Annotated in this window: 150 protein-coding genes, 4 tRNA genes, 1 pseudogene and 2 riboswitches (1 of these 157 cut by a window edge); of the genes and pseudogenes, 92 read left to right on the forward strand and 63 right to left on the reverse strand. The window is 68.0% G+C overall.

The window, feature by feature from the left end; translation table 11 throughout:
* The 8 genes from sucD to E3O62_RS07265 all read left to right on the forward strand — a co-directional run.
* Window positions 1–628, forward strand: the 3' portion of a protein-coding gene (gene sucD / locus E3O62_RS07230) for a succinate--CoA ligase subunit alpha (protein WP_134398003.1). Its footprint begins 260 nt before the window's first position; the window shows 628 of its 888 coding nt (coding positions 261–888); its start codon lies beyond the left edge, outside the window; it ends in the stop codon at window positions 626–628.
* A gap of 258 nt (window positions 629–886) precedes the next feature.
* Window positions 887–2368: a DUF6350 family protein gene (locus E3O62_RS07235; RefSeq protein ID WP_134398004.1), complete on the forward strand. Its 1482-nt coding sequence runs from the start codon at window positions 887–889 to the stop codon at window positions 2366–2368.
* A 9-nt stretch (window positions 2369–2377) separates the two neighbouring features.
* Window positions 2378–2971 (forward strand): phosphoribosylglycinamide formyltransferase, encoded by a 594-nt coding sequence (gene purN / locus E3O62_RS07240; protein WP_134398005.1) that lies wholly within the window; start codon window positions 2378–2380, stop codon window positions 2969–2971.
* Window positions 2968–4644: a bifunctional phosphoribosylaminoimidazolecarboxamide formyltransferase/IMP cyclohydrolase gene (purH, locus tag E3O62_RS07245; protein WP_134398006.1), complete on the forward strand. Its 1677-nt coding sequence runs from the start codon at window positions 2968–2970 to the stop codon at window positions 4642–4644. Before purN ends, purH begins: the two co-directional genes overlap by 4 nt.
* A gap of 94 nt (window positions 4645–4738) precedes the next feature.
* Window positions 4739–5935, forward strand: coding sequence for a mechanosensitive ion channel family protein (locus tag E3O62_RS07250; protein ID WP_241973360.1), 1197 nt, complete (start codon window positions 4739–4741; stop codon window positions 5933–5935).
* Between the two features lie 119 nt (window positions 5936–6054).
* Complete coding sequence (locus E3O62_RS07255) at window positions 6055–7140, forward strand: Glu/Leu/Phe/Val dehydrogenase family protein (RefSeq protein WP_134398007.1); 1086 nt, start codon at window positions 6055–6057, stop codon at window positions 7138–7140.
* 723 nt (window positions 7141–7863) lie between these two features.
* Complete coding sequence (locus E3O62_RS07260; protein WP_134398104.1) at window positions 7864–9585, forward strand: ABC transporter ATP-binding protein; 1722 nt, start codon at window positions 7864–7866, stop codon at window positions 9583–9585.
* A complete protein-coding gene (locus E3O62_RS07265) occupies window positions 9582–11387 on the forward strand; it encodes an ABC transporter ATP-binding protein (RefSeq protein WP_134398008.1) in 1806 nt (601 codons plus the stop codon). Before E3O62_RS07260 ends, E3O62_RS07265 begins: the two co-directional genes overlap by 4 nt.
* Window positions 11388–11411: 24 nt before the next feature.
* On the opposite strand, the gene E3O62_RS07270 is transcribed toward E3O62_RS07265, so the two are convergent.
* The 3 genes from E3O62_RS07270 to E3O62_RS07280 all read right to left on the reverse strand — a co-directional run bounded on the left by E3O62_RS07270 (window position 11412) and on the right by E3O62_RS07280 (window position 12706).
* Entirely contained in the window at window positions 11412–11858 is a 447-nt protein-coding gene (locus E3O62_RS07270) for a cupin domain-containing protein (protein ID WP_241973361.1), read from the reverse strand.
* 64 nt (window positions 11859–11922) lie between these two features.
* Complete coding sequence (locus tag E3O62_RS07275) at window positions 11923–12243, reverse strand: MGMT family protein (RefSeq protein WP_134398009.1); 321 nt, start codon at window positions 12241–12243, stop codon at window positions 11923–11925.
* 10 nt (window positions 12244–12253) lie between these two features.
* Window positions 12254–12706, reverse strand: coding sequence for a GNAT family N-acetyltransferase (locus tag E3O62_RS07280; RefSeq protein WP_134395081.1), 453 nt, complete (start codon window positions 12704–12706; stop codon window positions 12254–12256).
* Between the two features lie 175 nt (window positions 12707–12881).
* Here E3O62_RS07280 and E3O62_RS07285 point away from each other — a divergent pair, with 175 nt between their 5' ends.
* The 5 genes from E3O62_RS07285 to E3O62_RS07305 all read left to right on the forward strand — a co-directional run bounded on the left by E3O62_RS07285 (window position 12882) and on the right by E3O62_RS07305 (window position 22423).
* Window positions 12882–14096 carry an NADP-dependent isocitrate dehydrogenase gene (locus E3O62_RS07285; protein ID WP_134395080.1) on the forward strand — a complete coding sequence of 405 codons (1215 nt, stop codon included), beginning with the start codon at window positions 12882–12884 and terminating at the stop codon, window positions 14094–14096.
* A gap of 143 nt (window positions 14097–14239) precedes the next feature.
* Window positions 14240–16189 carry a heavy metal translocating P-type ATPase gene (locus E3O62_RS07290; RefSeq protein ID WP_134398010.1) on the forward strand — a complete coding sequence of 650 codons (1950 nt, stop codon included), beginning with the start codon at window positions 14240–14242 and terminating at the stop codon, window positions 16187–16189.
* Between the two features lie 148 nt (window positions 16190–16337).
* Window positions 16338–19427: a S8 family serine peptidase gene (locus E3O62_RS07295; protein WP_241973362.1), complete on the forward strand. Its 3090-nt coding sequence runs from the start codon at window positions 16338–16340 to the stop codon at window positions 19425–19427.
* Between the two features lie 119 nt (window positions 19428–19546).
* Entirely contained in the window at window positions 19547–20764 is a 1218-nt protein-coding gene (locus E3O62_RS07300; RefSeq protein ID WP_241973363.1) for an MFS transporter, read from the forward strand.
* 255 nt (window positions 20765–21019) lie between these two features.
* Entirely contained in the window at window positions 21020–22423 is a 1404-nt protein-coding gene (locus tag E3O62_RS07305) for a DUF222 domain-containing protein (protein WP_134398012.1), read from the forward strand.
* Window positions 22424–22450: 27 nt separating this feature from the next.
* Here E3O62_RS07305 and E3O62_RS07310 read toward each other — a convergent pair whose 3' ends face one another.
* Window positions 22451–22807 carry a YrdB family protein gene (locus E3O62_RS07310; RefSeq protein ID WP_241973364.1) on the reverse strand — a complete coding sequence of 119 codons (357 nt, stop codon included), beginning with the start codon at window positions 22805–22807 and terminating at the stop codon, window positions 22451–22453.
* 28 nt (window positions 22808–22835) lie between these two features.
* Window positions 22836–23708 (reverse strand): formyltetrahydrofolate deformylase, encoded by an 873-nt coding sequence (locus E3O62_RS07315; protein ID WP_134395077.1) that lies wholly within the window; start codon window positions 23706–23708, stop codon window positions 22836–22838.
* A gap of 166 nt (window positions 23709–23874) precedes the next feature.
* On the opposite strand from E3O62_RS07315, the gene E3O62_RS07320 reads away from it, so the two are divergent.
* The gene (locus E3O62_RS07320; RefSeq protein ID WP_134398014.1) at window positions 23875–25191 is read left to right on the forward strand and encodes an MFS transporter; all 1317 of its coding nucleotides are present in this window, start codon (window positions 23875–23877) and stop codon (window positions 25189–25191) included.
* A gap of 81 nt (window positions 25192–25272) precedes the next feature.
* Here the strand turns inward: E3O62_RS07320 and E3O62_RS07325 are convergent, their stop codons facing one another.
* Window positions 25273–25692 (reverse strand): GreA/GreB family elongation factor, encoded by a 420-nt coding sequence (locus E3O62_RS07325; protein WP_134395075.1) that lies wholly within the window; start codon window positions 25690–25692, stop codon window positions 25273–25275.
* 105 nt (window positions 25693–25797) lie between these two features.
* Window positions 25798–27393 carry an amino acid permease gene (locus E3O62_RS07330; RefSeq protein ID WP_134398015.1) on the reverse strand — a complete coding sequence of 532 codons (1596 nt, stop codon included), beginning with the start codon at window positions 27391–27393 and terminating at the stop codon, window positions 25798–25800.
* 119 nt (window positions 27394–27512) lie between these two features.
* Here E3O62_RS07330 and E3O62_RS07335 point away from each other — a divergent pair, with 119 nt between their 5' ends.
* The 8 genes from E3O62_RS07335 to E3O62_RS07370 all read left to right on the forward strand — a co-directional run bounded on the left by E3O62_RS07335 (window position 27513) and on the right by E3O62_RS07370 (window position 36171).
* On the forward strand, window positions 27513–30428 hold the full coding sequence (locus tag E3O62_RS07335; protein ID WP_134398016.1) for a Na+/H+ antiporter subunit A: 2916 nt from the start codon (window positions 27513–27515) through the stop codon (window positions 30426–30428).
* The gene (locus tag E3O62_RS07340; RefSeq protein WP_134398017.1) at window positions 30425–30913 is read left to right on the forward strand and encodes a sodium:proton antiporter; all 489 of its coding nucleotides are present in this window, start codon (window positions 30425–30427) and stop codon (window positions 30911–30913) included. Before E3O62_RS07335 ends, E3O62_RS07340 begins: the two co-directional genes overlap by 4 nt.
* Window positions 30910–32469 carry a Na+/H+ antiporter subunit D gene (locus E3O62_RS07345; RefSeq protein WP_134398018.1) on the forward strand — a complete coding sequence of 520 codons (1560 nt, stop codon included), beginning with the start codon at window positions 30910–30912 and terminating at the stop codon, window positions 32467–32469. The genes E3O62_RS07340 and E3O62_RS07345 overlap by 4 nt, the downstream gene beginning before the upstream one ends.
* Window positions 32466–33092, forward strand: coding sequence for a Na+/H+ antiporter subunit E (locus tag E3O62_RS07350; protein ID WP_134398019.1), 627 nt, complete (start codon window positions 32466–32468; stop codon window positions 33090–33092). Before E3O62_RS07345 ends, E3O62_RS07350 begins: the two co-directional genes overlap by 4 nt.
* A complete protein-coding gene (locus E3O62_RS07355) occupies window positions 33092–33355 on the forward strand; it encodes a monovalent cation/H+ antiporter complex subunit F (RefSeq protein ID WP_134395069.1) in 264 nt (87 codons plus the stop codon). The genes E3O62_RS07350 and E3O62_RS07355 overlap by 1 nt, the downstream gene beginning before the upstream one ends.
* Window positions 33352–33690, forward strand: coding sequence for a monovalent cation/H(+) antiporter subunit G (gene mnhG, locus E3O62_RS07360; RefSeq protein WP_134398020.1), 339 nt, complete (start codon window positions 33352–33354; stop codon window positions 33688–33690). Before E3O62_RS07355 ends, mnhG begins: the two co-directional genes overlap by 4 nt.
* A 6-nt stretch (window positions 33691–33696) precedes the next feature.
* Window positions 33697–33786, forward strand: a riboswitch (ZMP/ZTP riboswitch).
* 42 nt (window positions 33787–33828) lie between these two features.
* Window positions 33829–35127 (forward strand): serine hydroxymethyltransferase, encoded by a 1299-nt coding sequence (gene glyA, locus E3O62_RS07365; RefSeq protein ID WP_134398021.1) that lies wholly within the window; start codon window positions 33829–33831, stop codon window positions 35125–35127.
* A 159-nt stretch (window positions 35128–35286) separates the two neighbouring features.
* On the forward strand, window positions 35287–36171 hold the full coding sequence (locus E3O62_RS07370) for a bifunctional methylenetetrahydrofolate dehydrogenase/methenyltetrahydrofolate cyclohydrolase (RefSeq protein WP_134398022.1): 885 nt from the start codon (window positions 35287–35289) through the stop codon (window positions 36169–36171).
* A 42-nt stretch (window positions 36172–36213) separates the two neighbouring features.
* On the opposite strand, the gene E3O62_RS07375 is transcribed toward E3O62_RS07370, so the two are convergent.
* Window positions 36214–36762, reverse strand: a complete 549-nt coding sequence (locus E3O62_RS07375; RefSeq protein WP_134395065.1) for a gamma carbonic anhydrase family protein — start codon at window positions 36760–36762, stop codon at window positions 36214–36216.
* 49 nt (window positions 36763–36811) lie between these two features.
* Between E3O62_RS07375 and E3O62_RS07380 the strand changes: the two genes are divergently transcribed.
* A complete protein-coding gene (locus E3O62_RS07380) occupies window positions 36812–37288 on the forward strand; it encodes a YbaK/EbsC family protein (RefSeq protein ID WP_134398023.1) in 477 nt (158 codons plus the stop codon).
* A gap of 198 nt (window positions 37289–37486) precedes the next feature.
* On the forward strand, window positions 37487–38383 hold the full coding sequence (locus tag E3O62_RS07385; RefSeq protein ID WP_134398024.1) for an ABC transporter substrate-binding protein: 897 nt from the start codon (window positions 37487–37489) through the stop codon (window positions 38381–38383).
* A gap of 178 nt (window positions 38384–38561) precedes the next feature.
* Here the strand turns inward: E3O62_RS07385 and galK are convergent, their stop codons facing one another.
* Window positions 38562–39722: a galactokinase gene (galK, locus tag E3O62_RS07390; RefSeq protein ID WP_134398025.1), complete on the reverse strand. Its 1161-nt coding sequence runs from the start codon at window positions 39720–39722 to the stop codon at window positions 38562–38564.
* The gene (gene galT, locus E3O62_RS07395) at window positions 39719–40933 is read right to left on the reverse strand and encodes a galactose-1-phosphate uridylyltransferase (RefSeq protein WP_134398026.1); all 1215 of its coding nucleotides are present in this window, start codon (window positions 40931–40933) and stop codon (window positions 39719–39721) included. Before galT ends, galK begins: the two co-directional genes overlap by 4 nt.
* Before the next feature lie 84 nt (window positions 40934–41017).
* Between galT and E3O62_RS07400 the strand changes: the two genes are divergently transcribed.
* Together E3O62_RS07400 and E3O62_RS07405 are read left to right on the forward strand one after the other, a co-directional pair.
* Window positions 41018–41896: a DeoR/GlpR family DNA-binding transcription regulator gene (locus E3O62_RS07400; RefSeq protein ID WP_134395060.1), complete on the forward strand. Its 879-nt coding sequence runs from the start codon at window positions 41018–41020 to the stop codon at window positions 41894–41896.
* Window positions 41897–41905: 9 nt separating this feature from the next.
* Window positions 41906–42889: an aldose 1-epimerase family protein gene (locus tag E3O62_RS07405; RefSeq protein ID WP_134398027.1), complete on the forward strand. Its 984-nt coding sequence runs from the start codon at window positions 41906–41908 to the stop codon at window positions 42887–42889.
* A 31-nt stretch (window positions 42890–42920) separates the two neighbouring features.
* Here E3O62_RS07405 and E3O62_RS07410 read toward each other — a convergent pair whose 3' ends face one another.
* The 4 genes from E3O62_RS07410 to E3O62_RS07425 form a co-directional block, all read right to left on the reverse strand.
* Window positions 42921–44426, reverse strand: coding sequence for an APC family permease (locus E3O62_RS07410; RefSeq protein WP_134398028.1), 1506 nt, complete (start codon window positions 44424–44426; stop codon window positions 42921–42923).
* Between the two features lie 98 nt (window positions 44427–44524).
* Window positions 44525–45970: an aldehyde dehydrogenase gene (locus E3O62_RS07415; RefSeq protein ID WP_134395057.1), complete on the reverse strand. Its 1446-nt coding sequence runs from the start codon at window positions 45968–45970 to the stop codon at window positions 44525–44527.
* Between the two features lie 125 nt (window positions 45971–46095).
* The gene (locus E3O62_RS07420; RefSeq protein WP_241973376.1) at window positions 46096–47058 is read right to left on the reverse strand and encodes a helix-turn-helix domain-containing protein; all 963 of its coding nucleotides are present in this window, start codon (window positions 47056–47058) and stop codon (window positions 46096–46098) included.
* Window positions 47059–47173: 115 nt separating this feature from the next.
* Complete coding sequence (locus E3O62_RS07425) at window positions 47174–47770, reverse strand: TetR/AcrR family transcriptional regulator (RefSeq protein ID WP_134398029.1); 597 nt, start codon at window positions 47768–47770, stop codon at window positions 47174–47176.
* A gap of 136 nt (window positions 47771–47906) precedes the next feature.
* Here E3O62_RS07425 and E3O62_RS07430 point away from each other — a divergent pair, with 136 nt between their 5' ends.
* The 3 genes from E3O62_RS07430 (at window position 47907) to E3O62_RS16785 (ending at window position 52548) form a co-directional block, all read left to right on the forward strand.
* A complete protein-coding gene (locus E3O62_RS07430; protein ID WP_134398030.1) occupies window positions 47907–49823 on the forward strand; it encodes a primary-amine oxidase in 1917 nt (638 codons plus the stop codon).
* Window positions 49824–49893: 70 nt separating this feature from the next.
* Window positions 49894–51228 carry a DUF445 domain-containing protein gene (locus tag E3O62_RS07435; RefSeq protein ID WP_241973365.1) on the forward strand — a complete coding sequence of 445 codons (1335 nt, stop codon included), beginning with the start codon at window positions 49894–49896 and terminating at the stop codon, window positions 51226–51228.
* A gap of 87 nt (window positions 51229–51315) precedes the next feature.
* Window positions 51316–52548, forward strand: coding sequence for a GAF domain-containing protein (locus tag E3O62_RS16785; protein WP_198413768.1), 1233 nt, complete (start codon window positions 51316–51318; stop codon window positions 52546–52548).
* A gap of 47 nt (window positions 52549–52595) precedes the next feature.
* On the opposite strand, the gene E3O62_RS07445 is transcribed toward E3O62_RS16785, so the two are convergent.
* The gene (locus E3O62_RS07445) at window positions 52596–53033 is read right to left on the reverse strand and encodes a hypothetical protein (protein ID WP_134395053.1); all 438 of its coding nucleotides are present in this window, start codon (window positions 53031–53033) and stop codon (window positions 52596–52598) included.
* A gap of 177 nt (window positions 53034–53210) precedes the next feature.
* Window positions 53211–53283, reverse strand: a tRNA-Lys gene (locus E3O62_RS07450).
* 119 nt (window positions 53284–53402) lie between these two features.
* Between E3O62_RS07450 and E3O62_RS07455 the strand changes: the two genes are divergently transcribed.
* The 4 genes from E3O62_RS07455 to E3O62_RS07470 all read left to right on the forward strand — a co-directional run bounded on the left by E3O62_RS07455 (window position 53403) and on the right by E3O62_RS07470 (window position 56710).
* The gene (locus E3O62_RS07455; RefSeq protein WP_134395052.1) at window positions 53403–54032 is read left to right on the forward strand and encodes a DNA-directed RNA polymerase subunit beta; all 630 of its coding nucleotides are present in this window, start codon (window positions 53403–53405) and stop codon (window positions 54030–54032) included.
* A gap of 273 nt (window positions 54033–54305) precedes the next feature.
* Window positions 54306–54890 carry an ECF RNA polymerase sigma factor SigK gene (sigK, locus tag E3O62_RS07460; RefSeq protein ID WP_134395051.1) on the forward strand — a complete coding sequence of 195 codons (585 nt, stop codon included), beginning with the start codon at window positions 54306–54308 and terminating at the stop codon, window positions 54888–54890.
* Window positions 54887–55726 (forward strand): anti-sigma factor domain-containing protein, encoded by an 840-nt coding sequence (locus E3O62_RS07465; protein ID WP_134398031.1) that lies wholly within the window; start codon window positions 54887–54889, stop codon window positions 55724–55726. Before sigK ends, E3O62_RS07465 begins: the two co-directional genes overlap by 4 nt.
* A gap of 81 nt (window positions 55727–55807) precedes the next feature.
* Complete coding sequence (locus tag E3O62_RS07470) at window positions 55808–56710, forward strand: aminodeoxychorismate lyase (protein ID WP_241973366.1); 903 nt, start codon at window positions 55808–55810, stop codon at window positions 56708–56710.
* 116 nt (window positions 56711–56826) lie between these two features.
* Here the strand turns inward: E3O62_RS07470 and pstB are convergent, their stop codons facing one another.
* The 8 genes from pstB to E3O62_RS07510 form a co-directional block, all read right to left on the reverse strand.
* Window positions 56827–57606: a phosphate ABC transporter ATP-binding protein PstB gene (gene pstB, locus E3O62_RS07475; RefSeq protein WP_134395049.1), complete on the reverse strand. Its 780-nt coding sequence runs from the start codon at window positions 57604–57606 to the stop codon at window positions 56827–56829.
* A gap of 41 nt (window positions 57607–57647) precedes the next feature.
* Complete coding sequence (pstA, locus tag E3O62_RS07480; RefSeq protein ID WP_134395048.1) at window positions 57648–58742, reverse strand: phosphate ABC transporter permease PstA; 1095 nt, start codon at window positions 58740–58742, stop codon at window positions 57648–57650.
* The gene (gene pstC / locus E3O62_RS07485) at window positions 58742–59686 is read right to left on the reverse strand and encodes a phosphate ABC transporter permease subunit PstC (RefSeq protein WP_134395047.1); all 945 of its coding nucleotides are present in this window, start codon (window positions 59684–59686) and stop codon (window positions 58742–58744) included. Before pstC ends, pstA begins: the two co-directional genes overlap by 1 nt.
* Before the next feature lie 144 nt (window positions 59687–59830).
* Window positions 59831–60919, reverse strand: coding sequence for a phosphate ABC transporter substrate-binding protein PstS (gene pstS / locus E3O62_RS07490; protein ID WP_370448894.1), 1089 nt, complete (start codon window positions 60917–60919; stop codon window positions 59831–59833).
* A gap of 176 nt (window positions 60920–61095) precedes the next feature.
* Window positions 61096–62034, reverse strand: coding sequence for an NUDIX domain-containing protein (locus E3O62_RS07495; protein ID WP_134398033.1), 939 nt, complete (start codon window positions 62032–62034; stop codon window positions 61096–61098).
* The gene (locus E3O62_RS07500) at window positions 62031–64205 is read right to left on the reverse strand and encodes an RNA degradosome polyphosphate kinase (RefSeq protein ID WP_134398034.1); all 2175 of its coding nucleotides are present in this window, start codon (window positions 64203–64205) and stop codon (window positions 62031–62033) included. The genes E3O62_RS07495 and E3O62_RS07500 overlap by 4 nt, the downstream gene beginning before the upstream one ends.
* 56 nt (window positions 64206–64261) lie before the next feature.
* A complete protein-coding gene (gene mshD, locus E3O62_RS07505; RefSeq protein WP_241973367.1) occupies window positions 64262–65182 on the reverse strand; it encodes a mycothiol synthase in 921 nt (306 codons plus the stop codon).
* The gene (locus E3O62_RS07510; RefSeq protein ID WP_134395042.1) at window positions 65157–65849 is read right to left on the reverse strand and encodes a response regulator transcription factor; all 693 of its coding nucleotides are present in this window, start codon (window positions 65847–65849) and stop codon (window positions 65157–65159) included. Before E3O62_RS07510 ends, mshD begins: the two co-directional genes overlap by 26 nt.
* Before the next feature lie 74 nt (window positions 65850–65923).
* Between E3O62_RS07510 and E3O62_RS07515 the strand changes: the two genes are divergently transcribed.
* The 4 genes from E3O62_RS07515 to E3O62_RS07530 all read left to right on the forward strand — a co-directional run bounded on the left by E3O62_RS07515 (window position 65924) and on the right by E3O62_RS07530 (window position 69095).
* Window positions 65924–66187 carry a hypothetical protein gene (locus tag E3O62_RS07515; RefSeq protein WP_134398036.1) on the forward strand — a complete coding sequence of 88 codons (264 nt, stop codon included), beginning with the start codon at window positions 65924–65926 and terminating at the stop codon, window positions 66185–66187.
* 206 nt (window positions 66188–66393) lie between these two features.
* Window positions 66394–67008 (forward strand): FABP family protein, encoded by a 615-nt coding sequence (locus tag E3O62_RS07520; protein ID WP_134395040.1) that lies wholly within the window; start codon window positions 66394–66396, stop codon window positions 67006–67008.
* A 65-nt stretch (window positions 67009–67073) separates the two neighbouring features.
* Window positions 67074–68261 (forward strand): folate-binding protein YgfZ, encoded by a 1188-nt coding sequence (locus E3O62_RS07525; RefSeq protein ID WP_134395039.1) that lies wholly within the window; start codon window positions 67074–67076, stop codon window positions 68259–68261.
* An 81-nt stretch (window positions 68262–68342) separates the two neighbouring features.
* A complete protein-coding gene (locus tag E3O62_RS07530; RefSeq protein WP_134398037.1) occupies window positions 68343–69095 on the forward strand; it encodes a phosphoglyceromutase in 753 nt (250 codons plus the stop codon).
* Window positions 69096–69181: 86 nt separating this feature from the next.
* Here E3O62_RS07530 and phoU read toward each other — a convergent pair whose 3' ends face one another.
* Window positions 69182–69838 (reverse strand): phosphate signaling complex protein PhoU, encoded by a 657-nt coding sequence (phoU, locus tag E3O62_RS07535; protein ID WP_134395038.1) that lies wholly within the window; start codon window positions 69836–69838, stop codon window positions 69182–69184.
* A 180-nt stretch (window positions 69839–70018) separates the two neighbouring features.
* Here phoU and E3O62_RS07540 point away from each other — a divergent pair, with 180 nt between their 5' ends.
* Both E3O62_RS07540 and E3O62_RS07545 read left to right on the forward strand, forming a co-directional pair.
* Complete coding sequence (locus tag E3O62_RS07540) at window positions 70019–71173, forward strand: cell wall metabolism sensor histidine kinase WalK (protein ID WP_134395037.1); 1155 nt, start codon at window positions 70019–70021, stop codon at window positions 71171–71173.
* Window positions 71170–71850, forward strand: coding sequence for a response regulator transcription factor (locus E3O62_RS07545; RefSeq protein WP_104100146.1), 681 nt, complete (start codon window positions 71170–71172; stop codon window positions 71848–71850). The genes E3O62_RS07540 and E3O62_RS07545 overlap by 4 nt, the downstream gene beginning before the upstream one ends.
* Before the next feature lie 69 nt (window positions 71851–71919).
* On the opposite strand, the gene E3O62_RS07550 is transcribed toward E3O62_RS07545, so the two are convergent.
* Window positions 71920–72396: a hypothetical protein gene (locus tag E3O62_RS07550; protein WP_134395036.1), complete on the reverse strand. Its 477-nt coding sequence runs from the start codon at window positions 72394–72396 to the stop codon at window positions 71920–71922.
* Between the two features lie 165 nt (window positions 72397–72561).
* Here E3O62_RS07550 and E3O62_RS07555 point away from each other — a divergent pair, with 165 nt between their 5' ends.
* The 4 genes from E3O62_RS07555 to rlmB all read left to right on the forward strand — a co-directional run bounded on the left by E3O62_RS07555 (window position 72562) and on the right by rlmB (window position 77023).
* Window positions 72562–73044 (forward strand): CarD family transcriptional regulator, encoded by a 483-nt coding sequence (locus E3O62_RS07555; protein ID WP_104100144.1) that lies wholly within the window; start codon window positions 72562–72564, stop codon window positions 73042–73044.
* Between the two features lie 216 nt (window positions 73045–73260).
* Entirely contained in the window at window positions 73261–74499 is a 1239-nt protein-coding gene (ispD, locus tag E3O62_RS07560) for a 2-C-methyl-D-erythritol 4-phosphate cytidylyltransferase (RefSeq protein WP_134398038.1), read from the forward strand.
* Window positions 74496–75911, forward strand: coding sequence for a cysteine--tRNA ligase (gene cysS, locus E3O62_RS07565; protein WP_134395034.1), 1416 nt, complete (start codon window positions 74496–74498; stop codon window positions 75909–75911). Before ispD ends, cysS begins: the two co-directional genes overlap by 4 nt.
* The gene (gene rlmB, locus E3O62_RS07570) at window positions 75911–77023 is read left to right on the forward strand and encodes a 23S rRNA (guanosine(2251)-2'-O)-methyltransferase RlmB (protein WP_134398039.1); all 1113 of its coding nucleotides are present in this window, start codon (window positions 75911–75913) and stop codon (window positions 77021–77023) included. Before cysS ends, rlmB begins: the two co-directional genes overlap by 1 nt.
* A gap of 121 nt (window positions 77024–77144) precedes the next feature.
* Here rlmB and E3O62_RS07575 read toward each other — a convergent pair whose 3' ends face one another.
* A complete protein-coding gene (locus tag E3O62_RS07575) occupies window positions 77145–78473 on the reverse strand; it encodes a DUF4032 domain-containing protein (RefSeq protein WP_134395032.1) in 1329 nt (442 codons plus the stop codon).
* Window positions 78474–78566: 93 nt separating this feature from the next.
* Window positions 78567–79664, reverse strand: coding sequence for an ABC transporter ATP-binding protein (locus tag E3O62_RS07580; protein WP_134395031.1), 1098 nt, complete (start codon window positions 79662–79664; stop codon window positions 78567–78569).
* Window positions 79665–79916: 252 nt separating this feature from the next.
* On the opposite strand from E3O62_RS07580, the gene E3O62_RS07585 reads away from it, so the two are divergent.
* The gene (locus E3O62_RS07585; protein ID WP_134395030.1) at window positions 79917–80831 is read left to right on the forward strand and encodes a thioredoxin domain-containing protein; all 915 of its coding nucleotides are present in this window, start codon (window positions 79917–79919) and stop codon (window positions 80829–80831) included.
* Between the two features lie 73 nt (window positions 80832–80904).
* Window positions 80905–80977 (forward strand) — tRNA-Thr (locus E3O62_RS07590).
* Between the two features lie 16 nt (window positions 80978–80993).
* Here the strand turns inward: E3O62_RS07590 and E3O62_RS07595 are convergent.
* Both E3O62_RS07595 and msrB read right to left on the reverse strand, forming a co-directional pair.
* Window positions 80994–81572, reverse strand: a complete 579-nt coding sequence (locus E3O62_RS07595; RefSeq protein WP_134395029.1) for a nitroreductase family protein — start codon at window positions 81570–81572, stop codon at window positions 80994–80996.
* 3 nt (window positions 81573–81575) lie between these two features.
* The gene (gene msrB, locus E3O62_RS07600) at window positions 81576–81977 is read right to left on the reverse strand and encodes a peptide-methionine (R)-S-oxide reductase MsrB (RefSeq protein WP_104100136.1); all 402 of its coding nucleotides are present in this window, start codon (window positions 81975–81977) and stop codon (window positions 81576–81578) included.
* Window positions 81978–82168: 191 nt separating this feature from the next.
* Here msrB and E3O62_RS07605 point away from each other — a divergent pair, with 191 nt between their 5' ends.
* From E3O62_RS07605 to groL, 5 genes are all read left to right on the forward strand, one after another.
* On the forward strand, window positions 82169–82480 hold the full coding sequence (locus tag E3O62_RS07605; RefSeq protein WP_134395028.1) for a DUF3263 domain-containing protein: 312 nt from the start codon (window positions 82169–82171) through the stop codon (window positions 82478–82480).
* A gap of 63 nt (window positions 82481–82543) precedes the next feature.
* Window positions 82544–83146, forward strand: a complete 603-nt coding sequence (locus E3O62_RS07610; protein ID WP_134398040.1) for a LytR C-terminal domain-containing protein — start codon at window positions 82544–82546, stop codon at window positions 83144–83146.
* A gap of 210 nt (window positions 83147–83356) precedes the next feature.
* A complete protein-coding gene (locus tag E3O62_RS07615) occupies window positions 83357–83560 on the forward strand; it encodes a cold-shock protein (RefSeq protein WP_104100133.1) in 204 nt (67 codons plus the stop codon).
* Between the two features lie 156 nt (window positions 83561–83716).
* Window positions 83717–84730 carry a DUF3048 domain-containing protein gene (locus E3O62_RS07620; protein WP_166786440.1) on the forward strand — a complete coding sequence of 338 codons (1014 nt, stop codon included), beginning with the start codon at window positions 83717–83719 and terminating at the stop codon, window positions 84728–84730.
* Window positions 84731–84861: 131 nt separating this feature from the next.
* A complete protein-coding gene (groL, locus tag E3O62_RS07625; RefSeq protein WP_104100131.1) occupies window positions 84862–86481 on the forward strand; it encodes a chaperonin GroEL in 1620 nt (539 codons plus the stop codon).
* A gap of 132 nt (window positions 86482–86613) precedes the next feature.
* Here the strand turns inward: groL and E3O62_RS07630 are convergent, their stop codons facing one another.
* The 3 genes from E3O62_RS07630 to E3O62_RS07640 all read right to left on the reverse strand — a co-directional run bounded on the left by E3O62_RS07630 (window position 86614) and on the right by E3O62_RS07640 (window position 89485).
* The gene (locus tag E3O62_RS07630) at window positions 86614–86904 is read right to left on the reverse strand and encodes a WXG100 family type VII secretion target (RefSeq protein WP_134395025.1); all 291 of its coding nucleotides are present in this window, start codon (window positions 86902–86904) and stop codon (window positions 86614–86616) included.
* Window positions 86905–87046: 142 nt separating this feature from the next.
* Entirely contained in the window at window positions 87047–88762 is a 1716-nt protein-coding gene (locus E3O62_RS07635) for a cell wall metabolism sensor histidine kinase WalK (protein WP_134398041.1), read from the reverse strand.
* 30 nt (window positions 88763–88792) lie between these two features.
* Window positions 88793–89485, reverse strand: a complete 693-nt coding sequence (locus E3O62_RS07640) for a response regulator transcription factor (protein WP_134395023.1) — start codon at window positions 89483–89485, stop codon at window positions 88793–88795.
* 108 nt (window positions 89486–89593) lie between these two features.
* On the opposite strand from E3O62_RS07640, the gene E3O62_RS07645 reads away from it, so the two are divergent.
* The 3 genes from E3O62_RS07645 to E3O62_RS07655 are packed head-to-tail and all read left to right on the forward strand — an operon-like array spanning window position 89594 to window position 92485.
* The gene (locus E3O62_RS07645; protein WP_134398042.1) at window positions 89594–90838 is read left to right on the forward strand and encodes an NAD(P)/FAD-dependent oxidoreductase; all 1245 of its coding nucleotides are present in this window, start codon (window positions 89594–89596) and stop codon (window positions 90836–90838) included.
* A 10-nt stretch (window positions 90839–90848) separates the two neighbouring features.
* Window positions 90849–91760 (forward strand): dihydropteroate synthase, encoded by a 912-nt coding sequence (gene folP, locus E3O62_RS07650; protein WP_134398043.1) that lies wholly within the window; start codon window positions 90849–90851, stop codon window positions 91758–91760.
* Window positions 91757–92485 (forward strand): pyrimidine reductase family protein, encoded by a 729-nt coding sequence (locus E3O62_RS07655; protein WP_134398044.1) that lies wholly within the window; start codon window positions 91757–91759, stop codon window positions 92483–92485. Before folP ends, E3O62_RS07655 begins: the two co-directional genes overlap by 4 nt.
* 19 nt (window positions 92486–92504) lie before the next feature.
* Here the strand turns inward: E3O62_RS07655 and E3O62_RS07660 are convergent, their stop codons facing one another.
* Genes E3O62_RS07660 through E3O62_RS07670 form a run of 3 tightly spaced genes read right to left on the reverse strand, consistent with a single transcriptional unit; the run spans window position 92505 to window position 96353 of the window.
* Window positions 92505–94160 carry a DNA repair helicase XPB gene (locus E3O62_RS07660; RefSeq protein WP_134398045.1) on the reverse strand — a complete coding sequence of 552 codons (1656 nt, stop codon included), beginning with the start codon at window positions 94158–94160 and terminating at the stop codon, window positions 92505–92507.
* A 40-nt stretch (window positions 94161–94200) separates the two neighbouring features.
* Window positions 94201–96075: a helicase-associated domain-containing protein gene (locus E3O62_RS07665; protein WP_134398046.1), complete on the reverse strand. Its 1875-nt coding sequence runs from the start codon at window positions 96073–96075 to the stop codon at window positions 94201–94203.
* Window positions 96076–96077: 2 nt separating this feature from the next.
* Entirely contained in the window at window positions 96078–96353 is a 276-nt protein-coding gene (locus E3O62_RS07670; protein ID WP_134398047.1) for a hypothetical protein, read from the reverse strand.
* A 93-nt stretch (window positions 96354–96446) separates the two neighbouring features.
* Here E3O62_RS07670 and E3O62_RS07675 point away from each other — a divergent pair, with 93 nt between their 5' ends.
* A complete protein-coding gene (locus E3O62_RS07675) occupies window positions 96447–96827 on the forward strand; it encodes a cold-shock protein (RefSeq protein WP_104171911.1) in 381 nt (126 codons plus the stop codon).
* On the forward strand, window positions 96820–97428 hold the full coding sequence (locus tag E3O62_RS07680; RefSeq protein WP_134398048.1) for a DUF3027 domain-containing protein: 609 nt from the start codon (window positions 96820–96822) through the stop codon (window positions 97426–97428). The genes E3O62_RS07675 and E3O62_RS07680 overlap by 8 nt, the downstream gene beginning before the upstream one ends.
* Window positions 97429–97532: 104 nt before the next feature.
* Here the strand turns inward: E3O62_RS07680 and serC are convergent, their stop codons facing one another.
* Window positions 97533–98651 (reverse strand): phosphoserine transaminase, encoded by a 1119-nt coding sequence (gene serC / locus E3O62_RS07685; protein ID WP_134398049.1) that lies wholly within the window; start codon window positions 98649–98651, stop codon window positions 97533–97535.
* Window positions 98652–98724: 73 nt separating this feature from the next.
* On the opposite strand from serC, the gene E3O62_RS07690 reads away from it, so the two are divergent.
* The 7 genes and pseudogenes from E3O62_RS07690 to E3O62_RS07720 all read left to right on the forward strand — a co-directional run bounded on the left by E3O62_RS07690 (window position 98725) and on the right by E3O62_RS07720 (window position 104632).
* Window positions 98725–99432: a metal-dependent transcriptional regulator gene (locus E3O62_RS07690; protein WP_134395014.1), complete on the forward strand. Its 708-nt coding sequence runs from the start codon at window positions 98725–98727 to the stop codon at window positions 99430–99432.
* 264 nt (window positions 99433–99696) lie between these two features.
* Complete coding sequence (locus E3O62_RS07695) at window positions 99697–100587, forward strand: C40 family peptidase (protein WP_241973368.1); 891 nt, start codon at window positions 99697–99699, stop codon at window positions 100585–100587.
* A gap of 362 nt (window positions 100588–100949) precedes the next feature.
* Window positions 100950–101447, forward strand: a complete 498-nt coding sequence (locus E3O62_RS07700) for an HNH endonuclease (RefSeq protein WP_104100118.1) — start codon at window positions 100950–100952, stop codon at window positions 101445–101447.
* A 254-nt stretch (window positions 101448–101701) separates the two neighbouring features.
* Window positions 101702–102583, forward strand: coding sequence for a CHAP domain-containing protein (locus E3O62_RS07705; protein ID WP_166786441.1), 882 nt, complete (start codon window positions 101702–101704; stop codon window positions 102581–102583).
* 57 nt (window positions 102584–102640) lie between these two features.
* A tRNA-Arg gene (locus E3O62_RS07710) sits at window positions 102641–102715 on the forward strand.
* Window positions 102716–102971: 256 nt separating this feature from the next.
* Window positions 102972–104042: pseudogene (locus E3O62_RS07715) on the forward strand (YihY/virulence factor BrkB family protein).
* 275 nt (window positions 104043–104317) lie between these two features.
* Window positions 104318–104632, forward strand: coding sequence for a DUF6457 domain-containing protein (locus tag E3O62_RS07720; protein ID WP_134394975.1), 315 nt, complete (start codon window positions 104318–104320; stop codon window positions 104630–104632).
* Window positions 104633–104637: 5 nt separating this feature from the next.
* Here the strand turns inward: E3O62_RS07720 and E3O62_RS07725 are convergent, their stop codons facing one another.
* Window positions 104638–106992 (reverse strand): FdhF/YdeP family oxidoreductase, encoded by a 2355-nt coding sequence (locus tag E3O62_RS07725; protein ID WP_134398051.1) that lies wholly within the window; start codon window positions 106990–106992, stop codon window positions 104638–104640.
* Window positions 106993–107254: 262 nt separating this feature from the next.
* Between E3O62_RS07725 and E3O62_RS07730 the strand changes: the two genes are divergently transcribed.
* The 3 genes from E3O62_RS07730 to E3O62_RS07740 all read left to right on the forward strand — a co-directional run bounded on the left by E3O62_RS07730 (window position 107255) and on the right by E3O62_RS07740 (window position 113595).
* Complete coding sequence (locus tag E3O62_RS07730; RefSeq protein WP_166786442.1) at window positions 107255–108112, forward strand: Cof-type HAD-IIB family hydrolase; 858 nt, start codon at window positions 107255–107257, stop codon at window positions 108110–108112.
* 114 nt (window positions 108113–108226) lie between these two features.
* On the forward strand, window positions 108227–112159 hold the full coding sequence (locus E3O62_RS07735; protein ID WP_370448895.1) for a Pls/PosA family non-ribosomal peptide synthetase: 3933 nt from the start codon (window positions 108227–108229) through the stop codon (window positions 112157–112159).
* Entirely contained in the window at window positions 112159–113595 is a 1437-nt protein-coding gene (locus tag E3O62_RS07740) for a M1 family metallopeptidase (RefSeq protein WP_241973369.1), read from the forward strand. The genes E3O62_RS07735 and E3O62_RS07740 overlap by 1 nt, the downstream gene beginning before the upstream one ends.
* Here E3O62_RS07740 and E3O62_RS07745 read toward each other — a convergent pair.
* Complete coding sequence (locus E3O62_RS07745; protein ID WP_166784642.1) at window positions 113592–114323, reverse strand: 4'-phosphopantetheinyl transferase superfamily protein; 732 nt, start codon at window positions 114321–114323, stop codon at window positions 113592–113594. The genes E3O62_RS07740 and E3O62_RS07745 overlap by 4 nt on opposite strands.
* An 89-nt stretch (window positions 114324–114412) precedes the next feature.
* Between E3O62_RS07745 and E3O62_RS07750 the strand changes: the two genes are divergently transcribed.
* Complete coding sequence (locus E3O62_RS07750) at window positions 114413–115429, forward strand: magnesium and cobalt transport protein CorA (RefSeq protein WP_134394971.1); 1017 nt, start codon at window positions 114413–114415, stop codon at window positions 115427–115429.
* Here the strand turns inward: E3O62_RS07750 and E3O62_RS07755 are convergent.
* Window positions 115407–116426, reverse strand: a complete 1020-nt coding sequence (locus tag E3O62_RS07755) for an adenosine deaminase (RefSeq protein WP_134398053.1) — start codon at window positions 116424–116426, stop codon at window positions 115407–115409. The two genes, E3O62_RS07750 and E3O62_RS07755, sit on opposite strands and share 23 nt — an antisense overlap.
* Window positions 116427–116559: 133 nt before the next feature.
* On the opposite strand from E3O62_RS07755, the gene E3O62_RS07760 reads away from it, so the two are divergent.
* Together E3O62_RS07760 and E3O62_RS07765 are read left to right on the forward strand one after the other, a co-directional pair.
* Entirely contained in the window at window positions 116560–120411 is a 3852-nt protein-coding gene (locus E3O62_RS07760; RefSeq protein WP_241973370.1) for an AAA family ATPase, read from the forward strand.
* Complete coding sequence (locus E3O62_RS07765) at window positions 120404–120685, forward strand: hypothetical protein (RefSeq protein ID WP_241973371.1); 282 nt, start codon at window positions 120404–120406, stop codon at window positions 120683–120685. Before E3O62_RS07760 ends, E3O62_RS07765 begins: the two co-directional genes overlap by 8 nt.
* A 364-nt stretch (window positions 120686–121049) precedes the next feature.
* Here E3O62_RS07765 and mscL read toward each other — a convergent pair whose 3' ends face one another.
* From mscL to E3O62_RS07780, 3 genes are all read right to left on the reverse strand, one after another.
* Complete coding sequence (gene mscL, locus E3O62_RS07770; RefSeq protein ID WP_134394969.1) at window positions 121050–121487, reverse strand: large conductance mechanosensitive channel protein MscL; 438 nt, start codon at window positions 121485–121487, stop codon at window positions 121050–121052.
* A gap of 93 nt (window positions 121488–121580) precedes the next feature.
* Window positions 121581–121964, reverse strand: coding sequence for an FmdB family zinc ribbon protein (locus tag E3O62_RS07775; RefSeq protein WP_134398054.1), 384 nt, complete (start codon window positions 121962–121964; stop codon window positions 121581–121583).
* An 87-nt stretch (window positions 121965–122051) separates the two neighbouring features.
* Window positions 122052–122630: a 5-formyltetrahydrofolate cyclo-ligase gene (locus tag E3O62_RS07780; protein WP_134394967.1), complete on the reverse strand. Its 579-nt coding sequence runs from the start codon at window positions 122628–122630 to the stop codon at window positions 122052–122054.
* 34 nt (window positions 122631–122664) lie between these two features.
* On the opposite strand from E3O62_RS07780, the gene galU reads away from it, so the two are divergent.
* The 4 genes from galU (at window position 122665) to E3O62_RS07800 (ending at window position 125523) form a co-directional block, all read left to right on the forward strand.
* On the forward strand, window positions 122665–123558 hold the full coding sequence (gene galU / locus E3O62_RS07785; protein WP_134398055.1) for a UTP--glucose-1-phosphate uridylyltransferase GalU: 894 nt from the start codon (window positions 122665–122667) through the stop codon (window positions 123556–123558).
* Between the two features lie 56 nt (window positions 123559–123614).
* On the forward strand, window positions 123615–124274 hold the full coding sequence (locus E3O62_RS07790; protein WP_134394965.1) for a GNAT family N-acetyltransferase: 660 nt from the start codon (window positions 123615–123617) through the stop codon (window positions 124272–124274).
* 72 nt (window positions 124275–124346) lie between these two features.
* Window positions 124347–125369, forward strand: a complete 1023-nt coding sequence (locus tag E3O62_RS07795) for a hypothetical protein (protein ID WP_134398056.1) — start codon at window positions 124347–124349, stop codon at window positions 125367–125369.
* 81 nt (window positions 125370–125450) lie between these two features.
* A tRNA-Ala gene (locus tag E3O62_RS07800) sits at window positions 125451–125523 on the forward strand.
* Between the two features lie 240 nt (window positions 125524–125763).
* Here the strand turns inward: E3O62_RS07800 and E3O62_RS07805 are convergent.
* Both E3O62_RS07805 and E3O62_RS17325 read right to left on the reverse strand, forming a co-directional pair.
* Window positions 125764–126651 carry a metal-dependent hydrolase gene (locus tag E3O62_RS07805; RefSeq protein ID WP_134398057.1) on the reverse strand — a complete coding sequence of 296 codons (888 nt, stop codon included), beginning with the start codon at window positions 126649–126651 and terminating at the stop codon, window positions 125764–125766.
* A 79-nt stretch (window positions 126652–126730) separates the two neighbouring features.
* On the reverse strand, window positions 126731–126853 hold the full coding sequence (locus E3O62_RS17325) for a hypothetical protein (RefSeq protein WP_255408599.1): 123 nt from the start codon (window positions 126851–126853) through the stop codon (window positions 126731–126733).
* A 186-nt stretch (window positions 126854–127039) separates the two neighbouring features.
* On the opposite strand from E3O62_RS17325, the gene E3O62_RS07810 reads away from it, so the two are divergent.
* Entirely contained in the window at window positions 127040–127285 is a 246-nt protein-coding gene (locus E3O62_RS07810; protein ID WP_134398058.1) for a hypothetical protein, read from the forward strand.
* 27 nt (window positions 127286–127312) lie between these two features.
* Here the strand turns inward: E3O62_RS07810 and E3O62_RS07815 are convergent, their stop codons facing one another.
* Genes E3O62_RS07815 through E3O62_RS07825 form a run of 3 tightly spaced genes read right to left on the reverse strand, consistent with a single transcriptional unit; the run spans window position 127313 to window position 130733 of the window.
* Entirely contained in the window at window positions 127313–128659 is a 1347-nt protein-coding gene (locus E3O62_RS07815) for a threonine/serine exporter ThrE family protein (RefSeq protein WP_134394961.1), read from the reverse strand.
* Entirely contained in the window at window positions 128652–129818 is a 1167-nt protein-coding gene (locus tag E3O62_RS07820; protein ID WP_241973372.1) for an acyl-CoA dehydrogenase family protein, read from the reverse strand. The genes E3O62_RS07815 and E3O62_RS07820 overlap by 8 nt, the downstream gene beginning before the upstream one ends.
* 9 nt (window positions 129819–129827) lie before the next feature.
* Window positions 129828–130733: a DUF4349 domain-containing protein gene (locus tag E3O62_RS07825; protein ID WP_134394959.1), complete on the reverse strand. Its 906-nt coding sequence runs from the start codon at window positions 130731–130733 to the stop codon at window positions 129828–129830.
* Between the two features lie 137 nt (window positions 130734–130870).
* On the opposite strand from E3O62_RS07825, the gene E3O62_RS07830 reads away from it, so the two are divergent.
* Window positions 130871–131818 carry an alpha/beta fold hydrolase gene (locus E3O62_RS07830; RefSeq protein WP_134394958.1) on the forward strand — a complete coding sequence of 316 codons (948 nt, stop codon included), beginning with the start codon at window positions 130871–130873 and terminating at the stop codon, window positions 131816–131818.
* Window positions 131773–132765: an aldo/keto reductase gene (locus E3O62_RS07835; protein ID WP_134394957.1), complete on the forward strand. Its 993-nt coding sequence runs from the start codon at window positions 131773–131775 to the stop codon at window positions 132763–132765. Before E3O62_RS07830 ends, E3O62_RS07835 begins: the two co-directional genes overlap by 46 nt.
* Window positions 132766–133041: 276 nt before the next feature.
* Here the strand turns inward: E3O62_RS07835 and E3O62_RS07840 are convergent, their stop codons facing one another.
* Both E3O62_RS07840 and E3O62_RS07845 read right to left on the reverse strand, forming a co-directional pair.
* Entirely contained in the window at window positions 133042–133866 is an 825-nt protein-coding gene (locus E3O62_RS07840; RefSeq protein ID WP_134398059.1) for an aldo/keto reductase, read from the reverse strand.
* Window positions 133867–133980: 114 nt separating this feature from the next.
* Complete coding sequence (locus E3O62_RS07845) at window positions 133981–135189, reverse strand: MFS transporter (RefSeq protein WP_134398060.1); 1209 nt, start codon at window positions 135187–135189, stop codon at window positions 133981–133983.
* A gap of 37 nt (window positions 135190–135226) precedes the next feature.
* Between E3O62_RS07845 and E3O62_RS07850 the strand changes: the two genes are divergently transcribed.
* From E3O62_RS07850 to E3O62_RS07865, 4 genes are all read left to right on the forward strand, one after another.
* Window positions 135227–136123 (forward strand): sulfurtransferase, encoded by an 897-nt coding sequence (locus tag E3O62_RS07850; RefSeq protein ID WP_134398061.1) that lies wholly within the window; start codon window positions 135227–135229, stop codon window positions 136121–136123.
* 162 nt (window positions 136124–136285) lie between these two features.
* Window positions 136286–137185 (forward strand): ABC transporter substrate-binding protein, encoded by a 900-nt coding sequence (locus E3O62_RS07855; protein WP_134397106.1) that lies wholly within the window; start codon window positions 136286–136288, stop codon window positions 137183–137185.
* A gap of 3 nt (window positions 137186–137188) precedes the next feature.
* Window positions 137189–138223 (forward strand): amino acid ABC transporter permease, encoded by a 1035-nt coding sequence (locus tag E3O62_RS07860; protein ID WP_134397107.1) that lies wholly within the window; start codon window positions 137189–137191, stop codon window positions 138221–138223.
* On the forward strand, window positions 138220–139020 hold the full coding sequence (locus tag E3O62_RS07865; RefSeq protein WP_370448410.1) for an amino acid ABC transporter ATP-binding protein: 801 nt from the start codon (window positions 138220–138222) through the stop codon (window positions 139018–139020). Before E3O62_RS07860 ends, E3O62_RS07865 begins: the two co-directional genes overlap by 4 nt.
* A gap of 167 nt (window positions 139021–139187) precedes the next feature.
* Here the strand turns inward: E3O62_RS07865 and E3O62_RS07870 are convergent, their stop codons facing one another.
* From E3O62_RS07870 to hrpA, 3 genes are all read right to left on the reverse strand, one after another.
* Window positions 139188–140198 (reverse strand): aldo/keto reductase family protein, encoded by a 1011-nt coding sequence (locus E3O62_RS07870; protein ID WP_104099560.1) that lies wholly within the window; start codon window positions 140196–140198, stop codon window positions 139188–139190.
* Window positions 140199–140353: 155 nt separating this feature from the next.
* The gene (locus E3O62_RS07875) at window positions 140354–141853 is read right to left on the reverse strand and encodes an HNH endonuclease signature motif containing protein (RefSeq protein ID WP_134398062.1); all 1500 of its coding nucleotides are present in this window, start codon (window positions 141851–141853) and stop codon (window positions 140354–140356) included.
* Window positions 141854–142077: 224 nt separating this feature from the next.
* Window positions 142078–145989: an ATP-dependent RNA helicase HrpA gene (gene hrpA / locus E3O62_RS07880; protein ID WP_134398063.1), complete on the reverse strand. Its 3912-nt coding sequence runs from the start codon at window positions 145987–145989 to the stop codon at window positions 142078–142080.
* A 121-nt stretch (window positions 145990–146110) separates the two neighbouring features.
* On the opposite strand from hrpA, the gene E3O62_RS07885 reads away from it, so the two are divergent.
* From E3O62_RS07885 to E3O62_RS07910, 6 genes are all read left to right on the forward strand, one after another.
* Window positions 146111–146890, forward strand: a complete 780-nt coding sequence (locus E3O62_RS07885) for a metalloregulator ArsR/SmtB family transcription factor (RefSeq protein WP_134398064.1) — start codon at window positions 146111–146113, stop codon at window positions 146888–146890.
* A gap of 136 nt (window positions 146891–147026) precedes the next feature.
* Window positions 147027–147710, forward strand: coding sequence for a nicotinamide riboside transporter PnuC (gene pnuC / locus E3O62_RS07890; RefSeq protein WP_134394950.1), 684 nt, complete (start codon window positions 147027–147029; stop codon window positions 147708–147710).
* A gap of 81 nt (window positions 147711–147791) precedes the next feature.
* Entirely contained in the window at window positions 147792–149822 is a 2031-nt protein-coding gene (locus E3O62_RS07895) for a thioredoxin domain-containing protein (protein ID WP_134398065.1), read from the forward strand.
* A 50-nt stretch (window positions 149823–149872) separates the two neighbouring features.
* Window positions 149873–150247 (forward strand): DUF488 domain-containing protein, encoded by a 375-nt coding sequence (locus tag E3O62_RS07900; protein WP_134398066.1) that lies wholly within the window; start codon window positions 149873–149875, stop codon window positions 150245–150247.
* Window positions 150248–150391: 144 nt separating this feature from the next.
* Window positions 150392–150595, forward strand: a complete 204-nt coding sequence (locus E3O62_RS07905) for a hypothetical protein (protein ID WP_134394947.1) — start codon at window positions 150392–150394, stop codon at window positions 150593–150595.
* Window positions 150596–150744: 149 nt separating this feature from the next.
* A complete protein-coding gene (locus E3O62_RS07910; RefSeq protein WP_134398067.1) occupies window positions 150745–152475 on the forward strand; it encodes a stealth family protein in 1731 nt (576 codons plus the stop codon).
* On the opposite strand, the gene E3O62_RS07915 is transcribed toward E3O62_RS07910, so the two are convergent.
* The gene (locus E3O62_RS07915) at window positions 152405–153343 is read right to left on the reverse strand and encodes a phosphodiesterase (RefSeq protein ID WP_134394945.1); all 939 of its coding nucleotides are present in this window, start codon (window positions 153341–153343) and stop codon (window positions 152405–152407) included. The genes E3O62_RS07910 and E3O62_RS07915 overlap by 71 nt on opposite strands.
* Before the next feature lie 218 nt (window positions 153344–153561).
* Window positions 153562–153777: a hypothetical protein gene (locus tag E3O62_RS07920; protein ID WP_134398068.1), complete on the reverse strand. Its 216-nt coding sequence runs from the start codon at window positions 153775–153777 to the stop codon at window positions 153562–153564.
* A 62-nt stretch (window positions 153778–153839) separates the two neighbouring features.
* Between E3O62_RS07920 and E3O62_RS07925 the strand changes: the two genes are divergently transcribed.
* Genes E3O62_RS07925 through E3O62_RS17540 form a run of 3 tightly spaced genes read left to right on the forward strand, consistent with a single transcriptional unit; the run spans window position 153840 to window position 158159 of the window.
* Complete coding sequence (locus E3O62_RS07925; protein WP_134398069.1) at window positions 153840–154691, forward strand: phosphatase PAP2 family protein; 852 nt, start codon at window positions 153840–153842, stop codon at window positions 154689–154691.
* Between the two features lie 55 nt (window positions 154692–154746).
* On the forward strand, window positions 154747–156000 hold the full coding sequence (locus E3O62_RS07930) for a type III polyketide synthase (RefSeq protein ID WP_241973373.1): 1254 nt from the start codon (window positions 154747–154749) through the stop codon (window positions 155998–156000).
* A 20-nt stretch (window positions 156001–156020) separates the two neighbouring features.
* Window positions 156021–158159 (forward strand): FAD-dependent monooxygenase, encoded by a 2139-nt coding sequence (locus E3O62_RS17540; RefSeq protein WP_370448896.1) that lies wholly within the window; start codon window positions 156021–156023, stop codon window positions 158157–158159.
* A 741-nt stretch (window positions 158160–158900) separates the two neighbouring features.
* On the opposite strand, the gene E3O62_RS07945 is transcribed toward E3O62_RS17540, so the two are convergent.
* From E3O62_RS07945 to E3O62_RS07955, 3 genes are all read right to left on the reverse strand, one after another.
* Window positions 158901–160355, reverse strand: a complete 1455-nt coding sequence (locus tag E3O62_RS07945) for a diguanylate cyclase domain-containing protein (RefSeq protein ID WP_134398071.1) — start codon at window positions 160353–160355, stop codon at window positions 158901–158903.
* Entirely contained in the window at window positions 160352–161206 is an 855-nt protein-coding gene (locus E3O62_RS07950; RefSeq protein WP_370448897.1) for an alpha/beta fold hydrolase, read from the reverse strand. The genes E3O62_RS07945 and E3O62_RS07950 overlap by 4 nt, the downstream gene beginning before the upstream one ends.
* Window positions 161207–161223: 17 nt before the next feature.
* A riboswitch (cyclic di-GMP riboswitch) is annotated at window positions 161224–161300 on the reverse strand.
* Between the two features lie 513 nt (window positions 161301–161813).
* Window positions 161814–162245: an alpha/beta fold hydrolase gene (locus E3O62_RS07955; RefSeq protein WP_134398073.1), complete on the reverse strand. Its 432-nt coding sequence runs from the start codon at window positions 162243–162245 to the stop codon at window positions 161814–161816.
* Between the two features lie 109 nt (window positions 162246–162354).
* Between E3O62_RS07955 and E3O62_RS07960 the strand changes: the two genes are divergently transcribed.
* Complete coding sequence (locus E3O62_RS07960; protein WP_134394939.1) at window positions 162355–162810, forward strand: SRPBCC family protein; 456 nt, start codon at window positions 162355–162357, stop codon at window positions 162808–162810.
* A 309-nt stretch (window positions 162811–163119) separates the two neighbouring features.
* Here the strand turns inward: E3O62_RS07960 and E3O62_RS07965 are convergent, their stop codons facing one another.
* The 5 genes from E3O62_RS07965 to E3O62_RS07985 form a co-directional block, all read right to left on the reverse strand.
* Window positions 163120–163335 carry a DUF2945 domain-containing protein gene (locus E3O62_RS07965; protein ID WP_134398074.1) on the reverse strand — a complete coding sequence of 72 codons (216 nt, stop codon included), beginning with the start codon at window positions 163333–163335 and terminating at the stop codon, window positions 163120–163122.
* 871 nt (window positions 163336–164206) lie between these two features.
* The gene (locus tag E3O62_RS07970; RefSeq protein ID WP_134398076.1) at window positions 164207–166252 is read right to left on the reverse strand and encodes a glycogen debranching N-terminal domain-containing protein; all 2046 of its coding nucleotides are present in this window, start codon (window positions 166250–166252) and stop codon (window positions 164207–164209) included.
* A 110-nt stretch (window positions 166253–166362) separates the two neighbouring features.
* A complete protein-coding gene (locus tag E3O62_RS07975) occupies window positions 166363–167271 on the reverse strand; it encodes a carbohydrate ABC transporter permease (protein ID WP_134398078.1) in 909 nt (302 codons plus the stop codon).
* Window positions 167268–168362, reverse strand: a complete 1095-nt coding sequence (locus E3O62_RS07980; RefSeq protein ID WP_134398080.1) for a carbohydrate ABC transporter permease — start codon at window positions 168360–168362, stop codon at window positions 167268–167270. Before E3O62_RS07980 ends, E3O62_RS07975 begins: the two co-directional genes overlap by 4 nt.
* A 6-nt stretch (window positions 168363–168368) precedes the next feature.
* Window positions 168369–169628, reverse strand: a complete 1260-nt coding sequence (locus tag E3O62_RS07985; RefSeq protein WP_134398082.1) for an extracellular solute-binding protein — start codon at window positions 169626–169628, stop codon at window positions 168369–168371.
* Window positions 169629–169840: 212 nt separating this feature from the next.
* Between E3O62_RS07985 and E3O62_RS07990 the strand changes: the two genes are divergently transcribed.
* The 3 genes from E3O62_RS07990 to E3O62_RS08000 form a co-directional block, all read left to right on the forward strand.
* Window positions 169841–170890: a LacI family DNA-binding transcriptional regulator gene (locus E3O62_RS07990; protein WP_134398083.1), complete on the forward strand. Its 1050-nt coding sequence runs from the start codon at window positions 169841–169843 to the stop codon at window positions 170888–170890.
* Between the two features lie 16 nt (window positions 170891–170906).
* A complete protein-coding gene (locus tag E3O62_RS07995; protein WP_134398084.1) occupies window positions 170907–171755 on the forward strand; it encodes an SDR family NAD(P)-dependent oxidoreductase in 849 nt (282 codons plus the stop codon).
* Window positions 171756–171817: 62 nt separating this feature from the next.
* On the forward strand, window positions 171818–173078 hold a 1261-nt coding region (locus E3O62_RS08000), incomplete at its 3' end, for a methyltransferase (RefSeq protein ID WP_241973374.1).

Here is a 173078-nt window from a genome sequence, read left to right on the forward strand (position 1 = left end):
CGAGGCCATCGACGCCGGCATCCCGCTGCTCGTCATCATCACCGAGGGTGTACCCGTGCAGGACTCGGCCGAGTTCTGGGCCTACAACAACGCCAAGGGCAACAAGACCCGCATCATCGGTCCGAACTGCCCCGGCATCATCACCCCCGGTGAGGCGCTCGTGGGCATCACGCCGGCGAACATCACCGGCAAGGGCCCGGTCGGCCTCGTCTCCAAGTCGGGCACCCTGACCTACCAGATGATGTACGAACTGCGCGACCTCGGCTTCTCCACCGCCATCGGCATCGGCGGCGATCCCATCATCGGCACAACGCACATTGACGCGCTCGAGGCGTTCGAGGCTGACCCCGAGACGCTCGCCATCGTCATGATCGGTGAGATCGGCGGTGACGCCGAGGAGAAGGCGGCCGAGTACATCAAGGCCCACGTCACCAAGCCCGTCGTCGGCTACGTAGCCGGCTTCACCGCCCCCGAGGGCAAGACCATGGGCCACGCCGGCGCCATCGTCTCCAACGGGGCCGGAACCGCCCAGGGCAAGAAGGAGGCCCTCGAGGCCGCCGGGGTCAAGGTCGGCAAGACGCCGAGCGAGACCGCCACCCTGCTGCGTGAGGTTCTCGCGGCGCTGTAACCGGCATCGTTGCACCGGCACCGAACGACGGGGCCCGCCTCACCAGGCGGGCCCCGTCTTGTCGTCGTCCGCGGCCGGCGGGCCTGCCTGCCGTGCCTCTGCCGTGCCCGGAGCCCGAACGAATTCGACGGCGATTTTGGTCACAACCGGCTCGGAAACATCCGCTTCAACCTGGATCGAGCAAAATCTCCGTCGAAATCGTCAGCCCGCGGCGGGGGCAGGGGAGCCGGGGCGGCGGAAACGGTAGGCTCCGATCGGATGAAACGCTTAACGACCGCCCTGCTCGCCGCGTTCGACGCGCTCATTGTCGTAGCCATCGGGGTCGGCATCGCGCTCGTTCCGCTCACGGTTCTGTGGGCCACGCAGTTCGACATGGCCGTCAACTGGCTCGTGTTCTGGCGTGCCGCGGTCGACGTCTGGCTCGTCGGCAACGGCGTCGACCTGGTCGTCCAACTCGACCCGACCCTCGTCGCCGCCCTGAACCTGCCCGGCTCGGACGCCGCGTTCCCGATCACGATCGCACTGCTGGGCTTCGCGCTGATGGCGGTGCTCTTCGGCTTGCGCACCGGCCGCCGGGCGGCGGAAACCCCCTACCGCTGGGTCGGGGTGACGGGCGCCATCGCCGGCTACGCGCTGTTGACCGCTCTGCTCGTGCTGTCGGCCGGCACGGATGCCGTGCGCCCCCAGACGGTACAGGGTCTGGTTCTGCCCCCGCTCATCTTCGCCGCCGGCGTTCTGATCGGCGCCGCCCAGGGTCAGCTGGGCCACCTGATCGGCAGCATCCCCGGGCTGCCCGGCCGCCTCCCGGGAGTCGTCCGGGGCGCGGGCCGCGGCGCAGCCGGCAGCAGTGCCGACAGCGCCGGCAAGACCGTCCACGGCCTCAATGGCCCCAGCACCAACACCAGCAGCTACACCAGCAGCACGGGTGCCGCAGCCGGCCTGCTCCCGGTAGCGGTGCGCGCGGGCGCCGCCGCGGCGCTGCGGAGCGGAACGGCCGCGGCCGCCGGTATTCTCTTCGTCTCCGGGATCACCGTTTTCGTGCTGATCCTAACCAGCTACGCCACCATCATCGGACTCTACGAGACCGTGCAGGCCGGCGTCCTGGGCGGCATCGCGCTCACACTCCTGCAGCTGGCGCTGATCCCGAACCTGGTCATCTGGGCCGCGGCCTGGTTTGCCGGACCGGGCATCGCGGTAGGCGTGGGCACCAGCGTGTCCCCGGTCGGCACCTCGCTCGGCGCCGTACCGGGCCTGCCCATCCTCGGCGTGCTGCCGCAGGGCAGCCTGGCGTTCGGGTTCGTCGGCCTGCTCGTGCCGCTGCTGGTCGGTTTCCTCGCCGCCGTCATCCTGAGGCAGCGGGCGACCGCGGATGTCCCTCCTTCCGCCACGGAACGGCTCCTCACGGGCCTCGGCACCGGGTTCGTCGCCGGTGTGCTGCTCGGGCTGCTGGCCTGGTGGTCGGGCGGAGCTCTCGGCCCGGGCCGTCTTGTCGAGGTCGGCCCGAACCCGCTGCTGGTCGGGGCGTTGGTCGCGCTCGAGGTCGGCATCGCGGCCTGCCTCGGTCTCCTGACTCCCGCGCCCCCGGTCGGCGCGAACGGCTCCGGACGCGGTGCGAAGGGCGGATTGCCGGGAACGAAGCCGGGAACCAAGCCGGGAACCGCGTCACGTGCCGCGCGCAGTGGGGCTACCGGGGTCGGTCGTCTCCTCGGCCGGCTGCGCGACGCGCTCCCTCGCCGGTAGGCTTCTCCCGTGCTGAACTTGGTCGTACTGATCTCCGGCGGGGGATCCAACCTTCGCTCCCTGCTCGAGGCCTGCCGCGACGCCGAATACCCGGCCCGCGTGGTGGCCATCGGCTCCGACCGGGACGCCGACGGGCTCGTGCTCGGCGAGGAATACGGCATCTCCACGTTCACGGTGCCGTACACGTCGCATCCGTCCCGGGAGGCCTGGGGCGACGAGCTCCTCGCGCAGATCCAGCAGTGGGACGCCGACCTCATCGTGCTCAGCGGCTTCATGCGCCTGCTGCCGCCCCGGGTGGTGGCGGCGCTGTCCCCGAACCTGCTCAACACGCATCCGGCCTACCTGCCCGAATTCCCCGGGGCGCACGGGGTGCGTGACGCGCTCGCCGCCGGGGTCGCCGAAAGCGGCGCCAGTCTGATCGTGGTCGACACCGGCGTCGACGACGGAGTGATCATCGCGCAGGAACGGGTGCCGGTGCTGCACGGTGACACCCAGGCATCCCTGCACGACCGCATCAAAATCGTCGAGCGTCGCCTGCTGGTGCAGGCCGTGCTCGATATCGCCAACGGACACGTCGATCTCAAGGAGCATCCCCACATATGAGCGGTCCCACTAACGCCCCGAGCCTGTACCGCCACCGCGACGTCGTGCCCGTACAGCGCGCCCTCATCTCGGTGAGCGACAAGACGGGTCTGGTCGAACTGGCCGCAGCTCTCGCGGCGACCGGCGTCGAAATCGTATCGACCGGTTCGACGGCCGCCTTCATCCGCGCCGCCGGCCACAACGTGACGGATGTCTCCGCCGTCACCGGCTTCCCCGAATCCCTCGACGGCCGGGTCAAGACCCTGCACCCGGGAGTGCACGCCGGTATCCTCGCCGACCTGCGCCTCGAGGCGCACGAGGCGCAGCTCGCCGACCTCGGCATCGCCGCATTCCAGCTCGTCGTCGTGAACCTGTACCCGTTTGTCGAGACCGCCCTGTCGGGTGCGGTCCCGGCCGACGTGATCGAGCAGATCGACATCGGCGGCCCGGCCCTCGTGCGCGCTGCGGCCAAGAACCACGCCAACGTCGCCATCGTGGTGGACCCCGACAACTATGACGAGATCGTCGCAGCCGTCGAGGCCGGCGGCACCCCACTGACGCTGCGCCAGAAGCTGGCCTCGCTCGCCTTCGAGCACACCGCCGGCTACGACCTGAGCGTCTCCGCCTGGTTCACGGAGAATGTCTACGACCAGTGGCAGGACGACGCCGCGGCCCTCGACGAGGAGATCCTCGAGGAGTTTGACGCCGTGATCGGCGACGCCCTCTCCGAGGAGATGCCGTTCCCCGAGAACCTCGTCATCGAGGCCACCCGCAGTGCGGTGCTCCGCTACGGCGAGAACTCGCACCAGGCCGCGGCCCTCTACCTCGGCGAGGGCGGCCAGGGCATCGCGCAGGCCGTGCAGCGCCACGGCAAGGAGATGTCGTACAACAATTACGTCGACGCGGATGCCGCCGTGCGCGCCGCCTACGACTTCGTCGCACCGGCCGTCGCCATCATCAAGCACGCCAACCCCTGCGGCATCGCCGTCGCCAACCCCAAGGCGCCCGACGCGATCGCCTCCGCGCACCACCGCGCGCACGACTGCGACCCGATCTCCGCGTTCGGCGGCGTCATCGCGGCCAACCGCACGGTCACCCTCGGCATGGCCGAGACCGTCAGTCAGATCTTCACCGAGGTGCTCGTCGCCCCGGGTTTCGAGCCGGCCGCGTTCGAGCTGCTCAGCGCCAAGAAGAACATCCGCCTGCTCGAGCTTCCGGTTGACTACCACCGATCCTCGCTCGAACTGCGTCAGATCTCCGGCGGCCTGCTCGTACAGGAGTCCGACACGTTCGACAACCTCGACTCGTCGACCTGGGCCCTCGCGGCCGGCGACGAGGTCGACGCGGCCACCCGGGCGGACCTCGAGTTTGCGTGGAAGGCCTGCCGCTCCGTGAAGTCGAACGCCATCCTGCTGGCGCGCGGCGGGGCATCCGTCGGCGTCGGAATGGGCCAGGTCAACCGGGTCGACTCCTGCCACCTCGCGGTGCTGCGCGCTGGCGACCGGGCGGCCGGCTCGGTCGCGGCCTCGGACGCGTTCTTCCCGTTCGCGGACGGCCTGCAGGTGTTGCTCGACGCGGGCGTCACCGCCGTTGTGCAGCCCGGCGGCTCCGTGCGTGACGCCGAGGTCATCCAGGCGGCCGCGGATGCCGGCGTCAGCATGTACTTCACCGGGGAGCGCCACTTCTTCCACTAGGCGGTCATCGGGGCAGCCCCGGTGCGGCCACGGAATCTGGCACGATTGAAGGAACCGTGGCTTCGCCGGACCCGCCCCGGCAGGAAGGAACGCCGTGCCAGACCTCGAGGGATTCATCCAGACCGACTACCTCGTCGCCCTGGCGGTCGCGGTCGTGGCCGCGGTGGCGCTCACAGCGATCCTCGCCCTGGTCTTCCGGGTGGTGGGCCGCAAGGAAGCCTGGGCGCGCACGCTGGTCGGCCTGGTCAGGGTGTCGTTCCGGTTGACGCTGCTGGTGGGCGCGATCTGGACCGTTCACACGCTGTTCCTGCAGACCTCCGAGGAGATCGAACGACTGGTCGACTTCTTCTTCCGGGCCCTCTTCATCGCCGCGTCCACCTGGCTGGTCTGCGCGCTGCTCTACTTCTTCGAGGAGGTGGCGGCCGCCCGCTACCGCATCGACGTGCGCGACAACCGCGTCGCGAGAAGGGTGCGTACCCAGCTGCGGATGCTGCGGCGCATCGGCGTCGTCGTGATCGTCATCTGCGCGATCGGGGCCGTGCTGCTCAGCATCCCCGGCGCCGCCACCCTGGGCGCGAGCCTGTTCGCCTCAGCCGGTCTGCTCAGCGTCGTGGCCGGCCTGGCCGCACAATCCACTCTCGCGAACGTGTTCGCCGGCATCCAGCTGGCATTCAACAACGCCCTGCGGGTCGACGACGTGGTGATCGTCGAGACCGAGTGGGGCAAGATCGAGGAGATCACCCTCACCTACGTGGTCGTGCACATCTGGGACGACCGCCGCATGGTGCTGCCGTCGACCTACTTCACCACCAACCCGTTCCAGAACTGGACCCGGCACAACAGCGAGTTGCTCGGCGCGGTCGAGTTCGACCTCGACTGGCGTGTCGACCCAGCCGGCATGCGCGTGGAACTCGACCGCATCGTCGCGCAGACCGAGCTCTGGGACGGCCGCGTGGTCGTGCTCCAGGTGACGGATGCCGTGGGCGGCTTCGTGCGTGTGCGCGTGCTGGTCTCCGCCGCCGACGCTCCCACCCTGTTCGACCTCCGCTGCCTCGTGCGCGAGAACCTGATCGACTGGCTCAACACGCACAACCCCGAGGCACTGCCGGTGGGACGGATGGAACTGCGGCGGGAGCCCCCGCGTGCGGAGGTTCCCGCGCGCGCCGCGCAGCCGGCCCACCCCGTCACCGCGCCCGTCGGGCTGTTCTCCGGCGACGAGAACGCCAAGGCGCGGGCAGCCGAGTTCACCGCGACCATCCCCGTGCAGGAGGGTCCGGCCGAGAAGCGTTGACGCGCCGCCGGCCACAACGCGCAGTCGGGGAGTCGCGCGGCTATTCTGATGCAGTCGACGCGTCACGATCGCGGCGGCACAGCCAGCCCACAAGGCCGACCAGCGAGGAGAACCACCCCATGACGCTCACTCACCCCACCACCTCGCTGGACGCCCTGATCGGCCTCCCATTCACGCACGAGCGCGTGTTGATCACCACCGGCATCCGTTCGGGCCTCGTGATCACCGTGGCCGTGCACTCCACTCGGCTCGGCCAGGCCCTCGGCGGCGCCCGCCTGTGGCAGTACGAGAACTGGACGGATGCCGTCGCCGACGCGCTGCGCCTGTCCGCGGCCATGACGCTGAAGAACGCGGCCGCCGGGCTGAACCTGGGCGGCGGCAAGTCCGTGATCCACGTGCCGCTCGGCACCGAGTTGAGCGAGGCGGAGCGGCGTGACGTCATGCTCGACCTCGGCGACGCCATCGAGAGTCTGGACGGCGCGTACATGACGGCCGAGGACGTCGGCACGAACGCCGAGTCGATGGCCATCGTGAAGGAACGCACCGACCACGTCTGCGGTCTCCCGGCCGCCAGCGGCGGCGTGGGCGAACCGGCCGACGCGACCGCGGCCGGCGTCTACGCCAGCGTGCTCGCCACTCTGGACGCCCTGTTCGGCAGCCGCGAGGTGTCCGGCCGGCACATCGTCATCTCCGGCCTCGGCCAGGTCGGCGGCCGCCTTGCCGGCGAGCTCGCCGCCGCCGGGGCTCGCCTCACGGTCAGCGACGTCAACCTCGGCAAGCAGCAGTTCGCCGCCGACCTCGGCGCGACCTGGGTCCCCGTCGACGAGGTGCACCATGTGCCGGCCGACCTGTTCGTGCCCTGCGGGCTCGGCGGGGTGCTCACCGCCCGGGTGATCGGTGAACTGAACGTGCTCGGGGTCGTCGGGGCCGCCAACAATCAGCTCGCCCAGCCGGAGGGTGCCGCTCAGCTGGACGCGCGGGGCATCCTCTGGGCACCCGACTTCGTCGTGAACGCCGGCGGCGTCATCTATCTGGCCCTGGCCTCGGAGCCGAACGCCGACCGGGCCGTCGTGGCCGAGCGGGTCGCCGCGATCGGCGATGTCGTCGCGCAGATCTTCACGGATGCCCGCGAGCAAGGCATCACAACGCTCGCCGCCGCCGAGCGCCTCGCTGCCGCGCGGCTGGACTCCGCCCGCCCGCGGTAGCCGCCCGGGCAGCTCCCCGGTCGCTTTGCTCGCGTTGCGCGCGTGCTGCGCCGCTCCGCGCACGGCACGCCACGCGCGGAGCGGCGCATGACCGGCGCGCCGAATCCGGGCCACCCATCTCCGACGTCGAGAAGCTCGAGGGCTGCGTCACCTGCCTGGGCGTCCGGGTGCGCTGAATCCCCAGATTCGGCGCTTGCGCCCGAGGCCCCGGAACCGTAGTCTGAAAGGCTGCCTGATCAGGGGGGCACAGCTTAGATACCACGCGCTCAGGAGGCCGACATGACCAAGACAGCACCGTACACGATCGCAACGTCTGCGAACGACGGCGCGCGCTTTGGCGCAGCCACCTCGTTCCCGCGCGCCGCTTAGCCGGCCGCCTCCCGCGATCTCCCGCCCCGCCTCGGGCCTGACGCCGGGCCGCTGACACCCAGCGACCGGCTCCGCCCGCAGGCCGGCAGCCATGCTGCCCCCGGAAGCTACGGCTTCCACCCCCGCCGACCGACGTGCTTGTCGTCGGCTTCCCGGCGCCGCGCGCCGCCGTTCACCGGAACCAGACTCGTTCAGGACTCACTCGTGACCACGCTCACCGACCACAGCCATCCGCCCGACCCCGACCCCGCAGCGGAAACCGATCCTGTTGCCCGGCCCCGGAGGAACACCCTCCAGGTGCTGCTGCGCCTCTACCCCTTCGCCCGGCCGGCCCTGCCGCGCCTTGCTCTCGGCATGCTCGCCGCCCTACTGGCGGCGCTCGTGGCGCTCGCCATCCCGCAGGTGCTGCAGCACCTCGTCGACGGTGCCCTGACCCAGCAGGACGCCGCCCAGATCTGGCCGGCCGTCATCGTGGTACTCGCCCTCGGTGTGATCGAGGCGGTGCTGATCGCACTGCGCCGCTGGTTCGTTCTCGGCCCCGGCACCCACATCGAGGCGCGGATGCGCAACGCGCTCTACGCCCGGCTGCAGGACCTCCCGGTCACATTCCATGACAAGTGGCCGAGCGGCCAACTGCTCTCCCGCGCCGTCAGCGACCTCAACCTCATCCGCCGGTGGATCTCGTTCGGCCTCGTGCTGCTCATCGTGAACGTCGTCACCGTTGTGATCGGCGCCGCCATCCTGGTGTCGATGAACTGGATCCTCGGCCTCATCTTCCTCGTCTGCTCCATGCCGCTGTGGATCGTCGGCTACCTGTTCGAGGGGAAATACTCCGTCGTTGCGCGGCGCAGCCAGGACCAGGCCGGCGACCTCGCGACGGCCGTCGAGGAGTCGGTGCACGGCATTCGGGTGCTGAAGGCCTTCGGGCGCGGCAAGTTCGCGTTGAAGAATTTCTCCGACCAGGCCGAGAGCCTGCGCGGCACCGAGATCGAGAAGGCGCGCGCCATCGCCGGCATCTGGCTGTGGCTGCTGATGATCCCGGATGTGGCCTTCGCCCTCTGCCTCGTCGCCGGTGTCTGGCTGGCCGGCCAGGGCGAGTTCAGCGTGGGTGGGCTCGTGGCCTTCTTCGCCACGGCCACCGTGCTGCGCTGGCCGATCGAGTCGGTCGGGTTCCTGCTGTCGATGACCTTCGATGCCCGCACCGCGACCGACCGGTTCTTCGACGTGCTCGACGCGCCGAACGCGATCACGGACCCCGAGCATCCCGTCACCGTCGACCGGCCCCGCGGACGCCTCGCGTTCGAGAACGTGCACTTCCGCTACCCCGACTCGCCGAGCCGCTTCCCGGACCTGCTCGACGGCGTGGACCTGGTGCTCGAACCGGGGGAGACCATGGCGCTCGTCGGTCTGACCGGCTCCGGCAAGTCCACCCTGACGGCGCTCACCACCCGCCTCTACGACGTGACGGAGGGGGCGGTGACCCTCGACGGGGTTGACGTGCGGTCCCTCGGCCGCGAGGAACTGCGTCGCCACCTGTCGATGGCGTTCGAGGATGCGACGCTGTTCTCGGCATCCGTGCGCGACAACGTGCTGCTCGGCCGCCCGGAGTGGGCCGAGCGCTCGCCCGAAGCGGATGCCGCACTCGAGGAGGCGCTCATGGTCGCCCAGGCCGGCTTCGCCCACGACCTCCCGGAGGGCGTGGACACGCTCGTCGGAGAGGAAGGGATGAGCCTCTCCGGCGGCCAGCGGCAGCGGATCGCGCTCGCGCGGGCGGTGGCGGCGAAACCCGCCGTGCTCGTGCTCGACGACCCGTTGTCGGCGCTCGACGTGAACACCGAGTCCCTTGTCGAAGCCGCGCTGCGCGAGGTGCTTTCCGCGACCACGGCGCTGATCGTGGCGCACCGGCCGTCCACCGTGATGCTCGCCGACCGGGTGGCGCTGCTCCAGAACGGGCGTGTCACCGCGATCGGACGGCACTCCGATCTACTTCGCGAGAGCGAACACTACAAGTTCGTCATCTCGAGTCTGGAAGACGAGGAACGACGAGAGTCCGCACGAGAGGAGGCGACGCGATGAGCGTCACCGGTGTCGAGGGCGAAGACCGCAGCAACTTCACCGCCGCGGAGAGCAAGCAGATCCGGGGCCGGTCGCTGCGCCTGCTCGGGTCGCTGCTAAACCCGGTGCGCTTTTCGGTCCTCGCGGCAATGCTGATCGTGGTCGTGTCCACGGCCGCGCAGGTGGCCGGCCCGGCCCTGATCGCGTTCGGGATCGACCGCGGTCTGCCCGCGCTGATGGAGCAGGACTGGGTGCCGCTGGCCGCCACGGGGGTGGTCTACCTCGCCACGGGCGTGGTCGGGGCCATCCTGATCGCCTGGTACACGATCATGTCGGCGCGGATCAGCCAGGCCGTGCTGATCGACCTGCGCAAGAGGGTCTTCCTGCACACGCAGCGGCTGAGTCTCGAATTCCACGAGTCGTACACCTCGGGGCGCATCATCTCCCGGCAGACCAGCGACCTCGACGCCATCCGGGAACTGCTGGACTCGGGCATCAACCAGCTCGTGCAGGGGCTGCTGTACATGGTGTTCACCGCGATCGCCCTGTTCCTGCTCGACGGGACGAGCGGGCTCGTCCTGCTCGCGTCGATCGTGCCGTTGGCGCTGCTCACCCGCTGGTTCCAGGTGCGCTCGCAAACGCTCTTCCGCCGGTCGAGAACGGCGTCGGCGAGCCTGATCGTGCAGTTCGTGGAGACCATGACCGGCATCCGTGCGGTCAAAGCCTTCCGGGCGGAGAAACGCAACGAGAAGGTGTTCGGCGAACTGGTCGAGGACTACCGCACGGTGAATGAGCGGGTCATCCAGCTGTTCGGCATCTTCGATCCGGGTCTCGTGTTGATCGGGAACGTGGCCGTCGCGGTCGTTCTCCTGGTCGGCGGGTTCCGCGTCGTCGACGGCCAGCTTGCCATCGGCGCGCTGCTCGCGGCCCTGCTCTACACCCGCCGGTTCTTCGACCCGATGGAGGAGATGGCGATGTTCTACAACTCCTACCAGTCGGCCGCCGCGGCGCTGGAGAAGATCTCCGGGGTGCTCGAGGAGCATCCCGGAGTGCCGGACCCGGTGACGCCGGTCGACCTCTGGGCGGCACAGGGTGCGGTCTCGTTCAAGAATGTGCAATTCGAATACCAGAGCGACCGGGTCATCCTGCCGCAGTTCGACCTGACGATCCCGGCCGGGCAGACCATCGCCCTGGTGGGGTCGACCGGGGCAGGCAAGTCCACCCTGGCCAAGCTGATGGCGCGTTTCTACGACCCGTCGGAGGGCCGGGTGACCCTCGATGACGTCGACCTGCGCGACCTGCACCCCAAGGACCTGCGCCGAGCGATCGTCATGGTCACCCAGGAGGCCTACCTGTTCAGCGGTTCGGTCGCCGACAACATCTCGATCGGCAAACCGGATGCGACGCCCGCCGAGATCGTGGCCGCGGCTCGCGCTGTCGGTGCGCACGACTTCATCGAGGGTCTGCCGAACGGGTACGACACCGACGTGAACAAGCGCGGCGGGCGTGTCTCCGCCGGGCAGCGGCAGCTGATCTCGTTCGCTCGGGCGTTCCTGGCCGACCCGGCGGTGCTCATCCTCGACGAGGCCACCTCGAGTCTGGACATCCCGAGTGAACGCCTCGTGCAGCAGGCGCTGCAGACACTGCTCGGGGGACGCACCGCCGTGATCATCGCGCATCGCCTGTCGACCGTGGCGATCGCCGACCGGGTGCTCGTGATGGAGCACGGATGCATCGTCGAAGACGGCACGCCCGGCCAGCTGATCGCCGGTACCGGCCGGTTCGCGCGGCTGCACGCCGCCTGGCGCGACTCGCTCGTCTGATCGGCGACGCGACGGCGCGAGCGGTTAGGCGAACCCCCAGGCCTTCTCCTCGTCGCTCGAGTCGTCGGAGAGCGGCGTGCCCGTCAGGGGGCGGTTGGAGGCGACCGGTCCGAGCGGGTGGTAGCTGGGATCCCGCGGGATCGCGGACGATTCCTTGAGCTCGACGAAGATCGCGTGTGTCGGCGTGCGGCCGATGTTCACGCCGGCGTGCGCCTGGGCCGGCAGCCAGCGGGTCTCGCCGGCGGGCAGCTCGACGTCGATTTCGCGGCCCTCCGACGACAGGCGCCGGGCATAGGCGCTGAGCGTGATCATGACGCTGTCGGGATGCTCGTGGGGATTGGTCTCATCGCCGGGAGCGTCGAGGAACTCGAGCACGCGAACGCGGTCATTCTCCAGCAGTACTCGGTAGGCGCCTGGGTCGGTGACGACGGGATCGAGGGCGGTGTGTGCGGCTGTGCTTTCGCTGTCCATGAAAAACGGTAACATCCGGCGCAGCCTCGAACCAAGCATTGCGGGCAACCCCGGGCGGCGATCGCTACGCGGGGCTCCAGCGCGCCTCCGCGTAATCGATGCGGTAGCCGCCTACCCCGGGCTTCAACGGGGTGCCCTCCGCGGTGTAATGGGGGAGCGCGCGCTCCTCGTGCCCGATCGGCGGGTATCCGCCGGCCCGGATCACACGCCACCAGGGCAGGGCGGCGCCGTGGCGCGCCATGATCTGCCCGACCAGGCGGGCTCCACGGGAGCCGAGCACGGCCGCGACGTCGCCGTAGGTCATCACGCGACCGGCCGGGATCGACTCCACGATTCCGAGAACGTGCGTGACGAAAGCAGGTTCCCGGGTGCCGGCATCCGTCATCGGCTGCGGGTCAGAGCTGCAATGCGCCGATGGTCTCGCCGTAGACGGTTTGCCCGATGTCGCTGAAGCCGAGGCGGTGGAAGAATGACTCCGGCCCCTCTTCGCCGGGTTCCCAGATCACGGTGATGTGGTCGAAGCCGCGCTTGCGGGCCTCGGCGGCGAGTGCGTCTGCGGCGAACTTGCCGACACCCTTGCCCTGGGCCTCCGCGTCCACGTTGATGCGCCAGATGCAGGCACGGAATTCTTCGTGCGGTGAGTCGGGGTCGAAGTTTCCGTGGATGAAGCCGGCAACCTCGCCGTCCAGCAGAACGACGCGCTGCCAGGCGGTAGCAGGGTTGATGACGGACGCCGCGACCGCGTAGGAGACGGGGGCGATGAACTGCTCCTGGCCCGGTTTCAGGCTCAGGCTATTCGCCGCGACGATGTTGCGCGCGGACAGTTCTTCCAGTCGTAGTTCACCCATGCGAACAGGCTAACGTGCACCGGAGCCGGTCGGGTAGTCGGGTTTTCGGACGACAGGGCGTGTGAGCCGCCCCATCCGGAAGATCCGGAAACTGTCTCGATGTCAAGATAGTTACGTCGCCCCACTAGAATCGGTGTGGCTATTCTTGCCCCCCGATATTCTGAGGAGATTTCCATTGGCGAAGATCAAGGTTGAAGGCACTGTCGTCGAGCTCGACGGGGACGAGATGACCCGCATCATCTGGCACGCGATCAAGGAGACCTTGATCCACCCGTACCTCGACATCGACCTCGAGTATTACGACCTGTCGATCCAGAAGCGCGACGAGACCGACGACCAGATCACGATCGACTCGGCCCGCGCCATCCAGAAGCACGGCGTCGGCGTCAAGTGCGCGACCATCACGCCCGACGAGGCGCGCGTCGAGGAATTCGGCCTGAAGAAGATGTGGGCGTCGCCCAACGGCACCATCCGCAACATCCTCGGCGGCACCATCTTCCGCGAACCCATCATCATCTCGAACATCCCGCGCCTCGTGCCGGGCTGGAATAAGCCGATCATCATCGGCCGCCACGCGTTCGGCGACCAGTACAAGGCCACCAACTTCCGCTTCGAGGGCGAGGGCACGCTCAGCATGACCTTCACCCCGAAGGACGGCTCGGCCCCGCAAGAGTTCGAGGTATTCCAGGCCCCCGGCAGCGGCGTGGCGATGGGGATGTACAACCTCGACGACTCCATCCGCGACTTCGCCCGCGCGTCGTTGAACTACGGCCTCGAGCGCAAGTACCCGGTCTACCTGTCGACGAAGAACACGATCCTCAAGGCGTATGACGGCCGCTTCAAGGACATCTTCCAGGAGATCTTCGACGCCGAGTTCAAGGCCCGCTACGACGCGGCCGGCCTCAGCTACGAGCACCGCCTGATCGACGACATGGTCGCCTCTGCCATGAAGTGGGAGGGCGGTTACGTCTGGGCCTGCAAGAACTACGACGGTGACGTGCAGTCGGACACCGTCGCGCAGGGCTTCGGCTCGCTCGGCCTGATGACCAGCGTGCTCTCCACGCCGGACGGCAAGGTCGTCGAGGCGGAGGCCGCGCACGGCACCGTGACGCGCCACTACCGCCAGCACCAGCAGGGTAAGGCCACCTCGACCAACCCGATCGCCTCGATCTATGCCTGGACCCGCGGCCTCGCGCACCGCGCCAAGCTTGACGGCAACCCGGCGCTCGCCGAGTTCGCCAACACGCTCGAAGACGTGGTCATCAAGACTGTCGAGAGCGGCAAGATGACCAAGGACCTCGCGCTTCTCGTGGGCCCGGAGCAGCCCTTCCAGACGACCGAGGAGTTCCTCGCGGCCATCGCGGAAAACCTCCAGGCCCGCATGGCCTGACTCGCAGCGCCAGGGCGGCAGTCTTACCCCGGGGGGGGGTGAGGCTGCCGCTCGTGTTTGGGCGTTTTCCCGGGGTTATCCCGGCCCTTGAGGGGAGGCTTTCCTTGCTGGCGGAGCCCGGCGAGTGAGGCAAGAATATGACCATGTCGTCTCTGGTCGCCGCCGTTCGTCGTTACCCGCTCGTCGCCACGACCGTGCTGCTCGGGCTCATCGGCGCGGTGCTCGCCCTGGGCGGTCAGACGGATGCCGTGCGCTGGCTGTTCAGCGGATTCGGCCTGCTGGTCGCCGGTTACGAAACGATCGGCATGGTACGCCGGCTGCTGCGCGGCACCCTCGGTATCGACGTGCTCGCGATCACGGCCATTGTCTCCACGGTGCTGGTGGGCGAATACGTGGCCACCCTGATCATCGTGCTGATGCTCACCGGAGGCGCGGCCCTCGAAGACTTCGCCGTGAACCGGGCCAAGCGCGAGCTCGACGCCCTGCTCCGGCGGGCCCCGCAGATCGCGCACCGGCTCGTCGCCGGTACCCATACCGATACCGATACCCATACCGATACCGAAACCGATACCGACACCGGAAACGGCGAGGTCGAGGACGTGCCGGCCACCGATGTGCGGCCGGGCGACCTGCTCCTCGTTCGCCCCGCCGAGATCGTGCCGGTCGACGGCGCTCTGGTCTCCGTCAGCGCAGCCTTCGACGAGTCCTCGCTTACCGGGGAGAGCCTCCCGGTCGAGCGCGAAGCCGGCGACGCCGTGCTCAGCGGGTCGATCAACGGCCAGGCTGCCGCCACCATCCGAGCCACCGCGACCGCCGCGGACAGCCAGTACCAGCAGATCATCGCGCTGGTCGAGGAGGCATCGGCCAGCAAGGCCCCCGTGGTGCGCCTGGCGGACCGCTACGCCGTGCCGTTCACTGCGGTCTCGCTCTCGATCGCCGCCCTGGCCTGGATCGTCAGCGGCGACCCGGCCCGGTTTGCCGAGGTGCTGGTGGTGGCGACCCCCTGCCCCCTCCTGATCTCCGCACCGGTCGCCTTCATGGGCGGCATGAGCCGGGCCGCCCGCAACGGCATCATCGTCAAGGGCGGTGGGGTGCTCGAAATGCTCTCCCGGGCCAAAACCGTGGTCTTCGACAAGACCGGCACGCTCACCCACGGCAGCCCCACCATCGCCCGCGTGCTTCCCGAGCCCGGCTTCGACGAGGACGAGTTGCTCGCCCTCGCCGCGTCGGCGGAGCAGTACTCGTCGCACGTGCTCGCGGCATCCGTGATCGCGGCGGCCCGGACCCGCGGGCTGGAGTTGATCGGGTCGGAGACCGCGAACGAGGTTCCCGCGCACGGCGTCGTGGCCCGGCTGGGCGCCCGCGAGGTCACTGTGGGCAAGCTGTCGTTCATCCGGGAACGGGCGACGGATGCCGTGGCCGCCCCGCTCGAGGGCGGCGAACTGGCCATCTACATCGCCGTCGACGGTCGTTTCGCCGGCAGCATCGTCGCCAGTGACACGCTGCGGGAGAACGCACCGCAGACTCTGGCGGATCTGCGGGCCCTCGGCCTGCGGGATACGGTGATGCTCACCGGCGACGCCCGGCCCACCGCCGAGCACATCGCGGCGCTGGTGGGGATCGGGCAGGTGCAGGCGGACTGCCTGCCCGCCGACAAGGTCAACGCCGTGCGTGGCCTTGCCCACCGCCCGGTGATCATGGTCGGCGACGGAGTTAACGACGCGCCCGTGCTGGCCGTCGCCGACGTCGGTATCGCCATGGGAGCCCGCGGAGCCACGGCCGCGAGCGAATCGGCCGACGTCGTCATCCTGATCGACGACCTGACCCGCGCCGCCCGCGCGGTCGCGATCGGCCAGGACACCATCCGGATCGCGCTGCAGAGCATCTGGCTCGGCATCGCTCTGAGCCTCGGCCTGATGGTCCTGGCCGCGTTCGGCTTCATTCCCGCCACCGCGGGGGCGCTGTTGCAGGAATTCGTCGACCTGGCCACGATCCTGAACGCGTTGCGGGCGATCGGCGGACGCCGGGACGCCTCGGTGCAGGCCCAGATCGCCGCTCGCGAGCCGGCGGCGGCCGGCGCACTGAGTCGCTGAGTCGCGTCGCCCTATTGTGCTGGATGCCCCCAGTTCAGGTGTCAACGCGTGCAAGTTGCACAGTCTGAGGTCGTATTCAGCTAGCTTCAAGTTCATGTCCCTCCGTTGGGGGTCAACCTTTCGTCGTTGAACGGATTGGATGATGCACGTGAACTCACGAAATCGGCATTTCTCACCCTGGGACCTCGACCCCCGGCCGCCGCGCGCACTGCGCCGGGCCACCGCGGTGGCCCTGACCGTCGGGCTGGTGGCTACCGCGGCCCTCGTCGGCGGCACCGTCGCAGCCGGCGCCGCACCGCAGCAGGCTCCGCTGGCGGCCATCGAAAAGCCGGCCACCGCGTTCGAGGCCGGCCGCTACGTCGTCACGCTGGCCGCCAGCGCGGTCGCCGCCTACTCCGGCGGCGTCGCCGGTTTCGACGCCACCAAGCCGGCCCCGGGCCGGCAGCTCGACGCGAGATCGAAGAACGCGACCGCCTACGCCGCGCACCTCGCGGCCGAGCAGAGAAAGGTCGCCGCGGCCGCCGGGGTGAGCGTCAGCGTCTCCTACACGACCGCACTCAACGGATTCGCCGCCGACCTCACCGCGGCCCAGGCCGCCGCGCTCTCCGCGAACCGAGAGGTTCTCGCCATCGAAAGGGACGCGATCCGCCGGGTCACGGCGCAGTCCTCGACCGACTTCCTCGGGCTCGGTGATGCCGCCGGCGCCGGCGGCGTCTGGGACACGGTCGGCGGCGTTGACGCGGCCGGCGCCGGCGTCGTCGTCGGTATCATCGACACCGGCATCGCCCCGGAGAACGGCTCCTTCGCCGGCGACCCCCTCGGCACCGACTCCGGCGACGCTCCGTTTCGCACGGCCGACGGCGGCATCCGCTTCGGCAAGTCCGACGGCGGCACCTTCACCGGCGCCTGCATCGTGGGTGTGCAGTTCACCGCGGACGACTGCAGCACCAAAATCGTCGGTGCCCGGTACTACGTCGACGGGTTCGGCGCCTCCAGGATCGGCGCCGAAGGCGTCGGCGAGTACCTTTCGCCGCGCGACGGCGACGGCCACGGCTCACACACCGGCGGCACCGCAGCCGGCAACCACGCCGTCGCCGCGTCGGTCGGTGGCATCGACTTCGGCACCATCTCGGGCGTTGCGCCCGGGGCGAAGATCGCCGCGTACAAAGTCTGCTGGTCCGGCCCCGACCCGGTCAGCCAGGACGACGACGGATGCGCCACCAGCGACCTCCTCTCGGCGATCGACCAGGCCACGGCCGACGGTGTCGACGTGATCAACTTCTCGATCGGCGGCGGTGCGGCCCAGACCACGGTTTCCGCCACCGACGTCGCCTTCCTGGGCGCGGCATCCGCCGGCATCTTCGTGGCGGCGTCGGCCGGTAACGCCGGTCCCGACGCCTCCACGCTCGATAACGCGTCGCCGTGGATCACCACCGTGGCGGCCAGCACCATTCCGAGCTACGAGGCCACCGCCACCCTCGGCAGCGGCCCGGGCTATGGCGGCGGCTCGATCACGGTCCCCGCCGTCGGCGTGACCGGTGCGCTGGTGCGCGGTGACCTCGTCGCCGCCCGGCGCGGAACAGACCCCTTGCTCTGCGGGCCGAACTCGCTCGACCCGGCCAAGGTGACCGGCACGGTCGTGTTCTGTCAGCGCGGCGTCTATGACCGGGTCGCCAAGTCCGTCGAGGTGAAGCGTGCCGGGGGTATCGGCATGGTGCTGGTGAACAAGACGGCCAGCTCGCTCGACCTCGACCAGCACGCGGTGCCGACGGTGCACCTCAACGCCGAAGCGTTCGTGACGGCCTTCGCCTACGCAGGCACCGCCGGGGCGACCGTGACCCTCACGCCGGGCAACGCGCTCGGGACCACTCCGCCCGCCCCGCAGGTCGCCGGGTTCTCCTCGCGCGGACCGGTACTAGCCGACGGCAGTGACATCATCAAGCCGGACGTCTCGGCGCCCGGGGTCGCGATTCTCGCCGGCGGTGCCAACGCCGCGGGTGCGGCAGGCACGTACCAGTTCCTGTCCGGAACGTCGATGTCGTCGCCGCACGTGGCGGGCCTTGCTGCCCTCTACCTGGGCCAGACGCCGAGCGCGAGCCCGGCCGAGGTGAAATCGGCCTTCATGACCACCGCCTACGACACGGTCGCCGGCTCCGGCGCTGCCGTGACCGACCCGTTCCTGCAGGGCGCCGGCCACGTCGACCCGACGAAGTTCTTCACGCCGGGGCTCGTCTACCTGAACGGGGAGAGCGACTGGATGTCCTATATCAAGGGCGCCGGCTACACCGGGGGCGGCCTGGACGCCGTCACCGCGGTCGACCCGTCGAACCTCAACCTGGCCTCGATCGGCATCGGTTCGCTCACCCGGCCGGAGACGATCACCCGCACGGTGACGTCGACCCAGGCAGGCACTTTCGACGCCTCGGTGTCCGGACTCGCCGGCATCGACGTGACGATCGAGCCGTCCACGCTGACCTTCGGCGCGGCAGGGGAGACTCAGTCCTACAGGGCGACGTTCTCCCGAACGGATGCGCCCGTCGACACGTTCGCGACCGGATCGCTCAGCTGGACCAGTGGCGCGACCGTCGTGCACAGCCCGGTGGCGGTCAAGCCCGTCACCCTCGAGTCGCCGATCGCCGCCGACGGAACCGGTCTGGCCGGCTCCGTCGGCATCCGCGTGACGCCCGGCACGACCGCCGACATCCCCCTGGCGACCGACGGCCTCGCGGCCGGCGTGCTGCTCAAGGAGAAGAAGGGCGGCCCGGGCAAGGCCTACACCGGAACGGGGCTCCCCGGAACGGAGATCGTCTTCACCGTGCAGGTTCCGGCGGGAACGGTGGTGCAGCGCTTCGACCTTGATTCACTGACCGACGCCGCCGACCTTGACCTGGTGGTCAACCGATTGAGCGGCAAGGGCGGCACGCCGATCGAAGGCTGGCAGTCGGCCACGGCGGCGACGGACGAACACGTCGATCTGCTGAACCCGACGGCCGGGTACTACCAGGTTGTCGCGTCGGTCTTCAGTGGCACCGACCGGTACGACCTGACCACCTTCACGGTCGCTCCGGGTGCCGGCGCCGGAGCGTTCACCGTTGCCCCGAATCCTCTCCCGGGAGTGCAGGGCGTTGAAGCGACCTACACGGCCTCGTGGAGTGGTCTGGCCGCGGGCACGGATTACCTCGGGCTGGTGCGCTACGGCGACACTGGCTTCTCGACGGTCGTGGCGGTGGAGAACTAGCGGCCGCCAGGTTCGTCAGCGAGGGCGGACTCGCCCGCCGCGTCCGGCGTCGAATTCGTCAGGGGTGCGGTTCTGGGCGGGCGGCGGACGGACACCGACCGAAGGCTTACCCTGAGCTAATGCGATTCGCACGAATGCGCCGAGGCGGCGAGCCCCCCGGCGTGAGCCGGCCGCGGCTGTCCCGAGAGGTCTACGTGCTCGGCGTGATCGCGTTCTTCGTGATGGTGGGCTTCGGTGTCGTCGTGCCGGTGCTGCCCGTCTACGTGCGCAGCTTCGGGGTCGGCTACCTGGAAATCGGCGCCGTCGTCTCCGCGTTCGCGCTGATGCGCTTCGTCTCCAGCCCGTTCACCGGGCGCCTGATCGACTGGGCCGGCGAACGCGTGATCCTGGCCTCCGGCATCGGGATCGTCGCCGTTTCCAGCGGGCTGGTCGGCGTGGCCCAGAACTATCCGCAGCTGCTGCTCCTGCGCGGGGCCGGCGGCGTCGGTTCGGCCATGTTTACGGTGGCGGCCATGACTCTCCTGCTCGGCTCCACGGCACCGGGATTCCGGGCCAGGGCCATCGGGTTCTACCAGGGTGGGTTCCTGCTCGGCGGGATGGCCGGCCCCGCGCTCGGCGGACTCCTCGCCACGATCTCGCTCACCGCACCGTTCTTCTTCTACGCCGCGACGCTCGCCGTTGCCGGCATCCTCGGGCTCGTGCTGCTGCGCCCGGTGCGGGGTGGGGTCGTCGCCGCGGCCGGCCCGGTGCCCGAGCGCATCCCGCTCCGAACGGTGCTGCGGGACACCCGGTTCCGCGCGGCGTGCATCGCCAACTTCTCCACCGGCTGGAACTCGTTCGGCGTGCGCAACGCGCTGATCCCCGTGTTGGTCGTCGAGGTGCTGCGGGGTCCGACCGCCTGGACCGGCATCGCCTTCGCCTTCGCGGCCGTCGCGCAGACGGTGGCACTCGCCCCGGCCGCGCGGTTCGTCGACATCGTGGGCCGCCGCCCGGCCATCATCGGGGCATTCCTGGTCGCCGGACTCACCATCCTCGCGGTCCCGTTCGCGCCGAACATCATCGTGCTCACCGCACTTCTCTGCCTCTACGGCGTGGCCTCGGCGTTCATGGGCACCGCTCCGGCCGCATCCGTCGGCGATGCGGCCGGGGCCGGCGGCGGACGCCCCGTGTCGGTCTTCTCGATGTTCTCCGACCTGGGTGCCATCGTCGGCCCGCTCGCCGCCGGGTTCCTCGTCGACAGCGTCTCCTACCCGGTGGCCTTCGGCGTCGGCGCCCTGCTGTTCTTCGCAACCTCCGCCTACGCGCTGCGGATGCCGCGGCGGGCCCGCCCGGCATAGTCCGGCCGAGGGATTGGCTCGGAGTTGACTTCGAAAATTCTTGCACAGAAAGTGACGAACTCTCAACTATGCGTGCGTCATGGGCTAAAATTGGAACATGACCAACCTCGCGGAAGACCTCAGGCAGGCGGCCGACGCCGTGGCCCTGCTGGGCTCCTCGAGCGCCGATCTTGCTGCCTGCCTGATGACGAAGCGCTGGCCGGTCAGAAGCGAATCGCGTCGGCCCGCCGTCTCCTTGACACCTATGCCGCCTGGATGGCGGCGACCATCGCCCGCCGGTCCCGGCCGGAACTCGGGCACTCAGGGTTGGCCGCTCAGCAGGGGTTCCTCTCGCCGGAGGCCCTGATCCAGAAGTGGACCGGGTCGTCGAAGGGTGACGCCTACAAGCTGGTGGCCGTCGGCACGATGATGGCCGATGCGGAGGCGGCCGAGAAACTCGTCGAGGAGGCGGTCTCAGCGCTCGATGCCGATGCCGCCGAGGTCGCGGCGTTCGTCGCGAAGGTGCCGTGGCAGGCCCCGATCGCCCGGGACGTCACGGCCGGAACCCTTTCCGTCGACGCGGCGGAGTCGATCCGGGCTGGGCTCGGTCAGATCGACGCCGCGGTGACCGCGGAAAAGCTCGCGGCGGCACTCGAAGCCTTGCTGGTCGAGGCGTCGTCGCTGAATGCCGACCAGATCTTCAAACGCGCGAGACGGATGCGCGACACGCTCGCCGAGGCCGGCATCGCCGCCCGGGAGAAGCAGGCCTACGACGACCGCTACCTGCGTGTGTACCGGCTGAACAACGGCAATGTCCGCCTGAACGGGCTCTTCTCGCCGGAAGACGGCGAGGTCGTGCTCTCCACCTTCGACTCCATTACCGCTCCCCGCCGTGGAGGGGTGCGCTTCGTCGACACGGAGCGGGCCGTCTGGGCGAAGAAAATGCAGGACGACCCGCGCAGCAACGAGCAGATCGCCGCGGACTCACTCCTGCAGCTGCTCAAGATCGCCGGCGAGGCTGACCCGGGCAGGGTCTTCGGCGGGCGCCGGCCGTCGGTGCGGGTGATCGTGACCGAGAAAGCGCTCGAGAGCGGTGAGGCGGCTCAGTCGGCTCAGTCGGATCAGTCGGGTCAGACCGAGCAGGTCAACGAGCACGGCCCGGGCAAACCGGCCGCGCACGGGCAGATCGAGGGCAACCCGGTCCTCATCTCCCAGGAGAGCATCGACCGTCTCCTCTGCGAGACCGGCTCCCGCGGCATCACGTTCGACGCCGACGGCCAGATCACCAACGTCGGCCGCGACGAACGACTCTTGACGGCGGCACAGCGGGCCGCGATGGCCGTTCGTGACGGCGGATGCCTCTGGATCGACTGTGACAGACCACCGGCGTGGAGCGAAGCGCACCACATCAACGAATGGTTGAGAGACAACGGGCACACCGACCTCGCCGACGGAGTACTCCTCTGCCACCCGCACCATCTGCTGCTGCACAACCAGCATTGGACGATCATCCGAACCGGCACGCAATATTGGCTCCGGCCCCGGCGGAGGTCGACCCGGAACAGACGCGGATCGCACTGCCGAGCAAGCGGGCGGAGCTGTAGGCAGAGGGTTCGGCCCGTGGTTCCAGGTCTCTGGTCCCTGGTTTCGACAAGCTCAACCACCGGGGCGAACCGGTAGTGCGCCGGCAGTGCTGCGTCGGTGGTTCTAGCGCAGTTCCGCGCGACCGGAGATGACGCCGCTGACCGTGGCCACCAGGGCGAAGACCACCGCGACCAGCGGCAGGCCGAGGTCCCACCAGGCCAGAGCCGCGGCGCCGAAGACGCTGATCTCGATGATGGCCTTGCCGAACGGGTCGAGGCGGAAAACCGCCTTGGGGGAGCGGAACAGCGCCCAGAGCACAATGGCGAAGGCAGGGGCAAGGATGCCCACGAGCAGGCCCGGCCAGGGCAGCGGCCAGGCGGCGAAGCCCCAGATGCCCAGGCTGATGAACGCGAACAATTCGAGCAGGAAGCGCACGATGTCGTTGGGGCTGGTACTGGTCGTCGCGCTCGTATCGGTCACTCGCCCCATCCTACCGAGAGGCGGGAGGCTACCTGAAGATGATGGTGCGGGCGCCGTCCAGCAGAACGCGGTGCTCGGCGAACCAGGTGACCGCCTGGGTCAGGGTGCGGCTCTCCTCGTCCTGTCCGATGGCGACGAGCTCGGCCGGGCTGCGCGAGTGGTCCACCCGCATGACGTTCTGCTCGATGATCGGACCCTCGTCGAGGTCGCCCGTGACGAAGTGGGCCGTCGCCCCGATCAATTTGACCCCGCGGGCGTGCGCCTGCTTGTAGGGGTTGGCGCCCTTGAACCCGGGCAGGAAGGAGTGGTGGATGTTGATGGCGCGGCCTTCCAGCAGCGTGCAGAGTGCGGGGGAGAGGATCTGCATATACCGGGCGAGCACCACGAGCTCGATGTCGTGCTCGGTGATGGCCTCGACGACGCGAGCCTCGAAGGCCGCCTTGCTGGCGGCATCCGTCACCGGACGCGACTCGAACGGCACCCCGTAGAAGCCGACCAGGTCGCGCAGCGTGCCGTGGTTGCTCAGCACCAGCGGAACCTCGATGGGTAGCTGGCCCCCGCGCTGGCGGAAGAGCATGTCGTTGACGCAGTTCCCGGCGGTCGAGGCCAGGATCAGGGTGCGCTTGGGACGCCCGACGACATCGATGACGGATTCCATGGCGTATCTGCGCACGACCGGGGCGAGCTCGTCTTCGAGATCAGCCTGGCTCGCCGCGGATTCCACCTGCAGCCGCATGAAGAACCGGCCGGTGTCGGCGCTGGTGAACTGTTGGCTCTCGGTGATGTTGCCGCGCGCCCGCACGATCGCGCCGCTGACCGCGTGCACGATACCCGGCTGGTCGACGCAGACGAGAGTGATCACCCAATGGTGGCGCGGGTTCGGTGCGAGGGAAGAGGTCATCGGACTAGGTTACCGGCCCCCTGCCGCACACTCCGCCCGTCGGCTAGGCTGTAAAGCGGTCGGCGCAGCACGCCGGCCCCGGGCGCGCACGTCGGCGCGCAGTCGATCCGGACCGGCCCGCGGCACACCCGCGCTGCCCCTGTTCCCGTCTGTGAGCCACAGAGCCATGTCATTCACCGCACCCATCAACCTGCCCTCGCTGGACGCGCCGGACGCGCCGCACGCGCCGGAGAGCAGCACGGCCGCCGCCCGACCCTTCCCCTGGGTGGGCCTACTCGCCCTGGCCGCCGCCGTCTTCCTCTCCGTCACCTCCGAAATGCTCCCGACGGGCCTTCTGCCCGACATGAGCCGGGCACTCGGGGTCACCGAGGGACAGGTCGGCCTGCTCGTTTCCTGGTTCGCGTTCACCGTGGTGCTCACGAGCACCTCCCTCGCCCACCTCACCCGGCGCCTACCGCGGCACGGCCTGATTGTGCTCGTGCTCGTGGTGCTGGCGATCAGCAATGTGCTCACTGCCATCGCCCCCAACTACGCCTTCATGGTGGGCGGGCGCATCATCGGCGGAATGGCCCACGGCCTGTTCTGGGCCGTCGTCGGCGCCTACGCCGCGCACCTCGTGCCGCGGGAACAGATCGGCCGCGCCGTGGCCATCACCGTCTCGGGCGGCACGCTCGCCTTCGTGTTCGGGGTGCCCATCGCCACCGCCGCCGGGCACCTGCTCGGCTGGCGGCTGTCATTCCTGGCCCTCGCCGCCCTCATGCTGATCGGCGCGGTCGTCGTCTGGCGGTTCCTGCCGCCGGTGTCGCACTATGGTGCTCGCGTGACGGATGCCGCGGCAAGCGATCCGACCGCGGCCGGCACCGCGGGGGCCGCCGCCGCTCATGCCGCCACTGCTATCGCGGAACCGCGTCGCGATCCGACCATGCGCGCCGTGATCCTGCTTTCCGTGATCACCGGCCTGACCATGGTCGGGCACTACACGTTCTACACCTACATCGCCCCGTTCCTGATCGACGAGATGGGCGTGGACTCCGGCGCGGTCGCCCCGCTCCTGTTCGCCTATGGGATTGCCGGCGCGGTCGGCCTGGTGCTCTCCGGCACGGTCTTCGGCCCCCGGCCGCAGCTCGGGCTCGTCATCGGCATCGCCGTGTCGGCGCTGAGCGTGACCGTGCTGGCCCTCTTCGCGGCGACGCTGCCGGTTGCCATCACCGCCTTCGTGCTCTGGGGTCTGGCCTTCGGCATGCTGCCGCCGCTGCTGCAGACGCGGCTGCTGCGTACGGCCTCGCTCCGCATCCGCGACACCGCCAGCGCCATCTACACGACCGCGTTCAACGCCGGGATCGGCGGTGGCGCCCTCCTCGGCGCCGCGCTGCTCGGCTCGGCCGGGATGCAGGCCGTGCCGCTGGTCTACGTCGGAATCCTGGCGCTGGCCTTCGTGCTGGTGATCGTCAGCGACGTCGTCGTGCGCCGCCGGGCGGCCTGACCGACGGCGTGCCGATCTGACACGGCTGAGACGACACGATTGAGGGGCGCGGAAGCATCCGCACCCCTCAATCGCGTCGGTTCACCGGCCGCCGATGTACGGGACCGCTGCGAGGATCTCGATCTGGATGCTGACGTTGGTCGGCGTCGTGTACGCGACGGTGTCGCCGACGTGGGTTCCGATGATGGCCTGGCCGATCGGTGAGGACGGGGAGTACACGTCCACCTTCACCTCCGGGTCGAGGGAGACGAGTTCACGCTCGCCAAGGAGGAACACGGTCGCCCGGGTGTCGCCGGAGAGCATCGCGGTGATCCTCATCCCGGGCTCGACCAGGCCGTCGTCCGGTTTGACCGAGGCCTCGGCCTGGCGGAGGGTCGTGCGCAGCTCCCGGATTCGCTCGGTTGTGGCCGCGTTCGGGTTGGGGTCGCTGCCCAGCACAGCGAGTTCCTCGATCAGGAGGGCGAGCGAGCGGGGTGGCAGCCACACCGATTCGGTGGTCATAGGGTTCTCCGTAAATCGCGAGACAATCTGCCGCGCAGTGATCAATCGGCCATGCTAGCCGCCCCGCCTCTCGACACGGGGAAACGGAGATCGGTGGCGTGGCGGCTACTGCTGGTGGTCGGCGTCTTTCTGATCGGCGCCCAGCAGCTGGTCCGACAGCGGGCGGCTGGGGAGGATCGGCACCTGGCCGGTGAAACCCTCACGGGCGGCGGCGATCTCGAGAATACGGCCGCGGCAGGCGTACCAGCCCACGATCAGGAGCGGGATGATGATCACGAGTGAGCTGATGGTGAGCGTGCCGACCGGCCAGTCGAAGGCCATCAGCACGAGCACGGCGACCAGGAAGGCCAGGCTGGCGTACCCCGTATACGGAGCCCCGAACATCCGGAACGCTGGTCGCTGCAGGATGCCGAGCTTCGACCAGGCGTGCAGGCGCAGCTGGCAGAGCACGATCATGCCCCAGGCGCTGATGATGCCGATGGCGGCCATGTTGAGCACGATCTCAAAGGCCTTGTCGGGCACGACGGCGTTCAGGCCGACGCCGAGCAGGGTGACCACGCCGGTGAGCAGGATGCCGCCGAACGGCACGCCGGTCCGGCTCACCTTGCCGGCAAAGCGCGGCGCCGACCCTGCCAGCGCCATCGACCGCAGGATGCGCCCGGTCGAGTACAGGCCCGCGTTGAGCGAGGACAGGGCGGCCGTGAGCACGACCAGGTTCATGATCACGTCGACGCCACCGACACCGATGGTGCCGAAAAACGTGACGAACGGGCTTTCGCCGGCCTTGTACGTGGTGTACGGCAGCAGCAGCGACAGGAGCAGGATCGAGCCCACGTAGAACACGGCGATGCGGATGATGACGGTGTTGATCGCCTTCGGCATCACCTTCTCCGGGTTCTCGGTCTCCCCGGCGGTCGTGCCGACCAGTTCGATCGAGGCGTAGGCGAAGACGACGCCCTGCACCACGAGAACGGATGCGATCAGCCCGTTCGGCAGCCAGCCCCCGTTGTCCCCGATCAGGCTGAAGCCCGCCTCCTGGCCGGGGATCGGAGTGCCGAAGATGACCATCCAGGTGCCGACCAGCAGGAAGGCCACGATGGCAAGCACCTTGATCAGGGCGAACCAGAATTCGAGTTCGCCGAACACGCTCACCGACAGGAGGTTCAGGGAGAGGACGACGGCAAGGGCAGCGAAGGCGTACAGCCACTGCGGCACGTCGCCGAAGGGGGCCCAGTACTTGGCGAAGAAGTTCATGTACAGCGCCACGGCCGTGACGTCGACGATCGCGGTCATCACCCAGTTCAGCCAGTACAGCCAACCGGTGACGAACGCCGTCTTCTCGCCGAAGAACTCGCGGGCGTAGGAGACGAACGAGCCCGACGAGGGGCGGTGCAGCACGAGTTCGCCGAGCGCGCGCAGGATCAGGAACGCAAAGAAACCGCAGATCGCGTACACGAAGACGAGCGAGGGCCCGGCGGTGGCCAGGCGTCCGCCTGCCCCGAGGAACAGGCCGGTGCCGATGGCCCCGCCGATGGCGATCATTTGCACCTGTCGGGCCTTGAGGCCCTTGTGCAGACCCTCGTCCTCGTGCACGTTGAGGGCATCCGAGATGTGCTCGAACGGCGTCTCCACGCCCCGACCGTGGTACTCGGGGTGGTCTGGTTTATGGGGGAGTTGAGTCCCCCGGCTTGCACGCGTCATGGGGCTCTTTACGATTAACGGGTTTTGGCCAACCCTAGCGGCCCCCGGACGGGGCTGGCGTCCACGGCCTCCGGTAGACTGTCTTCGACATTCGGACTTCACGAGAGCCGGGAGGCCGCATGGCGACGATCCTCCTGACTTTCGCTGCCCTGTCCGCGCTCACCCCGATCCTCACGCGGTGGATCTCGACGCGCGTTTTCTACGTCATCGCTTTGCTCCCCGCGACCGCCTTCGGCTACACCCTCTCTCAGACCCGGGCCGTGTCGACCGGCGCAGCGATCACCGAGAGCGTCCCGTGGATTCCCGCGTTGGGTATCTCGCTCTCGTTCCGCGTCGACACCCTCGCCTGGCTGCTCGCCCTCGTCGTGACCGGGGTCGGCGCCCTCGTGCTCGTCTACTGCGCCCGCTACTTCAACGCCGGCGAACCGGCGCTCGGACGTTTCGCGGCGGTCCTGCTGGCATTCGCCGGCGCGATGTATGGACTGGTGACATCCGATGACATCGTCGTCATGTTCATCTTCTGGGAGATCACGAGCGTGCTCTCCTATATTCTGATCGGGCACTACACGTTCAAGCGGGCGAGCCGCGGGGCCGCCCTGCAGGCGTTGCTGGTGACCACGTTCGGCGGGCTGGTGATGCTGGTCGGGGTCGTCATCCTCGCGGTGGAGGCCGGAACCACGTCGCTCGCCGCCATCGTCGCCGACCCCGTCACCGGCCCGGCTGCCACCTGGGCGGTGCTGCTCATCCTGGTCGGCGCGCTGTCGAAGTCCGCGCTCCTGCCCTTCCACTTCTGGCTCCCGGCCGCGATGGCGGCGCCGACCCCGGTCAGCGCCTACCTGCACGCGGCGGCGATGGTCAAGGCCGGCCTCTACCTGGTCGCCCGTCTCGCACCGGGCTACGCCGACACGCCGGGCTGGATGCCGGTGCTCGTCACCCTCGGCGTCGGCACCATGCTGGTCGGTGCGTGGCGTTCGCTGCGCCAGTACGACCTCAAGCTGGTGCTCGCCTACGGCACGGTCAGCCAGCTCGGGTTCCTGATGGTCGTCGTCGGCTTCGGCACCCGGGACGCGGCGCTCGCCGGGGTCGCGCTGCTCCTCGCGCACGCCCTCTACAAGTCGGCGCTGTTCCTGACCGTGGGCATCATCGACCACCGCGCCGGCGCCCGCGACTGGCGGCAGCTCTCCGGCGTGGGGCGCAACGCGCCCGTGCTGGCCGCGATCGCCCTGGTGTCGGTTGCCTCCATGGCGGGCATCCCGCCGCTACTCGGCTTCGTCGCGAAGGAAGCCGTGTTCACGGCGTTCCTGGAAGCCGCACTGGCCGGCGACGGATGGGGCTGGGTCGCCCTGATCGGCACCGTGCTCGGCTCGGTGCTGACGGTCGCCTACAGCGCCCGCTTCTTCTGGGGTGCCTTCGGAACCCGGGTGACCCTCGCGGACACCGCGCTGCACCCCGCCCGCTGGGACTTCCAGCTGGCGCCGGGGCTGCTGGCCGTGGCCACCCTCCTGCTCGGCCCACTCGTCTTCCTGCTCGACCCCGTGCTGGCCTCCTATGCCGACACCGTGCCCGGCGACGGCGACTACCACCTCGCGCTCTGGCACGGCTTCGAACCGGCGCTCGCCCTGAGCGCCGCGGTGGTCGTTCTCGGCCTCGCACTGTTCTGGAAGCGGCGAGGCGTGGCCCGGTTGCAGGGCACCGTGCCGGCCTACGTCGACGCCGGCCAGGGCTACGGCTACACCGTGCGCGGCATCGACCGGGCCGCGGCGCGCATCACCCATTTCGCCCAGATCGGCGGACTGCCGCAGTACCTGTCCACCATCCTCGTCGTCTTCGTGCTGGCGCTCGGGTTCGCGGCCTTCGTGAACCGCAGCTGGCCGGACCAGGTCGTGCTCTGGGACTACCCCGGCCAGGTGGCGATCGCCCTCACCATGGGCATCGCCGCGGTGATGGCCGCGCAAGTCGGCGAGCGGATCACCGCCGTGCTGCTGGCCGGAGTCACCGGCTACGGCCTGGTCGCTCTGTTCGCGTTCCACGGCGCCCCCGATCTGGCCCTGACCCAGGCGCTCGTGGAAACCATCACCATCGTCGTCTTCGTGCTGGTGCTGCGTCGGCTGCCCCAGAAGATCGCCCAGCGCAACCGGCCCATTCACCCGCGGCGGCGCGCGGTGATCGGCGTGCTGGTGGGCGCCGTTATGGGCACCATCGGTGTGATCGCGCTCGGCGCTCGGCAGGCCCCGAGCATCGCCGCGGAGCTGCCGCGACTCGCGATCGAGGAGGGGCACGGACGCAACATCGTGAACGTGATGCTCGTGGACATCCGTGCCTGGGACACGATGGGCGAGATCTCCGTGCTGATCGTGGTGGCCACCGGCGTCGCCAGCCTGCTGTTCGTCTCGGGCCGCAACACGGTCGTGCCGCGGCTGCGCGAATCGCGGAAGCTCCGGTCTCTGCCGCACCGGCGCACGGTGGTCGCCGACCCGGCCGCGCCCTCCGAGGGGCATGCCGTCACCCGCCAGTCCTGGCTCCTGGCCGGTCGCACGGTCGCCGAGAAGGACCGCTCGATCATGCTCGAGGTGTTGGTTCGCCTGCTCTTTCACCCGGCCATGATCGTCTCGGTATACCTGCTGATCGCCGGGCACAACGCGCCCGGCGGCGGTTTCGCCGCCGGACTGATCGCCGGCCTGGCCCTCGTCTCCCGCTACCTCGCGGGAGGCCGCTACGAACTGGGCGAGGCGGTGCCCGTCCACCCCGGCAAGATCCTCGGGCTCGGCATCGTGCTGGCGGTCGGGATGGCCGTGGTCTCCCTCTTCTTCAGCGGCATCGCGTTGGAATCCGCCTACTTCGAAACCACGGTGCCCGTGCTCGGTCCCCTGTCCTTCGGCACCTCGACGATCTTCGACGTCGGCGTGTACCTGGTCGTGGTCGGTCTGGTGCTGGACATCCTGCGCAGCCTCGGCAGCGAGGTCGACCGCCAGCAGGAAGCCGGCGAGACCGAGCCCCGCTCGCAGTCGCAGCAGGGTGCGGAGGCCTCGGCATGAGCGCCTCCCTCACCCTCGTGATCGTGATGGCGGTCATGTACGCCGCCGGGGTCTACGTGATGTTGGAGCGCAGCCTCACCCGGGTGCTGATCGGATTCCTGCTGGTGGGCAACGCGACGAACCTGTTGATCTTCATCATGAGCGGCCGCCCGGGCAACTCGCCCATCGTCACCGGAACGGCCGCCGACGCCGCGATGGCCGACCCGGTGCCGCAGGTGCTCATGCTCACCGCCATCGTGATCAACTTCGGTATCACGGCGCTGATCCTCGCGCTCATCTACCGGTCCTGGTGGCTGGCCCGGCTGGGCGACGAGGGTGACACGGTCACCGACGAGCATGCGACCGAGACTGTGGCAGGCACGGAGAAGTCCTTCCGCTCGGTCACCGAGGACGAGGCAGCCAGCCAGGAAGACCTCGACGCGAGCGAGCGCGAGAGCGAGCTCGATGCCCCTGCCGACGCGCCGGGCAAGGGGATGAAGCTATGAATCTCCTCGTTCCTCTGGTTGTCACGGTCCCGCTGCTCGGAAGCGCTCTGACCCTCGCCTTCGGCCGCCGTCGCCCTCAGCAGATCGTGGTCAGCGTGATCGCCCTGACGCTGGTGGCGATTATCGGCGCCGTCCTGCTGGTGCAGGTCGATCAGACCGGCCCCGCCGTCGTGCACGTGGGCGGCTGGGATGCCCCGTGGGGCATCGTGCTCGTCGTCGACCGTCTCGCGGCGATCATGCTCCTGGTCTCGGCGCTGATGCTGCTCGGTGTGCTCCTGTTCGCCGTCGGGCAGGGCATCGTGGACGGTGACCGGGAAACACCGGTGTCGATCTTCCACCCCACCTACCTTGTGCTGGCGGCCGGGCTGTTCAACGCGTTCATCGCGGGGGACCTGTTCAACCTCTACGTCGGCTTCGAGATGCTGCTCTCGGCCAGCTACGTGCTGTTGACGCTCGGTGGCACGGGTGCGCGCATCCGCGTCGGCGTCACCTACATCGTGGTGAGCCTGGTCTCCTCCATCCTGTTCCTCAGTGCGATCGCCCTGATCTATGGCGCCACGGGCACCGTGACCATGGCGCTGATCGCCGACCGGGTGGCGGACCTCCCGCCCGACGTGCAGCTGATCCTCAACTTGCTGCTCCTGCTCGCCTTCTGCGTGAAGGCCGCGGTTTTCCCGCTGTCGTTCTGGTTGCCCGACTCGTATCCCACCGCTCCGGCCCCGGTCACGGCGGTGTTCGCGGGTCTGCTCACGAAGGTCGGCATCTACGCGATCATCCGCACGCAGACCCTGCTCTTCCCCGACAGCGTGCTGTCGGTGCCGTTGATGGTGGTGGCGTTCCTGACCATGATCGTGGGCATCCTCGGGGCGCTCGCGCAGGCGGACATCAAGAGACTGCTGTCGTTCACTCTGGTGAGCCACATCGGCTACATGATCTTCGGCATCGCGATGGGCACGCCCCTGGCGATCGCGGCCACCATCTTCTACGTCGTGCACCACATCACGGTGCAGACGACCCTCTTCCTCTGCGCGGGGCTGATCGAGCGGGTGGGCGGCACCACCTCGCTGGCACGGCTGGGCGGGCTGCTGAAAGCGGCGCCGTTCGTGGCCTTCCTGTTCTTCGTGGGGGCGCTCAACCTCGGCGGCATCCCGCCGTTCTCCGGTTTCCTCGGCAAGATCGCCCTCTTCCAGGCCGGCGCGGACATCGCCGAACCGGTGACGTACATCCTGATGGGCGCCGGAGCCGCCACCTCGCTGCTCACGCTTTACGCCCTGGCCCGGGTCTGGAACATCGCCTTCTGGCGCGGGGCAGGCGAGGTCGAGGACTACGAGTCGCCGATGCTCGATGCACTCCTCGAGGATCCCGACGACGAGGGCGCGGTCACGACCCGTACCATCTCGCCGCTGATGACCGCCGCGACGACCGCGCTGCTGCTGCTGACCGTCTCGCTCACCGTGTTCGCCGGGCCGGTTTTCGCACTCACCACCCGCGCGGCCGCCAACATCGAGACCCCCGCCACCTACATCGACGCCGTCTTCCCGAACGGCACGCCATGAGCACCCCGAAGCAGCGCCTCGCCACGTTCGCGAATCAGGTGCCTCTCTTCCTGGGGCTCGTGCTGCTGTGGATGCTGCTCTGGGGCTCCTTTTCCTGGCTCAACCTGCTCACCGGAATGTTGCTGGCCGCCATCGTCTCCGTGGGCTTCTACCTGCCCGCGGTGGAACTCGGTCTGCGCCTGAACCTCTGGTACACGCTCATCTTCCTGGTCCGGCTCGGCTTCGACATCGTGCGTGGTTCGCTGCAGGTGGCCGTCCTCGCGCTCTCCCCGCGCTACACGCCCAGCAACGCCATCGTCGCCGTGCACCTGCGCACCCGCAGCGATTTCATCCTGACGCTGACCGGGGTGTCGACGTCCATCGTGCCCGGCGCGATCGTGGTCGATGTGGACCGGGTGCGGTCGACCCTGTACCTGCACGTGCTCAACGTGCATCGGCCGGACCAGGTGGAACGGTTCCGGAACGGCGTCCTGGACGAGGAACGCCGGATCGTGATGGCCCTCGGGTCCCCGGAAGACGTGGAACGTCTCCGCCGGGTCCGCGGCGAGGACCGGAGCGAGCAAGACCAACGCGCACGCGACCAGCATGCGCACGAGAAACGAAAGCGGGGAGGAACCGCCTGATGCACATCGTCGCCGTTATTGCCGGGGTGCTGTTCGGGGCCGGCGCCCTGTGCGCCCTCCTCCGAATCGTGCGCGGCCCGACCGTGCTGGACCGGGTCATCGCCTCGGATGTCCTGGTCGCGACCGTGATCTGCGCGATGGGCGCTGAGATGGCGTTCAACCGGCACACCGACACGCTGCCGGTGCTGCTCGTTCTCGCCCTCTTCGCGGTGCTCGGGTCGCTCAGCGTCGCACGCTTCCTTCCCGTGGAGGACAGCGAATGAGCGACGAACTGCAAGACGTGATCTCGGCGGTTCTGGTGCTCGCCGGGGCCGTGATGTGCCTCGCGGCCGGGATCGGCGTCATCCGTTTCCCCGACGTGTTGTCGCGGCTGCACGCCGCCACCAAGCCGCAGATCTTCGGGCTGATGGCGATCACGGCCGATGTGGCCCTGAACAACTTCACCGTGGGCACCGTCACCCTCGTCATCGCGATCGTCGTGTTCCAGGCGTTGACCGCCCCGGTGGCCGCGCACATGGTGGGCCGGGCCGCCTATGACACGCACCATGTGCGCGTCGACGTGCTCATAATCGATGAGCTGGGCACCCGGCCCGACTGATAAGATCGACCCTGTCGCGACTGGCGTAGCACGAAAGATGGGTCACCATCGGGGAGCGACTGACACGGTTAGTGACCGCACGCCTGGGCCACGACGATTGATCATCACGTCGTAATCACAAAGTCTGAGGAGATTCCCGTGCCCGATTCCGTGCCATCCACCGTTCTGCGGTCCACGTTCAACGATCCTCTTGAGGTCGTCGACCCCGAGATCGCCGCCGTCCTCGAGCAGGAGCTCGGACGCCAGCGCGACTACCTCGAAATGATCGCCAGCGAGAACTTCGTGCCGCGTGCAGTGCTGCAGTCGCAGGGCTCGGTGCTCACCAACAAGTACGCCGAGGGCTACCCGGGACGCCGTTACTACGGCGGCTGCGAGTACGTGGACGTCGCCGAGCAGCTCGCCATCGACCGGGCCAAGTCCCTCTTCGGCGCCGCCTACGCCAATGTGCAGCCCCACTCCGGCGCCACCGCGAACGCCGCCGTGCTGTCGGCCATCGCGACGCCCGGCGACACCATCCTCGGGCTGGAACTGGCCCACGGCGGCCACCTCACCCACGGCATGAAGCTCAACTTCTCCGGCAAGCTCTACAACCCCGTCGCCTATGGCGTCGACCCGACAACGTTCCTCGTCGACATGGACGTCGTGCGTGAGAAGGCGCTCGAGTCCCGCCCCCGGGTCATCATTGCCGGCTGGTCCGCCTACCCCCGCCACCTCGACTTCGAGGCGTTCCGCAGCATCGCCGACGAGGTCGGCGCCATGCTCTGGGTCGACATGGCGCATTTCGCCGGACTCGTCGCCGCGGGCCTGCACCCGTCCCCGGTTCCCTACGCGGATGTCGTGTCCACCACGGTGCACAAGACCCTCGCCGGTCCCCGGTCCGGTCTGATCCTCTCGCGCGACACGGCGCTCGCGAAGAAGCTCAACTCCAACGTGTTCCCCGGCCAGCAGGGCGGCCCGCTGATGCACGTGATCGCCGCCAAGGCGACCGCGTTCAAGCTCGCGGCCGAGCCCGAGTTCAAGGAACGTCAGGAGCGCACCCTGCGCGGTGCCAGCATCCTCGCCGACCGTCTGATGGCGGATGACTCGCGCGCCGGCGGCGTCGACGTGCTCACCGGCGGCACCGACGTGCACCTCGTGCTCGCGGACCTCCGCAACTCGCCGATCAACGGCCAGCAGGCCGAGGACGCCCTGCACGCGGTCGGCATCACGGTCAACCGCAACTCGGTGCCGTTCGACCCGCGCCCTCCGATGGTCACTAGCGGCCTGCGCATCGGAACCCCTGCCCTGGCCACCCGTGGCTTCGGCGACGAGGAGTTCACGGTCGTCGCCGACGTCATCGCCGAGGCGCTCAAGCCCGACGCCGACATCAAGGGCCTCCGCGCCCGCGTCAAGGTGCTCACCGAGGCCTTCCCGCTGTACCCCGGCCTGCAGCAGTAACGCCCGCCGCGCACCCGGCCGCCCGCGGCCCGGGTGCCAACACCCCGCAGGCTCCGCACCCTGGCGTACGGCGTGTGATTCGCACGTGACTCCGGCGCCTGAGCGCCTGAGCGCCTGAACGCCTGCAAACGTCAGAACCTCCGACTGAATGGATCCACAATGACGGCAATAACCCTCGACGGTGTCACGACCGCGTCCGTGGTCAAGACCGAGCTCATCGACCGGATCGCGGAGCTGCGCGCGCACGGGATCGTGCCCGGGCTCGGCACGCTCCTGGTCGGCGATGACCCGGGCTCGCGCTCGTATGTCGCGGGCAAGCACCGCGACTGCGCCGAGGTCGGCATCGAATCGATCCGGGTCGACCTGCCCGCGTCGGCGACCAGCGCTGATGTGCGTGCCGCCATCGCCGACCTGAACTCCGCCCGCGAGGTGACCGGCTACATTATTCAGCTGCCGCTGCCGGTCGGCCACAACGACAACGCCATGCTCGAACTGATCGATCCGTCGAAGGATGCCGACGGCCTGCACCCGACGAACCTCGGCCGATTGGTGCTCGGCATCGAGGGCGAGCTGGACTCGCCGCTGCCCTGTACCCCGGCCGGCATCGTCGAGCTGCTGCGCCGTTACGACGTGCCGATCGTCGGCCAGCGCGTCGTCGTCGTCGGGCGCGGCCTCACCGTCGGGCGCCCGCTCGGACTGCTGTTCACCCGCAAGGGTCTGGATGCCACCGTCACCCTGACGCACTCCCGCACGGTCGACCTGCCCGGCGAGGTTCGGCGCGCCGACATCGTCGTGGCCGCCGTCGGCGTGCCGCACCTGATTCAGGCGGACTGGGTGAAGCCCGGCGCCGCCGTGCTCGACGTGGGCATCACCCGGGTGACCGACCCGGTCACCGGCAAGGGCACCCTGACCGGTGACGTGCACCCGGATGTCGCGAACGTCGCCGGCTTCCTGTCCCCGAATCCGCGCGGCGTCGGCCCGATGACCCGCGCCATGCTGCTGTGCAACGTGGTGAAGGCAGCCGAGCTGTCGCTCAGCAGGTAGCCGGGCGCCACGGCCTGCGCCGCGAACGTGAGGCGGGCCGACTCAGCGCTGCGGCAGCGCCGTCACCGAGGCGTGCAGGGCGCAGTGACGCAGGTACTCCTCTGCGTTGTGGCCGAGGCCGGCCACCTCCTCATCCGTCAGGGGCCGCCGCACCTTGGCGGGAACGCCGGCGACCAGCGACCTCGGCGGGATGACGGTGCCCTCGAGCACGACAGCCCCGGCGGCGACGAGCGACCCGGAACCGACGACGGCGCCGTTCAGCACCGTCGCCATCATGCCGATCAGCGAGCCGTCCTCGACCGTGCAGCCGTGCAGCACTGCCCCGTGCCCGACGGACACATTCCGGCCGACGATCAGCGGGAATCCGTGGTCCACGTGGCAGGAGACGTTGTCCTGCAGGTTGGAGCCGGGGCCGATCCGGATGGGTTCCGCCTCGGCGCGCAGCACGGCGTTGTACCAGACGCTGGCGTGTTCGGCCAGGGTGACGTTGCCGACGACCACGGCGCCCGGGGCGACGTAGGCGGTCTCGGCCACGACCGGTCCGGGTCGGTCGGGCAGGGTGATGATGCGGGCGGCGCTGTCGGCAGTCATACGCGTCAGCCTATCGGGCTGCTTCGCGTGCAGGCTCTAGGATTTCGGCATGGTCAATTTCGCGCATCCGTCCGTCGACCGGGTTCGGGAGGCTCTCCGCGCCCACGGCCTGGACCCGGAAATTCGCTGGTTCGACGAGGCGGCGACAACCGCGGCCGCCGCCGCGGAGGCGCTCGGCATTTCGCGCGGCGCCATCGCGAATTCGCTCGTTTTCACCCTCGATGGTGAGCCGTTGCTCGTGCTCACCTCGGGGGCTCACCGGGTCGATGCGGTGTGGCTGGGGGACCGGCTGGGCGGCACGATCGGACGTGCCTCGAAGGATGTCGTCAGGCGGGCCACCGGTCAGGTGATCGGCGGGGTCGCGCCGCTGGGACATCCGTCGCCACTGCGCACCCTGGTCGACGACGCCCTCGCCGAATTCCCGGTCGTCTGGGCGGCTGCGGGCCACGCACACACCGTGTTCCCGACCACGTTCGACGAACTCGTGCGAATCACCGGCGGCGAGCCCACCGCCGTCGCGCCTTAGATCTCGGCGGCCTCATCTCCGCCACGTGCGCACCGCCGACCGGGAGGATGGCTCCCTCGCCGGTGGGCGAAGTCACAGTTCGGCGGCGTACGGCGACGGATGCCCGGCACGTCCCGGGCGCGACCGGTACCGAACATAGACTCGGCAGAGTTGCACCTCTGATCACTTCGATGACGAAAAATTCACAAAGGATGCTCAATGCGCGCTCGACATGCTCTTCCGGCCCTGGCCGCAGTGGCCGCCCTCCTGCTTACCGCTTGCGTGGACAACTCCACTCCGACGACTGGCGTCACGGAGGGATCCGCGGCCGAGGTGGTGACCACCGACGAGGAGGCCGCCGCGCTCCTCCCGGAAACGACCGCGACCCCGGGCAAGCTCGTCTTCGGCACCAGCCCGAATTACGCGCCGAACGAGTTCAAAAACGACGCCGGTGAACCGATCGGCTGGGCGATCGACCTGAGTGATGCGGTCGCCGCCAAGCTCGGGCTCGAGGCCCAGTACACGGTGGCTAAATTCGAGAACATCATCCCGAATGTCGCCGGCGGCAAGATCGACGTCGGCATGTCGTCCTTCACCGACACGGCGGAGCGCGAAAAGCAGGTCGATTTCGTGAACTACTACCTCGCCGGCATCCAGTGGGCCTCGCCCACGGGCACGACCGTCGACCCCGACGATGCGTGCGGCCTCAAGGTCGCCGTGCAGTCCACCACCTACCAGGACACCGTCGAGATCCCGGCGAAGAGTGACGCCTGCGTCGCCGCGGGTAAACCGCCGATCCAGAAGGTCCCCCTCGACACGCAGGATGCCGCGGCGAATGCCGTCGCGCTGGGCCAGGCCGACGCCTTCAGCGCCGACTCCCCGGTCACCCTCTACGGGATCGCTCAGTTGACGGGCAAGCTGCAGACCGCGGGAGAGACGTTTGAGGCGGCACCATACGGTATGGCCGTGCAGAAGGACTCCGGGATGGCCGAGGCCGTGCAGGCCGCGCTGCAGTCGCTGGTCGACGACGGCACCTACGAGGAGATTCTGGACGACTGGGGGGTCGTCGACGGCGGTCTCGACACGATCACCCTCAACGCCGGCGCGAGGGGCTAGGCACCTCGCCGCCTCTGCGCGCCGCCTCGACCCCGGGCAGCGATTTCGGCCGTCGCCTGCGTGGCTAACTCAGGAGATCCCCGCCGAACCTCCTCCGCACCCGCACAGGTCTGCGGATGCGTACGGGCGGCGGCACGACTTCTCCTGAATTAGCCACGTTGGGCGAGTCCCCGCTGCGTTACTGCTCCCGTACCGCCCCGTCGGCCGCGCGCACCACGAACAGGTCCGGGACCGCGAAGCCCCGGGCTGCGAACGCGGCCGTGACCGCCGCCGTGACCGCGGGGATCAGGGCGCGCGGGGTAAGGGCGATGGCGGCGCCGCCGAAGCCGCCGCCGGTCATCCGGGCGCCGATCGCCCCGGTGCCGCGCGCGATCTCCACGGCGAGGTCGAGTTCGGGCACGGAAATCTCGAAGTCGTCTCGCATTGACAGGTGCGAGGCGTCCAGGAGGGCGCCGATCGCGGTCGGTCCCTGCTCGCGCAGGGTGCGCACGGTGTCCTGCACGCGCTGGTTCTCGGTGACCACGTGCCGCACCCGTCGGAACGTCTCGTCGTCGAGCACGTCGGCGGCCCGGCCGAGGTCGTCCACGGTGAGGTCGCGCAGGGAGGGGACCCCCAGCATCCGTGCACCCAGTTCGCAGGATGCCCGGCGCGAGGCATACCCGCCGGTCGAGTGGGCGTGGCTCACCCGCGTGTCGATGATCAGCAGGTCGAGGCCGGCCCCGTCGAAGCCGAGCGGGATCACCTCGGCCTCGAGGGTGCGGCAGTCCAGGAAGACGGCGGAGTCGGCCTCGCCCAGTAGGGACGCGGACTGGTCCATGATGCCGGTGGGAGCCCCGACGGCCCGGTTCTCGGCCAGCTGGCCCACCCGGGCGAGCACGCGCCGGTCGAGTCCGAGCTGCCAGAGGTCGTTCAGGGCCACGGCAACCGCACTCTCGATCGCGGCGGACGACGACAGTCCGGCCCCGATCGGCACGTCAGAGTCGATGAACACGTCAAAACCGGTCAGGGTGGCCAGGTCGGCGCCGAACTGGCCGAGGGCCCAGGCCACGCCGAGCGGATACGCCGACCAGCCGGCCAGGTTCTCCGGAGTCAGGTCGTCGAGGGAGAGCTCCACGGTTTCCGCGGCGAACGAGCTCGCCACCCGCAGCTGGCGGTCGCCGCGCAGGCCGAGCCCGACGAGCGTGCGCCGGTTGATCGCGAAGGGAAACACGAACCCGTCGTTGTAGTCGGTGTGCTCGCCGATCAGGTTGACGCGGCCGGGGGCCGACCAGAGTCCGGCCGGGGCCGCGTCGAAGCGGCTCGTGAAGCCATCCGTCACGGTCTGGATGAGATCGGTCATGCGTGGGCCTGCCCTTCGAGTGCGGTGCTGATAGCGGAAACGGACGTCGCGGCGCCGGCCGCCGCTTTGGTCGCGTCCGTCTCGGCGGAGCGTTCGACCGCGCGGCGAATGTTGTCGGCCGCCTGCTCGGGCGTGACGTCCCCGATCCAGGCGCCCATGGCGGCCTCCGACCCGGCCAGGAACTTCAGCTTGTCGGCGGCCCGGCGAGGACTCGTCACCTGCAGCATCAGCCGGATCTCGTCGCGGCGCACCGAGACCGGGGCCTGGTGCCAGGCCGCGATGTACGGCGTCGGGGTGTCGTAGAGGGCATCGATGCCGCGCAACAGCCGCCGGTAGAGAACGGCGAGCTCATCGCGCTCAGCCAGACTGGTCGCCGCGAAGTCGGGCACGTGCCGGTGCGGCAGCATGTGCACCTCGATGGGCCAGCGGGCTGCGAACGGCACGAAGGCGGTCCAGTGCTCGCCGGTCAGAATGACCCGGCCCCCGGCCTGCTCGCTGGCGAGGATATCCGCGAACAGGTTTGATCCGTACTGGTCGAGGGAGGCGATCACGCGCTGGGTGCGCGGCGTGACGTAGGGGTAGGAGTAGATCTGGCCGTGCGGGTGGCGCAGCGTGACGCCGATCTCCTCACCGCGGTTTTCAAACGGGAAGACCTGTTCCACGCCGGGTAGCTGTGACAGGGCGTACGTGCGTTCGGCCCAGGCCTCGATCACCGTGCGGGCGCGCACGACCGACAGGCTCGCGAACGACCCCTCGTTCTCGGGGCTGAAGCAGACGACCTCGCAGCGGCCGACCGAGGTGCGGACGCGGTTCAGTCCGATGGTGTTCAGGTCGTCGAGTCCGGCGGGGGCGTCGGCGTCGGTGAGGAGGGGCCCGAACGAGGGCGACTTGTTCTCGAACACGGCCACGTCGTAGTTGCTGGGCACCTCGGACGGGTTCCCCGGCGTCGACGGGGCGAGCGGGTCCAGGTGCGCGGGCGGCAGGAACACGCGGTTCTGGCGGGCGGCGGCGATCGAGACCCATTCGCCGCTGAGCGGGTCCTGGCGCATCCGCGCGGTGGCCGGGCGCGGGTCGAGTTCGCGCAGGTCGGCCGCCCGATCCGGCGGCAGGGTGGTCTGCGGGTCATCGAAGTAGATGAGGTCGCGACCATCGGCGAGGGTGTGGCGGTGACGGATGATGCCGGTGTCGGCTACGAATTCTGGTGTGTTCATGGCGAAAGCAACAATATCTGATTTGCACATGTGAAACCAGATCTTTCAGGTTGATAACAAAAGTAAACTAAGCGAAGATTAGGCATGGCTTCTCGTGAATCGACCGAATCGACCCAATCGGCCGCCACGACCGACCTCATCGGCGTGAGCGACGGGCCCGGCGACCGCGACACGCTCCCGGCCCACCAGCGGCGGGAGCAGATCCAGCGCCTCGTCGGGGAGCGCGGTTTCGTACGAGTGCGCGAGTTGCGCGAGGCGTTCGGAGTGTCCGGCGTCACGGCGCGGGCCGACCTCGACGTGCTTGAGTCCGCCGGGACCGTGCAGCGCGTGCACGGCGGGGCGGTTCCGGCCGCGCCACCCAGCGGCCGCCCGCTGCGGGAGTTCTCCTTCGAGGAGGCCCTCGCGTCATCCGTGCTGCCCAAGCAGCAGATCGGCGTGCTCGCCGCGGCCCTCGTCACGAGCGGGCAGAGCATCCTCCTCGACGTCGGCACGACCACCCTCTCCCTCGCCCACGCGCTGCTGGCCCGCACCGATCTGACCGATGTCGTCATCATCACGAACGGGCTCAGCATCGCCCTCGCCCTCGAACCGGCCATCCCGCGGTTCACCGTGATCGTCACGGGTGGTTCGCTTCGCCCGCTGCAGCACTCCCTGGTCGAGCCGCTCGCACGGACGGTACTCAGTCAGGTTCACGCCGATTTGGCTTTCATCGGCTGCAACGGCGTCGATGCAGGCTATGGGGTCACGAACATCAACCTCCCCGAGGCTGGGGTCAAAACGCTCATGCTGGCCGCCGCGACCCGGGCGGTCGTCGTGGCCGACGCCTCCAAGCTCGGCCAGGTGCACCTCGGGCAGGTCGGCCCGCTGCGAGCGTTCGACACCCTGGTGACGGATGCCGCGGCCGACGAGGTCAGGCTGGCACCCCTCCGCGAGGCCGGCCTGACCGTTCTGCAGCCGGAGTAGGCTGACACTATGCGCGCTGCAACGGGTTTCCAGTATGAATTGAGGGCAGCCACGCCGAGTGGGCCTGCGCTGGCGATCGTCACCGAGGTGGCCGCCGGCCTCCGGCTGTATTCCGTGGACGGCATAGACCTCGTCGAGCCGTTCGCGGCAGAGGCCACCCCGCCGTGGGGCGCCGGCATCGTGCTGATGCCGTGGCCCAACCGTATCCGGGACGGCCTCTGGCAGCACCAGGGCGTCGCGCAGCGGCTGCCGCTCACCGAGCCGGAACAGCACAACGCCATCCACGGCCTGCTTCGGTATTCGTCCTACCGTATGCTCGACCGCAGCCCGAGGGCGGTCACTCTGGCCGCCACGGTCTTCCCGCAGGCCGGATACCCGTTCCTGCTCGACACGACCGTGCGGTATGCGCTCACCGACGACGGTCTTGCGGTCACCCACACGGTGCGGAACGTGGGCCCTGACGCGGCCCCGGTCGCGATCGGCGCGCATCCGTACCCGAAGATCGGCGGCGTTCCCACCGAGGACCTCGTGCTCACGATCGCGGCGCGTACCCATGTCGACGTCGACGACCGGCAGAACCCCGTCGGGGAATCTTCCGTCGTCGGCACCCGGTTCGACCTGCGCGCGGGGTGCCGGGTGGGCGACGTCGACCTCGACGACGGCTTCGGCGGGGTGGGCCCTGAGGCTCCCGAGGTGCGGTCCGACGTGACCGGCGAGGAATCCGGGACCCCCAGCGTAGCCTCGTTGACCGCGCCCGACGGCCGCAGCGTCACGATCTGGGGCGACCGGAACATCCGCAACGTTCAGGTCTTCACGCCGCGCAACTTCCCCTTCCCGGGGCCGGACGGCCCGTTTCTGGGACTGGCGGTGGCGATCGAGCCGATGACCGCCCCTGCGAATGCCTTCAATTCGGGCGCGGGGCTGCGCTGGGTCGAACCGGGGGAGTCCTGGTCTGTGCGCTGGGGCATCCGTCACCAGGGTTTCCGCCTCTGACCCGGCATCACCCCGTCTCACGGCTTGCCGGCTACGAGAGGACGTCCTTGACCAGAGCCTCGTTCTCGGTGTGAGACCAGAGCGAGTGCAGGTAGCCGACGAGCAGGAGCACGAAGGGCAGGGACACCAGTACCCAGCCGATCGGGCTCAGGCCCCACGAGGACATCGTCGGGTCCACGCCCTCGGCCACCGTGCCGGCGAGGAGCCCGAAGCGGCTCATCAGCAGGTACTCGCCGAGGACCAGACCGATGGTGGCCAGCACCGGGGCGATGATGGTCTGGACCACGTTCTCGCTGCCCGCATTGCGGCGGAAGAACGCGATCACCGCGATGCAGACGAGGATCTCGATCAGCACGATCGCAACCACGGCGAGGCCGCTGAACCAGTAGAACATGTTGAGCACCGGGTCGAGCCCGAAGACGGCGAAGGTCACGATGACGAGACCTGTGAGGACCGACGTGGCGAGGGAGGCGGTGCTCGGGGCGCCGCGACCGTTGACGTGGCTGAGCGGCGCGGGCAGCGCGCCGCCGCGGCCGAGGGCGAAGAGGTACCGGCTGGCCGCGTTCTGGAAGGCCAGCAGTCCGGCGAACAGGCTCGAGACCACCAGGACGCCCATCACGGTGGCCATCCACGGGGCCACGTACTGGGTCGCGAGGGAGAAGAGCACCGCGGCCGGGTCGGCCAGGGGAACCCCGTCGAGACTCGACAGCTCCACGGTCTTCTCGACGACCGAGGATGCACCCATTCCCGTGACCATGGCGAACGCCGTCAGCGCGAACAGCGCCGTGATCACTCCGACCGCCAGGTAGGTGGCGCGGGGGACCACCGTCTTCGGATCCTTGGATTCCTCGCCGTAGATCGCGGTGGCCTCGAAGCCGATGAAGGACGCGAACGCGAAGGCGAACGCGATGCCCGCCGAGCCGGCCAGCCCGCCGGCGAGGATCGCGGCCGGGTTGAACGAAACCCAGAAGTTCAGGCCCTCCGGCCCGCCGTCGGCCAGGATGGCGACCGAGGTGACGACCAGTGCCAGGAGTTCGAGCAGCATCAGCACGCCGAGCACCTTGGCGCCGACGTCCACGCTCAGCAGCGAGAGCAGCGTGACGGTTGCCCAGGCCAGCAGCGCCCACGCCCACCAGGGGAGCAGGCCGACCTGGGCACCGAGCAGGCCGCCGAAGAACCCGTAGATCGCCAGCTGGATGGCGAGGTAGGCGAGGATCGAGACGAAGGCCGACGCGCTGCCGAGGTGGCGACCGAGGCCTCGGCCGATGTAGGCGGAGAAGGCACCGGCATTGGTGACGCGCTGGCTCATCGCGGCATAGCCGACGCTGAACAGCAGCAGGGTGATGCCCACCACGAGGTAGGCGCCCGGGGCGGCCGCGCCGTTACCGAGAACGATCGCGACCGGGACCGCGCCGGTCATGCCCACGAGCGGCGCGGCCGCCGCGACCACGAAGAAGACGATGCCGATCACACCGAGGCGTCCCGTGCGCAGGGTGGTCTGGGAGTCGGACTGAGGGGTACTGCGAGTGGTCGTCATGGGTTTACTCCTCATTGAGTTGACGATTGCGTGAGTTGACGAGTGCGTGAGTTGACGAGTGCGCGAAAATGAACGGATGCCGCGAAAAACCCGTGCGGCTAGCTGCCGTAGTGCATCCAGACGCCCTTGACCTGCGTGTACGCGTCGATCGAATACGGGCCCATCTCATTGCCCCAGCCGCTGGTCTTGAACCCGCCCCACGGCGCGGCCATGTCCGGCACCGGTGGCATGTTCACGAAGATCGCCCCGGCACGGATGCCGTTGGCCAGTCGGTGTGCCTTCTCGAGGTCCTTCGTCCAGACCGTGGCAGCGAGCCCATAGTCGGTGTCGTTGGCCCGGTTGATGAGCTCCTGCAGGTCGTCGTCATCGTCGTAGGACATGATCGAGAGCACCGGCCCGAAGACCTCGTCGGTCGCGATGGCCATGTCGTCGCGCACACCGGCGAACACCGTCGGCTGGAAGAAGAAGCCGACCTCGCCGGCCCGGGCGCCACCGGTCACGAGTTCCGCGCCCTCGGCACGGCCGACCGTGACCATCCGTTCGACGTGGTCGAGGTGTTTTCGAGAGACCAGAGGACCCAGCTGAGTGCTGGGGTCCATCCCGGCGCCAAGCTTCATGCCGGAGACCCCGGCCGCCATTTTCTCGACGAATTCGGCCTCGCGCTTCTTGTTGACATAGAACCGCGTGTAGGCCGCGCAGACCTGCCCGGAATTGAGCATGCCGCCCGCCAGGTTGCCGCCGACGGCCGCGTCGATGTCGGCGTCCGCAGTGATGATGGAGGGGGCCTTGCCCCCGAGTTCGAGGGTGATCTTCTTGAGGTTCGAGGCGGCGGAGCCCGCCACGATGGAGCGGCCGACGGCGGTGGAACCGGTGAACGAGACCTTGTCGACGTGCGGGTGGTCCACGAGGGCCTGGCCGGTGCTGCCGTCGCCCGTGACGAGGTTCACCACGCCGGCCGGGAAACCGGCCTCGGCGGCCAGCTCGACCAGGCGGATCGCCGTCAGCGGGGTCTGCTCCGCCGGTTTGATCACCACGGTGTTGCCGGTGGCGAGGGCTGGGGCGAGCTTCCAGGCCAGGATCATCAACGGAAAGTTCCAGGGGGTGATCAGTGCGCAGACCCCGATCGGTTCGCGCCGGGTGTAGTGGTGCGTGTCCGGGAACGAGATCGGGGAGGTGCGCCCCTCGATCTTGGTGACCCAGCCGGCGTAGTAGCGGAAGTGCTCGGCCGCCCCGGCCACGGAGATGTTGCGGGAGATGCCGAGTGGCTGGCCCTGGTCGCGGGTCTCCAGCTCGGCGAGCTCGTCGGCGTGGGCCTCGATCAGGTCGGCGAGCCGGAACAGGAGGCGGGCCCGGGTCACCGGCAGCAGGTCCCGCCATTCGGCGCCGTTGAAGGCGGCGCGGGCGGCATCGACGGCGGCGTCGACATCCACCGTGCTGGCGAAGCCGACTTCCTCGAGGATCTCCTCGGTCGCCGGGTTCAGGGTGGCGATCGATCCGCCCGTCGCGCTGGTCCACTCGCCGTTGATGAATAGCTTCGTTGTCATGGGGGCTCCTCGTTGAGCGGCTCCGCCTGTGGGAGCCAGTGTCACGACTCTCGCCGACGAGCGGGCCGCGGACTTGTTTTTCAACGAACGGAACTTGCCGGAGCGCGACGGCTCTCCCGCGGCCCTCAGCCGCGCCGGTACGTGCTGGGGGGTTCGCCGAAAGCGGTGCGGAAGATTCGGCTGAAGTGCGCGGGGTCGAGTAAACCCCACCGCGCGGAGATGACACCGACGGACCGGTCCGTGAGGATGGGGTCGCGCAGGTCCCGACGGCACCGTTCGAGCCGGCGTGCGCGGATCCAGCTGGACACCGTCGTGTCGGCCTCATGGAATACCTTGTGCAGCTGGCGGGTGGAAATGAAATGCGCGGCGGCGATGCCGGCGGGGGAGAGCTCCGGGTCGCCGAGTTCGGCCTCGATGTATTGACGGATGCTGGTGAGCAGGTCCCCATGCGTTCCGGCCACGGGTTCACGGCGAATGCTCAACTCGCTCTCGAACATCGTGGCGACGAGGTCGACGGCGTTGTAGGCCAGGCGGTGTCCGGTCGTGCCGGACAAGGCCTCGAGGTTCTCGGCGAGCTGCACCATGAACGGGCTGATCATCCGGCCGAGTCCCGCGTCTCCGGCCATTCTTCGTGCGGTGAGCTGGCCGACCGATTCGACCGGCAGGTCGAGGGCCTCGTGGGGGAACATCAGCACCAGGGTCCGGAAATTCTGCTCGAACGCGAGAGTGTAGGGGCGGTGCGTGTCGTAGACCGCGAGGTCGCCGGGGCGCAGGTGGGCTTCCCGGTTGTCCTGGATCAAGATGCCGTGCCCGGAGAGCTGCAGATTGAGTTTGAAATAGTGCCGGTCCGACCGGGAGATGAGCGCGGGGGTGCGCAGAACCTGATGGCCGTTGGCGGTGACCTCGACGATCGAGAGTTCATCGAGCACGCGGGAACGAAGCGTCCCCTGGAACTCCGTCGCATCCGAACGCACCTCCAGCGGAACGAAAGAGTCGGAGACCAGTGTGCGCCACTCGGCGAAGGTGTCCGCCCGGGCGCACTGCACCGGGTCGAAGACCCGATTTGGCGGGACGGTTACGGTCGTCAGGGTCACGGGTAGCTCCTTTGCCAGCGTGAACGCGTACACATATTTCCAGTAATTTAGCCCAGGCACGCAGCGTTTGTCACTTTTTTTTCCACGTCTGTCGAAAAAAGGTGAAGGCTCAGTGTCCCTCGGCGATCAGCCGGAGGCAGGCATCCAGCTGCGCCACGAGCCGGGCCGGGGAGTTCTCGATCGGGGAGAGCACGGCGGTGATCTGGGCGCCGAGCACGAGGTTCATCAGGAGTCCCGCGAGGTCCTCGTCCGGAATGGGAGTGCGCAGCTCGGCGGCGGCCCTGGCTTCCCGGAGATGCCCGCACATGGTGTCGCGCCACTGCAACATCGCAGTCGCGTGCAGCTCGGCTTTCGAGGCATTCGTCAACGCCTTCTGCCAGAACGGGATGACGATGCGGGCCTCGCTGACCCGGATGTCATCCAGCGGGAGGATTTCGAGGCAGTAGGCCCGGAGAGCGCCCAGCCCGAAGCTGCCGACGGTGGCGTCGGTCATGCGCCGGCTCGTCTGGCTGAAAACGTGGCTGAACGCGAAGGCCAGGAGGTCGTCCTTGGTCGGGAAATACGGTTTCAGGGCGCCGTTGGCGAAGCCGGCCTCGGCGGCGATGTCCCGCATGGTCGCGCCTTCGATGCCGTGGCGGGCGATGATCCGCCAGGTCGCCTCGACCAATTCCACTCGTCGCCGGTCGTGGTCGACAACCTTCGGCATACTGCCCTCCCGCTGCATCGGGCAAAAAAAGCCCTTGCCAGCGAGCTTAGCGACCGCCTATGGTTCTACAACTATAGAAAATAGATTGCGGATGGATGCCTCCATCCGGCCGCTCACAGCCCCGGAAAGGGTAACCATGACTTCCGTTTCACTCGCAGTCACCGCCGCGTACGCCCTCGCGTCCGCGGAGGAGATCCTCTCGGTGCGCAGTCTTCTGGCCGATGCCGGCCTGCTCGATGAGAGCATCCGGGTGGCCTATCTGGGCCTGCTCGACCCGCCCCGCGGCGCCGCGGGGGAGTGCGACCGGCGGTTCCGGGTATTCCTGCACGACGTGTCGGGTTGCAGCGCGCCCCGGGACGTGACCGTGTCCGCCACCCGGCAGTCGGTCGAGTCCGTGGTCGTGCTCGACACCGCGGTGACCGGAGAGCTCCCGGTGCTCGAGGAGGAATTCGCCGCGGTCGAGGAACTGCTCACCCACGATGAACGCTGGCTCACGGCCCTGGCCGACCGCGGCCTCGACGTGGCCACCGTGCGGGTGGCGCCGCTGTCAGCGGGGGTCTTCGAATACCCGGAGGAGAAGGGCCGTCGCATCCTGCGCGGCCTCGCCTTCGTACAGGACTTCCCCGAGGACAGCGCCTGGGCGCACCCCATCGACGGCCTTGTCGCCTACGTGGACATCGTCAGCAGGACCGTCGATCAGGTGATCGACTTCGGCGTCGTCCCGATCCCGGCCGAGCACGGCAACTACACCGATCCCGCGTTGACCGGGCCGCTGCGTGAGACGCTCAAGCCGATCGAGATCACCCAGCCGGAGGGTCCAAGCTTCACCGTGACCGGCGGCAACCACGTCGAGTGGGAGAAGTGGAGCCTGGATGTGGGCTTCGACGTGCGTGAAGGGGTCGTGCTGCACAACATCGGCTTTGACGACAACGGAGTCCGGCGGTCTGTGATCAACCGGGCGTCGATCGCGGAGATGGTCGTGCCCTACGGGGACCCTGCGCCCGTGCGGTCCTGGCAGAACTACTTCGACACGGGCGAGTACCTGGTCGGCCAGTACGCCAACTCGCTGGAACTCGGTTGCGACTGCCTCGGCGACATCACCTATCTGAGCCCGGTCATCACGGATGGCTTCGGCAACCCGCGCACGATCCGGAACGGCATCTGCATGCACGAGGAGGACTGGAGCATCCTCGCCAAACACAGCGACCTCTGGTCGGGCATCGAATACACCCGACGCAACCGGCGCCTGGTGATTTCCTTCTTCACGACCGTGGGCAACTACGACTACGGCTTCTACTGGTACCTCTACCTCGACGGCACGATCGAGTTCGAGGCCAAGGCCACCGGCGTCGTGTTCACCAGCGCCTACCCCGGCAAGGACTATCCGTATGCCTCGGAGCTGGCCCCGGGTCTGGGTGCGCCGTTCCACCAGCACCTGTTCAGCGCCCGCCTGGACATGGCCCTTGACGGCAACACCAACCGGGTCGAGGAGGAGGAGGCCGTGCGCGTGCCGATGGGGCCGGGCAACGAGCGCGGGAACGCCTTCACGCGTCGGCGCACCCTCCTGGCCCGGGAATCCGAAGGGGTTCGCGAGGCCGACATGCGCAGCGGGCGCACCTGGCTCGTCTCCAACCCGAACGTGCTGAACCGGCTTGGTGAACCGGTCGGGTACAAGCTGTACCCGGAGGGCCAGCCGACCCTGCTGGCCGACGAGAACTCGTCCGTGGCCCGCCGGGCGGCCTTCGCGACCAAGGACCTGTGGGTGACCCGGTACGCCGAGGACGAGCGCTACCCGACCGGCGACTTCGTCAATCAGCACGCGGGCGGCGCCGGCCTGCCTGCCTACATCGAAGCCGACCGCGACATCGACGGCCAGGACATCGTGCTCTGGCACACGTTCGGCCTCACCCACTATCCGCGCATCGAGGACTGGCCGATCATGCCCGTGGACACCGCCGGATTCAAGCTGAGGCCCGATGGCTTCTTCGACCGCAGCCCGGTGCTCGATGTGCCGCCGTCGACGCCCGTCGAAGAGGGACACTGCCACTGCTGAGTATTCGGCGCGCCGGGGTCGAGGGGAGCCGGGGTTTCCCTCCCCGGCCGCGATCCGGCAGTCTGGGAGGATGGCCGAGAAGATGGTGCAGAACAACCAGACCGAGACCGGACCCCGTGCAGCACGGGTGGCAGGCGCCGCCCGGCCGCCGCTGAGCCTGCCGGACGCCGTACGCCTGACGGCCCTGATCCGCATGAAGCGGCTCGCCATCGGCCTGCTCGTCCTGATGGCGGTGGTGTTCGCCACCTCGTTCGCGCTGCAGGAGAGCTACCCGTGGCTGCAGTACGTGCGCGCCGCGGCCGAGGGTGGCATGGTCGGCGCCATAGCGGACTGGTTCGCCGTGACGGCCCTGTTCCGGTACCCGCTCGGCCTGCGCATTCCGCACACGAACATCATCGCTAGCCGCAAGGACGAGATCGGTGCCAGCCTGGGTGAATTCGTCGAGACGAATTTCCTGTCCGAGGCGGTCATCCGTGGCAAGCTCGAATCGCTGGGTGCGTCCCGTCGGCTCGGCGCGTGGCTCTCCCAGGAGGAGAACGCGCGTCGGCTCACCGACGAGGTCGCGGTGGCGGGCGCCGGCCTGCTCAACCTGCTCAGCGACGACGCGATCCAGGAGCTGATCGAAACCGTGGCCCGCGAGAACCTGCTGAAGCCGGAATGGGGTCCGACAATCGGGCACGTGGGGGCGCGGCTGGTCGAATCGGGGCAGCAGCACGCCGCCGTCGACCTGCTGCTGGAACGGGCCGAGGGCTGGCTGTTGGAGCATCCGGAGGCCTTCGGGCGGGCCGTGTCCCAGCGTCTGCCGACCTGGCTCCCCGGTTTCGTCGACAAGCTGGTCGACGACAAGGCGCACCGGGAGGTGCTCGCCTTCGTGGCCACCGTGCGTGCGGATGCCGCGCATCCGCTCCGCCAGGCCATCGATCGTTACCTCGTCGAGGTGACCGACGACCTGCAGCACGAGCCGGCGATGATCGAGCGGGTGGAGGCGCTCAAGCTCGACCTGCTCGACAGCGCCCGGCTGCGCGATTTCGCGAGCAAAACCTGGGAGGCCGCGAAGGTCTCCCTGACGGCGGCTCTGAACGACCCCTCGAGCGGGTTGCGCACGGGCATCCGCTCGACCGTCATGGAGGTCGGCGGGAGGCTGTCCACCGACCCGGCCCTCGGCGCCCGCATCGACCGGTGGCTGGCCGACAGTGCAAGCTACATCGTGCGCCGGTACCGGCACGAGATCGCCGAGGTGATCACGGAAACCGTCGCGCGGTGGGACGCGGCCGAGACGGCCGAGAAGATCGAACTGCAGATCGGAAAGGACCTCCAGTTCATCCGCATCAACGGCACCGTGGTGGGCGCGCTCGCCGGCCTGGTCATTTTCGCGCTCGCCCAGGCCGTTGTGGCACTGGTGTAACGCGGCCCTGTACTCCCGCCCCGAATGGGGGATACTTGGAATCCGGTCTTGGATACACCCTTGTGTCTTAGCAACAAAGGGGCATCTGTGCGGGAACTCATACGATGGGCGCTGGCTCCCGCCATGCGCACCTGGGCCGCCGCGTCCGAGCGCGGCTTCGGCACTGTCCCCATGCCCACGGATGCTCCGCAAGCGCACTCCGCGGGCATTGATCCCGACCGGATCCTCATCCTCGGCTCGGGGCTGGCGGTCGGCCGCGGGGTCATGAGCCACAACCTGGCACTACCCGGCTCGCTCGCCCGCGCCCTGTCCGCGCAGACCGGCCTCGGGGTCGACGTCGACCTCATCGTCAATCCCCGCATGACCGTCGCCACGGCCCTCCTCGAGCTGACCGGGGTGCGGCTCACCCGGTTCGACGCGATCGTGCTGGTCCTGGGCGTGAACGAGGCCGTGAACCTGGTTTCCCTCCGGGCCTGGCGGCGCGATCTGGCGAATCTGCTCCGGTTCCTCACGGCGTCATCGTCCCGCAGCACCCGCATCATCGTGGCGGGAATCCAGCCCATCCGGTCGATCCCTGTGTTCGATTCCAGGCTGGGAAATCTGGCAGAGCACCACGGCCGCCTCCTGAACCGGGTGACGGTACGGCTCGTTGCCGATTGCGGCGACGAGGTCCTGTTCGTGCCGTCCAGTGCGGCGCCGACGCCGCCGCCGGGCCGGTACCGGTCCACGGAGACGTATGCGCACTGGGCCGACGTTCTCGCCTCCCGGATGGCGCCGCTCCTCGGCGCCGACCGGGTCCCGACCCCTGACGCCGAACCGGTGCCCTCCGACGACCAGGCGAGGGCGAAGGAGGCGCGGCGCCAGCTCGCGGTCGACCAGCTCGGGATCGTCGACACCCCACCGGAGGAGCGCTTCGACCGCATCGCGGCACTGGCGCGCACCCTGTTCGGCACCCAGTCCGCGGCGCTCACGGTGATCGATGGCGATCGCCAGTGGCATAAGGCCCGCATCTGCGTGGCCGATGCCGAGTCACCGCGGTCCAATTCGTTCTGCGCGGCCACCATCCAGGGCACCGCGGCGATGGTGATCCCGGATGCCCTCCTCGACGAGCGCTTCCGAGGCAATCCACTCGTGGTGGGTGAGCCGCAGATCAGGTTCTACGCCGGATTCCCGATCGAGTCGCCGTCGGGGGAGCTCATCGGGGCCCTCTGCGTGTTCGACTCGGAGCCGAGGGCGGCAGGAACCGTCGACCTCGTGCTGTTGCGGGAGTTGGCGCTGATGGTGCAGCGAGAACTCACAAGCCCCTTCACCGCCGAGTAGCGGACGCGCCCGTACACGCGCCCGTAAACACGCTCGTAAACGCGCCCCTAGGCGGCGTGGGCGACACCGGCGGGTGCCGATCCGGGCGACAGGCGCGTGCGCGGGGCCGCGCCGATTACGGCTTTGTCCGGGACCCGCAGATCGCGTTCGACGACCGCTCCGGGGCTGAGCCGTGCCCCGCGACCGATCCGCACATAGCTGCCCAGCCGCGCGGCGCTGCCGACGACGACGTCCGCGCCGACGTGCACATTCTGGCCGATGAACACGTGAGAACCGATGACCGCGCCCAGGTCGATCCAACTGCCGGGGCCGATCCACGCCTCCGCCCCAACCCGCGCACCGCTCTCCACGTAGGCGGTTCGGGACACGAACGCCTCGGGATGCACGCGCGCGCTGGGGGACACCAGTCCGCGTCCGTTGGGGTGACGCCGGTATCGGGTGATGATCCCGGTCTCGATTTCAACTTCTTCATTCACTCTGCCCACGGGGCCTCCTTCTCAGGTCGTCGGCATCGGGCATGCCGGCACCATGTCAGAGAAGTATGGAGGAGCTACCCGAACGCCGCCCGAATCATCGCTGGGTGCTCGCCGGGAGTCCGGAGTCGACGCCGGGCCCGGGCGACACGCCGAGACCCGGGTTTGCACCGACGCTGATCCTGAGAGTGGGCCCCGTCGGGCTCGAACCGACGACCCAAGGATTAAAAGTCCTTTGCTCTACCAACTGAGCTAGAGGCCCGCGGTTAATAATGTACAGGGGATTCCGGATCCGTTTTTCTCGGTACCGTGGGAGAGGGTTTTCTGCAGACGAGACGGATGTGCCCGCAGCGAACACGAAACCGAGCCCAGGAGGATGCCATGGCCGAGAATTTCCACAAGCCGACCCAGTTCTCCGGCAGCAAATTCGAGTCCTTCCAGGGGGGCGAAGACCCGGCAATGATCAGCCGGGTGGCGCATGAAACCGCGCACGCGCTTCTGGCCCGCGTGCGCAGCGACCCTGACCCCGACATCGTCGAGCGGCTCGTGACCTACACCGACGAGAACGGCGTCGACGCGGTGGCCGAACTCTGGTCGCGGGCAACGCCGCGCAGTCTGCCCGGGGCACTCTGGCGGATCTACCTGGTGCGGTTGCTCATCCGCCAGGATCCCGAGGGCACGGCGTTCCTCTACCAGCGCGGAACCGAGGTCACCGTGGCGATCGACCCGGTCGTCGCCGGGGCGGCAGTGCCCACGGGCACGGCGGAGATCATCGTCCTGGCCGACCAGATCTTGCGGGGGATCTTCACCGGGGATTTCGCCGTGGCACTCGACCGCGCAGCGGCGTTCTGCCGCGTCGTCTCCGTCGGCTGCACCAGCGTCGCGGACGACCTGGAGACGACCGAACCGCTCCGGTCCACCGAACTAACCACCCGCGCCCTCCGGTTCTCCACCACCGCCCAGGAGTTCGGCTCCTGCGCCCGGCTCTGGCGCAGTGACTCGCTGGACTGACCCGTCCGACTGATCGGTCCACCTGACCCGTGTGGACTGATCGGCCGCGAGCCGTCCCGCCGGGTGCGCGATCCGCATCCGAGTCGTTTACACTGGTCTCTGGTCGGGCCGCAGTAACCCCGGGCTCCAATATTCGCCGCTGTGAGCGGCCTCGCGCCGAGAGGCGTTCTGCGGTCCGGCCTTCACTCTCCCTCCGCCTGTTGTGACACACCAATCCGATTCGGGCTCCGCGTCGAACCATGGACGTGGACAAGACCTGAGATGCTTGTTCTCATGAGTGCTGAATTCAACGTCAACCGGGAGGGGACTGTTCCTGTCTCCCATGAGGAATTGATGGGCCGGGTGGCGCAGGGAGACGAAGGAGCATTTGGAGAGCTGTATGACCGGATGGCCGCGCGTGTTCTTGGTCTCGTTCGACGTCTGCTGGTTGACCCCTCGCAGTCGGAGGAAGTGACGCAGGAGATCTTCCTGGAGATCTGGCAGACGGCGACGAGGTACGAGGCCCAGCGCGGCGGTGCGTCGACCTGGATCCTGACCATGGCGCACCGCCGGGCGATCGACCGGATTCGGTCGTCGCAGGCCAGCCGCGACCGGGATATCAAAATCGGCATCCGTGATCTTGCGGTTGCCTACGACGAGGTGTCCGAAACGGTCGGAGTACGAATCGAGCACGAAAGGGTGGAAAAGGCGATGTCCAGATTGACGGAACTGCAACGCCAGGCGATCAGCCTCGCCTACTACGGCGGCCTCAGCCAGAGTGAAGTCGCCGAGCGGTTGCAGATCCCACTCGGAACTGTGAAAACGAGGCTGCGCGACGGCATGATCCGCCTGCGCGACGAGTTGGGAGTGGCGTCATGAGTGACAACAACCGGAATGACGACCCCCGCAACGCCACCGCGCAGAACCCGGGCGAGCTCGCCGGCGCCTACGCCCTCCACGCCCTGGGCGCGGAAGAGGCCGCCGTCTACGAGGAGCACCTCAAGGCATCCGAGCCGGCCCGCATCGAGGCGGCCGAGCTGAGTGACACCGCGGTGGCGCTGGGCCTTGCCGCCGCCCCCGTGCAACCCTCGGCCGGACTCAGGGCCTCCCTGATGGCTAAACTCGCCGCCACGCCGCAGCTCGCGCCCCGGCCGGCCGGTCAGACGGCACCGGCCACCCCCGCACCGCGCGTACCCGCGCCGATCCAGGGCGCCACTGCAGCGGGCAGCGCCACCGAGCGCGCCCGCCTGCGCTGGTTCCAGCGACCCGTCGGCGTTCTCGCGGCGGCCGCCGCGGCCGTCGCCCTCTTCGCGGGCGGCACCTTCGTCGGCCAATCCCTGGAGTCCGACCAATTCGAACAGGACCAGGCGGCCGGTCTCGTGCAAATCACGGCGGCCGCTGACATCCAGCGCGCGTCGGCGACCACCGCCGACGGTCAGGAAGCCACCCTGGTCTGGTCCGAAGAGAGCGGACTCTCAGCGCTCCTGGTCGACGACCTGCCTGACTTGCCGTCCGACCGGGACTACCAGCTCTGGTACATCGGCGGCTCAGGCGCGGTTCCCGCCGGAATCTTCGACTCGTCCGGCACCGGCACCGTCTGGCGCGTGCTCGACGGCAGCCTCACCGCCGGCGACACGATCGGCGTCACGGTCGAGCCGAAGGGCGGCTCCGAGCAGCCCACCAGCGACCCGATCCTCGCCATCCAGAGCTCCTGAGTTGCTCGAGCTGAGTCGATCCCGACCCCGATCCTGACCTGTTCCTGACCTGTTCCTGACCCGATCCTCTATGCTCGTCAAATGACTGTTCGGCGAATGACGCTGCCCTTCACCCTGCTCCTCGACCCGGTTCCCGCCGACGCGCCGCAGACGGAATTCGACGACACGTTCCACGAGGTGGACTCGGACTCCCCGGCGTTGCGGGTGGGGGAGTTGAGCGCCCAGCGGGGCGACGGCGTCTTCGAGACCCTTGGCGTGGTCGGCGGCCACCCGCAGGCGGTCGGCCCACACCTTGCCCGGCTGGGCACCTCGGCCGCGACCTGTGAGCTGCCCGAGCCGAACACGGCCCAGTGGCGGGCCGCGATCGCGCACGTGGTCGACCGCGTCCCGCACGAGGGTGAAGTCGTGCTCAAACTCGTCTACAGCCGCGGTGTCGACTCCGGCCCGGCACCCACGGCCTGGCTTCACGCGACACCTGCGCCCGACTTCGCCGTCATCCGCGAGGACGGCATCCGGGCGGTCACCCTGGACCGCGGCTACCCGCACGGCGTCGCAGAGCAGGCGCCCTGGCTCCTGATGGGCGCGAAGACGCTCAGCTATGCGGTCAATATGGCCGCCCTCAGGGAGGCCCGCCGCCGCGGCGCCGACGACGCGATCTTCCTCACCCACGACGGCTTCGTGCTCGAGGGGCCCACCTCGACCGTGATGCTCTGCAGGGGCGACGTCTACGTCTCTCCCCTGCCGAGCGGAGCAATCCTGCACGGCACCACCCAACAGAGCGCGTTCGAGCATCTTCGGGCCGCAGGGGAGCGCACGGAATACCGCGACGTGAGCGTCGACGAGCTACGGTCGGCGGATTCCGTGTGGCTGCTCTCCAGCCTGCGCCTGGCCGTGCACGTGACCGAACTCGATGGCAGACCGATGCCCGTTGACTCCGAGCGCACCCGCACCCTCAACGCCGCCCTGCTGGCCCGCACCGTCTGACGCACCAGCCGCAGCCCGTCGCCCGGCAGCCCGCGTGCTAACCAATCTCCGTCGAATTCGTTCGGGGCACGGAGCCAGGGCGCAGTGCTGTTCGCGCGCCAGGCACGGAACCGGGCCTAGCCGAAGCGGCCGGAGACGTAGTCCTCGGTGGCCTGCTCGCTCGGGTTGGAGAAGATCGTGGTCGTGTCGTCGTACTCGATCAGCTTGCCGGGCTTGCCGGTGCCGGCGATGTTGAAGAATCCGGTGCGGTCGGAGACCCGGGATGCCTGCTGCATATTGTGAGTGACGATCACAATCGTGTAGTCGGCCTTCATCTCCTCGATCAGGTCCTCGATCGCCAGCGTCGAGATCGGGTCGAGGGCCGAGCACGGCTCGTCCATCAGGATGACGTCGGGCTGCACCGCGATCGCGCGTGCGATGCAGAGGCGCTGTTGCTGCCCTCCGGAGAGGCTCGAGCCGGGCTTGTCGAGGCGGTCCTTGACCTCTTTCCAGAGGTTCGCGCCCTGCAGCGACTTCTCGATCAGATCGTCGGCGTCGGACTTGGCCATCCGGCGGTTGTTGAGTTTCACGCCGGCCAGCACGTTGTCGCCGATCGACATGGTCGGGAATGGGTTCGGGCGCTGGAACACCATGCCCACCTGGCGGCGCACGAGCACCGGGTCGACGCCCGGGCCATAGAGGTTGTTGCCGTCGATGAGTACATCGCCCGTGACGTAGGCCCCGGGGATGACCTCGTGCATGCGGTTCAGCGTGCGCAGGAACGTGGACTTGCCGCATCCGCTGGGGCCGATCAGGGCCGTCACGGTACGAGGCTCGATCACCAACGACACGTCTTCGACAGCGAGAAACTTGCTGTAGTAGACGTTGAGGTCGTTGACTTCAATGCGCTTGGACATGCATTCCTTTGGATCAGACGGCCGAGGCCGGGAGGTGGAGCCTAGCGGCCGAGCTTGGGGGAGAAGATTTTGGCGATGACGCGCGCGCCCAGGTTCAATAGCATCACGATCAAGATGAGCGTCAGAGCGCCGGCCCAGGCACGGTCGAGGTAGGACTGAGTGTCTGCGCCCTGGTTGGCGTACTGGGTGTAGACGAACACGGGCAGGGTCATCATGCGCTCGTTGAACAGGTCGTAGTTCATGCTGGCCGTGAACCCGGAGATGATCAGCAGCGGCGCCGTCTCACCGATCACGCGGGAGATCGAGATCATGATCCCGGTCACGATCCCGGCGAGGGATGTCGGCAGCACGACCTTGACGATGGTCAGCCATTTCGGCACACCGAGCGCGTATGCCGCCTCGCGCAGCTCGTTGGGAACAAGCTTCAGCATTTCCTCGCTCGAACGAACGACGACGGGGATCATCAACACTGTGAGGGCGATGGCGCCGCCGAATCCGAAGCGGATGCCGGGGTCGTTGAACAGGAGAGAGAACAGGGCGAACGCGAAGAGTCCCGCGACGATCGACGGGATGCCGGTCATGACGTCGACGAAGAACGTGATCGCCCGCGCGAGCCGGCCTCGGCCGTACTCGGTGAGGTAGATCGCTGCGAGGAGGCCGATCGGCACCGAAATGAGCGTGGCCACACCGGTGATCAGCAGCGTGCCGATGACGGCGTGCAAGGCTCCGCCGCCCTCGCCCACGACGTTGCGCTGGGATTGCGTGAAAAAGCTCGGGGTGAGGAACGCCGGCAGTCCGTTGACCAGGGTGGTTATGACGAGCGAGAAGAGCGGCAGCAGGGCGACCACGAAGGCCACGGTCACGAGGGCGGTGACCAGGCGGTCCTTGGCCTTGCGCACGCCCTCGACAAAGTACGAGAGCAGGTAGATGGCGACGCAGTAGACGGCGGTGCCGAAGAAGAGCGTTCCGACGACGTTGAATCCCTCGGCGGCGCCGGAGAGCATCACCACGAAGAAAAACGCGCCTGTGACCAGCCAGCTGGCCAGGAGCACTGCCAGAGAGGTGTGCCGAGGAAGCTTGCCCGCGGTGAGGGAGTTCGTCAGGGGCGCGGCCGTGTTCGTGGTCGTCAGGCTCATCAGTTCGCTCCGGAGAATGCCTTGCGGCGGTTGATGATGACGCGGGCGATCATGTTCACCACGAGCGTGATGACGAAGAGAATGAGGCCCGTCGCGAGCAGAATGTTGACGCCGACCCCGTGCGCCTCCGGAAAGTTGAGGGCGATGTTCGCGGCGATTGTGGTGGGGTTCTGCGAGGTCAGAAGCTGGAAGATGACGTCCCGGCTCGGTGAGAGCACCATGGCGACGGCCATGGTTTCACCCAGGGCCCGGCCGAGGCCGAGCATCGAGGCGGAGATGATCCCGGCGCGGCCGAAGGGCAGCACGGCCATGGTGATCATTTCCCAGCGAGTTGCGCCGAGGGCCAGTGAGGCCTCCTCGTACAGCACGGGGGTCTGCAGGAAGATCTCCCGGGACAGCGCCGTGATGATCGGCAAGACCATGACGGCCAGCACGATGGCGACCGTGAGCGTCGTGCGCCCGGTGCCGGAAACCGGGCCGGCAAAGAGGGGGATCCAGCCGAACCACTCGACCAGGTTCGTGTAGAACGGCTGCACGAGCGGAGCGAGCACGCCGATGCCCCACAGCCCGAAGACGACGGAGGGCACGGCGGCGAGAAGGTCGATCAGGTAGCCCAGGCCCTGCGCGAGCTTGCGGGGGGCATAGTGCGAGATGAAGAGCGCGATGCCGATGGCGACGGGCACGGCCATGATCAGCGCGAGGAACGCCGACCAGAGTGTGCCGAACGCGAGCGGCCAGACATACGACCAGAAGTTGCTGGTGTCACCCTTGAACTCCTCCGGGTCGGCGAGAAAGGCCGGCAGGCTCTGCACGACCAGGAAGGCCGCGACGGCAGCGAGAATCGCCAGGATGAGGCTGCCGGCCACAATCGTGCTCGTGGAGAAGATGCGGTCGCCGGGGCGTTCCTTGGCCTTGAGCGAGGGTCGCTCTACTGCGGTCGTCATGCCGGGTATCTCCCTGGGAGGGTTGGGGCGAAAGCTGAGAAAGAGAGGTTCGGGTCACAGGCCACGAACCCCAGTCTGCCCGACCCGGAGCTCGCAAGCCATGCGAGTCCCGGATCGGGCAGCTGAGGAACGGTGAAGCAGGTGCTACTTGATGGTCTCGAGAACCGCTGCGACCTTGTCCTGAAGTTCGGTCGTCATCGGTGCCGCGCCGGCGGATGCTTCCGCTTCGGCCTGGCCCTCGGCGCTGGCCATGTAGCCGACGTAGGCCTTGACGAGCTCAGCCTGGGCGGGGTCGGCGTACTCGGTGCAAACGATCGCGTAGCTGACCAGGACCAGCGGGTACTCGGCCGGGTTGTCGGTCATGCGGTTGAGGTCGAACGCGAGGTCGTTGGCTTCGCGGCCCTCGACGAGAGGCGAACCGTCGACGACGGCGGCGGCGGCTTCGGCGCTGTACGCGACGAACTCGTCACCGACCTTAAGCTTGGCGACCCCGAGGTCTCCGGCGCGCGACGCGTCGGCGTAGCCGATCGTGCCCACGCCGTTGGTGACGGCGTCGACGACACCCGAGGTGCCCTGCGCACCCTCACCGGTCTGGAACGGGAAGGTATCGGAAGCCTTCTCGGTCCACACGTCCGGGGCATTCTGGCCGAGGTAGTCCGCGAAGTTCTTCGTGGTGCCCGAGTCGTCCGAGCGGTGCACGGCGGTGATCGCGGTCGACGGGAGCGAGACGCCCTCGTTCAGTGCGACCAGGGCCGGGTCGTTCCAAGTGGTGATGGCGCCGGAGAAGATCTTGGCCAGCGTGTCGGCGTCGACGTTGAGGTCGTCGACCCCATCGACGTTGAAGATCACGGCGATGGGCGAGATGTAGACGGGAAGGTCGACCGCGGTGGTGTCCGCTGCGCAGGAACCGAAGGTTCCGGCGAGCTCGTCGTCGCTCAGGTAGGAGTCGGAGCCTGCGAAGTCGGAACCACCGGCGATGAACGCCTCGCGACCTGCGCCGGAACCGGACGGGTCGTAGTTGATGGTGACGTCCGGGTTCGAGGTCTGGAACGCTGAGATCCAGGCTTCCTGGGCTGAGCCCTGGGAGGACGCGCCGCCGGCGTTGATCGTGCCGGTGAGGGTGCTGGCGGAGTCGGACTCCGGTGCGGCGCCTTCGTTCGCGGCGCAGGAAGACAGTGCCAGTGCGGCGACGACGGCGATGACCGCGGGTCGGCCAAAACGCATGAAATTCACAGATATCCCTTTCGAGGGTTGACTTCATAACAAGTGACTGCTGGTTCGAGGCCGGTGCTGGCCTCACCGTGACCATATTCCGCCTGGTTAACGACACCCCTGCGAAAAGGTTAACGGAAGGTGAACGCGGCGGGGCGGGCCGAAAGAAGCAGCGGGGCATGCACCGAATACCGTGGTCAGAGGGCCGGCGAGTGTGTTTCGATCGCGACGATTCCCGCGCTTGGATTGTCGGCGGAGAGGTGCACCACCGAGAACGACCCGGTGTCGAGGGCCGCCGCGTTGGAGATGTACGCACCGTGGGTGGTGCCGGTGGCCAGGGCGATCTCGTGCAGGATCTCGGGGAGAACCGGCCCGTGGCTGCAGATCACGGCAGTCTTCCGCGACCGCACCCGCTTGCCGATGCCGGAACGGACATCCGCCAGGCCCTGCTCGAACGCGTCCTGGCTGTAGCGTTCGGTGCGCTTGATCTGGATGCCGGTGGCCGCCGCGAGCGGGGCCACGGTGGTCACGCAGCGGGTCGCCGTGCTCGACACGATCCGCAGGGGCTGCCAGGCGGTGATCGTGGGCACGATGGCGGCGGCCTGCTTGACGCCGCGCTCGGTCAGCGGCCGGCTGCAGTCGGGGCCGTCCCAGCTGCCGGGCTGCACGGCCTTGCCGTGGCGGAGCGCGATCAGGGCGAAGGTGCGGGTGACACCGGTGTCGACGAGCTTGGCGAACGCGTCGATGATCTCCACGTCGGGCGTGTAACTGAGGTAGGTGCGGGCCTTCTTGATGGTGACCCACTCGATCGCCGCGACCTCGCCGTTGGGCACGAAGGTCGAGTGCTGGATGGCCTCGGGCGTGATTTCCGCGGCCCAGTAGTGCACGATCTTCTCGCGGCCGTTGAGCAGCGAGTAGGCGGATATGCCCAGTGGCACGCCGAGGGCCACGGCGAGGCCGGTCTCCTCTCCGATCTCGCGCACGGCCGTCTGCGGCAGGGTCTCGCCTGGGTCGACCTTCCCTTTGGGAATGGTCACGTCGCCGTACACGGTGCGATGGATCAGGAGAACGTGGATCTTGCTGTCGATCAGGCGCCAGCAGACGGCGCCCGCAGCGTAGATGGCAGGGTCGCTCATCTGCGCCCCGTCGGGCGCTTGCGGAGGGAGATTTGTTGCATGAGCCTGTTCTGCATGTCGTCGAGCGGATGGCCGGAGCCGTCCAGGTGGTGGCGCGTCCATTCGCCCGAGCTGTCCAGCCACCACGATGAGGTGCGGTCGTCCATGGCCCGGGTGAAGAGGGCGTCGATTTCGGTCAGGTGGTCAGGGTCGACGAGGCGCACCAGCGCCTCGACCCGGCGGTCGAGGTTGCGGTGCATCATGTCGGCGCTGCCGATGTAGACCTGCGGGTCACCGTTGGTGTGGAACGAGAAGATCCGGGAGTGCTCCAGGTATCGCCCGAGAATCGAGCGCACCTTGATGGTCTCGCTCATCCCGGGGACCCCGGGCTTCAGGCTGCAGATGCCGCGCACCCAGATCTCGATCGGCACGCGCGCCTGGCTGGCCCGGTACAGGGCGTCGATGATGGCCTCGTCGACCATGGAGTTCACCTTGATCCGGATGCCCGACGGCTTGCCGGCCTGGGCGGCCGCGGTTTCCGTCGCGATGCTCTTGAGCAGGGCGCGGCGCAGGTGCAGCGGCGCCACCAGCAGGCGCTTGAACTTCTTCTCGATCGCGTAGCCGGAGAGTTCGTTGAACAGGCGGGTGAGGTCCTTGCCCACCTGCGGGTCCGCGGTCAGGAGCCCGAGGTCTTCGTAGAGGCGGCTGGTTTTGGGGTTGTAGTTGCCGGTGCCGATGTGGCTGTAGTGGCGCAAAACGCCGTCTTCGTTCCGCACCACGAGCGCGAGTTTGCAGTGCGTCTTCAGGCCCACGAGGCCGTAGACCACGTGCACGCCGGCCTTCTCAAGCTTGCGGGCCCAGGTGATGTTGGCCTGTTCGTCGAAGCGGGCCTTGATCTCCACCAGGGCGAGTACCTGCTTACCCGACTCGGCGGCTGCGATCAGCGCCTCGACGATGGGGCTGTCACCCGAGGTACGGTACAGGGTCTGCTTGATGGCGAGCACGTCCGGGTCGGCCGCGGCCTGCTCGAGGAACGCCTGCACGCTGGTCGCGAACGATTCGTACGGGTGATGCAGCAGGATGTCCCGGCGCGAGATGGCGCTGAAGATGTCCGGTTCCGCGTTCGGTTCCGGGGCGAGCAGCTGAACGGCCGTCGTCGGCACGTGCTTCACGTAGCGAAGGTCCGGGCGGTCGATCCGCAGGTCGAACAGGCCGCCCAGGTCGAGCGGGGCCGGCAGGCGATACACCTCCTGGTCGGTGACGTCCAGCTCGCGCACGAGCAGGCCGAGGGTGACCTCGTCCATGTCTTCGGTGATCTCGAGACGGATGGGCGGGCCGAACCGGCGGCGCAGCAGCTCCTTCTCGAGGGCCTTGATCAGATTCTCGGTCTCGTCCTCTTCGATCTCGACGTCTTCGTTGCGGGTGACCCGGAAGACGTGGTGCTCGAGGATGTCCATGCCCGGGAACAGGTCCCCGAGATGGTTCGCGATCAGGTCCTCGAGCGTGATGAAGCGCACGCTGTCTGCCTTCTCGCGGCGGTCCACGCGCACGAAGCGGGGGAGCATGGTGGGCACCTTGAGCCGGGCGAACTCCTGCTTGCCGGTTTTGGAGTTGCGCACCCGGACCGCGAGGTTCAGCGAGAGACCGGAGATGTAGGGGAATGGATGCACCGGGTCGACCGCGAGGGGCATCAGCACCGGGAAGATCTGGTTCGAGAAGTAGTCGCGCAGGGAACGGCGGTCGGCGTCGTCCAGGGTGTCCCAGTTGACGATGTCGATCCCGGCTTCGGCGAGGGCCGGGCTGACGAGGTCCTGGAAGGCGTGCGCGTGCCGCGCCTGCAGAACGTGGGCCGTGGTGGAAATGTCGGAGAGGGCGTCCTGCGGGGCGCGCCCGATGTTGGTCGGCACGGCCAGCCCGGTGAGGATGCGGCGCTTCAGGCCGGCGACCCGCACCATGAAGAATTCGTCGAGGTTGCTGGCGAAAATGGCCAGGAAGTTCGCCCGTTCCAGAGCCGGGAGATCGGGGTCCTCCGCGAGCTCGAGCACCCGCTGGTTGAAGGCCAGCCAGCTCAGTTCCCGGTCGAGGTAGCGCTCGGTGGGGAGCGCCGGATCGTTCACGCCGATCAGGGGATCGAAATCATCGTCAAAGTCGCTGCCCAGGCCCGAGTCGGTCTGGATGTTATCGCCGTCCATTCAACCATCTTGACACTGCAGACCGCGCGAATGCGACGATCTTGGATGAACACTGGTCAACGCGGGCTCCGGCGGTACTGCACATCGATCGTTCGCTCGGTAAACCCGAGCGAACGATACAGGGCCACCGCGGCGGCGCTGTCGCCCTCCACATACAGGTCCGCGGTACGGCACCCGCGCTCGCGGAGGCGATCGAGCCCGGCCAGCATGAGGCGGCGGCCGACGCCGCGGCCGGCGGCATCCGGGTGCACGCCGACGACGTAGATCTCACCCACCGGGGAGCCTGACTCGACCTTCAACCAGTTGTAGCCGATCATCCGACCGGTGCCGGTGCCGGTGTCGCGGGCCACCAGGAAATCACCGGCCGAGAACCACGGTTCGGCACAGCGGGCGGCCAGATCGCTCGCGGTCAGAGACCCCTGCTCCGGGTGCGCGGCGAACACCAGCGCGTTCAGCGCCACCCACTCCGCGTCGTCCGGTCCGGGCCGGAACGCGTCGATCCGGATGGCGGCACGGATGCCGGTGCGGTCAGGGACCCCGGGCTCGGCCGGCGCGCTGCCGGCTGACTCCGCCGTCAGGTCCAGCCGCAGCTGCAGCAGGGTGCGCTCGGCCGTGAAAGCGAACCGGTCGGCGAGCGCCCGGGCAGCGGGGTGGTCTCCGTGCGACCAGATCGTCAGCTCCCCGGGCGCGGCGGCCAGGATTTCGGCCAGGGCGGCCGCGCCGTGCCCGTGCCGGCGTCGGGCCGGGTCGACGACGAGGTCGAGTTCGCCGGCGCCGAGGATGCCCGCACCCACGACGACGTTCCCGTCCTTCTCCACGACCAGGAACGGGGCGCGGTGCCCCGCGGCCACGTCGAAAAGGGACTGTTCGTTGAACGGCGCGTAGCCGTCGCCCTGGGTGGCGGCGGCGCTGACGCGGTGGAACTCGGCCGCGACGGCGGCATCCGTCAGATCAGGCGAAAACCGGATGAATGCCACGGGTACCGTCCTGCTCCTGCACATTCAAGCGGTAGCCCACGTTGCGCACGGTGCCGATCAGGGATTCCTGGTCGCCGAGCTTGGCCCGCAGCCGCCGCACGTGCACGTCCACCGTGCGGGTGCCGCCGAAGTAGTCGTAGCCCCAGACCTCGCTGAGGAGCTGTTCCCGGGTGAAGACCCGCGACGGATGCGCGGTCAGAAAGCGCAGGAGCTCGAATTCCTTGTAGGTGAGGTCCAGCGGCCGGCCGTGCACCTTGGCGGAATAGCTGGCCTCGTCGATGATGACCCCGGCGGCGCGGATGGTGGCGGATTCCTCCGCGCGGGGCACGCGCCCGACGGCGAGACGGATGCGCGCATCCACCTCGGCCGGCCCGGCCGTCTCGAGGATGACGTCGTCGACGCCCCAGTCCGGGCTCACCGCGGCCAGGCCGCCCTCCGTGATCACGAGCAGCAGCGGAACGGAGTTTCCCGTGGTACGCAGAATCTGGCAGAGCGACTTGGCCGCCATCAGATTGGAACGGGCATCGACGAGCATGAGGTCGGCGTCGGGCGCCGTCACGAGCTGGTCCGGCTGGGCGGGGATGGTGCGCGCACCGTGTGACAGCAGGGCGAGGGCGGGAAGAACGTCACTGTTGACCGCCGAGGTCAGGATCAACAACTGGGCCACACTCACCCTCCAAGGATTGTGCGCTCAATCCTAGCGTGCCGCGGAAAGGGTCCCGGGCAGGGCAGAATGAGAGGGTGAGCTGGCAGTGGAAGAGCGTCGTCGTGGTGTGGTTGTTCGCGCTCGCGTGCGCCGTGCTGACCGGATGGCTGTCTCTGCCCGGCCAGCATCTGATCTGGATCAGCCTCTCCTTCGCCGGCTGCACGATCGGAACCCTGAGCGTACAGCTCGCGACCGGACGCAAAGAAGGCTACGTGGACCGGGTGACGACCAGCCTCGTCGGGGCCGTGGCCGTGCTCGCCGCCGCCACCGGAATCTTCGCTCTCGCCGGGGCCCTCTGACTCTGATCTGCGTCAGCCCGTGCTCATGTGGTTCTGCTGAGGCGTGCCGAGGGGTTATCGCGCGCGAGCGGGCTAGAGTAAGGGACATGTCTATCCTCGCTATCGAAATCTTCTTCCTGGGGCTGCTCGCGCTGGCGAGCCTGTCGATCGCCTGGGTGTCCGGCTTGGTTCTGTTCAAGCTGTACCGGGGGCAGCGGTAGCCCTCGATGTTTGAGCTGCCCCCTCAGCTCCCCTCCGAACTCGTGCCGCTGTCGTGGCTCCTCGGGGTGTGGGAAGGTTCGGGAGTCATCGACTACCAGATCGGCGAGGAGTCCGTCAGCCGGGAGTTCGGTCACCGGCTGAGCTTCAGCCACGACGGCCTGCCGCACCTGAATTACAGCTCCTACACCTGGCTCGAGCCCACGCCCGACTCCGACGGCGGTGAGTCGACGCCGCTGATGACGGAAACCGGGTACTGGCGGCTGAGCCGTGCCCAAGGGCTCGGCGATCCCGGTCCGGGTCTGCTGCCGGCCGTGGGTGAGCATCCGTTCGTCACCGCAGCGGCGGTCGAAACCCTCCGCAACGCCGACAACGGCTTCGATATCGACGTGACCATCGTGCACCCCGGCGGAGTCGCGGAAATCTACCTCGGCCAGGTCAAGGGTCCGCGTATCGATTTAGCGACGGATGCCGTGATGCGCACCCAGGGTGCCAAACCCTACTCGGCGGCGACGAGGCTCTATGGTCTGGTCGACGGTCATCTGCTCTGGGCCTGGGACATGGCCGCCTTAGGTCAGAGCCTGCGCACCCACGCGTCCGGCCGCCTCAAGCGCGTCGAGTAAACGGGCATCCCTGCGCCTCACATCCGGGCGCCCCGGCGCCGAACCGTCCGTTGGAAAGAGTTCCCATGACCGATGCACCTGTGTCCCCTCTCCCGTCCTCGCCGCTCAGATCCCCGCTGCTCGAACTCGACGGCGCGGTGCAGGCCGAGGGCATCGACGCCGGCGTGGCCGCGCACTACGGCGGACCCCTCACGGAGCAGCGCCGGCTCCTCGCCGGCGGAGCCGTCGTCGACCTGTCCCACCACGGCGTGCTGAGCGTCGCCGGCCCGGACCGGTTGACCTGGCTGAACTCCATCTCCAGCCAGGAGCTGCGCCGCCTGGCGCCGGGGGAGTCCACCGAGACGCTCCTGCTCGACCCGAACGGCCACGTCGAATACGCCATGGCCGTCATCGACGACGGGGTGGAGACCTGGCTGCTGGTCGAGGCCGCCCAACTGCCCGGGCTGCACGCCTGGCTCGACACGATGCGCTTCACACTGCGGGTGCAGGTCGTCGACCACACTCTCGCCTACGCCGTGATCGGGTCGATGGGTGACCCGTCGGTGTTGCCGCTCACACCGGCCGCGCCGAACGGAGTGCCTCTGGTGTGGCACGACCCCTGGACCCAGGTCTCCGCGGGCGGATACCAGTACGCGCCTGGACCGGTGCACCCGGCCGCCGCGTGGCACTGGGCCGAGACCCTCGTCCCCCGCGCGTCCCTGCCGGCTCTGCGCGACGCCGTGCGGGACGGAGGGGTCGCCGCGGCCGGCCTCCTCGCCGTCGAGGCCCTCCGGATCGCGGCGTGGCGCCCGCGGCGGGCCACGGAGGTCGACGAGAAGAGCCTGCCGCACGAACTCGACTGGTTGCGCAGCGCCGTGCATCTGAACAAGGGCTGCTACCGCGGCCAGGAGACCGTGGCCAAGGTGCACAACCTCGGGCATCCGCCCCGCCGCCTGGTGCTGCTGCACCTGGACGGCTCCGACGCGGTGCTCCCCGTGCACGGGGACGAGGTGCAAGCCGTGAAGCAGCTGGCAGATGGAACCACCGAGCACCGCGGGATCGGCCGGATCACCTCCAGCGCCATCCATTACGAGCTGGGCCCGATCGCGCTCGCCACGGTGAAGCGCACCGTTCCCGCCACGGTCACCCTGTACGTGGCCTCCCAGGACATCCTCGTCGCGGCCGCACAGGAGGTGATCGTGCCTCAGTCGGCGGGCTCGGTGGCCGATATCCCGCGCCTGCCCCGGCTCGGCATCCGCACGCCCGGCCACTGACGCCCGGCCACTGACGCCGGCCACTGACCCGGGCCGCCGACCCAGCCCCGGCGCGCTCGCCACGTCGGTAGAGTTGGACGCATGTCAGATGCATACAATCTCATCCTTCTCCGTCACGGCCAAAGCCTATGGAATCAGGAAAACCTTTTCACCGGCTGGGTGGATGTCAGGCTGAGCGAGCAGGGCGCGGGCGAAGCCAAGCGCGCCGGCGAGCTTCTCGCCGAGTCGGGCCTGCTGCCCGACATCCTGCACACCTCATTACTTACCCGCGCCATCCAGACCGCGAACATCGCTCTGGAAGAGGCAGACCGGCTGTGGATCGACGTCAAGCGCTCCTGGCGGCTCAACGAGCGCCACTACGGCGCCCTGCAGGGCCTCGACAAGGCGGAGACCCTCGCCAAGTTCGGGCCAGAGCAGTTCCAGCTGTGGCGCCGCTCCTTCGACGTTCCGCCGCCCGTGCTGGCCGACGATTCCCGCTGGTCTCAGTCGCACGACCCGCGTTACGCGGCGCTCGGCGACGACCTGCCCCGCACCGAGTGCCTCAGCGACGTCGTCGACCGGATGCTGCCCTACTGGGAATCCGACATCACCCCCGACCTGCGTGCGGGCAAGACGGTTCTCGTCACCGCCCACGGCAACTCGCTGCGTGCGCTGGTCAAGCACCTCGATGGCATCAGCGACGCGGACATCGCCGAGCTGAACATCCCCACCGGCATCCCGCTGGTCTACCGCCTCGGCGCGGACATGATGCCGCTGGGCCCCGGCCGTTACCTGGACCCCGAGGCTGCCGCCGCCGGTGCCGCCGCCGTTGCGGCCCAGGGAAACAAGAAGTAGCGTCCAACCCACCAGGAACGAGAAAGCCCCGGAAGCGACTGCTTCCGGGGCTTTCTCGTTCCTCATGAGGCCGGAACGCCTGGACTCTAGGCGCTCGTGTTCTGCTGCCAGGCGCCGGTGCCGAGGTACTGCACCTTCTTCGCGATCGAGACCGCGTGGTCGGCGAAGCGCTCATGGTAGCGGCTGGCTAGGGTGGAGTCGACCGTATCGGCCGCCTGGCCCTTCCAGGTCGCCCCGAGCACGGCGTCGAACACGCTGAGGTGCAGCGCGTCGACCTTGTCGTCTTCGTTGCGGATGGTTTCGGCCAGCTTCATGTCCTCATTGGTCAGAAGCGCGGTGAGCATGTGCGCGATCGCCGTGACGAGCGTGCCCATCTCGGCGAAGGTGGCGCGCAGGCTTTTCGGCACGACCTTGTCGGGGAACCGATAACGGGCCAGCTGGGCGATGTGCGTGGACAGATCGCCCATCCGTTCGAGCGACGCACTGATGCGCAGGGCGCTGACGACGATGCGCAGGTCGCGTGCGACCGGCTGCTGGCGGGCCAGGATCGTGATGGCCAGCTCGTCGAGTTCGATGGTCAGCTCGTCGATCTTCTCGTCTTCGGAAATCGCTTCCTCCGCCAGACCGACGTCGGACTCGTTGAAGGCGCGCGTCGCCTTGTCGATGGAGATCGCCACGAGTCGGGAGATCTCGACAAGGCGATCCTGCACTTCGGCGAGTTCCTGCTGGAATACTTCACGCATGGTGTGTGGTCCTTCCTGGGCGCGCGTAACACGCAGACACGTGAGACCCACCTGGCCCCACCGAATCATGGGGGAGGGAGGTTAACGGCAGGTGCCGTGGTCTTGAACTCTACCTAAAGTAGCTTGCGCGCCGGGACGGCCCTGTCACCCACCCGGAATAAACGTCAGTATTCTGGATGAATGGAATCGACAGGGCTTGTGCTTCTGGCGCTGGCCCTCGGCCTGACTGTCGGGGCCGGTTTCATGACGCTGCTGCACGTGGCCGAGCGCCACGGTCGGCGCGCCGCCGAGGTCGTGAACCCGGCCGTCCCCGACGGAATCGACCAGGTGCTCGACGCGCTGGAGACGGCCGGTGCCGTCGTCGACCCGTCCAACAACGTGATCAAGGCATCCCAGGCCGCGGTGTCGATGGGACTGGTCTGGAATCGGCAGATGGTGCACTCCGAGCTCCTGGACCTGATCAGCCAGGTGCGCCGTTCCGGCGAGCCGATCTCGGAAAACCTCGTCCTCTCCCGCGGGCCCTTCGGTGATGCCAGCATGCGGGTGCGGGTGCGGTTGGCCCGGCTGGGAACACGGTACGTCCTGGTGCTGGCGGAGGACCGCACCGAGGCTTTCCGGCTCGACGAGGTGCGCCGGGACTTCGTCGCCAACATCAGCCATGAGTTGAAGACCCCCATCGCCGCCGTGGGGCTGCTGGCCGAGGCGCTCACCCAGGCGGCGGACGAGCCGGCGCAGGTGCGCCGCTTCGCGAACCGCCTCACCACTGAGTCCGGTCGCCTCAGCCGCCTGACCCAGGAGATCATCGAATTGTCCCGCCTGCAGGCGCAGGATTCCCTAACCGAGCCCGAGATCGTCAACGTCGACGTCATCGTGGCCACGGCGGTGGACCAGAGCCGGGTCCCCGCGGAGGCGGACCGGATCACGATCGCCCTCGGCAAGAAATCGGGGGCCGAGGTGAGCGGCGACGAGCGGCTCCTCGTGATGGCCGTGCACAATCTCGTGGCCAACGCCGTGAACTACTCAGCAGAGGGTTCCCGCGTCGGGGTCGGGGTGCGCAAGAACGCCGGAGTCGTCGAGATCAGCGTCACCGACCAGGGCGTGGGTATTGAGGAAGCCGATCTTGATCGGATCTTCGAACGCTTCTTCCGGGTCGACCAGGCCCGGTCGCGGCACACCGGCGGTACGGGCCTCGGCCTCGCGATTGTCAAGCACATCGTTCAGATCCACGGCGGCGACATCCGCGTCTGGTCGCAGCCGGGCAGCGGTTCGACCTTCACCATCCGCCTCCCGGAGGCGCCGCACCCCGCTTCGGCGGCGATAGGAGACACCCCATGACCCACATCCTTCTGGTCGAAGACGAGAGCGCGCTCAGTGAGCCGCTGAGCTTCCTGCTCGAGCGGGAGGGGTACGAGGTCACCGTCGCCGAGGATGGTCCGAGCGCCATCAGCGAGTTCGACCGCACCGGCGCAGACCTGATTCTGCTCGACCTCATGCTCCCCGGCATCCCGGGCACGGAGGTGTGCCGGGAGATTCGCACGCGGTCGTCTGTGCCGATCATCATGCTGACCGCCAAGGACTCCGAGGTGGACATCGTGGTCGGGCTCGAGCTCGGCGCCGACGACTACGTCACCAAGCCGTATTCGACCCGGGAACTGCTCGCCCGCATCCGTGCCGTTTCCCGGCGCCGCACCGACGAGGTCGGGGAGGACCTGAGCCTGCTGTCGGCGGGCACCGTGCGGATGGACACCGAGCGGCACACCGTGACAGTGTCCGGCGAGATCGTGAACCTGCCGCTGAAGGAATTCGAGCTGCTGGAGTTCCTGCTCCGCAACGCCGGCCGGGTGCTCACCCGAGGTCAGCTGATCGACCGGGTCTGGGGCAGCGACTACTTCGGGGATACCAAGACCCTGGACGTGCACATCAAGCGGATCCGGTCGCGGATCGAAGCCGCCCCCTCGGATCCGACCATGCTGGTCACCGTGCGCGGCCTGGGCTACCGCTTCGACGCCTGAGGCCGGGCGCGAGAAGCACGCCCGCGCGGAAATGCGTCCCGCGATCCGGAGCGGCCGGTCGGCCTCGCCCTACGGGGCGGAGGTCGGCAGCAGGGTCGAGTACTCCTCGAGCGAGCCGTCGAGTACCGGGACGAGAACCTCGACGCCGGTCTCGTTGCCGTACTGGAAAAAGACGGGGAAAAGCGACCCGGGCGCGACGTCGGCCGTGACGGTGACGGTCGGGGAATCCGGTGTGCCGAACGTGACGCTGGAGTTCGCGTCCACGTTCACCTCCTGGGTGAACTTCTCGGTGCCATCGTCGTACTGCACGTTCAGGCTGTGTGCCGAATCGCCCGAGTTGACGACGGTGACCACGAGGTTGGCGATGTTGCCGTCGTCCGACAGGAGCATGGCGTTGCGGATGGCGAGGTCGCCGACATTGCCGCTGACTCCGTCGCTTGCGTCGTATTTCGCGGTCGTCGACTGCGGTGCCAGCAGATTGCAGCCGCTGGTCCCCAGAAGGATGCCGGCCGCCACAACGACGGACACGATGATACGAGCTTTCACAACGCCTCCAACAGATCACCGTTCCGCCTGACGGCCAAACGCTGCACATTAAGCTTTCCCCTTCAGCCTACCGGCTCCCGTCGGGCTGAGCCGCGCGCGCCCGGGCGCGGCGCACCCTACCACTGGCCGCTGTGGTATCCTCGACGTTGCTGAAGGGATACACATATGCTGTTTGAGGTTGGCGAAACTGTCGTTTATCCCCACCATGGTGCTGCGACGATCACCGAGGTGAAGACGCGCATGGTCAAGGGTGAAGAGAAACTGTACCTGAAGCTGAATGTCACCCAGGGCGATCTGACCATCGAGGTGCCCGCCGAGAACGTCGACCTGGTCGGCGTTCGCGACGTGATCGGTCAAGAGGGTCTCGACAAGGTGTTCGAGGTGCTGCGCGCTCCCTTCACCGAAGAGCCCACCAACTGGTCGCGCCGGTACAAGGCCAACCTGGAAAAGCTCGCATCCGGCGACGTCATCAAGGTGTCGGAGGTCGTTCGTGATCTGTGGCGCCGCGATCAGGACCGGGGCCTCTCCGCCGGCGAGAAGCGGATGCTGGCCAAGGCCCGTCAGATTCTTATCTCAGAGCTGGCACTGGCGGAGAAGACCGACGAAGAGAAGGCCTCCACGGTCCTCGACGAGGTCCTGGCGTCCTAACCGGCATAGCCGGATCGGCAGAATCAGAACCGACGTAACCAGACTTGCTTTCGAGGGAAGGCGGCGCCGCGAGGTGCCGCCTTTCGTATTTCGTGCCTCTGACGCCCGCGCCGATGCGGTCTCATGCCGCAGTTCTTCCCGCACCACTTCCCGCACCGCTTCGTACTCACCGTCTCGCGTCTATTCGTCGCCGACCTCACCAGATAGCCTCCAGATATGACTGAAACCCCCGCGCCCCAGGTCGCAGTCATCGTCGTCGCCGCCGGGAGTGGCAGCCGGCTCGGGCACGCCGAGCCGAAGGCGTTCGTCTCGCTGGCCGGACGCACCCTGCTCGAACGCGCGCTTGCCTCTGTGTTCGGGATGCGGGACCCGGTGCAGGTCATCGTCGTCGCGCCCGACACCCACCTGGCCCACGCTCGCCGGGTCGCCTCGAGGGCGGGCGGGGCAGCATCCGTCGACGTGGTGGCCGGCGGCGCCACGCGACAGGAATCGGTGAACCGCGGCCTGGCCGCGGTGCACCCCGGCGTGCGCACCGTCCTGGTACACGACGCCGCGCGCGCCCTCACGCCCGCCGCGCTCTGCGACGCCGTCGTCGACGCGGTGCAGTCCACCGGTCACGGCATCGTTCCCGGCCTGGCCGTGGTCGACACCATCAAGAACATCTCCGCTGCCGGCGAGATCCTGGGCACGGTGGACCGCGCCGCACTCTCGGCCGTGCAGACCCCGCAGGGCTTCCCGAGGGAGATGCTCGCCGCCGCGGCCGCAGCGGCATCCGCCGGCTCGTCGCTCGCGGCAACCGATGACGCGGGCGTGGTGGCCGCCGCCGGCTACCCGGTCAGCGTGATCGCCGGGGACCCCCTCGCCTTCAAGATCACAACCCCGTGGGACCTGGGCCGGGCCGAGGCCCTGCTCGGCGGACGCATGCCGGCCCACTCCGCGCCCCGCACCGACACCGCGCCCCGCGTGGGCACCGGGCTCGATGTGCACGCCTTCGACGACGACTCCGAACTGTGGCTCGCCGGCCTGCACTGGCCGGGGGAGCGCGGACTGTCCGGGCACAGCGATGGCGATGCCGCCGTGCACGCCATCTGCGACGCCCTGCTCTCCGCCGCCGGGCTGGGCGATCTCGGTGGTGTCTTCGGCACATCCGATCCGCGCCTCGTCGACGCCCACGGCGACGTATTCCTCGGCGAGACCCTGCGCCTGCTGGCGGCCGCCGGGTTCAGGGTCGGCAACGTCACGGTGCAGATCATCGGCAACCGGCCCAAACTCAGCACGCGCCGGGCGGAGGCGGAGGCGCTGCTCGGATCGCTGCTGAAGGCGCCGGTCGCCGTGTCGGCGACCACGACGGATGCCCTGGGCTTCACCGGTCGCGGCGAGGGCCTCGCCGCCATCGCGACGGCGCTCATTCTCCCCGACCCCCCGGCAGACCCTGACCTAAGCTGGGAAGCGTGACCATGCGACTCTACGATTCCAGGGCCCAGGCCCTCCGCGACTTCATACCCCTCACGCCCGGCGCGGTGGGTATCTACGTTTGTGGACCCACCGTGCAGTCCTCGCCCCACATCGGCCACCTGCGCAGCGCCCTCGTCTACGACCAGCTGCGCCGCTGGCTCACCTACCGCGGCTTCGACGTGACCTTCGTGCGCAACGTGACCGACATCGACGACAAAATTCTGGCCCACGCGGTCGGGGGCGCCGAGCAGTGGTGGGCGCTCGCCTACCGCTACGAGCTGGAGTTCACCGCCGGCTACCAGCGGCTGGGCATCCTCGCCCCCAGCTACGAACCCAGGGCGACCGCCAGCATCCAGCAGATGCAAGACCTGATCACCCGACTGATCCAACTCGGGCACGCCTACCCGGCCGATGACGCCTCCAGCGACGTCTACTTCGACACGGCGAGCTGGCCCGACTACGGTGACCTCACCCGCCAGCGGCATGGCGACATGGAACCGGCAGCGGATGCCGACCTGCGCGGCAAGAACGACCCACGCGACTTCGCCCTGTGGAAGGGTCGCAAAGCCGATGAACCGGAGTCCGCCTCCTGGCCGTCCCCGTGGGGAGCCGGCCGTCCCGGCTGGCACATCGAGTGCTCGGCCATGGCGTCCCGCTACCTCGGCTCCCACTTCGACATCCACGGCGGCGGGCTCGACCTGCGCTTCCCACACCATGAGAACGAGCTGGCCCAGTCCGCCGCCGCCGGCGACGGCTTCGCGAGCTACTGGGTGCACAACGGTCTCGTCAACGTGAACGGGCAGAAGATGTCCAAGTCGCTGGGCAACTCGGTCTTCGCGACGGAGCTGCTCGACCAGGCGCGCGCCATCGTCGTGCGCTACTACCTGGGGGCGGCCCACTACCGTTCCACCATCGACTACCACGAGGGTTCCCTCGTGGAGGCCGAAGCGGCCCTCGAAAGAATCGAGAGCTTCCTCGACCGCGCCGACCGCCGCCTGGCGGACACCCGCTTCGCCGGATCCGGCGTCGAGATCGTCCCGGACGAATTCGCGTCCGCCATGGACGACGACCTGGCCGTGCCTCAGGCTCTGGCGGTGTTGCACGACACCGTGCGTACCGGCAACGCGGCGCTGGACGCCGAAGATCTGCACGCGGCCGCCGCCGCGCGTGGTCACGTGCTCGCCATGAGTGAGGTTCTCGGCATCAACCCGCTCTCACCGGGCTGGTCCGTGGCCACGGACGAACCGGCCATGATCGCACTCACCGCCCTCGTCGAGCGCCTGCTCGACGATCGCGAAATCGCAAGGCAGGGCCGCGACTATGCGGCCGCAGACCGTATCCGGGACGAGCTCGTCGCCGCCGGAATTACCATCGAAGACACCCCCTCGGGTGCCCATTGGAGTTTTGACTGATGAAGAACACAGACCGTAAGTCCCGCACCGGGGCCGTGCGCAAGGGCAGCCGGGGACCACAGGTCGGTTCCGGCGGCCAGGGACGCCAGGCCCTCGAGGGCAAGAAGCCCACGCCCAAAGCGGAAGACCGCCCCTACCACCCCGCCGGCAAACGCAAGCTCGCCCAGGACCGCTTCGTCGCGGCCGGCGGCGGCCGCAGCCGCGGCTCCGCTGGTCCCAAGAGCGCGCCGCGCAGCGCCACCACCGGCAACACCGGCGGCGGCGGAGCGTCCACCCGCCGGGCCAAGCAGATCGACGAGCATGAGGTTGTGACCGGGCGCAACTCCGTACTGGAGGCGCTGCGGGCGAAGATCCCCGCCACGGCCCTGTACATCGCCACGCGCATTGAAATGGACGAACGGGTGAAGGAGGTCCTCACCCTCGCGACGACCCGCGGCATCCCCGTCCTCGAGGTCATGCGCCCGGAGCTCGACCGCTTGGCGGGCCGGGACTCGGTGCACCAGGGTCTCGCGCTCAAAGTGCCGGCCTACGAGTACGCCCAGCCCCTCGAGCTGCTGGAACTGACGATCAGCCGCGGCCACAAGCCGCTCTTCGTCGCCCTCGACGGCATCACCGACCCCCGCAACCTCGGCGCCATCATCCGCTCGACGGCCGCGTTCGGCGGACACGGCGTGATCGTGCCGCAGCGTCGGTCCGTCGGCGTGACCGCGTCGGCGTGGAAGACGTCGGCCGGAGCCGCTGCCCGACTTCCCGTCGCCATGGCCACCAACCTGACCCAGTCGCTCAAGGCGCTCAAGGAGCGCGGCGTGCTCGTCATCGGACTCGCCGGCGACGGCGACACCCAGCTGCCCGAGCTCGGCATCGGTTTCGCCGAGCGCCCCATCGTGATCGTGGTCGGCAGCGAGGGCAAGGGGCTGTCCCGCCTCGTCACCGAGACCTGCGACGCGATTGTGTCGATCCCGATCAGCGCCTCGACCGAATCCCTCAACGCGGGGATCGCGGCCGGCGTGACACTGTACGAGGTCTCCCGACTGCGCGCGGCCGCCAAGGCCGCCAAGGTCGCGAAGCAGGCAGCCGCCGCGACGGCGGCAGCCGCCTCCGCAGCCTCTTAACCCGATCCGCCGGGCGCCCGCCCGGTAGGCCGAACCGCGAGAAAAGCCTCCTAATCCCACAATCGGCGGGCTTTTCTCACGGTTCGGCGGGCTACACGGACCCGGCGGCACGCCGGTCGGATCAGACCTTGAGGCGCCAGTCGGCCTCGTCGTCGGCGGCCGACTCGGCCGCGTCCGCCAGGGCGGCGGTCTCATCGTCGGTCACGTCGATCGGGATCGTGATCTCGCCGGTGGCCGGCTCGATCACGGTGGCCTCGTCGCGGCGGTGCCGGAGCACGTCCTTGACGTAGGAGGTGACGGCCTCGGCCAGCGGGATATCCCTGGACTGGTTCTGGGCCATGAACCAGCGGTGGTCGAGCAGCTGGTGGAAGACCTCGGCCGGCTCCAGCTTGCCCTTGAGATCGCGGGGAATGGCCCGGATGACGGGTTCGAAGACGCGCACCAGCCACTCGTGCGCCAGCATCTCCTCGTCGGCCTCCGGGTCGCCGTAGGAGACCCGGTAGGAGTCGAGGTCGTTGAGCAGGCGCCGGGCCTGGTTCTCCTCGGCGTCGAGCCCGGTCAGCCTCAGCAGGCGCCGCTGGTGGTGGCCGGCGTCGACGACCTTCGGCTGGATGCGCACGGTCGTACCCGTGTTGTCCGTCTTGATGGCCAGTTCCTCGATGTCGAACCCGAGGTCGTTGAGGCGTTCGACGCGTTCCGTGATGCGCCAGCGCTCGGAGCTGGAGAAGGATTCCGACCCGGTGAGCTCTTTCCAGAGCAGCCGGTAGGCGGCCACGATCCCATTGCTGACCCGGATGGGGTCCAGCTCGTCGGCCGCCCGGCCGCCGGCCTCGAGGTCCATGAGCTCACCGGCGATGTTGACGCGCGCGATCTCCAGGTCGTTTTCGCGCTGGCCGTTGGAGAGCCCGCCGGGATAGAGCTGCCCGGTCTCCGCGTCGACCAGGTAGGCGGCGAACGCGCCGGCGTCACGGCGGAAGAGGGTGTTGGACAGCGACACATCGCCCCAGAAGAGGCCGGCCATGTGTACGCGTACCAGCAGCAGGGCCAGGGCGTCGACCAGCCGGGTGGCGGTGTCGGGCCGCAGGGTCTGCGAGTAGAGCGCGCGGTAGGGGAGCGAGAACTTGAGGTGCCGGGTGACGAGCACCGAGTTCAGCGGCTCGGCGTCGTCATCGGTGCGGTTCGTGATCACGGCGAGCGGCTCGACGCAGGGAATTTCCAGGCCCTGCAGGGTACGGAGCATCTCGTACTCGCGCTTGGCCATCTCGCTGGTGGTCTCCTTGATGGCGACGACACGGCCGCTCAAATGAGCGAAGCGCACGAGGTGGCGCGAGATGCCTTTGGGCAACGCTGCGATGTTCTCGTTCGGCCAGGCGTCCAGCGGGAGGTGCCAGGGAAGGTCAAGTAGGGCTGGATCGGCAGTGGCCGATGTGATGTTGAGTGAACCGCTCATCCGTCGAGTTTACCGGTGTGCTCCACAGTCGGGGAACGACAAAACGGCCGGATGGAACATGCTCCATCCGGCCGTTCGTTGACGAGCGGGTGCCTAGTCGGCGACTGCTCCACCGAGGCGCAGGCCGGTCTCGGCGTCGAACACGTGCATGTGGTGCGGCGTCGGGGTGAGGTAAACGGTGTCGCCGGCGGACGGGTGCGAACGACCATCGACGCGAGCGACGATATCGGTGCGCTTGCCCTCGACCGTGGAGTGGCCGTAGAGGTAACCGTCGGCACCAAGCTCCTCGACCAGGTCGACGGCAACTTCGAGGCCCTCGCCATGCGTGGTGGACAGGTGGATGTCCTCGGGGCGGACGCCGATCGTGACCTTCGTGCCGGTGGAGCCGGCCAGGGTCTCGCGGGGCACGGGAATCGTGGCGGTGCCGAACCTGACGCCGCCGTCGACGGTGTCGGCCAGGAACAGGTTCATGGCCGGGCTGCCGATGAAGCCGGCAACGAAGACGTTGTTCGGCTTCGAATACAGGTCGCGAGGCGTGCCGACCTGCTGGAGCACGCCATCCTTGAGGACTGCGATGCGGTCGCCCATGGTGAGGGCTTCGGTCTGGTCGTGGGTCACGTAGACCGTCGTGACGCCGAGGCGGCGCTGGAGCGAAGCGATCTGGGTGCGGGTCTGCACGCGCAGCTTGGCGTCGAGGTTCGACAGAGGCTCGTCCATCAGGAACACCTGGGGCTGACGCACGATGGCCCGGCCCATGGCGACGCGCTGACGCTGGCCACCGGAGAGAGCTTTCGGCTTGCGGCTCAGGTACGGCTCGAGGTCGAGCAGCTTGGCGGCCTCGAGAACGCGGGCGGCGCGCTCATCCTTGTTGACTCCGGCGATCTTGAGCGCGAAGCCCATGTTCTCGGCGACCGTCATGTGGGGGTACAGAGCGTAGTTCTGGAAGACCATGGCGATGTCGCGGTCTTTCGGCGGGACATCCGTCACGTTGCGCTCACCGATGAAGATGTTGCCTTCGTTGACTTCTTCGAGGCCGGCGAGCATGCGCAGGGACGTGGACTTGCCGCAGCCGGACGGGCCGACCAGCACGAGAAACTCGCCGTCGGCAACCGACAGGTCGAGCTTGTCAACGGCGGGAATAGAGGAACCCGGATAGAGGCGGGTCGCCTTGTCGAACGTGACTGAAGCCATGGTTGATTTCTCCTTCACCGGCAGGTACGTGCCGGACGATCCGTTGTGATGGGTTACTACGCCTGCCACGCGTCATGTGCAACAGGTCAACTTTCCCAGTATGTCATGTTGGGGGATCGCGGCGACGGCGGGAATTCTGCAGCGGAGCCCACCCGCAGGCCCCGTCTGGCCGTTTCCCAGAAAGGGGACCTACTATTTGGGAGGCATTCGCAAATGGCTTGCCTCTGCACTAACTACTCGGAGCGAGCATTCATGACTATTGGCGGATCGGGCGACGGCCGTCCTTCTAAGAATCAGCGACGCGACGCGGTGCGTACCAAGGCCAAGCGGATCCGCGAGGAGCAGAAGAAAAAGGACCGCCGTTACCGGGTCGCCCTGCGCGGCGGAATCGCCGCCGCCGGCGTCGCCATTGCCGCGGTCATCGCCGTGGTCATCATCAACTCGATTCCCCCCATCGGCCCCGGTCCGGCGAACATGGCCAGTGACGGCGTGCTGATCTCCGAGGGGATGACCCCGGTCACGACCTCCGCGCTCCAGCCCGAGGCCAAGCCGATACCGTCCAAGCCGGATGCGACCGGCACTGTCGCCGACATTCGCGTCTACGCCGACTACCTCTGCCCGTTCTGCAGCGAGTTTGAGGCCGCCAACAGTGACCAGATCAGCCAGTGGGTCACGTCGGGTGCCGCGACCGTGGAGATCCACCCGGTTTCGATCCTGACCCACAAGTCCTCCGGCACGAAATACTCGCTTCGGGCTGCAAACGCCGCCGCATGTGTGGCCAATTACGCCCCCGCAAACTTCTACGACTTCAACGCCATCCTGTTCCAGGAACAGCCCAAGGAGGGCACCGCCGGTCACGACGACGCGGCCATCAAGGGCCTCGTAAAGGACGCCGGCGTGAGCGACCGGGTGTCGCAGATCAACGAGTGCATTGACGACACGACCTTCAAATCGTGGGTCATCGCATCCACGGACCGGGCTCTGTCCGGTCCGTTGCCGAACACCGAGGTCGAGGCCATCACCGGCACACCCACCGTGCTCGTCAACGGAAAGCAGTACGTCGGCGCACTCGACGACCCGAGGGAGTTCGCCGCCTTCGTGCTACAGGCGGCCGGCGCGACCTACTCCACCTCGACGCCAACCCCCGAGCCGGCACCGGCCGGGTAGGCGCCCCGCTTTGATGGCGGCGCAGCACGGGTTCGTCATTTAGGATGGTGAGTCGAGGCGTCGATCGCCTCATGCCGGCCTGGCGCAATTGGTAGCGCACCACTCTTGTAAAGTGGGGGTTACGGGTTCAAGTCCCGTGGCCGGCCCTCTACTCTCATCGCTTCAGATCGTGGTTTTCTCGGTGACGGTGTCCTCGAGGGCGCTGAGAAAATTTGTCGGATCGATCGGTGAGCGCACGCCCGGTTTTGCATCGGCCGGAATGCCCCCGACGTACAGCCAACCGAGCAATTCTTCCGCGGCCGCGAGGCCGTGGGCGTCGTTCACCGGCTGCGTGCGGGCCAGGGCGCCGGAACGCCACATGACGCCCCAGCCCTGGGCGGCGAGGAGAAGGCTCAGCATGTGGGCGACACCCGCCGCTACGGCGTCCTGTTCCCAGACCGCCACCGTGTCGCTTTCGCGACGGCTCGCGACCACGGCGATCAGAAGTTCGGCGCGCAGCGGCTTAGCGGCGAGCCTGGCGGCTTCGGTGCCGTTCAGCCCGGCGGCCTCGACCATGGCCTCGCCCAGGCGACGCCGCGCGTCACCGCGCAACTCGATCAGCCGCCACGGACGCAGAGCGCCATGGTCGGCGACACGGGCCGCGGCAGCCACCACAGGCAGCAGTTCCGCATGGCTCGGCACCTGCCCGGTGACCTTGGAGTGGGAGCGTCGATGACCGACCGTATCGAGGAGGTCGGACAACGCTTACTCGACCGGCTTGAAATTGAGCGAGATGGAGTTCATGCAGTACCGGTCGCCGGTGGGCGTTCCGAATCCGTCGTCGAAGACGTGGCCCAGGTGCGAGCCGCACTTCGCACAGCGCACCTCGGTGCGCACAACCCCGAGGGTTCGGTCTTCGAGGAGTTCAACGGCCTCGGGACGCACCGATTCGTAGAAGCTCGGCCAGCCGCAACCGGAGTCGAACTTCGTGCCGCTCTTGAACAGCTCGGCATTGCAAGCCCCGCAGGTGTAAATTCCGGAGCGGCCCTCATCGAGGAGCTCGCCGGCCCACGCCCGCTCGGTGGCGGCGCCGCGAAGTACGGCGTACTGCTCGGGGCTCAGCTCAGCGCGCCACTGCGCATCCGACTTCTCGACCTCGTAGTCCATGTTCCATTCCTTCCTGCTCGACCCCGGAGAGGCCGAAATCCGTCCGTACCAACACTAAACTCGCCAGACCGCGGCGGTATTCCTCGATCGGGAGGCAGGCAGGTTTTTCTACCGTGGACAGCACGGCACAACGGCCCAGCGAGTACGCAGGCATCGACAAATAGGATTGCAGAGATCGAGGGAGGTGGCACGTGGACGGAACTCCCGGTTCGTCGACTCCCGCGGAGCCTGCCTCGGAGTCCTCCTCCCCGGCAGGCCTGTCCGCCCGCGACCGGTCGATCCTCGCCTTCGAGCGGCAGGGGTGGCAGCACGCCGGTGCCAAGGAACAGGCGATCCGGGCCGAGTTCGCCCTCTCGGCCGCCCGGTACTATCAACTACTGGGCGCTGTGATCGACTCGCCGCTGGCCCTGGCCCACGACCCGATGCTGGTGAAACGCCTGCAGCGGATGCGCGACGCCCGGTCGCAGGCGCGGGAGAGCCGGTCGCTACAGTCCACCGATTGACTCCCTGACCCGCACCCTGCCCGTGTCTCATCACCGCCCACTAAGGATCTGACCAGCCTCACGATGCCGAACTCCTACGCGAAAGACCGCTTCGACCACCTCCCGCATTCCCTGGAGCGGGTGGGGGCCCACCGCGCGCCCGGCAAGAAAGGGCGCGGCTGGGTTGCGGTGTGGTGGTCTCTCGGTGCAACCGTGCTGCTGGTCGGCAGCGGAGTCGTCGGCCTGGCCGTCCTGAACAACAACCTGAACTTCGAGTTGCCGGGCACCGCGACGAGTACTGACAGCGCGGCCGAGCCGAGCGCCACTCCGAGTGACACTCCGGCGTCGGCGTCGGAGTCGGTGCCGACGCCGACGCCGACGCCGGCCGCGACCGTGGACCCTGACTCGACCGTGACCGTTTTGAACGGGACCGCTGGTGAGGGGATCGCCCGGTCCGTTGGCGATGTCCTCGAGGCGGAGGGCTGGACGATCGAAGAGTTGGACAACGCGAGCACGGAGGATGTGCAGACCACGACGGTCTACTACGCCGACGCGGCCCTGGAGGGAGCGGCCCGCGGAGTCGCGGAGTCACTGCCCGGCTCGGAGATGCTGCTCTCAAGCGATTTCGCCGATTCCGCGGCGGACCTGACCGTTGTCGTCGGCGCCGACTACGAGCCGGCCGAATAGCCGTCGCTTATACGTCGGGCGCTCGCGCGTCAACCCCCTTTCGTTCTTCCGGAGCTTCCGTAAATTGAGAAATGGTCCTTCATCGTGTTTGCCCGGGCGTTCTCGCAGGAGACGTATTCCATCGGTCGAATGCAATGGACGCAATCCCTGCGCCAGGCCCGGTACGGCCAACGGGCGCGTGTCGACGAATTCAGCAACAAGGAGTTACACATGGCGAACGGAACCGTCAAATGGTTCAACGCTGAAAAGGGTTTCGGCTTCATCACCGTCGATGGAGGTGGCCAGGACGTTTTCGTCCACTACTCGGCCATCGATATGCACGGCTACAAGGTTCTGGAAGAGGGACAACACGTCATCTTCGAACTGGGTACAGGGGCAAAGGGGCCCCAGGCAGAAGCGGTTCGTCCGATCTGATCCAGCGGGGGAGGCCCCAGCGGTCGACCGAAGGGTCGGGTCGCTCCGGGGTGAGTGTGCGCGGCAGTGCAGCCGCGTTAGGTTGGGGGCGTGACAGCGAAACTAGTGGTTCAAGCGCAGCGACGAAGTGCGGCACCGAGAATTCGGTCCATCCGGATGCTCGGGGTCGTCCTTCTGCCGGCACTTCTGCTGGTCTCGGCATGCGCCAGTGACGCGCCGAAGCCGTCGGCAAGCTCAACCGGCACGCCCTGGAACTCCACCTTCGAGTCGGCCGCAGACCCGGCGGTCGCCCCATTGCGCGGCACGAGTGTGCCGACCGGGAGCCTCCAGAACCCGGCCCTCTCGGTGAAGATCGACAACCACGAAGCGGCCAGGCCACAGATCTCTCTCGAGCGCGCCGACATCGTCTTTGAGGAACTGGTCGAGGGCGGGCTGACCCGTTATGTCGCGGTCTGGCATTCCGACGTGCCCGAACTCGTCGGGCCGGTGCGATCGATCCGACCCATGGACCCGGACATCATCGCGCCCTTCGGCGGGATCGCGGCTTATTCCGGCGGCCAACAGAAATTCATCGACCTGATGGACGCGACGGATGTCGTCAGCGCCGCCTTCGATACCGACGACACCGGTCTCTTCGCGCGTTCGGATGACCGGGAAGCCCCTCACAACGTCACCCTCCAGGCCTCAGCGCTCGTCGCGCGGAACGCCACCGTGCCGCCGCCGAACCAGCAATTTGCCTACTCCGCGACCGTGCAGGGATCGTCCGCGGCCGTCGACGGCGCCCCTGTCGCGGCGATCAACTCTACCTTCTCCACCGCCCGTTGGCCCGGCTGGACGTGGGATGCGGCCAGTGCTGCCTACCTGCGCTCGCAGGAGGGCGCCCCTGATCTCGACGCCACCGGTGAGCAGCTGCGGGCGACCAACGTCCTGGTCCTGCGGGTCGCGATCGACGGCACCTACGGGGATGTTCCCACGACGACAATGATCGGTTCGGGGGAAGCCTGGGTGTCAGCCGGCGGCAAGTCCGTGCATGCGGTCTGGTCCAAGGCCGACCAGACCGCCCCCATCCGTCTTGTCGATGACTTCGGCGTGACGATTCGGCTCGCCGCCGGTAACACCTGGATCGAGCTGGTGCCGTCGGACCGAGGCACGGTTGTGCTGGTCCCGTAGCCGTAGCAGCAGCACCCTGCCGTTCACTTGCACTCTCGACCCCAGAGTGCCAGAATCGACTTGGCACTCTCTCTGTTTGAGTGCCAACCCATCATCGTTTTGGTAACGTCCGGGAGGGACGAGAAACACATATGGCAAAGATCATTGCTTTCAACGAAGAGGCCCGTCGCGGCCTTGAGCGTGGCCTGAACATCCTCGCTGACACTGTCAAGGTCACCCTCGGCCCGCGCGGACGTAACGTGGTGCTGGAAAAGAAGTGGGGCGCCCCCACGATCACCAACGACGGCGTCTCCATCGCCAAGGAGATCGAACTCGACGACCCCTACGAGAAGATCGGTGCCGAGCTCGTCAAGGAGGTCGCCAAGAAGACCGATGACGTCGCGGGCGACGGAACCACCACCGCCACCGTCCTAGCTCAGGCGCTCGTTCGTGAGGGCCTGCGCAACGTCGCGGCCGGAGCAGACCCGATCAGCCTCAAGCGCGGCATCGAGAAGGCCACGGCTGCTGTCATCGCCGAGCTGATCGCCAACGCCAAAGAGGTCGAGACCAAGGAAGAGATCGCGGCCACCGCATCGATCTCCGCCGGCGACGCCGAAATCGGCGCGATCATCGCCGAGGCCATCGACAAGGTCGGCAAGGAGGGTGTTGTCACCGTCGAGGAGTCGAACACTCTCGGCACCGAGCTCGAGCTCACCGAGGGCATGCGCTTCGACAAGGGCTTCCTGTCCGCCTACTTCGTGACCGACCCCGACCGTCAGGAAGCGGTCTTCGAAGACCCCTACATCCTGATCGTTAACTCCAAGGTCTCCAACATCAAGGACCTGCTCCCCATCGTGGACAAGGTCATCCAGACCGGCAAGCAGCTCCTCATCATCGCCGAGGACGTCGACGGCGAGGCCCTGGCCACGCTCGTGGTGAACAAGATCCGCGGAATCTTCAAGTCGGTCGCCGTCAAGGCTCCCGGCTTCGGTGACCGTCGCAAGGCCCAGCTGCAGGACATCGCCATCCTCACCGGTGGACAGGTCATCAGCGAAGAGGTCGGTCTCAAGCTTGAGAACGTCACGCTTGACCTCCTCGGCAACGCGCGCAAGATCGTCATCACCAAGGACGAGACCACCATCGTCGAAGGCGCCGGAGACCCCGAAGCCATCGCCGGACGCGTCCAGCAGATCCGCAGCGAGATCGAAAACACCGACAGCGACTACGACCGCGAGAAGCTCCAGGAGCGTCTCGCCAAGCTCGCCGGCGGAGTCGCAGTCATCAAGGCCGGCGCCGCGACGGAGGTTGAGCTCAAGGAGCGCAAGCACCGCATCGAGGACGCCGTCCGCAACGCGAAGGCTGCCGTCGAAGAGGGCATCGTCGCCGGTGGTGGCGTTGCGCTGATCCAGGCCGGCAAGACCGCGTTCGAGAAGCTCGAGTTGGTCGGCGACGAGGCAACCGGAGCGAACATCGTCAAGGTTGCCATCGACGCTCCGCTCAAGCAGATCGCCCTCAACGCCGGCATGGAGCCGGGTGTTGTTGCCGACAAGGTGCGCAACCTGCCGATCGGTTGGGGCCTCAACGCCGCGACCGGTGAGTACGTCGACATGCTCGCCGCCGGAATCAATGACCCGGTGAAGGTCACCCGTTCCGCGCTGCTGAACGCAGCGTCGATCGCCGGACTGTTCCTCACCACCGAGGCCGTAGTCGCCGACAAGCCGGAGAAGAACGCTGCTCCGGCCGGCGACCAGGGCGGCGGAATGGACTTCTAGGTCCACACCGCTTCACCGCTTCACCGCTTCACAACACAGGGCGCCTCCTCCGGGAGGGGCCCTGTGTCGTTAATGCAGGCATCGTTAAAACGGCCGTCGTCAATACAGCGAACAATGCGCAGGCGGTCGCGGCTAACGCAGGAAGAGGCGCGCGTTGGCCTGCTCGATCTCGGCGTACTGCTGGCCCGCTTGGTTCAGGGCCAGATTCAATCCCTCCGCGCTCTGGGCCACCTGGTGTTGGGTGGCGCGCCAGTCCGAGACCGCCGCCTGGAACGCGGTCGCTGCCTGGCCCGTCCACGAGCCCTCCAGTGCGGTCAGCTGGGTGATGAGCCCGGCGACCTCGCCCTGGATGCGCCCGATCGTGGCGCGCGCCACGGAGGTGGTGTGGAGCACTGCTTCGCTGTCGACCTGATAGCGGGTCATGGGGGTCCTTTCGGCAGGGGAAGATGCCGATCAGACTACGGAGGCGCCTGCAGCCGCTCCCGTTGGCTGCCGTTGTGCCCTGACAAGTCATCCCCCCGGACGGCGGGGGAGGAACCGCGGGGGTTTGATGGCACCGCACGTGCTACGACGTGATGACGGGGGCGACGCGCTGGGGCGCGCTCGGAGAACAGGCCAGTGGGAACCAGACCCGGAACGTTGCGCCGCCGCCGGGGGTGTCCACGACCTGGACGGTGCCGTTGTGGCTGGCGACGATCGAGGCGACGATCGCCAGGCCGAGCCCGCTGCCGCCGGTCTCCCGTGCACGGGAGGTGTCCGCACGCCAGAACCGCTGGAAGATCTTCTCCCTGATCTGCGGCGGGATACCCTCACCATGGTCGATGACGGCGATGGAGGCGCGCTGGTTTCGGCGGTCGACTGCGACCTCGAGCTCGACCGGGCTGTCCGTCGGACTGAAGCGTAGCGCGTTGCCCATCAGGTTCGTGATGATCTGGCGGATCTTGTTCTCCTCGGCCATCACCACGGCCTGCACGGTGGCGGGCTCGGTCACCGGAGTCTGTTCCCGAGCCGGCGGCGCAACATCCGCTTTGCGTGGTTTGCGGGTGCGCAGCCGCGCCAGGGTTGCCCCGGCGAAGGAGACGGATCCGCCCGCCGGGTGGTTCGGCTCGTCGGGCTTCGAACCTGGTGCGGCAGCGGAGGGGACTTCTCCCGTCGAGTGAGCGAGGTCGATGGCGGGGCGTTCGGTGCTGTCCTCGATCTCGGTGGGGATCGGAGTGACGACGGTGATGGTGCGACCGGGGGAGGAGGCCATGGCGTCGAGGGCTGCGTCACGGGCGAGCGGCATCAGGTCGACCGGCGCGAGGGCAAGGGGCTTTGTCTCGTCGAGCCGGGCCAGCTCGAGCAGGTCTTCGACGAGGCCGCCCATGCGGATCGCTTCCTTCTCGATGCGCTCCATGGCCTGTGCGATTTCTTCCGGGGTCTGCAGGGCACCCATTCGGTAGAGCTCGGCGTAGCCGCGCACCGAAACGAGGGGAGTGCGCAGCTCGTGGCTGGCGTCGCCGACGAATCGGCGCATCTGGTCGATGGTGCGGGCGCGGTCCTTGAAGAGGCGGTCGATGCGGCTCAGCATGGTGTTGAGCGATCGGTTGAGGCGCCCGACCTCGGTGTTGGGCGTGGCACCGCCGAGCCGCTGGCTGAAGTCGCCATCGGCGATGGCCGCGGCCGTGCGCTCCACCTCTCGCAGTGGTGCAAAGGTAGTGGTCACCAGCAGCCGGGTGAGCAGGGCGCCCACCAACACGACCCCGAGCCCGAACCCCAGGAAAATGGTGAGGTAGGTGGCCATGGTGTTCTCGGTCGGCCTCAACGAGACCGCCATGACCAGAGTGCCCAGGGTTCCCTGCGGCGAAATCACGAGCGGCACGGCGACCGCCAAGAACTCGGTGTCGTGTGCCGAGTCGACCAGAGTCATCGTCTTGCCGTCGAGTTCCATCACGGTCTGCAGATCGAGCGGTGCGGTCAGGATCGGCAGCTCACTGCGCGGGACATCCCGCCAGGTGTGGTCCTTGAGGCTGCCGTGCTCGTCATACAGGGCGACATAGTAGTCCGAAGAGACCACGGCTGTGGTGCCCTGACCGAGAGCCGCCGCCGAATAGCTGTTCGAGGCGGACTGGGCGTCGATCTGCAGCTGCGAATCGACCTGCTGGATCACGTATTGGCGAAGCATGGCCATCGTACCGATGCCGGACACGAGCAGGCCGAGCGTCAGCATCAGGACCGTGACGCCCGTGATTTTGGAACGCAGGGAAATGCGGCTCCACCGCTCCATGAGTGACTGATGCATAGGAGGCCAGTGTATGAGCGCAGCCTGTGACTACGCCTTGGCGGCCTTGAGCATGTAGCCGAAGCCGCGTTTGGTCTGGATGAGGGGTTCGGTCGAGTGCGCGTCCACCTTGCGGCGGAGGTAAGAAATGTAGGACTCGACGATGCCGGCGTCACCGTTGAAGTCGTACTCCCAGACATGGTCCAGGATCTGAGCCTTCGACAGGACCCGGTTCGGGTTCAGCATGAGGTAGCGCAGAAGCTTGAACTCGGTCGGACTGAGTTCGATGGGGGCGTCGCCGACCAGGACCTCGTGGGTGTCCTGGTCCATGGTGAGTTCGCCGGCGCGGATGACCGCGTCTTCGTCGGCGTGCATGGTCCGGCGCAGGATGGCTTTGATCCGGGCCACAATCTCGTCGAGGCTGAACGGCTTGGTGACGTAGTCGTCGCCGCCGACCGTCAGGCCGGTGATCTTGTCTTCGGTGTCGTCCTTCGCCGTGAGGAAGAGGATCGGGGCCGTGTAGCCGGCGGACCGCAGGCGCTTGGTCACTCCGAAACCGTTCATATCCGGCAGCATGACGTCAAGGATGATGAGGTCGGGTTCTTCCTCGAGGACGGCGGAGATCGCCTGGGCGCCGTTTCCGACGGCTCGCACGGCGAATCCGGCGAAGCGCAGGCTGGTGGTGAGGAGATCCCGGATATTGGGTTCGTCGTCGACAATAAGGATGCGGGGGCCGTCAGTCATAAGGCTAGTATCTGCGCGTTAGCTGAAGGTTTACTGAAAATGCCCGGTATGCGCGCTGGCGAGTACATTGGGGAACAAACCAGACTGCCGCGGCGTGGGGAGACCAGAATGAGCATTCCGACTTTTGCGATTGTGGGGGCCGGCTTGGCCGGGGCCAGAGCGGCCGAGGCCATCCGTTCCGAGGGGTTCGACGGGAGCATCGTGCTGCTGGCTGGGGAGACCGAATACCCCTACGTGCGGCCGCCCCTCTCCAAGGACTACCTGGCCGGGCGGGCCGCCCGGGACACGATCGACGTGCACCCGGCACCGTGGTACGACGAGCGGGGCATCGACGTGCGGCTGGGTGCCCGGGTGACCGGGCTGGCGCTCGACACCCACGAGCTGACCCTGCGGGAGGGCAAATCGGTGCGCTACGACAGGTTGCTCCTCGCGACGGGGGCGTCGTCACGGCGCTTTCCCGGCCCGGGCGCAGACCTGGCCGGGGTGCACCATCTGCGCACGGTCGGCGAGTCGCAGGCGCTGCGAGTCGAGCTGGAGCCGGGAAACCGCCGGGTCGTGATCGTCGGGGCCGGCTGGATCGGTCTCGAAGTCGCCGCGGCCGCCCGCGGGTACGGCAACACCGTCACGGTGCTCGGGCGGGACGGCGTGCCGCTGGCCCCGGTGATCGGCGACGAGGTCGGGTCGGTGTTCGCGGAGCTGCACCGCGTGAACGGGGTGGATCTGCGGATGGAAACCAACGTCGAACGACTGATCGGGACGCAGGGGAGGGTTACCGGAGTGGGACTCCCCGGCGGCGAGGTCGTTTCGGCCGATGTCGTCGTCATCGGCATCGGCGCGGTGCCGAACACGGACCTGGCCCGGGACGCGGGCCTGGCCGTCGACGACGGCATCGTCGTCGACGCGGCGTTCCGGTCCATCGACCCGGACGTCTACGCGGTGGGTGACGTCGCCACGGTCTTCCACCCGGTGCTGCGGCACCATCTGCGCGTCGAGCACTGGGACAACGCCGAGCGGGCCGGCGCCGCGGCCGGCCGCTCGATGCTTGACCAGGCGGTCAGCTACGACGCGATCCCATACTTTTACACGGACCAGTTCGACCTCGGGATGGAGTACTCGGGGTACGGCGCACTTGCACGGGATGCGGAGGTCGTGTTTCGCGGTGACCCGGCGAGGCGGGAATTCATCGCGTTCTGGGTGTTGGACGGCAGGGTCGTCGCCGGCATGAACGTCAACGTGTGGGACGTCAACGAGACGGTGCAGCGCTTCATCCGGACGGAGGTGCGGGTCGACACGACCCGGCTCGCGGATGAGAGCATTGAACTGGACGAACTTCTCGCCGGAGCACCCGACTGAAGGACCTGACATGGACAACGTGACCACTCGACCTGGCCCGGCGCTGCCCGACCTGCTCCATCCACGGCGACTGATCGGCGAGAGACTGTTCGATTTTTCCCGTGAGGTGGCCGTGATGGCCATCGTCAACCGCACGCCGGATTCCTTCTACGACAAGGGAGCGACCTTCGCTCTTGACGAGGCCGTCACGGCCGCCCGGCGCGCCATCCTGGACGGCGCCGACTGGGTCGACATCGGCGGGGCGAAATTCGCGCCCGGCCCGGCCATTCCGATCGAGGAGGAGATCGACCGGGTCGTCCCGGTGGTCGAGGCCCTGCGCGGCTCGGGCGTCGTCATCTCCGTCGACACCTTTCATCCCGCCGTGGCGCGCGCCAGCCTGGCCGCCGGCGCCCACGTGATCAACGACACCACCGGGGTGCACGACCCGGCCATGGCTGATGTCGTCGCGGACAGCGACGCGACGCTGGTGATCACCCACAGCCTCGCGCCGCCGCGCACACCGTGGCCGGGGCCCACCTACGGCGACGTGGTGCACGAGGTCGCAGCCTTCCTGGATGAACGGGTCGAGCTGGCCCGCAGTCGCGGCGTCCCGGCATCCCGCATCATCGTCGACCCTGGGCACGACCTGAACAAGAACACCTACCACTCGCTCGAGCTGACCCGGAGGCTCGGCGAGATCACCGCGCTCGGCTACCCCACTCTGGTCGCCGTGTCGAACAAGGACTTCATCGGGGAGACGCTGAACCGTGAGCGGGGCGACCGGATCGCGGGATCGCTCGCCGCCGCCGTCTACAGCATCCTGCAGGGCGCCCGGATCGTGCGGATGCACAACGTCGTCGCCGCGGTCGACGCCGTGCGGATGACCGAGGCGATCCTGGGCTTCCGCGAACCGGCGTACGTGCGCCACAACCTGGCCAGATGATGCTGGATCGTGACGAGCTGAACATCCGTTACCGGGTGCCTGACCGCACTCTGCCCCACCTGCGAGTGAATTTCATCGCCAGCCTCGACGGCGCCGCCACCCGGGAAGGCGTGAGCGGCGGGCTCGGGAACGCCGACGACAGGCTCGTCTTCGATACCCTTCGGATGCTCGCCGACGTGATCGTGGTCGGTGCGGGCACGGTGCGCGCCGAGGGGTACGTCGGCATCCGTCAGGGCCCCGCGGATGCCGCGTGGCGGGTCCGGCACGGACTTCCGGCGCAGCTGCCCGTCGCCATCGTGTCCTCACGGCTGGACCTCGAACCGAGCCACGCGCTATTCGCGGACACCGCCGTGCGGCCGCTGGTCGTAACGCACGCGGCGTCACCGCTGCGGCGACGCGCAGAGCTCGCAGAGGTGGCGGACGTGCTGGTCTGCGGGGAGGACGCCGTGGACCCGCGGCTGATGCGGGCGGAGCTGGCTCGGCGCGGTCTGGCGCAGATGCTCTGCGAGGGTGGGCCGAACCTGTTCGGTGCGCTGATCGACGCCGACTGCGTCGACGAGCTGTGCCTCACCGTCAGCCCCGTGCTCGAGGGCGGCCCGGCCGGACGGATATCCGCCGGTGCCGCCGCCATCACCCGGGAGATGTCCCTGCTGCACGTGCTGACCGCCGGGGACATGCTTTTCCTGCGCTATGCCCGCCGGAGGGCGTCCTCTCCGAGCGTCTGACCGGCCGTTTCACCGCCGGTCAGACGGCGACGACCTGCGCGTCCAGATTCTGCGAGTCAAGGATCGTGTAGCTGTAGCCCTGTTCGGCGAGGAAGCGCTGGCGGTTCTGGGCGAAGTCTTGGTCGACGGTGTCGCGGGCCACCAGCGTGTAGAAGTTCGCGGACAGGCCTGACTCCTTCGGCCGCAGAAGCCGGCCGAGGCGCTGCGCCTCCTCCTGGCGTGAGCCGAAGGAACCCGAGACCTGGATGGCGACGGTGGCCTCCGGCAGGTCGACCGAGAAATTCGCGACCTTTGACACCACGAGCAGGTTCTCCTCGCCGACCCGGAAGGCCTGGTAGAGGCGCTCGCGCTCGTCGACAGGGGTCGCACCGGTGAGCTTGGGGGCATTCAGGGCCTCGGCGAGCTCGTCGATCTGGTCGAGGTACTGGCCGATCACGAGGATGCGTTCTCCGGGGTGCTTGGCCACCAGGCGCTTGACGACTTCGAGCTTCGCGGGTGCGGTCGCGGCCATCCGGTAGCGCTCGTCGTCGGCGGCGGCGGCATAGCTGAGTCGCTCGGACTGGGGCAGGTCGATGCGCACCTCGAAGCAGGAGGCTGGGGAAATGAAGCCCTGGGCCTCGATCTCCTTCCAGGGTGCGTCGAACCGCTTCGGGCCGATGAGGCTGAATACGTCGCCCTCGCGGCCGTCCTCGCGCACCAGGGTGGCGGTGAGGCCCAGGCGGCGGCGGGCCTGCAACTCCGCGGTCAGCTTGAACACGGGGGCCGGCAGCAGGTGGACCTCGTCGTAGATGACGAGGCCCCAGTCCATGGCGTCGAGTAGCTCGAGGTGCGCGTATTCGCCCTTCCGTTTGGCGGTGAGGATCTGGTAGGTCGCGATCGTGACCGGCTTGACCACCTTGACCTGCCCGGAGTACTCGCCGATCTCGTCGGCGGTGAGGGTCGTGCGCTTGAGAAGTTCGTCGCGCCACTGACGGGCAGAGACCGTGTTGGTGACGAGGATGAGCGTGTTGGTCTTGGCGGTGGCCATGGCCCCGGCGCCGACCAGCGTCTTTCCGGCCCCGCAGGGCAGCACGACCACGCCGGAGCCGCCGTCGAAAAAGCTGGAGACGGCCTTGTTCTGGTAGTCCCGGAGCGCCCAACCGTCTTCCAAAAGACCGATCGGATGCGGCGTTCCCGGCGTGTAGCCGGCGAGGTCCTCGGCCGGCCAGCCCAGTTTCACCAGTTCCTGTTTGAGCTGGCCGCGCGCCCACGGCTCGACCAGGAACGAGTCCGGCGACGGATGCCCGATCAGGAGGGGCGCGATGCGCCGGGCCCCGGCGATCTCGGTGAGCACGGCCTGGTCGGTGCTCTGCAGGATGAGCTGACCCTCGGCGTCACGTTCGATGATGAGCCGGCCATACCGGCCGACCGTCTCGGTGATGTCCACGCTGACGGTCTGCGGGATGGCGAACTTCGAGTACTTTTCGAGCGTGGCCAGCATGTTGGAGGCGTCGTGCCCCGCGGCGCGCGCATTCCACAGCCCCAGCCGGGTGATGCGGTAGGTGTGGATGTGCTCGGGGGCACGCTCCAACTCGGCGAACACGGCCAGGTCGTGGCGCGCATCCTCGGCGAGAGGGTGGGCGACTTCGAGCAAAACCGTACGGTCACTTTGGACGATCAGTGGGCCATCAGACATAGCCGTTAATCCTACGCCCGGTCAGCGTGAAGGCCCGCACCTACGGCGCCGGCGTGATGCTGATGATGCTGGACAGAGGCAGCGTGCGTTCGATGTCGGCGCGGCGGTCCCTGGCCCGGAAGCGCCCGCCGCCCACACTGGCCGGCTCGAGCAGATAGTCAACCACCACACCGCCGGGCATGGCGATGCTGACGACGACGGTCTGCTTCGCCTTGATCGCCAAGTCGAGCTGGCGGGCGAGCCAGGCATCCGCTGCCTGGCCCTCTCCGCCATCGGCGGCACGCAGCCTCTCGACCAGGGCGACGGCCGGATCCGGGGCATCCACCGGCACGACCCGAGCGAGCTGGTGGCGGCGCAGGTGCACGATCTCATGTGTGGCGTCCTCCGCGGCGACCGGGTAGCGCGCATCGCTGAGCGCCCAGAAGACCACGTCGGAGGGGAACCGGCTGGTCAGTCTGCTGCCCTCGGCAGGCACAAGGCCGAGGGAGGCGAGCGTCTGGTCCACGGCAATGGTGCTCAGCAGGGCTGCGTCGTCGGACTGGACATAGGCTTGGGCTGGGGACTCCATCGGTTCCGTCGGGCCGACGCGCACGCGCCCGTAGCGGGCGGCGGATTCCCGAATCAGGTAGTCGACGGGCTGTGGGATGCCGGTCAGGGAGACCGTGCGCAGGAAATCGAGCAGTGACTCCGCGCTTTCGCCGGCCGCCAGGGCGCGGTTCACGGAGTTGGCGGTGATGCGGTAGCTCAGGGCGAGTTCCCGGCTCTCCACGTCGGCGAGCCCACGCAGGCGGCTGTCGATCGAGGGAGCGAGCGGTCCGGGGGACACGATCGACAGGTCGTTCTGCAGGTACACTGCACCGCCGGTCGCCGGCAGCGCGGCCGCCATGGTGGCGACGGCCGCCTCGAGGTCGCCGGCCAGCACCGAAGCACCGGCCGGGCTGGTGATCTGGTGGGCGGTGATGCCGATCAGTTCGGCGTCCTCGGCGAACTCGGTGACCCGGTCGTCCATCCACTGGCCACCGGCCGGGTAGAGCCAGGCCACGAAGCTGCGCAGCACGTCACCCCAGGACACGCCGGGCCGGCGGGCGAGGATCCCGCGCACATCCGGCGGCAGGGCCGCATGCCAGGCGGCGGCCAGGGTCGCCCAGCGGCGGGCGGTGCTCTCGAGCAGCCAGGCCTCGCCGGCTTCGGTTTCATTCCAGTAGCCGTCGGAATGGGCGATGAGTTCGGCTCGGGCCGCGGTCGCGACGAAGGAGGGCACGAATTCGAGTTCGACCCCCATCACGGCGGCCAGGCGCTTGGTGTCGGGCAGGCCAAGCCCGCCCCGGCTGAGCTCCCTGGCCGGCTCGCGGGCGAGCTCGGAGACCAGTTCGGCGATGGAGGACACCGCGGCGAAGGCACGCTCCGCCGCGAGACGGTCTGTGAAGCGGGTATCGGTGGCGTCGACACTGGCCAGCGCCGCGGGTGCGGGCGTCGAAGCCAGCTCGAGCGCGGTCGGCAGGCTCCGGTCCGGCCAGGCCAGCAGTTGCGCGGCCACCGCCGGGTACGGACTGAACCGCCCGTCGGTCAGGCGCGCGAGCATGAGTGAGTCCAGTTCGGCGGCACGGCCGGCGACCTCGGCCACGTCGACGGGCGAACCAGCCAGTTCGGACAGGCGCTCGGCGAGGTCGAACAGCGACGGCGCGGCAGCCGTGCCGACCTCCGTTCCCTGGCTGAGCTCACCGGCGACGGCGAGAACGGCGAGGGTGGCCCGGTCGAGCCGTGCCAGCACCCGTTGGATCGCGTCCGGCTCGAGGAGAGCCTCGGCCAGGTCGAAGAAATCACGGATACCCGTGGCCGAGACCATGCGGATGTCGATCGTGCGACGCAACGTTGCGTCATCTAGCGCCCGAAGGCGCGAAGCGAGTGTGAGCATTGCTACTCCTTATTCTGTCGTGCCTCACGAGCGCGACGCGTGCCGGACATCACCATGAGGACGATGATCAGCACGAATCCGAGAGGCAATCCAAACAGCGGCAAAGCAAGCACCGCCGGCCAGACCCCCTGGCCGAAACCGTTGTCCGCCCCGGCCCCGGCCGCTGTGCCGAGGATGACGGCAAGGAACGCGAGGATGGACAGACCCACCACACCCGCAACCATGTAAGCAAGGATGCGTTCGAGCCGGCTCACGGCGGGTGGAGTTTGATTGGTCACAGTCTCAAGGATACGGGGCGGGAACCGGTCCGACCGAATAGGCTGAGGGTGGTTGACGCGCATTCCGCGCGCCCGGAATCCAGCGAGGTCCAGATGCCCACCGGCAAGGTCAAGTTCTACGACGAGGAGAAAGGTTTCGGCTTCATCACCTCCGATGACGGCCACGAGGTCTTTCTCCACGCTTCTGCACTGCCCGCCGGAGTCACGGTCAAGGCAGGAACGAAGCTCGAATTCGGCATCGCCGACGGCAAGCGGGGCGCTCAGGCGCTGTCCGTTCGCGTTCTCGAGGCACCGCCGAGCCTGGTCAAACTCAGCCGCAAGCCGGCTGACGACATGGCCGTCATCGTCGAGGACCTGGTGAAACTCCTCGACGGCATCGGAGCGAGCCTGCGTCGCGGCCGCTACCCCGACAAAACCCACAGCCACAAGATCGCGGCCATGCTGCGCAAGGTCGCGGAGGAACTCGATGCCTGAGGTCGCTGCCGACGAGCGCCTGCTGTCCGCGGTCGACCAGGCGCGCACCGCCCTGCTAGAGATCACGCCGGCCGACAGCATCGGCGAACCCCTCGGCCATTTTGTCGAAGGCGAGCATGTGCTCTCGCTGCTGTTCGACTGCAACCTGTCCGGCTACCCGGGCTGGCGTTGGACGGTCACCCTCGCCCGGGTGGACGAGAACTCCGAGCCGTCGGTTCTGGAAGCCGAGCTCACGCCGGGCGACGACGCCCTGATCGCGCCGGAGTGGGTGCCGTGGTCTGACCGCCTGGCCGACTACCGCACGGCCCAGGAACTGGCTGCGGCCGTGGCCGTCGCTGAGGCATTGGGTGATGATGACGAATCGGACGACGACGACGAGTCAGACGACGAGTCAGACGACGAGTCAGACGGCGACGAAGACCGCGGCGAAGATGTGCTTGACGGGATCGACTTCGGTGAGGCCCTAACGGCGCCGGAACCGTACCCAGACAATCCCGAGCAGGCCGAGACCGAGGCCGATGAGGGCAGCCCAGAGCCACCAGCCCACTCCGGCGGCGGCGAGTTCGCCCCGAAAGACGAGCGCGAGCGCGAGCGCCACTAGCCAGCCGGCGGAGCCCGCAAGGAAAGCCTTGCGGGCATCCGTTCGAGCCGGCAGCGGGTCTGGCCGACGCTCACTGTCTCTCAGCCAGAGCCGCATGCCGAGGCCTACTTGCCCAGGTTCTGCACCACGAACTCGATCGAGCGGACGAGCTGGCGCACGTCTTCGGGTTCGATCGCGGTGAAGGTGGCAACCCGCAACTGGTTGCGGCCGAGCTTGCGGTAGGGCTCGGTGTCGGAGATCCCGTTGGCGCGCAGGGTCTTGGCGATGGCGGCGGCATCGATCGCGTCGTCGAAGTCGATCGTCGCGACCACCTGTGAGCGGTGCTCCGGGTTGGTGACATACGGCGTCGCGAACGGCACGCTCTCGGCCCAGTCGTAGAGAACGGATGACGATTCGAGGGTGCGCGCGGACGCCCACGCCAGGCCGCCGCTTCCATTGATCCAGTCGAGCTGGTTCTCGATCAAAAGAAGCGTGGCCACGGCCGGAGTGTTCAGAGTCTGGTTGAGGCGCGAGTTGTCGATCGCGTTCTTCAGGCTGAGGAACTCGGGAATGTAGCGCCCGCTCGCGGCGATTTGCTCGACGCGCTCGATTGCGGCGGGGGAGAAGAGCGCCATCCACAGGCCCCCGTCGGAGGCGAGGTTCTTCTGCGGCGCGAAGTAGTAGACATCCGCCTGGTCGGCCTCGTAGTCGATACCGGCCGCCGCGCTCGTGGCGTCGATCACCGTCAGGGCGTTGGGGTCGGCAACCACGCGGGTGACCGGAGCCATGACGCCGGTCGAGGTCTCGTTCTGGGGCCAGGCGTAGACGTCGATACCCTCGGTCACGACGAACTCGCTGCGCGATCCGGCCGGGGCCTTGACCACGTCGGGCGCTTCGAGGAACGGAGCGGCCGCGGCCGCGGCGAACTTGCCGCCGAACTCGCCGAAGACGAGGTTCTGGCTGCGGCGGAGAATAAGGGAGAACGCGGCGGCGTCCCAGAACGCTGTGGACCCGCCGTTGCCGATAATGACTTCATAACCGGCCGGGGCGCGAAGGAGGTCCGCGAGGCCGGTGCGCACGCGACCGACCAAGTTTTTGACGGGTGCCTGGCGATGGGAGGTGCCCATCACGCTCGCGCTGAACTTTAAGAGGTGTTCGAGTTGTTCTTTTCGGACTTTCGACGGGCCGCAGCCAAATCGTCCATCATCGGGCAGAAGTTCCGTGGGAATTTTCAGGTTCGACATAGGGCGATTCTAACGGCCGCTCTCGCGGCGATAAGGTTGGGAAGTACGTACCGAGCCGAGAGGAGCGCTGGGCATGACGGATCTCATCGACACCACCGAAATGTACCTCCGCACGATTCTCGATCTCGAAGAGGAGCACATCGTTCCCCTCCGGGCACGCATCTCGGAACGCCTCGGGCACTCCGGGCCGACCGTATCGCAGACCGTGGCCCGGATGGAGCGGGATGGTCTCGTAGTCGTCTCCGGCGACCGGCATCTCGAGCTCACCGTCGACGGGCGCAGTAAGGCCGTGCATGTGATGCGCAAACATCGGCTTGCGGAACGCCTGCTCAGCGACGTAATCGGGCTCGAGTGGGAATTCGTCCACGACGAAGCATGCCGCTGGGAGCATGTGATGAGTGAGCGGGTGGAGCGCAAGATCCTGGAGATGCTCGATCACCCGACCGAGTCTCCGTATGGCAACCCCATCCCCGGGCTCGATGAGCTGGGCGATTCGCCGGCCGTCGCGTTCATGGCCGGGGTGACGAGCCTTGTCGACCTGGTCGCCGGAACTGCCGGACCGGTCGCCGCCGTGGTGCGCCGTCTGGGCGAACCCGTTCAGGTCGACCCCGAGCTACTGGCCCAGCTGAAGAACTCCGGTGTGCTCCCCGGGGCCACGGGGGTTTTCTCCGCCGTGGGCTCCTATGTGCTCGTGCAGGTGCATGGGTTCGAGGACGGACTGGAACTGCCCAACGAGGTCGCCGGCCACATCTTCGTCGCCACACCGGCAGCGGTCGCCTAGCCATTCGGCGGACCCCGCCGGCCCCGTTGTCGTTGTGCCCTCGCCCCCACGATTTTGTTATCAATATGTTAGAAAATGTGGCCTGCGGCGTGACAAACGGATGGGCGTCAGTTAGCTTTGATCCGTCCACAGTCCAGATTCCGGTCGACGGACACGAATCAAGACGCCTTTCTTTCCCGTCTCTTGATTCGTTCCTCACACACGCGACGAGCGCAGTGGACGGGGCAACTACCTAGTGTTGTCGAGGCGCCGGAGGTAAACACTTTGGCCGCATTAGGTAAGAAGATTTTCCGTCGAGCCCCGAACTCGATAGCCACCACCGGGTTCATCACCCGCGGTTCCATCACCCGCGCTTCCCTCCCCAACGACGCCGAGCACGCCGAGCTCAGCCACTATCGGGCCGCCAGCCCCAGTTCCGGCGCGCGGTCACGCCGCCGGGGCGCCGTGGCGAACATCGTGTTCATGACTCTCGCCGGCGGCCTCGTCGCGACCATGGCCATCCCGGCGTATGCGTTCGCGCCGACCGAAGCGGAGTACGCGTCCACGGCCTCGGCCGAGTTGACCCAATCGGGTGCGCAGTCCGTGGCGGTCGGCGCCGCGGCCGATACTGTGAGCGTCGCGCGCGACGGGTTCACGGCCACCACCCCCGAGGAGCTGGCGGCGGCAGCGGCCGCAGCTGCGGCGGCGGTTGCCGCGTCCGAGGCAGCGGCCGCCGAGGGGCGCCGACAGGAAGCCGCGGCCGCGATGACCTCCTACGCCGCGTCGTATTCCGGCCCGTCGTCGGCCGACTACCTGGCTGCCCCGGCATACCCGAAGTTCGACCTGGCATCCGTCTACAGTGTCGCGGCCGGCTACCAGGGTGTTCCCTATGTCTACGGCGGGGCCACCCCGGCCGGCTTCGATTGTTCCGGGCTCATCATGTACGTCTACGCGCAGTTCGGCATCTCGCTGCCACATTCCTCGACCGGGCAGGGGGCGGCGGGCACCCGAATCCCCGAATCTGAGGCTCAGCCGGGTGACCTCGTCATCATGGACGGCCACGACGGGTTCTATGCAGGCAACGGCAACATCCTGCACGCGCCGTATGAGGGGGCGGCCGTGCGCGTGCAGCCGATCTGGACCAGCTCGTACTACATCGTGCGGCTCGGCATCTGAGCCTGCCGGAGGTCCGAGCCGCCCGCCCGACAGATGAATGTTTCGTAACACCTAGCACATTCGGCGTCCCGCACTTCGCGGTGGCGCCGAATGTGGGTTAACCTGTTGCTCTGATGTTTTGCGAGTCTTCGGGAGAGCCCATGCGCGAGCGGCGCACGATCCACACCATGGATGTGCGCTGCCGCTCTGCGCTGCGGCAGAGCAGTCGAGCAAACTTGAGTTGCGCGTGTCAGGGACATCGTGTGGCCGGTAGGGCGTTGTCATGGTGACAGCGCCCTTTTTGTTTGCCTGTTCGCTCCTTCTCACTGACTGTCGTAGTTCGAATGGCTGGAAGCCGTCCAGCCCTTTTCGAAAGGGAACGCATGCGCACACTGGTCCTCAATGCGGGGTATGAGCCCCTTGCCGTGGTGTCCTTCAAACGAGCACTCGTGCTGGTCATGAATCATAAGGCAACGATCGTGCAGGCCGACCAGGGGCATCCGATCTGTGCCGCCTCCGGTTCCTGGGAGCGGCCGAGCGTCATCTTGCTCACGCGTTACGTGCGCATCCCTCGGTCCAGGGCCGTGCCGGTCAGCCGTCGCGGGGTGCTGCGCCGGGACGAGCATCGCTGCGGGTACTGCGGCAAGACCGCCAGCACGATCGACCACGTAATGCCCCGGTCGCGCGGCGGCCGGGACACCTGGGACAATCTCGTGGCCTGTTGCCTGCGCTGCAACAACCTCAAAAGCGACCGGACGCCGGCCGAGATGGGCTGGAAACTCCTGTTCCACCCGGGATTGCCGGTCGGCACGACCTGGGTGGTGCGCGGCGCGGAGCGGCCGTTGCCGCAGTGGGATGAATTCCTTGCTCCTGCCGCCTGACCCGCCAATGTAACAGCGATGTAACGCCAGAAGGTGACTTCCTGGTCGCCGTCGCCTAGGGTTGAGGAGCGCCGAACCTCGATCTCGGTGTGTTAGAGGATCATCTGTTGCCCCAATCCGGCGTACCCGGCACTTCTGGTTCGCCAGAGACCCCGATTTTTCCGCTCTCGCGCCGCGAACTGCGTGCGCAGCGTGAGGCGGCAGAGGCTCGAGCCGACGCCACCGTGAACATTCCGGTGCGTATGGACGCGCCGGTGGCTGTGCGCATTCCCGATGCGGTTGGGGTGGCGGAAACCAAGATTCTGGATCTCAAAAAGGCGTCGATCGTGACGCGGAGCAACCGGCTCAATCAGGTCGTTTCGCCTCGGGTCGCTCCGGCCGTCAGCCGCCCGGTGCCGCGGTCGCGCCGCCGACGGCCCATGAAAATCGCGGTGACCCTGTTGGCCATTCCGGGACTGTTCCTCACCGCCGGCCTTCCGGCGTATGCGTTCGCGCCCGGTGCGAGCGACACCGCCTCGACGACGTCACGGGTTGCCGACACGCAGGGCGTCACGGTGGACAGTGGCGCCGCAGCCATCACCGTCGCTCGCGACGGTTTCACGGCGACCACGAGCGAGGAACTCGCCCAGCGGGATGCCGAGGCCAAGCGTGCACTGGCCGCCCGGCAGACCGCCGAGGCCGCCCGATCGGCTGCCACCGACTTCGCCGTATACAGCGTGCGCGCCAAGGGCGACGACTACCCGTGGTTCGACCGGGCCACCGACAATCAGGGCGGCGGACTGTCTCCGCTCGGCTACTATTACCGCGAATGCGTGGACTTCGTGGCATACCGGCTCAACCGCGACGCCGGGTCGACCGGCTCCCCGTGGACCTGGACCTGGAGCAAGCTCACCCCCAGCGGCGGCAACGCGAGCAACTGGGCCAGCGCCTGGGCCGATCAGGGCTGGGCCACCGGCGACACTCCCGTGGTCGGCGCGGTCGCCTGGTTCAACTACAACCACGTGGCCTACGTGCAGTCGGTCAACAGCGACGGCTCGGTCATTCTCGAGGAATACAACTGGAACGGCAGTCACGCGTACAACACGCGCACCGTGTCGGCCAGTGAGGTTCCGCTCTTCCTGTACCCGCCGACGTAAGCGCGTCGCAGCGGTGCGCTGCGGCGCCGGCAGACAACCGCTAAACTTCAGTGGCCAGCCTCTGTAGCTCAACGGAAGAGCAGTTCCGTCCTAAGGAAACGGTTGGGGGTTCGAATCCCTCCAGGGGCACCACGAGTCATCCGTCGATGCCGACCGGCCAGCACATAGCCCGTGTGACGACGTGTCCACGGAGCGGTCGACTTCTTCCTTTAGAGACGGGGGAATTCGCGTTTCGTCACGGAAATAGTGTGATTGACCTGATGTGCAGAATTGGCTTGAATTCCTTCCCGGAGTCAATGAAACTAATCGAACTCACTCAGCGGCGGCGCAACGGATGCGCGCACGAATCGATCGCTGGCGAAGCCGAGGAGAGCACCCATGGTTTGATATAGCGCGCGCGAAAAAATGCGAGCGAGCACCGGCGCCTGACGATTCCCGCAAACCCGACTCGCTGAGCGAGATCGCCAAGCCGTCCTGGCGGTATGTGCTGCGCAAGACCCTGCGGGAGTTTACGGCAGACCAGTGCCCCGACCTCGCCGCCGCCCTCACCTACTACGCCGTACTGTCGATCTTCCCCGCACTGATTGCGCTGGTCTCGCTCCTGGGAGTGTTCGGTCAGGGTGCAAACTCGACGAACTCTATCCTGTCGCTCGTTGACGAGGTCGCGCCCGGCGACACGGTCGACACTCTGCGCGGCCCGCTCGAGAAGTTCAGCGCGTCGCCGGCGGCCGGCGTCGCCCTCGTCGTCGGGATCCTGTTGGCGCTGTGGTCGGCATCCGGGTACGTCGGCGCGTTCAGCCGGGCCATGAACCGCATTTACGAGATCGACGAGGGCTGACCGTTCTGGAAGCTGCGCCCGATGCAGCTGGGCGTGACCGTGGTGTGCATCCTGCTGATAGTGGTGGCGCTTGTCGTTCTGATCGTGTCGGGTCCGGTCACCGATGCGCTCGGCAGCGCTCTCGGGTTGGGGCCGGTCGTCCAGTTCGTCTGGTCCGTCATCGAGTGGCCCATCCTGGCGGTAGCCGCCGCATTGATCATCGCAATCCTGTACTACACAACTCCCAACGCCCAGCAACCCAAGTTCCGGTGGATCAGCCTGGGTGCGTTACTCGCATTCCTCACCTTGGTGATCTCCTCATTCCTGTTCGGCCTCTACGTCACCAACTTCTCCAACTACGACCGCGCGTATGGTTCCCTGGCCGGCATCGTGGTGTTCCTGCTCTGGCTATGGATAGCCAACCTCGCCCTGCTCTTCGGTGCCGAATTCGACGCCGAGCTGGAACGGGGCCGTGAGCTGCAGGCGGGCATCGCCGCAGAAGGAGAACTTCAGTTGCCGCCCCGGGACACCCGCAAGAGCGACAAGGCCGCCGACAAGGTACGCGAGGACATCACGATCGGCCGACGTCTGCGGATGAAAAGCAAGACGAGTGACGACCCCGAAGCGACGAAGCAGAAGTGAAAGCACTCACCAGGCGAGCCCCGAAAAAGGTCTAGATCACGGCGGTGACCAACCCCGAAATCCACAAGCCCACGAAGCCATATGTGTCGTGGGAATGGAGGGCGTCTGGCCGGTGTGCACCTGGCGTTGGAGAAGAACCGACCGACCCGCTCGCCGTGGAGGACGTCGTCACCCACCGCCCTGCGTCCTGCGTTGTGCATTGCCGCCGGCGGTGCCAGTCTTGACGGATGCTGTTTCGGGGCCTTCCGGGATGAGCCACCAGATGAGGAGAACCGATGACCCTTTCATCCGATGAAGAGCTCGCCCTGGCCCAGTGGAGTCGACGGCTGACGCAGGCCCTGCAGCTCCTGGACCTCGAAGTCGACACCCAGGCGATCCTGCAGCTGGCCGAGGAATCACGGTCGGTGAGTCCCTCCGCCGGGCCCGTCAGTACCTTCATTGTGGGCTTCGCTGCCGGACAGGCAACCAATAGCGGCAAGAAGAACGTTCAGTCCGCCGTTGAGACCGCCCTGAAGAAGGTCCACGGGCTCGTGGCCGATGGCACTCAGGGCGGCCCGGACAACACGGGCTGGGTGGACTCAGCCCAGTAAGGGCGCTAGGCCGGAGCGACTGTCCCGGCACTGGTCGTTGCCGCCGGACCAGCCGGTTCAGGCACGGTCCCGGACGGCTTGAGGCGAACGATGACCGCCTTCGAGACCGGCGTGTTGCTGCCATCCGCGACGTGATCGAGCGGCACCAGGACGTTTGCCTCCGGATAGTAAGCAGCGGCGCACCCGCGTGGCGTCGGGTAGGAGACCACGCGGAACTTTCGCAGTACGCGCTCCTTGCCGTCCTTGTACTCGCCCACGATGTCCACCAGCTGCCCGTCGGCTAAACCGAGTTCGGTGATGTCTTCGGCGTTGACCATGATGACGTCGCGGCCCTTCCGGATACCGCGGTATCGATCGTTGAACCCGTAGATGGTCGTATTCCACTGATCGTGGGAACGCAGGGTCTGCAGAATCAGGGTCCCCATGGGCCGTTCCACCGGCTCCAGATCGTTCGCGGTCAACTCGGCTTTGCCCGTGGGTGTGTTGAAGGTGCGGGAATCGCGCGGGCCGTTCGGCATGATGAAGCCGCCGTCTTCCCGGATCCGCTCATTGTAGTTCTCACACCCCTCCACGACCCGGGAAATGTGATCGCGGATCAAGTCATAATTCTTCTCGAAGCCGTCCCAGTCGGCGTTGATCCTGTCACCGAGGGTCGCTTTGGCAAGCCGAGAGATGATCGTGACTTCGGACAGGAGTGTGTGGGCCACAGGTTCCACACTGCCCCAGGACGCGTGCACCGCGCACACGGTGTCCTCGACGGAGATGAACTGCGTGCCGGTCTCCTGCACGTCGATCTCAGTCCGGCCCATCGTGGGCAGGATGAGGGCTGCTTTGCCGGTGACGGTGTGAGACCGGTTGAGCTTGATGGAGATCTGGGCGGTGAAGTCACAATTCTCCATCGCCGCTTCCGCTGCGTGTGTGTCCGAAATCGCCGCCACCAAGTTTCCACCGAGGGCCAGAAAGAACTTGATTTTTTCTTCCTGCATGCGACGGATCGTTTCCACGGCGTCGGCACCGTGCTGCCGCGGAGGTTCGAAGTCGAACTCCTTGCCCAGGGCGTCCATGAACGCCGGGGGCATCTGCTCCCAGATGCCCATGGTCCGGTCGCCTTGGACGTTGCTGTGGCCGCGGATCGGGGACGCGCCGGCCCCAGGCTTGCCGATGTTGCCGCGCAGCAGCAGCAGGTTGATGATCTCCTTGATGGTGGCGACCCCCTTCTTCTGCTGCGTGATACCCATGGCCCAGGTGATGATGACCTTGTCCGCCTTCAGGTAACGCTCGGCGAGCTCGTCGATCTCCTCGATCCGCAAACCGGTCGCCTCGAGCACCTCCTGCTCGTCGAGCTGAGCAAGGTGCTCTTTCAGGTCTTCAAGGCCTTCGCAGTGCTCCGCCAAAAACGTGTGGTCTAAGACCGTGCCGGGGTTCCTGGCCTCAGCCTCGAGTACCCGTTTGGAAACGGCCTGAAGCAGGGCCATGTCGCCGCCAAGCCTGATCTGCAGGAACTGGTCGGCCAATTCGGTGCCCTTGCCGACGACGCCGCGAACTGTCTGCGGATTCTTGTACCGCTTCAGCCCTGCCTCGGGAAGGGGGTTCACAGCGACCAGGGAGCCTCCATTGCGCTTGCAGGCCTCCAGCTCGTTGAGCATTCGGGGATGGTTCGTGCCCGGGTTCTGACCCATCAAAATGATCAGGTCCGCCGCCGCAAAATCGTCAAAGGTGACCGTTGCCTTGCCGATGCCAATCGTCTGGCCCATGCCCCAGCCGGAGGACTCGTGGCACATGTTCGAACAGTCCGGCAGATTATTGGTGCCGTAACCGCGCACGAACAGCTGGTACAGGAACGCCGCCTCGTTGGACGTGCGGCCGCTGGTGTAGAAGGCCGCGTCCTCCGGGGAGGCCAGGGCGTTGAGCTTCGTGGCGACCAGTTCGATTGCCTCGTCCCAGGGGATGGGGCGGTAGTGGTCCTCGCCGGCGGGCTTGTAAACAGGCTCGGTCAGTCGGCCCTGCATGCCAAGCCAGTACTCGCTTCGTCCCCGCAGGTCGCTCACGGAATGCTCGGCCCAGAAGTCAGGACCGATGACGACGGGAGTCGCCTCCCAGGTGACCGCTTTGGCGCCCTCCTCGCAAAATTCGAACGCCTTGCGGTGGTGCGGATCAGGCCAGGCGCAACTGGGGCAGTCGAAGCCCTTCTTCTGGTTCATGGCAAGCAATGTCTTCCGGGTGCGGTCGACACCCATGTGCTCGAGCGCCGGCACGAGGGAATGCACTACGCCGGGGATTCCTGCGGCCCATTCCTTGGGCTTACTGACCTCGAGTTGGCTCTCGTCGGCTTCCTCTATTTTCGGAGTCTTGCTCACCATGGCCATCTCCTTCAGATCCAGTGGCTCCGAAGGAGGGCCCCCGAAGGCGGGGTGCACCCCCGGATCAACAGTAATCACCTGACGAGGGTCATCGGAAAGGAATGCCACTTTTCGTTAGGCGAGTGTGCGTGGTCGTCGGCAGAGCGGGTGCCGTCGTGAAGCATGGAACTCAATCTCAGATAGCGTCGTTATGCACGATCACACCGCTCCGGTCGTCTCCGATGATGCAACGTCCCGGAGACGACCTCGTCTGGAGCACCTCATGATTTCCCCCCGCATCGCATTCGTCGACGTCGACGGCACGCTCATGGAGACGGGCTCGGTGATCGCGGAGTCGGCGATCGCCGCGGTGCGCGCCGCCCGGCACAACGGGCACCTGGTGTACCTCAGCACCGGACGGGCGTCCGTGGAGATCTACCCCGCGATCCGCGACATCGGATTCGACGGTTTCATCAGCTCCGGCGGCGGGTTCGCGGAGATCGGCGATGAGCTCGTGATCGAACGCACGATGCCCGAAGCGGCCGTGGCCCGGATGATCAGCTTCTATGAGGAGTCAGGGTACGACTTCTACTTACAGTCCTTTGACGAGCTGTACCCGAGCCCCGGCGTGCATGACCGCTTCGCGGAGTACTACGCGTCCGACGAAAAGCGGAAGGCGGGAGCCGGCTATGCGACGGCATCCGTCACCGGTGCCGTCGCACACCCGGCGCTGAAGGCCTTCGTCGATGTGCGCCCCTTCAGTCTCACGGGCATCGCGAAGTCGGTGTTCCTCGCCGGCGACCTCCGGGCGTACGACCGGGTGTCGGACGCGCTCAGCGGAGACTTCCATGTCATCACCGGAACCATCCCGCACATGGGGCGCGGCAGTGGCGAGGTGACGTTGAATGGTGTGAACAAGGGCTCCACGATCCTGCGGCTCCTCGACCGGCTCGGCCTCGATGCGGCATCCGCCCTCGGCATCGGTGACAGCAGCAACGACATCGAGATGCTGCAGGTCTGCGGGGTCGGCATCGCCATGGGCAACGCCTCGGATGCCGTCAAGGCCTACGCCGACGAGGTCACCACCTCCGTGCAGGGCGACGGCGTCTGGAACGCCTTCCGCCGCCACGGTCTGATCTGACGCGTCGCGGCACCCATCGCCGGTGTCACCGTGCACGGACACCTCCCTGTTACCTGCGGGTTCTAAACTGGTGGCGCGCGGTGGCTGGCACCGCGACCTGGACGAGGAGCCTGCGTGACCCTGACCCCGATTGAGCCCGGCCAGGACGTGCTCGAGGCCGGACACCGCGCGGCACCGGCCCGAACCCTGGTCGACATCATGCTCGCGACCGCCGGCCGTCATCCGGGCGCGCTCGCCCTCGAAGACGTCGACGGGGCGATCAACTACCGGGACCTGGTGAGCCTGGTCACCGAGCAGGCGGAGCAGCTCAGTCGCCGCGGGGTGCGCCGCGGCGACACCGTCGGCATCCGGATCCCGTCGGGAACCCGGGAACTGTATCTCTCCATTCTGGCGACCCTCCTGGTCGGCGCCTCCTACGTGCCCGTCGATGCCGACGACCCCGAGGAACGCGCCCGGCTCGTCTTCGGCGAGGCCCGGGTCGTGGGCGTGATCGGGGCGCGCGGCGTGTTCGAAGTGCGCACCGGCATCGACGCGGAGATGTTCGCCGAACGGATGCTGGCGCCCGGGGACGACCTGGCCCTCGCCGGCACGATCGGCGCCATGCCGGCCCCCGACGACGATGCCTGGGTGATCTTCACCTCCGGCTCCACCGGGGTGCCCAAGGGGGTGGCGGTGGCCCACCGCTCCGCCGCCGCGTTCGTCGACGCGGAGGCCGACCTGTTCCTCCGGTCCGACCCGATCGGTCCCGCGGACCGGGTGCTGGCCGGCCTCTCCGTGGCCTTCGACGCCTCCTGCGAGGAGATGTGGCTGGCCTGGCGGAACGGTGCCTGCCTCGTCTCGGCGCCCCGCTCCCTGGTGCGTTCGGGGGTCGACCTGGGCCCGTGGTTGATCAAGCACGGCATCACCGTGGTGTCGACCGTGCCGACCCTCGCGGCCCTGTGGCCGGAGGAATCGCTGGAGCGGGTGCGGCTGCTGATCTTCGGCGGCGAAGCCTGCCCACCCGAGCTCGCCTCGCGCCTCGCCGTGCGCGGCCGGGAGGTCTGGAACACGTATGGCCCGACCGAGGCCACCGTCGTCGCCTGCGCCGCCCTGCTCGACGGCCGCGGGCCGGTGCGGATCGGGCTTCCTCTGGCCGGCTGGAACCTTGCCGTGGTGGACGCCGCCGGTGCCCGGGTGGCCCACGGCGAGACCGGGGAACTCATTATCGGCGGGGTCGGGCTGGCCCGCTACCTCGACGCCGGCAAGGACACCGAGAAGTACGCCCCGCATACCGAGCTGGGCTGGCACCGCGCCTACCGCAGCGGCGACCTGGTGCGCTACGAGCGCGAGGGTCTCGTGTTCGTCGGCCGTGCCGATGACCAGGTCAAGCTCGGCGGCCGGCGTATCGAACTCGGCGAGATCGAGGCGGCCCTGCGCGCGCTCCCGGGGGTGGCCGGAGCGGCCGCGGTCGTGCAGAGAACCCCGGCCGGCAACCAGATCCTGGTCGGCTACCTGGCCCAAGTGGAGGGGGCCCTCTTCGACCGGGCGGCCGCCAACATCCGTTTGCGCGAAGAATTGCCGGCCGCGCTCGTGCCGCTGCTGCACGTCGTCGATGAGCTGCCCACGCGCACCTCCGGCAAGGTGGACCGCGGTGCCCTGCCCTGGCCCCTTCCCGCCACCGGGGGTGAGCAGGCGGAGGCCTTCTCGCCGACGGCGGCGTGGCTTGCCGCCGGCTGGGCCGCCATCCTCGGGGTGTCGGCCGACGGCCCCGACGCGGACTTCTTCGCCCACGGCGGCGGGTCGCTCTCCGCGGCCCAGTTCGTGTCGACCATCCGCGAGCGGTTCCCCGACACCCGAGTCTCCGACATCTACGACTACCCCCGGATCGGTTCCCTCGCCGACGAGCTCGACGGACGCGCACCCGCGGCGGCGCGTATCGTGCGGGAAGTTCAGCCGGTGCCCCGGCGCAGCCGCCTCGCCATCACCCTGCTGGGAGTGCCGCTGCACGTGCTGGTCGGCGCGCGTTGGCTGGTCTACCTCGCGGCGGCGAACAACCTGCTCGCGGGCTGGGCAGGCGCCTCCTTCGCGCCCACCATCTCCTGGTGGTGGGTGGCGCTCGGGTTCGTACTCTTCGTCACCCCGCCCGGCAAGATGGCCATCTCCGTCGTCGCCGCCCGGCTGCTGCTGCGCGGCGTGGAGCCGGGCAATTATCCGCGCGGCGGATCGGTGCACCTGCGCCTCTGGCTCGCCGAACAGGTGGCACTTCTCTCGGATGCCGTGAGCCTGGCCGGTGCCCCCTGGATCAGCTACTACGCCAGGGCCCTCGGCGCCCGCATCGGCACCGACGTCGACCTGCATTCCCTGCCGCCGGTAACCGGGATGCTGGACATCGGTGCCGGGGCAGCCATCGAACCCGAGACCGACCTGTCCGGCTACTGGATCGACGGCGACGTGCTGCGCATCGGGCCGGTGCGGATCGGCGCCGGCGCCACGGTCGGCTCCCGCAGCGCACTGCTCGGCGGCGCCGACATCGGGCGGGGCGCCGTAATCGAACCGGGCTCGGCCGTCTCCGGACCGGTGCCGCCGGGTGAACGCTGGGCCGGGTCCCCGGCCGCCCGCATGGGCGCCGCCCGCGGCTCCTGGCCGGCCGAGCGCCCGCCGCGCGGGACCCGCTGGCTGACCGCCTTCGCGACAGGGGCCATCGCCATGACGGCCCTGCCCGCGATCGCGGTGCTTGTCGGTGCGCTCATCGTCGGGGCGTCCATCGGCGACGCCGCTACCCTGGCCGACGCGGCCGCGCGGGCCGCCCTGGCCATCCCGCTCGCGGTCGTGGCAGCCGGGCTGGTCTACGCGCTGCTGGTGCTCGGCTCCGTTCGGCTGCTCGGTGTGGGCCTGCGGGAGGGGTACTACCCCGTGCGCAGCCGGATCGGCTGGCAGGTCTGGATGACCGAGCGCATCCTCGATGGCGCCCGAACGCTCCTGTTCCCGATCTACGCGAGCCTGCTCACCCCGATCTGGCTGCGCCTGCTCGGCGCGAAGGTGGGCGCCGGCGTGGAAGCCTCCACCGTGCTTCTCATCCCCGCCCTGACGACCATCGCCCCGGCCGCGTTCCTCGCCGACGACACCATGGTCGCCTGTTACGAACTCGGCGGCGGCTGGCTGCACATCGGGCCGGCCAAGATCGGCCGCCGGGCGTTCCTCGGCAACAGCGGCATGGCGGGCGCGGGCCGCACGGTGCCGCGCAACGGGCTCGTCGCGGTGCTCTCCAGCACGCCGCGGAAGGCGAAACGCGGGTCGTCCTGGCTGGGCAACCCGCCCGAACGGCTGCGCCGCACCGTGACGGATGTCGACGAGGCCCGCACCTTCCACCCACCGGTCCGGCTCGTCACCATGCGGGCGCTGTGGGAGATGCTCCGGATCGTGCCGGTCATCGTCACGGTCCTGATCGCCCTCGGCGTGCTCGTCGCCCTTGATGCGCTCTGGCTCACGGTCGGCCTGGTGTGGACGATCGCGCTTTCGGGTCTGGTGCTGCTGGCCGCGGGGGCCGTCGCCGCCCTGGTGACCACGGCCGCGAAGTGGTTGCTGGTGGGCCGGATCGACGCCACGGAACATCCGCTCTGGTCGTCGTTCATCTGGCGCAACGAGGTGTCGGACAGCTTCGTCGAGATGGTCGCCCGACCCTGGTTCGCGGCGAAGGCGGCCGGCACGCCGGCACTCGCCGTGTGGCTTCGCACTCTCGGCGCGCATATCGGGTACGGCGTGTGGTGCGAGTCCTACTGGCTGCCGGAGGCGGACCTGGTGAGCATCAAAAACGGTGCGACCGTGAACCGGGGCTGCGTGGTGCAGACGCACCTGTTCCACGACCGCATCATGCAACTGGACAGGGTCACCCTGGCGGCGGGCGCCACGCTCGGGCCGCACAGCGTGATCCTGCCGGCTGCCGACATCGAGGAGGGCGCCACTGTGGGGCCTGCCTCGCTGGTGATGCGCGGGGAACGCGTGCCGGCCGGGTCGGTGTGGTCGGGCAACCCCATTTCGCCGTGGCGCCGTCTGCCATGGCAGACTTGATGCCCACCATGCCTCGCACCCCACCACCCTCAGGCCCCGCTCATTGCCTCACTCAGAGCCTCACTCAGAGCCTCACCCCGCTGCCGCCCACACCCGCGCTCGGCCCGGCCGGCGTTCGAGGGGCTCCGACCCACGGCGCCGCCACCGCGGGCGACCCGTACCTGCCGGGCAACGGGAATGGCGGTTACCTCGCCCTGCACTACGACCTGAACCTCGACTACCGGGTGGCCACCAATCAGCTGCGGGCCACGGCCACCGTGCAGGCCCGGGCATCGATGAGGCTGGACCGGTTCAGCCTCGACTTCGACGGTCTCACTGTGGACCGGGTCACCGTCGACGGGGTGCGGGCGCTGAAGGTGAGCCAGAGCGCGCGCAAGCTCACCATCACGGTGGTGGCGACGATCGAGGCCGGGGCGCTGTTCGAGGTGACCGTGCGGTATCGCGGCGCGCCGCATCCGTTGAAGAGCATCTGGGGCGAGGTCGGCTGGGAGGAACTCGACGACGGCGTGCTCGTGGCCGGCCAGCCCACGGGGTCGGCGTCGTGGTTCCCCTGCAACGACCACCCCAGCAACAAGGCCTCGTTCCGCATCCGGGTCAGCTGCGAGGACCCCTACACGGTCGTGGCGAACGGTACGTTGATCGCGCGCACGAGCCGGTCTGGCCGCACCAGCTGGACCTACGAGGTGAAGGAGCCGATGGCCACTTACCTGGCCACGGTGCTGATCGGCCGTTACCGGCGCGCCGACGCCGCCGCCGCCCCGGTGGCCCAACGCATCTTCTTCCCGGCAAACCTCGCTCGCGAGGTGGCGGTGGACTTCGCCCGACTTCCGGAGATGATCTCCCTCTTCGCCGACCTCTTCGGTCCCTACCCGTTCGACGCCTACTCGGTCGTGGTCACCGACGACGAGCTGGAGATCCCGCTCGAGGCCCACGGTCTTGCCATTTTCGGTCGCAACCACGTCGACGGTGCGCACGGCAGCGACCGGCTGATCGCCCACGAACTGGCCCACCAGTGGTTCGGCAACAGCCTGACCGTCGTGCGGTGGCAGGACATTTGGCTGCACGAGGGGTTCGCCTGCTACGCCGAGTGGCTGTGGGCGGAGGCCGGCGGTGGACCAACGGCCGATGCGAGTGCCGCCGTGCACCGGACCGAGATCGAGGCCTTGCCGCGGGACATCGTCATCGGCGAACCGGGGCCGCACGCCATGTTCGACGACCGGGTCTACAAGCGCGGCGCCCTGGCCCTGCACGCGGTGCGCCGGTCGCTCGGCGACGACGCCTTCTTCGGCGCCGTGCGCGCCTACACGCGGGCGCGCCGCCACGGGTGGATCTCCACCGATGACCTCGTCGAGTTCTTCTCCGTGCACACCGACAGCAGCGACATCCGACGCATCGTCGACCGCTGGATCTACCGGAGCGCCCTGCCCAAGCTCTAAGCCGGCGCGTTTGCGTCGTGACGGATGTCCGCGGCCGGCACCAGGCGAACGGTCGGCTCGCCCGAGGTGAGCACGCCCTCGGTGAGCACAGCCACTGTTCCGACCAGTCCCGGGCCGGGCTCGACGCCACGGAGCATGATCGCATCGATGGGGACGCGGGCCCCGTGCCAGCCAGCGAGGCGCGGTGCGTCCGGGCTTCGGCGGCCCGGCAGGGTGATGGTGAGGTCGCGGGGGTCCACCCGGAGCCCGTCGCCGGTGCACTTCAGTGCGGCCTCCTTCGCGGTCCACAGCCGGGCCCGCGCTTCGGCGGCGTCGACGCCCGACAGCTCGCCCAGGACGGCGAGCTCCGCCGGTCCGAACGCGACGGCGTCGAACCTGGCCCGGGAGACATCCGCGACGCTCTCGATGTCGATCCCGACCGGCCCGAGAAACGTCAGGGCGTACGCGACACACCTGCCGGCCCGGCTGAGGCTGACGTGCAGCGGGCGGGAGGCAGGGTGGGAGGCGGCGCGGGAGCCTGACGTGGTGCCCGGCGGAACCGCCACCTGGGGCCGGCCGTGGTCCCGGCCGTCGCAGTGCGAGCAGCGCCGGTCGATGCGCACGAAGAGTGGATCGACGCCGAGCACCACGGCGGCCGCGGCGGCCAGGAACCGGCGGTCTGCGGCATCCGTGGCCCCGCGGGGAGCGATGACGATGACGACGTCGTCACCGTCTGGTTCAGGGTTCACGCCCCCAACGTACCGCCCGCCGCCGCCGGTGCCGGTCAGCGTCGGGCGTTACCGGTGCGACACTGGTATCTGGTAGTTAGGGAGCGCGCGTGGCACTGATCGACAACGCTGTATATGTGAAGGGCCGCAGGGCCGCGAACCCGACGACGCTCGACGAGACCTATGAGGTGATGAAGGCCCACCAGGGCTTCGCCTGGATCGGGATGTACCGGCCCTCACCCGACGAGGTGCGCTCGGTCGCGGCCGAATTCAGCCTGCACCACCTCTCGGTCGAAGACGCGCTGAAGGGCCACCAGCGGGCGAAGCTGGAACGCTTCGACGACATCCTCTTCGTCGTGCTGCGTCCGGCCCGCTACCTCGACCAGGAAGAACGCGTCGAGTTCGGTGAGCTGCACGTTTTCGTGGGCCCCGACTTCGTGGCCACCATCCGCCATGCCGAGTCGCCAGACCTCGCACAGGTGCGCGAGCGCATGGAGAAGACGCCGGAGCTGCTGGCCCTCGGGCCGGAGGCCGTGCTCTACGCCATCCTCGACCAGATCGTCGACGAGTACGGGCCGGTCGTCGCCGGGCTGGAGAACGACATCGACGAGATCGAGGACCAGCTCTTCGACGGCGATCAGGCCGTCGCCCGGCGCATCTATGACCTCTCCCGGGAGGTGATCGAGTTCCAGCGTGCGACGCAGCCGCTCGTGGGCATGCTGGAGTCGTTGCAGAAGGGCTTCACCACCTACAACGTCCCCGCGGAGCTCAGCCACCACCTGCGCGACGTGCTCGACCACACCCTGCGGGTTGTCGAGCGCGGCGACGCGTTCCGCCAGCTCCTCGACAATGCCCTCACCGTGCACAGCACCCTTGTCACCCAGCGCCAGAACGAGGAGACCCGGCGGTTGTCCGAGACCAGCCTCGTCCAGAGCGAAGAGGTCAAGAAGATCTCGAGCTGGGCGGCCATCCTCTTCGCTCCCACGCTCGTGGGCACCATCTACGGCATGAACTTCACCCACATGCCCGAGCTCACCTGGGTGTTCGGCTACCCGTTCGCACTCGCCCTGATGCTCGCGATGGGCGTCGGCCTCTTCGGCGTCTTCAAGAAGAACGGATGGCTGTAGCCGGCGCCGGCTGGGCAGCACGCCAGGCATCGACCTCGGCAGCCAGGGCCGCCTTCTCCCCGTTCGTCAGGAACGACGCCTCGATCCCGTTCCGTGCGAGCAGGGCCAGCCGGTCCGGTCCCAGGCCGAACTCCGCATCGACCGCGGCCAGGTTGTCGTCGATGTAGCCGCCGAAGTAGGCCGGGTCGTCGGAGTTGATGCAGGCGAGCAGCCCGCGGTCGAGCATCCGCACGATGGGGTGATCGGCGAGGGTGTCGATCACGCGCAGCCGCACATTCGAGAACGGGCAGACCGTGAGCGGGATGCGGTCCCGCACAAGCCGGTCAAGCAGCACCTCGTCTTCCAGGCTGCGGATGCCGTGGTCGACGCGTTCCACCCCGAGCAGGTCGAGAGCCTGCCAGACGTAGTCGGGCGGTCCTTCCTCGCCCGCATGCGCCACGAGGCGCAAACCGTTCTCGCGGGCCAGAGCGAAGACCTCGGTGAAGAGCTCCGGGGGATAGCCGACCTCGGCCGAGTCCAGCCCGATGCCGTCGATCGGCACCCCACCGGCGAGAATCTCTCGAAGGATCTGCAGGGCCTCGGCGGGCGGACGGTCCCGGAGGAACGTCACGATCAGCTTCGTGCTGATGCCCCACTCGTCGACCGACCGGTCCAAGGCGTCGCGCACCCCCGCTAGGGCGGTGACCAGCGGGACGCCCCGGCTCGTGTGCGCCTGCGGGTCGAAGAAGAGCTCCGCGTGCCGCACCCCGGCCGTGCGGGCGCGGGCCAGGTAGGCGCGGGTCAGGTCGGTGAAGTCGATCCGTTCGCGCAGCACGTCCAGGGCCCGGTAGTAGAGGTTCAGGAACGACTGCAGGTCGGCGAAGTCGTACTGGGCGCGCAGCTCCGCCAACGACGCCCACGGCAGAGTCACCGCGTTCCGCGCGGCCAGCTCGAAGAGCAGCTCCGGTTCGAGGGTTCCCTCGATGTGCAGGTGGAGTTCGACGAGGGGGAGTTTCATTGCACCATTCTCGCCGAGGCGAGCCGAATCGCTGACGGTCGCACGCGGATCCGGAAGCCCCGCTTTAAGACAATTCGGGGCTGAATCCGTGCAATTCCGGGCCGCCTGCCGGGGAATCGGAGGGATTTGGCTTATGGTGTCGAGTGTGTGGCGCCTCGATAAGAAACTAGATGACGACGGCATCCTGACGGAGATTCAGGATGCTCCGCCCGCCGACCCGCACGATTCCGCGGCTCCGCACGCGGTCAGCTTGGGCGATCCGTCCCTCACCGTGGGCAATGTGGCCGACCCGGTCTGGCAGCGCTGGCGCGACGAACTCGCCGAAGTGGGAGGGCGTTCCCCGCTGCTGCACTTCAGCGACGGACCCCGCACGCGGATCGAACTGAGCGCCACCCATCCGGGCGGTCTGCCCCAGTTCATCACCGGCAAGACGGCTCTGCTCTCCAACCTGATCCGCGACGAGCTGGCCCTGCGCAACGCGCGTCTGGCGGCCGGCGAGATCACCCAGAAGGGCATCGAACTGCGCTCCATGCGCGGCATCGAATCGGTGCACCTGGCCATCGGCCTCGCCGAGTGGTGCCACAACGATGTCAATTACAGCGCACCCGTACTACTGCGCCCCCTCGCCATCCGCCGCTACGGCCGCGATTTCGAACTCAAGCTCAAGGGCCAGCCGTTCCTCAACCCGGAACTGGCCCGCGCGCTGAAGGACCAGTTCGAGATCGTTCTGGATGCCGATGCGTTCGTGGCGCTGGCCGTCACCAACGGCGCCTTCAAACCGCAGCCCGTGATCGACCGGTTGCGCGGCCTCACCTCGCACCTGCCCTGGTTCAACGTGGTACCGCGCCTCGTGGCCTCCGTGTTCGCCGACGTCGGCCGCGCTCTCGCCACCGATGCGGCCAGCCTGGACCATCCGCTGCTCGACGCGATCGGTGGCAACACCAACGCCCGGCGTGCCATCGAGACCGCGTACAACCCGGTCGTCCCGATCGGTCAGGACTCCCGGCCACCGGCCACCGACATCCTTCTGCTTGACGCCGACTCCGAGCAGGAGAACGTCGTCGCGCAGATCGCGGCCGGCAACTCGCTCGTCGTGAAGACCCTTCCCGGCACCGGAGGCACGCAGACGATTGTGAACGCGATCGGCTCGCTCATCGCTCAGCACAAGCGCGTGCTCGTTGTCAGCGCCCGCCGCTCCAGCCTCGACGGTATCGCGCACCGCCTAGTGCAGGTCGGGCTGCCCGGGGTCGCCGTGACCCCCCGCACCCTGCGCCGGGACCTGATCCAGTCGATCACCCGCAACGAGAAGGCCACCCAGCCCATGGTCGGCGACGTCGACGACGCGCTCGTGCGCCTGCGCAAGGTGCTGCTCGACTACCGGTCGGCGCTCACCCGCCGCGACCCGGCGCTCGGGGTGTCCGTTCTCGACGCCCTCGGTGAACTGGCACGCCTCGCGCAGCTGCCCTCACCTCCCTCGACCACGGCCAGGCTCGACCGACGCGCGCTCGAACGCCTGGCGCAGGGTCGGCCGACCGCCGCCGCCACCCTGATCAAGGCGGCTGCACTCGGTGAATTCCGCTACGGACCCGGCGACTCGCCCTGGTACGGAGCCTCCTTCACCTCCACCGCGGACGCCTCGGCGGCGCACCAGCTGGCCAAACGGGTCAACCAGATCGAACTCCCGCGCCTACTCGAGCGTGCCGCCGGACTCGTCGGCCAGACCCGACTGCGACCGTTCGAGACCATCGCCGAGCTCGGCGTCTACCTGCGGCTGCTGCTCGACATCCGGGAGACGCTCGACAAGTTCCAGCCGGCCGTCTTCGACCGGTCCCTGACCGAACTGATCTCCGCGACCGCGTCTCGCCGGGAGTCGCCCGAGATGACCGGCGCGAACCGTCGCCGTCTGCGCAAGCTCGCTGTGGAATACCTGCGCCCCGGCGTGCACGTGAGCGACATGAACGAGAGCCTGCGCCGCATCCAGCAGCAGCGCACCCTGTGGCAGCGCTTCGTAGTCGCCGGCGTCACCCCCGAGGTGCCCGTGGGTATCTCGGATGTGCACGTGGCCTACCAGCGCGTCTCGGAAGACCTCGCGAGCCTCGACATTCCGCTCGGAGCGGCCGGAACCACCCGTCAGCTGTCGAACCGCCCGGTGAAGGAGCTCATTTACGTGATCTCCGGCCTGGCCGCCGAGAGCGAGGTACTGGCGAACCTGCATGAGCGCACCGCGCTGCTCGCTACTCTGCGCGCGCACAATCTCGACCCGCTGATGACCGACCTGTCCCAGCGACACGTGTCCGAGAGAGACGTCGCCGACGAGCTCGAACTCGCCTGGTGGCAGTCCGTGCTCGAGAGCATGCTCAGCGGCGACAAGGCCCTCCTGAACGCCAACACGCAGGTTCTCGACCGGCTCGAAGCCGACTTCCGCCTGGTCGACGAGGCGCACGCCTCGACCACCGGGCAGCTCCTCGCCTGGCTGCTCGCCGAGACCTGGAAGATCGGCGTCGTCGACTGGCCCGAGGAGGCCGACAACCTCAGGCGCCTGCTGCGCGCCGACCGGGCCACCCCCACCCGCCTGCACAAGGCCGCCCCACACCTGGGCCGCGTGCTCGCCCCGGTCTGGCTGGCCTCGCCCTACGAGGTGGCGGCACTCGACGACCAGATGAGCTTCGACACCGTACTGCTCGTCGACGCCGGCGCCACCACCCTGGCCGAGAACGTCGGCGCCATCCGTCGCGGCCGGCAGATCGTCGCGTTCGGCGACCCGGTCACGCAGACACCGTCGTCGTTCGAGACCGGCATCACGGCCGCCGCCGACGACCGCGTCGAGCAGGAGACCAACGTCGACGCCCTGCACGCCGACTCGGCCCTGGCCCGCCTCGGCGAGCTGCTGCCGACCCTGACCCTGACCCGCAGCTACCGCGCCGGCGGCGAAGACCTCGCGGAACTCGTCAACCACCGCTTCTACGGCGGACGCATCGACTCACTGCCCTGGGCGGGCAGCTACCTCGGGCACGGCAGCCTCACCATCAACTACGTGGCCGGCGGGCACGGCATGCCCGACGCCGACTCCGGGGCCGTGGAAAGCGTCGACGCCGAGGTGGCCAAGGTCGTCGAACTCGTCATGGACCACGCCGTCAAGCGCCCGAAGGAATCACTCATGGTCATCACGGCCAGCGCGCGGCACTCCGTGCGTGTGCACCAGGCCGTGCTGTCCGCCTTCTCCAAGCGCACCGACCTCTCCGACTTCATCCTGAAAGACCGGGCCGAGCCATTCACTGTGCTCACCCTCGAGCAGGCCGTGGCGCAGAGCCGCGACCGGGTGATCTTCTCCATCGGCTACGGCCGCACCCCGCACGGCCGTCTCCTGACGAACTTCGGTTCGCTCGGTGAACCGGGCGGCGAGCGGCTGCTGGCCATCGGCATGACCCGCGCCCGCCGGGCCATGGACATCGTCTCCTGCTTCCGCCCCTCCGACATCGACGAGGATCGCCAGCGCCACGGCATCCTCGCGCTCTCGCAGGTACTCAGTGAGACCGAGGCGCGCCGCAATGAGGCACAGGTTCCCGACGTGAGCGAGGCAATGCTGGTCGACCTGGCCCGCCGCCTGGAACGGCTTGGCCTCACCGTGTCGCTCGGCCACCGCGGCAAGCTGGCCCTCGCCGGCTCGCACGCGGGCCGTGCCGTCGTCGTCGAAACGGATGCCGTCGTCGGCCGGTCGAGCCTGCGCGAGTCCCTGAGGCTGCGCCCCGAAGTGCTGCGCCGCCTCGGCTGGCACTACCTGCGGGTGCACAGCTTCGAACTCTTCAGCAACCCGGACGCGGTGGCCGCCCGCGTGGCGGCACTCGTCGGCCTGTCGGTGCCGTCGGCGGCTGCCGGATCCTCCGCGCATGGCTCGGCCGCGCATGGTTCGACGGGGCATGGTTCGACGGGGCCAGGTTCGACGGGGCGTGGTTCGTCCGGTCCGGTGCGCCGACCTGGTGCCTGAGCGCGGCGTACCCGAGCGGGATGGTCTCGACGATTTCGACCACCGGGACAAGGTCGGCCACCTGGACGCATCCGTCGTTCCCCGGCAATCCGTCGTCAAATCGGCCGGCACGTCCCGGCGTGCTCGGCTGACGCCCGCGCCCGACACCGACCCCGATCCGCACCCACCGGTTCTGCGCGAGGAGGGCGGCATCGTGCCCGCCGATCCCACCGGACCGGGAACCCGCGGCGTCAACGACGAACGGCTCCGTCAGGACCGCCCGCCGCACTGGTAGCCGAAGGGACGGAGTTGGTGACTGCCGTGGATGAGTGAGGCCTCATCGCCGTGGGCGATGGACCCGCCGAGCCCGAGCCCGAGCCCGTGTGTGTGTGTGTGTGTGTGTGGCTAACTCAGGACATCCGCCGGCCGCATTCACCAGCCGCCGCGGAGCAGTGCGGAACCGGCGCGGATGCCCGACCCGGCCGGACGGATCTCCTGAGTTGGCCACGACCCCTGCCCGCTGTGCAGCAGCGCTTGTGCCGTTCGGTATCCGCCACACGCTCCGGACGCGGCCTTCCGCCTGTACTGAGCAGCGTCAACCGGGGCCGGTCAGATTTGGTTTGCCGAGAGCGGTAACCAGGCGATGAGGCCTCAGTCAGCTAGAGCGTGTGCTTCGAGCCCTGGTCGAGCGTCGCGCCGGCGGCCAGCAGGTCGCGGATCTCGGTCAGGAGGTCAAGTTCCGTTGTGGGGGCGGCGGCATCGGCGGTGGAGGGAATCCCGGCTGCACGGCGACGCTCCTGCGCGTGCTTGAGGTGGTTGAGCGGCATCACGAAGACGAAATAGACGACGGCCGCGACCAGCAGGAAGTTGATGGCCGCGGCGAGCACGAGTCCGAACGACAGACCGCCCCCGCCGGGAAGGCCGATGACCATCGCCTCCGCCAGGCTCTCCGAGTCGAAGATCGCGGCGATCAGCGGGTTGAAGATGCCCGTGACGATCGCGCTGACCACCCCGGTGAACGCCGCGCCGATGACCACGGCAACAGCAAGCTCGATGACGTTGCCGCGCATAATGAATTCTTTGAAGCCCTGGATCATGGTGATACTCCGGTGAGGTCTCGACGCCGGGACAGGCGAGTGGTGTGCTGGTGTGCTGGTGTGCTGGTGTGCTGACGTGCTGAGGTGCTGGGGCTAGGAGGCCTTCGCGGCGGGCGCGGGCGTGTTACTGGTGCTGGTGCTTGCGACTTTCCTCGGGCCGGAACTGTCTTTCGCGGGGGCCGCGGACTTCTCGCTGGAGGAGCCGGAACCGGTGCCGGAATCGCCCGACTTCGCGTCTGAGCTCTTGTCTGACTTTTTGTCTGGGGTCTTCGACGAGCGCTCGAGCGAGCGCTTCGCATCCGACCGGGCGTCGTTGCTGTAGAAGCCGGAACCGCTGAAGGTCACGCCGATGGACGAGAAGACCTTGCGCAGCTTGCCGGCACAGGTCGGGCAGGTGGTGAGCGAGTTGTCGGTGAATGCTTGCTGGATGTCGAACGCGGTGTCGCACTCGGTGCAGCGGTAGGAATAGGTAGGCACTGGAACTCCGATGGGGGACCGGCCCACGGGCCGGAATCTCCGATTATGAAATGGCTTTCGTTGAACAGGAAGTAGGGGGCGGGCCGATCAGAACGCGATGATGCGCGTCGGGGTGACCAAGCCGTCGACCGGCTGGTCGTGAACCTCGCGGGGCACCTCGTCGACGTATTCGTTCTCGAAGACGACGGCATACACCGGCGGGCACTTCTCCATCGAGCCTAGGGTCTTGTCGTAGTAGCCGCGACCCCAGCCCATGCGCAGGCCGGTTGCATCGACGGCGGCGGCCGGCACGATGATGAGGTCAACGTCATTGATCGCGATCGGGCCCAACAGGCTGCCGCCTGCCTCGGGGGCGCCCGAGAGACCCTCGAATTCGGTCTGGTCCTCGCCGACGGTCCAGTCGAGGAGTCCGTCATCGCGGGATACCGGAAACAGCACCCGGATGCCCTGGGCCTCCGCCCAGTTCACGAACGGGCGGGTGTCCGGTTCGTTGCGGGAGGACAGATAGCAGGAGATGGACCGGGCCGACAGATCCAGGGTGATGCTCTGCAGATTCTGGGTGAATCCGGCCGTGGCGGCATCCCGCTCGACCGAGGTCAGGTTCTGGCGGCGCTCCCGCAGCTCGGCGCGAAGCGCGCGCTTTCGGTGACCGATATCGGAATCCATATATCTCATCCTAGATGCCGATATCGTAGGGACCATGGGGACATCAATTACCAAAGCCGTCATTCCTGCTGCAGGACTGGGCACTCGTTTTCTTCCGGCCACCAAGGCCATGCCGAAGGAGATGCTGCCGGTCGTCGACAAACCAGCGATCCAGTACGTGGTGGAGGAGGCCGTGGCCGCGGGCCTGACCGACGTGCTGATGGTCACCGGGCGCAACAAGGACGCGCTGGAAAACCACTTCGACCGCATGACCGAACTCGAGGCGATCCTGAAGAAAAAGGGCGACCACAGCCGACTGGAGAAGGTCAACCACGCCACCGACCTGGCCGACATCCACTACGTACGCCAGGGTGACCCGCTGGGCCTCGGCCACGCGGTGCTGCGGGCCAAGATGCATGTTGGCAACGAACCGTTCGCGGTGCTGCTCGGTGACGACATCATCGACGAGCGCGACCCGCTGTTGGCGAAAATGCTCGCCGAGCAGGGCACGCGCAATACCAGCATCATCGCCCTGATGGAGGTGGAGCCCTCCCAGATCCACCTCTACGGAGCGGCCGCGGTCGAGGCCACCGACGATCCCGACGTGGTGCGGGTCACCGGGCTGGTCGAGAAGCCCAGCACCGAGGATGCCCCGTCGAACCTGGCCATCATCGGCCGCTATGTGCTACGCCCCGAGGTCTTCGAGGTGCTCGAGCGCACCCAGCCGGGCAAGGGTAACGAGATCCAGCTCACCGACGCGCTGCAGGAGATGGCGCTGAACCCGGCCACCAGCGGCGGCGTGTACGGGGTCATTTTCCGCGGCCGCCGCTACGACACCGGCGACCGCCTCGACTACATCAAGGCCATTGTGCAACTTGCCGTCGACCGCGAGGACCTCGGACCGGACCTGCGGCCCTGGCTGCACGAGTTCGTCGCCACTCTCGACTAGAACACGCGCGGTAGATTAAGGAAACACCATTTCGGCACTGAGTAGACGGGCACACTGTGGCGATCGCAATACCGACGCTTCATGAGGGTCCCGTCACACTGCGACCGATTCGATTGCGCGACGACCGCAACCTCGACCGTTCCCTGATGGAGAACCGGGGCTGGCTGCGCACCTGGGAGGCCACCAGTCCCTATGCGCCGATGTCCTTCGACACCCGCGCCAGCATCCGCAGCCTGCTTGCGCACTCACGTGTCGGCAGCGGGCTGCCGTTCCTGATTGAACACCAGGGCGAGCTGGCCGGCCAGCTCAACGTGTCGTCGATCACCTGGGGCTCCCTGTCGTCGGCCACCATCGGCTATTGGGTGGGCGAGGAATTCGCGGGGAAGGCGATCACGCCCACAGCCGTAGCCCTGGCCACCGACTACTGCTTCGGCCAGCTCGGGCTGCACCGCATGGAGATCTGCATCCGACCCGAGAACGTGCCCTCGCTGCGGGTCGTGGAGAAACTCGGCTTCCGCTACGAGGGTCTGCGCCGCCGGTACATTCACATCAACGGCGACTGGCGCGACCATTTTTGCTTCGGGCTGGTGGCCGAAGAGGTGCGCCAGGGCGTGCTGCATCGCTGGCAGTTCGGCCAGGTGCCGGCCGACGCCGCCCGGGTGACGGACGTCGATCGGGCCGCGGCCGCGCATCCGTTGACGGTGAGTGACCGATGAGTGCGGGAATTGCCCGTGACACACCCTCGATAATCATCACCGCATGGCTACGGCCCTCCTACCTTAGAGACTATGAGTAGCGAGGTCCTGGGCGGGGGAGTGATGATTGCGGTCGCGGCTGCCCTGTGGGTGACCTACCTCATGCCGACCTGGGCGCGCCGACGCCAGTACCTCACCACCGAGCGCAACGCCGTTCGCTTGCAGCAGACCTTGCGCATTCTGGCGGAAACGTCGGAGGTGCCCCAGCAGGTGCGGCTCGAAGCGAACGCCCGAACCGTCCTGAACCAACGCAAGCTGCTGGCCCAGGCCGAAGACGATGCCCGAGCCGAGGCGAAGGCGGTGACGGATGCCGTTGCGTCCGCCCGGCGCTCCGCCGCGGCCCTGGCCGCCACAAATCGTGCCGCTGCCGCCCGAGAGGTCGCTGCCCAGGCTTCCGCCGTGCGTGCCGGCGCCGCCGGTGCCGCGGTTGTGGCCGGCTCGCCGGGTCGCGCTCGCGCTCTGCGTCTGCGCCGGGTGCGAGCGTTGACCTCCCTGATCCTGCTCGGGGGCATCCTTTTCTTCGTCTCCGGGGTTGTCGCGGTCGCAGCGGGCGGAGCCTGGACCGCTGTCCTCGGCGGCCTGGCTACGGTCGCGCTCGCTGTCGGGGCGCTGTCGCGCCTCGCCCGCACATCTCGCCGCGCCCACCAGCACGCCGCCGCCGCGAATGGCTCAGAGGTCAGCTCCCCCTCCGCCCGCGTCGGGCAGGCCTTCGAGTCCGTGCACCTCGAGGAGACGCCGGTCGTCGCCCCGAGCTGGACGCCGCTGCCGCTGCCTCGGCCGATGCACCTGTCGCGCGGATCCGTCGCCCAGGCGGCGATGGCATCCGTGGATGCCGCCGCCGAGCTGCGGAAGGTAGCCGCAGAGGCTGAACTCGCCCGCCGGGCCGCGGCCCTCGAGGTGGCCGTCACCCCGCTCACGCGTGCGGTGCCCGGTCGCGAGAACGCTCCGGTCGTGCCCGCAGCGAGCCGGTTCGCGTCGATGGGCGTCGTCGGAGACACCGCCCCCGGCATGAGCGACCTCGACGACGTACTGCGCCGTCGCCGCGCCGTCGGCTGACCGAACCCGGGCGGATTCGGGCTCTAGCGGGCGGTTCGGCGAAACTCGGTCGCCGCGCGTGATATTCTGCATAAGCGGTTGGGGGCTATGGCGCAGTTGGTAGCGCGTCTCGTTCGCAATGAGAAGGTCAGGAGTTCGAATCTCCTTAGCTCCACCGAGATAGTGATAATCGTCAGTCGCAGGCCCCTGGGAAACCGGGGGCCTTCTTCTTTGTCACGGTCTTTCTGTCTTCGTCTTTCTGTTCTCGTCTTCAGGCCGACGAGCCGCTCCGTCGCCAAACGCGGACGTTTCGGTTCATGCGGCGTGTTGCGCCGGGGTGAACGGCGTGTCGCAAAAATCTCCGAAATGAAAGTTTCTGATCCAGGCCGAGTTGACGTGCCGACCTGCACCGGCCTCAGCGGCCGAGCGCCGATCGGCCGACGAACGTCTCCATGGTGAGCACGGTCGTGCCCTCCACGTCGGTTGTCGACAGCGCCACGCGCACAGCACCGAGCTCGGTCAGGGAGGAAACGTGGGTGCCGCCGCAGGGGATGCGCACGTCGTGTACCGGCAGCTCACAGACCCAGTACCGGCGGTCGGTCAGCAGTGGGCCGTCCCGGTCGATGCGCACGCTTGCGTCCGTAGCCACCCACCCGGCGAGAGCGGTGTTCAGCATCGATTCGATCTCGGCCAGTTGGTCGGCCAGTTCCTCGGTGACGAAGCCCTTGCGGCGCAGGGATTTGCCGAGCCGGTAGGCGTCCACGGATCCGTTCTCGCCGATGAGGGACACGTCGATCGCGGTGCCGTCGAAGTCGGGGCTGCCGAGGGCGTCGGTGCGCACGTCCTTCTTCCACCGGTTTGCGAGAGCCAGGTTGAGGGCGAGGGAGGCGAGGTGGCACGCGGTGTGGCCCGCGGACATTCGCCGCCGGTAGCCGGTGTCGACGACGGCGTCGACCGGCTGCCCCTCGATCAGCGCGGCATGGGGCTGCACGATGTGAGCCACGACGAACGCCCAGCCGGGTGTTCCCTTCGGCACCGGGATGTCCCGGCCGAGGTGCAGCGCCGACCCGTCCGTTGCTCCAACGACGCAGTCCAGCACCGGCAGCTCGATTCCCTGGGCGCGCAGCACGGCCCGGTCGGGACCCTGGTCGGGCCAGCCTGCGTCGACCGGGTGCACGGGGGTGGTGTCGAGGAGCACGGCAAGCAGTCCGGTCGGAAGCGGCTCGACGTGCAGCACCGTTGCGGTGCCCTCGGTCTGCCCGGCCGGGTAGCTCACTTGGGTGTCCATAACGGGAAGGGTCATCGGCAGGTCCTTTCGGACTATAAAAGGGTGTTGCCGCGGCTAGCGCGGCAACACCCTGAGTTTATTCGTGGAGCAGGCGCTAGGCCTTGCGGGCCTTCTCGGTCGTCTCGTTCGCCTTCGCGTGCTTGTCGGCACGCTTTTCTTTCAAGGACTTGCCGGCAACCTTTTTGGATGCGTCCTTCTTGGGTGATTTGTCAGCCATGTGTACTCCTTCGAACCGAGCCCCAGCGGCACCGTGACTTCGACCCTACGCGGGTTGCCGCGAAACGGCACCTTCCCGCTCGCACCGGCACCCGGCCCTGTGCAACTTGCGCGCCCGGCCGTAGGCTGAGACCGACGCGCCCCGCCAGGGAGGCAGACGTCTCCACCCGGAGAAAGGGATCCAAATATGAGCGACATGACCACCTACGAGGCCATTTTCTACGGACCCAACGTGATCGCCGCCGGCACGCCACGGAAACTCGAGTACGTGAACGGCGAGTATCAGCAGGAGGTCGTGCTTGAGGAGACGGAAGACGGCTCAACCGTGCGCCGCAGTTTCCGGATCGGCCACGAAACAGAGGAACCGATCCCTTACCGCTTCGTTGAGGAGGAGACCGAAGACCTGCAGGGCGAAGCGGATATTCCCAACTAGCCGGATCCGCTTGATTCGTCCACCGGGTCAGATCCGGGTGCCGGGGCCGCGGCCAAGCCGAATGGGCAAAGCCATCAGCGGCCCCACGAAGCGGCGCTGTAGCCTGCGCGCCGGACCCCAGACGAACTGCACCACGTACTGGGCGAGGATGGCGCCCGCCGCCAGCGCGGCGGCCACGGCACCGGCGGTCAGCATGCTGAGTAGGCCGTCGATGTTGCCGTCGGACAGCTGCAGCAGGCCGCGGAACAGGATCAGCCCCGGAACGAGGGGGACGAGCGCGGAAACGACGATCACCAGCGGGGGAGTGCGCACGATCCGGGCCGCGATCGCGGCCAGCAGACCGACACCCATGGCGCTGAGAGCAGACGACCAGACCAGGCCGAAGCCGGCGCTCGCCCCACCCAGATAGAGCAGCTCTGCGACGGCGCCGAGCAGGCAGACCACCCAGAACGCCCGCCACGGCACCTGCACGGCGAGGCCGAAACCGGCGACGATGACCATGGCGGCGGCGAGCATCACGGGCACGTCGGCCAGGGTCGGCGTGAGGTTGGCATCGACGCGCAACTGGAACCCGAAGCGGGCCACCAGTAGTGACGCCCCGGCCACGCCGGTGACCAGGCCGCCCGTGATCAACAGGGCCTCCATCATCCGTGCCGTGCCGGTCAGGTAGAAGCCCGACAGTGTGTCGTGGACCGCGCCGAAGGTGGTGACGCCGGCCAGGAGCATGATGATGGTCGCGATGACGACCAGGGACGGATTCGCGGAGGTGTCGATGAGTGCGACGATCGCGGCGACAAGCGGCCCGATCGCCCCGCCCACCACGTTTTGGTAGAACACGGGAACCTGCCGGCGGTCGAGCGAGGTCGTGATCAGGTCGATGAAGAAGGTGGCGACGAAGGCGGCGACGCAGACGACCAGCCCGCCGCCGATGAGCACGGCGGCCCCGGCTCCGACGAGGCTCCAGCCCAGCCGGCGGTACAGGGCCGGTACCTGCGGCTTGGCGCTGACGATGGTGGCCAGGCGTTTGCGGGCATCGGCGACGTCCGGCGGCGAGTCGAGGATCTCGGCGATCAGCTCGGAGGTGGCTGCGAGCTTGCTGTAGTTGAGCGAGCGGTACTTGACGTTGCGGCTCCGGGTGATGGACTCGTGCGTGGCCGGGTCCTCGTGGGTGAGCGCGATGATCGTGTGCGTGACGTTGGCCTCGGTTCCCCTCAGCCCGTAGGCGCGGGTGATGGCCTCCATGGCGGCCGTGGCGTCTTCGGCCCCGGCACCGGCCGCGAAGATGACCTCCGCGAGCCGCATGGTGAGGTCGAGGACCGAGCGGGTGTAGGCGGCGCTGTCGAAGACGTTGATCGCGCGGGTGACATCAGACATCGAGCGGACCCAGCCAGGCGGCAGCCACGGTGGCGTGCGCCGATTCGGCGTCGGACGGATGGAAGAGCCCGGCCAGAACGTCGCGGTACAGTCGCCCGAGCTCGTTCCCGGCGAAGTACGACGAGCCGCCGCTGACCCGCAGCGCCTGGTCGACGACCAGGCGCGCGGTCTCGGTGGCGCGATACTTCAGGCCCGACAGGAGCGGGAACCACTGCGGGCCGTGGTCGGCCTGAGTGGCGAGATCGTGGGCGAGGGCGTCGAGCTGGGGGTACAGGCCATCCATCATCATCGCGGCCTCCGCGACGCGCCAACGGATGTCCGGGTCCTGCGCCAGGGTTCGGCCGTCGTGCTTGAGCGACGTGCGCCGCTTCGCCGCCAGCACGGCCAGCTCGACCGCGCGCCGGCCGATGCCGGTGTACACGGCCGCCAGCAGGATCTCGAAATTGGCGAAGATCGCGAAGATCAGCGGGTCAGGGTTCGGCCCGGGATCCAGCCGCCGGAAGACCTGCTCCGGGCGGGCGGATGCGCCGGTGAGCACGGTGCTGCGGCTCTGGCTGGCCCGCATGCCCAGGGTGTCCCAGTCATCCTGCTGACTGACGCCCGGGTCGCCCCGGTCGATGAACGCCCAGACGATTTTCGGGCCGTCAACGGAGTCCCGGTCGATGCCCATGGTGCCGAGCCGGGTCCACGCCGGGGAGAGCGTGGTGAAAATCTTGGTGCCGGTGAACCGGTAGCCGCCGTCTGGCTGCGGGGCGGCCGTCGTGATCGAATCGGAGAGCACGAGGTCGTTGCCCGGCTCGCTCACGCCGAAGCCGAAGATCTCGCCCGCGGCGGCGCCGTGCAGCACGCAAGCGAGGCTGTCGTCGCCGCGCTGATGCAGGGTGAGAGCCACGCCCGTCCAGACGAGGTGCATGTTGACGGCGAGGGCCGTGGCCGGGGCGTGGGCGGCGAGCCGGATCTGGTCGTCGGCGACCTGCTGCACGCTGCGCCCGAGGCCACCATGGGAGACGGGCACGAGCGAGCGGAGGTAACCGGAGGCGATCAGGTCGGCCAGATCGTCGGCGGGGAACGTATTGTCCCGGTCATGCGTCGCGGCACGAGAACGGATACGTTCGAGAAGCTCGTCACCGAGCGGGGAGAGTTCGGCGGTCGTGTACACCAAATAAGTTTACGCAGGCGTGCGCCGCTTGCGTGCCAACCGGATCACCAGGTAGACGATTGCTGCGACCAGTCCGAGAGCGAGCAGCCAGGGCAGCGCGAAGCCGATGGCCACGATCGCGGTACCGAGGGCTGTCAGGAGGGCGTTCCAGCCGGCCGCGATGGCATCCCAGAAGTCGTCCGGGGTGCCGGGATCCACTGTGCCGGTCGAGTACAGGTCGAGCGTGATGGTCGAGAAATCGACCTGGTCGGACAGGTAGTCCCGCTGCGCCTGCAACCCCTCGAGCTCGCTCTGCCGCTCGGCCAGCGCGTTCTCGACGGCGATCAGGTCGGTCGTGTTCGTGGCGCTCGTCATCAGGGCAAGTAACCGGTCGACCGAGGTTTGCAGCGAGGTGATCCGGGCATCGAGGTCCTGGGTCTGCTGAGTGATGTCCGAGGCGTTGAGCGACACGAAGTTGACGGTGCCGAGCTGCTTCAGCTCCGCCAGCGTGCGGTCGAGCTCATCCGAGGGGATGCGCAGGGTGAGGTTCGCGCTCGCCGGCTGGTTGCCGGTGGCGGGGTTCTCGGTGCGGCTGTCGATCCGACCACCGGCCTGCTCGGTGATGGTGACGGCATCCTGCACGGATGCGATCGGGTCCTTCACGGTGATCGACACCATCCCTGTGGTGATCACGTCGCGCTGGCTGGAGGCGATTTCGCCCGTGCTGCCGTCCGGGAAGGTGCGCGAGTCGAGAGACTCGCCTGGGGCGCCGGGTTCGGCGCCGGGTGTGACGGTCCCCGGATTGACGACGCCCGGTTCGGCGAGGCCCGGGGACGTGGCGGAGCCGCCGGAGTCGGTGGAAACGCCGGGCACGGAGCATCCGGCCAGCAGCAGTGTACTGAGGAGTACCGCGGCGATCGCGGGTAAACGCTTCATGGCCCCACTGTACGACCGCTGTCGCCCGCTCTGGATCACAATCGAGTCTCGGCATGCGGTGCGCGCGTCGCGTGCATGTGCCGCCTACACCGGTCGCCGAATGGATCGGGAACGCCGTTCACGGCGATACTGGAACCATGACCTGGTGGGCGACCCTCTGCGAACGGTTCGGCTGGTCACGCCCGCCGCTGCTGCATATCGCGATCGATGAGGGAACCGGTCCGGTCGTGATCCTCGTGCACGGCATCGCCTCCTCCTCGGAAACGTTCCGGGAACTGGTGCCACTGCTTGTGCCCAGGCACCGGGTCATCGCCGTCGACATCCTGGGTTTCGGCGAATCGCCGATCCCCGAGGGGTGCGAGTACCGGCTCGAGGACCACGTCGAGGCCCTGGCCACCACGATCCGGTCGCTGAAGCTCCGCGAGCCGTTCATCCTGGTGGGCCACTCCCTCGGCAGCCTGATCGCGGCGCGGATGACGGCGATGCCCCGCACCCGCGCGTCCCGTCGAACCCAGGTGTCCCGGGTGGTGCTCGTGGGGCCGCCGGTCTACCTGTCGCCGACCGACATCGGTGACCGTTGGGTGCGGGCCCGGGTGAACGCCTACCTGCGCGCCTACGACTTCCTGCGGCTGAACAAGGAGTTCACTCTCGCGAACGCGGCCATCATCGCACGACTGCTGCCGAAGGGCATCTTCGAGCTGACGGAGCGCAACTGGACCCCGTTCGTGAAATCGCTGGAGCACTGCATCGAATCGCAGACCGTGGTCAGCGACATCGCGGCCGTGCAGGTGCCGGTCGACGTGGTCTACGGTGTGCTGGACGCCTTCATCGCGACCGGCTCCATGACGGTGATCGAACGGATGCGCCACGTCACCATGCACCGCGTCGAAGCGAACGACCATCTCATCCGTCCGCGGCTCGCCCGGGCACTGGCCCGGGTCATCGACGCGGACGACAATGTCGGGGCTGGGGCCTTGTCCGGGGATGCTGCCCCGTCGGTCGCTGCTTCCGCTATAGCTTCCGTGGCTAGGCTGGAGAAATGGACACACGAACCCTCGGAAAAACCGGCCGAACCGTCTCCGTGATCGGGCTGGGCACTTGGCAGCTGGGAGCGGACTGGGGTGACGTGTCGGAGGCCGACGCGACCGCGGTGCTCGCGGCATCCGTCGACGCCGGCGTCACCTTCTTCGACACCGCCGACGTCTACGGCGACGGCCGCAGCGAGCAGATCATCGGTCGATTCCTGGCCGGCAGCGCCGCCGCCGGCATCACCGTGGCCACCAAGATGGGCCGACGGGTCGACCAGCTCGCCGAGAACTATACGCTCGCCAACTTCCGGGCTTGGACCGACCGGTCCCGCACGAACCTCGGCATGGACACCCTGCACCTCGTGCAGCTGCACTGCCCGCCGAGCGACGTGATCGAATCCGACGAGGTCTACGACGCGCTTGACACACTCGTCGCCGAGGGCGCCATCGCCGGCTACGGGGTGAGCGTCGAGACCTGCGACCAGGCTCTCGCAGCCATCCAACGGCCCGGCCTGGCCAGCGTGCAGATAATCTTGAATGCGTTCAGGCTGAAGCCGCTCGAGGCCGTCGTGCCGGCCGCGCGCGCCGCCGGTGTGGGCATCATCGCCCGCGTTCCGTTGGCGAGCGGCCTGCTGACCGGAAAATACACCCGGGAGACAACCTTCGCTGCGAACGACCACCGCAACTACAACCGCGACGGCAGCGCCTTCGACGTCGGCGAGACCTTCTCCGGTGTGGACTATGAGACCGGTCTGGCAGCCGCCGCGGAGTTCGCGGCGCTCGTGGGTTCCCTGACCGAGGAGCTCACGCCCGCGCAGGCCGCGCTGGCCTGGGTCGCCCAGATTGACGGCATCAGCTCGGTCATCCCCGGGGCCCGATCGGTGCAGCAGGCTCGCGGCAACGCCGCTGCCGGTTCGGTCGCCCCGCTCAGCGTCGGGTTCAATGAGGGCGTGCAGGATATCTACGACCGGATGCTGCGCGACCAGATCCACCGCCGCTGGTAGCACCTGTCCGGTCGGGAGTGCCCGTTCCGCGGGTCGCTCTCGACCGGAACGGGGACTCTCGCGCGGACCTGTGGAGGCGGCATTGTCGCAAGGCACTGCGGCTCCGGCGAACCAATTCGACGGAGATTTTTGGGTTGAAGCCGGTTTTCGTGTCGTTTGGGCGGGATTCAGCCAAAATCTCCGTCGAATTCGTCAGAGGCGCGGGAGAGGGGCGCGGGAGAGGGACGCAGGGTCCTGAGCGCGACCCGCGGGCACCGATCCGGGTCGAGCTGAGATTCAGTCCAGGTCGTCGGGATCTTTGCCGGTGCGCTGGCCGGCGTCGATGGCGGCGATCGCGGCATGGTCGCCGGCGGTGAGTGTGAAGTCGAAGACGTCGAAGTTTTCCCGGATGCGCACCGGTGTCACCGACTTCGGAATCACCACATTGCCCAGCTCGAGGTGCCAGCGGATGACCACCTGTGCGGCCGTCTTGCCGTGCCGGGCGCCGATGGCGTCGAGGGTCTCGTTGCCGATCGCGCGGCCGCGGGCCAACGGCGACCAGGCCTCGGTGAGGATGCCGTGGGCCGCGTCGTACTCGCGCACGGTGGACTGCTGCAGCCACGGGTGCAGCTCCACCTGGTTGATGACCGGAACGACATCCGTTTCGGCCAGCAGGCGGTCCAGGTGGTGCGGCTGGAAATTGGACACCCCGATCGACCGGGCGCGGCCAGAGGCGCGCAGCGTCTCGAGGGCGCGCCAGGTGTCGACGAAGCGGTTCTGGCGGGGTGCGGGCCAGTGGATCAGATAGAGGTCGACGTAGTCGAAGCCGAGTTTGCCGAGGCTCACGTCGAAGGCGCGCAGGGTCGTGTCGTAGCCGTGCTGGTCGTTCCAGACCTTCGTGGTGACGAACACGTCCTCACGGGGCAGGCCGGAGCGGGCGACGCCCTGGCCGACGCCGGTCTCGTTGTCGTAGAGCGCCGCGGTGTCGATGTGGCGGTAACCGGCCTCCAGGGCGACCTGAACAGCGTCGGCCGCCGCGGCATCCGCGATCTTGTACACGCCGAGCCCGAGCTGGGGGATACCGTGTCCGTCATGCAGGGGAAGTACCGGTGAAAGCGTCATCCTCCCATCTAACCTCGTCCTCCTGCGCCGAGGCGTGAACCGACACGATATAGGGGTGCGCGCGACGCTCAACCCCGCGATGGTGACGGTTCACCGCGCGATGAGCGATGGCGGCTAGGAGACCTGCACCTGGATCGGTGCGGTGTCGGGGAGCGGGCTCGCATCGCGGCCGCGGAGGTCGGGGTGCCAACGCCGGCCGAGCGCGGGGATGATCGTGCCGAGGCCCGCGAAGCCGGCCGCGACCGCGATGGCCGCCGTGGCGCCGCTCTGGTCGATCATGAAACCGGCGATGGCGGAACCCAGGGCGGCGCCCATCAGCTGGCCGGTGCCCACCCAGCCGTAGGCCTCCGCGGTGTCACTGAACTTGACGCTCGCGGACACGATGCCGAAGAGGACGGCGAAGGCCGGCGCGATTCCGATTCCCGCCAGCAGCAGGGTGGCTGCCAGCCACCAGAAGCTGAGCCCAAGGGTGGCGAGACCGAGGCCGACGGTGACGATGAGCATCCGTGCGGCCAACGCCCAAGGGCCGATCGGGGCGTGGCCGAGGGCGAGCCCGCCGATCAGCGAGCCGAGAGCGAAGATGCCGAGCACCCAGCCCGAGTCCGCGCTGCCGTGCCCGAACGCGGCCACCACACCCGCCTCGACGGAGGCGCAGGCGGCTACCAGCATGAAGCCGACGATGGTGCTGAGCATGACCGCCGGGCGTCTGAGAACGACGCCGAGTTTGCGGCGGCTACGGGGGATGCGCACCCGGCCGACCTCGGGCAGCACCAGAAACCAGACGCCGCCGCCGATGAGGAAGATGGCGGCGAGCAGGATGCCGGCGACCGGGCTGACCTGGATGGCCACGAACGTGGCAATTACCGGGCCCAGCACCCAGATGATCTCCTGGGCCGACGCGTCGAGCGAGAACAGCGGCGTGAGCTGGCGGGAGTTGACGATCTTCGGGTAAATGGTGCGCACGGCCGGCTGAATCGGCGGTGTGGACAACCCGGCGATGAGCCCCACGGCCATCAGAACGTAAATGGGCATGCTGACCAGAGCCATTGTCACGATGGAGGTCGCGCAGACGACGAGGGTGGCCGTGATCACCGGACGCATGCCCCAGCGGCCCATCAGGCGGCTGGTGAGTGGCCCGGCGACGGCCTGGCCGATGCTCATGGCGCCCAGCACGAGGCCGGCGGCGCCGTAGGAGTCGAAGACCTGCTCGATGTGGATCAGGAACGCGAGCGACAGCATCCCGAAGGGGAACCGAGCGGTCAGCTGTGCCGCGATGACGCGAGCAACGCCCGGAGTCTTCAGAAGGGTCCAATAGCTGCTCACTTACTCAAGTCTACGTCCGCCGAGGTAGCGTGAGCGCGTGCGAATACTGATCACGGCCGACGAATTGGCAGCCATGCTCGAGTGCCGAAGCGACGTTCGGGTGCTGGACGTGCGCTGGAAGCTGGGTGGCCCGCCCGGGCCGGACGAATACCGGGCCGGCCACATCCCCGGCGCCGTGTACGTCGACCTGGAGACCGAGTTGGCCCGGCCCGGCGAACCGGCCGACGGGCGGCATCCGTTGCCCACCCGTGCGACCCTGCAGGCAGCCGCGCGCCGCTGGGGGCTTCGTGACGGCGACACGGTCGTGGTCTACGACGACCTGGGCGGGATGACGGCAGCCCGTGCCTGGTGGCTGCTGCGTCACGCCGGGGTGCGCGACGTGCTGCTTCTCGACGGGTCGCTCGCCGCCTGGCGCACTGCCGGCCTGCCGCTCGCGGCCGGCGGACTGGCCGCAACAGAGCTGAGCGCGGAAACGGTCCGTCCGGGCACGATCACCCTCTCCGACGGGGTGCTGCCTGTGCTCGACACGGATGCCGCCGCCGCGCTCGCGCAGACCGGCGCGCTCCTCGACGCCCGCGCTGCGGAGCGCTACTGCGGTGACACGGAGCCGGTCGATCCTCGTGCCGGCCACATCCCCGGCGCGATCAGCGCGCCCACGGCCGACAACCTCACCCTCGACGGGCGTTTCCTCCCGGCCGCCGAACTGCGCGCCCGGTTCGAGGCGCTCGGAGTCACGGCGGGCGGCACGGTGGGCGTCTACTGCGGCTCCGGCGTCACCGCCGCGCACGAGGCGGCCGCTCTGGCCATCGCCGGGTTCTCACCGGCGCTCTACCCCGGCTCGTGGTCGCAATGGTCCAACCTGCCGGGCCGCCCGGTCGCGACGGGCGACCCGCGGGCGCGAAATCCGCGCGAAACACGCTTCCGGTCATACTGAGACACGGGGAAGCCTGTCCACGCTCAGTAGGGCTGGCCCAAAACGTTATCTGCGCACGGAATCCGCGTGAGCGTGCTGTTATATGCTCGCTTTTGTCGAATTCCGTTAACGGACCTCAAAGACGAACCAGACACATCCGACAACCACGAAAAAGGTTACGCAATGCGCGCTCAATACCTGCTCCCGGCTCTCGCCGCCGTCACGGCACTCCTGCTCACCGGCTGCGTGGACAACTCCACGGACACCACGGGCGGAGCGACGGCCGACTCCTCCGCCAGCGAGATCGCCGTGGACGACGCCGCCGCCGCGATGCTTCCCTCCGAGGTCGCCGACTCCGGCACGCTCGTCATCGGGACCGACCCGACCTACGCTCCCAACGAGTTCAAGAACGAAGCCGGTGAGCCGATCGGCTGGGGCATCGAGATCGCTGAGGCCGTCGCAGCCAAGCTCGGCTTGGAGCCGGAATTCCAGGTCGCGAAATTCGACAACATCATTCCGAGCGTGACCGGCGGCAAGGCCGATATCGGCGTGTCCTCCTTCACCGACAACGTCGAGCGGGAGAAGCAGGTCGACTTCGTCAACTATTTCGTCGCCGGTATCCAGTGGGCTTCGGCCGTCGGCAACGACGTCGACCCGGACAACGCCTGCGGGCTGAAGGTCGCCGTGCAGGCCACCACGTATGAGGACACCGACGAAGTGCCGGCCAAGAGTGACGCCTGCGTCGCGGCCGGCAAGCCGGCGATCGACAAGCTGAAGTACGACACCCAGGACCAGGCCACCAACGCGGTCGTGCTGGGGCAGGCCGACGCGCTCAGCGCCGACTCGCCCGTCACTCTCTACGCGATCGCCCAGACCGAGGGCAAGCTGCAGCCGGCCGGAGAGACCTTCGACGTGGCGCCCTATGGCATCGTGGTCGCCAAGGACTCCGAGCTGACCAAGGCCGTGCAGGCTGCGCTGCAGTCCATGGTCGACGACGGCACCTACGGTGACATCCTCGACGAGTGGGGCGTCGCGGATGGTGCGATCGAGACGATCACGATCAACGCCGCGTCGAACGGATAACGTATGAGCACCACGACTCCACCGAAAGCGGGCGGGGCAACCCGCCCGCCCGCGGAACCGGCCCCATCAGTGCCGATCAAGGCCATCAAGCTGCGGCATCCGTGGAGGATGGTGTTCGCCATTCTGCTCGTGGTGGTCTTCGTCTCCATCGTCGTCGACGCCGCGCTCCGGCCGGCCTACGACTGGCCCGCCGTCGGCAAGTACCTCTTCGACCGCCGCATCTCGCAGGCGGCCGTCGTGACCCTGCAGCTGACCGTGTACTCCATGGTCATCGCGATCGTCCTCGGGGTGATCCTGGCCGTCATGCGGCTCTCGCCCAACCCCGTGGTGAAGAGCCTGGCCTGGTTCTACCTGTGGATCTTCCGTGGCACCCCGGTCTACGTGCAGCTGACGATCTGGGGTCTGATCTCGCTGATCTACTCGAGCATCGACATCGGTATCCCGTTCATGGACCCGTGGGTGTCCTTCTCGACCAACGCGGCACTGAGCACGTTCACCATCGCCATCATCGGGCTGGCCCTGAACGAAGCGGCCTACATGGCTGAAATCGTGCGCGCCGGCCTCCTGGCCGTGGACAGCGGCCAGGAGGAGGCTGCGACGGCGCTCGGAATGAGCTGGTCGCAGACCATGACGCGGGTGATCCTGCCGCAATCGATGCGCGTGATCATCCCGCCGACGGGCAACGAGGTCATTTCGATGCTGAAGACCACGTCGCTCGTCACCGCCGTGCCGTTCAGCTTCGAGCTGTTCACCCGGTCGCGGGATATTTCCGCGGAGACGTTCAACCCGATCCCGCTTTTGATCGTGGCCTCGATCTGGTATCTGTTCTTCACGTCCATCCTGATGGTCGGCCAGTACTTCCTCGAAAAGCGGTTCGCCCGCGGCGTGGGCGACCGGCAGCCGGATCGCAAGGATGCCGTCGGCACCGGAACGGGAACCCTCACCGGGGTCGTCCCCGTCATCGGTTCCGGGCAGCCGTCGGTGATCGCACCGCCGCGCGAGAACGATCCACCAGCCAACCCCGGAGGCGTGAAATGACCGACGTGAACACGCAGGCCGGGGCATCCGTCACGATTCCCCCCATGGTTCTGGCCGAGCAGGTATCGAAGAGCTTCGGCTCGAACGAGGTGCTCAAGAGCATCTCCCTCGAGGTGAAGCGTGGCGAGGTGATGTGCCTGGTCGGGCCCAGTGGGTCGGGCAAGTCCACGTTCCTGCGCTGCATCAACCACCTCGAGGTGCTCTCCGCCGGTCGGCTCAGCGTCGACGGCGAGCTGATCGGCTACCGGGAGACCAACGGCAAGCTCTACGAGATGGCGCCTAAGGAAGCGTCCCGTCAGCGACGGGACATTGGCATGGTGTTCCAGCGGTTCAACCTGTTTCCGCACATGACGGCGCTACAGAATGTGATGGAGGCGCCGATCCGGGTGAAGGGGCTGCCGAAGGCCCAGGTGGAGCGGAGCGCTCTCGATCTGCTGGCCAGGGTGGGTCTGGCCGAACGCGCCGACTACTACCCGGCGCACCTGTCGGGTGGGCAGCAGCAGCGGGTGGCGATCGCCCGCGCACTCGCGATGGAACCCAAGCTCATGCTCTTCGACGAGCCGACCAGCGCGCTCGACCCTGAGCTCGTGGGCGAGGTGCTCGACGTGATGAAGGGTCTGGCCAAATCGGGCATGACCATGATCGTGGTCACCCACGAGATGGGCTTCGCCAAGGAGGTCGCCGACTCGCTCGTCTTCATGGACGGCGGTGTGGTCGTCGAAGCGGGCGACCCGGACGAGATCCTGACGAACCCGCAGCACCGCCGCACGCAGGCGTTTCTGTCGAAGGTGCTCTAGAAACGGTGCTCTAGAAACGGTGCTCTAGAAACGGTGCTCTAGGAATGTTGCTCTAGGAACACCGCAGCGACCGTCGCCGTTTGTACCGAGAGTCCCCGCCGTGGCGGCGACTCTCGGTACGAACGGCGATTCTCGTTCGGGCCGATCAGTGTGACGCCGAGTCTGCCCTACGCCGGGCGGCTCTGCGGTGCGGTAGCCGCGGTCATCGCGGAATCGTGCTCCACGACGTCGCCGAGTACCTCGTCGATCTGCCTCATGCTCTCGGCCGGGATCTTCACTCCCGCGGCCTCGACGTTCTCGCGCACCTGCTCGGGGCGGGAAGCTCCGACGAGGGCTGCCGAGACGTTGTCGTTCTGCAACACCCAGGCCACAGCCAGTTGCGCCATCGACAGGTTGAGGTCGGCGGCGATCGGCTCAAGCTTCTGCACCCGGGTGAGCACGTCGTCGTTCATGAAGCGGCTGATCATGTCGGCGCCGCCCTTGAGGTCGGTGGCGCGCGAGCCGGCCGGCGGGGCCTGGCCTGCCTTGTACTTGCCGGTGAGCACACCCTGGGCCACGGGGGACCAGACGATCTGGCCGACGCCGAGCTCGCGCGAAGTCGGCACGACCTCGTCTTCGATGACGCGCCACAGCATCGAGTACTGCGGCTGGCTCGAGATCAGGCTGAAGCCCAACTCCTGGGAGAGGGCGTGGCCGGCTCGCAGCTGCGCGGCGGTCCACTCGCTGACGCCGATATAGAGCGCCTTGCCCTGCCGAACGATGTCGGCGAAGGCCTGCATCGTCTCCTCCAGTGGGGTCTCGGTGTCGAAGCGATGGGCCTGATAAAGGTCGACGTAGTCGGTCTGCAGCCGGGTCAGAGAACCGTTGATCGACTCCATGATGTGCTTGCGGGACAGCCCGACGTCGTTGTGGCCGCGCGGGCCGGTCGGCCAATAGACCTTGGTGAAGATCTCGAGGCTTTCGCGGCGGTGGCCCTTGAGAGCGTCGCCGAGAACGGACTCCGCCTTCGTGTTGGCGTAGACGTCGGCGGTGTCGAAGCTGGTGATCCCCACGTCGAGCGCGGCATGCACGCACTGCGTGGCGATGTCGTTCTCGACCTGCGAACCGTGGGTGAGCCAGTTGCCGTAGGTGATTTCGGAGATTTTCAGGCCTGATGAACCGAGATAGCGGAATTCCATGCCTACAGCCTAAGCGGATGTCTGTCGAGCCCCTGGCGACCCGCCCTGGCCAAGGTTCCCCCGACGCTGGTCGAGCCTGTCGAGCATGTCGAGCCTGTCGAGCCTGTCGAGCATATCGAGCATGTCGAGACCAGGGACCGGGGGCCAGGGACCCCCTATCTGTTCTTCCGTTCGACCGCGTCCGGCATCCGGGTGCGGGACTTGGTCACGTTCCGCCATTTGCGGGCCCCGGTCTCGAGCCAGGGTGGTGCCATGATCTGCGCGGCGCCGTGCAGCATGCGGATGTTCCAGCCGGAGGCGGCGAGGTAGCGGTGGTGCCACCAGCAGAGACAGACGCCGTTGTCGGTGTGCGTCGGTCCGCCCTCGGAGTGCGGGATCGCGTGGTGGATCTCGGTCATCCCGGCCGGGATTTTGCAGCCGGGGATGATGCTGGTGCCGTCGCGGAGTTGGATCGTCCGGCGTTGCGCGGCGGTGAAGCACCGTTCGGGTGAGCCGAGGGCGATGATGCGGCCCTCGTCGGTGATGACGACTTTCTGTTGTCCGCCGGTGCTGATCAGGTCTGTGACGGCGCTGATCGAGATCGGGGTGTCGACGCCGTCGATCCAGCCGACGCCGCGGCCCTGACTGAAGTCCGCGTTCAGGTCCTGTTCCCGCACACTGACCAGGACCGTGGCCGGGGCGCCGCCGATGGTCGGGGCCTCCCGGGCCCGGGAGGCGACGTCGAGGATCACGGCGAGCACGGCGAGCACGGCGAGCACGTCGTGGCGCCGCTGGTCGGGCGTGCGGTCGTCCCGCTCGTGCGGCGCCTGCTCCCGTTCTGCCTCTCGGTCGGCTGCTTCTTCCTGGTGGAAGGCGACCGGGGCGCTCTTCGGCGACAGGTACGCGTCGAAGAGGCGGCGGAGCTTGCCCGCGATCTCGGGCATCAACGCCCCCGAGACCGGCACGATGCCGTCGCGTTCGCGGCCGAGCCGGATCCCGCGCACCATCAGGGCGTGGTCGTCGGGCCGGGACTCGTCGGGTGCGAGCACGGCCCTCCAGACCGCACCCTGCAACCGGATCTCATCCGCCGACGCCGGCACCGGGGTTTCGGAGCTGGTGCCGGTGGCCGAGGCGACCAGCTCGCTCTCGGTGGCCTGTACCGATTCCAGGTCGGTGCACCGCAGCGTCGGCGTCAACGCGGTGAGGATCGCGTCGGCCGTGTCGACGCCGATCGCCCCGGTGGCCAGGCCGATGGCCGTGGCGGGGAAGGTGGGCGGCAGCGGTTCGCCACCCAGGGAACGGCCGGTGCGCAGCTGCCTGCCCAACCGCATCCGTCGCCCCGCGGTCGGCCCGGAGACGAGCGTCAGACGTTCGAGTAGTTCTCCGGCGGTGCGGCAGTCCCGCTTCGCCGAGAGCTGCCCGGTGCCGAGCTCGGGCCGGCACCGGTCCGTGACCTCGCCCGCCACCGCCACCCGCAGCGAGTCGACCTGCCGGCCGAGGACCTCGACCGCCGTGGTCACCTGCAGGAGGCCGTCGTCGTCGAAGCCGCGCACCGCCGAGCACCGCAGGGATTCCCCGAGCCCCGCCGCGAGAGCATGCAGCTCCGCGACCGCCCGAGCCGCCGCGGACAGGCCGTGCGCGGCATCCGCTTCGGGGTGTTCCAGGAGGTTGGTCACAAACCCGAGTTTACCTCATTGTGAACAAATAAACCATGCTAGCCTAGAAAAAACTAGAGATATATCGTAGTTATATACGCCTCCTAATGGAGCCCCGCTAGGAGCCCCGCCCGGAACCGTATCGATGAGGGATCGTTTGGAGGACCATCTCAACGCTGACTTCGGGCAGGTGGGCTACCGCTGATCCAGCGCAGTGGTGCCGGATACCGAGAACGACGGAGACCTCAGCCGGTCAGGGCCTTGTGGATCCGCTGCAGGGACACGGGCTCGGCGGCCTTGAGCTCCTGGGCGAAGAGGCTGATCCGCAGCTCCTCGATCAGCCAGCGCCCGCGCACCAGATTGGCGGCCGCGTTCGCCTGCAAGGGGATCCTGCCGCCGGCATCCTCGAACCGTCCGGTGGCTGCCTGGCTCTCGTTCATCCAGACCCGGTCGCGGCTGGGATTGTCGCCGAGCTTCACGATGCGGGCGGTGATGCCGGCCAAGTAGCGTGGCAGGTGCCGCAGCTGCACGAGGCCGGTGGCGCTCACGAAACCGGGGTAGACGAGCCCGGCCAGCTGCGCGCGGGCATCCGTCAGGGCCGGCAGCAGGGCCATGCTGGTGGAGGCTTTGAGCGCCTTGTCGGCGACGCGCGCGGCGGCGAGGATGCGGGCGACGAGGCCCACCGTGTCGAACATGGAGTCCATCACCACGCCGGACACCCGGTCGCGGATGGTGTCGAACTCGGCGCGCATGAACACCTGACCGCCCGGCTTCACCCGGAACAGCACGTCGTCGACGCTCGCCGCGAGGCAGTCGTCAAACAGCGCCTGGGTGCTGCGGTACGGGCTGGTGGCCAGGCTGAGCTTCTCGGCCCCCGTGAGGTGCTGCTGCACGTAGGCCACCGGGGAGGGCGTGGCGAGTAGCAGCAGTCGGCGCACCCCGCCGGGCAGGGTGCGGGCCTGTTCGGCCTCCGTGCTCATCATGCGGATCGCCACCGAGGTGCCCTCGTCGACGAGGGTCGGGTAACCGCGGATGGTGTTGTCGCCCTGTTTGGTGTCGAGGAACCTGGGCAGCTCGGGGAAGTCCCAGGTGGTGAGGCCGGAGCGCTCGATCGCGTTGGTGGGGGTGGCAGCGGATGCCGCGGCCACGCTCTCGCGGGCTTGGGTGCCGAGCCGGCGCTGCAGCTCGAGGAGGTCCTTTCCGGAGGCGATCGGGCGACCGCGTTCATCGACCACGCGGAACGTCATGCGGAGGTGGGCCGGAACCCGGACCAGCTCGAAGTCGTTCGCCTTCACGGACACGTAGGTGAGCTTCTGGATCAGGGCGGCGAGCGTCTCGGTGAAGGGGACATCGTCGCGGTCGAACATGGACCCGCGGGTGGCTTCGCCCAGGCCCGACACCCCGACCGAGACCTCGCCCGGCGCCGGCGGCAACTCGTTCAGCAGTCGCTTGGCCCAGTCCCCCGCCGGCACCACGTTGCGACGGATGCTCTTCGGCAGCGACTTGATCAGTGCGGTCACCAGGTCGGCGCGCAGGCCCGGTACCTGCCAGTCGAAGCCGGTGGGAGAGAGCCTCGCGAGCAGGGCCAGCGGGATCTGCACGGTCACGCCGTCGTCGTCCGCGCCGGGCTCGAACCGGTAGCCGAGCGCGAACTTCTGGTCGCCCTGGCGCCAGATCGGCGGGAACACGGCCTCGTCGATCTCCGGCGCGTCCTCGGGCACCAGTGCCTCGGCGGTCATCGTGAGCAGATCGGGCGTTTGGGTGCGCGCCTGGCGCCACCAGGTTTCGAACGTGCGCGACGAGCATACGTCGGCCGGGATGCGTTTCTGGTAGAACTCGAACACGGCCTCGTCGTCGAACAGGATGTCGCGGCGCCGCGTGCGCTCCTCGAGTTCGGCGAGTTCCTTGCGCAGGCTCGTGTTCGCCCGGTCGAAGGCCGTGACGCGCTGGTCGATTCGGTCAAGGTCCCATTCGCCCTCGACGAGCGCGTGCCGGATGAAGAGGTCGCGAGCGTACGCCGGGTCGACCCGGGAAAACTGGATCCGGCGGCGCGGCACGATCGGCACCCCGTACAGGGTGACCCGCTCGTAGGCGACGACCGCGCCCTGCTTCTTCTCCCAGTGCGGCTCGGAGTAGCTGCGCTTGCAGAGGTCGCCGGCGAGCGGCTCGGCCCACGCGGGGTCGACGACCGCGTTCATCCGGGCGAACAGGCGGCTGGTCTCGACCAGTTCCGCGCTCATCACGGCGTTCGGTTGCTTCTTCGCCAGCGCCGAGCCCGGGAAGATCACGAAACGCTGCTGGCGCGCGCCGATGTAGTCCTTCTTGGCGGTGTCCTTGAGACCGATGTGGGAAAGCAGACCGGCGAGGAGCGAACGGTGGATCCCATCGGGATTCACGCTGGGGTCCCCGATGTGCAGACCGAGCGGCTTGGCCATCTGGCGCAACTGCTTGTACACGTCCTGCCATTCGCGCACGCGCAGATAGTTGAGGAACTCGTTCTTGCAGAGGCGTCGGAAGGCGCTGGAACCGAGCTCCTTCTGCTGCGTTTCGAGGTAGTTCCAGAGGTTCAGCAGGCTCAGGAAGTCGCTCGTCGGGTCGGTGAACCGGGCGTGCTGCTGGTCGGCCTGCGCGCGGCGCTCGAGGGGCCGTTCGCGCGGGTCCTGGATGGTGAGCCCGGAGACGATCACCATCACCTCGCGGCTCACCGCCTGCGTCTTCGACTCGATCACCATTCGTCCGAACCGAGGATCGATGGGCAGCTTTGCGAGCTGTTGGCCGATGCGGGTCAGTGTGGAGATGCCGGGCTTGGAGATACCGGGCTTGGAGATGCCGGATTTGTGGCCGGCGGTGACAGCAGCCACCGCGCCGAGCTCGGCGAGCAGGTCGAGGCCGTCCTTGATGCCGCGCGAGTCGGGCGGGGTGAGGAACGGGAACGCGGCGATGTCGCCGAGGCCCAGCGAGATCATCTGCAGGATGACCGCGGCCAGGTTCGTGCGCAGTACCTCCGGCTCGGTGTACTCGGGCCGGCGGGTGAAGTCCTCCTCCGAATAGAGGCGAATGGCGATACCGTCGCTGGTGCGGCCGCTTCGGCCCGAGCGCTGGTTCGCGGAGGCCTGCGAGATGGCCTCGATCGGCAGCCGCTGCACCTTCGAGCGCACGCTGTACCGGCTGATCCGGGCGGTCCCGGCGTCGATGACGTAGCGGATGCCCGGCACGGTCAGGCTGGTCTCGGCCACGTTTGTCGCCAGCACGATGCGGCGTCGCACGCCGGCGACCTTCGACGGCTGGAACACCTTGTGCTGGTCGGCGGAGGAGAGCCGCCCGTACAGCGGCAGGATCTCGGTGGGGCTGGTGCGCCCCGAGGAGGCGTACTTGCCCTGCAGGGCGTCCGCGGCGTCCCGAATCTCGGTCTCACCGCTGAGGAAGACCAGAACGTCGCCGCTGGACTCCCGTTCGAGTTCATCGAGCGCGGCGGAGATTCCCTCGATGTAGTCCCTGTCCACCGTGGGCGCGGCATCCGTCGTGTCGTCGTCGTCCCCGTCCATCGCCTCGGCGACCAACGGCCGGTAGCGGATCTCCACCGGGTAGGTTCGCCCGGAGACCTCGATGATCGGGGCCGGCGTGCCGTCGGGCGTGGCGAAATGCTCGGCGAAGCTCTGCGGGTCGATCGTCGCGGACGTGATGATGAGCTTGAGGTCGGGGCGCTGCGGCAGCAGCTGCCGCAGGTAGCCGAGCAGGAAGTCAATGTTGAGGCTGCGCTCGTGCGCCTCGTCGATGATGATCGTGTCGTACTTTCGCAGCAGACGGTCGCGATGCATCTCGTTGAGCAGGATGCCGTCGGTCATCAGCTTGATGCGGGTGTCCGGGCCGACTTGGTCGGTGAACCGCACCTGGTAGCCGACCGTCTGGCCGACCTCCTGTCCGAGCTCCTCGGCGATGCGTTCAGCGATCGTGCGCGCGGCGAGACGGCGGGGCTGCGTGTGGCCGATGTTCTCCCGGCCCAGCTCGAGGCAGATCTTCGGCAGCTGGGTGGTCTTGCCGGAACCCGTCGCGCCGGCGACGATGACCACCTGGTTGTCACGGATGGCGCGCGCGATGTCCTCCCGGCGCTGGCTGACCGGAAGCTCGGGCGGGAAGGTGACTTCGACGGGGATCATGAGCCTTCCATCGTATGACCTCGCGGTGAACGACGGATGCTGCCCGGGTTCGCCTGGTGATCGGCCCGACGGCTGTGGTTGTATCGGCGCGTTTTTAACCGCATGATGTTAGCATCAAAGAATGATCAACGACGAAGGGACGGGGGACCGGCACGCCGCCCTTGCCTCCGACGCGCGCCGCCAGGTGCTCGACCTCCTGATGGGATCGGCCACCCCGCTCGACGCCGCCGCGGTCGCGGCGCGCATCGGGCTGCACGTGACGACCGCCCGATTCCATCTCGATCAGCTCGAGAACGCCGACCTGATCCGGCGCGCCGTCGGGCGCGCGGGAACGCGTGGCCGCCCGCGAATCCTCTTCACCGCTGGACCCGCCGCCCGGGAAGGCGGTGCCCAGCACGATCTGAGCCGGGTGCTGGCCACCGCGCTCGCCGAGGACGCCGACAGCGGGCGGGCCCGGGCGATCCGCGCCGGTGAGACCTGGGCCGAGAGCTACGCCGACGAGCTGCGGGGGAGCGCCGCAGAGGGCATCGCGCCGCTGCTGAGTATCCTCGACCGGCTCGGCTTCGATCCGGAGCTGGTTTCGGCGGTGGAGCCGGTTCCGGTTGCGGAAGCCGAGTCCGCGGCGGACGCCGGTGCCTCCGACGGTGCCTCCGACGGTGCCTCCGACGGTGTCGCCGACGTTTCCGCCCCGCTGATCACCCTGCTGGCCTGCCCGTTTCGCGCCGATGCGCGGGACGCCCCCGACGTCATCTGCTCGGTGCACCTGGGCCTCGTGCGCGGGGTCGCCCGCGAGCTCGGCCACGACCCGGACCAGGTCGGGCTGCGCCCGTTCGTGGGTCCCGAGCTGTGCCATTTGCACCTCGGAAGAGAGTGGGCCGAGCCGAGTCCGCCGGCCGAGTGAGCTCGCAGCCCGACGACGTGAACTGACGCGCTCCGCCTCGCGCCGTCTCGCTTTGCCCTGCCGCCACTGGGAATAACGGCCCGGGAGGAGGGTTAAGTTGGGGAGGGCGGGAACCGCCCGGCGAGGAAGATGACGGATGAACCCGATCGAGTGGCTTTTCGACGCACAGCTGCAGATCGGAACCCAGACCATTCTCTGGCGCGAGATCATCGGCAACGCCTTCGGCATCCTGAGCGCCGTCGGCGGGATGCGCCGTAAGGTGTGGGCCTGGCCGATCGGAATCGCGGGCAACGTGCTGCTGTTCACGGTGTTCCTCGGCGCCGTGTTCGGCACGCCCAACCCGATCAATCTGCTCGGCCAGGCCGGGCGGCAGATCATGTTCATCGTCGTGTCGATCTTCGGCTGGGTCCAGTGGTCCACCCATCGTCGGGGGAGCGCGCAGGCTGCCGTGGCCCCGCACTGGGCCGGTGCTCGCGCGCGCATCCTGCTCGGACTCGGGCTCGTCGCGGGCACCCTGGTGCTCACGCCGGTCTTCCGTGCGCTCGGCTCGTTCGAGCCCGTCTGGGCCGATGCCTGGATCTTCACCGGCTCGTTGCTGGCCACGTACGGCATGGCGAAGGGCTGGACCGAGTTCTGGCTGATCTGGGTGGTGGTCGACATCGTCGGGGTGCCGTTGCTGCTCAGCGCCGGCTACTACGCCTCGGCCATCCTCTACATCTTCTACGGCGCGTTCACCCTCGCCGGCTTCTTCGTCTGGATGCGCGTGCAGCGCCGCGCCCGCAGAACCCTCGCCGTCGACCTGGCGGCCGCCCGGCTCTGACCTGCCCTGACCTGCTCCGCTCAGGTTCGTTGAAGAAAGATGCAGGGAGCGTCCGGCCGGGGACAGCGGCACAATGGAGGCATGTCCAACCACCTCGTCGACGCAATCAGCCCCTATCTGCGCTCGCACGCCGACAATCCCGTTGCCTGGTACGGCTGGGGTTCGGAGGCCTTCGTGGAGGCTCGGCTGCGCGATCTGCCCGTGCTCGTCTCGATCGGCTACTCGACCTGCCACTGGTGCCACGTCATGGCCCGGGAGAGCTTTAGCGACCCGGAACTCGCCGATTACCTGAACGGGCACTTCGTGAGCATCAAGGTCGACCGGGAGGAGCATCCCGAGGTCGACGCCAGCTACCTCGCCGCGGCCAGCGCCTTCGTGGGCGGGCTCGGCTGGCCGCTCAACGTGTTCGTAACCCCCGACGGGCAGGCCTTCTACGCCGGCACCTACTTTCCGCCGCTGCCGTTGCCGGGGCATCCGTCGTTCCGGCAGGTGCTCGAAGCGGTGACGGATGCCTGGACGAACCGCCGCGCCGAGGTCACCGCAAGCGCGTCCCTCGTCGCCGAGGCGCTCGCGGCCGCCGCCGTGCAGCGGGGTGACGGCGGAGCGCTACCGAGCTCCGCCGCGCTCGACCGGGTCCAGGTCGAACTCGTGGGCCTGGAAGACCCCCGCTTCGGCGGATTCGGTGGCGCGCCCAAGTTTCCCGTAGCGCCGGTGCTGGGGTTTCTGCTCGGCCGGCCGGGCGCCGTGGGCCAGGCTCCGGAAGCGCAGGCCCTCGCCCTGCGCACCCTGAAGCGCATGGGTGCCTCGCCCCTGCGCGACCCGGTGGAGGGCGGTTTCTTCCGCTACGCCGTGAACCGGGACTGGAGCGACCCGCACTACGAGCGGATGCTCTACGACAACGCGCAGCTGCTCGACCTCTACACCCAGGCCTGGCAGCTCACCGGCGAGAAATGGGCGCAGACGGTCGCCGAGGGTGTCGCCGGGTTCCTCACGACCGTGCTGCGCCTGCCCGGCGGCGGGTTCGCCAGCGCGCAGGACTCCGAGAGCACCGTTGCCGGTCGCCGCGTCGAAGGCGTCTACTACACCCTGGACGAGGACGCCCGGCTGCAGGAGGAGCCTCCCGCGCTCGATGAAAAGGTGCTCACCGGCTGGAACGGCCTTGCCATCAGAGCCCTGGCCCGCGCCGGGTTCGCCCTCGCTGATCCTGACCTCACGACGGCGGCCGCGAGGGCCGCCGACTACCTGCTCACGCGTCACCTGCGCCGGGACGGAAGCCTCGTGCGGGCCTCCATCGCGGGGCGCACGTCTGCCGCTCAGGCCACCCTGGAGGACTTCGGGATGTGTGCACAGGGTCTCCTCGAGCTTGCTCTGGCCACGGGCGAGGTGCGCTATGCCGCGGCCGCGCGCCGGCTCATCGACGGCACGCTGGGGGGAACGGATGCCAAAACGGTACCGCCCGCCGCCGACATCCCTGGCACCGACATCCCTGGCACCGGCACTCCCGGCACCAGTGCTCCCACCGACGCCGCCACCGCCGGCACTGTCACTCCCGGCACTAACGCCGGCGGGATGCCGTTTCGCGCTCCCGACGGGCCCGACCCGGTGCTTGCCGCGCAGGGACTCGCCCTGGACGTCGACCCGTCGGAGGGGGCCTATCCGTCCGGGATCACGGCGACCGCAGAGGCGGCGAACCTGCTCTACCTGCTGACCGGCGACGACCGCTACCGCGCGGCCGCCGTTGCCGCGATGGCGGCCCTGGCCGAGCGCGCGCTCGAACGCCCGCTCGCCTTCGGGGCGGCCCTGCGACTGTCCGGCATTCTGACCGGCCCCGTGGAACAACTCGTGGTGGTCGGGGCGGACGTGGTCGGGCCGGGGGCAGGGCCGGACGCGGCCGCCCCCGAGCAACCCGCCGCACTGCTCGACGCGGTGCGCCGACGCGGGAGCGGGCTCGTCGCATCCGTCACCGAGGTCCAGGCGCAGGCCTTCGCCGACGCCGGCTTCGAACTGTTCCGCGACCGGGTCGCACACCAGGGTCTGCCGACGGCCTACCTCTGCCGTGACTTCGTCTGCCGCCTGCCCATCACCGATCCGGCCGACCTGCCGATGGCCTGACCGGACGGAGACTGGTCGGCCGGTGGCCGCGCCGGGAACAGAATGGACAGATGGGTATACAGATCAAGCGGGTCTACGACGAACTTTCCGCGACCGACGGGACCCGGGTTCTGGTCGACCGGCTGTGGCCGCGCGGCGTCTCGAAGAAGGGAGCCCGGCTCGACGCCTGGCTCAAGCAGATCGCGCCCAGCCCGGACCTGCGCCGGTGGTGGAACCACGACCGGGCCCGGCTGGACGAGTTCGCGGTGCGCTACCGGGCCGAACTCGACACCGCGCCCGAGACGACGGCGGCCGTGCAGGAACTCCGCACGCTCATCGCCCGCGACGAGGAGACGCGAACGACAACCACGCTGCTCTACGGTGCTCGGGACCCGATGGTGAACCACGCCCGGATCCTGGCCGACTATCTGATCGACAAGGCCTGACCCGGCACCTGAGCGGAAATCGCGCCGGCCGTCCGGCCTCCGCAGCGACCTCAAGCCGGTGACTTCAAGCCGGTATCCTCAAGCCGGTGACCTCATACCAGCCGACCTCACCGGTCGGCGCGGACGACCGGACGGACTCCGGCGATGGTCCCCGAAATCACCATCGGGGCCGGACTCCTGGCGACCGCGTCCAGCATGGTCGTCGGCGCGATCGGGTACTCCCGCCTGGCGTTCGGTACCTCCTGGCTGACAGCCGTCGGCCACGACGAGGAGAGCCTGCGCACAAGCTCGACCGCGATCACCGGGCGGTCCCGTCACCGCGGCGAGCGGGGGACGCAGAAGACGTAGAATAGGAGCGGCGCCACCGCGTTCCGCCGGCTGCTTCGCTCCGGTCTCTGAACCGGTCGTTGCTGTCCGGCATCAACGGACGCACTCTCCCCGGCACTGCGTGTGGTTGCCTCGTGAATGAGCGTTCCCAATTCTTCTCGAGGAGGACCATGGCCACGTTCGATCGCCCGGAAACCGAGCGTCGCTCCTCGAACGAACCGGCAGACAACCTGCCCGTGCTGACGCTGAGTCAGGAACCCGAGCTCGTGCTGCTCTCACCCGACCCGCGCACCCGCCGTTTCGACCGTGATGACGTGGTCGTGCGCAAGGGCGAGATCAACCTGATCAACGGTCACTTCACCCCCCACGAGTCGATGGTCAAGGACCTCCTCGCGGTCCGCGACGCGCTCGAACGGGCCGGCATCGACTTCCTGCTCGTGCGCGGCGACGGGGACCGCCCGGTGATCGCGGTCGACCGCAAACGCCGCAAGAACCTCACCCGCATCCTTGCGGAGGCTTTCGCGAACGAACCCTTCTACGCCAAGCCCCTCGACGGGAATCTGACCCCGGCCCTGCTCCTGGCGGACGGCGCCCTGACGACGCTGCGTGAGTCATCCGTCTTCCGGGTCTACCGACCGCGCATCGAGCCGATCGGCCGCCTGCGCTACGGCGCCGAGACGGCCTTCCAGTTCGAGCTCTGGCACTTCGGCGACGATGAGATCGTCGCGCCCGTCGAGAACTCGCTGATGCGGGCACGTCTGCCGCGTGCGGAGGCCCGCGAGACCACGATCGACCTCTTCGGGCGCACCTGGCGCACCCTGCAACACATGTTCGACGACCTCGCCAGCGACGTCAGTTTCGACATCGACATGGTCTTCTCCTGGGTCGACGGCTCGTCCAGTGATTTCCAGCGTGAACGGGCCAAGCGCATGCAGGCCTATGTCGTCGGTGACGGCGACGATTCGGATGCCCGTTTCCGCCAGATCGACGAGCTCAAGTACGCCCTCCGCAGCGTCTACATGTTCGCGCCCTGGGTGCGCCGCATCTTCATCGCCACGGATTCGCCGGCCCCGGTGTGGCTGGCTGAGCACCCGCGCGTCACCATCATGCGCAGCGAGGATTTCTTCCCCGACCTGAGTGTTCTGCCCACGCACAACTCGCACGCCGTGGAGAGTCAGCTGCACCGCATCCCCGGACTGGCCGAGCATTTCCTCTATTCCAACGACGACATGTTTTTCGGCCGCCCGGTCGGACCGGAGCTGTTCTTCTCGCCGGGCGGCGTGACCAAGTTCATCGAGGCATCCACCCGGATCGGCCTCGGCGAGAACAACACCAGCCGCAGTGGGTTCGAGAACGGCGCCCGGGTCAACCGCGCCCTGCTGCGTGATCGCTTCGGCAAGGTCACCACGCGGCACCTCGAGCACACGGCGGCGCCGCTCCGCAGGACTGTGATGCAGGAACTCGAAGCGGAGTTCCCCGACGATTTCGCCCGCACCGCGGCCAGCCAGTTCCGCTCCGCGACCGATATCTCGGTCACGAACTCGCTGTACCACTACTACGCGCTGATGACGGGGCGGGCGGTCGAGCAGACCCAGGCGCGCTCGCTGTACATCGAAACCACGCTCAAGCTGGCGCTGCGTCAGATGAACGCCCTGCGCAAGCGCCGCGACCAGGACATGTTCTGCCTCAACGACGGCAGCAACCCGGAGATCTCCGACGAGGTTCGCCGCGCTGCCGTGACCGACTTCCTCGAACGTTATTTCCCGATCGTCGCCCCCTGGGAACGCGAGAACCAGCTCGTTCCCGGCCAGGCCGGGCACACGCCGCCGTCTAGTGCAGAACCGGGATCGGTGTGGTCATCGGGGGTTCGCGGAACGCTGGCAGAGTACCCGCGGGCATGATCCGGATGCCGTCGCCGGCGAGCCGGCGCGCGCTCTCCGTCGCGTCGATGTAGTCCAGCGCCGGGTAGTCGCCCAGCGGAACGACCGAGTGCAGCACCGTGTCCGCGAACACGTGCACGAGGTTGAAGGTGCGTGCCCCGTCGCGGCCGCGCGTGCCGCCGACCGGCACATTCAGATCCTGGGTGTAGCAGGTGGCTGACGCCACCGACACCGGAATGCCCGCGAACGTCGCGGTCGAGGAGTAGTGCAGGTGCCCGGCGAGGATGCTGCGCACATCCGAGCCGCGCAACACCTGTGCCAGACGGGCCTGGCCGCGCAACTCGACCGACACGGCCAGGTCGAGCACGCTCGGCACGGGCGGGTGGTGCATGGCCAGAATGGTGCCGTCCGGCGCTGGAACGCTCAGCTGACCGGCCAGCCAGCGCAGTTGGTCGTCGGTCACGGCGCCGTGGTGGTGGCCGGGAACGGAGGTGTCGAGCGTGATCAGGCGCAGGCCGCCGATGTAGTCGACATGGTCGATCGGCTCTGTGGTCGCCGGCTCGTTCAGCAGCGTGGTGCGGAATGCCGCCCGATCGTCGTGGTTGCCCATCACCCAGAAGACGCGGGCACCGAGCCGCGCCGCGGCCGGCTCGACGATCCGTTGAGCGGCCCGGTAGGCATCCGGTTCGCCCTTGTCGGCCAGGTCGCCCGTGATGATGATGGCGTCGGGTCGACCGGAGGAGGCTTCGACCTCCGCGAACAGCTGCGCGAGATGGGCGGTGCTGTCGACCTGATCGTACAGGCGACCGCCGTTCGCAAGCAGGTGGGTGTCGCTGAGGTGGAGCAGAAAATGATCCGGCCTGGGGTATTCGGCCGTTCGAATGTTCACGGAGCATCCATTCGTTGGGGCTAAGGACTCTTCGTTGAGTTCGCCGACTCTACTCTGATTATTTAAGCAGCATGGGCTGAACCTTAGGTGAATGGAACGCGAACACACTGACGAGCCCGGAGGTTTCGCTTCCGGGCCCGTCGTCACCGCTAGATCAGGACGTGGTCTTCTTCGTGCCCTCGTGCACCGGCAACGGCTGCTCGGCCGAGGTGGCTCACCTAGGGATGGGTCAGACCCGAGGTCGAATCGGGGAAGACCGACTTGTCGAAGCTGTCGTCCTCGTGGGGCCCGGTGTTCTCGTGGGCGGCCTCCGTGGCGCGACGCCGTTCCGCCTCGAAGTCTCCCTCCAGACCCGTGAAACCGCCGATCTGTGCTTCGCTCTTTCTGCGCGAATTTCGGGCGGCCCGTGCCTGCCCCAGCTTTTTCCCGACCATCTTTCAGAAGCTACGCCGATACCGAACGGAGTCAACCGCGCCGCCGCGTGCGAAGCTAGAGCGTGCGCACCTCTTCGTCGATCAGCCCCGTTCGCTACCTGGTGGGGGCGTTCGTTGCAATCATCCTGTTCGCCGGGCTCTACCTCTACTTCGTGCGCACCCTTTCCGGCCAGGCCATGGACCAGCTTGCCTTCGACGGCGCGGAGTTCGGACGCCGCAGCGTCACCCCGCTCGCGCAGGAGCTGCTGGATGCCGTTCCGCTGGTCTCCGTCATCGCGGGACTTCTGCTCACCGGGGTGGTGACCGTCGTTCGTCGCAACGTCAGGACCCTGATCGTGGCCGGCGGGGTAGCGTTGGCCGCCGTGCTGAGCACTCAGCTGCTGAAGATTATGCTCCTGACCCGGCCGGACCTCGGGGTGGAGGGCTACGACGGCAATTCGTTCCCCTCGGGACACACAACGGTGGCGGCGGCATCCGCGCTCGCCGTTTTCCTGGTCGCGAGTCCCCGCACGCGCGGCCTCGCCGCCCTCGGCGGTTCCGGCTTCGCCATCCTGGCCGGGGTCGCCACGCTGGCAAACGGTTGGCACCGGCCCAGCGATGTCATCGCGGCCCTGCTCGTCGTGGCGGTCTGGGGTTGCGTGGCCGGCCTGGTGCTGACCCGCGGCCCGCGGTCGATGGGCGCTGCGCCGCGCGGCGGGAAGAACGCCCGCCCGCCCAGAGTCGACCGCCTGCAGCGACGCATCCTGATCCCCTTCGCCGCGGTCGCGGTCGCCGCGTTCCTGGTCACGTACTTCCGCGCGTTCGGCGATACCCCGGGAACCCTCGTCGCGTACATCGGCGGCGTCACCGCGATCGTTGCCGCGGGGCTCGGGATCGGGCTCACGGGCATCCGTCTGTTCGCCCCGCTGCCCTGATCTGACGGCATTTACGGGGGTGTGCCGGGCCGTGCCCACGTGTAACACTGGGGCTATGTCCGTCACTCTTAGAGCGCTCCAGACCGTGGTCCCCCCGACAGTACTGATCCAGGATCAGGTGCGCGACGTCTTCGCCGCCCAGCCGGGACTCAGTCGCCTGGCTCAGCGCCTGGTGACCGCGTCGTTCAACCTGTCCGGGATCGACACCCGGCACACCGTCATCGACGAGCTCACCCTCGACGGGGCGTCGTCCGATCCCCAGTTCTTCGACGCCGCCACGCAGCAGCTGCTCAAGCCGAGCACCCGGGTGCGCAACGAGCTCTACATCGTGGAGGCGACGAAGCTGTTCGTCGAGGCCGGGCGGCGGGCCCTCGAGGCGTGCCCCGGCATCGAGGCCTCGGACATCACGCATGTGGTGACCGTGTCGTGCACCGGGTTCTACGCTCCGGGACCCGACTATATGCTCGTGCGCGAGCTGGGCCTGAACCCCGCGACCCAGCGCTACCACCTCGGCTTCATGGGCTGCTACGCGTCGATGCCCGCCCTACGCACGGCGAAGCAGTTCGTCGACGCCGATCCGAACGCCGTCGTGCTCGTCGTCAGCGCCGAGCTGTGTTCGCTGCACCTGCGCACCTCGGACGACCCGGACACGATCGTCGCCTCCTCGCTGTTCTCGGATGGAGCTGCGGCCGGGATCGTCAGCTCCCGCGCCCCCGCTGCGGGTGAGAAGGCCCTCAACCTCGACCTGTTCGAGACGGTGATCACGCCTATCGGCGAGGGGGACATGGCCTGGAAGATCGGCGACGAAGGGTTCGAGATGATCCTCAGCACCTACGTGCCGCACATCATCGACCAGCACATCGAGGGGGCGCTGGCGCCCCTCTTCGCGCGGGACGTCGCGCTCAGCGCAGTGTTGGCGCCGGCGCTGGTGCCTTCCAGGGTGCCGCCGCTCCTGCCTGCCGGAGTGTCGGAGGGTGTCTCGGCCGGGTCGGTCGCAACCCTGGTCGCCCCGGTTGACGTCGTCCCGGTCACCACACCGGCCACCGCGATAGCGCACTGGGCGATCCACCCGGGCGGGCGCAGCATCCTGGACAAGACCGAGGCGAAACTCGGGCTCAGCGAGGCGCAGCTCGTGCCCTCGCGGGAGACTCTCCGCAGCTTCGGCAACATGAGCAGCGCGACGATCCTGTTCGTGCTCAAGGCCATCCTCGACTCCCCGGCCACGGATGACGGCGAGCGGGTCTGCGCGATGGCGTTCGGCCCGGGGCTCACGGTCGAATCCGGGCTGATGACCGTCACCGCCGGGTAGCGGAAGTGGGCATCCCGTCGATGCATTTCGCTTCGGCGCGCCGATCGTCGCGGAGTCGACCCTTCCTGGGCGTCTCGTCGTTGCGCGTTCCGTCGCTGCGCCGGCGCGCGAGTGACGCCGTCGAGCTCATGGACGACCCCGACTGCGACCCCGACAAACTTGCCAGCACCTACGCGAACTTCCGGTTTGTGAACACCGTGGTGTCGGGGTGGCGCGGGATGTACCGGCGCGACATCCGGCCATTGCTGTCGAAAACCCGGGAGAACACCCTGCTCGACGTCGGCTGCGGCGGCGGCGACGTGGCGCGGGCGCTGGCCCGCTGGGCCGCCCGGGACGGCCTGCGCCTGCGCATCACGGCCGTTGACCCGGATGCCCGCGCGCACGCCTACGCGACGAGCCTGCCCCCTCTGCCCGGACTGACGTTTCGGCGGGCGCTCAGTTCCGATCTCGTCGCAGAAAGACGCCGGTTCGACGTCGTCGTCTCCAACCATGTGCTGCACCACCTCACCGGCGAACAGCTCGGCGGACTGCTCGCCGATTCGGAACGGCTCGCCGCGCACCGGGTGCTGCACGCCGACATCGAACGAAGCCGGTTCGCGTACCTCGGCTTCGGGCTCGGCACCTGGCCGCTCTTTCGCCGGTCGTTCATCCGCGACGACGGGCTCACCTCCATTCGCCGCAGTTTTACGGCGGCCGAGCTGTGCGAGGTGGTGCCGCCCGGGTGGCAGGTGACGCGGGAGCATCCGTCGCGCCTCGTGCTGCGCCGGGAGGTGCCGGCCGGACCGGCGTCTGCCGGGCTCGCGTCGGCCGTGTCGGCGTCTGGGTCGGTTCTTGCTGACACGGCGTCGGCGAGCGTGTCCTTTCCGGTCAGGAGGGACCGGCGCAACGGGCGCTCTCGATCGGGGGAACCGGAAGGCGCGCACGTGCACGAGCGGGGGCAGGCGAACGACAGCGAGGCACGGGTTCGGGATGTGATCGTGGTCGGCGGGGGACCGGTGGGCATCCTGCTCGCCGGACTGCTGGCGGTGCGCGGTGTCGACGTGGAGGTGATCGAGCAGCGCGGCAAGCCGTCGCTGCGATCCCGGGCCATCGGCATCCACCCGCCGTCGTTGCGGGCACTGGATCAACTGGGTGTGGCGGAGGAGGTGCTGGCCCGGGCGGTGCGCATCCGCGGCGGCGTGGTGCGCTCGGACGGGCGCACGCTGGGCCGGCTGGCGTTCACCGAAACCGTCGACCGGATGCAAAGCGTGATCTCTCTGCCGCAGTTCGAGACCGAGGCCGTACTGCGCGCGCGCTTCGCCGAACTCGCGCCCGGCCGGCTGCGCGGCGGCGTAACGGTGACCGGGGTGTCCGAGCGCGGTGATCGGGTCGCGGTCGAGACGGCTACGACAGTCGAGACGGCGAAGCCAGGCGGGACGGGTGGGACGGTCGAGGGGGTCGGGACGGTCGGGACGGGCGGCGAGATTCTCGAGGCTCGCTACGTGGTCGCCGCCGATGGCGCCCGCAGTCTCGTGCGCGACCTACTCGGCATCCGCTGCACCGCGCGCACCGGCGGCGAGACGTACCTGATGAGCGACTACCCCGACACGGGGGAGCATCCCGGGGAGGCCGTGCTCTTCTTCGAGCGGGGTGGTGTGGTCGAGTCGTTCCCGTTGCCGGGAGGCCGGCGCCGCTGGGTGGCCATGACCCCGACCCTGCAGACGGATGCGACGTCCGACGACCTGGCTGCGCTCATCCGTGCCCGCACCGGCACGCAGCTGCCTCCGACGACCGCGGCGGCCAGCGCCTTCTCGGTGCAGCAGCGCCTCGCCACGAGTCTTGTAGCGGGACGGGTCGTGCTCATCGGCGACGCGGCGCACCAGATCAGCCCGATCGGCGGGCAGGGCATGAACCTCGGCTGGCTCGACGCGTTGCAGCTGGCCCCGGCGCTGGAACGGGCGCTGCGGGATCCGGAGGCCGCTTCAGGCGTGCTCGGGGATTACGACCGCCGCCGCCGGCGCAGCGCTCGGATGGCCGCCCGGCAGGCCGACTTCAACATGGCGATGGGCGGACCCGTGCAGGGGCTTCGCCTGCGCGCGCGGAACGGCCTCGTGCGCGCCCTCGCGGCGCCGCCCGCCAGCGCCATGCTCGCCCGCGCCTTCACCATGCGCTGGCTGTAGCTCGCCGCCGCCGGGCGGCCCGGTCTCTGGTCAGCCGCACCGAGAGATACCGGCTAGGGGGATGTTGGTGTGGAGTCCCGCCACAGTCTTGTTTGGGCGTCCCATGAACCGGAGATGATCTCGCCGTTCAGGAGCGGGTTCAGGCATGCTGCAGTGAATTCGAGTGCGGCGTCGAAGTCGTGACAGGCCTGGGGGATTGCTGAGAATTGTCGCATTTCTGCTTTATAACCGGTGGTCCAGGACGGGGATGGCAGGTGCATGGCGCGGGGCAAATCGATTCCTCGGGCTGCGGGGACACCGGCAACCACATACAGGCCATGCTGCAGCCGCACCAGGGGCGCCGTGCTCCGAGAACCTGGCCAGCTGAGCGGCAGTAGCACCAAGACGACGGGCCTGCGGTGTGGTCACCAAACGTCACTGTGAGGAGGTAAGATCCTGCGCGGTACGAAGCACGTCACGAGATTTCATGCTTCATCAATCGCATGTAAACGTTAATATTGAAGTACTCAGGTCGAGATGGTGGTGATCAGGGGGGCGCCCGATGAACACGCCTCGTTGGAGTGCACCCCAGCTGGACGTCAGGTCGGAGTCTAGAACTGACGTCAGATATCGTCGGTTTCTTCATTCCTTGACACTCGCTGGCATGGCTCTTGGAGGTGCCCTGACACCGACAGGGGTGGACGAGGGCGGGACAGGCCCGGGTGACGGGATCGAGCTCAGATGAGCACACTGTGTCGCCGACTAGAGGATCGGGTGGTTCTCCGCGGGCGAGGTGTCTCCGACTATGACGGTGGTGTCCTGGTTCTTCCCCGCGCGCTTGGACCGGTACATCGCCTCATCGGCTTGTTCGAGTATCAGGTCGGGAGGGATGTGATCCGGGACTCCGCCGAGATACAGGATGGTGCCGATACTCCCGGTGACCCGTTTCTGGCTCGCGCGCCCGGTGAGCGGCTCGCGGAGGGCGGCATGGAGTCGTTCGACGACACGGTCCACCTCTTCGGGTTTCACGTCCTCGCAAAGGACCACGAACTCGTCCCCGCCGAGTCGGCCTACGAGGTCGCCGTGACGGACGACCGACGACAGTCTGGCGCCGATCTCGCTGAGCACGCTGTCACCGGTGGCATGTCCCAGTTCATCGTTGATGAGTTTGAAACCGTCGAGATCGATGAGGAGAAGTGCTATCGAACGGCGGTTGAGTCGTGAGAGGGTCACCGCGTCGCTGAGGCGTTGTTGAATGAGGCGACGGGAGGCAAGGCCCGTGAGCTGGTCGATGAGTGTTAGTCGTTCGAGTCGTTGGTGGAGATGGATGCGCGTCAGCACCTGGGCGGACTGACGTGCGAGTGCTTCGTACAGCCCGATGTCGTCCGCTTCGAAACTTCTTGAACGTGCGAAGGAACTGATCAGGACACCGAGCGGAGATGCTTCTTCCGACAACGGCACGGACACGAGTGTCTCCACCTGGGCGCTTCGCATCACTTCGGCGAGCCCTGATGACTTGGCCATGGGATCAGCGCGCGAAAGAATCATCGTGCCCTCGGTGCGGGCCAGTACCGTGGCTGGCCCGTCGCCGGACAGATCGAGCAGTCCCAGCGCCGGATTTCCCGATGTCAGGTCCAGCTTCCCCTCAGCGCTCAGGAGGTACATCGAGACGTTAGACGCAGCGAATGCCTCACGGATGATCTTCGTCAGCTGATACGCCAGCGCGGTGTCGGTAGTGGCTCCGGTCAACACTCTCGATGCGTTCTGCAGCACCCTGATCCGAGTTTCCGACGCCTCCGCCTTGCGTTGGGAGGCGAGGAGCTCTCGCTCGTATTCCTGGCGTTCGCTGGCATCGAAGACGGCCGTCCGGATGGTGACGGGTTCCCCATTTTCATCGGTGGTCACAGTGCTGTTGACCATCATTGGCAGCGCGGTGCCGTTCGCGTGCCGGAACGACACCGCCACCTCTTTCACTTCACCTCGCAGGTGGAGCACCGGGAGATATCGAGTCTCGAACATCAACTGGCTGCCGGGTCGGAGGAACGAGACGAACGGCTGGCCGACGAGCTCTTCGCGCTGATACCCCGTCCACTTCAGCAGAGTCTTGTTGACTCGGATGATAATGCCGTCGATCGTTGTGGAGAGGTGCCCGCACGGCGCGTGCTCGTAGAGGTCCTCGAATATGCCCTCGACCCCACGTTCGCCACCGTCAGTCATTTCAGGTAGGCAAGGATGGCATCCGCTAGAGCGTCGGGTGCCGACAGGTTAGGGATGTGGCCGGTGGCAGCGAGAGTGACCAGGGTGCTCCCTGCTATCTGTTGATGAACGTAGCGCCCCACGGCGGCGGGAGCGACGATGTCGGCGGAGCATTCCAGGATCAAAGTCGGCGTGGAGACCAGGGGAAGGTCCTCCCGATTGTCGGAAAGGAACGTGACACGAGCGAAATGGCGGGCGATCGTCGGGTCGGTACTGCAGAAGTTCTCCGTCAGCTCATCCCCTAGCTCCGGTCGGTCCGGGTTGCCCATCATCAGTGGTGCCATGACCGACGACCAGCCGAAATAGTTCGAATCCAGATCATCCAACATTGAGTTGATGTCCTCGACCTCGAATCCTCCCTCGTAGCCCGGCGCATTGATGTATCGAGGGGATGGGGTGATCAGGACGAGAGCGCCGAAGCGGGACGGGTCACGGTTCGCGGCGAGCACACCAATCATCCCGCCGACAGAGTGACCGACGTACACCACGTCGGTCACGTCCAGCTCATCAAGGATCTCGAGCAGGTCGTCCGCGTACCCGAGCAACGAGTCGTATTTCCAGAGACTGTAGGCAGATGCATCGGAACTGCCTGCTCCAACGTGGTCGAACACGATGACCTTGTAGTCCGCGAGAAAGGCCGGGGTGACCAGTCGCCATGCGCTTTGGTCACACCCGAAGCCGTGTGCGAACACGATCGCACGTCCGTTCGGGTTACCACTCACCGTTACATTGTTGCGCCGCGAGATAGCCGAGAGCTCTTCAACGGCAACAGTCGCCTCCTCGGACGAGGGCGGCCCAGCTTCCATGAGCATGCGCGTGGCCTTTGCTGTTCGGTAGCCCGGCTGACAGCGTGTGTCCCCCGTGGCTTTGCGTCCCCGGCTCGCGCCGGGTTTGCCTGCATGATGAGCAAACGCCCATACGTCGGCTGACTCTATCAGGGGACCCAACCACACGGACCGCGTTCGCTGCTCCCAGTTCTCGTTGTTTTTGCCCTGCCCAATCCGCCGCAGACGCCCGGATTACGACCTCGGCCGGAATCGAGGGCAGCCCCTGCCCGACGACGGGGAGAGGTCCCTCAAACATGGCCGGCGGAGACGATCTCCCCGACGCTCAGTCAAAAACGCGCAGGTGATCGGCCCGCCATACATTCGCGCGGCGACTCTTCGAGCCGGCGATGAATGGCGTGTGTTTGTTGCACGAAAGTGTTCGAGTCCTGCTGATCAGCCCGGTAAAGACATCGTCCCCCCTGGTGCAGCACGGCGGTACCGTCCCCATCAGGCGGACCTGGTCTGGCCGTCGCCTCGCGCGGGCTACCCGCTGGGTCAGCAGTCGATTGGGCCCGCATGCGGCGCTGATCATAATCTTGGTGATCGGTGCCCTTATCGCGATCGTTTCTGGTGACCATCGCAGGAAAACAACTCATTGCCCGCGCCCGTCCTCCGCTGACTGACGCCGTGGGATCGTTCTGTTGCGACCCCAGGTTGCGTATCCGGCCGGCGCCGACTCCTGTCGCCAGGCGTTGAAGCCGTCATCGTCAACCGTCTGGCGCCCCGCTTCCAAAGCTGCGAAAGCGGCCTCGAAAAGCAGATCTCCGCGCCGCTTCCCAATGAGCGTGTGAGCATCGGACGGCTCATCGACGAGATATGCCGCCGGAGGAGTGATCAGCACCAACCTGGCAACACTGAGTGTGAACTGCGCCGCGCAGGCAAGGGCCAATCTTGTTCCCGCTGAGTGAGCCATCAGAACGACGCGATCAAGGCCGAGATGGACACGCAGGTGCTCGATGTCGTCGGTAAGAGATGGCCTGACTTGACCGGGAAGTTTCGAGGGACCCTGCTTTGACGAGTACACGCTGGGAGGCGATGTTCCTTACCCGGGGTTGCCCTTAGATTAACCTTCGGTACTGTGAATGGGATTGCAGAAACTATTTCATCCGTCGAATTCGCATTAGGAGGTCATCATGCCCAACGCCATCGAGACTGTCGACGTCAACGTTCCCGTTACCGTCGCGTACAACCAGTGGACAAAATTCGAGGAGTTTCCAAAGTTTCTCAGTTTTGTTGAATCCGTGACGCAGGTGACCGACACTCTCACCGAGTGGAAGGTTAAAGTCGGCGGCGTGGAGCGCGTGTTTGAGGCTCGGATAACTGAGCAGCACCCTGATGAGCGTGTTGCCTGGAACAGCACCGGCGGCCAGGTTGACCACGCGGGAGTTGTCACGTTCCATAAGTTGGCCGCGAACGAGACACGGGTGACGGTACAACTTGACTGGGAGGCGACAGGGCTGCTTGAGAAAGCTGGGGCCGCTCTCGGTATCGACAATCACGCCATTAAGAAAGACCTCACGAACTTTAAGGAGTTCATCGAGGCGAAGGGAACCGATGATGGTGGATGGCGCGGAGATGTGCAGGCCTGACGCTGCCTGAAGACCAACCCACGACTCGAGATAGTCCGGACCTCACACCAGAGTTCGACCGCTTGAGGTGACGCGACGCTCGCAGCGCTTGGCAGGCTGTCAGAGACATTGAGCCGAGTTTGACCGTGCAGGCCTACCCCGGCGCCGCCGCGTGAATCGGTATCGCTGGTCCCTTGTTCAGTTGTTCAAAACCGTATCTAGATTCGCCACGGGCCAAGCCTGAGTTTTCCAGGGCCGACGATTTCTTCAACATTCCAGGGACACTCCGGCTCCGTTTTCACCTGGTGGCGGTCGCGCGCTCAGTTGCCCCTAACGTGGCGACAGCTTGCGAAGGGCACTGGCTTTATGCGCAGCTTCGGCATCCGTCTTCTCAGATTTCACGACAAACGCAGGGTCATCTTTCGAGGCGTGGAACGCTTTGCCCGCGAAGTCGAAATCGCTCGTCTTCTTCTCGATTACCTCCCCCTGAGTTCGCCCCTGAGACGTTGCCCAACTCACCCGGTCGCCTGTGCTGAAGTCTGTCATTCTTGAAGCATACGGACGGCGACGGACCTGGGCTAGAGGGTTGGGCTGAGTGTCATGTTCCTGTCGGTTCTCGGGGAAGATCGTGCCCGCGCATTCGTTTTCCGTGCATGATTGTCACGCGCTCGATTACAAGGGTGGCGAACCGCTTGTGAAGATCTCTCCACCTCTCAGCGGGACGTGGCCGACTCAGCCGGGCACTGCCGCCCATAATACTCAATTCTTGCCATTTTCTTCTCGAACACCCCCCCTGATGGCCCAATCGCGATCCTGTCGGGGACGCCCGTCGTCGTAGGGGGACACGCACAACCCACACAACTCTGGCCGCTGCAGGTTCCGACTGGATGGAACAGGGCGACGCTTCACCCCGATCGAGGGCCTCCCTTCGCGCAAACATTCGGAAATCTGCGCGGGCGTGGCCGCCGCTCGCCGGAGTTTCCTAGGTTGGCCACAACGTGTGCGCGGATGCTGATGCTGCTGCCCGATTCGGGGTGCAGGTCGGTACGTGCACAACTCCGCCAATTCGGCGGAGCTGCGGTACGGATGCCCGGAACGCCTGGGAGGTTCCGGGCACGCACCAGAATTTGTAGGAGTTATGCACCGGGGCGACGGATGACCCAGGCCGGCCGGGTGGTGCGGGCCGGGCGGGGCTGGCCCGGTCGGGCAGGTCGTTGGGGCTAACTCAGGAGAAACGAGCGCACGGCGCGGCCTGCCCGCAGATTCATGCGGAACTTTGCGGAGCTGGAACCGCTGCTCGTGGAATCTCCTGAGTTAGCCACGGAATGGAAGGCTCAGCTGGGTCTGCGCAGAGCCGGGCCGCACAGGCCGGGCCGCGACGGGCCGCACCGGCCGGGCCGACCGGGCCGGGCCGCGGCTAGCCGACGCTGGCCGGTGGGGTCCGGAGGCCGCGCACTGCAACGTCGCCGACGATCGCGGGGATGATCGGGGTGGAGGTGACCTGGCCGGTGACCGGATCGGGTTCCAGGCCGAGCACGGTGCCGAGCACGGAGACCGCCGCCGCCGCCGACCAGGCCTGCGGGCGGCAGGCGGCCGGGTAGGGAACCGCGGCGGCAACCAGGGAGGACGCGTCGCCCGAGTGCAGTTCCGGCATGCGGTAGTCGAATGATTCGGCCGCCGCGAGCAGCCCCTCGATCAGGATGCCGGCCTCGGCGCCGAAACCGGCGCGCCCCAGACCGGCGATCGCGATCGCGGTGTCGTGGGTCCACACCGAGCCGCCGTGGTAGCTCAGCGGCCAGTAGCCGACGGAGTCCGTCGACATCGTGCGGAGACCGTAGCCGGAGTTCAACTCCGGGGACACGAGCCGGGCGGCCACGAGGGCGGACTCCTCCGCGGAGAGCAGCCCGGTTCCGAGCAGGTGGCCGATGTTGCTGGTCACGGTGTCGACCGGGCGCTTGAAGGCGTCGAGGGCGACGGCCGGGTAGCGGCCGGCGGGCGCGTCGATCCAGAACGAGTCCCGGAACCGGGTCTGGAGCGCGGCCGCCCGGGCGCGCCAGGCGTCGCCGCCGGCCCTGCCGAAGGCGTCGAGCAGTTCGGCGCCGCCGATATAGGCCTCGTAGGCGTAGGCCTGCACCTCGCAGAGGGCGATCGGTCCATCGGCGAGGCTGCCGTCGCGCCACTGGATCGAGTCGCCGGAGTCCTTCCAGCCCTGGTTCGCGAGGCCGTGGCCGGTGATGTCGACGTATTCGAGGAAGCCGTCGCCGTCGCTGTCGCCGAAGTCGCGCATCCAGCCGAGGGCCGCTTCGAGGGCAGGCAGCAGAGCCTCGACCTCTTCGGTGGCCAAACCCCAACGGTAGGCGTCGCGCAGCAGGCAGATCCAGAGCGGGGTGGCGTCGACGGTGCCGTAGTACAGCGGCGGAAGCGACAGGCTCTCGCCGGGCATCGAGTACACATCGGGGCGCAGTTCGTGCATGATCTTGCCGGGCTGTTCCGCGGTCTCGGTGTCGCTCTTGGTGCCCTGCAGCTGCGCGAGCAGGCGCAGCGTGGAGCCCGCGATCTCGGTGCCGAGCGGCAGCAGGAAGCGCGCCGCCCACAGGGAATCCCGGCCGAACAGGGTGAAGAACCAGGGGGCGCCGGCGGCCAGGAACGGCTCGGCCGGACTCGTCGTGGTGGCCATCCGCAGACCGGTCAGGTCGTCGAGCGCACGTGCCACCCAGCGTCCGAGGCGTGCATCGCCGGAGCGCACCGACACCCCGGACCACTCAGGCAGCCCCGATGCGGCCTGCACCACGGTGGCCGCGTGCGCGATCTCGACGGTCCACTCCACGGTGACGCTGCTTTTCGCGGGCACGGTGACCGACCAGGTGCCGGTGACCTCGGTGTCAGCCTCGGCGGTCGAGCCGGTCAGCACCCCGTCGACGCTCACCCCCACCAGCGCCGCCACGGTGTCGGTCGACAGACGGATGCCCCCGCTCGCCTCCGTCACAACGACATCCGGTGCCGCGGGCAGGTCCACGCCCCCGAAAGCGTCGCGCTCGGCGGCCCCCGCGAGGCCGGCCTTCACGGTCTGCATATCGGCGAAATCGGGCGTCAGGCGCACGGACACTGTCGTGTCGAGAGCCTGTTCGAGTCCCGAAATGATTTCGATCCGTTCGGTCAGGCGGCCCGCGGTGACCGTGCGGGTGACTTCGAGCCGCAGTCGGGGGTCGGCGGTGCGGTCGTCGAGGTGGCGGAGCAGCGACGTGAAGGTGACCTCTCCCGCGCCGCGCTGGGCGTGTCCGATCGCTTCGCCGGTTCGGCCGCCGATCAGCAGGGACCAGCCGGAGAGGATCCGGGTGTCCGCGTGGTACAAGCCGTGGATGGGTTTGTCAGTCTGCCCGTCGGACCGCGACCACGCCTGGGTCGGGGCCGCCAGAACGATGGCGGAGTCATGGAGCAGAGGCTGGACGGGGTGAGAGAACATGAGCGAGGTACGACTCCAGAGGGGTTGTGGTGCGGATCTGCGGAAGGAACAGAAGGAACGGGAGGAATGGAAGTAGTGAAGGAACGGGAGGAAAAGGGTGGAGAGGAGGACTACTCCTTCACCGCCCCATCGGTGGTGTTCATGATGCGTTTCTGGAAGATGAAGAACATCACCGCGACCGGGATGGTCATGATCGCCGCCGCGGCCAGCTTGAGCGGGTATTGCGTGCCCTGGCTGAGCTGCCCGGAGGCCAGTGACGCCACGCCCTTGGTCAGCGTCGTCAGCTCGGGGGACTGCGTGGCCACGATGAAGTGGGACAGCTCGTTCCAGGACCCTTGGAACGACAGGATGATGATGGTCACCAGGGCTGGCCGGGCCATCGGCAGAACGATCGACCAGAACACCCGGAAGGTGCCGGCCCCGTCGATGCGGGCCTGCTCCTCCACACTCGCCGGAATCGACTCGAAGAAGTTCTTCATGATGAAGACGCCCGCGGCATCCGTGAGCAACGGCACGATCATCGCAACGTAGGTGTCGTAGATGCCGAGCTGGTTGATCACCAGGAACTTCGGGATCAGGAGCACGACCCCGGGCACGCTCATCACGGCGATGAGCAGCGCGAAGATCACGGTGCGGCCCCGGAAGTGCAGCCGCGCGAGGGCGTAACCGGCCAGGGAATTGAAGAAGACGCGGCCGAGGGTGACGAAGACGGTGACGATGGCGGAGTTCTGGAACCAGACCGGGAAGTCCGAGTTGAGGAACAACCTCTCGTACGCGGCCGTGGACCAGGTTTGCGGCAGCAGTGACATGGGATTGCTGGCGGCATCGCCATCCGTTTTGAAGGAGGTGGCGACCTGAATCAGGAACGGTGCGATGTAGATCATCGCGAGCACGATCAGGATCGCGTACAGCAGCGACCGGCCGGCGATCGCGCGGGTCGGCAACTGTTCCCGGCCCAGGGCGCGCAGGCGTTGGGAGGGAGAGACGGTGCGCTCGCGGGTTCTCACCGTGGTGCTCATTTCGAACCTCCGGATGTCGGAATCGGCAGATACGGACGCATCCGCCGGGCGGAGACCTTGCGTTCGGCCAGCAGAGCGCGCTGGAACAGGGTAAAGGCCACGATGATGACGAACAGGATGAAAGCGATCGCGGCGCCCTGGCCCCAGGCCTGGTTGGTGAAGGCGGCCTGATAGGAGAGATAGGCCGGAGTGAGCGTGGTCTTGCCTGGTCCACCCTGCGTGCCGGTGTAGATCTGGTCGAAGACCTGCCAGGCACCGATCAGGCCGAGGGTGAGCACGGTGAAGAGGGTCGGCCGCAGCTGGGGGAGGGTGACCCGCCAGAACCGCTGCCAGCCGTTGGCGCCGTCCATCATGGCGGCCTCGACGACGTCGCCGCTGAGGTTCTGCAACGCGGCGATGAACAGCAGCATGAACGTGCCGCTGGTGGTGAACACGGCCATCAGGATGAAGGCGCTCATGGCCACGGATGGCCCGGCGAGCCACTCCCAGAAAGAGATCCCGAGGAACGTGTTGCCGGTGAGCGCGGCCGGGCCGGTCTCGACGCCGAACGCTCCGAGGATGTTGTGCAGCACTCCGCTGGGGTCGTTGAACCAGTTCGGTCCGTTGACGCCGATGAACGCCAGCAGTTTGTTGACGGCGCCGCTGGCGCTGAACAGGAACAGCCACAGCACCGTGATGGCCACCGAGCTGGTCACCGACGGGAAGTAGAACGCGGTGCGGAAGAAGCCGCGGCCGCGCAGGATCTGCCGGTTGACCAGCACGGCCAGCAGCAGCGACAGCATGGTCTGGGCCGGCACGACCAGGAGGACGTACCAGGCGTTGTTACGCAGCGCCGTGCCGAAGTCCTGTTCGGCCAGGCCGCCGCCGCCGACCAGGGCGGAGTAGTTGTCGAGGCCCACGAACGACACTGTGCCGCTGAAGGGGCTGCCGCGGCCGTTCCAGTCGGAGAAGCTGACCCAGAGGGCCATCAGCACCGGGATGACCAGGAACAAGCCCAGCAGGATGATCATCGGGGCGGTGAAGAGCCACCCCGAGGCGGTCTCGCCGCCCCGGATACCGGAGCGGCGAGCCGTGCGTGCAGGCGTCGACATGGTGGACTACTTCAGCAGTGCTTCGAGGTTGTTCTGCACGGAATCGAGAATCGCCTGCGCGTCCCCGGTCTTCAGCGACTCGAGCTGGGCGTTCAGGTCGCTCGTGACGTCAGCGGCGCCCTTCACATTGGGCACGCCCGTGGCGTAGTCAGCGCTGTCGAGGAAGGCCACCAGGGTGGGGTTGGCGCTCTTCCAGTCTTCGGCGGCCGACTTGATAGAAGGCATCGGGCCGAATTCTTCCGAGAAGGTGAGCTGGGCGTCCTTGCTGGTGAGCTGTTCGACGAGCTCGAGCGCGCCGGCCTGGTTGGGGCTGTCGGCGGCGATGCCCCAGCAGTTGGTGAACTGCAGGGTACCCTGGCCCTCCGGGCCTGCAGGCAGCTCCGCGACCGTGTAGTTGACGTCGGGGAAGTCGCTCTTCATCGCGCCTGTGATCCAGTTGCCCTCGATGGTCATGGCCGAGAGCTGCTTGCCGAACGCCTCGCCACCCCAGCCGGCACCGATTTCGCTGGCGTAGCTCATCACTCCGTCGTTCAGGAGGGTCTGCGCGTATTCGAGGCCCGCGACGTTCTCCGCGCTGTTCGCGGTGACCTCGGTGTTGTCTTCGCTCATCAGGCTGCCGCCGGCCTGGGCCATGAACGCGCCCAGACGGGCGTATTCGCCGCCGAGGGCGAGGCCGACCTGGCTGTCGGTCGTGAGCGTCTTGCTGACGGCCGCGAGCTCGTCCCAGGTGGTGGGGATGTCGGCATCCGTCAGCCCGGCCTGGGCCCAGAGGTCGTCGTTGATGATCAGACCCAGGGTCGAGAAGTCCTTCGGCGCGCAGTAGAAGTCGCCCTCGTACGTGAAGGAACTGACCAGGCTCGGGTAGAAGTCGTCCTTGTTGGCCAGATCGTCGCCGTAGGCCAGGAGCGAGCCGTTCGAGGCATAGCCGGCGAGTGCATCCGTCGACAGGTAGAAGACGTCGGCGGGCTTCTGGGCCGCGAAGCCCTGGGCGAGCTGCTGGTTGAGGTCGCTGGCGACGCTGACCTTGGCGTCGGTGCCAGAGGTCTCGGACCAGGCGGCCACGGCGGCGTTGACGGAGGCGGTCTCGGCGTCGCCGCTGGAACCGATCAGAATGTTGAGCCCCTGGGTGGAATCGCTCGTGAGTTCTCCGCCCGAATCGGCGGTGTCGCCGCCGAAGCCGGATCCGGAACCGCACGCGCTGAGGGTGAGGGCGCCGGCCACGGCGAGCCCGGTTCCGATCAGCCAGCGGGAGTTGCGTCGTTGCATCTTGTTTCTCCTTGAGTCGCGCATCGATGCGCGTTTGCTTGTGTAAAGGTCACGATAGCTGAATTTATTTGATCGATCAAACTTTTTTTTGATCGATCTAATCACCGTGTTTCCACGATCCCTCGAGACGCGGTATTCTGTGCAGAACAATATTTGATCGTTCAATTCACGGGGGCAGGCGCGTCCGGCAAAGGCGTGGGGCAGGAGCGGCGATGGGTGGGTTCCCCACGGTGACGGATGTCGCGCTCGCGGCCGGCGTCTCCCGGCAGACCGTCTCGAATGTGATGAATTCGCCCGGCATCGTGCGCACCGACACCCGCCAGCGGGTCGAGGCTGCCATCGCCGAGCTCGGGTACCGGCCGCACGCCTCCGCCCGCCGGCTGCGCACGCGGCGCAGCTCGACCATCGGCATCCGGCTGGATCCGATGATCGACGGCATCTCCGGTTCGGTGCTCGACCGGTTTCTGCACGCCGTGACCGAGCAGGCCGACGCGCAGGGGCTGCGGGTGCTGCTGTTCACGGCCACGAGCCCCGAAGACGAGATCATCCAGTTCCGGCGCCTGAACGACGGAGCGGATGTCGATGGTTTCGTGCTCACGTCGACGTTCGCCGGCGACCCACGCACCCGATGGCTGATCGAGAACGGCATCTCCTTCGTCACCTTCGGGCGGCCGTGGGGAGTCGACGATATGAACGACCCGCAGCACCTGTGGGTGGATGTGGATGGCTGGTCCGGCCTGCACGCCGCCACGCGCACGCAGCAGGAGACCGGAGCCCGGCGCATCGCCTACATCGGCTGGCCCAGCCCGTCGGGCACCGGCGACGATCGCCGACGAGGCTGGTACGACGCGATGATCGAACGCGGCGACGTCTCGGAGCGGGACTTGGCCGAGCTGGAGATCGTCACCACTGACGGCGTCAGCCAGGGCACCGCGGCCATGCAGCAGTTGCGGCAGAACGCCGGCCAGATCGATGCCGTGCTCTGCGCGAGCGACTCGCTCGCCCTCGGGGCGATGATCGCGAACCCCGAGCGTGTGCCGGTCATCGGCTACGACAACACCCCCATCGCCGCCGCGATCGGGCTTTCCAGCGTCGACCAAGCAGTGGACGAGGTGGCCGCCGGAGTGCTCGAACTGCTCACAGGAGAGTTCGGCGGCAAGGTGCACGGAGCCCCCGAGTCGGCCGAACCCCGGCACCGGATGGTCACGCCCCGGCTGGTCGTGCGCGAGTTCGCCGCCATCCCGATGGACGTGCCGCGGTAGCCGCTAGCATGGCGCCATGACGCTCCCCGAGGTTGTCGGACTCCCTGTTTCTGTCCCAGTCCCAGTCCCTCTCGCGTTCGCCCTGCCCGACGCGTGGAACCTCGCCGGTCATACGGCCCTGGTCACCGGGGCCGGCAGCGCCTCCGGGATCGGATTCGCCGCGGCACGGATGCTGGGTGAGCTCGGTGCACACGTCGTGCTCACCGCCACGACCGAACGCGTGCACGAGCGAGCGGCCGAGCTGACGGAACGGGGCATCGCGGCATCCGGCATCGTCTGCACCCTGCACACCGAGGCCGGCGCACTGGTGCTCGCCGACTCCCTTGCGACCGCTGGGCTGGCGCCCACGATTCTGGTGAACAACGCGGGCATGGTCGCGGTCGGCGACGCCGAGATGCTGCACGGCGACGTGAGCACCACGTTGCCGGACGAGTGGGACCGCGGCCTCGCGATCAACCTATCGACCGCCTTCCACGCCACGCGCACCGTGATCGGCTTCATGCACGCGGCGGCCTGGGGGCGCATCGTCACAGTGTCCAGCGTGTCAGGGCCGGTGATGGCGTCGCGCGGGGACCTGACGTATGCGGCCGCGAAGGCCGGTCTGGCCGGGCTCACCCGGGCGCTCGCCGTGGATGAGGCCTGGCTCGGCATCACCGCCAACGCGGTCGCACCGGGCTGGATCGAGACCGGGTCTCAGCTGGAGAGCGAGGCAGTCGAGGGCGCGCTCGTGCCCGTCGGGCGCAGCGGCACGGCTGCCGAGGTGGCCTCCGTGATCGCCTGGCTGGCCTCGCCCGGCGCGTCATACGTCACCGGCCAGACGATCGTCGTCGACGGCGGTAACAGCGTGGCGGAGGAGCGCCGGTAGCGGCACCGGTCCGTCAGCCGGTGCGGCAGCCGGTGCAGCAGCCCGTGCAGTTGAATAGACGGGTGACTTCTGCACTGATCGACCGGCTTCGCGCCGACCTTGCCGCCGCCAACTTCTCGGTCTCGGCCCTCACCGGCCTGTGGGGGATCGAAGCGGATGCCGCGTTGCGCCGCAACCAGCGGGTCCCGGCGCTGCGGGGGCTGGACGGTCTCCGGGAGAGGCTCGGGCACGCCGAACCCTGCGCCACACTGGCTCGCCTGTTCGTGCTCGGCCTGCCCGTCGACCGTGCGGATCTCGATGCCGCCCTCCCCGCGCTGGGTGCCGCCGGGGCCGAGGAGCTCGGCCTCGTGGTATCCGTCGACGCCGGTGTCGCCGCCGATGTCCTTCCGAGTGTCGGCCCTGTTGGTTCCGGTGCATCCGTCGCGGCCGGCACCCTCCGCCCGCTCCTCGAACTGCGGCCCTACAGCTTCGTCGACGCGCATGGCGCCGGGAGCTGGTGGATCGTGTCCGACCTGGGAGAGCTCGCACTCGGCCACCCGCTCGGTGAAAGCCATGTGCTCGGGGTGGGTGGGGCATCCCTCACGTTGACCGGGCTGCTGATCCCGACCCCGGTGGCCAGCGCCCTCGACCTGGGCACCGGGTGCGGAATCCAGGCCATGCACGCGTCCCGGCACGCCGACCGGGTGGTAGCCACCGACATCTCGGTGCGAGCCCTGGAGCTTGCCGCGCTCAACGCGGAGCTGAACGAGATCGGGAATATCGAGTTTCGCCTCGGGAGCCTGTTCGAACCGGTTGCGGGGGAGCGCTTCGACCACATCATCTCCAACCCTCCGTTCGTGATCACCCCGCGTGTGCCGGGAGTGCCGGCCTACGAATACCGCGACGGCGGCCTGGTCGGCGACGCGCTCGTCGAGGCGGTCGTGCGCGGCGCTGCCGAACATCTCACCCCCGGCGGCGTCGCCCAGCTGCTCGGGAACTGGGAGTACCACGCCGACCAGGATGCCTTCGAGCGTCTGGCCGCCTGGCTCGACGCCCCTGTCACTCTCGTCACCCCTGTCACTCCCGCCTGGCTCGACGCCCCTGTCACTCTCGTCACCCCCGTCGCATCCCCTGCATCGCCAGCTTCCGCCCCGCTGCGCCCTGACGAATTCGACGGAGATTTTGCCCCAAACAGCCCGAATTCGGCGCGTATGGTCCCTCTGGGAGCAGAATCTCCGTCGAATTCGCACACGCCCGGGGCCGCGGGTGCCGCCGGGGCCGAGGGTGCCGCCGGGGCCGAGGGTGCCGCCGGGGACGAGGGTGCCGCGGGGGCCGGGCACGCCG

Source organism: Cryobacterium sp. TMT2-15-1, from assembly GCF_004402345.1.
Classification (GTDB): Bacteria; Actinomycetota; Actinomycetes; order Actinomycetales; family Microbacteriaceae; genus Cryobacterium; species Cryobacterium sandaracinum.

Bases quoted from the DNA above. Each gene is read 5' to 3' on its own strand.
- E3O62_RS07235 (WP_134398004.1), top strand. From the start codon at position 887: ATGAAACGCTTAACGACCGCCCTGCTCGCCGCGTTCGACGCGCTCATT.
- purH (WP_134398006.1), top strand. From the start codon at position 2,968: ATGAGCGGTCCCACTAACGCCCCGAGCCTGTACCGCCACCGCGACGTC.
- E3O62_RS07255 (WP_134398007.1), top strand. From the start codon at position 6,055: ATGACGCTCACTCACCCCACCACCTCGCTGGACGCCCTGATCGGCCTC.
- E3O62_RS07260 (WP_134398104.1), top strand. From the start codon at position 7,864: ATGCTCGCCGCCCTACTGGCGGCGCTCGTGGCGCTCGCCATCCCGCAG.
- E3O62_RS07265 (WP_134398008.1), top strand. From the start codon at position 9,582: ATGAGCGTCACCGGTGTCGAGGGCGAAGACCGCAGCAACTTCACCGCC.
- E3O62_RS07270 (WP_241973361.1), bottom strand. From the start codon at position 11,858: ATGGACAGCGAAAGCACAGCCGCACACACCGCCCTCGATCCCGTCGTC.
- E3O62_RS07275 (WP_134398009.1), bottom strand. From the start codon at position 12,243: ATGACGGATGCCGGCACCCGGGAACCTGCTTTCGTCACGCACGTTCTC.
- E3O62_RS07280 (WP_134395081.1), bottom strand. From the start codon at position 12,706: ATGGGTGAACTACGACTGGAAGAACTGTCCGCGCGCAACATCGTCGCG.
- E3O62_RS07290 (WP_134398010.1), top strand. From the start codon at position 14,240: ATGTCGTCTCTGGTCGCCGCCGTTCGTCGTTACCCGCTCGTCGCCACG.
- E3O62_RS07300 (WP_241973363.1), top strand. From the start codon at position 19,547: ATGCGATTCGCACGAATGCGCCGAGGCGGCGAGCCCCCCGGCGTGAGC.
- E3O62_RS07305 (WP_134398012.1), top strand. From the start codon at position 21,020: ATGGCGGCGACCATCGCCCGCCGGTCCCGGCCGGAACTCGGGCACTCA.
- E3O62_RS07315 (WP_134395077.1), bottom strand. From the start codon at position 23,708: ATGACCTCTTCCCTCGCACCGAACCCGCGCCACCATTGGGTGATCACT.
- E3O62_RS07320 (WP_134398014.1), top strand. From the start codon at position 23,875: ATGTCATTCACCGCACCCATCAACCTGCCCTCGCTGGACGCGCCGGAC.
- E3O62_RS07325 (WP_134395075.1), bottom strand. From the start codon at position 25,692: ATGACCACCGAATCGGTGTGGCTGCCACCCCGCTCGCTCGCCCTCCTG.
- E3O62_RS07330 (WP_134398015.1), bottom strand. From the start codon at position 27,393: ATGACGCGTGCAAGCCGGGGGACTCAACTCCCCCATAAACCAGACCAC.
- E3O62_RS07335 (WP_134398016.1), top strand. From the start codon at position 27,513: ATGGCGACGATCCTCCTGACTTTCGCTGCCCTGTCCGCGCTCACCCCG.
- E3O62_RS07340 (WP_134398017.1), top strand. From the start codon at position 30,425: ATGAGCGCCTCCCTCACCCTCGTGATCGTGATGGCGGTCATGTACGCC.
- E3O62_RS07345 (WP_134398018.1), top strand. From the start codon at position 30,910: ATGAATCTCCTCGTTCCTCTGGTTGTCACGGTCCCGCTGCTCGGAAGC.
- E3O62_RS07350 (WP_134398019.1), top strand. From the start codon at position 32,466: ATGAGCACCCCGAAGCAGCGCCTCGCCACGTTCGCGAATCAGGTGCCT.
- E3O62_RS07355 (WP_134395069.1), top strand. From the start codon at position 33,092: ATGCACATCGTCGCCGTTATTGCCGGGGTGCTGTTCGGGGCCGGCGCC.
- mnhG (WP_134398020.1), top strand. From the start codon at position 33,352: ATGAGCGACGAACTGCAAGACGTGATCTCGGCGGTTCTGGTGCTCGCC.
- E3O62_RS07370 (WP_134398022.1), top strand. From the start codon at position 35,287: ATGACGGCAATAACCCTCGACGGTGTCACGACCGCGTCCGTGGTCAAG.
- E3O62_RS07375 (WP_134395065.1), bottom strand. From the start codon at position 36,762: ATGACTGCCGACAGCGCCGCCCGCATCATCACCCTGCCCGACCGACCC.
- E3O62_RS07380 (WP_134398023.1), top strand. From the start codon at position 36,812: ATGGTCAATTTCGCGCATCCGTCCGTCGACCGGGTTCGGGAGGCTCTC.
- E3O62_RS07385 (WP_134398024.1), top strand. From the start codon at position 37,487: ATGCGCGCTCGACATGCTCTTCCGGCCCTGGCCGCAGTGGCCGCCCTC.
- galK (WP_134398025.1), bottom strand. From the start codon at position 39,722: ATGACCGATCTCATCCAGACCGTGACGGATGGCTTCACGAGCCGCTTC.
- galT (WP_134398026.1), bottom strand. From the start codon at position 40,933: ATGAACACACCAGAATTCGTAGCCGACACCGGCATCATCCGTCACCGC.
- E3O62_RS07400 (WP_134395060.1), top strand. From the start codon at position 41,018: ATGGCTTCTCGTGAATCGACCGAATCGACCCAATCGGCCGCCACGACC.
- E3O62_RS07405 (WP_134398027.1), top strand. From the start codon at position 41,906: ATGCGCGCTGCAACGGGTTTCCAGTATGAATTGAGGGCAGCCACGCCG.
- E3O62_RS07410 (WP_134398028.1), bottom strand. From the start codon at position 44,426: ATGACGACCACTCGCAGTACCCCTCAGTCCGACTCCCAGACCACCCTG.
- E3O62_RS07415 (WP_134395057.1), bottom strand. From the start codon at position 45,970: ATGACAACGAAGCTATTCATCAACGGCGAGTGGACCAGCGCGACGGGC.
- E3O62_RS07425 (WP_134398029.1), bottom strand. From the start codon at position 47,770: ATGCCGAAGGTTGTCGACCACGACCGGCGACGAGTGGAATTGGTCGAG.
- E3O62_RS07430 (WP_134398030.1), top strand. From the start codon at position 47,907: ATGACTTCCGTTTCACTCGCAGTCACCGCCGCGTACGCCCTCGCGTCC.
- E3O62_RS07435 (WP_241973365.1), top strand. From the start codon at position 49,894: ATGGCCGAGAAGATGGTGCAGAACAACCAGACCGAGACCGGACCCCGT.
- E3O62_RS07455 (WP_134395052.1), top strand. From the start codon at position 53,403: ATGGCCGAGAATTTCCACAAGCCGACCCAGTTCTCCGGCAGCAAATTC.
- sigK (WP_134395051.1), top strand. From the start codon at position 54,306: ATGAGTGCTGAATTCAACGTCAACCGGGAGGGGACTGTTCCTGTCTCC.
- E3O62_RS07465 (WP_134398031.1), top strand. From the start codon at position 54,887: ATGAGTGACAACAACCGGAATGACGACCCCCGCAACGCCACCGCGCAG.
- E3O62_RS07470 (WP_241973366.1), top strand. From the start codon at position 55,808: ATGACTGTTCGGCGAATGACGCTGCCCTTCACCCTGCTCCTCGACCCG.
- pstB (WP_134395049.1), bottom strand. From the start codon at position 57,606: ATGTCCAAGCGCATTGAAGTCAACGACCTCAACGTCTACTACAGCAAG.
- pstA (WP_134395048.1), bottom strand. From the start codon at position 58,742: ATGAGCCTGACGACCACGAACACGGCCGCGCCCCTGACGAACTCCCTC.
- pstC (WP_134395047.1), bottom strand. From the start codon at position 59,686: ATGACGACCGCAGTAGAGCGACCCTCGCTCAAGGCCAAGGAACGCCCC.
- E3O62_RS07495 (WP_134398033.1), bottom strand. From the start codon at position 62,034: ATGAGCGACCCTGCCATCTACGCTGCGGGCGCCGTCTGCTGGCGCCTG.
- E3O62_RS07500 (WP_134398034.1), bottom strand. From the start codon at position 64,205: ATGGACGGCGATAACATCCAGACCGACTCGGGCCTGGGCAGCGACTTT.
- E3O62_RS07520 (WP_134395040.1), top strand. From the start codon at position 66,394: ATGTTTGAGCTGCCCCCTCAGCTCCCCTCCGAACTCGTGCCGCTGTCG.
- E3O62_RS07525 (WP_134395039.1), top strand. From the start codon at position 67,074: ATGACCGATGCACCTGTGTCCCCTCTCCCGTCCTCGCCGCTCAGATCC.
- E3O62_RS07530 (WP_134398037.1), top strand. From the start codon at position 68,343: ATGTCAGATGCATACAATCTCATCCTTCTCCGTCACGGCCAAAGCCTA.
- phoU (WP_134395038.1), bottom strand. From the start codon at position 69,838: ATGCGTGAAGTATTCCAGCAGGAACTCGCCGAAGTGCAGGATCGCCTT.
- E3O62_RS07540 (WP_134395037.1), top strand. From the start codon at position 70,019: ATGGAATCGACAGGGCTTGTGCTTCTGGCGCTGGCCCTCGGCCTGACT.
- E3O62_RS07545 (WP_104100146.1), top strand. From the start codon at position 71,170: ATGACCCACATCCTTCTGGTCGAAGACGAGAGCGCGCTCAGTGAGCCG.
- E3O62_RS07555 (WP_104100144.1), top strand. From the start codon at position 72,562: ATGCTGTTTGAGGTTGGCGAAACTGTCGTTTATCCCCACCATGGTGCT.
- ispD (WP_134398038.1), top strand. From the start codon at position 73,261: ATGACTGAAACCCCCGCGCCCCAGGTCGCAGTCATCGTCGTCGCCGCC.
- rlmB (WP_134398039.1), top strand. From the start codon at position 75,911: ATGAAGAACACAGACCGTAAGTCCCGCACCGGGGCCGTGCGCAAGGGC.
- E3O62_RS07575 (WP_134395032.1), bottom strand. From the start codon at position 78,473: ATGAGCGGTTCACTCAACATCACATCGGCCACTGCCGATCCAGCCCTA.
- E3O62_RS07580 (WP_134395031.1), bottom strand. From the start codon at position 79,664: ATGGCTTCAGTCACGTTCGACAAGGCGACCCGCCTCTATCCGGGTTCC.
- E3O62_RS07585 (WP_134395030.1), top strand. From the start codon at position 79,917: ATGACTATTGGCGGATCGGGCGACGGCCGTCCTTCTAAGAATCAGCGA.
- msrB (WP_104100136.1), bottom strand. From the start codon at position 81,977: ATGGACTACGAGGTCGAGAAGTCGGATGCGCAGTGGCGCGCTGAGCTG.
- E3O62_RS07610 (WP_134398040.1), top strand. From the start codon at position 82,544: ATGCCGAACTCCTACGCGAAAGACCGCTTCGACCACCTCCCGCATTCC.
- E3O62_RS07615 (WP_104100133.1), top strand. From the start codon at position 83,357: ATGGCGAACGGAACCGTCAAATGGTTCAACGCTGAAAAGGGTTTCGGC.
- E3O62_RS07620 (WP_166786440.1), top strand. From the start codon at position 83,717: ATGCTCGGGGTCGTCCTTCTGCCGGCACTTCTGCTGGTCTCGGCATGC.
- groL (WP_104100131.1), top strand. From the start codon at position 84,862: ATGGCAAAGATCATTGCTTTCAACGAAGAGGCCCGTCGCGGCCTTGAG.
- E3O62_RS07630 (WP_134395025.1), bottom strand. From the start codon at position 86,904: ATGACCCGCTATCAGGTCGACAGCGAAGCAGTGCTCCACACCACCTCC.
- E3O62_RS07635 (WP_134398041.1), bottom strand. From the start codon at position 88,762: ATGCATCAGTCACTCATGGAGCGGTGGAGCCGCATTTCCCTGCGTTCC.
- E3O62_RS07640 (WP_134395023.1), bottom strand. From the start codon at position 89,485: ATGACTGACGGCCCCCGCATCCTTATTGTCGACGACGAACCCAATATC.
- E3O62_RS07645 (WP_134398042.1), top strand. From the start codon at position 89,594: ATGAGCATTCCGACTTTTGCGATTGTGGGGGCCGGCTTGGCCGGGGCC.
- folP (WP_134398043.1), top strand. From the start codon at position 90,849: ATGGACAACGTGACCACTCGACCTGGCCCGGCGCTGCCCGACCTGCTC.
- E3O62_RS07655 (WP_134398044.1), top strand. From the start codon at position 91,757: ATGATGCTGGATCGTGACGAGCTGAACATCCGTTACCGGGTGCCTGAC.
- E3O62_RS07660 (WP_134398045.1), bottom strand. From the start codon at position 94,160: ATGTCTGATGGCCCACTGATCGTCCAAAGTGACCGTACGGTTTTGCTC.
- E3O62_RS07665 (WP_134398046.1), bottom strand. From the start codon at position 96,075: ATGCTCACACTCGCTTCGCGCCTTCGGGCGCTAGATGACGCAACGTTG.
- E3O62_RS07675 (WP_104171911.1), top strand. From the start codon at position 96,447: ATGCCCACCGGCAAGGTCAAGTTCTACGACGAGGAGAAAGGTTTCGGC.
- E3O62_RS07680 (WP_134398048.1), top strand. From the start codon at position 96,820: ATGCCTGAGGTCGCTGCCGACGAGCGCCTGCTGTCCGCGGTCGACCAG.
- serC (WP_134398049.1), bottom strand. From the start codon at position 98,651: ATGTCGAACCTGAAAATTCCCACGGAACTTCTGCCCGATGATGGACGA.
- E3O62_RS07690 (WP_134395014.1), top strand. From the start codon at position 98,725: ATGACGGATCTCATCGACACCACCGAAATGTACCTCCGCACGATTCTC.
- E3O62_RS07700 (WP_104100118.1), top strand. From the start codon at position 100,950: ATGCGCACACTGGTCCTCAATGCGGGGTATGAGCCCCTTGCCGTGGTG.
- E3O62_RS07720 (WP_134394975.1), top strand. From the start codon at position 104,318: ATGACCCTTTCATCCGATGAAGAGCTCGCCCTGGCCCAGTGGAGTCGA.
- E3O62_RS07725 (WP_134398051.1), bottom strand. From the start codon at position 106,992: ATGGTGAGCAAGACTCCGAAAATAGAGGAAGCCGACGAGAGCCAACTC.
- E3O62_RS07730 (WP_166786442.1), top strand. From the start codon at position 107,255: ATGATTTCCCCCCGCATCGCATTCGTCGACGTCGACGGCACGCTCATG.
- E3O62_RS07740 (WP_241973369.1), top strand. From the start codon at position 112,159: ATGCCCACCATGCCTCGCACCCCACCACCCTCAGGCCCCGCTCATTGC.
- E3O62_RS07755 (WP_134398053.1), bottom strand. From the start codon at position 116,426: ATGAAACTCCCCCTCGTCGAACTCCACCTGCACATCGAGGGAACCCTC.
- E3O62_RS07760 (WP_241973370.1), top strand. From the start codon at position 116,560: ATGGTGTCGAGTGTGTGGCGCCTCGATAAGAAACTAGATGACGACGGC.
- mscL (WP_134394969.1), bottom strand. From the start codon at position 121,487: ATGATCCAGGGCTTCAAAGAATTCATTATGCGCGGCAACGTCATCGAG.
- E3O62_RS07780 (WP_134394967.1), bottom strand. From the start codon at position 122,630: ATGGATTCCGATATCGGTCACCGAAAGCGCGCGCTTCGCGCCGAGCTG.
- galU (WP_134398055.1), top strand. From the start codon at position 122,665: ATGGGGACATCAATTACCAAAGCCGTCATTCCTGCTGCAGGACTGGGC.
- E3O62_RS07795 (WP_134398056.1), top strand. From the start codon at position 124,347: ATGAGTAGCGAGGTCCTGGGCGGGGGAGTGATGATTGCGGTCGCGGCT.
- E3O62_RS07805 (WP_134398057.1), bottom strand. From the start codon at position 126,651: ATGACCCTTCCCGTTATGGACACCCAAGTGAGCTACCCGGCCGGGCAG.
- E3O62_RS17325 (WP_255408599.1), bottom strand. From the start codon at position 126,853: ATGGCTGACAAATCACCCAAGAAGGACGCATCCAAAAAGGTTGCCGGC.
- E3O62_RS07810 (WP_134398058.1), top strand. From the start codon at position 127,040: ATGAGCGACATGACCACCTACGAGGCCATTTTCTACGGACCCAACGTG.
- E3O62_RS07815 (WP_134394961.1), bottom strand. From the start codon at position 128,659: ATGTCTGATGTCACCCGCGCGATCAACGTCTTCGACAGCGCCGCCTAC.
- E3O62_RS07825 (WP_134394959.1), bottom strand. From the start codon at position 130,733: ATGAAGCGTTTACCCGCGATCGCCGCGGTACTCCTCAGTACACTGCTG.
- E3O62_RS07830 (WP_134394958.1), top strand. From the start codon at position 130,871: ATGACCTGGTGGGCGACCCTCTGCGAACGGTTCGGCTGGTCACGCCCG.
- E3O62_RS07835 (WP_134394957.1), top strand. From the start codon at position 131,773: ATGGACACACGAACCCTCGGAAAAACCGGCCGAACCGTCTCCGTGATC.
- E3O62_RS07840 (WP_134398059.1), bottom strand. From the start codon at position 133,866: ATGACGCTTTCACCGGTACTTCCCCTGCATGACGGACACGGTATCCCC.
- E3O62_RS07855 (WP_134397106.1), top strand. From the start codon at position 136,286: ATGCGCGCTCAATACCTGCTCCCGGCTCTCGCCGCCGTCACGGCACTC.
- E3O62_RS07860 (WP_134397107.1), top strand. From the start codon at position 137,189: ATGAGCACCACGACTCCACCGAAAGCGGGCGGGGCAACCCGCCCGCCC.
- E3O62_RS07865 (WP_370448410.1), top strand. From the start codon at position 138,220: ATGACCGACGTGAACACGCAGGCCGGGGCATCCGTCACGATTCCCCCC.
- E3O62_RS07870 (WP_104099560.1), bottom strand. From the start codon at position 140,198: ATGGAATTCCGCTATCTCGGTTCATCAGGCCTGAAAATCTCCGAAATC.
- hrpA (WP_134398063.1), bottom strand. From the start codon at position 145,989: ATGATCCCCGTCGAAGTCACCTTCCCGCCCGAGCTTCCGGTCAGCCAG.
- E3O62_RS07885 (WP_134398064.1), top strand. From the start codon at position 146,111: ATGATCAACGACGAAGGGACGGGGGACCGGCACGCCGCCCTTGCCTCC.
- pnuC (WP_134394950.1), top strand. From the start codon at position 147,027: ATGAACCCGATCGAGTGGCTTTTCGACGCACAGCTGCAGATCGGAACC.
- E3O62_RS07895 (WP_134398065.1), top strand. From the start codon at position 147,792: ATGTCCAACCACCTCGTCGACGCAATCAGCCCCTATCTGCGCTCGCAC.
- E3O62_RS07900 (WP_134398066.1), top strand. From the start codon at position 149,873: ATGGGTATACAGATCAAGCGGGTCTACGACGAACTTTCCGCGACCGAC.
- E3O62_RS07905 (WP_134394947.1), top strand. From the start codon at position 150,392: ATGGTCCCCGAAATCACCATCGGGGCCGGACTCCTGGCGACCGCGTCC.
- E3O62_RS07910 (WP_134398067.1), top strand. From the start codon at position 150,745: ATGGCCACGTTCGATCGCCCGGAAACCGAGCGTCGCTCCTCGAACGAA.
- E3O62_RS07920 (WP_134398068.1), bottom strand. From the start codon at position 153,777: ATGGTCGGGAAAAAGCTGGGGCAGGCACGGGCCGCCCGAAATTCGCGC.
- E3O62_RS07930 (WP_241973373.1), top strand. From the start codon at position 154,747: ATGTCCGTCACTCTTAGAGCGCTCCAGACCGTGGTCCCCCCGACAGTA.
- E3O62_RS17540 (WP_370448896.1), top strand. From the start codon at position 156,021: ATGCATTTCGCTTCGGCGCGCCGATCGTCGCGGAGTCGACCCTTCCTG.
- E3O62_RS07945 (WP_134398071.1), bottom strand. From the start codon at position 160,355: ATGACTGACGGTGGCGAACGTGGGGTCGAGGGCATATTCGAGGACCTC.
- E3O62_RS07950 (WP_370448897.1), bottom strand. From the start codon at position 161,206: ATGCTCATGGAAGCTGGGCCGCCCTCGTCCGAGGAGGCGACTGTTGCC.
- E3O62_RS07960 (WP_134394939.1), top strand. From the start codon at position 162,355: ATGCCCAACGCCATCGAGACTGTCGACGTCAACGTTCCCGTTACCGTC.
- E3O62_RS07965 (WP_134398074.1), bottom strand. From the start codon at position 163,335: ATGACAGACTTCAGCACAGGCGACCGGGTGAGTTGGGCAACGTCTCAG.
- E3O62_RS07970 (WP_134398076.1), bottom strand. From the start codon at position 166,252: ATGTTCTCTCACCCCGTCCAGCCTCTGCTCCATGACTCCGCCATCGTT.
- E3O62_RS07975 (WP_134398078.1), bottom strand. From the start codon at position 167,271: ATGAGCACCACGGTGAGAACCCGCGAGCGCACCGTCTCTCCCTCCCAA.
- E3O62_RS07980 (WP_134398080.1), bottom strand. From the start codon at position 168,362: ATGTCGACGCCTGCACGCACGGCTCGCCGCTCCGGTATCCGGGGCGGC.
- E3O62_RS07985 (WP_134398082.1), bottom strand. From the start codon at position 169,628: ATGCAACGACGCAACTCCCGCTGGCTGATCGGAACCGGGCTCGCCGTG.
- E3O62_RS07990 (WP_134398083.1), top strand. From the start codon at position 169,841: ATGGGTGGGTTCCCCACGGTGACGGATGTCGCGCTCGCGGCCGGCGTC.
- E3O62_RS07995 (WP_134398084.1), top strand. From the start codon at position 170,907: ATGACGCTCCCCGAGGTTGTCGGACTCCCTGTTTCTGTCCCAGTCCCA.